This window comes from Acidovorax sp. SUPP950, from assembly GCF_030158935.1.
Lineage (GTDB): Bacteria > Pseudomonadota > Gammaproteobacteria > Burkholderiales > Burkholderiaceae_C > Paracidovorax.
This window is the reverse complement of sequence record NZ_BQXE01000001.1, coordinates 617479-843771: the sequence shown is the minus strand read 5'-3', so window position 1 is coordinate 843771 and position 226293 is coordinate 617479. Positions and strand designations below refer to the sequence as shown.

At 67.9% G+C, this 226293-nt stretch carries 199 protein-coding genes, 4 tRNA genes, 1 pseudogene and 1 riboswitch (2 of these 205 cut by a window edge); of the genes and pseudogenes, 73 read left to right on the top strand and 131 right to left on the bottom strand.

Annotated features, from left to right (window positions below):
* Positions 1–828 carry the 3' portion of a prolyl oligopeptidase family serine peptidase gene (locus tag AVME950_RS04050; RefSeq protein WP_284428840.1) on the top strand. The gene continues 1311 nt to the left of window position 1, outside the view, so 828 of the gene's 2139 nt are visible here — the last part of the coding sequence; its start codon lies off the left edge, out of view; its stop codon occupies positions 826–828.
* Between the two features lie 160 nt (positions 829–988).
* A complete protein-coding gene (locus AVME950_RS04045) occupies positions 989–2185 on the top strand; it encodes an aminotransferase-like domain-containing protein (protein ID WP_284429566.1) in 1197 nt (398 codons plus the stop codon).
* A 90-nt stretch (positions 2186–2275) separates the two neighbouring features.
* Here the strand turns inward: AVME950_RS04045 and AVME950_RS04040 are convergent, their stop codons facing one another.
* Entirely contained in the window at positions 2276–3040 is a 765-nt protein-coding gene (locus tag AVME950_RS04040) for a sulfite exporter TauE/SafE family protein (RefSeq protein ID WP_284428839.1), read from the bottom strand.
* A gap of 98 nt (positions 3041–3138) precedes the next feature.
* Here AVME950_RS04040 and AVME950_RS04035 point away from each other — a divergent pair, with 98 nt between their 5' ends.
* The 3 genes from AVME950_RS04035 (at position 3139) to AVME950_RS04025 (ending at position 5361) form a co-directional block, all read left to right on the top strand.
* The gene (locus tag AVME950_RS04035) at positions 3139–4044 is read left to right on the top strand and encodes a LysR family transcriptional regulator (protein ID WP_284428838.1); all 906 of its coding nucleotides are present in this window, start codon (positions 3139–3141) and stop codon (positions 4042–4044) included.
* Positions 4045–4070: 26 nt separating this feature from the next.
* Positions 4071–4289, top strand: a complete 219-nt coding sequence (locus AVME950_RS04030; protein WP_272564107.1) for a SlyX family protein — start codon at positions 4071–4073, stop codon at positions 4287–4289.
* A gap of 67 nt (positions 4290–4356) precedes the next feature.
* Positions 4357–5361 (top strand): aldo/keto reductase, encoded by a 1005-nt coding sequence (locus AVME950_RS04025; RefSeq protein ID WP_284428837.1) that lies wholly within the window; start codon positions 4357–4359, stop codon positions 5359–5361.
* Between the two features lie 24 nt (positions 5362–5385).
* On the opposite strand, the gene AVME950_RS04020 is transcribed toward AVME950_RS04025, so the two are convergent.
* Entirely contained in the window at positions 5386–6660 is a 1275-nt protein-coding gene (locus AVME950_RS04020; protein WP_284428836.1) for a DEAD/DEAH box helicase, read from the bottom strand.
* 208 nt (positions 6661–6868) lie between these two features.
* On the opposite strand from AVME950_RS04020, the gene AVME950_RS04015 reads away from it, so the two are divergent.
* Together AVME950_RS04015 and AVME950_RS04010 are read left to right on the top strand one after the other, a co-directional pair.
* Positions 6869–7228: a translation initiation factor Sui1 gene (locus tag AVME950_RS04015; protein WP_284428835.1), complete on the top strand. Its 360-nt coding sequence runs from the start codon at positions 6869–6871 to the stop codon at positions 7226–7228.
* A gap of 6 nt (positions 7229–7234) precedes the next feature.
* Positions 7235–7474, top strand: coding sequence for a DUF3820 family protein (locus AVME950_RS04010; protein WP_284428834.1), 240 nt, complete (start codon positions 7235–7237; stop codon positions 7472–7474).
* A 19-nt stretch (positions 7475–7493) separates the two neighbouring features.
* Here the strand turns inward: AVME950_RS04010 and AVME950_RS04005 are convergent, their stop codons facing one another.
* Together AVME950_RS04005 and AVME950_RS04000 are read right to left on the bottom strand one after the other, a co-directional pair.
* Entirely contained in the window at positions 7494–7919 is a 426-nt protein-coding gene (locus tag AVME950_RS04005) for a group III truncated hemoglobin (RefSeq protein WP_284428833.1), read from the bottom strand.
* A gap of 90 nt (positions 7920–8009) precedes the next feature.
* Entirely contained in the window at positions 8010–8948 is a 939-nt protein-coding gene (locus AVME950_RS04000) for an HTH-type transcriptional regulator ArgP (RefSeq protein WP_284428832.1), read from the bottom strand.
* Between the two features lie 68 nt (positions 8949–9016).
* On the opposite strand from AVME950_RS04000, the gene AVME950_RS03995 reads away from it, so the two are divergent.
* Complete coding sequence (locus AVME950_RS03995; RefSeq protein ID WP_284428831.1) at positions 9017–9676, top strand: LysE/ArgO family amino acid transporter; 660 nt, start codon at positions 9017–9019, stop codon at positions 9674–9676.
* Between the two features lie 116 nt (positions 9677–9792).
* On the opposite strand, the gene AVME950_RS03990 is transcribed toward AVME950_RS03995, so the two are convergent.
* Complete coding sequence (locus AVME950_RS03990) at positions 9793–10686, bottom strand: LysR family transcriptional regulator (protein ID WP_284428830.1); 894 nt, start codon at positions 10684–10686, stop codon at positions 9793–9795.
* A gap of 155 nt (positions 10687–10841) precedes the next feature.
* On the opposite strand from AVME950_RS03990, the gene AVME950_RS03985 reads away from it, so the two are divergent.
* Positions 10842–11582 carry an SDR family NAD(P)-dependent oxidoreductase gene (locus AVME950_RS03985; protein WP_284428829.1) on the top strand — a complete coding sequence of 247 codons (741 nt, stop codon included), beginning with the start codon at positions 10842–10844 and terminating at the stop codon, positions 11580–11582.
* Positions 11583–11731: 149 nt separating this feature from the next.
* Here AVME950_RS03985 and AVME950_RS03980 read toward each other — a convergent pair whose 3' ends face one another.
* From AVME950_RS03980 to mfd, 4 genes are all read right to left on the bottom strand, one after another.
* Positions 11732–12517, bottom strand: coding sequence for a MetQ/NlpA family ABC transporter substrate-binding protein (locus tag AVME950_RS03980; RefSeq protein ID WP_284409001.1), 786 nt, complete (start codon positions 12515–12517; stop codon positions 11732–11734).
* Between the two features lie 256 nt (positions 12518–12773).
* Entirely contained in the window at positions 12774–13487 is a 714-nt protein-coding gene (gene serB, locus AVME950_RS03975) for a phosphoserine phosphatase SerB (RefSeq protein WP_272564097.1), read from the bottom strand.
* Positions 13488–13645: 158 nt separating this feature from the next.
* Positions 13646–14623, bottom strand: a complete 978-nt coding sequence (locus tag AVME950_RS03970) for a Bug family tripartite tricarboxylate transporter substrate binding protein (RefSeq protein WP_284428828.1) — start codon at positions 14621–14623, stop codon at positions 13646–13648.
* A 289-nt stretch (positions 14624–14912) separates the two neighbouring features.
* A complete protein-coding gene (gene mfd, locus AVME950_RS03965) occupies positions 14913–18386 on the bottom strand; it encodes a transcription-repair coupling factor (protein ID WP_284428827.1) in 3474 nt (1157 codons plus the stop codon).
* Positions 18387–18539: 153 nt separating this feature from the next.
* Here mfd and AVME950_RS03960 point away from each other — a divergent pair, with 153 nt between their 5' ends.
* Together AVME950_RS03960 and ispF are read left to right on the top strand one after the other, a co-directional pair.
* Complete coding sequence (locus tag AVME950_RS03960) at positions 18540–19388, top strand: IspD/TarI family cytidylyltransferase (protein WP_284428826.1); 849 nt, start codon at positions 18540–18542, stop codon at positions 19386–19388.
* Between the two features lie 30 nt (positions 19389–19418).
* The gene (ispF, locus tag AVME950_RS03955) at positions 19419–19910 is read left to right on the top strand and encodes a 2-C-methyl-D-erythritol 2,4-cyclodiphosphate synthase (protein ID WP_284399393.1); all 492 of its coding nucleotides are present in this window, start codon (positions 19419–19421) and stop codon (positions 19908–19910) included.
* Here ispF and AVME950_RS03950 read toward each other — a convergent pair.
* Entirely contained in the window at positions 19891–21390 is a 1500-nt protein-coding gene (locus tag AVME950_RS03950; RefSeq protein ID WP_272564092.1) for a sensor histidine kinase family protein, read from the bottom strand. The genes ispF and AVME950_RS03950 overlap by 20 nt on opposite strands.
* Positions 21391–21466: 76 nt before the next feature.
* The gene (ompR, locus tag AVME950_RS03945; protein WP_272564091.1) at positions 21467–22198 is read right to left on the bottom strand and encodes an osmolarity response regulator transcription factor OmpR; all 732 of its coding nucleotides are present in this window, start codon (positions 22196–22198) and stop codon (positions 21467–21469) included.
* 217 nt (positions 22199–22415) lie between these two features.
* Here ompR and AVME950_RS03940 point away from each other — a divergent pair, with 217 nt between their 5' ends.
* Positions 22416–23132 (top strand): SIMPL domain-containing protein, encoded by a 717-nt coding sequence (locus tag AVME950_RS03940; RefSeq protein ID WP_284428825.1) that lies wholly within the window; start codon positions 22416–22418, stop codon positions 23130–23132.
* A gap of 92 nt (positions 23133–23224) precedes the next feature.
* Here AVME950_RS03940 and AVME950_RS03935 read toward each other — a convergent pair whose 3' ends face one another.
* Complete coding sequence (locus AVME950_RS03935) at positions 23225–24007, bottom strand: 3-hydroxybutyrate dehydrogenase (protein ID WP_284424867.1); 783 nt, start codon at positions 24005–24007, stop codon at positions 23225–23227.
* 69 nt (positions 24008–24076) lie between these two features.
* Here AVME950_RS03935 and AVME950_RS03930 point away from each other — a divergent pair, with 69 nt between their 5' ends.
* The 3 genes from AVME950_RS03930 (at position 24077) to AVME950_RS03920 (ending at position 27428) form a co-directional block, all read left to right on the top strand.
* The gene (locus AVME950_RS03930; RefSeq protein ID WP_284429565.1) at positions 24077–25027 is read left to right on the top strand and encodes an alpha/beta fold hydrolase; all 951 of its coding nucleotides are present in this window, start codon (positions 24077–24079) and stop codon (positions 25025–25027) included.
* A gap of 29 nt (positions 25028–25056) precedes the next feature.
* A complete protein-coding gene (locus tag AVME950_RS03925) occupies positions 25057–27282 on the top strand; it encodes a RelA/SpoT family protein (protein WP_284429564.1) in 2226 nt (741 codons plus the stop codon).
* 69 nt (positions 27283–27351) lie between these two features.
* Positions 27352–27428, top strand: a tRNA-Val gene (locus tag AVME950_RS03920).
* A 331-nt stretch (positions 27429–27759) separates the two neighbouring features.
* Here the strand turns inward: AVME950_RS03920 and AVME950_RS03915 are convergent.
* The 7 genes from AVME950_RS03915 to AVME950_RS03885 all read right to left on the bottom strand — a co-directional run bounded on the left by AVME950_RS03915 (position 27760) and on the right by AVME950_RS03885 (position 33737).
* Complete coding sequence (locus tag AVME950_RS03915) at positions 27760–29070, bottom strand: citrate synthase (protein ID WP_284399417.1); 1311 nt, start codon at positions 29068–29070, stop codon at positions 27760–27762.
* Between the two features lie 19 nt (positions 29071–29089).
* Positions 29090–29389 (bottom strand): succinate dehydrogenase assembly factor 2, encoded by a 300-nt coding sequence (locus AVME950_RS03910; protein ID WP_284403346.1) that lies wholly within the window; start codon positions 29387–29389, stop codon positions 29090–29092.
* A 5-nt stretch (positions 29390–29394) separates the two neighbouring features.
* Complete coding sequence (locus AVME950_RS03905) at positions 29395–30096, bottom strand: succinate dehydrogenase iron-sulfur subunit (protein WP_272548188.1); 702 nt, start codon at positions 30094–30096, stop codon at positions 29395–29397.
* 27 nt (positions 30097–30123) lie between these two features.
* Positions 30124–31932 carry a succinate dehydrogenase flavoprotein subunit gene (gene sdhA / locus AVME950_RS03900; RefSeq protein ID WP_284428824.1) on the bottom strand — a complete coding sequence of 603 codons (1809 nt, stop codon included), beginning with the start codon at positions 31930–31932 and terminating at the stop codon, positions 30124–30126.
* A 31-nt stretch (positions 31933–31963) separates the two neighbouring features.
* A complete protein-coding gene (gene sdhD / locus AVME950_RS03895) occupies positions 31964–32329 on the bottom strand; it encodes a succinate dehydrogenase, hydrophobic membrane anchor protein (protein ID WP_272564085.1) in 366 nt (121 codons plus the stop codon).
* Positions 32330–32374: 45 nt separating this feature from the next.
* Positions 32375–32809, bottom strand: coding sequence for a succinate dehydrogenase, cytochrome b556 subunit (gene sdhC / locus AVME950_RS03890; protein ID WP_284399427.1), 435 nt, complete (start codon positions 32807–32809; stop codon positions 32375–32377).
* Positions 32810–32945: 136 nt separating this feature from the next.
* The gene (locus AVME950_RS03885) at positions 32946–33737 is read right to left on the bottom strand and encodes a GntR family transcriptional regulator (RefSeq protein ID WP_284428823.1); all 792 of its coding nucleotides are present in this window, start codon (positions 33735–33737) and stop codon (positions 32946–32948) included.
* A 223-nt stretch (positions 33738–33960) separates the two neighbouring features.
* Here AVME950_RS03885 and AVME950_RS03880 point away from each other — a divergent pair, with 223 nt between their 5' ends.
* From AVME950_RS03880 to AVME950_RS03855, 6 genes are all read left to right on the top strand, one after another.
* A complete protein-coding gene (locus AVME950_RS03880) occupies positions 33961–34947 on the top strand; it encodes a malate dehydrogenase (RefSeq protein ID WP_284399433.1) in 987 nt (328 codons plus the stop codon).
* Positions 34948–34969: 22 nt separating this feature from the next.
* Positions 34970–35746: a trans-aconitate 2-methyltransferase gene (gene tam / locus AVME950_RS03875; protein ID WP_284428822.1), complete on the top strand. Its 777-nt coding sequence runs from the start codon at positions 34970–34972 to the stop codon at positions 35744–35746.
* Positions 35743–36756: an HpcH/HpaI aldolase/citrate lyase family protein gene (locus AVME950_RS03870; protein WP_284428821.1), complete on the top strand. Its 1014-nt coding sequence runs from the start codon at positions 35743–35745 to the stop codon at positions 36754–36756. The genes tam and AVME950_RS03870 overlap by 4 nt, the downstream gene beginning before the upstream one ends.
* Positions 36757–36805: 49 nt before the next feature.
* Positions 36806–37501, top strand: coding sequence for a hypothetical protein (locus AVME950_RS03865; RefSeq protein ID WP_284428820.1), 696 nt, complete (start codon positions 36806–36808; stop codon positions 37499–37501).
* A gap of 88 nt (positions 37502–37589) precedes the next feature.
* Positions 37590–40175 carry a bifunctional aconitate hydratase 2/2-methylisocitrate dehydratase gene (gene acnB, locus AVME950_RS03860; RefSeq protein ID WP_272564078.1) on the top strand — a complete coding sequence of 862 codons (2586 nt, stop codon included), beginning with the start codon at positions 37590–37592 and terminating at the stop codon, positions 40173–40175.
* 227 nt (positions 40176–40402) lie between these two features.
* Positions 40403–40867 (top strand): hypothetical protein, encoded by a 465-nt coding sequence (locus AVME950_RS03855; RefSeq protein ID WP_284428819.1) that lies wholly within the window; start codon positions 40403–40405, stop codon positions 40865–40867.
* A 174-nt stretch (positions 40868–41041) separates the two neighbouring features.
* Here AVME950_RS03855 and AVME950_RS03850 read toward each other — a convergent pair whose 3' ends face one another.
* The 16 genes and pseudogenes from AVME950_RS03850 to cyoA all read right to left on the bottom strand — a co-directional run bounded on the left by AVME950_RS03850 (position 41042) and on the right by cyoA (position 61421).
* Entirely contained in the window at positions 41042–42259 is a 1218-nt protein-coding gene (locus tag AVME950_RS03850) for an NAD(P)/FAD-dependent oxidoreductase (RefSeq protein ID WP_284428818.1), read from the bottom strand.
* Positions 42256–44163: a sulfate adenylyltransferase subunit CysN gene (gene cysN / locus AVME950_RS03845; RefSeq protein WP_284409036.1), complete on the bottom strand. Its 1908-nt coding sequence runs from the start codon at positions 44161–44163 to the stop codon at positions 42256–42258. The genes AVME950_RS03850 and cysN overlap by 4 nt, the downstream gene beginning before the upstream one ends.
* Positions 44163–45071, bottom strand: a pseudogene (gene cysD / locus AVME950_RS03840) (sulfate adenylyltransferase subunit CysD); the annotation flags it as partial. The pseudogene cysD and the gene cysN, both read right to left, overlap by 1 nt.
* A gap of 52 nt (positions 45072–45123) precedes the next feature.
* Positions 45124–46296 (bottom strand): MFS transporter, encoded by a 1173-nt coding sequence (locus tag AVME950_RS03835; RefSeq protein ID WP_284428817.1) that lies wholly within the window; start codon positions 46294–46296, stop codon positions 45124–45126.
* Between the two features lie 56 nt (positions 46297–46352).
* Positions 46353–47219: a family 3 encapsulin nanocompartment shell protein gene (locus AVME950_RS03830; RefSeq protein WP_284403369.1), complete on the bottom strand. Its 867-nt coding sequence runs from the start codon at positions 47217–47219 to the stop codon at positions 46353–46355.
* A gap of 102 nt (positions 47220–47321) precedes the next feature.
* Positions 47322–48044, bottom strand: a complete 723-nt coding sequence (locus AVME950_RS03825) for a sulfotransferase-like domain-containing protein (protein WP_284403371.1) — start codon at positions 48042–48044, stop codon at positions 47322–47324.
* Between the two features lie 49 nt (positions 48045–48093).
* Positions 48094–49077, bottom strand: a complete 984-nt coding sequence (locus AVME950_RS03820) for an aldo/keto reductase (RefSeq protein ID WP_284409042.1) — start codon at positions 49075–49077, stop codon at positions 48094–48096.
* Positions 49078–49136: 59 nt separating this feature from the next.
* Positions 49137–52955, bottom strand: a complete 3819-nt coding sequence (locus AVME950_RS03815; RefSeq protein WP_284428816.1) for a non-ribosomal peptide synthetase — start codon at positions 52953–52955, stop codon at positions 49137–49139.
* 789 nt (positions 52956–53744) lie between these two features.
* A complete protein-coding gene (locus tag AVME950_RS03810) occupies positions 53745–54293 on the bottom strand; it encodes a BON domain-containing protein (protein ID WP_284428815.1) in 549 nt (182 codons plus the stop codon).
* A 197-nt stretch (positions 54294–54490) separates the two neighbouring features.
* Entirely contained in the window at positions 54491–55027 is a 537-nt protein-coding gene (locus AVME950_RS03805) for a response regulator transcription factor (RefSeq protein ID WP_284428814.1), read from the bottom strand.
* Positions 55017–56354, bottom strand: a complete 1338-nt coding sequence (locus AVME950_RS03800; RefSeq protein WP_284428813.1) for an ATP-binding protein — start codon at positions 56352–56354, stop codon at positions 55017–55019. The genes AVME950_RS03805 and AVME950_RS03800 overlap by 11 nt, the downstream gene beginning before the upstream one ends.
* A complete protein-coding gene (locus AVME950_RS03795) occupies positions 56338–57210 on the bottom strand; it encodes an SURF1 family protein (protein WP_502869359.1) in 873 nt (290 codons plus the stop codon). Before AVME950_RS03795 ends, AVME950_RS03800 begins: the two co-directional genes overlap by 17 nt.
* Positions 57207–57653, bottom strand: coding sequence for a cytochrome o ubiquinol oxidase subunit IV (cyoD, locus tag AVME950_RS03790; RefSeq protein ID WP_284428812.1), 447 nt, complete (start codon positions 57651–57653; stop codon positions 57207–57209). Before cyoD ends, AVME950_RS03795 begins: the two co-directional genes overlap by 4 nt.
* Positions 57650–58291 carry a cytochrome o ubiquinol oxidase subunit III gene (cyoC, locus tag AVME950_RS03785; RefSeq protein WP_284403380.1) on the bottom strand — a complete coding sequence of 214 codons (642 nt, stop codon included), beginning with the start codon at positions 58289–58291 and terminating at the stop codon, positions 57650–57652. The genes cyoD and cyoC overlap by 4 nt, the downstream gene beginning before the upstream one ends.
* Positions 58284–60287 carry a cytochrome o ubiquinol oxidase subunit I gene (cyoB, locus tag AVME950_RS03780; protein ID WP_284428811.1) on the bottom strand — a complete coding sequence of 668 codons (2004 nt, stop codon included), beginning with the start codon at positions 60285–60287 and terminating at the stop codon, positions 58284–58286. Before cyoB ends, cyoC begins: the two co-directional genes overlap by 8 nt.
* A gap of 54 nt (positions 60288–60341) precedes the next feature.
* Positions 60342–61421 (bottom strand): ubiquinol oxidase subunit II, encoded by a 1080-nt coding sequence (gene cyoA, locus AVME950_RS03775; RefSeq protein ID WP_272564071.1) that lies wholly within the window; start codon positions 61419–61421, stop codon positions 60342–60344.
* A gap of 175 nt (positions 61422–61596) precedes the next feature.
* Between cyoA and AVME950_RS03770 the strand changes: the two genes are divergently transcribed.
* Entirely contained in the window at positions 61597–62937 is a 1341-nt protein-coding gene (locus tag AVME950_RS03770) for an MFS transporter (RefSeq protein WP_284428810.1), read from the top strand.
* Positions 62938–63177: 240 nt separating this feature from the next.
* Here AVME950_RS03770 and tolA read toward each other — a convergent pair whose 3' ends face one another.
* From tolA to AVME950_RS03660, 22 genes are all read right to left on the bottom strand, one after another.
* Positions 63178–64179 carry a cell envelope integrity protein TolA gene (gene tolA, locus AVME950_RS03765; protein WP_284428809.1) on the bottom strand — a complete coding sequence of 334 codons (1002 nt, stop codon included), beginning with the start codon at positions 64177–64179 and terminating at the stop codon, positions 63178–63180.
* A gap of 54 nt (positions 64180–64233) precedes the next feature.
* Positions 64234–64659, bottom strand: a complete 426-nt coding sequence (locus AVME950_RS03760; protein WP_272564068.1) for an ExbD/TolR family protein — start codon at positions 64657–64659, stop codon at positions 64234–64236.
* Between the two features lie 20 nt (positions 64660–64679).
* Positions 64680–65384 (bottom strand): protein TolQ, encoded by a 705-nt coding sequence (gene tolQ / locus AVME950_RS03755; protein ID WP_272564067.1) that lies wholly within the window; start codon positions 65382–65384, stop codon positions 64680–64682.
* On the bottom strand, positions 65381–65833 hold the full coding sequence (locus AVME950_RS03750; RefSeq protein ID WP_284424878.1) for a tol-pal system-associated acyl-CoA thioesterase: 453 nt from the start codon (positions 65831–65833) through the stop codon (positions 65381–65383). Before AVME950_RS03750 ends, tolQ begins: the two co-directional genes overlap by 4 nt.
* A gap of 8 nt (positions 65834–65841) precedes the next feature.
* Entirely contained in the window at positions 65842–67026 is a 1185-nt protein-coding gene (locus AVME950_RS03745; protein ID WP_284399469.1) for a pyridoxal phosphate-dependent aminotransferase, read from the bottom strand.
* A gap of 91 nt (positions 67027–67117) precedes the next feature.
* Positions 67118–67687, bottom strand: coding sequence for a transcription antitermination factor NusB (gene nusB, locus AVME950_RS03740; RefSeq protein ID WP_284428808.1), 570 nt, complete (start codon positions 67685–67687; stop codon positions 67118–67120).
* Positions 67684–68148, bottom strand: coding sequence for a 6,7-dimethyl-8-ribityllumazine synthase (gene ribH / locus AVME950_RS03735; RefSeq protein WP_284399473.1), 465 nt, complete (start codon positions 68146–68148; stop codon positions 67684–67686). Before ribH ends, nusB begins: the two co-directional genes overlap by 4 nt.
* A gap of 3 nt (positions 68149–68151) precedes the next feature.
* Positions 68152–69273 (bottom strand): bifunctional 3,4-dihydroxy-2-butanone-4-phosphate synthase/GTP cyclohydrolase II, encoded by a 1122-nt coding sequence (gene ribBA, locus AVME950_RS03730; protein ID WP_284399476.1) that lies wholly within the window; start codon positions 69271–69273, stop codon positions 68152–68154.
* A 156-nt stretch (positions 69274–69429) separates the two neighbouring features.
* Positions 69430–71154 (bottom strand): T6SS phospholipase effector Tle1-like catalytic domain-containing protein, encoded by a 1725-nt coding sequence (locus AVME950_RS03725; RefSeq protein ID WP_284428807.1) that lies wholly within the window; start codon positions 71152–71154, stop codon positions 69430–69432.
* 124 nt (positions 71155–71278) lie between these two features.
* Positions 71279–71575 carry a 2Fe-2S iron-sulfur cluster-binding protein gene (locus AVME950_RS03720; protein WP_284428806.1) on the bottom strand — a complete coding sequence of 99 codons (297 nt, stop codon included), beginning with the start codon at positions 71573–71575 and terminating at the stop codon, positions 71279–71281.
* 35 nt (positions 71576–71610) lie between these two features.
* The gene (locus AVME950_RS03715; protein ID WP_284428805.1) at positions 71611–71970 is read right to left on the bottom strand and encodes a hypothetical protein; all 360 of its coding nucleotides are present in this window, start codon (positions 71968–71970) and stop codon (positions 71611–71613) included.
* On the bottom strand, positions 71967–72248 hold the full coding sequence (locus tag AVME950_RS03710; RefSeq protein WP_092739949.1) for a DUF427 domain-containing protein: 282 nt from the start codon (positions 72246–72248) through the stop codon (positions 71967–71969). Before AVME950_RS03710 ends, AVME950_RS03715 begins: the two co-directional genes overlap by 4 nt.
* Positions 72249–72488: 240 nt before the next feature.
* On the bottom strand, positions 72489–73157 hold the full coding sequence (locus tag AVME950_RS03705) for a glutathione S-transferase family protein (RefSeq protein WP_284428804.1): 669 nt from the start codon (positions 73155–73157) through the stop codon (positions 72489–72491).
* A gap of 155 nt (positions 73158–73312) precedes the next feature.
* Entirely contained in the window at positions 73313–74221 is a 909-nt protein-coding gene (locus AVME950_RS03700; protein WP_284428803.1) for an ACP S-malonyltransferase, read from the bottom strand.
* A complete protein-coding gene (mdcB, locus tag AVME950_RS03695) occupies positions 74218–75108 on the bottom strand; it encodes a triphosphoribosyl-dephospho-CoA synthase MdcB (RefSeq protein ID WP_284428802.1) in 891 nt (296 codons plus the stop codon). Before mdcB ends, AVME950_RS03700 begins: the two co-directional genes overlap by 4 nt.
* On the bottom strand, positions 75105–75806 hold the full coding sequence (gene mdcG, locus AVME950_RS03690; protein ID WP_284428801.1) for a malonate decarboxylase holo-[acyl-carrier-protein] synthase: 702 nt from the start codon (positions 75804–75806) through the stop codon (positions 75105–75107). The genes mdcB and mdcG overlap by 4 nt, the downstream gene beginning before the upstream one ends.
* Positions 75807–75841: 35 nt before the next feature.
* Positions 75842–76543 carry a biotin-independent malonate decarboxylase subunit gamma gene (locus AVME950_RS03685; RefSeq protein ID WP_284409076.1) on the bottom strand — a complete coding sequence of 234 codons (702 nt, stop codon included), beginning with the start codon at positions 76541–76543 and terminating at the stop codon, positions 75842–75844.
* Between the two features lie 30 nt (positions 76544–76573).
* Positions 76574–77461 carry a biotin-independent malonate decarboxylase subunit beta gene (locus AVME950_RS03680; protein WP_284428800.1) on the bottom strand — a complete coding sequence of 296 codons (888 nt, stop codon included), beginning with the start codon at positions 77459–77461 and terminating at the stop codon, positions 76574–76576.
* Entirely contained in the window at positions 77458–77790 is a 333-nt protein-coding gene (gene mdcC, locus AVME950_RS03675; protein WP_284403407.1) for a malonate decarboxylase acyl carrier protein, read from the bottom strand. Before mdcC ends, AVME950_RS03680 begins: the two co-directional genes overlap by 4 nt.
* A gap of 10 nt (positions 77791–77800) precedes the next feature.
* On the bottom strand, positions 77801–79492 hold the full coding sequence (mdcA, locus tag AVME950_RS03670) for a malonate decarboxylase subunit alpha (RefSeq protein ID WP_272564052.1): 1692 nt from the start codon (positions 79490–79492) through the stop codon (positions 77801–77803).
* A gap of 50 nt (positions 79493–79542) precedes the next feature.
* On the bottom strand, positions 79543–80928 hold the full coding sequence (locus AVME950_RS03665) for an SLC13 family permease (protein ID WP_284428799.1): 1386 nt from the start codon (positions 80926–80928) through the stop codon (positions 79543–79545).
* Between the two features lie 200 nt (positions 80929–81128).
* Positions 81129–82043, bottom strand: a complete 915-nt coding sequence (locus AVME950_RS03660; protein ID WP_284429562.1) for a LysR family transcriptional regulator — start codon at positions 82041–82043, stop codon at positions 81129–81131.
* A 114-nt stretch (positions 82044–82157) separates the two neighbouring features.
* Here AVME950_RS03660 and AVME950_RS03655 point away from each other — a divergent pair, with 114 nt between their 5' ends.
* Entirely contained in the window at positions 82158–83057 is a 900-nt protein-coding gene (locus tag AVME950_RS03655; protein ID WP_284428798.1) for an SDR family NAD(P)-dependent oxidoreductase, read from the top strand.
* A 179-nt stretch (positions 83058–83236) separates the two neighbouring features.
* Positions 83237–83542 carry a hypothetical protein gene (locus AVME950_RS03650; protein ID WP_284428797.1) on the top strand — a complete coding sequence of 102 codons (306 nt, stop codon included), beginning with the start codon at positions 83237–83239 and terminating at the stop codon, positions 83540–83542.
* Between the two features lie 74 nt (positions 83543–83616).
* On the opposite strand, the gene AVME950_RS03645 is transcribed toward AVME950_RS03650, so the two are convergent.
* A complete protein-coding gene (locus AVME950_RS03645) occupies positions 83617–85575 on the bottom strand; it encodes an esterase/lipase family protein (RefSeq protein ID WP_284428796.1) in 1959 nt (652 codons plus the stop codon).
* Between the two features lie 106 nt (positions 85576–85681).
* Between AVME950_RS03645 and AVME950_RS03640 the strand changes: the two genes are divergently transcribed.
* Entirely contained in the window at positions 85682–87925 is a 2244-nt protein-coding gene (locus AVME950_RS03640) for an FUSC family protein (RefSeq protein WP_284428795.1), read from the top strand.
* A 31-nt stretch (positions 87926–87956) separates the two neighbouring features.
* On the opposite strand, the gene xopZ is transcribed toward AVME950_RS03640, so the two are convergent.
* Entirely contained in the window at positions 87957–92144 is a 4188-nt protein-coding gene (gene xopZ, locus AVME950_RS03635; RefSeq protein ID WP_284428794.1) for a XopZ family type III secretion system effector, read from the bottom strand.
* Between the two features lie 273 nt (positions 92145–92417).
* On the opposite strand from xopZ, the gene gshA reads away from it, so the two are divergent.
* Positions 92418–93941 (top strand): glutamate--cysteine ligase, encoded by a 1524-nt coding sequence (gshA, locus tag AVME950_RS03630; RefSeq protein ID WP_284424946.1) that lies wholly within the window; start codon positions 92418–92420, stop codon positions 93939–93941.
* 48 nt (positions 93942–93989) lie between these two features.
* On the opposite strand, the gene AVME950_RS03625 is transcribed toward gshA, so the two are convergent.
* From AVME950_RS03625 to amaB, 4 genes are all read right to left on the bottom strand, one after another.
* Complete coding sequence (locus AVME950_RS03625; protein ID WP_284428793.1) at positions 93990–95678, bottom strand: thiamine pyrophosphate-binding protein; 1689 nt, start codon at positions 95676–95678, stop codon at positions 93990–93992.
* Positions 95679–95727: 49 nt separating this feature from the next.
* Complete coding sequence (locus tag AVME950_RS03620) at positions 95728–96984, bottom strand: pyridoxal phosphate-dependent aminotransferase (protein WP_284428792.1); 1257 nt, start codon at positions 96982–96984, stop codon at positions 95728–95730.
* Positions 96981–97916 carry an amino acid ABC transporter substrate-binding protein gene (locus AVME950_RS03615; protein ID WP_284399537.1) on the bottom strand — a complete coding sequence of 312 codons (936 nt, stop codon included), beginning with the start codon at positions 97914–97916 and terminating at the stop codon, positions 96981–96983. The genes AVME950_RS03620 and AVME950_RS03615 overlap by 4 nt, the downstream gene beginning before the upstream one ends.
* 94 nt (positions 97917–98010) lie before the next feature.
* Positions 98011–99576 carry an L-piperidine-6-carboxylate dehydrogenase gene (amaB, locus tag AVME950_RS03610; RefSeq protein ID WP_284428791.1) on the bottom strand — a complete coding sequence of 522 codons (1566 nt, stop codon included), beginning with the start codon at positions 99574–99576 and terminating at the stop codon, positions 98011–98013.
* 222 nt (positions 99577–99798) lie between these two features.
* Between amaB and AVME950_RS03605 the strand changes: the two genes are divergently transcribed.
* Entirely contained in the window at positions 99799–100698 is a 900-nt protein-coding gene (locus AVME950_RS03605; protein WP_284428790.1) for a LysR family transcriptional regulator, read from the top strand.
* 162 nt (positions 100699–100860) lie between these two features.
* On the opposite strand, the gene AVME950_RS03600 is transcribed toward AVME950_RS03605, so the two are convergent.
* Positions 100861–101370 carry a hypothetical protein gene (locus AVME950_RS03600; RefSeq protein ID WP_284428789.1) on the bottom strand — a complete coding sequence of 170 codons (510 nt, stop codon included), beginning with the start codon at positions 101368–101370 and terminating at the stop codon, positions 100861–100863.
* Between the two features lie 9 nt (positions 101371–101379).
* The gene (locus tag AVME950_RS03595; RefSeq protein WP_284428788.1) at positions 101380–102435 is read right to left on the bottom strand and encodes a hypothetical protein; all 1056 of its coding nucleotides are present in this window, start codon (positions 102433–102435) and stop codon (positions 101380–101382) included.
* A 144-nt stretch (positions 102436–102579) separates the two neighbouring features.
* Between AVME950_RS03595 and AVME950_RS03590 the strand changes: the two genes are divergently transcribed.
* Both AVME950_RS03590 and AVME950_RS03585 read left to right on the top strand, forming a co-directional pair.
* Entirely contained in the window at positions 102580–103125 is a 546-nt protein-coding gene (locus tag AVME950_RS03590; RefSeq protein WP_284428787.1) for a DUF4256 domain-containing protein, read from the top strand.
* A gap of 95 nt (positions 103126–103220) precedes the next feature.
* Complete coding sequence (locus AVME950_RS03585) at positions 103221–103685, top strand: DUF6678 family protein (protein ID WP_284428786.1); 465 nt, start codon at positions 103221–103223, stop codon at positions 103683–103685.
* A gap of 66 nt (positions 103686–103751) precedes the next feature.
* Here the strand turns inward: AVME950_RS03585 and AVME950_RS03580 are convergent, their stop codons facing one another.
* Positions 103752–104531: an SDR family oxidoreductase gene (locus AVME950_RS03580; protein ID WP_284428785.1), complete on the bottom strand. Its 780-nt coding sequence runs from the start codon at positions 104529–104531 to the stop codon at positions 103752–103754.
* A 135-nt stretch (positions 104532–104666) separates the two neighbouring features.
* Positions 104667–105578: an NADP-dependent oxidoreductase gene (locus tag AVME950_RS03575; RefSeq protein WP_284428784.1), complete on the bottom strand. Its 912-nt coding sequence runs from the start codon at positions 105576–105578 to the stop codon at positions 104667–104669.
* A 152-nt stretch (positions 105579–105730) separates the two neighbouring features.
* Here AVME950_RS03575 and AVME950_RS03570 point away from each other — a divergent pair, with 152 nt between their 5' ends.
* Complete coding sequence (locus tag AVME950_RS03570) at positions 105731–106420, top strand: LysR family transcriptional regulator (RefSeq protein ID WP_284428783.1); 690 nt, start codon at positions 105731–105733, stop codon at positions 106418–106420.
* Between the two features lie 43 nt (positions 106421–106463).
* Here AVME950_RS03570 and AVME950_RS03565 read toward each other — a convergent pair whose 3' ends face one another.
* Both AVME950_RS03565 and AVME950_RS03560 read right to left on the bottom strand, forming a co-directional pair.
* Complete coding sequence (locus AVME950_RS03565; protein WP_349817225.1) at positions 106464–106793, bottom strand: oxidoreductase-like domain-containing protein; 330 nt, start codon at positions 106791–106793, stop codon at positions 106464–106466.
* A 14-nt stretch (positions 106794–106807) separates the two neighbouring features.
* A complete protein-coding gene (locus tag AVME950_RS03560; protein WP_272564034.1) occupies positions 106808–107053 on the bottom strand; it encodes a hypothetical protein in 246 nt (81 codons plus the stop codon).
* 80 nt (positions 107054–107133) lie between these two features.
* Here AVME950_RS03560 and ylqF point away from each other — a divergent pair, with 80 nt between their 5' ends.
* A complete protein-coding gene (gene ylqF, locus AVME950_RS03555; protein ID WP_284403458.1) occupies positions 107134–108147 on the top strand; it encodes a ribosome biogenesis GTPase YlqF in 1014 nt (337 codons plus the stop codon).
* A gap of 82 nt (positions 108148–108229) precedes the next feature.
* On the opposite strand, the gene AVME950_RS03550 is transcribed toward ylqF, so the two are convergent.
* Positions 108230–109903 carry a hypothetical protein gene (locus AVME950_RS03550; protein WP_284428782.1) on the bottom strand — a complete coding sequence of 558 codons (1674 nt, stop codon included), beginning with the start codon at positions 109901–109903 and terminating at the stop codon, positions 108230–108232.
* A gap of 211 nt (positions 109904–110114) precedes the next feature.
* Here AVME950_RS03550 and AVME950_RS03545 point away from each other — a divergent pair, with 211 nt between their 5' ends.
* On the top strand, positions 110115–111047 hold the full coding sequence (locus AVME950_RS03545; protein ID WP_284428781.1) for a M14 family metallopeptidase: 933 nt from the start codon (positions 110115–110117) through the stop codon (positions 111045–111047).
* An 80-nt stretch (positions 111048–111127) separates the two neighbouring features.
* On the opposite strand, the gene AVME950_RS03540 is transcribed toward AVME950_RS03545, so the two are convergent.
* The 3 genes from AVME950_RS03540 to AVME950_RS03530 form a co-directional block, all read right to left on the bottom strand.
* On the bottom strand, positions 111128–111385 hold the full coding sequence (locus AVME950_RS03540) for a hypothetical protein (protein WP_272564030.1): 258 nt from the start codon (positions 111383–111385) through the stop codon (positions 111128–111130).
* 135 nt (positions 111386–111520) lie between these two features.
* Positions 111521–112765 (bottom strand): MFS transporter, encoded by a 1245-nt coding sequence (locus AVME950_RS03535; RefSeq protein WP_502869358.1) that lies wholly within the window; start codon positions 112763–112765, stop codon positions 111521–111523.
* A gap of 66 nt (positions 112766–112831) precedes the next feature.
* Positions 112832–113368 carry a RidA family protein gene (locus tag AVME950_RS03530; protein ID WP_284428780.1) on the bottom strand — a complete coding sequence of 179 codons (537 nt, stop codon included), beginning with the start codon at positions 113366–113368 and terminating at the stop codon, positions 112832–112834.
* Between the two features lie 115 nt (positions 113369–113483).
* On the opposite strand from AVME950_RS03530, the gene soxR reads away from it, so the two are divergent.
* Positions 113484–114092, top strand: a complete 609-nt coding sequence (gene soxR, locus AVME950_RS03525) for a redox-sensitive transcriptional activator SoxR (RefSeq protein WP_284428779.1) — start codon at positions 113484–113486, stop codon at positions 114090–114092.
* Positions 114093–114163: 71 nt separating this feature from the next.
* Here the strand turns inward: soxR and AVME950_RS03520 are convergent, their stop codons facing one another.
* The 4 genes from AVME950_RS03520 to pdxR all read right to left on the bottom strand — a co-directional run bounded on the left by AVME950_RS03520 (position 114164) and on the right by pdxR (position 117400).
* Positions 114164–114307 carry a hypothetical protein gene (locus AVME950_RS03520; RefSeq protein WP_284428778.1) on the bottom strand — a complete coding sequence of 48 codons (144 nt, stop codon included), beginning with the start codon at positions 114305–114307 and terminating at the stop codon, positions 114164–114166.
* A gap of 61 nt (positions 114308–114368) precedes the next feature.
* A complete protein-coding gene (locus AVME950_RS03515; RefSeq protein ID WP_284403469.1) occupies positions 114369–114872 on the bottom strand; it encodes an MgtC/SapB family protein in 504 nt (167 codons plus the stop codon).
* 182 nt (positions 114873–115054) lie between these two features.
* Complete coding sequence (locus AVME950_RS03510) at positions 115055–115825, bottom strand: pseudouridine synthase (protein ID WP_284428777.1); 771 nt, start codon at positions 115823–115825, stop codon at positions 115055–115057.
* A 78-nt stretch (positions 115826–115903) separates the two neighbouring features.
* Positions 115904–117400, bottom strand: a complete 1497-nt coding sequence (gene pdxR / locus AVME950_RS03505; RefSeq protein WP_284429559.1) for a MocR-like pyridoxine biosynthesis transcription factor PdxR — start codon at positions 117398–117400, stop codon at positions 115904–115906.
* Positions 117401–117483: 83 nt separating this feature from the next.
* Here pdxR and AVME950_RS03500 point away from each other — a divergent pair, with 83 nt between their 5' ends.
* Both AVME950_RS03500 and AVME950_RS03495 read left to right on the top strand, forming a co-directional pair.
* Positions 117484–118113 (top strand): FMN-binding negative transcriptional regulator, encoded by a 630-nt coding sequence (locus AVME950_RS03500; protein WP_284403473.1) that lies wholly within the window; start codon positions 117484–117486, stop codon positions 118111–118113.
* 127 nt (positions 118114–118240) lie between these two features.
* Entirely contained in the window at positions 118241–118459 is a 219-nt protein-coding gene (locus AVME950_RS03495) for a hypothetical protein (protein ID WP_272564024.1), read from the top strand.
* 32 nt (positions 118460–118491) lie between these two features.
* Here the strand turns inward: AVME950_RS03495 and AVME950_RS03490 are convergent, their stop codons facing one another.
* Entirely contained in the window at positions 118492–119127 is a 636-nt protein-coding gene (locus AVME950_RS03490) for a glycine zipper family protein (protein WP_272564023.1), read from the bottom strand.
* Positions 119128–119277: 150 nt separating this feature from the next.
* Between AVME950_RS03490 and AVME950_RS03485 the strand changes: the two genes are divergently transcribed.
* Positions 119278–120255, top strand: a complete 978-nt coding sequence (locus AVME950_RS03485; protein WP_502869357.1) for a DHH family phosphoesterase — start codon at positions 119278–119280, stop codon at positions 120253–120255.
* A 28-nt stretch (positions 120256–120283) separates the two neighbouring features.
* On the opposite strand, the gene AVME950_RS03480 is transcribed toward AVME950_RS03485, so the two are convergent.
* The 4 genes from AVME950_RS03480 to AVME950_RS03465 all read right to left on the bottom strand — a co-directional run bounded on the left by AVME950_RS03480 (position 120284) and on the right by AVME950_RS03465 (position 125297).
* The gene (locus AVME950_RS03480; protein WP_284428775.1) at positions 120284–121552 is read right to left on the bottom strand and encodes a DUF1501 domain-containing protein; all 1269 of its coding nucleotides are present in this window, start codon (positions 121550–121552) and stop codon (positions 120284–120286) included.
* Positions 121553–121657: 105 nt separating this feature from the next.
* Positions 121658–123244, bottom strand: coding sequence for a DUF1800 domain-containing protein (locus AVME950_RS03475; RefSeq protein WP_284428774.1), 1587 nt, complete (start codon positions 123242–123244; stop codon positions 121658–121660).
* Positions 123245–123479: 235 nt separating this feature from the next.
* On the bottom strand, positions 123480–124760 hold the full coding sequence (locus AVME950_RS03470; protein ID WP_284428773.1) for an MFS transporter: 1281 nt from the start codon (positions 124758–124760) through the stop codon (positions 123480–123482).
* 108 nt (positions 124761–124868) lie between these two features.
* Positions 124869–125297 carry a thermonuclease family protein gene (locus AVME950_RS03465; RefSeq protein WP_272548092.1) on the bottom strand — a complete coding sequence of 143 codons (429 nt, stop codon included), beginning with the start codon at positions 125295–125297 and terminating at the stop codon, positions 124869–124871.
* Between the two features lie 415 nt (positions 125298–125712).
* Here AVME950_RS03465 and AVME950_RS03460 point away from each other — a divergent pair, with 415 nt between their 5' ends.
* A complete protein-coding gene (locus tag AVME950_RS03460) occupies positions 125713–126417 on the top strand; it encodes a hypothetical protein (protein WP_284428772.1) in 705 nt (234 codons plus the stop codon).
* A gap of 63 nt (positions 126418–126480) precedes the next feature.
* Here the strand turns inward: AVME950_RS03460 and AVME950_RS03455 are convergent, their stop codons facing one another.
* The 4 genes from AVME950_RS03455 to AVME950_RS03440 form a co-directional block, all read right to left on the bottom strand.
* The gene (locus AVME950_RS03455; RefSeq protein ID WP_284428771.1) at positions 126481–127443 is read right to left on the bottom strand and encodes a tetratricopeptide repeat protein; all 963 of its coding nucleotides are present in this window, start codon (positions 127441–127443) and stop codon (positions 126481–126483) included.
* 138 nt (positions 127444–127581) lie between these two features.
* On the bottom strand, positions 127582–128280 hold the full coding sequence (locus AVME950_RS03450; RefSeq protein ID WP_502869356.1) for a pseudouridine synthase: 699 nt from the start codon (positions 128278–128280) through the stop codon (positions 127582–127584).
* Positions 128281–128362: 82 nt separating this feature from the next.
* Positions 128363–128551 (bottom strand): hypothetical protein, encoded by a 189-nt coding sequence (locus AVME950_RS03445; protein ID WP_272564016.1) that lies wholly within the window; start codon positions 128549–128551, stop codon positions 128363–128365.
* A gap of 111 nt (positions 128552–128662) precedes the next feature.
* Positions 128663–129595, bottom strand: a complete 933-nt coding sequence (locus tag AVME950_RS03440; RefSeq protein ID WP_284428769.1) for a M23 family metallopeptidase — start codon at positions 129593–129595, stop codon at positions 128663–128665.
* Between the two features lie 288 nt (positions 129596–129883).
* On the opposite strand from AVME950_RS03440, the gene AVME950_RS03435 reads away from it, so the two are divergent.
* Complete coding sequence (locus tag AVME950_RS03435; RefSeq protein ID WP_284428768.1) at positions 129884–131113, top strand: GGDEF domain-containing protein; 1230 nt, start codon at positions 129884–129886, stop codon at positions 131111–131113.
* A 121-nt stretch (positions 131114–131234) separates the two neighbouring features.
* Positions 131235–132518, top strand: coding sequence for a phospholipase D-like domain-containing protein (locus tag AVME950_RS03430; protein ID WP_284428767.1), 1284 nt, complete (start codon positions 131235–131237; stop codon positions 132516–132518).
* Between the two features lie 331 nt (positions 132519–132849).
* Here the strand turns inward: AVME950_RS03430 and AVME950_RS03425 are convergent, their stop codons facing one another.
* The 3 genes from AVME950_RS03425 to AVME950_RS03415 form a co-directional block, all read right to left on the bottom strand.
* Positions 132850–133746, bottom strand: a complete 897-nt coding sequence (locus AVME950_RS03425) for an alpha/beta hydrolase (protein WP_284428766.1) — start codon at positions 133744–133746, stop codon at positions 132850–132852.
* A 172-nt stretch (positions 133747–133918) separates the two neighbouring features.
* On the bottom strand, positions 133919–134251 hold the full coding sequence (locus tag AVME950_RS03420; protein ID WP_284428765.1) for a DUF2322 family protein: 333 nt from the start codon (positions 134249–134251) through the stop codon (positions 133919–133921).
* Between the two features lie 122 nt (positions 134252–134373).
* Positions 134374–136185, bottom strand: coding sequence for a glutamine--tRNA ligase/YqeY domain fusion protein (locus AVME950_RS03415; RefSeq protein ID WP_284428764.1), 1812 nt, complete (start codon positions 136183–136185; stop codon positions 134374–134376).
* Between the two features lie 166 nt (positions 136186–136351).
* Between AVME950_RS03415 and AVME950_RS03410 the strand changes: the two genes are divergently transcribed.
* The 8 genes from AVME950_RS03410 (at position 136352) to hmuQ (ending at position 141921) form a co-directional block, all read left to right on the top strand.
* Positions 136352–136720: a hypothetical protein gene (locus tag AVME950_RS03410; protein ID WP_284428763.1), complete on the top strand. Its 369-nt coding sequence runs from the start codon at positions 136352–136354 to the stop codon at positions 136718–136720.
* A gap of 136 nt (positions 136721–136856) precedes the next feature.
* Positions 136857–137300: a type II 3-dehydroquinate dehydratase gene (gene aroQ / locus AVME950_RS03405; RefSeq protein ID WP_272564006.1), complete on the top strand. Its 444-nt coding sequence runs from the start codon at positions 136857–136859 to the stop codon at positions 137298–137300.
* Positions 137294–138238 carry an alpha/beta fold hydrolase gene (locus AVME950_RS03400; RefSeq protein WP_502869353.1) on the top strand — a complete coding sequence of 315 codons (945 nt, stop codon included), beginning with the start codon at positions 137294–137296 and terminating at the stop codon, positions 138236–138238. Before aroQ ends, AVME950_RS03400 begins: the two co-directional genes overlap by 7 nt.
* Positions 138235–138654 carry an alternative ribosome rescue aminoacyl-tRNA hydrolase ArfB gene (arfB, locus tag AVME950_RS03395; RefSeq protein ID WP_272564004.1) on the top strand — a complete coding sequence of 140 codons (420 nt, stop codon included), beginning with the start codon at positions 138235–138237 and terminating at the stop codon, positions 138652–138654. The genes AVME950_RS03400 and arfB overlap by 4 nt, the downstream gene beginning before the upstream one ends.
* 119 nt (positions 138655–138773) lie before the next feature.
* Complete coding sequence (locus AVME950_RS03390) at positions 138774–139616, top strand: DODA-type extradiol aromatic ring-opening family dioxygenase (RefSeq protein ID WP_284428761.1); 843 nt, start codon at positions 138774–138776, stop codon at positions 139614–139616.
* An 81-nt stretch (positions 139617–139697) separates the two neighbouring features.
* On the top strand, positions 139698–140375 hold the full coding sequence (locus AVME950_RS03385) for an alpha/beta hydrolase (protein ID WP_284427850.1): 678 nt from the start codon (positions 139698–139700) through the stop codon (positions 140373–140375).
* A gap of 224 nt (positions 140376–140599) precedes the next feature.
* Positions 140600–141487 carry a DUF3014 domain-containing protein gene (locus tag AVME950_RS03380; RefSeq protein WP_284428760.1) on the top strand — a complete coding sequence of 296 codons (888 nt, stop codon included), beginning with the start codon at positions 140600–140602 and terminating at the stop codon, positions 141485–141487.
* A 131-nt stretch (positions 141488–141618) separates the two neighbouring features.
* Entirely contained in the window at positions 141619–141921 is a 303-nt protein-coding gene (hmuQ, locus tag AVME950_RS03375; RefSeq protein WP_284428759.1) for a heme-degrading protein HmuQ, read from the top strand.
* 84 nt (positions 141922–142005) lie between these two features.
* Here hmuQ and AVME950_RS03370 read toward each other — a convergent pair whose 3' ends face one another.
* The 6 genes from AVME950_RS03370 to AVME950_RS03345 all read right to left on the bottom strand — a co-directional run bounded on the left by AVME950_RS03370 (position 142006) and on the right by AVME950_RS03345 (position 147335).
* A complete protein-coding gene (locus tag AVME950_RS03370) occupies positions 142006–142827 on the bottom strand; it encodes a M90 family metallopeptidase (protein ID WP_284427852.1) in 822 nt (273 codons plus the stop codon).
* 53 nt (positions 142828–142880) lie between these two features.
* Positions 142881–143669, bottom strand: a complete 789-nt coding sequence (locus AVME950_RS03365; protein ID WP_284428758.1) for a UDP-2,3-diacylglucosamine diphosphatase — start codon at positions 143667–143669, stop codon at positions 142881–142883.
* Positions 143670–143706: 37 nt separating this feature from the next.
* The gene (locus AVME950_RS03360; RefSeq protein WP_284402562.1) at positions 143707–144213 is read right to left on the bottom strand and encodes a peptidylprolyl isomerase; all 507 of its coding nucleotides are present in this window, start codon (positions 144211–144213) and stop codon (positions 143707–143709) included.
* Between the two features lie 62 nt (positions 144214–144275).
* Positions 144276–144860 (bottom strand): peptidylprolyl isomerase, encoded by a 585-nt coding sequence (locus AVME950_RS03355; RefSeq protein WP_284428757.1) that lies wholly within the window; start codon positions 144858–144860, stop codon positions 144276–144278.
* The gene (locus AVME950_RS03350) at positions 144857–146140 is read right to left on the bottom strand and encodes a L,D-transpeptidase family protein (protein WP_372588174.1); all 1284 of its coding nucleotides are present in this window, start codon (positions 146138–146140) and stop codon (positions 144857–144859) included. The genes AVME950_RS03355 and AVME950_RS03350 overlap by 4 nt, the downstream gene beginning before the upstream one ends.
* 100 nt (positions 146141–146240) lie before the next feature.
* Positions 146241–147335, bottom strand: coding sequence for a L,D-transpeptidase Cds6 family protein (locus AVME950_RS03345; protein WP_284402559.1), 1095 nt, complete (start codon positions 147333–147335; stop codon positions 146241–146243).
* A gap of 213 nt (positions 147336–147548) precedes the next feature.
* Here AVME950_RS03345 and cysS point away from each other — a divergent pair, with 213 nt between their 5' ends.
* The 8 genes from cysS to AVME950_RS03305 all read left to right on the top strand — a co-directional run bounded on the left by cysS (position 147549) and on the right by AVME950_RS03305 (position 155952).
* The gene (gene cysS / locus AVME950_RS03340; RefSeq protein WP_284428756.1) at positions 147549–148928 is read left to right on the top strand and encodes a cysteine--tRNA ligase; all 1380 of its coding nucleotides are present in this window, start codon (positions 147549–147551) and stop codon (positions 148926–148928) included.
* A 62-nt stretch (positions 148929–148990) separates the two neighbouring features.
* Positions 148991–149650 (top strand): DNA-3-methyladenine glycosylase family protein, encoded by a 660-nt coding sequence (locus AVME950_RS03335; protein ID WP_272563992.1) that lies wholly within the window; start codon positions 148991–148993, stop codon positions 149648–149650.
* A gap of 88 nt (positions 149651–149738) precedes the next feature.
* On the top strand, positions 149739–150716 hold the full coding sequence (locus AVME950_RS03330; protein ID WP_272563991.1) for an acetyl-CoA carboxylase carboxyltransferase subunit alpha: 978 nt from the start codon (positions 149739–149741) through the stop codon (positions 150714–150716).
* Positions 150717–150823: 107 nt separating this feature from the next.
* A complete protein-coding gene (gene tilS / locus AVME950_RS03325; RefSeq protein ID WP_284428755.1) occupies positions 150824–151774 on the top strand; it encodes a tRNA lysidine(34) synthetase TilS in 951 nt (316 codons plus the stop codon).
* Between the two features lie 97 nt (positions 151775–151871).
* Positions 151872–153140, top strand: coding sequence for an aspartate kinase (locus AVME950_RS03320; protein ID WP_272548049.1), 1269 nt, complete (start codon positions 151872–151874; stop codon positions 153138–153140).
* Between the two features lie 42 nt (positions 153141–153182).
* A tRNA-Ser gene (locus AVME950_RS03315) sits at positions 153183–153275 on the top strand.
* Between the two features lie 328 nt (positions 153276–153603).
* Positions 153604–155244, top strand: a complete 1641-nt coding sequence (locus tag AVME950_RS03310) for a jacalin family lectin (RefSeq protein ID WP_284428754.1) — start codon at positions 153604–153606, stop codon at positions 155242–155244.
* A gap of 327 nt (positions 155245–155571) precedes the next feature.
* Entirely contained in the window at positions 155572–155952 is a 381-nt protein-coding gene (locus AVME950_RS03305; RefSeq protein WP_284428753.1) for a hypothetical protein, read from the top strand.
* A gap of 105 nt (positions 155953–156057) precedes the next feature.
* On the opposite strand, the gene AVME950_RS03300 is transcribed toward AVME950_RS03305, so the two are convergent.
* Positions 156058–156237 (bottom strand): hypothetical protein, encoded by a 180-nt coding sequence (locus AVME950_RS03300; RefSeq protein ID WP_284428752.1) that lies wholly within the window; start codon positions 156235–156237, stop codon positions 156058–156060.
* A 282-nt stretch (positions 156238–156519) separates the two neighbouring features.
* Positions 156520–156966 carry a hypothetical protein gene (locus AVME950_RS03295; RefSeq protein ID WP_284428751.1) on the bottom strand — a complete coding sequence of 149 codons (447 nt, stop codon included), beginning with the start codon at positions 156964–156966 and terminating at the stop codon, positions 156520–156522.
* Between the two features lie 14 nt (positions 156967–156980).
* Between AVME950_RS03295 and AVME950_RS03290 the strand changes: the two genes are divergently transcribed.
* On the top strand, positions 156981–157271 hold the full coding sequence (locus AVME950_RS03290; RefSeq protein ID WP_284428750.1) for a hypothetical protein: 291 nt from the start codon (positions 156981–156983) through the stop codon (positions 157269–157271).
* A 491-nt stretch (positions 157272–157762) separates the two neighbouring features.
* Here the strand turns inward: AVME950_RS03290 and AVME950_RS03285 are convergent, their stop codons facing one another.
* From AVME950_RS03285 to AVME950_RS03275, 3 genes are read right to left on the bottom strand one after another with little or no spacing between them, the layout of a single operon-like run.
* Entirely contained in the window at positions 157763–158182 is a 420-nt protein-coding gene (locus AVME950_RS03285) for an RNA-binding S4 domain-containing protein (RefSeq protein WP_284428749.1), read from the bottom strand.
* The gene (locus AVME950_RS03280) at positions 158179–159639 is read right to left on the bottom strand and encodes a sensor histidine kinase (protein ID WP_284428748.1); all 1461 of its coding nucleotides are present in this window, start codon (positions 159637–159639) and stop codon (positions 158179–158181) included. Before AVME950_RS03280 ends, AVME950_RS03285 begins: the two co-directional genes overlap by 4 nt.
* Positions 159636–160319: a response regulator transcription factor gene (locus AVME950_RS03275; RefSeq protein WP_272563980.1), complete on the bottom strand. Its 684-nt coding sequence runs from the start codon at positions 160317–160319 to the stop codon at positions 159636–159638. Before AVME950_RS03275 ends, AVME950_RS03280 begins: the two co-directional genes overlap by 4 nt.
* Positions 160320–160449: 130 nt before the next feature.
* Here AVME950_RS03275 and AVME950_RS03270 point away from each other — a divergent pair, with 130 nt between their 5' ends.
* The 3 genes from AVME950_RS03270 (at position 160450) to AVME950_RS03260 (ending at position 163621) form a co-directional block, all read left to right on the top strand.
* Entirely contained in the window at positions 160450–161409 is a 960-nt protein-coding gene (locus tag AVME950_RS03270; RefSeq protein WP_272563979.1) for a Bug family tripartite tricarboxylate transporter substrate binding protein, read from the top strand.
* 134 nt (positions 161410–161543) lie between these two features.
* Positions 161544–162110: a tripartite tricarboxylate transporter TctB family protein gene (locus tag AVME950_RS03265; RefSeq protein WP_284428747.1), complete on the top strand. Its 567-nt coding sequence runs from the start codon at positions 161544–161546 to the stop codon at positions 162108–162110.
* A complete protein-coding gene (locus AVME950_RS03260) occupies positions 162110–163621 on the top strand; it encodes a tripartite tricarboxylate transporter permease (RefSeq protein WP_284403549.1) in 1512 nt (503 codons plus the stop codon). The genes AVME950_RS03265 and AVME950_RS03260 overlap by 1 nt, the downstream gene beginning before the upstream one ends.
* Here the strand turns inward: AVME950_RS03260 and AVME950_RS03255 are convergent.
* The 3 genes from AVME950_RS03255 to AVME950_RS03245 form a co-directional block, all read right to left on the bottom strand.
* The gene (locus AVME950_RS03255; protein WP_502869352.1) at positions 163611–164801 is read right to left on the bottom strand and encodes a PepSY-associated TM helix domain-containing protein; all 1191 of its coding nucleotides are present in this window, start codon (positions 164799–164801) and stop codon (positions 163611–163613) included. The two genes, AVME950_RS03260 and AVME950_RS03255, sit on opposite strands and share 11 nt — an antisense overlap.
* Positions 164802–164835: 34 nt before the next feature.
* A complete protein-coding gene (locus AVME950_RS03250) occupies positions 164836–167046 on the bottom strand; it encodes a TonB-dependent receptor (protein WP_284428746.1) in 2211 nt (736 codons plus the stop codon).
* A 114-nt stretch (positions 167047–167160) separates the two neighbouring features.
* Positions 167161–167382, bottom strand: coding sequence for a hypothetical protein (locus AVME950_RS03245; protein WP_284428745.1), 222 nt, complete (start codon positions 167380–167382; stop codon positions 167161–167163).
* A gap of 306 nt (positions 167383–167688) precedes the next feature.
* On the opposite strand from AVME950_RS03245, the gene AVME950_RS03240 reads away from it, so the two are divergent.
* A complete protein-coding gene (locus tag AVME950_RS03240; protein ID WP_284428744.1) occupies positions 167689–169824 on the top strand; it encodes a D-(-)-3-hydroxybutyrate oligomer hydrolase in 2136 nt (711 codons plus the stop codon).
* A gap of 130 nt (positions 169825–169954) precedes the next feature.
* On the opposite strand, the gene cysC is transcribed toward AVME950_RS03240, so the two are convergent.
* Together cysC and hemH are read right to left on the bottom strand one after the other, a co-directional pair.
* Positions 169955–170527 carry an adenylyl-sulfate kinase gene (cysC, locus tag AVME950_RS03235; RefSeq protein ID WP_284428743.1) on the bottom strand — a complete coding sequence of 191 codons (573 nt, stop codon included), beginning with the start codon at positions 170525–170527 and terminating at the stop codon, positions 169955–169957.
* Positions 170528–170553: 26 nt separating this feature from the next.
* Positions 170554–171636 carry a ferrochelatase gene (gene hemH, locus AVME950_RS03230; protein ID WP_272563973.1) on the bottom strand — a complete coding sequence of 361 codons (1083 nt, stop codon included), beginning with the start codon at positions 171634–171636 and terminating at the stop codon, positions 170554–170556.
* 72 nt (positions 171637–171708) lie between these two features.
* Between hemH and AVME950_RS03225 the strand changes: the two genes are divergently transcribed.
* Positions 171709–172401, top strand: coding sequence for an HAD family hydrolase (locus tag AVME950_RS03225; RefSeq protein WP_284428742.1), 693 nt, complete (start codon positions 171709–171711; stop codon positions 172399–172401).
* Between the two features lie 274 nt (positions 172402–172675).
* Here AVME950_RS03225 and AVME950_RS03220 read toward each other — a convergent pair whose 3' ends face one another.
* Positions 172676–173620, bottom strand: a complete 945-nt coding sequence (locus AVME950_RS03220) for a hypothetical protein (protein WP_284428741.1) — start codon at positions 173618–173620, stop codon at positions 172676–172678.
* 178 nt (positions 173621–173798) lie between these two features.
* Here AVME950_RS03220 and AVME950_RS03215 point away from each other — a divergent pair, with 178 nt between their 5' ends.
* Positions 173799–175238, top strand: a complete 1440-nt coding sequence (locus tag AVME950_RS03215; protein ID WP_284428740.1) for an NHL repeat-containing protein — start codon at positions 173799–173801, stop codon at positions 175236–175238.
* Positions 175239–175243: 5 nt separating this feature from the next.
* Here AVME950_RS03215 and AVME950_RS03210 read toward each other — a convergent pair whose 3' ends face one another.
* Positions 175244–176053: an alpha/beta fold hydrolase gene (locus AVME950_RS03210; RefSeq protein WP_284428739.1), complete on the bottom strand. Its 810-nt coding sequence runs from the start codon at positions 176051–176053 to the stop codon at positions 175244–175246.
* A complete protein-coding gene (locus tag AVME950_RS03205) occupies positions 176053–177363 on the bottom strand; it encodes an O-acetylhomoserine aminocarboxypropyltransferase (RefSeq protein WP_284428738.1) in 1311 nt (436 codons plus the stop codon). Before AVME950_RS03205 ends, AVME950_RS03210 begins: the two co-directional genes overlap by 1 nt.
* A 98-nt stretch (positions 177364–177461) precedes the next feature.
* On the opposite strand from AVME950_RS03205, the gene AVME950_RS03200 reads away from it, so the two are divergent.
* Together AVME950_RS03200 and aroC are read left to right on the top strand one after the other, a co-directional pair.
* Complete coding sequence (locus AVME950_RS03200) at positions 177462–177917, top strand: CBS domain-containing protein (RefSeq protein WP_284428737.1); 456 nt, start codon at positions 177462–177464, stop codon at positions 177915–177917.
* Positions 177918–178052: 135 nt separating this feature from the next.
* Positions 178053–179150, top strand: coding sequence for a chorismate synthase (gene aroC / locus AVME950_RS03195; protein ID WP_284428736.1), 1098 nt, complete (start codon positions 178053–178055; stop codon positions 179148–179150).
* 27 nt (positions 179151–179177) lie between these two features.
* Here the strand turns inward: aroC and AVME950_RS03190 are convergent, their stop codons facing one another.
* From AVME950_RS03190 to AVME950_RS03175, 4 genes are all read right to left on the bottom strand, one after another.
* Entirely contained in the window at positions 179178–181541 is a 2364-nt protein-coding gene (locus AVME950_RS03190) for a hypothetical protein (protein WP_284428735.1), read from the bottom strand.
* A 211-nt stretch (positions 181542–181752) separates the two neighbouring features.
* Entirely contained in the window at positions 181753–182202 is a 450-nt protein-coding gene (nrdR, locus tag AVME950_RS03185) for a transcriptional regulator NrdR (protein WP_272563964.1), read from the bottom strand.
* Between the two features lie 122 nt (positions 182203–182324).
* Positions 182325–183569 (bottom strand): serine hydroxymethyltransferase, encoded by a 1245-nt coding sequence (glyA, locus tag AVME950_RS03180; protein ID WP_284428734.1) that lies wholly within the window; start codon positions 183567–183569, stop codon positions 182325–182327.
* A gap of 34 nt (positions 183570–183603) precedes the next feature.
* A riboswitch (ZMP/ZTP riboswitch) is annotated at positions 183604–183753 on the bottom strand.
* Positions 183754–183821: 68 nt separating this feature from the next.
* Entirely contained in the window at positions 183822–184691 is an 870-nt protein-coding gene (locus tag AVME950_RS03175; protein WP_284428733.1) for a lytic transglycosylase domain-containing protein, read from the bottom strand.
* A 716-nt stretch (positions 184692–185407) separates the two neighbouring features.
* On the opposite strand from AVME950_RS03175, the gene AVME950_RS03170 reads away from it, so the two are divergent.
* Complete coding sequence (locus AVME950_RS03170) at positions 185408–189160, top strand: DUF748 domain-containing protein (protein WP_284428732.1); 3753 nt, start codon at positions 185408–185410, stop codon at positions 189158–189160.
* A 263-nt stretch (positions 189161–189423) separates the two neighbouring features.
* Entirely contained in the window at positions 189424–192153 is a 2730-nt protein-coding gene (locus AVME950_RS03165) for a DUF349 domain-containing protein (RefSeq protein WP_284428731.1), read from the top strand.
* Between the two features lie 223 nt (positions 192154–192376).
* Here AVME950_RS03165 and AVME950_RS03160 read toward each other — a convergent pair.
* Both AVME950_RS03160 and AVME950_RS03155 read right to left on the bottom strand, forming a co-directional pair.
* Positions 192377–192461 (bottom strand) — tRNA-Leu (locus tag AVME950_RS03160).
* 164 nt (positions 192462–192625) lie between these two features.
* A tRNA-Leu gene (locus AVME950_RS03155) sits at positions 192626–192710 on the bottom strand.
* A 19-nt stretch (positions 192711–192729) separates the two neighbouring features.
* On the opposite strand from AVME950_RS03155, the gene rnr reads away from it, so the two are divergent.
* Both rnr and AVME950_RS03145 read left to right on the top strand, forming a co-directional pair.
* Positions 192730–195027: a ribonuclease R gene (rnr, locus tag AVME950_RS03150; RefSeq protein WP_284428730.1), complete on the top strand. Its 2298-nt coding sequence runs from the start codon at positions 192730–192732 to the stop codon at positions 195025–195027.
* A 48-nt stretch (positions 195028–195075) separates the two neighbouring features.
* Positions 195076–195831, top strand: coding sequence for an SDR family oxidoreductase (locus AVME950_RS03145; RefSeq protein ID WP_284428729.1), 756 nt, complete (start codon positions 195076–195078; stop codon positions 195829–195831).
* Positions 195832–195881: 50 nt separating this feature from the next.
* On the opposite strand, the gene AVME950_RS03140 is transcribed toward AVME950_RS03145, so the two are convergent.
* The 17 genes from AVME950_RS03140 to AVME950_RS03060 form a co-directional block, all read right to left on the bottom strand.
* Positions 195882–196100 carry a hypothetical protein gene (locus AVME950_RS03140; protein WP_284428728.1) on the bottom strand — a complete coding sequence of 73 codons (219 nt, stop codon included), beginning with the start codon at positions 196098–196100 and terminating at the stop codon, positions 195882–195884.
* A 125-nt stretch (positions 196101–196225) separates the two neighbouring features.
* Entirely contained in the window at positions 196226–197677 is a 1452-nt protein-coding gene (gene glgA / locus AVME950_RS03135) for a glycogen synthase GlgA (protein ID WP_349817224.1), read from the bottom strand.
* On the bottom strand, positions 197674–202653 hold the full coding sequence (locus AVME950_RS03130; protein WP_284428727.1) for a malto-oligosyltrehalose synthase: 4980 nt from the start codon (positions 202651–202653) through the stop codon (positions 197674–197676). The genes glgA and AVME950_RS03130 overlap by 4 nt, the downstream gene beginning before the upstream one ends.
* The gene (gene treZ / locus AVME950_RS03125) at positions 202650–204467 is read right to left on the bottom strand and encodes a malto-oligosyltrehalose trehalohydrolase (protein WP_284428726.1); all 1818 of its coding nucleotides are present in this window, start codon (positions 204465–204467) and stop codon (positions 202650–202652) included. Before treZ ends, AVME950_RS03130 begins: the two co-directional genes overlap by 4 nt.
* Positions 204464–206629: a glycogen debranching protein GlgX gene (gene glgX / locus AVME950_RS03120; RefSeq protein WP_284428725.1), complete on the bottom strand. Its 2166-nt coding sequence runs from the start codon at positions 206627–206629 to the stop codon at positions 204464–204466. The genes treZ and glgX overlap by 4 nt, the downstream gene beginning before the upstream one ends.
* On the bottom strand, positions 206626–207930 hold the full coding sequence (gene glgC / locus AVME950_RS03115) for a glucose-1-phosphate adenylyltransferase (protein ID WP_284428724.1): 1305 nt from the start codon (positions 207928–207930) through the stop codon (positions 206626–206628). Before glgC ends, glgX begins: the two co-directional genes overlap by 4 nt.
* 539 nt (positions 207931–208469) lie before the next feature.
* Positions 208470–209003, bottom strand: a complete 534-nt coding sequence (locus AVME950_RS03110) for a MarR family winged helix-turn-helix transcriptional regulator (protein WP_284428723.1) — start codon at positions 209001–209003, stop codon at positions 208470–208472.
* Between the two features lie 305 nt (positions 209004–209308).
* On the bottom strand, positions 209309–209695 hold the full coding sequence (locus tag AVME950_RS03105; RefSeq protein ID WP_284428722.1) for a response regulator: 387 nt from the start codon (positions 209693–209695) through the stop codon (positions 209309–209311).
* Between the two features lie 72 nt (positions 209696–209767).
* Positions 209768–211990 (bottom strand): ATP-binding protein, encoded by a 2223-nt coding sequence (locus AVME950_RS03100; RefSeq protein ID WP_284428721.1) that lies wholly within the window; start codon positions 211988–211990, stop codon positions 209768–209770.
* On the bottom strand, positions 211987–212610 hold the full coding sequence (locus AVME950_RS03095) for a biliverdin-producing heme oxygenase (RefSeq protein ID WP_284428720.1): 624 nt from the start codon (positions 212608–212610) through the stop codon (positions 211987–211989). The genes AVME950_RS03100 and AVME950_RS03095 overlap by 4 nt, the downstream gene beginning before the upstream one ends.
* Before the next feature lie 257 nt (positions 212611–212867).
* A complete protein-coding gene (locus AVME950_RS03090; protein ID WP_284428719.1) occupies positions 212868–215540 on the bottom strand; it encodes an ATP-binding protein in 2673 nt (890 codons plus the stop codon).
* Between the two features lie 8 nt (positions 215541–215548).
* Positions 215549–217528: a hybrid sensor histidine kinase/response regulator gene (locus AVME950_RS03085; protein WP_284429556.1), complete on the bottom strand. Its 1980-nt coding sequence runs from the start codon at positions 217526–217528 to the stop codon at positions 215549–215551.
* 4 nt (positions 217529–217532) lie between these two features.
* Positions 217533–218516, bottom strand: coding sequence for an ATP-binding protein (locus AVME950_RS03080; RefSeq protein ID WP_284428718.1), 984 nt, complete (start codon positions 218514–218516; stop codon positions 217533–217535).
* A 20-nt stretch (positions 218517–218536) separates the two neighbouring features.
* Positions 218537–219592 (bottom strand): ATP-binding SpoIIE family protein phosphatase, encoded by a 1056-nt coding sequence (locus AVME950_RS03075; protein ID WP_284428717.1) that lies wholly within the window; start codon positions 219590–219592, stop codon positions 218537–218539.
* A complete protein-coding gene (locus AVME950_RS03070; RefSeq protein ID WP_272563946.1) occupies positions 219583–219987 on the bottom strand; it encodes an anti-sigma regulatory factor in 405 nt (134 codons plus the stop codon). The genes AVME950_RS03075 and AVME950_RS03070 overlap by 10 nt, the downstream gene beginning before the upstream one ends.
* A complete protein-coding gene (locus AVME950_RS03065) occupies positions 219977–220351 on the bottom strand; it encodes an STAS domain-containing protein (RefSeq protein WP_284409314.1) in 375 nt (124 codons plus the stop codon). The genes AVME950_RS03070 and AVME950_RS03065 overlap by 11 nt, the downstream gene beginning before the upstream one ends.
* A 13-nt stretch (positions 220352–220364) precedes the next feature.
* Positions 220365–221207, bottom strand: coding sequence for an STAS domain-containing protein (locus AVME950_RS03060; RefSeq protein WP_284428716.1), 843 nt, complete (start codon positions 221205–221207; stop codon positions 220365–220367).
* A gap of 572 nt (positions 221208–221779) precedes the next feature.
* On the opposite strand from AVME950_RS03060, the gene AVME950_RS03055 reads away from it, so the two are divergent.
* The 5 genes from AVME950_RS03055 to hutH all read left to right on the top strand — a co-directional run.
* Positions 221780–222745: an ABC transporter substrate-binding protein gene (locus AVME950_RS03055; protein WP_272563943.1), complete on the top strand. Its 966-nt coding sequence runs from the start codon at positions 221780–221782 to the stop codon at positions 222743–222745.
* Between the two features lie 20 nt (positions 222746–222765).
* Positions 222766–223644 (top strand): ABC transporter permease, encoded by an 879-nt coding sequence (locus AVME950_RS03050; RefSeq protein ID WP_487089836.1) that lies wholly within the window; start codon positions 222766–222768, stop codon positions 223642–223644.
* A complete protein-coding gene (locus tag AVME950_RS03045; protein ID WP_284428715.1) occupies positions 223641–224426 on the top strand; it encodes an ABC transporter ATP-binding protein in 786 nt (261 codons plus the stop codon). The genes AVME950_RS03050 and AVME950_RS03045 overlap by 4 nt, the downstream gene beginning before the upstream one ends.
* 23 nt (positions 224427–224449) lie before the next feature.
* Positions 224450–225235, top strand: coding sequence for a histidine utilization transcriptional repressor HutC (gene hutC, locus AVME950_RS03040; protein ID WP_284401831.1), 786 nt, complete (start codon positions 224450–224452; stop codon positions 225233–225235).
* Between the two features lie 64 nt (positions 225236–225299).
* On the top strand, positions 225300–226293 hold the 5' portion of the coding sequence (gene hutH, locus AVME950_RS03035; RefSeq protein WP_284428714.1) for a histidine ammonia-lyase. It continues 593 nt past the right edge of the window; the window shows 994 of its 1587 coding nt (coding positions 1–994); the start codon lies at positions 225300–225302; the stop codon falls past the right edge of the window.

Here is a 226293-nt window from a genome sequence, read left to right as displayed (position 1 = left end):
TTCGATGCCGAAGGCATGCGCACCGAGCAGTGCTTCGCCACCTCGGCCGACGGCACGCGCGTGCCGTATTTCGTGCTGTGGCCGCGCGGCGCGCAGGCCGATGGCGGCAACCCCACGCTGATCTACGGCTACGGCGGCTTCGAGCATGCGCTCACGCCCTGGTACGCCGCCGACTACGGCCGGGCCTGGTGCGAGCAGGGCGGCGTGCTGGTGGTGGCCAACCTGCGCGGCGGCGGCGAGTACGGCCCGGCGTGGCACCAAGCGGCGGTGCGCGAACACAAGCAGCGCAGCTACGACGACCTGATCGCCATCGCACAGGACCTGATCGCGCGCGGCGTGACCCGGCCCGCGCACCTGGGCATCCAGGGCGGCAGCAATGGCGGGCTGCTGGTGGGCGCGGTGATGGTGCAGCGGCCCGACCTGTTCAACGCGGTGGTCTGCCAGGTGCCGCTGCTGGACATGCGGCGCTATCACACGCTGCTGGCGGGCGCGTCGTGGATGGCCGAGTACGGCGATCCGGACGACCCGGCCGACTGGGCCTTCATCGCGCGCTACAGCCCCTACCACCAGGTGCGGGCCGATGCGCGCTATCCCCGGGTGCTGTTCACCACCTCGACACGCGACGACCGGGTGCACCCCGGCCACGCGCGCAAGATGGCCGCGCGCATGCTGGCGCAGGGGCACGACCTGCTGTACTACGAGAACACCGAAGGCGGCCACGGCGGCGCGGCCGACAACGCGCAGCGCGCCCACCTGCTGGCGCTGGAGTTCGCCTACCTGTGGCAGCAGCTGGGCCCGCGGCCTGCGGCGGCCAACGCCGCCCGCTGAATGCCGTGTCGGCCGCAGCGGCGCAGCATTTCGCCACCGGGGCCGGGGCGGCACGCCGCGGCCCCGGCGCGCCGGCCGCGTGCACTGGCACCACACGCAGGAAAACGCCACGCCGATTTGGCGACAATCGCATCCAGAAAGTGAGACCCCGACCATGCCCCTGCAATTCGCCGACCGACTGAACAACGTAGAGACCTCCGCCATCCGCGAGCTTTTCAAGCTGCTGGGCAAGCCCGGCATCATCAGCTTTGCCGGGGGATTTCCGGACAGCGCGATGTTCGATGTGGACGGCATCCGCGAGGCCTCCAATAAGGCCCTGGCCGAGGAGCCGGGCGCGGCCCTGCAGTACGGCGCCACCGAGGGCTACAACCCCCTGCGCGAGCAACTGGCCGCCTTCATGGTCAGCAAGGGCGCCAGGGACGTGGCGACCGACAACCTCATCGTCACCACCGGCAGCCAGCAGGCGCTGGACCTGCTGGGCAAGACGCTCATCAGCCCCGGCGACAAGGTGATCGTGGAAGGCCCGACCTTCCTGGCCACCATCCAGTGCTTTCGCCTCTATGGCGCCGAGCTGATCAGCGCGCCGGTCGATGGCGAAGGCGTGGACACCGACGCGCTGGAAAAGCTCATCGCCGAGCACCGCCCCAAGTTCGTCTACCTTATCCCCACCTTCGGCAACCCCAGCGGCGCGCTGCTGAGCCTGGAGCGCCGCCGAAAGGTGCTGGAGATGGCCGCCCGCCACCAGACGCTGATCGTCGAGGACGACCCCTACGGCGACCTGTACTTCGGCGAGGCGCCGCCGCCCAGCCTGCTGGCGCTGTCGGCCGACGTGCCCGGCAGCCGCGACCTGCTGGTGCACTGCGGCAGCCTGAGCAAGGTGCTGAGCCCCGGCCTGCGCGTGGGCTGGCTCATCGCGCCGGCCGAGCTGCTGGCCAAGGCCACCATGTGCAAGCAGTTCAGCGACGCGCACACCAGCACCTTCGCGCAGGCCACGGCCGCGCAGTACCTCAAGGCCGGCCGCATGCCCGCCACGCTGGCCAAGGTGCGCGCGGTGTATGCCGAGCGCGCCCAGGCCATGGGCGATGCGCTGCGCAAGGAACTGGGCGATGCCATCGCGTTCGTGCAGCCGCAGGGCGGCCTGTTCGTCTGGGCGCGCCTCACCGGCGCGCGCGGCCAGGTGGCCGACGGCAACGTGCTGGCCAAGAAGGCCATCGAGCAGGGCGTGGCCTTCGTGCCCGGCACGCCGTTCTTCTGCGCGCAGCCCGACCACGCCACGCTGCGCCTGTCGTTCGCCACGGCCGATGTGGACAAGATCCGCGAGGGCGTGGCCCGGCTGGGCCAGGCAGTGCGCGCCTGACCGGCCGGCTGCGGACCGGCGCGGCGCCCGCTGGCGCTGCCCTGACCACCCCGAGGGCGCCATGGCGCCCTTTTTTCATGGCCGCACCGGTCAGGCCTGCAGGGACACCAGCCCGCGCACGGCCATGTAGAGGCCCAACAGCCCCAGGCCGATGAAAAAGCAGGCCTTGAACCGTGCCGGCGACAGGCGCCCCCGCAGCCACTGGCCGGCCGCCATGCCGATGACGGCGGGCACCAGCAGCACCATGGACGACAGAGCCGCCGCGCCCGGGTACGCCCCGTTGGCCGCCAGCCCGGCGCCCAGCACCAGGGTGGAGACGGTGAACGACAGGCCCATGGCCTGCACGAGCTCGTCCCGCGCCAGGCCCAGCGACTGCAGGTAGGGCACCGCCGGCACCACGAACACGCCGGTGGCGGCCGTGACCAGGCCCGTTGCCACGCCCACGGCCGGCCCCAGCCAACGTTCGGCGCGCGCCGGTACCTGCAGCGGGGCGCCGCGCAGGCCCCAGGCGGCGTACAGGACCAGCACGGTGCCCAGCGCCACCGCCGCCCCCTGGCCGGCGGGCGCGCCGATCCACGCCGCCCCCGCGAGCGTGCCCGCGCACACGCCCAGCTGCATGCCGCCCAGCCGGCGCACCATCGGCCCCAGACCCGACAGGGGCCGCAGCTGCAGCACATTGGTCACGAGCGAAGGCACCACCAGCAAGGCCGCCGCCTGGGCGGGGGGCATGACCAGGGCCAGGAGCGCCATCGCGACGGTCGGCAGTCCCAGGCCCACCACGCCCTTGACGCACCCGGCGAGCAGGAAGACGGCCGTGGCCGCGAGGAAGGCGGTGGGGGTGAGCGATGCGGTCATGCCGTGGATTGTTGGAGGCGCCCGTCGGCGCGGCAATCGGGATTCGGCGCAGCCTGCCTCAGGCGAGGCCGTAGGCAGGGCGTGCTACCTTGGCGCCCATGGCTTTCGACCTGACCGATCTGCGACTGTTCGCCAACGTGCTGGAGGCGGGCACCATCACCGCCGGCGCATCAGCCAGCTGCATCACGCTGGCGTCGGCCAGCGAGCGCATTCGCGGCATGGAATCCGCGCTGGGCGTGCCGCTGCTGCTGCGAACGCGGCGCGGTGTGTCGCCCACCCCCGCCGGGCGGACCTTGCTGCAGCACGCGTTGATCGTGCTGCAGCAGATCGAGCGCATGCAGGGGGACTTGGGCGACCATGCCTCGGGCCTGCGCGGCCACGTGCGCCTGATGTGCAACAGCGCCGCGCTGAGCGACTGGCTGCCCGACCGGCTGGCGGGTTTCCTGCACGACCATCCCGGCATGTCGGTGGACCTGCTGGAGCGCCCCAGCCACGAGATCGTGGACGCCTTGCGCCACGGCGTGTGCGAGATCGGCGTGCTGGCCGATTCGGTCGATGCCGCGGGCTTGCAGGCTTTCGTGCTGGGGGCGGACCCGCTGGTGCTGGTGGTGCCGCGCGGCCATGCGCTGGCGGCGCGCCGCCGCATCGCATTCGCCGAGGTGCTGGACTGGGAACTGGTGGGCCTGTCGGCCGGCAGCGCGCTGGACGACCACCTCGCAAGCCATGCCCGCCGGCTGGGCACCCGCCCGCGCTACCGCATCCGCCTTGGCAGCTTCGAGGCGGTCTGCCGCATGGTGGGGCAGGGCGTGGGCCTGGCCGTGGTGCCGCGCGCCGTGGTGCAGCGCTGCGGCCGTTCGGCCGGCGTGCGGGCCGTGGCCCTGGGCGATGCGTGGGCCGCCCGATCGCTGGTGCTGTGCGTGCGGCAGCTGGACGCGCTGCCGACCCCCGCCCGACAGCTGGTGGCACGGGTGCTGGGGGCGTCGCCAGGCACCGGCGGCGGGTGAAGCGTGGTTTGGGTTCCAATAGCGGCATGCCCGACACCCATCCCAACGAACAGCGCCTGAACGAGCTGGAGATCAAGGCCAGCTTCGCCGAAGACCTGCTCGACCAGCTCAACCTCACCATCTACCGGCAACAGCAGCAGATCGACCGGCTCATCGCCGAGGTGTCCCAGCTGCGCCAGCAGATCCCCGAAGGCGGCGGGGCGGCCGTGCGCAGCCTGCGCGACGAACTGCCGCCGCACTACTGACCTCCCGCGCGCGCCCGCCGGGTTCGCTTCTTCTCCCTCATTTTCTTTTCACCGAAAGGTCCCTGCCATGCAATACCGCCGCCTTGGCCGCAGCAACCTGCAAGTCTCCGCCCTGTGCCTGGGCACCATGATGTTCGGCGACCAGACGGGGCGCGACGAGGCCGCGGCCATCGTGGCCGACGCGCGCGAGCGCGGCGTGAACTTCATCGACACGGCCGACGTGTACACCCGGGGCGCCTCGGAAACGATGCTGGGCGGGTTGCTCAAGGGCCAGCGCCATGACTGGGTGCTGGCGACCAAGCTGGGCAACAAGATGTCCGACCGGGTGAACGAATCGCAGTATTCCCGCACCTGGATGCTGCGCGAGGTGGATGCCAGCCTGGCCCGGCTGCAGACCGACCACGTGGACATCCTGTACCTGCACCGCGACGTCAACGACATGGACCTGCAGGAGCCGTTGTTCGCCATCGATGCGCTGCTGCGCGCCGGCAAGATCCGCTACTGGGGCGTGTCCAACTTCCGCGCCTGGCGCATCACGGAGCTGGTGCATCTGGCGGCGCGCATGGGCCTGCCCGGGCCCGTGGTCTGCCAGCCGTACTACAACCTGCTCAACCGCATGCCCGAGGTGGAGATCCTGCCGGCCTGCGCGCACCACGGCGTGGGCGTGGTGCCCTACAGCCCGATCGCGCGCGGCGTGCTCACCGGCAAGTACCTGCCGGGCCAGCCGCCCGCCGAGGGCACGCGCGCGGCACGCGGCGACAAGCGCATGGCCGAGACCGAGTTCCGCGAGGAATCGCTGCAGATCGCGCAGCAGTTGAAACAACATGCCGAGGAACGCGGCGTGACGCTGGCCCAGTTCGCCACGGCCTGGGTGCTGGCGCACCGCGCCGTGAGCGCCGTGATCGCCGGCCCGCGCACCCTGGCGCAGTGGCAGGACTACGCGCCCGCGCTGGGCGTGGAGATCACCGCGCAGGACGAAGCGCTGGTGAACGAGCTGGTGGCCCCGGGCCACCCGTCCACCCCGGGCTACACCGACCCGGCCTACCCGCTGTACCCGCGCACCCGGGGCTGATCGAGCGACGACGGCTGGCGCGGCTCAGTCGTCCGCGCCGCCGTTCTCCTGGCCCTGGCGGGCCGCGGCCGCCCGCAGCTTGTCTTTCTTGCTCGGGCGCTTGCCCTTGATGCCGCCGTTGCCCGGCGGGGCGGCGGGCGCGGCCTCGGTGGGCTCGAAGCCGAGGATCTGCTCCAGCGGCAGGGCCATGCGCTGGCGCTTTTCGATCAGGCGCCAGTGCGCCTCGGTGCTGGCGCTCACGAAGCTCACGGCCACGCCGGTCTCGCCCGCGCGGCCGGTGCGGCCGATGCGGTGCACGTAATCGGTCACCGAGCGGGGCAGGTCGAAGTTGACCACCACGGGCAGTTGCGCGATGTCGATCCCGCGCGAGGCGAGGTCGGTCGTCACCACCACCTGCCAGCGGTCGTCCTTGAACTCCTGCAGCACCTGCTTGCGCGCGCCCTGGCTCAGCCCCCCATGGAAGGGCGAGGCGAAGATGCCCGCCTGGTAGAGCTTCTCGGCCACGTGCTCGGCCGCGTACTGCGTGGCCACGAACACCAGCACGCGCGACCATTCGTGCGTCTGCACCAGGTGGCGCAGCAGCTGCGTGCGCCGGCCCGGGTCCACGGCGATGGCGCGCTGGGCGATGTCGGGCGTGGTCTCGGGCGAGTGGGCGATCTCGATGCGCACCGGCTCGCGCAGCAGGCCGTCGGCCAGCGCGGCCACCGCCGGCGCGAAGGTGGCCGAAAACAGCAGGTTCTGCCGCTCCACGGGCAACAGGGCCAGCACGCGGTTCAGTTCCTCCGCGAAGCCTAAGTCGAGCAGGCGGTCTGCCTCGTCCAGCACCAGGGTCTGCACGGCGGAGAGCGCCACCGCGTTGTGGTCCACCAGGTCCAGCAGGCGGCCCGGCGTGGCGACGACGATGTCGGCCCCGCTGCGCAGGCCCATCATCTGCGGGTTGATGGAGACGCCGCCGAACACCACGGCAACCGCCAGGCGCTGCGGCAGCAGGTGCCGGGCCAGATCGCGCAGGACCTCGCCGACCTGCTCCGCCAGCTCGCGCGTGGGCACCAGCACCAGGGCCCGCACGCGGCGCGCGCCCCGGCCGGCCTGGGCCAGCGTGTGCGGCAGGCACTGCTGCAGCAGCGGCAAGGCGAAGGCGGCGGTCTTGCCCGAACCGGTCTGCGCGCAGGCCCGCACGTCGGCGCCGCGCAGCACGGCCGGAATGGCCTCGGCCTGGACCGCCGTGGGCGTGGTGAAGCCCATCGCATCGGCGGCGTGGACAAGGGCGGGCGAGAGGCCGAGGGAAGCAAAAGGCATGGCAGGCGCGCACCGGGGCGCGAAGGAGGGAACCCGCGATTGTGCCGCCCTGGGGCGGGATGCGGATAATTCGCGGTCTTTGAGGCCTTTCCTGCCTCATTTCCTGCCTTCACTTTTTGCCCGCCGTCCTTCGCCCGCGCCCCGGGCCCCTCGCCATGCGCCTGATTGCCACTGCCGCCGTTTTCTTCAAAGCCCAGGGGGTGCCGCCATGCGCCTGAGCGACCTGGGCGGCCTCGTCTATTCGACCGAATCGGGCCGCATGTGCCCCGGCTGCCGCCAGCCCGTGGCGCAGTGCGCCTGCCAGGCGGTCCGCGCGGTGCCGGTGGGCGATGGCACCGTGCGGGTCTCTCGCGAGACCAAGGGGCGGGGCGGCAAGGCGGTCACGGTGGTGAAGGGCGTGGCGCTCGACGAGGCTGCGCTGGCGCTGCTGGGCAAGCAGCTCAAGGCCGCGTGCGGCAGCGGCGGGACCGTGAAGGACGGCGTGATCGAGGTGCAGGGCGACCATGTCGAGCGCGTGATGGACGTGCTGCGGCAACGGGGCCACACCGTCAAGCGGGCCGGGGGCTGAGCCGCCATGGATCCGGAACAACTGCAGCGCCTGCTGACCGTCCAGATGCCCTACGGCAAGTACAAGGGCCACGCCATTGCGGACCTGCAGGGCAACTACCTGAACTGGTTCGCCCGCGAAGGCTTTCCGCGCGGCGATCTGGGCCGGCTGCTGGCCCTCATGCACGAGATCGACCACAACGGCCTGTCGGCCCTGCTGGAGCCCCTGCGCGCCCAGGCCGGGCAGGGCCCGGCGTCCCGGCGCTGAACCGCCGCCACGCGCGCCCTCAGTGGCCGCCGGCCGGCCTGTCGCAGGCCGGCAGGTGCCCGAAGCATTTGCGGAACAGCGCGCGGGCCACACCGTGCGCGGCCTGCTGCAGCGAATGCGCGACCTCCGGCGGGAAGCGGCGCTCGGTGTGCTGCCGCCACAGTCCCACCCAGGCCGCGAAATGCGCCGGCGTCACGCCCTCCAGCGCGCCGTGCCGCGCGAGCACGTTGCGGCGGTAGCGCCGGCTGCCCAGCGCCACCGTGCTCCAGAAGTCCACCATGCGGGCCAGGTGCGGCTCCCAGCGGTCCTGCAGCGCCGCGTCGAACACGGGGCCCAGCAGGGCATCGGCGCGCACGTCGGCGTAGAAGCCGTGCACGAGGTCGGTGATGCCCGCCAGGTCCAGGGTGTGCCGGACGGGGGGCTGAAGGGGGGCGGTTGAATCCATCGGATCGGTGCGCGGGGCTGCGCGGTGGTTGAAGTCGGGTGGGTTGGACCGGGCCGGGCCGGGCCGGGGCAGAGCATGCCCGTTCCGGCGTCAAGGGGTTTGACGCGCAGCAAGCGATGGTCGCGCCGTGCCGTCGCCCAGCCAGGCCCCCGCCGCCGCCATCACGCAGCGCGTGAGCCGCTCCAGCCCCGCCTGGGCCGAGCGCGGCAGCGCCCAGTACAGCGGCACGTCCATCCCCGCCTGCGGCCGCAGCTCCACCAGCGTGCCATCGGCCAGTTGCCGTTCGATCAGCACGGTGGGGTGCATGCCCCAGCCCATGCCGACCTCGCAGCTGCGCAGGAAGCCCTGGTTGGACGGCATGAAGTGGCGGGGCGGGTGGCGGCGCGAGGCCAGGCCCTGGCGCTGCAGCCACTGGTCCTGCAGGCGGTCGTTGCGGCCATAGACCATCATGGGCGCGAGCGCGGCAGTCTCGGGCGTCACGCCGCCGCCGAAGTGGCGCTCCACGAATGGCGGGCTGCCGACCGCCACATAGTGCATGGCGCCCAGCGGCCAGGTGTTGCAGCCCGCGATGCTGCCGGCGCTGGCGGTGACGGCGGCGATCACCTCGCCTTCGCGCAGTCGCTGGGCGGTGTGTTCCTGGTCGTCGATGCGGATGTCCAGCAGCTCGTTGCCTCCTGCAGTGAAGGCCGCCATCGCGTCCATGAACCAGGTCGACAGCGAATCGGCATTCACCGCCAGCTTCAATGTGGGGGCTGGCGCCTGGGTGTCGGGCATCAACGTAGGGTTGGCACGGCGCAGTTCGTTTTCCAGCAAGGCCACCTGTTCCACGTGCAGGCAGAGCCGGCGGCCCGCGTCGGTGCCCGTGCACGGCGTTCCGCGCAGCACCAGCACCTGGCCTGCGCGCTCTTCCAACTGCTTCACGCGTTGCGAGATGGCCGAGGGCGTGACGTGCAGCTTGCGCGCAGCGCGCTCGAAGCTGCCTTCGCGCACCACGGCCGCCAAGGCTTCCAGACCGGCATAGTCGAGCATTAGTTTTGCTTCATATTACTTAGAGATTTTAAGTTTACTTAAATCAATGCGGTTCGGACAATTCACCCATGTGGATCGCCTCGCCCCCCTCCTTTTCTGCCGCTTCCGTCTCCGCCTCGTGGCTGGCCGGATTCACGGTGTGCCTGACGTTGATCGTCTCCATCGGCGCACAGAACCTGTTTGTGCTGCGCCAGGCCGTGCAGGGCCGCCATGTACGCGCCTGCATTGCCTGGTGCGTCATCAGCGACGCGTTGCTGGTGGCGGTGGGCGTGGCCGGCATGGCGCAGCTGCTGGGCCGATCGCCCACGCTGGCGTGGTGCCTGACGTTGGGCGGGGCGGTGTTCCTGTTCGCGTACGGATGCTTTGCGTGGCACCGGGCGTTCTGCGCGCCGCAGGCGGCGCTGGCCGCAACGGGGCGGGCCGAACGCAGTGCACTGGGCGTCGTCGGCGCGCTGGCCGTCATCACGCTGCTCAATCCGCACGTGTACCTGGACACCGTGGTGCTGATCGGGTCGATTGGCGCGCGGCAGGATGGCGGCCTGAAGTGGGTCTTCGTGGTGGGTGCCGCCTGCGCCAGCCTGCTGTGGTTTCTCGTGCTGGCCTTCGCGGGTCGGCGGCTGCAGCACGTGTTCGCCAATCCGCGCGCGTGGCGAGTGCTCGACACGTTGACGGGTGCCACCATGTTTGCGCTGGCGTGGTGGGTGGCGCGCAGCCTGCAGGGCGATTGATCCGGCGAGCGAGCGAGTGAGCGCGCCGGCGGCGGTGCCGCCACGTGCGGATCACCGAGCCGCAGCGCCTTCGCTCGATCGCTGTGCTGCCCCTTTGGTGCAGCGTGGCGCGGCCTTCAGGGCTTCGCGCGGGCCTGCAGGAAGTCAATGAACACGCGCAGCTTGCGCGGCACGTGGGTGCGGCTCGGGTGGTAGAGGTAGAAGCCCGGAAAGGTCGGCCACCAGGGCTTGAGCACCGGCATCAGCCGGCCTGCGGCGAGGTCGTCGGCCACCTGCACTTCGAACACGCAGGCGATGCCGGCGCCGGCACGCACTGCCGCGACCAGGATGTCTCCGTCGTTCGAGATCAGCGGCCCCTGCACTTCCACCTCGACCGCGCGCCCCCTGTTCGTGTATTCCCAGCGGTAGATCCCTCCGCCCAGCCGCACGTTGAGGCAGCGATGGCCGGCCAGGTCCTGGGGCACCTGCGGCAAGGCGCGTCCTCGCAGGTAACGGGGGGACGCCACCGTTGCGATGCGCTGCCGCCCGCCGATGGGCACGGCCACCACGTCCTGCGCCAGATACTCCCCCAGTCGGATGCCGGCATCGAAGCCGCCAGCCACGATGTCGAGCAGCGCGTTGTCGCAATGCAGGTCGAGCGTGATGTCCGGGAACTCCGCGAGGAACGCCTGCAGGTGCGGTAGCACCACGATGTCGGCGGCGGTGCGCGAAACATTGAGCCGCAGCAGCCCTGACGGCCTGTCCCGCGACTCGTTCATGCCTTCGATGGCAAGCGCCAACGACGCCAGGCTCGGCTGCGCCTGTGCCAGGAACCGCTGGCCCAGTTCAGTGACGCCGACGCGCCGCGTCGAACGGTCGAGCAGCCGCACACCCAGACTGGCTTCCAGCTTGCGGATCGTCTGCGACAGCGCCGAGGGCGACACACCCAGTTCCGCGGCGGCCCGGGTGAAGCTCGCATGGTGCGCAACGCGCGCGAACGCGGCAATGGGGGCAAGGAGATCGGGGGACATGGCGCCGATTGTGAAGCACTGCTTCATTCCGCATGCCGCGAGCACCCATTTATCTGAAGCGACGTTGTGCCTATCGTTGGCGCTTCTCCGGCCCCGGCGCCGATGGGAATCCCAACACTTCATTCCTCCACCCTCATCACCCCAAAGGAACATCCATGAGCTCACTCTCAGGCAAGGTCGCGATCGTCACCGGTTCGTCCAAAGGCATCGGTGCCGGCATCGCCGAGCGACTGGCCGCCGATGGCGCGTCCATCGTCGTGAACTACGCCACCGCTGCATCGGACGCGGACGCCGTTGTGCGCCGCATCACCGCCGCCGGTGGCCGGGCAGTCGCCGCGCAGGCAGACCTCTCGCAGCCATCGCAGATCCAGCCGTTGATCGATGCTGCCCTTGCACAGTTCGGTCGGCTGGACATCCTCGTGAACAACGCGGGCATCTACCGCATGGACTCGCTGGATTCGCTGACGGCGGACAGCATCGATGACCACTTCGCGCTCAACGTGCGGGGTTTGCTTTTGACCACGCAGGCTGCTGCGCGCGTGCTGCCGGCGGGTGGCGTCGTGGTCAACATCAGTTCGGGGCTGGCCAAGAGTCCCTACCCGGTGGTGCATGCCTACTCGGCCACCAAGGGCGCCGTCGACACGCTGACGCGTTCGCTGGCCATAGAGCTTGGACCCCGCCAGATCCGGGTGGTGGGCATCGCCCCGGGCTTCGTGAAAACGGAAGGCAGTGCCGATGCCCCCAAGGAAATGGTCGACATGCTGGTCGGCAAGACGCCGCTCGGCCGGGTGGGGACGCCGGCGGACATCGCCGACGCCGTGGCGTTCGCGGTGTCGCAGCGCGGTGGATGGGTCACCGGAACGACCATCGACGTTGCCGGGGGCATGGTGTTCTGAGCCCCATCGGAGTCCGGCGGCTCAAAGCGCCGGTGCGCTGATGGCGCTGGCCAACGGAGGCGACGGCCGTCTGCAGGCGACGCGGCCCGCACGCATCGCCGCGTGTGCCGGTGCGTGCGGGCCCCGCAGGCGCGACGTTGGTCCGGCCCTCAGAACGCGGGCACCACGGCGCCCTGGTACTTGTCCTGGATGAACTTCTTCACTTCCGGCGTGTGCAGCGCCTTCACCAGCTTCTGGATGCGGGGGTCGTTGGCGCGGTCGGCGCGCGCGGCCACCAGGTTGGCGTAGGGCGAGTCGGCGCCTTCGATGAACAGCGCGTCCTTGGTGGGGTTGAGCTTGGCCTCGATGGCGTAGTTGGTGTTGATGAGCGCCAGGTCCACGTCCTGCAGCGCGCGCGGCAGCAGGGCGGCTTCGAGTTCGCGGAATTTGAGCTTCTTGGGGTTCTTCACGATGTCGATCGGGGTGGCCGTGATGTTCTTGGGGTCCTTCAGCTCGATCAGGCCCTGCTTTTGCAGCAGGATCAGCGCGCGGCCAGCGTTGGACGGGTCGTTGGGGATGGCGACCAGAGCGCCTTCCTTGAGTTCGCCCACGGCCTTGATTTTCCGGGAGTAGGCGCCGAAGGGCTCCACGTGCACCTTGCCGTCGGGCACGGCGACGATGCTGCTCTTGCGGTCCTTGTTGTAGCTGTCCAGGTAGGGCTGGTGCTGGAAGAAGTTGGCGTCCAGCTGCTTGTCTTCCACCGCGGCATTGGGCTGGATGTAGTCGCTGAATTCCTTGACCTGCAGGTCCACGCCCTGGGCCTTGAGTTGCGGCTTCACGAAGTTCAGGATTTCCGCATGCGGCACCGCCGAGGCCGCGACCTTGAGCACATCGGCGGCATGCGCCGAGAAGGCCAGGGTGGCAACGGCAATGGCGGACAGCGTTTTCTTCAGCATGGAGAGGGCTTTCATTTCAGTCGGTTGGATCGGTCGGCGGGCGCCCCAGCGCGCGCCGTCGGAAGACGCGAATGTAGTGAAGGGCGCGGGCATGCGCCATTCTTTTATTTTCATATCGATATAACGAGCGATTCTCTTATGTGATTCAGTGGATCGCCATTCGAATGAAAAGAGGCTGATGCCCTAGTATCGTTTGGCTTGATTGCTATTGAAAGAATAGCATTCGGAGTGGCGCGCCGATGGGCACGCCAGGGCGTCAGCGCAGCACTTCCAGCAGGCGATCCAGCCCGCCTTCGTTGATGGCCACCTTGGCCTGGGCCCGCACCGCCGGCTTGGCGTGGTAGGCCACCGACAGGCCCGCGGCCCCCATCATGGGCAGGTCGTTGGCGCCGTCACCCACGGCAATGGCCTGGCTGGGCGAAATGCCCAGGAGCGAGGCCACTTCCAGCAGCGTCCGGCGTTTCTCGGCGCCGTCGCAGATGTCGCCCCAGGCCTGGTCCACCATGCGGCCGGTGAGCACGCCGTCCTCGACCTCCAGCTGGTTCGACCGCGCGAGATCGATGCCCAGCCCGGCGCGGACCCGGTCGGCGAAGAACGTGAAGCCGCCCGAGACCAGCAGCGTGGTCAAGCCCGCGGAGCGGGCCGCGGCCACCAGTTCTTTGGCGCCGGGGTTGAAGCGCAGCCGCTCGGCGAACACATGTTCCAGGTGCCCGACGGTCACGCCGCGCAGCAGGGCCACGCGCTGGCGCAGGCTTTCCTTGTAGTCGGTGATCAGGCCCTGCATGGCGGCCTCGGTGATGGCGGCCACTTCGGCCTTGCGGCCCGCCGCGTCGGCGATCTCGTCCACGCACTCGATGTTGATCAGGGTGGAGTCCATGTCGAATGCGATGAGCTTGAAGTCCGACAGGGACAGCGGGGTGGAGAGGCCTTGGACGACAAGGCCGGGAGCGAATTCGGTGGCGGCACTCATGGATGGGGGGAGGAAAGATCCTGCGGCGAAGACAAAGGGAAGGGGAGGGGACTGCCCGGCGCGCAGCAGCGGCGTTCCGGGACACAGCGGGGATTATCCCCAGGTCGCCTGCCGCTGCCTGCCTCTGCCGTGATCGCTGCCGCTCCCGCCTCGTTGCTTCACTGGGGCGCCAGCCCGGCCGCCTTGACCAGTTCGGCGTGCAGTTTGATTTCCGCGGCGATGGTGTTCTGCAGTTGCTGGGTGGTGCCTGGCGCCACTTCCATGCCGCTGGCTGCCAGCCGGGCCTGGGTGTCGCCCGCCAAGGCGGCGTGGGCGGCGCTGCGCAGCCGGTCGATGACGGGCTGCGGCGTCCTGGCCGGTGCCAGCAGGCCGACCCAGGCCGACAGTTCCACCTGCGGCACGCCGCTTTCCGCCATGGTGGGCACCTGCGGCAGCACTGCCGAACGTTGCGCGCTCATCACCGCCAGCGCCTGCAGCTTGCCCGACTGGATGTGCGGCAACGCTTCGGGCAGCACGGCGAACATGAGGTCCACGTTGCCCGCCAGCGTGTCGTTGATGGCCGGGGCACCGCCCTTGTACGGCACATGCAGCATGCTCGATTGCGTGCGGGTGCCGAACATCAGCGCCGCCAGGTGCTGCGGGCTGCCGTCGCCCGACGATGCGTAGGTCACCCGGCCCGGCGCGGCCCGGGCCGCCTGCAGCACGGCGGCCACGCTCGGAAACTTCTGCGCGTCCTTGGCCACCAGCACCATCGGCTGGTTCACCAGCTTGGTGATGGGCACGAAGTCGGCTTGCGGGTCATAGGGCAGGGTCTTGAAGATGCTCTTGTTGGTGGTCAGGAACGACGCGGGCGACACCATGATTGTGTAGCCGTCCGGCGCCGCACGGGCCACCATGGGCGTGCCGATCTGGCCCGAAGCGCCCGCCTTGTTGTCCACCACGAACGGCTGGCCCAGTTCGGCCGCCATCTTCTGGCCCACCATGCGCGCGATCATGTCGGCGCTGCCGCCAGCGGGGAGCGCGACGATCACTTTCACCGGGCGGTCCGGGTAGGTGCCCTGGGCCAGCGCGGGCGCTGCCGTGGCCACGAGGCCGAGGGCGCAGAAAAATGCCGGGATCGGGCGTGCAACACGCATGGGCGGACTCCTTGGATCGGTTGGAACGAATGGCCGCCGGTGCCATCCCGGCGCGTGCCATCGTCCAAGCAATTCCTGCACCCGTTCGCGGTGTGCTGGCGTGTGCGCCAGCGATTGGTGGTTAGAGTGCTATTATTTTTGTAGCTATATGCCCTAGTACTTATTGCGCTCAGGGCACGTTTCGCTCTGAATGCAAAGGGTCCAGCCAGATGGCGGGGCGCCCCGGCTGGAAGGCCCCCAGCACCGCACGCGGCATGCCGCTCGCCACGGCGTCGCCGCAAGCCATTCGTCAGGCGGGCGCGCCCTGCGCCAGCGGCTGCCCCAGGCTGCGCAGCACGTCGCGCACCATCTGCACCCGGTCCTTGGCCTCGGGCAGTTCGCGTTCGATGCGCAGCTTCTCGTTGCCGGCCAGCTTGATGTGTTTGTTCTTCTGGATCAGGTGGATGATATTCATCGGATCGATCGGCGGCTGCGGCTTGAAGGTGATGTGGATCACGCCGGGCGCCGCATCCACCTTGACCACGCCGTAGGGTTGGCTCATGCAGCGCAGGCGGTGCACGTCGATCAGGGTCTGCGCCTGCGGCGGCAGCTTGCCGAAGCGGTCCACGATCTCCTCCAGCAGGCTGTCGATCTGGTCGGTGGTCTTGGCGGTGGCCAGCTTCTTGTAGAACGACAGGCGCAGGTGCACGTCGCCGCAGTAGTCATTGGGCAACAGCGCGGGCGCGTGCAGGTTGATGTCGGTGGTGACGGACAGCGGCGCCAGCAGGTCGGGCTCCTTGCCCGCCTTGAGCGAGCGCACGGCCTCCGACAGCATCTCGTTGTAGAGCTGGAACCCCACCTCCAGCATGTTGCCGCTCTGGTTCTCGCCCAGCACCTCGCCCGCGCCGCGGATCTCCAGGTCGTGCATGGCCAGGTAGAAGCCGCTGCCCAGCTCTTCCATCTGCTGGATGGCATCGAGCCGCTGCGCGGCCTGCTTGGTCAGGCCCTCGATGTCCGGCACCATGAGGTAGGCGTAGGCCTGGTGGTGGCTGCGGCCCACGCGGCCGCGCAGCTGGTGCAACTGCGCCAGGCCGAACTTGTCGGCGCGGCTCATGATGATGGTGTTGGCCGTGGGCACGTCGATGCCGGTCTCGATGATGGTCGAGCACAGCAGGATGTTGTAGCGCTGCGCCACGAAATCGCGCATGACCTTTTCCAGCTCGCGCTCGGGCATCTGGCCGTGGGCTACGGCGATGCGGGCCTCGGGCAATATCTCTTCCAGCTTCTGGCGCCGGTTCTCGATGGTCTCGACCTCGTTGTGCAGGAAGTAGCACTGCCCGCCGCGCTTGAGCTCGCGCAGCACGGCCTCGCGGATCACGCCCGTGCCCTCGTTGCGCACGAAGGTCTTGATGGCCAGGCGCCGCTGGGGCGCCGTGGCGATCACAGACAGGTCGCGCAGGCCCTCCAGCGCCATGCCCAGCGTGCGCGGGATGGGCGTGGCGGTGAGGGTCAGCACGTCCACCTCGGCGCGCAGCGCCTTCATCTGCTCCTTGTGGCGCACGCCGAAGCGGTGCTCCTCGTCGATGATGAGCAGGCCCAGGTTGTGGAATTGGGTGGATTCGGAGAGCAGCTTGTGCGTGCCCACCACGATGTCCACCGTGCCGTCGCCGATGCCCTTGATGGCAGAGGTGATCTCCTTGCCCGAACGGAAGCGCGACACCTCGGCCACCTTCACCGGCCACTTGCCGAAGCGGTCCATCAGCGTCTGGTAGTGCTGCTCGGCCAGCAGCGTGGTCGGGGCGAGGAACGCCACCTGCTTGCCGCCCGTGACGGCCACGAAGGCCGCGCGCAGGGCCACCTCGGTCTTGCCGAAGCCCACGTCGCCGCAGACCAGGCGGTCCATGGGGCGGGGCGAGATCATGTCCTGGATGACGGCGTGGATGGCCGCGTTCTGGTCGGCCGTTTCCTCGAAGCCGAAGTCGTTGGCGAACTGCTCGTAGTCCTGTGGCGAGTAGCGGAAGGCGTGGCCTTCGCGCGCCGCGCGGCGGGCGTAGATGTTGAGCAGCTCGGCCGCGGAGTCGCGCACCTGCTCCGCTGCCTTGCGCTTGGCCTTCTCCCACTGGCCGCTGCCCAGCTTGTGCAGCGGCGCCTCGTCGGCGCTCACGCCCGTGTAGCGGCTGATGAGCTGCAGCTGGCTGACGGGCACGTACAGCACCGCCTTGTCGGCGTATTCGAGGTGCAAAAACTCTTGCAGCGCGGGCGTGCCATCGGGGTTCTTCTGGCCCACGTCCATGTTGATGAGCCCGTGGTAGCGGCCGATGCCGTGCGCGCTGTGCACCACCGGGTCGCCCACGTTGAGCTCGGACAGGTCCTTGATCAGCGCCTCGACATCGCTCACCTGCTCCTGCTTCTTGCGCCGCCGCGTGGTGGCGCCAGCGGCGAACAGCTCGGTCTCGGTCACGAAGTCGATGCCGTCGCCGAGCCAGCTGAAGCCCGTCGTGACGGCGGCCGTGGCAATGCCCACCTTTTCCTCGGCATGGGCCTGGAACTCGGCCAGCGAGTCGAAGGCCGGCGGGCTCAACTGAGAGGCGCGCAGGAAATCGAGCAGGCTCTCGCGCCGCCCGGCGCTTTCCGCCAGCAGCAGCACGCGGTGCGGGGTGTTGCGGATGTGGGCGTGCAGGCGCGCCAGGGGGTCTTCGGCACCGCGCGCCACCGACAGGTCGCCCAGCTTCTGGAAATGGGCGTTGTCGGCAATGTCCTCCACGCCCGGTCGCAAGGCGAGCTGCGGGTGCGCGTTGGCCCGGGTGTAGAACTGCTCGGTGGTGAGGAACAGCGCTTCCGGCGGCAGGGCCGGGCGGTCCGGGTCACCCTGGATCAGGCGATAGCGGTCCTTCGTGTCCTGCCAGAACCGCTGGAAGGCTGGCTCCAGATCGCCGTGCAGCACCACGGTGGCCTCGGCGCCGAGGTAGTCGAACACGGTCGCCGTCTCGTCGAAGAAGAGCGGCAGGTAGTACTCGATGCCCGCGGTGGCCACGCCGTTGCCCATGTCCTTGTAGATGCGGCTCTTGGTCGGGTCGCCCTCCAGCATCTCGCGCCAGCGGCTGCGGAATTTGGCCCGCGCGTCGTCGTCCATCGGGAATTCGCGGCCCGGCAGCAGGCGCACCTCCGGCACGGGGTACAGGCTGCGCTGGCTGTCCGGATCGAACGTGCGGATGCTGTCGATCTCATCGTCGAACAGGTCCACGCGGTAAGGCACCAGCGAGCCCATGGGAAAGAGGTCGATCAGCCCGCCGCGCACCGCGTACTCGCCCGGGCTCACCACCTGCGACACGTGGGAGTAGCCCGCCAGCGTGAGCTGCGCCTTGAACTTCGCCTCGTCCAGCTTCTGCTTGACCTTGAAGTGGAAGGTGTAGCCCGCGAGAAAGGAGGGCGGCGCCACCCGGTACAGCGCCGTGGTGGCCGGCACCAGCACCACGTCCGCGTCGCCCTGGCTGATGCGCCACAGCGTGGCCAGGCGCTCGCTGATCAGGTCCTGGTGCGGGGAGAACGTGTCGTAGGGCAGCGTCTCCCAGTCGGGGAAAAGCGCGCAGCGCAGCTCGGGGGCGAAGAACGCCATCTCGTCGATGAGGCGCCGCGCATCGGTGGCGTCGGCCGTCACGATGGCGGTGGTGCGCCGCGCGGCTTTCTCTCGCTCGCCCAGGCGCGCCAGCAGCAGGGCATCGGCGCTGCCCACCGGGCGTGGCAGGGTGAAACGTTTTCCGGGGATGAGTTTGGGGAGGTCCATGCGGGTGGCGGTGCGTCGGGGCCGGGACACCGGCCCCGGGGGCGCGGTGTGCGCGGCGGTCGGGCGGTGCGGGCGAGTGGCAATTCTAGGCGGGCGTGCTCTCGGCGCACGTTGTCAGATGGGGACGCCCGCCCCTCCTACAATGGCCGCCCCATGACCGATCTGCTCCCGCACCTTTCGCCGCCACCGCTCTTCGGCCAGCGGCGTTTCTGGGCCCTGGTGCCCTGTGCCGGCGTGGGCGCCCGCGCGGTGGCGCAGTCTTCGGGGATCGATCGGGTGGCGGCAGGCCAGGTGCCGGTGCTGCCCAAGCAGTACCAGCCGGTGGCCGGGCATCCCATGGTCCTGCACACCCTGGCCGCGTTCGCCGGCGTGGGCCGGCTGCTGGGCACGCTGGTGGCCGTGGCCCCGGGCGATGCGTTTTTCGACGGCCAGCCTCAGCCCACCTTCTTCGTGGCACCTTGCGGGGGCTCTACCCGCGCGGCGACGGTGCTGGGCGGCCTGCGCGTGCTGCAAGAGCGCGGCGCGCTGCCCGAGGATTGGGTGCTGGTGCACGATGCGGCCCGCTGCCTGGTCACCACGGCGCAGATCGACGCGCTGATCGACGCCTGCGCCGACGACGCCGTGGGCGGGCTGCTGGCGCACAAGCTGGCCGACACGCTCAAGACCGCGATCGACGGCCCGGGCGGCGTGCGCGTGTCCTCCACGGTGGACCGCACCGACAAGTGGCTCGCCCAGACGCCCCAGATGTTCCGCCTCGGGCCGCTGCGGCAGGCGCTGGAGCACCTGGGCCCGGCGGCCACCGACGAAGCGAGCGCCATGGAGGCCATGGGCCTGCACCCCCGGCTGGTGCCGGGCGGCGCGCAGAACTTCAAGGTGACCTATCCGGCCGACTTCGCGCTGGCCGAGGCGGTGCTGGCGCAGCGCATGCATGCCGCCACCCTGGACCGCTTCGGCGGCGCCCGGGGCGAAGCCTCGGCCGTGCCGGGCAAGACGATTTTTTAGGCGCCCGGAGCGCCTGCAGGAACGCGAACGATGAACATCCGAATCGGCGAAGGCTGGGACGTGCATGCGCTGGTGCCGGGGCGCCGCCTCGTCATCGGCGGTGTGGACGTGCCGCACACCATGGGCCTGCTCGGCCATTCCGATGCCGACGTGCTGCTGCACGCCATCACCGACGCGCTGCTGGGCGCCGCGGCGCTGGGGGACATCGGCAGCCACTTCCCGGACACCGACCCCACGTTCAAAGGCGCGGATTCGGTGGCGCTGCTGGTGGAGGCCGCGCGGCGCGTGCGCGCGCAGGGCTACGAGATCGGCAACATCGACAGCACGGTGATCGCGCAGGCGCCGCGTCTGGCCGCCCACATCCCCGCGATGCGGGCCCGCATCGCGCAGGCGCTGTCGCTGCAGGAGGGGCAGGTCAACGTCAAGGCCAAGACCGCCGAGCGGCTCGGCCCGGTGGGCCAGGGCCTCGCCATGGAGGCCCGGGCCGCGACGCTGCTGTTCGTCAAGCCTTCGCCGGCTTAGGGCGGCGCGGGGGCAGGTTGCGCTTGATCTGCGGGCGCTGCAGGCGCTGCTTGGGGTCCTTGCCGCCGGGCAGGTCGGTCGCCCGCTGCAATTGGATGTGGGCCACCAGGCCGCCCGATCCCGAATTGGCCAGGGCGAAGATGCCGCCCATGCGCTGCACCGTCTTGTCCACGATGGACAGGCCCAGGCCCGCGCCGGCAGCCGCCGTGCGGGCCGAATTGCCGCGGAAGAACGGCTTGGTCAGGTTGGCCAGCTGCTCCGGCGGCACGCCCGGGCCATGGTCGCGCACCTTGATCAGCACCCACTTCTCGCGCCCCTTGGCCGCGATGTCCACGGTGGCCGTGCCGCTGTCGTGCGTCTTGCCGTAGCGGCGGGCATTCTCGAGCAGGTTGGAGATCACGCGCGCCAGTTCGACCTCGTCGGCCAGCACGTTCAGGTCCTCGGGCACGTTCATCGAGATCTGCAGTTCGCGGTGGTCCTGCACGGCGTACACGCACGACGACACCACGCCATGCAGGTTGACCGGGTTCAGGGTCACGTTGTCGGGGCGGGCGTAGTCGAGGAACTTGTCGATGGTGGCGTCGAGCTGCACGATGTCGGCCACCATGTGTTCGCGGGCCACGTTGTCCGACACGCTCATTTCGGTTTCCAGCCGCAGGCGGGCCAGGGGCGTGCGCAGGTCATGCGAAATGCCCGCCAGCATCACGGCGCGGTCCTGCTCCAGCTTGGCGAGCTTTTGCGCCATGCGGTTGAAGCCGATGTTCACCTCGCGGATTTCGCTGGTCACGGCTTCTTCGTCGAGCTGGCTGGCGGCGAAGTCGCCGTCGCGCACCCGGTTGGCGGCATACGACAGCTGCTTGAGCGGCCGGTTGATCAGGCGTGCGATGGCTGCGGCACCCGCCAGCGACAGAGCCGCGGCGGTGATGAGCCAGATCATCCACGTCTTGCCCCCGGCCGCGCTCAAGCGGGACCGGTCCATCAGCAGCCAGTTGGGGTCGCCGTTGATGGTGAAGCCCACCCACAGGCCGCTTTCGCCATTGACGTTGCTTGCCACGATGGTGCCCGGCCCCAGGCGGGTGGTCAGCTCTTCGGTCAGCCGCATGCCGAGCGCCGAGGCGTCCAGCAGGTCGAAGCGGTCGGACGGCTCGCGCGGCAGGATGCGAACGCCTTCCTGGTCGGCCATGGTCTTGATCAGCGAGACGCGCGCGATCGCATCGGCATGCACCAGCGCCGCGCGGCTCAGGTTCACCAGCGAGGCGATCTGCTGCGCCGTCTGCAGCGTGCGCGGCTCGAACTCCAGCGCCCGCAGCGTCTGCAGCCAAGCCAGGATGCTGCCCACCAGCAGCAGCGCGAGCAGGAAGAACGTGCGCCAGAAAAGGTTCAGCCCCACCCGTGCACGCTGCGCCCGCAGGTACACGGGGGCCTCCAGGGGGGCAGGGCTGGTGGCGTCGGACGACGCTGCTTCGTAGTTGGCGCTCATGTCGTGAGAATCATCGGGAAATTGCCGAAGGGCAGAGGGCGCCACGGCGAAAACGCGGCCCTCGGCAAAAGGGAGATCAGCTCGTGCCGTCCGGCACGAACACGTAGCCCACGCCCCAGACCGTCTGGATGTAGCGCGGCGCCGCGGCGTCCACCTCGACCAGCTTGCGAAGGCGGGACACCTGCACGTCCAGGCTGCGGTCGAACGGCTCGAACTCGCGGCCGCGCGCCAGCAGGGCCAGCTTCTCCCGCGACAGCGGCTGCCGTGGGTGGCGGACCAGCGCCTTCAGCATGGCGAACTCGCCGGTGGTGAGCGGCAGCTCTTCGCCGCTGCGCTGCAGTGCGCGCGTGCCCAGATCGAAGGTGAAAGGACCGAAGGTGACGACCTCGTTGTCGCCCGACGGAGCGCCCGGCGCCTCTTGCGGCGGCCTGCGGCGCAGCACCGCGTGGATGCGGGCCAGCAGTTCGCGGGGATTGAACGGCTTGCCCAGGTAATCGTCGGCGCCCACTTCCAGGCCCACGATGCGGTCCACGTCCTCGCCCTTGGCGGTCAGCATGATGATGGGAGTGCGATCGTTGGCGGCGCGAAGGCGGCGGCAGATCGAGAGGCCGTCCTCGCCGGGCATCATCAGGTCCAGCACGATGAGGTCCACGGTTTCGCGCAGCAGAATGCGGTTGAGGGCCTTGCCATCTTCCGCAACCATGACTTCGAAGCCCTCTTGCGTGAGATAGCGCCGCAGCAAATCGCGAATGCGGGCGTCGTCATCCACCACGAGAATCTTGTCGGTACGGTTGGTTGTTGAGGCCATTTGTTTCCCAAGTCCTATTTGTAACAGAGCCGATTCTGACCACCTTGAACCCCGAAGTTCGGCTTTTTGCCAGATACCTGACCAACTGTTACAAGTTTTGCCCCACCACGCACAGACGCTATCGGGCCTTTACCGCCGATTGATCCGGACCGGTTAACGTAGCGTTTCAAGGGTGTCCGATGCACCCGCACACTTTCTCTTCACAAGGATTTCGATCATGAAAATTGCTATCAAAATAATAGCTGCAGGTGCTTTTCTGGCGTGCGCTGGCGCCGCTTTCTCTCAAAACGCCGTGATGCCGCCACCGCAGAATGTGCTGCAGCTGTCCGCGACCGGCACCGTGGATGTCCAGCAGGACCTGCTGGTGCTCACGCTGGCCACCAGCAAGGAAGGTGCCGATGCAGCCACGGTGCAGACGCAGCTCAAGCAAGCGCTGGACTCCGCGTTGGCGGAGGCCAAGCGCTCTGCCCAGCCGGACCAGATGGATGTGCGCACCGGCGCGTTCGGCATGTACCCGCGCTATGGCAAGGAGGGCAAGATCAACGGCTGGCAGGGCCGGGCCGAGCTGATCCTGCAGGGCCGTGATTTCTCGCGCATCACCACCACCGCCGGCAAGATCCAGTCCATGCCGATCAGCCAGATCGCCTTCGATCTGTCGCGCGAGGCCCGCGAGAAGGTGGAGGGCGAGGCGCAGACCAAGGCCATCGAGCAATTCAAGGCCCGTGCGAATGAACTGGCGCGCGGCTTCGGCTTCAGCGGCTACACGCTGCGGGAGGTGGCGGTGAACAGCAACGAGATGATCCCCGGCCCCCGGCCGCGCATGATGGCCATGGAGGCCAAGATGTCGTCGATGTCCGCCGATGCGCCCGTACCGGTGGAAGCCGGCAAGGCGCAGGTGGTGGTGAACGTCTCCGGCGCCGTGCAACTGCGCTGAGGGGTTGGCGGGCTGACGCCCGTGCCGGACAGCCTCCTTCCCTGGATGCCAGGGCAGGGCGCCGGTGATCGGGCGGTTAAGGCTTTTCGTTCTTACTGGGCGGCCCAGCCACCGTCCATGTTCCAGGCGACGCCGCGGACATTGTTGGCCGCCGGCGAGCAGAAGAACACCGCCAATTCGCCCAGTTCTTCGGGCGTGGTGAACTGCAGCGAGGGTTCCTTTTCGCTCAGCAACTGCTTCTTGGCGTCTTCGTTCGACAGGCCCTGGTCGGCCGCCTTGGCATCGACCTGTTTCTGAACCAGCGGCGTGAGCACCCAGCCGGGACAGATCGCATTGCAGGTCACGCCGGTGGTGGCGGTTTCCAATGCGGTGACCTTCGTCAGGCCCACGATGCCGTGCTTGGCTGCCACATAGGCCGCCTTCTGGGCCGAAGCCACCAGCCCGTGCACCGAGGCGATGTTGATGATGCGGCCCCAGTTGGCCGCTTTCATTGGAGGCAGGGCCAGGCGCGAGGTGTGGAAGGCGCTGGTCAGGTTGATCGCCAGGATGGCATCCCACTTCTCGACGGGAAAGTCCTCCACGTTTGCCACGTGCTGGATGCCTGCGTTGTTGACCAGGATGTCCACGCGCCCGAACTGGCTGGCGCTGTACTTCATCATGTCCTCGATGTCCGCTGCGCGGCCCATGTCGGCCCCGTGGTAGGCCACCTGCGCGCCATGGCTTTCGCCGGCCGCCAACACCTCGGCACGGGGGCCGTCTACATCGCCGAAGCCATTGAGGACGACGTTGGCGCCCTGGCGCGCGAGCGCCTTGGCGATGCCCAGTCCGATGCCGCTCGTGGAGCCGGTGACGAGGGCGGTTTTGCCTTGAAGCATGTGAGTCTCTCCGAATGAATTAGGATGAACGCAACCATTATCGAGCGCCCCCGCGACGAATTCGTTCCCATGACCGAGCCTACGCTGAATTACGTGAATTGCCCTGGAATCGCTGCCAAGGAGGGCTCGGCGGACGGTGCAGCCGCCAGCCATCGCATGGCGTATTGGGAATGGAACGCGACGGGCCAGCCGGGCCATCCCCATGTGGTGGTTTGCGTGCATGGCCTGTCGCGCCAGGGGCGTGATTTCGATGTGCTCGCCCGCCGGCTGTCCCGTCATGCCCGGGTGATCTGTCCCGACGTGGCCGGTCGCGGTCGCAGCGACTGGCTCGCCGATCCCATGGCCTATCAGGTGCCGGTCTATGCCGCCGACATGCTGGCACTGCTGGCCGACGTGCATGGCCGTGCACCCATCCAGCATCTGGACTGGGTGGGCACCAGCATGGGCGGGCTGATCGGCATGGCGCTGTGCGGCCAGCCGGGCCTGCCGCTTCCCGTGCCGGTGCGCAGGCTGGTCCTGAATGATGTGGGGCCGGTGATCGAATGGAGTGCGCTCCAGCGCATCGGCCAGTACCTCGGGCGGCCCGCCCACTTCGAAACGGAGCAGCAGGCAGCCGATGCCCTGTGGACGATCTCCTCCAGCTTCGGCCCCCATACGCCGGCGCAGTGGCTGGCGTTGTCGCGCGCCATGCTCCGGCCTGCGCCCGAGGGTGGGTTCGTGCTGCACTACGACCCGGCCATCGCCCAGCCGTTTCGTGCGATGACGCAGGAGGCCGCTGTTGCCGGCGAGGCGCAGTTGTGGCAGCTGTATGAACAGATCAGCGCGCGCACGCTGCTGCTGCGCGGCGCGCAATCGGATCTGCTCTCGCCCTCGACGGCGCAAGCCATGTCGCAACGCGGGCCCCGGGCCCAGGTGGTGGAGTGGAGCGGGGTGGGGCACGCCCCGACGCTGGTGGCGGACGAACAGGTGGATGCGGTCGAGGCATTTCTCTTCGACCCCGGCGAAAGAGGTGGGCTGTGAAGAGTCTGGCCACCGCACCTCCCGCCACGCTGGGCCAGGGGGGCGCGGGGAGCGCGTCGCCCCGGTCCGATGCCGTGCCGCAGCTCATCGCTGCCACGGCGCTTTCGCTGCCCGAGCAAGCGGGCGCGCTGGCGCGGGCCCGGGCCTTTGCGGAACCGCTGCTGTCCAGCGAGACGCTGGAGACCGGTGAGAACACCTTCGCGCATGCCGAAGCCGTCGCCTCCATCCTCAAGAACATCGGTGGGTCGGAAGCCATGCAGGCGGCCAGCTATCTGGTGCATGCCTGCTCCCACCTGAACAAGCCCGAGGAGGTCATCGCCAAAGCCTTCGGGCAGAACTTTGCCGCCCTGGCCGTGGAGACCACCAAGCTCATGCGCGTGCAGCAGCAGGCGCGCGAAGCCCAGCTTGCGGGGCAGCCGGTGGACGACCCCGCCACGCAGACCGAGAACGTGCGCAAGATGCTGCTCGCGTTCTCCCGGGACCTGCGCGTCGTGATGCTTCGTCTGGCCTCGCGCCTGCAAACCCTGCGCTTTTACGCGGCCACCAAACGCGCCGTGTCGCCCGGCATCGCGCGCGAGGCCCTGCAGGTGTTCGCCCCGCTGGCCAATCGGCTCGGCATCTGGCAGATGAAGTGGGAGCTGGAAGACCTGTCCTTCCGGTTCCTGGAGCCGGAGACCTACAAGCAGGTGGCCCGGCTGCTGGACGAAAAGCGGGCCGAGCGCGAGGTGTACATGGAGCAGCTTCGCGGCCGGCTGGAGTCCGAACTGCGGGCCCGCAGCATCAGCGCCAGCGTGCAGGGCCGGCCCAAGCACATCTACAGCATCGTCAAGAAGATGCGTGGCAAGTCGCTCGACTTCGAGCATGTGTTCGACATCCGGGCGCTGCGGGTGGTGGTGCCTTCAGTGAAGGATTGCTACGCCGCACTGTCCTGGGTGCACGAGCATTTCAAGCCCATCGACGCCGAGTTCGACGACTACATCGCCAAGCCCAAGCCCAACGGCTACCAGTCGCTGCACACCGTCGTGCGCGACGAGACGGGCAAGGCCATCGAAATCCAGATCCGCACCCAGGCCATGAACGACCACGCCGAGCATGGCGTGGCCGCGCACTGGGCCTACAAGGAGGCCGGCACCAAAGGCTATGCGGGCGTTTCGGCCTCCGGCGAATACGACGCCAAGATCGCGGTGCTGCGCCAGTTGCTGGCCTGGGAGCGGGACATGGCGGGCACCGTGCAGCACGGGGGGCTGTTCGAGGACCGCATCTACGTGCTCACGCCGGACGCGGCCGTGGTGGAGCTGCCGCAGGGCGCCACCCCGGTCGATTTCGCCTATGCGGTGCACACCAGTGTCGGCCACCGTTGCCGCGGCGCGCGTGTCGACGGGGCCATGGTGCCGCTCAACACGCCGCTGCAGAACGGGCAGACGGTCGAAATCACCACCGTCAAGGAAGGCCGCCCGTCGCGCGATTGGCTCAATGCCGAGCTGGGCTACCTCACCAGCCACCGCGCCCGCGCCAAGGTGCGTGCCTGGTTCAACGCCCAGGCCACGCATGAGACCACGGCGCGGGGCCGCGAGGCAGTGGAAAAGCTGCTGCAGCGCGAGGGCAAGACCGCCATCAAGCTCGACGATCTTGCTGTGCAGCTGGGCTTCAAGACGGCGGACGCCTTGTTCGAAGTGGTGGGCAAGGACGAGTTCTCGCTGCGCACCATCGAGACGCTGCTGCGCCCGCCCGAACCCGTGCTGCAGCCGGACGATTACCTGCTGCTCAAGAAGACGCGCACCTCCGAGACCGCGCCCAAGGGCGGGGTGCTGGTGGTGGGCATCGATTCGCTGATGACCCAACTGGCCAAGTGCTGCAAGCCTGCGCCGCCCGACAGCATCCGGGGCTTCGTCACGCGCGGCAAAGGGGTGAGCGTGCACCGCGCCGACTGCAGCAATTTTCGTGAGATGGCGGCGCGCAGTGCCGAACGCATCATCGAAGTGGAGTGGGGGCAATCCAAGGCGTCCGCCGGTGCCGGCCCGTCGGTCTATCCGGTGGACGTGTCGGTCGAGGCTGCAGACCGGCAAGGCCTACTGCGCGACATTTCCGAGGTCTTCGCCAGGGAGAAGACCAACGTGATCGGCGTTCAGACGCAGTCCGTGAAAGGCACGGCTTGGATGACGTTCACGGTGGAGGTGGCCGACTCCGGCCGGCTCAACAAAGTGCTTGGCATCGTGGCCACGGTGCAAGGCGTGCGCTCTGCACGGCGCCGTTGAAAGAAAGCGCGCGAAGTTGCCTGGAACGCGTATTTTTTACTGCTACAATCTCGCTTCTCGAATACACACAGGCGCGTAGCTCAGCTGGTTAGAGCACCACCTTGACATGGTGGGGGTCGTTGGTTCGAGTCCAATCGCGCCTACCAACTAACCATTGGTAAAAGCCTTCCAAATCATCGATTTGGAAGGCTTTTTTTATTTCCGAAAGGGCTTTTCGGGCGTCCTGCCGCAAAGTGTCAGCGGGGCAGGGGGGATGCGGCTCTTGCAATTGGTCCCGGGTCTTCGAGGTCGCGCCTCGAATGGTTTGCTCCCGTTGTCTCGGATCGCTTGGATAAACCTCCGCAAAGCCGCCAGAAAAAGCCTTGGCGTGGATGCCAACAAAAAATGCCAGCCAGCGTTGGCTGACTGGCATTCGATGTTGCAGGCTTTGCCTTCCGGAGAAGAGGCCCATTCCAGGGCCCTCTCCAGAAATACCGCTCAGCGCTTGTCCAGCGGCTGCACGTCGCGGCGCTCCGCGCCCACGAACAGTTGGCGGGGGCGGCCGATCTTGTACTCGGGGTCACCGATCATTTCGTTCAGCTGGGCGATCCAGCCCACGGTGCGGGCCAGCGCGAAGATGCCGGTGAACAGGTTCACCGGGATGCCGATCGCGCGTTGCACGATGCCGGAGTAGAAGTCCACGTTCGGGTAGAGCTTGCGCTGCACGAAGTAGTCGTCTTCCAGGGCGATCTTTTCCAGTTCCTTGGCCAGGGCGAACAGCGGATCCTTTTCGAGGCCCAGTTCGGCCAGCACTTCGTTGCAGGTTTCCTGCATGAGCTTGGCGCGCGGGTCGTAGTTCTTGTATACGCGGTGACCGAAGCCCATCAGCTTCACACCGGAGTTCTTGTCCTTGACCTGCTTGATGAACTCGCCGATCTTCTCCACGCCGCCCTGAGCCTGGATGTCGTGCAGCATGTTCAATGCGGCTTCGTTGGCGCCACCGTGGGCGGGGCCCCAGAGGCAGGCCACGCCAGCGGCGATGGCGGCGAACGGGTTGGTGCCCGAGGAGCCGCACAGGCGCACCGTGGAAGTGGAGGCGTTCTGCTCGTGGTCGGCGTGCAGGATGAAGATGCGGTCCAGCGCGCGTTCGAGCACCGGATTGACCTTGTACTCTTCGCACGGTGTGCCGAACATCATGCGCAGGAAATTACCGGCATAGCTCAGGTCGTTCTGCGGGTACATGTAGGGCTGGCCCACGCCGTACTTGTATGCCATCGACACCAGCGTCGGCATCTTGGCGATCAGGCGGATGGCCGAGATCTCGCGGTGCTGCGGGTTGTTGATGTCCGTGCTGTCATGGTAGAAGGCCGAGAGCGCGCCCACCAGGCCCGTCAGCACGGCCATCGGGTGGGCGTCGCGGCGGAAGCCACGCAGGAAGAACTGCATCTGCTCGTTGACCATCGTGTGCTTGGTCACGCTGTCGCTGAACTCGGTCTTCTGCGCGGGGTTGGGCAGTTCGCCCTTGAGCAGCAGGTAGCAGGTTTCCAGGAAGTCGCACTGCGTGGCCAACTGCTCGATGGGGTAGCCGCGGTACAGCAGCTCGCCCTTGTCGCCGTCGATGTACGTGATCGAGGACTGGCATGCCGCAGTGGAAAGGAAACCGGGGTCGTAGGTGAACATGCCCGTCTGTGCGTACAGCTTGCGGATGTCGACCACGTCGGGGCCGATACTGCCTTGGTACACGGGAAGTTCCACGCTGGGGCTGCCGTTGCTGAACGATAGCGTTGCCTTGTTGTCTGCCAGTTTCATTTCCAGTTTCCTTCTGTTGTTAGCCCGCAAGCGGTGGAGGGGGTGCTGACGCTCTGCGGCGCAGCTGTTCAAGCACTTCCTTGACGTCCCTGGTATCGATCTCGCCCGTGGGTTCCTTGCGCCGCAGCAGCAGGTCCAGCAGGTCGTTGTCGGAAAGGTCCATCAAGGTCGTGAGACCTTGTGCCTGGCGCTGGGTCAGGCGCGAGCCGTAGGTGGCGAAGAACTGCTCGATGAACAGATCGTTCTCCACCAGGCCGCGGCGGCTGCGCCACTTCAGCTTGGCGGCCTCGCGTTCGTCGAGCAATTCGTCGTCGGCCATGGCGGTCAGATGGCGCGACGCACCATCAGTTCCTTGATCTTGCCGATGGCCTTGGTGGGGTTGAGACCCTTGGGGCACACGTCCACGCAGTTCATGATGGTGTGGCAGCGGAACAGGCGATAAGGGTCTTCGAGGTTGTCCAGACGGGCGCCCGTGGCCTCGTCGCGGCTGTCCGCAATGAAACGGTACGCCTGCAGCAGGCCGGCGGGGCCCACGAACTTGTCGGGGTTCCACCAGAAGCTGGGGCAGCTCGTCGAGCAGCTGGCGCACAGGATGCACTCGTACAGGCCGTTGAGCTCATCGCGCTCTTCCGGGCTCTGCAGGCGTTCCTTCTCGGGCGTGATGCCTTCGGTGATGAGGTACGGCTTGATCGAGTTGTACTGCTTGAAGAACTGCGTCATGTCCACGATCAGGTCGCGGATCACGGGCAGCCCGGGCAGTGGCTTGAGCACGATGGTGCCCTTGAGCGTGTTCATGTTGGTGAGGCACGCCAGGCCGTTTTTGCCGTTGATGTTCATCGCATCGGAACCGCAGACGCCTTCGCGGCACGAACGGCGGAACGAGATGGATGGGTCCTGCGCCTTGAGCTTCACCAGGGCGTCCAGCAGCATGCGCTCGTGGCCGTCGAGTTCGATCTCCACGGTCTGCATGTAGGGCTTGGCGTCCTTGTCCGGATCGTAGCGGTAGATTTGAAAGGTGCGCTTCATGGTGTTCTTTCTCGTGGGCTTGTAGGGTCAGAACGTACGGACCTTGGGAGGCACGCTGTCGACCGTCAAAGGCTTCAGGTTCACGGGCTTGTAGGTCAGGTTGTTGCCTGCGCTGTGCCACAAGGTGTGCTTCATCCACTCTTTGTCGTTGCGGCCCAGCGGGAATTCCGCGTGGTCGGCCGGATGCTCGTAGTCATACACGGTGTGGGCGCCGCGGCATTCCTTGCGGGCAGCGGCGGAGGTCATCGTGGCCTGGGCCACTTCGATGAGGTTGTCCACTTCCAGTGCTTCCATGCGCGCGGTGTTCCAGACCTTGGACTTGTCCTTGAGCGTGACGGAACCCACGCGCTCGCGGATGGCGTTGATCTTGACCACGCCTTCATCCATGCCTTCTTGCGTGCGGAACACGCCGGCGTGCTGCTGCATCGACGCGCGGATGTCGTTGGCGACGTCCTGGGCGTAGGTGCCTTCGTTCGAATCCTGCAGCTGGTTCAGGCGCGCCAGGGTGCGGTCGGCGGCGTCGGCCGGCAGGGGCTTGTGCTCGCCGCTGCCCTTGATCATGTCCACGATGTGGCGGCCTGCGGACTTGCCGAAGACCAGCAGGTCGAGCAGCGAGTTCGTGCCCAGGCGGTTGGCGCCGTGCACCGACACGCACGAGCATTCGCCCACGGCGTACAGGCCGTTGACGACCTGGTTGTGCACGTCGCCGTTCTGGATCACGACCTGGCCGTTGATGTTGGTCGGAATGCCGCCCATCTGGTAGTGGATGGTGGGCACCACGGGGATCGGTTCCTTCGTGATGTCGACGTTGGCGAAGTTGACGCCGATCTCATACACCGAAGGCAGACGCTTGTGGATCGTCTCGGCACCGAGGTGGTCGAGCTTGAGCAGCACGTAGTCCTTGTTGGGACCGCAGCCGCGGCCTTCCTTGATTTCCTGGTCCATGGAGCGCGAGACGAAGTCGCGCGGCGCCAGGTCCTTCAGCGTGGGCGCGTAGCGCTCCATGAAGCGTTCGCCGTTGCTGTTGAGCAAGATGGCGCCTTCGCCGCGACAGCCTTCGGTCAGCAGCACGCCGGCACCGGCCACGCCGGTGGGGTGGAACTGCCAGAACTCCATGTCCTGCAGCGGGATGCCAGCGCGTGCCGCCATGCCCAGGCCGTCGCCGGTGTTGATGAACGCGTTGGTCGATGCCGCGAAGATGCGGCCCGCACCGCCGGTGGCCAGCAGCACGGCCTTGGCCTGCAGGGCATACAGCTCGCCGGTTTCGAGTTCCAGGGCGGTCACGCCGACCACGTCGCCAGCGGCGTCGCGGATCAGGTCGAGCGCCATCCACTCCACGAAGAAGTTGGTCTTGGCCTTGACGTTCTGCTGGTACAGCGTGTGCAGCATGGCGTGGCCGGTGCGGTCGGCTGCGGCGCAGGCGCGCTGCACCGGCTTTTCACCGTAATTGGCCGTGTGGCCACCGAAGGGGCGCTGGTAGATGGTGCCGTCGGGGTTGCGGTCGAACGGCATGCCGAAGTGTTCGAGCTCGTACACGACCTTGGGGGCTTCGCGGCACATGAACTCGATGGCATCCTGATCGCCCAGCCAGTCCGAGCCCTTGATGGTGTCGTAGAAGTGGTAGTGCCAGTTGTCCTCGCTCATGTTGCCGAGCGACGCGCTCACGCCGCCCTGCGCCGCCACGGTGTGCGAGCGGGTGGGGAATACTTTGGACAGCGAGGCCACGTTCAGGCCGGCGCGGGAGAGTTCGAGGGCGGCGCGCATGCCGGAGCCGCCGGCGCCGACGATGACGACATCGAACTTGCGCGTGGTGATGTTCGCTTTGGTGTAGCTCATTGTTATTTGCCTTCAGTCGCGGGGGATTGGATCAGAGACGCCAGAGGATCTGGATACCCCAGCCGGCGCAGCCGACGAGCCAGAAGATCGCGATGGCTTGCAGGGCGAGGCGCAAGCCCACGGGCTTCACGTAGTCCATCAGCACATCGCGCGTGCCCACCCAGACGTGCCAGGCGAGGGCCACGATGACGGAGAAGGTCAGCACCTTCATCCATTGCGCCGAGAAGATCGAGGCCCAGCGGTCGTAGCCGATGGGACCCTTGGTCAGCAGCACCTGGGCGAGCAGCACCACGGTGAAGAGCGCCATCAGGGCGGCGGTCACGCGCTGGCTCAGCCAGTCGCGCACTCCGTAGTGGGCACCGACGACGATGCGCTTGGAGCCGTAGTTCACGGACATAGAAGATCCTTTTTTTGTGGGGTTCGTGGGATAAGCCGGCGCGGCTCAGTACAGGCCGAACAGCTTGGCGCCGAGCACGACGGTGAGGGCGATGCTGATGACGAGCGTGGCGGTGGCGGATTTGCTGCCGAAATCCTTGTTCACCGCGTCATGGCTCACGTCCATCCACAGGTGGCGCAGGCCGGCGGTGAAGTGGTGCAGGTACGACCAGATGAGGGCCAGCACGACGAGCTTGAGGAACCAGCCCGGCACGAAGCCCAGGCCCACCGTGAAGGCGGCCTTGAATTTGCCGAAGGAGATTTCGGAGGACACCGAGGTGTCGAACATCCACAGGATGAAGGGGAGCAGCACCAGCATGATCACGCCGCTGACGCGGTGCAGGATCGACACCCATCCTGCGGCAGGAAGGCGGTAGGTGGGCAGGTCCGTGAGGGCATTGATGTTGCGGAATTCAGGCCGCTTTTTGGCGATCTCGGTCATGGCGGTGCTTTCGTGGATGTAACTGCTTTGTAATTTCGCGCGAACGAAACAACCCAAAATTCTATTGCAATGCAACAACCGCAGTGTTTCGGTACGGCGTAATTTCACCGCGCGGTATCGGCATGGTCGGGCAGTCTCAGCTCAGTTCGTTGTGGTAGTGGTGCGTATCGGTGCGATACAGGCCCTTGCGTAACTCCATCGGAACTTCGTTGTAGGTGTAGGCGATGCGCTCCACGCTGAGCAGCGGCGTACCGGGTGCGACCTGCAGCAGCCGCGCCTGTTCATCATCGGGCTGCACTGCCCGCAGCTTCTCGTCGGCGCGCACCATTCTGACGCCGAAATCGATTTCGAACATGGCGTAGGTGGGGCCCTGGTAGCTGGACATCTGCTCGGCGGTCAGCCCCTTGAAGGCCTGCCCGGGCAGCCAGATGTCTTCCAGGATGGTGGGAACGTCGCCGAACGACAGGATGCGCCGGGCATGCACCACGGCGTCGCCGCTGCGCAGCGCCAGGGCGCGAGCGATCTCGGCGCTGGCACGGATGCGGCGGCATTCGATGATGTGGCGCTGGGCCGGCCCCTCGACCCGGGCGTCGCCCGAGTCGGGCATGAGCTTGAGGAACCGGTATTGCACGTGCCGCTCGGCATGCGTGGCGACGAACGTGCCCTTGCCCTGGCGGCGAACGACGAGGTTCTCCGCCGCCAGCTCATCGATGGCCTTGCGCACCGTGCCCTGGCTCACGCGGAAGCGGGCGGCCAGTTCCATCTCGCTCGGGATCGATTCGCCCGGCTTCCATTCGCCATGCTGCAGGCTGTGCAGGATGAGTCCCTTGATCTGCTGGTACAGCGGGCTGAAGGCAGGCGTGGGTGCGCCCGCGCTTCCTGCGGGGAGCGCAGGGCTGTCGGAGGCGGCAACCGGAAGGGTGGACATGGCGGCGGATCGAGGGGCGGCTGGCGCGCGGGGCAAAGGTGGGGTGTTTTCGCGCGTCGGCGAGGCCGGATCATATCTTATATAAGACATAAGACAAATTGACCGGATCCGGATTTCAGCGGTACACTCGGGAGCTGTTCTGCAGGGCACGGGCTGCTTGGTTTGACTGGCGCTGGTGCATCGACTGCACCGACACCCGTTTTTCCACTTTCTGGAGTTTTTCATGAGCAAGAAGCCCGTCCGCGTTGCTGTTACCGGCGCCGCCGGTCAAATCGGTTACGCCCTGCTGTTCCGCATTGCCTCCGGCGAAATGCTGGGCAAGGACCAGCCCGTCATCCTGCAATTGCTCGAAGTGCCCGTCGAAGGCCCGCAAAAGGCGCTCAAGGGCGTGATGATGGAACTCGACGACTGCGCCTTCCCGCTGCTGGTCGGCATGGAAGCCCACAGCGACCCCATGACGGCATTCAAGGACGCGGATTACGCCCTGCTGGTGGGCTCGCGCCCCCGCGGCCCGGGCATGGAACGTGCCGAGCTGCTGGCCGTCAACGGCGCCATCTTCACGGCCCAGGGCAAGGCGCTGAACGCCGTGGCCAGCCGCAACGTGAAGGTGCTGGTCGTGGGCAACCCTGCCAACACCAACGCCTACATCGCCATGAAGAGCGCGCCGGACCTGCCGCGCAAGAACTTCACCGCCATGCTGCGCCTGGACCACAACCGTGCTGCCAGCCAGATCGCCGCCAAGACCGGCAAGCCCGTGGCCGCCATCGAAAAGCTGGCCGTGTGGGGCAACCACTCGCCCACGATGTATGCCGACTACCGCTTCGCCACCATCGATGGCGAAAGCGTCGCCAAGACGATCAACGACCAGGAATGGAACGCCAACACGTTCCTGCCCACGGTGGGCAAGCGCGGTGCCGCCATCATCGAGGCGCGCGGTTCCTCCTCGGCCGCTTCGGCAGCCAACGCCGCCATTGACCACATGCGCGACTGGGCCCTGGGCACCAATGGCAAGTGGGTCACCATGGGTGTTCCTTCGGATGGCCAATACGGCATTCCGAAGGATGTGATGTTCGGTTTCCCTGTCACCTGCGAAAACGGCGAGTACAAGGTCGTCGAAGGCCTGGAAATCGACGCTTTCAGCCAGGAACGCATCGACAAGACGCTGGCCGAGCTGCAAGGCGAGCAAGACGGCGTGAAGCACCTGCTGTAATTTTTTCGGGTTCCGTTTTTTCATGCTCGACTGGAATCCCGCGCTCTATCGCCGCTACGAGGACGAGCGCACGCGCCCGGCCCAGGAGCTGCTCGCGCGGGTGCCCCATTCCGCGCCGGTCCACGTGGTGGATCTGGGCTGCGGGCCGGGCAATTCCACCGAGCTGCTGGTGCGGCGCTTCCCGCAGGCGCAGGTGACCGGCATCGACAATTCCGAAGCCATGCTGGCCAGCGCGCGCGAGCGCCTGCCCGGCGTGTCCTTCTTGCTGGGCGACATCGCCCGCTGGGTGCCCGACACGGCGCCCGACCTCATTTACGCCAATGCCTCCCTGCAATGGGTGGGAGGGCATGGCGACCTTTTTCCGCGCCTGTTCGATAGCCTCGCCCCCGGCGGCGTGCTGGCGATCCAGATGCCCGACAACCGCCAGGAGCCCACGCACCGCCTGATGCGCGAAGTGGCGGCCGAGGCTCCGTGGCGCGAGCCCATCGGCGATGCCGACGCGCTGCGCACCGAGCTCCTGGACATCGGCGGCTACTACGACCTGCTGGCCACGCGCGCCGAGCGCATCGACGTGTGGCACACCGTCTACCAGCATGTGATGGCGTCGCCTGCGGCCATCGTCGAATGGGTGCGCGCCACGGGCCTCAAGCCCTTCATCGACCCGCTGGGCGATGCGTTGCGCGAGGGCTTCCTGGCCGAGTACGAGCGCCGCATCGCCGCGGCCTATGCCGTGCGCAGCGATGGCCGCCGTTTGCTGGCGTTCCCGCGCATGTTCATCGTGGCGCAGCGCCCGTCATGAGCGCGACTGGTGCCCACCCCGCGGCGGTGCTCATGGGCGCCCAGGCCAGTGCCATGCGCTTGCCGGTCTGCGACCATTACAGCGGCGTGGAAGCGCGCATGCGCAAGAGCCTGGAACTGCAAGCCGCCATGGCGGCCGAGCTGGGCCGCTGCGTGTTCGATGTGACCCTCGATTGCGAAGACGGTGCCCCCGTGGGCCGCGAGCGCGAGCATGCCGCCCTCGTGGCGCATTTGGCTCGCACCGCATCCCCCGGTGCCCGGGTGGCCGCGCGCGTGCATGCCGTGGACCACCCCGCCTTCGCCGAAGACATGGCCACCATCGCCGGCGAAGCCGCCACGCGGCTGTGCCACATCATGGTGCCCAAGGTCGAGTCGGTGGACGACGTGCTGCACGCCGAAAAGGCCCTGCTCGCCGCATCGGCAGGGCAGGTGCCGTTGCACGTGCTGCTGGAGTCGCCCGCGGCCGTGCAGCGGGCCTTCGAGATCGCCGCCCATCCGCGCGTGCAGTCGATCAGTTTCGGCTTGATGGATTTCGTCTCGGCGCATGCCGGTGCGATTCCCGCGAGTGCCATGGGATCGCAGGGCCAGTTTGAGCACCCGCTGGTGGTGCGCGCCAAGCTCGAGATCGCCGCGGCATGCCACGCCCACGGCAAGGTGCCGTCCCACTGCGTGGTGACCGAGTTCAACGATGCCGATGCCCTGCGCACGGCGGCCGGGCGCGCCGCGCGCCAACTGGGCTACACGCGCATGTGGAGCATCCACCCGGCGCAGATCCGCCCCATCCTGGAAGCCTTCGCTCCCGAGCAGGACGAGATCGCGCAGGCCGCCCAGCTTCTTTCCACCGCCGCGCACGCCGACTGGGCCCCCGTCAGCGTCGATGGCGTATTGCACGACCGCGCCAGCTACCGCTATTTCTGGCAGGTGCTGGAGCGTGCGCACCAGACCGGCCGCGCGCTGCCCGCCGCGGCGCAGGCCTGGTTTGCCCAGCCGGCCGCGGGTCCACAGGCCTGAGCCGTCCCACCATCAAGTTCCCCACACCTCCTTTTTCGTCGGAGTTCCCATGAAAACCTTCATCGCTTCTGCCCTGATGCTGCTGGCCCCTGCGCTGGTGATGGCGCAAGACGCCGCTCCCGCCAAGCCCGCACCGGCCAAGAGCACGGCCAAGGCCGCACCTGCCAAGGCCGCCGCCAAGGAGAAGTCCGCCGAGGCCAAGCCCGCGGCCAAGCCAGCTGCCAAGAGCGCGGCAGCCAAGCCGGCCGCGGCCAAGAAGGCCACGAGCAGCCGCACGCAGCTCAAGAGCGCCACCAACCAGGTGGCCACCGGCATCATCGCGGCCGAGGCTGCCCTGACGCCGCAGGAACTGGCCATCGCCGAACGCGTGCACACCGGCCACATTCCCTGCGAACTGGGCGCTTCCGTGCATGTGGAAGCCGATGCCAAGTCGCCGGGCCACTTCCGCATCGACGGCAAGGGCTTCAACTACTACATGTCGCCCATCGCGACCAGCACGGGCGCGGTGCGCCTGGAGGACCAGAAGGCCGGCGCCGTGTGGATCCAGATCGCCAACAAGTCCATGCTCATGAACCAGAAGCTCGGCCAGCGCCTGGCTGACGAGTGCATGAGCCCGCAGCAGGTCGCCGTGACCGAATCCATCAAGAAGAACCCGCAGCCTAGCCTGCTGGAAGCCCTGCCTGCCTCCGCCAACGCACCTGCCACCGTGGCGGCGCCAGCGGCTGCATCCGCACCGGCCCAGTGATTCTTCTTGCCCGGGCGCACCCGCTGCGCCCGGACCGCAGGGCCTGCCATGGCCAGCCCCACACGCCAAAAACCCACCGGAGAAAAATATGTTGAAAGCCTACCGTGACCATGTGGCCGAGCGCGCCGCATTGGGCATTCCGCCCCTGCCTCTCACGGCCAAGCAGACCGCCTCGCTGATCGAGTTGCTGAAGGCTCCGCCCGCCGGCGAAGAAGCCACGCTGGTGGACCTGATCACCTACCGCGTGCCGGCCGGTGTGGATGATGCCGCCAAGGTCAAGGCCAGCTACCTGGCGGCCGTGGCCCACGGCACGGAAAAGTGCGCATTGATCGGCCGCGAGAAGGCCACCGAGCTGCTGGGCACCATGCTGGGCGGCTACAACCTCACGCCGCTGATCGACCTGCTGGACGATGCGGCCGTGGCGTCCGTCGCGGCCGAAGGCCTCAAGAAGACGTTGCTGATGTTCGATCAGTTCCATGACGTCAAGGAAAAGGCCGACAAGGGCAACGAGTTCGCCAAGGCCGTCCTGCAAAGCTGGGCCGACGCCGAGTGGTTCACCAGCCGCCCCGAAGTGCCGCAGAGCATCAAGCTCACGGTGCTCAAGGTCACCGGCGAAACCAACACCGACGATCTGTCGCCCGCCCCCGATGCCTGGAGCCGTCCCGACATTCCGCTGCATGCGCTGGCCATGCTCAAGAACAAGCGCGACGGGATCACGCCGGAAGAAGACGGCAAGCGCGGCCCGGTGAAGTTCATCGAAGACCTGCGCGCCAAGGGCAACCTCGTGGCCTACGTGGGCGACGTGGTGGGCACGGGTTCCAGCCGCAAGTCGGCCACCAACAGCGTGCTGTGGTTCACCGGCGAAGACATCCCCTACGTGCCGAACAAGCGCTTCGGCGGCGTGTGCCTGGGCTCCAAGATCGCCCCGATCTTCTACAACACCATGGAAGACGCGGGTGCGCTGCCCATCGAGCTGGACGTGAGCCAGATGAACATGGGCGACGAGATCGAACTGCTGCCCTACGCCGGCAAGGCGCTCAAGAACGGCCAGGTCATCGCCGAGTTCGAGGTCAAGAGCGAAGTGCTGTTCGATGAAGTGCGCGCCGGTGGCCGCATTCCGCTGATCGTGGGCCGCGGCCTCACCGCCAAGGCGCGCGAGGCCCTGGGCCTGGCGCCTTCGACGCTGTTCCGCCTGCCGCAGAACCCCGCCGCGACGGGCAAGGGCTTCACGCTGGCGCAAAAGATGGTCGGCCGCGCCTGCGGCCTTCCCGAAGGCGAAGGCGTGGTGCCCGGCACCTACTGCGAACCGCGCATGACCTCGGTCGGCTCGCAGGACACCACCGGCCCGATGACACGCGACGAACTGAAGGATCTGGCCTGCCTGGGCTTCAGCGCCGATCTGGTGATGCAGTCCTTCTGCCACACCGCGGCGTACCCCAAGCCCGTGGACGTGAAGATGCACCACGAACTGCCCGACTTCATCAGCACGCGCGGCGGCATCTCGCTCAAGCCCGGTGACGGCATCATCCACAGCTGGCTCAACCGCATGCTGCTGCCCGACACGGTGGGCACGGGCGGCGATTCGCACACGCGCTTTCCGATCGGCATCAGCTTCCCCGCCGGCTCGGGCCTGGTGGCGTTCGCCGCCGCCACGGGCGTGATGCCGCTCGACATGCCGGAATCGGTGCTGGTGCGCTTCAAGGGCGCGATGCAGCCCGGCGTGACCCTGCGCGACCTGGTGCATGCCATTCCGCTGTACGCCATCAAGGCCGGCCTGCTGACCGTCGAGAAGAAGGGCAAGAAGAACATCTTCTCGGGCCGCATCCTCGAAATCGAAGGCCTGCCGGACATGAAGGTGGAGCAGGCGTTCGAGCTGTCCGACGCCTCGGCCGAGCGCTCGGCCGCTGGCTGCACGGTGCGCCTGAACAAGGAGCCGATCATCGAGTACATCAACTCGAACATCGTGCTGCTCAAGAACATGATCGCCCAGGGCTACGCCGATGCGCGCACCATCACGCGCCGCATCAAGGCCATGGAAGCGTGGCTGGCCAATCCGCAGCTGCTGCAGCCCGACGAAGATGCCGAGTACGCTGCCGTGATCGAGATCGATCTGGCCGAGATCACCGAGCCCATCGTCTGCTGCCCCAACGACCCGGACGACGCCAAGACGCTGTCCGACGTGGCCGGCGCGACGATCGACGAGGTGTTCATCGGCTCGTGCATGACCAACATCGGCCACTTCCGCGCGGCTTCCAAGCTGCTGGAAGGCAAGAAGGACATCCCGGTCAAGCTGTGGATGGCGCCGCCCACCAAGATGGACGCGCACCAGCTGACCGAGGAAGGCCACTACGGCGTGTTCGGCGCGGCCGGTGCGCGCATGGAAATGCCGGGCTGCTCGCTGTGCATGGGCAACCAGGCACAGGTCAAGGAAGGCGCCACGGTGATGTCCACCAGCACCCGCAACTTCCCCAACCGCCTGGGCAAGAACACGAACGTGTACCTGGGTTCCGCCGAGCTGTCGGCTATCTGCTCCAAGCTGGGCCGCATTCCGTCCAAGGAAGAGTACCTGGCGGATGTGGGCGTGCTCAACCAGAACGGCGACAAGATCTACAAGTACATGAACTTCGACCAGATCGAGGAGTACAAGGAAGTTGCGGACGGCGTCGCCGCCTGACCGGCGCCTGCCACCCTGAAGAAAAAGCCCGCTTCGGCGGGCTTTCTCTTTTGCTATTGAAATGATAGCTATATGCCGGCGTTTTTATTGCGCTGGAGGCCTTTTTGATGCTGAACGGTCTGGTGGCGTCTGGATGGCGCTTTCGCCCGGCGCTAGGATCGGGCGTAACCGATCGATGGCGCCGCGGAGCGCCGCAGTCAAACCGCGCAGCTGAAAGCCCTCCCGCCATGCCATCCCATCGCCTGACCCTTTTCGCGGATTACCACCAGTTTTACCTTCAGGACGAGGCGGCGCCAGGCGACCTGGCAAGCGCCTGGGACGAGGCCGCGACGCTTCGCATGCTGGCCGTGTCGCAGGGCGTCGTCGGGTTTGGCACTGCTCGGAACATGCCGGTGCCGGTGACCCTGGAGTTGCTTGAGGCCGAGCCGCAGACCGACCTGGCCCGGTTCGACCATGTGGTCGATGGATCGGTGGCCATTGCCACAGGCCCGCTCGTCGTGGCGGGGTGCACGGACTACTTGCCCGATGCGGCCCGGTTCGATGTGCCGCCTGGAACGTACCGGGTCAGGCTGTCCAGCGCGGGTCTGGATTCGCTGTCTCCCGATGGGCTGGAAGGCGAAGACCGCTATCTCGTGCAGATGTGGCCGGGTGCGCTGCTGGAACCGACGGTGCTCAAGCAGCATGCCGGCTGACCTGAGCGTCAGGGGAGGCTGCCTTTTGGATGGCCCGGGTATTGGCCGCTGAGTGAACGCGCCTGGGGCAAGGGCCGGCGCGCCCTGTAGCGGCTTGGCCTGAGCCATTGGGCAAAAGATGGCCGGCCGCATCGATCAGGCGCCCATGGCGTTTCGATTCAGGCCCACCGCCACTCATGGCAGTGCTTCGAGGCGCTCGCAGGGGGCTTCGGCAAGGGTGGGCCGGTCCGGGCTCAGAGCGGCGGCCGAAAGCCCGCGTTCAACGAAATGGTCCGGCAGGCCCCCCGTGAGGACCAGGGAGGCCAAGGCTTGTCCCACCGCCGGTGCGATCTGGATGCCGTACCCGCCCAACGCGGCGGCCCAGAAGAAGCCGGGCGCATTCCCGGCGGCCCCGAGCACGGGCGAGCCATCGGCAACAAAGCTGCGAAGGCCTGCCCAGCGGTGGGCCACGCGACGTACCGCCAGGGTGGTGGCCTGTTGCAGCCGATCGACCGCAACGGCCACGTCCCACTCCTCGGGCTGCACGTCGCAGGGCGGCATGGGGGTTTCATCGCTGGGGCTGACCAGCAGGCGCCCGGCCTCGGGCTTGAAATAGAAGGTGTCGGCAAGGTCCGTCACCATCGGCCAGGACGCCAGCGCGGGCTGGCCGGGCATGCCGTCGGGCAGATCCACGATCACGGCGGTGCGCCGCTTGGGCACCAGGTCGATGGTCGCCACGCCGGCCTGGCGCGCGGCCTCGTCGGCCCAGGCGCCTGCGGCGTTCACCAGGCAGGGCGTGTGAAACCGGCCCGCCACCGTGTGGACGGTCCAGTGGCCCGACGCATCGCCCTCGGCCCACTCGACCCCCGCGGCGGTCTGCACGCGGCCGCCGGCGGCCCGGATGCCGCGCAGGTAGCTCTGGTGCAGTGCATCGACGTCGATGTCCATGACCGAGGGGCGCCACACGGCGCAGCGGTAAGGCCTCGGGTCGATGACCGGGCAGCGCGACAGCGCCGCGTCCAGCCCGATCACGCGGGCGGGTTGGTGGGCATGGTGGCCGGCAGCCAGGGCGGTGTCGATGCGGCCGCAGTCCACGTCGTCCTGCGTTGCCAGCGCCACCACGCCGCGCGGCGCCACGAGCGGCACTGAAGCAAAGCCGACAGGGGGTGCTTCGAAAAACGGGCGGCTGGCCGCGGTGAGCGCGCGGACCGTCCGGTTACCGAAATATTCTGAAAACAGGGCGGCCGAACGGCCGGTTGCGTGGTAGCCGCAATGCGCCTCGCGCTCCAGCAGCAGCACCCGCCGGTGCTGCGCCAGTGCCCAGGCGCAACTGGCCCCGGCCATGCCCCCGCCCAGGACGATGGCGTCCCAGTGCGACTCGGCGCCCGTGCCGGCGGAGCCGGTGCGGCTCATGCGGTGGCGGCGGTGCGCGCCGCCGAGGGCGGCACCACCAGCCCCGCGGCGATGAGCCGGGAGACGATGCAGTCGGCGGCCTGTTCGGGCGACATGTACGCCGTCTGGATGTGGATGTCCGGCTGCTCCGGCGGCTCGTAGGGCGAGTCGATGCCGGTGAAGTTCTTCAGGGCGCCGCTGCGGGCCTTTCGGTACAGCCCCTTCGGGTCGCGCTGCTCGGCGAGCTCCAGCGGCGCGTCGATGAACACCTCCAGGAACTCGCCAGCCTCCAGCAGCGCGCGCGCTGCACGCCGTTCGGCACGGAACGGCGAGATGAAAGCCACCAGCACGATCAGCCCGGCATCCACCATCAGCCTGGCGACTTCGCCCACCCGGCGGATGTTCTCGACCCGGTCGGCATCGGTGAACCCCAGGTCTTTGTTGAGGCCGTGCCGGACGTTGTCCCCGTCCAGCAGAAAGCTGTGGCAGCCGCGCCGGTGCAACTGCTGCTCCACCCGATTGGCGATGGTCGATTTGCCGGCGCCGGAAAGCCCGGTGAGCCACAGCACGCAGCCTTTCTGGTGCTTGATGGCGGCCCGCTGCGCCTTGCTGACCTGGGTGTGGTGCCAAACGAGGTTGTCGGCATCGCGCAGGGCACGCACGAGCATGCCCGCCCCGGAGGTCTCGTTGTCGATCCGGTCGATCAGCAGGAACCCGCCGGCGTCGCGGTTGAGGTCGTAGGCGTCAAAGGCGATGGGCTGGTCCAGGGTCAGCTCGACCAGGCCCACCGCGTTCATGTCGAGCTGGTCCGCAGGCAGCCGGTCGAAGGTTTCGATGTCCACCCGGTGGACGATGCGCGTGACGGTCGCACCCACGGTGCGGGGGCCGCATTTGAGCCAGTACCCGCGGCCAGGAAAGAGAGGGGTTTCGCTGAACCAGACCATGTCGGCTTCGATGCGGTCGGCCACTTCCGCGGGAGAGGCCGGGTCGGCGATGAGATCGCCGCGCGAGACGTCGAGCTCGGCATCCAGCACCAGGGTGACCGACTGGCCCGCCGTGGCGGCCGGCAGATCCCCATCGTACGTGACGATGCGCTTCACGCGTGCCAGCTGGGCGCGGGGCTGCACCACCACCGCGTCGCCCACGCGCACGCTGCCCGCTGCCACCGTGCCTGCCAGGCCCCGAAAGTCTTCGCTCGGCCGGTTCACCCATTGCACCGGAAACCGAAGCGGCTGTCGCGCGGCGCCTGCCTCGTCGACTTCCGTGGCCTCCAGCCACTGTCCGAGCGTGGGCCCCTGGTACCACGGCGTTTGAAGGCTGCGCTCGACCAGGTTGTCCCCTCGCAGTGCCGACATGGGAATGCACACCGGGGCAGGCAGGCCCATCTGCTGCGCCAGCGCGCAGAACTCCGCTTCGATCTCGGCGAAGCGGTCTTCGCGGTAGTCCACCAGGTCCATCTTGTTGACCACCAGGGCCAGGGCCCGGATGCCCAGCAGCGCGGCGATGTAGGCATGCCGCCGGGTCTGGCTGAGCACCCCTTTGCGCGCATCCACCAGCACCATCGCCGCGCCTGCGTTGGAGGCCGCGGTGGCCATGTTGCGCGTGTACTGCAGGTGGCCCGGTGTGTCGGCCAGGATGAATTTGCGCGTGGGCGATGAGAAGTAGCGGTAGGCCACGTCGATGGTGATGCCCTGTTCCCGCTCGGCCACCAGGCCATCGACCAGCAGCGCGAAGTCGAGCGCACCGCCCTGCGTGCCTGACTTGCGGGAGTCGGCGGCCAACGCCTGCAACTGGTCCTCGTAGAGGCTTTTGGATTCGTACAGCAGCCGGCCGATCAGCGTGCTCTTGCCGTCGTCCACGCTGCCGCAGGTGATGACGCGCAGCAGGCTGCGCTGCGGCGCGGGAGAGGGTTGGGTGCCGCTCATCAGAAATACCCCGCCTGTTTCTTCAGTTCCATGGAGCCTTTGCCATCTTGGTCGATGGCCCGGCCTTGCCGCTCGGAGGTGTGCGCCGCCAGGGTCTCGGCAATGATCGCCTCCAGCGAATCGGCATCGCTTTCGATGGCGCCGGTGAGCGGGTAGCAGCCCAGCGTGCGAAAGCGCACCCGCCGCATCCGGGGGTGTTCGCCCGGGGCGAGGGGCAGGCGCTCGTCGTCCACCATGAGCAGCATCCCGTTGCGCTCCACCACGGGCCGTTCCTTGGCGAAGTACAGCGGCACGATGGGAATCTGCTCGCGTGCGATGTATTGCCAGATGTCCGCCTCGGTCCAGTTGGAGAGGGGGAATACGCGGATGCTTTCGCCCTGGTGCTTGCGGGTGTTGTAGACCCGCCAGAGCTCGGGCCGCTGTCGCCGAGCATCCCAGCGGTGGTGCACCGACCGCAGCGAGAACACGCGTTCCTTGGCGCGCGATTTTTCTTCGTCGCGGCGCGCTCCGCCGAAGGCGGCGTCGAACCGGTGGTGGTCCAGCGCCTGCTTGAGCGCCTGGGTTTTCATCAAGTCGGTGTGCACCGCCGATCCATGCACGAACGGGTCGATGCCCATCGCGATGCCGTCGGGGTTGCTGTGCACGAGCAACTCCATGCCGGTGTCCCGCGCCCGCTGGTCCCGGAAGGCGATCATCTCGCGGAACTTCCAAAGCGTGTCCACGTGCAGCAGCGGGAATGGCGGCCGTGCGGGGTAGAACGCCTTCATCGCGAGGTGGAGCATCACCGAGCTGTCCTTGCCGATGGAATACAGCATGACGGGGTTGTCCGCCTCCGCCACCGTCTCGCGCAGGATGTGGATGCTCTCGGCTTCCAGCCGCTGCAGATGATCGAGAAACATGTCGTCGGCTCCTTGGGAAAAAGAGGTGTCTGAATATGAGGGTGTGGCCGGAGGGCGTGCCTCATGACGGCAGCGATGGCCGCCCGCGAGCGCGCAGCGGCATCCACAGCAGCATCACGCCGACCGTGCTGGCCAGCGTGGCCGCCAGCATCACGCCGTAGATCTCGGCATAGCCGAAGCGGGCCGCAACGAACCCGGCCACGACGCCCCCGGCAGCGATGCCCAGATCCCAGAACGAGGTGAACATGCCGAGCGCGGCGCCGTGGTGGGCCGGCTCGGTCTTCTGGATGACGATCAGTGCCAGCGAGGGGTAGAACAGCGAGAGTCCGAGCCCCATCGCCAGCCCACCCAGCACCGCCACCATGAGGTTGGGCGCGATGGCGAGCAGCAGCAGGCCCACGGCCTCGCCCAATGCCGCCCACAGGGCAACGCGGTATGGCCCGAACTGGTCGGGCCAATGGCCAAGAAAAAGCCGTGATCCCACATATGCGAAGCCGAACACGTTGAATGCCAGGATGCCGTTGTCGATGCCCTTGGCCGCCATGTACAGCGAGACGAACGAGGCCAGCGCGGCATACCCCATGGACCCCAGCGCCAGGGTGACGCCAGGAAGGCACGCCGACCGAGGAAAGAGCGCGCTTTTGGCCGCCGCGGGCACCTTTGGGGGTGCGGGCTTGGCCATGACGAAAGCGAAGCCGGCCAGGGGCGCGGCAACGCAGAGCATCCAGACGGCGGAGAACCCGGCGGCCTGCATCAGCGCCGCGCCGGCCAGTGCCCCCAGCGTCACGCCCGACCACATGCTCACCCCGTAGAGCCCGATGATCTTTCCGCGCCGGGCTGTGGGCGCAAGCCCCACCAGCCAGGTGGCCCCGGCGGTGAAGGCGCAACCTTCGCCCATGCCGTGCAGCACCCGTACGGCAGTCAGCACATCCACCCGCTGCGCCATGGCGTAGCCGGCGCCGGCCAGCACGCAAAGGAGGGCGCCCAGCAGCATCAGCGTCTGGTGCCCGATGCGGTCCGACAGCCGGCCGGCGACGGGCCGGGTGAGCACCACCGCCACCGCGATGGCGGCGATGACGGTGCCCACGTCCACATCGCTGCCGCCGAGCGCGTCCTTGACGTAGAAGGGCAGCACCGACAGCGTGGCGCCGATGCCCAGATGGCAAAGGAAAAGGCCGAGGAAGATCGGCATGAAAGGCCGGTAGAAAGCCAGGCCGGTCTGTGGGGCGTTCATGGGGGCGGTCCTTGTCGGTGGGCGCGCGGGCCATCCCGCGCGCGGTGCTGCGGGGCTCAGTCGGCCTTCACGACATGGAAGAAGTGCGTGGGCAGGTGCACTGCCAGCCCTTCGTAGATCTCCGCGCAGACCGCCGTGCCTTCCGTGGCGAAGGTGCCGGCGGGTGGCGTACCCACGCGGATGACCGACTTGCCCGTGTGCAGGATGCGCGCCGCAACCGCGAAATCGCCGACCAGTGCACAGCCCGGGGCCACCATGCGGGTGCGCACGATCTTCGTGCCGTTTTGCTGCAGGTCGCCCAGGATGCCTTTGCCCAGAAGGCCGTGGTAGTAGTCCACCGGGTTCACGATCATGGCGTGCGCGGTGGCACCGTTTTGCTCGATCGCGTTGCAGGCGGCCATGATGCCGTCGAAGTAGCTGGTGGCGTAGGGCAGCCGCGTTACGCCGGGATGGTTGAGCAGGCCGTGCGGGCCGAAGGTGAGCGCCTGGTTTTCCGCCGTGGCCAGGCGCACGAGAAGCCGGTAGTCGATGAATTCGGCGATGCCGCGCTCGTCGCCCGCCAGTTCCGGCGGCAGCTGGACCCAGGCCGAGATCGGGCGCACGATGCCTTCGCCCATGCCGAAGCGGAAGGTGGCCTCCTGGCGCAAGTCTCCTTCGTGGATGCCGCCGGTCTCCACTTTGGGGGGGCGGCTCTCGGACCAAAAGCGGTTGTGCGTCTCGCTCACCAAGCGCTTCCTGAAGAGCTGGCTCACCATCAGGCGGGGCCGGTCCTGCGTGGGCTTGAAGGCCTCGGTGATGGTGAAGTCGAAGTGCACTTCGGTCGTGTCCCCTTTTTTCAGGTACGCCTGGGCGAACTGTTCGCCGGAGGACAGGGCCTCTACGGGGCGGAGGGGGGCGATGGCATTGGCTTGGATCGACGACATGGTGTTGGCTGCTTTCTCTCGGTTGGGAAGGGGTGAGAACGACGTGAAAGGCGGAACGCGTCTGGAAGGGAACTGGGTGGCAATCGCGCGGACGCGCGAACCTCAAATGGCGTGCTGTACGAGCTGCTGGTAGAACGGGTAGTGGTGATCGAAGTACCCCTTCAGCAGCGGGTTGTTGGCGACGGTGTCCGGGTACGCCTTGGCGGTGGCCGCAAAGCCCGAACTGCGCATCGCGTCCAGATGCCATTGGCGGGTGCGGCTCCATTCCGGCCGATCGCCGGGCTGCCATTGAAGGGCCGAGGCGATGAAAGGCAGGCCGACTTCTTCGCAATAGCGCTGCACCACGGCCTGCGGTGTCTTGACCAGGCGGTCGGCATCGACGAGCACCGGGGCCGACCCCTTGAGCCGGGTGGCCAGCTCGAAGATCTCGAAAAGGTGTTCGTAGCCCACCTCATGCAAAGCGATGGTCGGCTTCATGTGGTACATCGAACTGATCGTCGGCGCAGGGTCGCGCACGATGAAGGTGTGTTCGATGTCCGCCACCTCCTCGGGGTGGTCGAACAGGTACCGGTAGCGGTGCTCCACCGTGTCCTTGAAGAACACGGGCCGATGCGCTGCCAGCGTGCGCAGGTGGTCGAAGAAGGCGCGCTCGGACCGCACCACCACCTGGCCGCCCGAACCATCGGGCAGGGGCACTTCGCCCGTGTCGAGCAGTGTCACCAGGGGCTCATGGATCACGGTGACGTCGTTGCGCTCGATCATCATGCGCAGGAAGGCGGTGGACAGCGCGCGTTGATGCGCCCACAGGGCAATGATCTGTTTCATGCAAGGCTCCGGAAAAAGGGGGCGAGAGGGGGCTCGGCCGGATGGCCCTTCACTGGGACCACGCGGTGGGCGAGCGGTCCCAGCGGTGCGCGCGCAGCGTCTGCAGCAGCGGAGCCTCCATCCGGCGCCCGTCGCTCACGCTCAGATTGGCCTCGACGTTGCGCAGCTGGCGCATGCCGGGAATCACCGTCGAGACTGCCGGGTGGTGCAGGATGAAACGCAGCGCCATCTCGGGCAATGCCATGCCCTCGGGCAACACCGTGCGCAGCCGCTCGGCGCGGTCCACGGTGGGGCCAAGGTTTTCCGGCCCGAAGTAGGTCGATCGCCAGTCCTCGGCCGGGAACACCGTGTCGTGGGACAGCGTTCCCGTCAGCCCGCCCTCATCGAAAGGCACCCGCGCGATGAGGCCGATGTCCTTCTGAGCAGCCACCTGGAACAGCCGGTCTTCCGGGGCCTGATCGAAGATGTTGTAGATCACCTGGATCACGTCGATCAGCCCGGTGTCGATGGCCCGCAGGCAGTTGTCCGGCTCCCAGCGGTTGACGCTGATGCCGATGCCCTCGATCAGCCCTTCGGCACGCAGGTCCCCCAATGCGCGCTGCCATTCTTCTTCGTCCGCCCAGCGATCTTCCCAGACGTGCAGCTGCATCAGGTCGATGCGATCCGTGCCCAGGTTTTCCAGGCTCTTCATCGTGAACTCGCGGATGTGATCGGCCGGAAACACGTCCTGCAGGCGGTCGCTCGGTCGGGGCGGCCATTCACGGTTCTTCGGCGGGATCTTGGTTGCCACGTACAGCCGGTCGCCCGTGTGCGCACGCAGCAGGCTGCCCAGCATCTGCTCGCTGATGCCGCGCCCGTACACCCAGGCGGTGTCGAAGAAGTTGCAGCCCAGTTCCACCGCACGCTCCAGGCAGCGCGGCGCCGTTTCGTAGTTGGCGCCGGTGAAGTTGCCCGGACCTCCCGCGATCCCCCACATGCCATAGCCCACTTCGCTCACCTGCCAGCCAAGCCGGCCCATCCGTCGATAGTGCATCGCGCCCACTCCTGTCGATCAAAGAAAAGAAATACGGGAAACCAAAGCAGTTGAGGGGATCAGCCCACGGCCGATGGCGCTGCGGCACCGGACCGGAGCAACTGCCGCGCGTAGCGGCCGATGGAGGCTGAGAAGTCCCTGCCGTCTTCCGCGGCCATGGCCTGCTCCAGCCCCGCACATTCGTCGCGCCGGAAAAGACGGGGGTTGTCCGTCAGCAGTGCGGACAGGGCGTCGGCGAAGGCCCGTTCATCGCCTGCGGCTGGCAGCAGGCGGCGGACCACGGTGAGTGCCCGCGGGCCGCCCGCTGCCACGGCCGCATCGAGCCGCTCCATCCAGGCCATGCAGGACACCTGCGGCATTGGGGTGCCGGCGGCTTCGAAGATCGTCGGAAAGGCCATTCGCTGTGGATGCAGCAAATGGAAGGTGCGGCCCCATGCCTGGGGCGAACGCATGGCGAGCACCACGCGGCGCGCCACGTAGTCCGCAGGCGACCAGTCGGAGACGATCTCCGCGGCCGGCCGGACCCCCAGGTGCGCGATGGCCGTCAGCAGAAAGTGGGTCAGCGCGCGCTCATTGGGCCGCTGAAGCAGATCCTCTGCGGCGGCCGGCATGACCTCGCCCAGCCGGTAGATCGATACATTGGCGCCTTGCCTTCGCGCTGCGTCGAGCAGGCGCTCCGCGGCCCACTTGGAGCGGCTGTAGCCACTGGCGGGCCGGACGCCCTGAGCGAGGTCGAAGTCCTCGGCGAGCGGCGAAGCCTGCAGCGCGGCGTGCTGGTCCAGCGTCCCGAGGGTGGAGATGTGGTGCAGCGGCTTGGCCCGGCCCTCCAGGGCCAGGCGCAGCGCCTCCCGGGTGCCCAGAACATTGGTCGCGCGGTGGGCGCCGTAGTCGTACAGAAAGTTGACCATCGCCCCGCAATGCAGCACGGCGTCGCACGATTGCGAGAGCTGGCGCCAGGCGGCCGCTTCCAGGCCGAAGGCCGGCTGGCCCAGATCGCCCGGAACGGCCACCAGCCGGCCTGCAAAGTCCGGCCGCCACAGGCCTCGTTCCTGCAAGTCTTTCTCCATTGCCGACTGTGCGTTGCCGGCATGCCGGCACAGGGCATGCACCGTCGCGGTGGCGTCGCTCGACAGGATTTCGCGAACGAGGTGGCTGCCCACGAAACCGGTGGCACCCGTCATGAAGATGCTGGAAGGCTGCCTTGGTGCGTTGTGATCCGACCGGCGCGCTGCGACCCAGCCGGCGGGCAGCGTGGCATCGCGTTCCATCGCCTGTTCGTCCTGGGGTTCCTGGCTTTCTTCGCGGCCTTCGCAATGGCCCGGGGTGGCGCTGCGCTGTTTTGCTTCGATGCAGCCAGCGATCTGCCGCGCGGTCGGCTGCGCCATCAGTTCCGCGATGCGCACGGGCACGCCAAAGCGTTTTTCCAGCGACACGATCAGCGACACGGCCTGCAGCGAATCGCCGCCATGGTCGAAAAATGGATCGTCCGCGCCCAGGGCCGGCTGGTGCAACTGACGGCGAAAGACCGCCAGCACGGCATCGGCCAGCGAAATGGCCGCGTCTTGCTGCACGGACGTGTCCGCCGAGGTGTCCAGGGCAGGGCGCTCGAGCTGGCTCAGCAGCGCCCTGCGGTCGAGCTTGCCGTTGTCGGTGGTCGGCATCTCTGCCAGCAGCACGATGTGCCGCGGCACGGTGTGGCGCGGCAATGCCCCGCGCAGGTGGGATTCCAGCGCGTCGCGTGTCAGGCCGGCATCGCCGGCGGCAAACAAGGCCAGTGCCCGGTCGTCACCCTGGCCCACGGTCATCGCTTTGGCGTGGTTCACGCCAGGGCATTGCTCCGCGGCGCTTTCGATTTCGCCCAGTTCGATGCGCACCCCACCGACCTTCACCTGAAAATCCCTGCGGCCCGAAAAGCGCAGCCGGCCCAGGCTGTCGAAATAGCCGAGGTCGCCGGTACGGTAGAGCTTGGCCCCCGCAATCGAGGCAAAAGGGTTGTCCACGAAGGCGGCCGCCGTGCGCTGTGCATCGTGCAGATAGCCGTTACCGACGCACACGCCGCCCACCAGCAGTTCGCCCCGGGCGCCGGGCGGCAAGGGCCGAAGCGCCGAGTCCACGACGACGACATTGCAGTTGTCGATCGGCCGTCCCAGCGGGATCGACAGTCCGTCGGCATCCTCGACCGGGTGGAACACCATTCCGATCGAGGTTTCCGTCGGACCATACGCATTGGTGATGCGCAGCGCTGGCAGGATGGCACGCAGCCGGTGCACCATTTGCGGCGTGATCTCTTCGCCACCCACCACCAGTTCACGCAGCGTGGCGAGCCGACGGCGGATGTCATGGCTGTGCTCTGCCAGCACCACCAGTTGGTTGAACACGCTGGGCACGAAATCCGTCATGTCGACGCCGTGCCGTGCAATCGTCTCTACCGTGCCTTCGAGGTCGAGGCGGGCCCCCTCCTGCGGAATCACGGTGCTGCCCCCGGCCGTCAGCGGCCAAAACAATTGCCATACCGACGAATCGAAGGTGTGCCGCGTGTTCTGCAGCACGCACCGTATGCCGCCGTCGCGGTGGAAATAGCGCGTCATGAACTGGAACCGGTTGGTCAGTCCCGCATGGTTGTTCATGGCGCATTTGGGCCGTCCGGTCGTTCCAGAAGTGAAGATGCCGTAGATGGCCTGTTCAGGGGCAATAGGAGCCTGGATGCGGGCGGCCGAGGTGCCGTCGAGAAGGGCGACGTCGACCGCCACCGCACGGTTCCGGTGGCTGGCCGGTACGTTGGAAGCGTCGGTGCACAGCACCGTGTGGCTGTTCAGCGCCTCCAAGGCTTGCTCGCGACGCTCCATCGGCCAGCCCGGGTCCAGAGGAACGAACGCAGCGCCCAGCTTCATCAGCGCGAAGTAGCAGACGGGCAGCTCCAGGCTGTTGCCCAGCAGCACTGGAACGGGCGTGGCCGACCCGGTTCCCCGGGCTGCCAGCAGGCCGGCCAAAGCGTTGGCTTTACCGTTGAAGTCCCGGTAACTGAGCGCTGAATTGCCGAAAAAATACGCTATCTTGTCCCTGTGGCGATCCGCCGATTGTTCCAGCCAATCGGGAATCGAAAGAAACGGTCCATATTCGTGTGAATGGCCGGAGAGCATATTGATTGCATATTGAAGCGATGCAACTCCAATGCCCGCTGCCTGCGACGCGGATATATTCTTGTCCCCCATCATGGTGCACAGGATTTCCAGATACATCTCGGCAATGGCATTGCAGGCCGGTGCTGCAAAATCGCGGGCATTGGCAATCACCACGGCGGACGCTATTTCATTTTCCATTTGGCAGTGGATCAGAATTTTGGCGGATCCGATTTCAATGGGAGTAGTGTGGTCCGCCAGTTGCACCATGAGCGCACCATTTTCGGGAATTTTTCTGGATAAATCGATGAATGCACCAACTTGGTTGGCAGGGCATTTTCTCCATTGGGCATCGGTATTGGCAGGCCACAAGGCACGGAACATCGGTTGATGCACTGCCGGCCGCACATCGAAGCCCGACGTGCGTGGCACGCGGCTGCGCCAGAAGTCCAGCACCGCGACGGGGATTTGCAGGTCGAGCCGGTCGCAGAGCTCGAATGCGGCCACGGCAGCCAATGCCCTGAAGTCCATCCGCGCTTCGCCGTCCGGCACCACCTCTGCCCGACGCGAGTACTGCCCCAGAACGTGGCTGCCGAGGGCGTAGGTGCCACCGGACATTTCTTTTTCTGTGGGATTTTCTGAAGGCTGCCTTGGTGCTTGGGGCTTCGCGCTGTTCACCGTTTCAGGAGCGATCGAAAAATGGCTTGAATCCACCCGCATTGGAATTCCCCTGTTTGTTTTCCATGTTCGCAACCCCATGCCTGCAGTGCTTTCGCAATGGGTGAATACCCATTGCGAAAGCAAAAGACAAAGCTTCGCCCAACTGGATAAATCCAGCGGATTAAAGCGATTCCTTTTTCTGAAGATCCCCGATCCCGTGCTTTTGGTCGATCTGAATTTTTTCGGGGGTTTTTGTTGCGGATTCAGTTTCTAAAAAAACAGGTTTGTTTGTCGATGCCTTTTTTGATCTTTATTTGTATGGTGTGTAAATTATTGTTTCTGTAACTGCTTTTTAATTCGCATTTTTATATTTCGGATAAAAGCCCGGCTGCTTTGCCGCATTAACCGTGGGTTTTTTGGGGTTTTTTAGAGGATTCGAAGCCGTGCGTTCGCTTTGCTTGCGTTATCTGCTCAGCCACGCCGCTTGCTGGCGAAGCTAAAAACACTCGCATCGATATTGGTTCATGGCGACCTGCAGGATCGCCTTCCCCTCGGCTGAGCAGACGGATTTGGGCATGGGTGGGCCTGGGAAACCGCTTTTGGGGGGCCTTTGAACTCAGGAATGGACGGCCGCGATGGGCATGGAAGCGGCGCAAGCGCTCCGCTTTCGATGGAGCGGCTTGGGATGAACCTGCTGAAGCGGCGTCGGGCAGCGCGCAGATGGCTGCCGCTCCGGCTGCTGGTGCCGCGCGTGCGAACGTGTGAGTGGGGCGCCTCGTCGATTCCAGGGCGCTGGGCGGGCGACTCAGGGCGATGGCATTCCGGTGCCAGATCAGCACCCACGGCCCTTGGACAGATCTGCCCCGGGGGCAGATGGATCGGTGGTGGCTAAGGCTTTGCCTCGGCGGCAGGGGATTGCGCCGCCGGTGCCAGCGGGTAGCGGATCGCATCAGGGGGACCGAGCACCGCCATCTGGTCGATCACCGTGACCACATCGGCCGTCTCTGCCAGTTGTTTCACGAATGCCTCCCGGTCGAAGTCGGCGGCCACGCAGCCCTGTACGTAGATGATGCGTCGCTGGAGCATGAGCCACAGGGTCGACTTGCGGTCCCATTGCGTCTGCTCCGCGATGTGGGTAAGTCGCCGTTTCACGGCCTCGCTGATTTCGCCGTCGTACCGATAGCCGCTGGACAGGCGGCAAGTGCCCTGGATGTAGCAGCTGTTGCCGCGTTCGGCGCGGTAGTGTTCCTCGCGCTGCCATTCCTGCCGGGTCAGCAGCGGCCCCAGGGGTTGCGGGCAGTCCGCCACGGCATGGGAGATCTGAAAGAAAGGGTCGTTGCCCCAATTGCGCAGGTCTTGGTCTGCGTGTGCGGGCGCAATGAAAGCCAGAGCCAGCATGGCGCTGGCAGCCCAACGCGCCTTTTCGGATTGCCGCATGGTGTTTGTTCTCCCTTGGTGTCGATGAGCCTCGCCGGCCTTCAGCGGCGGCCTGCGCTCTCCTGCCTGCGCCAGATTTGGCGAAGGCCCCGCTGTCAGGTCAGCGTGAGCGTACCAATGCTTCCGATCGGTGTCGATGCTTGTACAGGCAGGCATGGCCGGCATCCCTCTGAGCAGGGTGTCCGGTGGAGCGGGACTCAGTTCACGCGCCGCTTGTCCAGCTTGCGTGCCAGGGTGCGCCGGTGCATGCCGAGGCGCCGCGCGGTTTCCGAAATGTTGAAGCCGGTTTCGGCCAGCACCTCGTGGATGCGCTCCCATTCCAGCGTCTTGATCGAGCTGGAGCGGTTGGTCAGCTCCACTTCGATATTGCCCTCGGTCAGGCCGAAGGCGGCCTCGATGTCGTCGGTGTTGGAAGGCTTGGCGAGGTAGTGGCATGCGCCGAGCTTCACGGCCTCCACGGCCGTGGCGATGCTGGCGAAGCCCGTCAGCACGACGATCAGCATGTCTTCGTTGGCGGAGTGGAGCTTCTGCACGCAGGCCAGGCCCGAGGCCTCGCCCTTGAGCTTCAGGTCCACCACGGCGTAGCCCGGCGTGTGCCCGTCCAGCAGCGCCTGCACCTCGGGCAGGTTGGCCGCATGCAGCACGTGGTAGCCGCGCCGTTCGAACGAGCGCGCCAGCGTGCGTGCGAAGGCCTCGTCGTCCTCCACGATCAGCAACAGGCGGTCAGCGTCCATGGTCCGGGGTCTCCTGCAGCGCGACGGCTGCCAGCGGAAGGGTGATGGTGACGGCGGCGCCGCCGGCCGCGCGGTTGCGCGCGGTGATGGTGCCCCCGAGGGTGCGCGCCACGTTGGTGGCCAGGTAAAGCCCCAACCCACCGCCCGGCCGGCCCTTGCTGGACTGGTAGGGCTTGCCGAACTGCTCCAGCATGGCCGGGGCGAAACCGGGGCCGGCATCGGTGACGGTGATGAGCAGGGCATCGGCCTCCTGCTCAGCCGCCAGGCCCACCCAATGCGGCGACGCATCCCGTGCATTGTCCAACACGTTGAAGACCATCTGCTGCAGGGTGACATCCGAGACCATGGGGCGGTCCTCGCCGAACTGGTTGTCGTAGGCGAACGTGCCCACGGGCCGCGTGCTGCGCCACTCCTCGGCCAGTTGGTCGAGGAAGGTGCACACGGTGGTCTGCATCGATTCCTCGCCCCGGGTTTCTCCGGCCGACAGCAGGATGCCGCTCACGATGGTCTTGCAGCGCCGCACCTGGGCCTGCATCTCGGCGATCTCGGCCTGCAGCTCGGCATCCTGCGCCAGGGCCGGCATGCGGCGCCAGTCGCCCAGGATCACGGCCAGGGTGGACAGCGGCGTGCCCAACTCGTGCGCCGCGCCAGAGGCCAGCAGCCCAGTGCGCACGATGTGGTCTTCTTCGGCGGCGCGCTGGCGCATGGTGGCCAGCCGGGCGTCGCGCTGGCGCAGGTTGCGGCCGATGCGCGTGATGAAGATCACCAGCAGCACGGCGTTCAGCATGAAGCACACCAGCATGCCCAGCACGTAGGGGCTGTACAGCCCCCGGTCGTGGTCCAGCGGCAGGGCGAGCGGGCGGCTGAACAGGGCCAGCCCGCACAGGCAGGCCACCGTCATGGCGACGATGGTCCAGGTGTAGCCCGCGCGCAGCAGCACGGCGGCCAGCGTGACCTGCAGCAGGTACAGGAAGACAAACGGGTTGGTGGTGCCGCCGCTCAGGTAGAGCTGGGCGGTGAGCATGGCCACGTCCACCACCATGGCGAAGAACAGCTCCACGTTGCGCACGCGGCGGCCGATGCGCCAGCGCAGCAGGCTGGCCGTGTTGAACACCACCAAGGCGCCCAGCACCATCAGCATGGCCTGCAGCGGCAGGATGATGCCCAGGCTGTAGTGCACCACCTCGATGGTGAAAAGCTGCCCGATCACGGCGATCCAGCGCAGCTGGATCAGCTGCTGCAGGTTCTTGAGCCCGGTGGAGTCCGCTACTGCCGCCCGCGTGCGCGGCGCGGGCCGTTCGGCCGGGGCGTCAGGGGACAGCGGCATCGGTGGCGGGCGAAGCGTGGTGCTGGCGGCGCCTGCGGTCGTCGCGCCATACGTACCAGGCACCCGCGGCCACCATCAGGGCCAGCGTGTACCAGGTGATGGCATAGACCAGGTGGCTGTTGGGGAAACGCACCACCGTCAGGCCGCCGACGGGCCACTGGAGGGCGTCCGCTGACGTGCCCGTGGTGGCGGTGGGTGCGGCGGAGCGGGGGGCGGCGTCCTCGTCCACGAAATAGGGCGCGATGCCGGCCACGCCGCGCGCGGCGGCAATGGCGGCCACATCTCGGGAGAACCAGCGGTCGGCGGTGGGGTCGTTGTGCCGCAGAAACCCACCTCCGGGCTCGCTCAGTCGCAGCAGGCCGGTCACCTCGGTCTCGCCCTGGGGCGCAGGGGCGGTGCGTGCGGCGGGATCGCGGGCCTGCGGCGGCACGAATCCCCGGTTGACCAGCACGGCCGTGCCATCGGCCTGCCGCAGCGGCGTCACCACCCAGAAGCCGGCGCCCAGCGTGGTGTTGGCCTGTACCAGCGCCTCCTTGGCGTGGTCGAAGGTGCCGCGAAGGCGCACATGGCGGTACTCGGCGTCGCGCGCCGCATCGGGGCTGCGCTGCCATTCGGCGGGGGAGGGGGGGGCGGTGGGAGCGGCATGGATGCGTTGCTCCACGCGCTCGATGAGATCCAGTTTCCAGGCGCGGCGTGCCACTTGCCAGCTGCCCAGCGCCACGAGCGTGGCAAACACCAGCAGCGCGCACAGCCCCATCGCGGCCAGTCCGGCCCGGGAGCGGGGCGGGGCGGGCCTGTCCGCGCCCGTGGCGGGCGCGGGAGAGGATGCAGTCGCGCTGCCGGAGATCGGGGTCAAGGCATGTTCTTCATGTCGTGGATCGACATGGGCATCATGTTGTGGTTGAGGTGGAACATCACCCACAGCGAGCCCGCCAGCGTGATGACCACGAGCACGACGGTAAAGACCAGTGCCAGCATGTTCCAGCCGCCTTCGGACTTGGTGTTCATGTGCAGGAAGTACACCATGTGCACCACGATCTGCACCGCGGCGAAGCCCAGGATGACCAGGGCCGTGGTGCTCGACTGCTCGAACACCTTGCCCATCACGAGCCAGAACGGAATGGCGGTCAGGATGACCGATGCGACGAAGCCGATCACGTAGTCGCGCATGGAGCCGTGGCTGGCGCCATCGTCTTCATGGTGGTGATCGTGGTGATCGTGGTGGTCGTCGTGGCCGTGGTGGCCGTGGTGGCCATCGTGGGTGTCGGTGAGGTTCTGGTGGTTGTGGGGGGTGCTCATGGCAGGACTCCCATCAGGTAGACGAAGGTGAAGACGCCGATCCAGACCACGTCCAGAAAGTGCCAGAACATGGACAGGCACAGCAGGCGGCGGCGGTTGGCGGGGGTCAGGCCGTGCTTCTTGAGCTGGAACAGCAGCACGACGAGCCAGATGATGCCGAAGGTGACGTGCAGGCCGTGCGTGCCCACCAGGCCGAAGAAGGCCGACAGGAACGCGCTGCGCTGCGGACCGGCGCCTTCGTGGATCAGGTGGTTGAACTCGTACAGCTCCAGGCCGATGAAGGCCGCGCCCAGCAGGCCGGTGATGGCCAGCCACACGATGGTGCGGTTGACCTTCTTCTTTTGCATCTCCAGCATGGCAAAGCCATACGTGATCGACGACAGCAGCAGCATGGACGTGTTCAGCGCCACCAGCGGCAGGTCGAACAGGTCGGCGCCGGACGGGCCGGCGGCGTAGCTGCGGCCCAGCACGCCGTAGACGGCGAACAGGCAGGCGAAGATGAGGCAGTCGCTCATCAGGTAGATCCAGAAGCCCAGCAGGGTGCCGTTCTGCGGATGGTGTTCTTCCGTGAGGTGGAAGACCGGTTTCGCCGGGGCGCCCGAGGCGCCGGGGTGGTGGAGTGCGGTGGTATCAGACATGGCTGGCCAGGAGACGGGTGCGATCGGCTTCGGTGCGGGCAACGGTGTCCGCATCGATGTAGTAGTCGCGTTGGTAGTTGAAGGTGTGGGCGATGCTCACGACCAGCAGGGCGGCGAACGACACGCCGGCCAGCAGCCACATGTGCCAGATCAGCGCGAAACCCAGCACCGTGCAGATGCCGGCGATGACCACGCCAGCGGCCGTGTTCTTGGGCATGTGCACCGGGATGAAGCCGCTCAGCGGACGCTCGTAGCCGCGCTGCTTCATGTCGTGCCAGGCATCGTTGTCATGCACTTGCGGCGTGAACGCGAAGTTGTAGGCAGGTGGCGGCGACGACGTGGACCATTCCAGCGTGCGGCCACCCCATGGATCGCCCGTCGTGTCGCGCAGGGCTTCGCGGTTGCGCCAGCTGACCACCAGCTGGATCAGGAAGCTGCCGATGCCCAGGGCGATCAGCACGGCGCCGAAGGCGGCGATCTGGAACCAGATCTGCAGCGACATGTCCTCGAAGTGGCTCATGCGGCGCGTGACCCCCATCAGACCCAGCACGTACAGCGGCATGAAGGCCATCCAGAAGCCGATCAGCCAGAACCAGAACGAGCACTTGCCCCAGAACGGGTCGAGCTTGTAGCCGAAGGCCTTGGGATACCAGTAGTTGATGCCGGCGAACAGGCCGAACACCACGCCGCCGATGATCACGTTGTGAAAGTGGGCGATCAGGAACAGGCTGTTGTGCAGCACGAAGTCGGCCGGTGGCACCGCCAGCAGCACGCCGGTCATCCCGCCGATCACGAAGGTCACCATGAAGCCGATGGTCCACAGCATGGGCACCTCGAACTTGATGCGGCCCTTGTACATGGTGAACAGCCAGTTGAAGATCTTCGCCCCGGTCGGGATCGAGATGATCATGGTCGTGATGCCGAAGAACGAGTTCACGCTGGCGCCCGAGCCCATCGTGAAGAAGTGGTGCAGCCACACCAGGTACGACAGGATGGTGATCACCACCGTGGCATAGACCATGGAGGCGTAGCCGAACAGCTTCTTGCGGCTGAACGTGGAGACGACTTCGGAGAACACGCCGAACAGCGGCAGGATCAGGATGTAGACCTCAGGGTGGCCCCAGATCCAGATCAGGTTCACGTACATCATCGAGTTGCCGCCGAAGTCGTTCGTGAAGAAGTTGAAACCGGCGTAGCGGTCCAGCGACAGCAGCGCCAGCACGGCCGTCAGCACTGGGAAGGCGGCGACGATCAGCACGTTGGTGCACAGCGAGGTCCACGTGAACACGGGCATCTTCATGAGGCTCATGCCGGGCGCGCGCATCTTCACGATGGTCACCAGCAGGTTGACCCCTGACAGCAGCGTGCCCACCCCCGCGATCTGCAGCGACCAGATGTAGTAGTCCACCCCCACATCCGGACTGTGCAGGATGCCCGAGAGCGGCGGATACGCCAGCCAGCCGGTCTTGGCGAACTCGCCCACGAACAGCGAGGCCATCACCAGCACGGCGCCGCTGGTGGTCATCCAGAAGCTGAAGTTGTTGAGGAACGGGAAGGCCACGTCGCGCGCGCCGATCTGCAGCGGCACCACGTAGTTCATCAGGCCCGTGACCAGCGGCATCGCCACGAAGAAAATCATGATCACACCGTGGGCAGTGAAGATCTGGTCGTAGTGGTGCGGCGGCAGGAAGCCGGGGTTGTCACCGAAGGCGATGGCCTGCTGCATCCGCATCATGATCGCGTCGGCGAAGCCGCGCAGCAGCATCACCAGCCCGAGGATGATGTACATGATGCCGATCTTCTTGTGGTCGATGCTGGTGAACCACTCGCGCCACAGGTAGCCCCATAGCTTGAAGTACGTCAGCGCACCGAGCACGGCGATGCCGCCGAGCACGACGGCGGCGAACGTCGCGATCAGGATCGGTTCGTGCAGTGGGATGGCCTCCCAGGAGAGGCGGCCAAAGATAAGTCGGGTGAGGTCTGTAGGATCGGACATCGGAGGTCGCGTGCCGTTGGCGCGTGAAAAGTGAGGGGTCTGAACGCGTGCCGCTTAGATCGGCTGCGTGGCAGGGGCCGGGGAGGCCGTCGCGGCGCCCTCGGGGTTCGTGACGGTGCACATGGCGCCCACGTAGCTGCGGGCGGGCGTGTCGGCCAGGCCCAGGCGCGAGCGGGTGGCGTCGTCCAGCGAGGCCACGTTGAACGAACCGGGCTTGCCCAGGCCGCCATTGGCATCGATGGCCATCATGTCCTTCATGCACATGCGGTTGGCTTCCACGCAGCGGTTCAGGATGGCGTCATACAGGCCGGGGGCCACGGTGGCCCAGCGGCGCACGGGGTCGCGTTCGCTGGGCTTTTCCAGCTGCAGGTAGCCGTCGCGGCCCAGTTCGCCGCCGGCGTCCTTGGCCTGCTTGACCCACTGGTCGAAGCCCGCCTGGTCCACGCCATGGAAACGGAAGCGCATGCCCGAGAAGCCTGCGCCACTGTAGTTGGCGGAGAAGCCCTCGAAGTTGCCCTGCGCGTTGATCACGGCGTGCAGCTTGGTTTCCATGCCCGGCATGGCGTAGATCTGGCCGGCCAGGGCTGGGATGTAGAACGAGTTCATGACCGTCGAGGCGGTGATCTTGAACTGGATCGGGCGGTCCACCGGAGCTGCGATCTCGTTCACCGTGGCGATGCCCTGCTCGGGATACAGGAACAGCCACTTCCAGTCCAGCGCGACGACCTCGATCACCAGGGGCTTGGCGCCTTCCGGCACGGCACGGCCTTCGCTGATGCGGTCCAGGGGGCGGTAGGGGTCCAGTTTGTGGGTGCTGACCCAGGTGATGGCCCCCAGGGCGATGATGATCGCCAGCGGCGCCGACCAGATGATGAGCTCCAGGCCCGTGGAGTGGTCCCAGTCCGGCTGGTACTCGGCCTCGGTGTTAGCCTGGCGATAGCGCCAGGCGAACAGGAAGGTGAGGAAGATCACCGGCACGATGATGAGCAGCATCAGGACAGTCGAGACGATGATCAGATCGCGCTGCTGTGCGGCGATGTCGCCGGAGGGGCTGAGCACGACGGCATTGCAGCCGGCGAGCAGCGCGGCCGCGGGCACTGCGAGCAGTCCGCGAAGTCGGTGGGTGGAGGGCATACCGGGCAAGAAAGGTGGAAGGCGGCACGGATGGCCGCGGAAGGCGTCGAATCTACGTGAAAACCATTGTGGTGTGAATGGGACGTTTTGTCCTACAGTGGGTTGCGGCTGCCAGAGACAGTTCACTGGCCCGCCAAAGCAAAAACTGCTGGTGCATTCAAAAAGGAGCACGCCGATGACCACATTGACACAGCATTTTCCCGGATCTTCATCGCGCGCCACCACGGAAGAAGACTCCCGGCCCGTACAGAACGGACATTCCCCCGTCGCTCCCGAGGAGATAGCGATCGGCGTGGTGATCGGCCGCGCTTCCGAGTATTTCGACTTCTTCGTCTACGGCATCGCTTCGGTGCTGGTCTTTCCCACCGTGTTCTTTCCCTTCGTGGACCGGCTGCAGGGCACGCTCTACGCCTTCGCCGTCTTCTCGCTGGCCTTCGTCGCACGCCCCTTCGGCACCGCGCTGTTCATGGCCATGCAGCGCCGCTGGGGCCGCGGCACCAAGCTGACGGCCGCACTGTTCCTGCTGGGTTTTTCCACAGCCGGCATGGCCTTCCTGCCCGGGTATGAAAGCCTGGGGGCCTATTCCATCGTGCTGCTGGCCCTGTTCCGCATCCTGCAGGGGGTGGCGATGGGCGGTTCGTGGGACGGGCTGCCCTCGCTGCTGGCGCTGAACGCGCCGGCCAGCCGCCGCGGCTGGTATGCCATGCTGGGCCAGTTGGGCGCGCCCACCGGCTTCATCATCGCCAGTGCCCTGTTCCTGTTCCTGCATGCCAGCCTGTCGGCAGAAGACTTCATCTCCTGGGGTTGGCGCTATCCGTTCTATGTGGCCTTCGCCATCAACGTGGTCGCGCTGTTCGCCCGCCTGCGCCTGGTCGTGACGGATGAGTACACCAAGCTGCTGGAGGAGCGCGAACTGGAACCCACGCCCATCGGCGAGATGGTGCGCACGCAGGGATACAACGTCTTCATCGGCGGCTTCGCGGCGCTGGCCAGCTACGCGCTGTTCCATCTGGTGACCGTGTTTCCCCTGTCCTGGGCGGCCCTGTACCCCGAGCAGCCGATCAATGACGTGTTGTTCGTCCAGCTGATCGGCGGCGTGCTGGCCATCGGCAGCATGATCGCGTCAGGCGTGATCGCCGACCGCCTGGGCCGGCGCACCACGCTGGGCGTGCTGGCGGTGATGATCGCCGTCTACAGCGGTTTCGCGCCCACGCTGATCGGTGGCGGCGCCGTGGCGCTGGATGCGTTCATCCTGATCGGTTTCGTGCTGCTGGGCCTGTCGTACGGCCAGGCGGCCGGCGCGGTGACCGCCAATTTCGCGTCCAAGTACCGCTATACCGGCGCGGCCTTCACCGCCGACCTGGCCTGGCTGGTGGGCGCGGCATTCGCACCGCTGGTGGCGCTCGGCCTGTCCGCACACTTCGGCCTGTTTGCGGTGAGCCTGTACCTGCTGTCCGCGGCGGCCTGCACGCTGGGGGCCTTGAGCGTCAACCGCATGATCGAACGGCGCGACTGAGATCGGGACCGGGCGGAAGGCGGGCCGGCGCACGGCGCCGGCCGCCACCTTGGGTTGGCGGTATTTGCTATTGAAAAAATAGCAAAATGCCCTAGAAGAATATGGGTTTCAAGCCATTTCGGCTTGAAACCCTTTTTTGTTGCGGCTTGCCTGGTCGCTTTGGCTGGGGCTGGATGGCCAGTGGCCGTCGGGGCGCGCGCCTGAAGAGCATCCCGGGCAACCGGCAACCGGTGGCCAGCCTCAATCCCGCGGTCGGAATCCGATGACGAGGGACGAGGGCACCCGCCCGTCCACATCGCGTGGCAGGGTTTCGGTCTTGTCCAGCGCGCGCATCACGGCGTCGTCCCAGGCCTTGTTGCCGCTCGATTTGGTGATGCGGGTGCCCACGATGGTGCCGTCGGGCGAGGCCCGCACTTCCACCTCGGTGCGCAGGTTGTCCGAAATGGCATCGGGATAGACGATGTTCGGCTTGACCTTGGCGGCCACCTTGCCGCCATAGCTGCCGGACGGGCCGGCACTGCGCTGGGCACTGCCCGTGGCGGTTTCGCCGCCCGTGGCGCCCGCCAAGCCTTGCATGCGGCGCAGGTTTTCCTGACGCAGGGCTTCGGCCTGCTTGTTCTGCGCGGCTTCGGCCTTGCGCTTTTCTTCCGCCTTGCGCTTGTCCTCGGCCTGTTTCTTCTGCTGCTCCTGGCGGTCCTGCTCGGCCTGCTTTTCGCGGCGCTCCTTCTCCGCCTTTTCGCGTTCTGCCTTTTCGGCCTTCTCGCGCTGTTCCTTCTCTTTTTCCTTTTGCAGGCGTTCCTTCTTGTCCTGCTCGGCCTGTTCCTTGCGCTCACGCTCGCGCTTTTCGCGCTCGGCCTGCTGCTGGCGTTCCTTCTTTTCCTGCTCCAGGCGCTTTTTCTCGCGTTCGAGGGCGATGTCGGCTTCGCGCGTGTCGGGCTCCGCCTTCGGTGGCGGGGGCGGTGGGGGCGGCGGCGCCGGCACCGGGGGCGGTGGGGGTGGCGCGGGGGTGGGCTCGGGCTGCGGCGTCGGCGGGGGCGGCACGTCGCGGGGCGCGGCCTGCTGCGGAATCCGATCCCAGATTTCCGCTTCCACGGCAGGCATGTCCGCGCTGGTCTTCCAGTTCACGCCCCAGGTCAGGGCGCCCAGCAGCGCCGCGTGCACGAGCACGGCCAGCGCCACGGCGCGCAGGCGCCCGGGCGGACGGGTGGGGGCGAACTGGTCGCGGTCGTTGGAGGCGTGCATGCGATCGAAAAAAGGCGAAAACGGTGCGGAGGATCGAGGGCGGCGAGGGCCCCGTCAGCCACCGGACTTGACCGACAGGCCCACGCGCTGCACGCCCGCCCTCTGCAACGCATCCATGGCCTTCACCACGGTTTCGTACGTCACGGTCTTGTCGGCGCTGATGAGGATGGGCGTATCGGGCGGCTGCGTGGCCTGCCAGGCCTTGGCGGCGGCGCCCAGGCCCTGCAGGGTGATCGGGCGCTCGGCGTCGCCGGTCTTGAGCTGCAGGCTGCCGTCCTTCTGGATGATGACCTGGCCGAACGACTTGGGCGGCTTGGCGCCCTTGCCGACGGAGGGCACGTTGATGGCGCTGGGCGTGAGCATGGGCGCAGTCACCATGAAGATGATCAGCAGCACCAGCATCACGTCGATGAAGGGCACCATGTTGATTTCGTTGATGGTGCGGCGCCGGCCGCCGCCGCGTGAAGCCATTGCGGGCATGCTGCTGTCTCCTGTGCTGCTCAGTGGCCCGAGGCGGACGACGTGGGCTGCGCGCCCAGGTTGCGCTGCAGGATGTTGGAGAACTCCTCGATGAAGGTCTCCTGCTGGATGGCCACGCGGTCGATGTCGCGCGCGAAGCGGTTGTAGGCGATCACGGCCGGAATGGCGGCGAACAGGCCGATGGCCGTGGCGACCAGCGCTTCGGCGATGCCCGGGGCGACCGTGGCCAGGGTGACCTGCTCCATGCCGGCGAAGCCGGTGAAGGCATGCATGATCCCCCACACGGTGCCGAACAGGCCCACGTACGGCGAGACGGAGCCCACGGAGGCCAGGAAGGACAGGCTGGACTCGACCACGTCCATCTCGCGCTGGAAGCTGGCGCGCATCGCGCGGCGGGCGCCGTCGAGCAGCGTGCCGGCGTCCGAGATGCGGCGCTCGCGCAGTTTCTGGTACTCGCGCATGCCGCTGGCGAAGATGCGTTCCATGGGGCCGGCGTTCTTGGCGTTCTGCGCGGCGCTGGAGTACAGGTCGTTCAGGCTGGTGCCCGACCAGAACTCGCGCTCGAAGTCTTCGTTGAGCGACTTCACGCGCTTCAGGGCAAACAGCTTGCGGAAGATCGCGGCCCAGCTGGCCACGGACACGCCGATCAGCAGCAGCATGACGAGTTGCACCACCCAGCTGGCGTTGAGCACCAAATTCAGGATGGACATGTCTTGGGAGTTCATGATGAGAGTTGTTCCAGAAGGGGGCCCGGGATGCGTGCGGGACGCAGGGTGGCGGCATCGACCCATCCGATGCGGATGGTGCCTTCACACAGTAGCACGGGCTGGGATTCGATCATTTGCTCTGGTTTCAGGAGCGCTTGCTGGCGTATTGTCAGGGATGCGCGGCCACCCTCTTGCAAAGAGGCCGTAACAATCAGTTCATCGTCGAGGCGCGCCGGCCGCAGGTAGCGCAGGCGCGCGTCCGTTACGACAAACATGCCGCCCGTGAGTTCCCGCAGGTTCTGCTGCCCCAGGCCCAACGAACGCAGCCATTCGGTGCGGGCACGCTCGAAGAACTTGAGGTAGTTGGCATAGAACACGATGCCACCGGCGTCGGTGTCCTCCCAGTAGATGCGCAGGGGCCACTCGAACGGGGCCGAGGCCCGAAGGGGGGCGTTCTCCGTTGCCATGCCGGCCTTCATCCGAGCAGCGTGCGCAGGCGGGCCACGGATTCTTCCAGCTGCGCCATCGAATTGGCCGTGGAAAAACGCACGAAGCGCTGCGGCTCGAACGCGCCGAAGTCGCGGCCCGGCGTGACGGCCACATGGGCGCGGCGCATCACCTCGTAGGCGAAGTCCCAGCTGCCCGAGACGCCCAGGCGCTCGGCGGCCTGCGTGCAGTCGGCCCAGGCGTAGAAGGCGCCGTCCGGCACCACGGGCACCGGCAGGCCCAGCGCCTGCAGCGCGGGAATGAAGTAGTCGCGCCGGGCCTTGAACTCGGCGCGGCGGCGCTCGTATTCGGCGATGCTCTCGGGCTCGAAGCAGGCAAGGGCGGCATGCTGCGACACGGTGCTGGCGCAGATGAACAGGTTCTGCGCCAGCCGCTCGACCACCGGCACCATGGCCTCGGGCACGACCATCCAGCCCAGGCGCCAGCCGGTCATGTTGAAGTACTTGCTGAAGCTGTTGATGCTGATGACGTTCTCGTCGATGGCCAGTGCCGTGTGGCCGAAGCGTTCCTCGTACGACAGGCCCAGGTAGATCTCGTCGATCAGCGTCACCCCGCCGCGCGACTGCACAGCCGCATGGATGCGGCGCAGTTCCTCGGGCGCAATCGAGGTGCCGGTGGGGTTGGAGGGCGATGCCAGCAGCACGCCGCGCGTCTTCGGCCCCCAGGCCGCCTCGACCTTGGCGGCGCTCAGCTGGTAGCGCTCTTCTGCCGTGGTGGGAATGAGCACTGCCTTGCCTTCCGCCGCGCTCACGAAGTGGCGGTTGCACGGGTAGCTCGGGTCGGGCATGAGGATCTCGTCGCCCGCATCGATGAGGGCCAGGCACGCGAGCTGCAGCGCGGCCGAGGCCCCCGCCGTGACCACGATCCGCCGGGCCGGCACCTGCACGCCGAAGCGGTCGGCATACCAGCCGCTGATGCGCTCGCGCAGCGGCTCCAGGCCCAGGGCGTTGGTGTATTGCGTGGTGCCGCGCTGCACGGCGCGGGCGGCCGCCTCCTGCACCAACGGCGGCGCGGTGAAGTCGGGCTCGCCGATGTTCAGGAAGATCATCGGCTCGCGCGTGCCGGCGACCTCGCGCGCCAGGGCCTGGGCGGCCTTGGCCACTTCCATCACATAGAACGGTTCGATGCGCTCGGCGCGGGAGGAAAACTGCATGGAAAAGGTTCCTGCCCGCGCGGCGCGGGCGTGGGGATGGGATGCCCGCCGGGGCACGGCGCGGGGGCGGGGCCGGACCGGCCCCTGGCGCTCAGGCGCCGTCCGCCGGGGCCTGCGGTGGCTGCGCCGGGTTCGCGCCCTTGTCGGCCGCGACTTCGGTGGCGCGCAGCGTGGGGGCCAGGCCGTTGAGCACGCCGTTCACGTACTTGTGGCCGTCGGTGCCGCCGAACTCCTTGGCCAGCTCGATGCATTCGTTGATGACCACGCGCCACGGCACGTCCAGGCAGTGCTGGAACTCGTACACGCCGATCCACATGGCCGCATGCTCGATGGGCGAGATCTCGGCCATCTTGCGATCGAGCTGCGGGGTGATCAAGGCATCGAGCGCCTCGGCCGATTCGATGCAGCCGTGCAGCAGCGCGTCGTAGTGGGCGGCATCGGCCTTGTGAAAGCCCGCCAGGTCGCGGGTGAAGGTGTCGATGGCGGTGGCGTCGTTGCGGCCCACCAGGTGCTGGTAGAGCGCCTGCAGCGCGAACTCGCGCGCGCGGCTGCGGTTGGATTTGGAGGCGGCCTTGCGGGCGCCGGTGCTGGTCACGCCGGTGCGCGCCTGCCGCGGCGGGCGCTTGGCACCGCCGGGGTGCGAAGAGGTGGAATCGCTCACGACAGCTCCTCCAGCAGGTTGGCCATTTCCACGGCCACGCGGGCGGCGTCCTGGCCTTTTTCGGTCTGGCGGGCGATGGCCTGCTCCATGTTCTCGGTGGTGATGATGGCATTGGCCACCGGCACGTGGTAGTCGAGCGAGATGCGGCTCACGCCCGCGCCCGATTCGTTGGCCACCAGTTCGAAGTGGTAGGTTTCGCCGCGGATGATGCAGCCCAGGGCGATCAGGGCATCGTATTCGTCGCGTTCGGCCATGGCCTGCAGGGCCACCGGCACTTCCAGCGCGCCGGGCACCAGCACGTGGTGGATGTGCTTTTCCTGGACGCCCAGCGCCAGCAGTTCGGCACGGCAGGCCGCGGCCAGGGTGTTGGTGATGCTCTCGTTGAAACGGGCCTGCACGATGCCGATGTGCAGCTTCTTGCCGTCGAGCTTGTCCGCTGTTCCTTTGTCTGCGCCAAACATGTCTTATTCCTTGGGAAGGTATCCGGTGATCTCGAGGCCGTAGCCCGCCATGCTGGGCATGCGGCGCGGCGGGCCCATCAGTTGCATCTTGTGAACGCCGCATTCGCGCAGGATCTGCGCGCCCACGCCGTAGGTGCGCAGGTCCATGCGGCCGCGTTCGGGCGCATGGGCCGAGCGGGCGCGCCCTTCAAACTGCTCCAGCAACTGCTCGGCACTTTCGCCGCAGTTGAGCAGCACGGCCACGCCCTGGCCTTGGGCGGCGATGTACTGCAGGCTGCTGTCCAGCCCCCAGGAGTGCATGGAGCGGTTGACCTCCAGCGCGTCCAGCACCGACAGGGGCTCGTGCACGCGCACGGGCACGCTGTCGTCCGGGCCCCACTGGCCCTTCACGAGCGCCAGATGCACGGCCTGGCTGGGTTCGTCGCGGAAGGCGTGGGCGGTGAACTCGCCGAAGGCGGTCTGCAGCGGGCGCGTGCCCACTTTCTGCACCAGCGATTCGTTGCGGCTGCGGTATTCGATGAGGTCGGCGATGGTGCCGATCTTGAGGCCGTGCTCGGCCGCGAAGATCTGCAGGTCGGGCAGGCGGGCCATGGTGCCGTCGTCCTTCATCACCTCGCAGATCACGGCGCTGGCGCTGCAGCCGGCCATGGCGGCCAGGTCGCAGCCGGCTTCGGTGTGGCCGGCGCGCATGAGCACGCCGCCGTCCACCGCCTGCAGCGGGAAGATGTGGCCGGGCTGCACCAGGTCGGCGGCCACGGCGTGGGGCGCCACGGCGGCCTGCACGGTGCGGGCGCGGTCGGCGGCGGAGATGCCGGTGGTCACGCCCTCCGCCGCCTCGATGGAGGCGGTGAACGCCGTGCCCATCTTGGTGCCGTTGCGGGCCACCATGGGGGCCAGCTTCAGCAGTTCGCAGCGTTCGCGGGTGAGGGTCAGGCAGATCAGGCCGCGGCCGAAGCGCGCCATGAAGTTGATGGCCTCGGGGGTGACGTGGTCGGCGGCCAGGACCAGATCGCCTTCGTTCTCGCGGTCTTCCTCGTCCACGAGGATGACGATGCGCCCGGCGCGCATCTCGGCCACGATGTCTTGCACCGGCGAGATGGGCGCAGGGGTCAGGGGGGTGTTCATGGAGGGCAGGGCTTTCGGTGGGCCGCGCGGGTGGCGTGCACCGCACGCTGGTCCGGCCACGGCCCGGACGGAGCCGCCTCCAAAGAGCGGGCGGTGCGGCGCTGGCCGCACGGTGCGGGAGCGCTACGCGCCCCAAAGGCGGCGATTTTAGTCCACTTAGTGGACTTGGGGCGCGGGCGAGGCGGGCCGCGTCCGGCCGCCCTCGCGCCCGGCCAGGGCACCGGCCACCATCACCCACGCCAGCAGCAGCAGGGACAGCAGTTTGAGGCCGCTGGCCACCGTCAGCACCGTGGGCCAGTGCGGGTGGTGCATGTGCAGCGTGGCGTAGTTTTCCACCAGGTCCGACAGCACCAGGGCCAGCACCGTCCAGTGGGCATGGCGGTAGAGCCAGCCCAGGGCCCAGCCCGGCGGCACGGCCCGCGCGACCAGCCGCCGCAGGGCCCAGGCCACCGGATAGGCCAGCCACAACGCATAGCTGGCAAGCAGGGCCCAGTCCCAGGCGATGGCGCGGCGCACGCTGTCGGTGCCGCCGCAGACCACGCCCCAGCCGGCGTGCCAGTGCGCCGTCACCTGAAAGCCCGAGGGCAGGCCCTGCACCCACCCCGGCGCCGACTGCAGGTCGCAGGCGGCCTGCCCGAACTGGAACGTGATGGCGAACAGCACGGCGGTGACGACCGCCAGCGCCACGCCCAGCCAGCGCCAGGGCTGCGTGCGCGGCACGGTGTTGGCGGGAACGGCGCCGTCCACCGGGCGGGCGGTGGGATCGATGAAGTCGCTCGGAAAGCGCTCGCGTGCATTGAGGCCGGTCCAGACCCAGTAAGGGCAGTCGTAGGCCTGGTCGTGCATGGCCGTGAGCGGGTCGCCGGGCTGCAGCTGGCCCCGGTCCACGCGCAGGCCCTTGGCGAAGGCCTCGTCCACCATCCATTTCAGCGTGAGGTTGGACAGCCCGTCGCGCGCGTACGAGCCGCCTACGTCGCTGTGCACGCCGCGGAACCAGCGCTGGTCGTAGCTGCGCCAGGGGCGCTCACGCTCGGTGAAGTGCGGGTCGGCATAGCGCCGGGGCGAGTACTTGCTGCGCGATTCGTACAGCGACATGGCATGGCGCACGTTGGCGAACCGCTTGCGGGCGAACTCGGTGGAGTTGGTGATCTTGATGCCGCCCAGCAGCCCGCTGCCGATGGCCTCCACCGTGTCCCACACGCCCACGAAGTGCACGAGCGGCGTGCGGCCCAGCGAGAAATTGTCGATCACGTCGCGCGCGAAGGCCTCGCGGCTCTTGGTGCCGGCCTGGTTCTTCTGGCCGCTCGGGGCGAAATAGGTGCGCACCAGGGTTTCGATGAGCGGCAGACCCTCCGTGTGGATGAGGCCGTACATGTTGATCATGCCGGCCACCGCCCGCGCGGTGAACGCGCCACGCGAGAAGCCGAACAGGTAGATGCGGTCGCCCGGCCGATAGGTGTGCACGAGGAACTTGTAGGCCTCGGCGATGTTGGGGAACACGCCGATGCCCAGCGCCAGCCCGGCCAGTTGCCGCAGCTGGTTCCTGGCCTTGGACAGGATGCCGTCCGCCGGGAATTCATTGGTGGTGCCCACGCCGGGGTCGTAATAGACCAGTTGCGTGGGCTCGCTGCCCGATGCGTCCTGGCCCTTGCCAAGCATGCGCAGCAGCTTCACCACGTTGGTGTCCTGCTGGTTGCCCAGGATGTTGCCGGTGCCGTCGAACAGCAGCACGAGGTTGCGGCCCGGCTGCGCGGCCCATTGCTCGTCCGCGGCGATGCATTCGGCCAGGATGGCCTCGCGTGTGGGCGCGCGGTCGGCGGCGTCCGGTGCCGTGGCGTTGGCATGGGCGGCCGGTGCGGCCGGCGTGTTTTTGGCGTTCATGGTGTCCTCCCTCCCGTGGCGATGCGTGTCCGGGAGATTCTGGGCGAGGAACGCGCGCCGCAGCAAGGGTGCCCGCCCCATGGGAGCGCGGGGTGGGCACGGGTTCAGATCATTTCAGCCGTCTTCAGATGCCGGGCGCTTCCAGCCGCACGTCGCCCACCGGGTAGGCCACGCAGGGCAGCAAGCAGCCCTCGGCGCGCTCCTCGGCCGACAGGCCGGGCCATTCGATGGCGTAGCGCACCTCGCCTTCGGCCAGCAGGCCGATGCAGGTGCGGCAGGTGCCGTTGCGGCACGAACTGGGCCAGTCGATGCCGCCTTGCTCCAGCGACAGCAGCAAGGGCTGCTCCGGCCAGGCATCGCACTGGGTGCCGTCGTCGCCGACGCGGGCGGTGAAAAAGGGAACGGAGGAAGGGTCACTCATGGCGAACGGCCACAGGAGGGCAGTGAACGAGAGGGTTAAGGATGAAAAAGGCTTCCAGTGCAATCAACACTAGGGCATATAGCTATGTTTTTAATAGCATCCATGGGCCGTGGCGCTGAGAACCCCGGATTGCCTAAAAAGAAGGCAGTCGAGCGGTAAGCTTTCAAAATCAACGACTTGGCGCCGTCATACAGGGCTTGTCCCGAGTTATCCACATGATTGTCCAGCGGCATCAGGGATAACCACAGCCCTGTGGGCAACCGGGTGCCTAAAAATGAGGCGGCGCACCGGTTTCCTTGCAAAATCAAGGGCTTGGCGTCGCCATACAGGCGTTGTCCCGGGTTATCCACATGATTGTCCAGTGCGGGCAGGGATAACCCGAGGGGCCCGGTCACGCGCCGACCTTGACGCCTTTCCAGAACGCGAAGCGGCCGCGGATCGACTCGGCTTCGGGCTTGGGGTCGGCATAGGTCCAGACGGCGTCGGGGTTCAGTTCGCCGTTGACCAGCAGCGACCGGTAGGTGGCCTGGCCCTTCCAGGGGCACATGGTCTTGTGGTTGCTGAAGGTGAAGTATTCCGGCTTCAGCGCGCTCTCGGGGAAGTAATGGTTTCCCTCGACCAGCACGGTGTCGTCGCTCTCGGCGACGGTCACGCCGTTCCAGATGGCTTTCATGGGGGTGGTCCTTTGCAATGAAAAAAATGCGGGCTGCACTGATGGGATGGAGATCGCGCTAGCAGCCATCCCATGAATCGCAGGCCATGGGCCGGGGCGCGGCAGCGCGTTGAAGGCCGGACGATGGGCCGTGGCAACGCATCGCGGCCTTGCCGGAAGAGCACCTTACCCGAATTTGCCCGCGTCCTTGTCGTCGTCGCCGCCACGCGGCGGCAGTGCACCGCCCCTGTTCCGCCCGGCTCAGGGCCGCAGGTCGGGCGATGGCGTGAGCGGCACCCCCTGCGCGCGTGCCGCCGCTTCCTGCGCCGCCATGGCCCGGCCGAAAGCGGGCCGCTCGCGCAGGCGGGCCCAATAGGCCGCCACGGCGGGAGTGAACGCGGCGGCCAGCGCCAGGTGTTCGGCCAGCAGCAGCGCGTAGCCCACCGACACATCCGCCGCCGTGAAGCGCCCGGCACACAAATAGGGCTGCTGCGCCAGCCGGGGTTCCAGCGTGCGCAGCCGCGCCAGGAACCAGCGGGCGTAGTCGTCGGCCACCTGGGGGCTGCGGCGCTCGGCCGGCTCGAGATACCGGTAGCGCAGCACCAGGGTCTGCGGGAAGGTGAGCGTGGCTTCGCCGAAATGCAGGTCATTGAGATAGCGGGCGAAATCGCGCTCGCCCACCTCGACCTGCAGGGGAGTGGGTGCATGGCGCGCGCACAGGTACTGGCACATGGCGGCGGATTCGGTCATGCGGGTCTCGCCATCGACCAGCAGCGGCACGGTGCCCAGCGGGTTTTCGCCGAGGAATTCGCGCGCGTGGACACGCGGCGGGAAAGGCAGCATCTGCAGCGCATACGGCGCATTCAGCTCCTCCAGCATCCACAAAGGGCGGAAAGAGCGTGCGCTGAGGCAGTGATGGAGCGTGAGCATGGACGTGTTCCCGGCGGTCACGCCGCCATCGATGCAGAGGGGCCCTCCAGCTTAGGGGCGGTGCCGGGCGCTGCAGCGACAAAGCGTTCGCAAAAGCTGCCAATGTGTTGTCGGGGCGCTGCGTGCCGGGGCATCGGTCCGCAGCGTCCAGGGGATCAGGACAGACCGTGGCTGCCGACCCATGCGGCCAGCGCCTGCGCGCTGCGGAACTCGTCGCAGGCGCGGGCCGGCACGCCGGGGTAGCGTGCGTTCCACATCCTGGCGAGCGCCTGGCCCGGGCCCACCTCGACCACGCAGCGCACCCCGCGCGCGTGCAGGTTGTCCATGCATTCGTCCCAGCGCACGGTGCGGGCGATCTGCGCCGCCAGCGCGTCGCGGGCCTGCGGCACGCTGGCGATGCGGTCGGCCGCGTTGCTGAACAGCGCGGTGCGCGGGCGTGCGAGAGCCGTGCCCTCCAGCACCTGGCGAAACGCATCGGCCGCCGGCTGCAGGGCCGGCGTGTGCGACGCCACGCCCACGCGCAGCCGCGTGCAGTGGCCGCCTTGGGCTGTGGCCAGCGTTTCGGCGCGGTCCAGCGCGGCCAGCGCGCCGCCCAGCACCACGCTGTCCGGGCCGTTGCGGATCGCCACGGCCAGGCCGGTGTCGCGCACCAGGGCGTCGATGGCGGCCGGCGCCATGCGGCTCACGCCGATCAGGCCGCCGGGATGGCCGGCGGCGCAGCGGTCCATGGCCTCGGCGCGCGCCTGGGCGAGCGACAGCGCGGTGGCGGCATCGAACACGCCGGCTGCACTGAAGGCGGCCAGCTCGCCCACGCTGTAGCCCGCGATGGCGGCCGGCGGTGGCAACAGCGGGGACAGGGCGTCCCAGGCAGCCAGGGCCAGGCCGGTGAGCAGCACCTGGGCGTGGGCATTGCGCGCGGCCCAATCGGTGTCCTGCAGCACGGCTCGCCAGTCGGGCACGCCGAGGCGGTCGTTCACCGCGCGCACTGGGGCGCCGTCGGCCAGCCAGGGCAGCATGCCGGGATGCTGCATGCCCTGGCCCGAAAACACCAGGGCATAGCTCATGGTGCGCAGCCCGCCGTGGGCGCCATGCGGACCACCCAGCAGGCGGCGGCCAGCAGGTCGGCCGAACCGCCGGGCGACAGGCGCCGCGCGACGAAATCGCGGCCGATGGCGTGCGCGGCCGCCAGGCCGCCAGGCCGCCCGGCGCCGCCCGCGGCCAGAAAGCCCCGCGCGCAGGCCTGGGCGTGGCGCAGGCCTTCCAGGCCGCCCCGGTGGGCGAGGTTGCTGTCGTCCAGCACGGCCATCACGGAAAACAGTGTGTCCACGCGCGCCTGCTGCACGCCGAGCCCGCGGGCGAGCCCATGGCGCAGCGCGGGCACTGCGGTGTCGAACAGCACGGGGAAACCGAGCGCCGCCTCCTGCGCCGCGCCGCGCAGGCCATGGCGCGCCGCGGCAATGCCGCCGGGCAGCCGCGGCGCGCGCAGCGTGCGTTCGGCGCGCTCGGCCAGCGCCGCGCCCCAGTGGCGGCGCAGTGCCTCGCGCAGCGCGGCGGGCTGCAGGGGTGTGCCTTCGCGCGCCAGGGCCCCCGCCGCGGCGCACAGCAGGCCTAGCGTGAAGATCGCGCCCCGGTGGGTGTTGACGCCACCGGTGGCCGCCACCATGCGCGCTTCGGCCTCGATGCCGCAGCGCTCCAGCGCCGGGAACCCTTCGCCGGCATGGCCCAGCGCGGCGATGCGCACGAAATAGACGCGCAGCGCGAACAGGCTGCGCATGAAGGTGCGGGCATCCATGTCGGTGTGGCTGCCGTTGTCGGTAAGGGTCACCAGCCCGGGCTTGGGCGACAAGGCCAGTTCGTCGTAGAGCGACAGCGTGGCGGCGCGGCCGATGGCCTGCGGGGCCGGGTCCGGACGCGGGTCGCTCGCAGACCGGCGCCGTGCGTTGGCGGTCATGGCAGCGGCTCCTCTGCGGCCGGTTCCTTCGCCGGTTCCGTGGCCGGCCAGAAGGGGGCTTGCGCCAGCGCGGCGCCAGCCAGGCGCTTGACCATCACGGCCTTGCCGCGGCCTGCACGCCAGGCGCTCCACTCGCGCCAGGCCACGGCGGCGCCATTGGCGAACAGCAGTTCCCCGTCGAGCCGGGGCTGCGCCTTCGGGAAGGCGTGCAGGCAGGCGGCGGCGGCATCGGCCTGCGCGGGGCTGGCCACGCCGATGCACAGGTCGGCATCGGAGCCGCTGCGCAGGTGGTCCAGCCCGGTGATGAGCTGCCAGCCGTGGCTGCCGTAGATGCGGGCGGCCACGCCGCAGGCCTGCAGCGCCTCGCACAGGCGACCCCAGGCGGCCTTCGATCCGGTCGGCATCAGCGGCTGGGCCAGTAGGGCCGGGGGAAAGGCATCGAAGTAGAGGATGTCTTCGCGCGCCACGCGCAGCGCCAGGCGGCGCCGTGCCCAGCGGCCGGGGGCCGGCAGGCCCAGCGCGATGCTGCCGTCCGGGCCGGGCGGCTGGGTGGTCACCACGAGCGGGAGGCGCCGCGCGGCCCAGTGATCGAGGCATTCGCGGGCCTCGCCGTCCCAGGGCAGGGCGAGCTGGCGCTGCCAGCCGGCATCGGACAGGCAGGCGAGCTGGTGGCGCTGCAGGGGCAGGGCGGTGGCCATGGGCGCGGGTGCGTGAATGGGCGAGTCTGGTGCTATCAGGCCGCGTCCAGCACGCGCTGCGCCACGGCGGCGGCGAGCTGGCGGCCGCCGCGCGCGGCGCCGTCCCGGGCCCGCACGTCGTCGGTGGGCGTGTGGGCCAGGGCCTCGCGCAGCGCGGCGGCCAGGTCGCCTTCCCACAGCGCGCGCACGCCGCCCATGGCCACGTAGTTGTCCACGCCGGGGGCGAACACGGGGTTGGACTGCGACAGCTCGGTGAGCCGGGCCTCGGGCAGCTTGGTCACGCGCGCCATGGCGGGAATGCGCATCACGCGGATCTCGGCCTCGGGCAGTGCGTAGCAGGCGTCGGCGATCAGGCCCGAGGTGATGAAGCCGCCCGAGAGCGCCTGGTCGTAGACCAGCCCGACCACGCGGTGGCCGTGCCGGCGCGCGAGGTCGATGGCCATTCCCAGGTGCGCCATGGCGCGGTTGATGCCCAGCAGTTCGTCGCGCCGGCGCAATTGCTGGCCCTGCGTGTCGATGAGCAGCAGGATGGCGCGGCCGGGGTGCTGCGCCACGGTGTCCAGCACCGCGCGGGCCTGGGCCAGCGCCAGCCGCACGCCGATGGGCGCATGGTTGGTGGTGCCGATCACGGCCAGGGGCTGGCCGTCGAAGGTGGGTGTGCCCAAGAGCAGATCGCCATCGGCCACGATGCCGTGCTGCGCGCCGAAGAGCCTTTCGGCCAGGGTGTTCCATTGCATGTCGGTTCCTTCTCGTTCGTTGCTGCGGGTTCAGGCCGGGCGCAGGCCCTGCACCGCCGCCACGTCCAGCTCGGGCACCCGGGCGGCATCGGCCACGCCCAGGGCCTGCCACAGCGCGGTGGCGTCGTCGGCGGGGGCATCGTCCGGCAGGTGGTCCAGCGCGGCCATGCGGGCGGCCAGCAGCGCGTGCTCGGCCTCCAGCGCTGCCGGCGTGACGGGCCGCGCGGCCCCGAGCGCGTCGATGGCAGCGGTCCGGAAGGCGGCCACGTCGTCCTCCACCAGCGCGTCGCAGTCGCCCGTGAGCCAGCGGTGCTTGCCGCCGCTGGTGCGCCACACCAGGGCGCGGTCGCGCGCGTCGTACTCCTCCACGCCGTGCGAGGCCTCGATCACCTCGGGGCCCGACATGGCGAGGCGGCCCATGTCGCTCATCACCACGTGGTCGGCGCAGCGCGCCACGATGCCCATGCCGCCGAAGCAGCCGTTGGCGCCGCCGATCAGCACCACCACGGGGATGCCGGCAGCGCGCACGTCCAGCACGGCGCGCATGACCTCCGAGACGGCGATCAGCCCGGCGTTGGCCTCGTGCAGCCGCACGCCGCCGGACTCGGCCAGCAGCAGCACGGCCGTGGGCCGGTCGCGCAGCGCGCGCCGCAGCAGGCCCACGAGCTTGGCGCCATGCACTTCGCCCACGCCGCCGCCCATGAACTCGCCCTCCTGCGCGGCCACGAAGATGGGCCGCCCGCCCAGCGTGGCGCGGCCGACGGCCACGCCGTCGTCGAAGGCCGAGGGCACGCCCAGTTGCGCCAGGTGCGGGCTGGTCACGCGCTCGGCCGGCGGCAGCCACTCATGGAAGCTGCCGGGATCCAGCAGGTGGGCCAGGCGCTCGCGCGCGCTGCATTCCGCGTAGCTCAGACTCATGATCGCGCTCCCGGCAGTTCGGCCACGGCCTGGTCGAGCCGCAGTCCCACCACGGCGGGCGTGGCGCCCATGTCGTTGATGGCGATGCGCACGCCGGCCAAGGCGTGGCGCGCATGGAAGTCGTCCAGTACCGCCTGCCAGATCGGGCCGAAGCCGCGCGCGGAGGTCTCCACGCGCACCGAGCAGCCGGTGCCGCTGTCGGGCTCCAGCAGCACCTCGAGGTTGCCGGAGCCGACCACGCCGACCAGCACGGGGGCGAAGGGGCCTGTAGGTCGGCCGCCGGGAAAGGAAAAGTCCAGGGTTTCGAGCCCTGCGGGAATGTCGCTCATGGGGTGCCTCCTACCAGTTCCGGAATCTCTTGGGCGGCTGGTACAGCCCGCCCGACGCGCGAACCAGGTCGCGCATGCTGCGCGCGGCCAGCAGGTTGCGCGTGGCATCGCGCGGGTCGATGCCCAGATCCTGCGGGCGGTGGATCACGCCGCGGTCGCGCAGGTTCTCCACCGCGCGCCGGTCGCGGGCCAGGCCCACCGCGGTGTAGCCTGCCACGCCGCGGATGGCCTGCTCGCGCTCTTCATCGCTGCGGCACAGCAGCAGGTTGGCAATGCCTTCCTCGGTGAGGATGTGGGTCACGTCGTCGCCGTAGATCATGATGGGCGGCAGCGCCATGCCGGCCTGCTCCTGCAGCGTCCAGGCGTCCAGCCGTTCCACGAACGCGGGCTGCATGTGCTCGCGGAAGGTCTCCACCATCTGCACCACGAGCTTTTGCCCGCGCGGCGTGCCGGCCGCGCCGGTGCGGCCCGCCCGCGCCTGCGCGCCGGCCTTGAGCCAGGCGGGGCTGGCATGGCGCCGGCCGCGCGCATCGGCCCCCATGTTGGGCGCGCCGCCGAAGCCCGCGATGCGCCCCAGGGTGGCGGTGGAGCTGTTGCCGTCCAGATCGATCTGCAGGGTGGAGCCGATGAACAGGTCGCAGGCATAGTGCCCAGCGGCCTGGCAGAAGGCGCGGTTGCTGCGCAGGCTGCCGTCCGGCCCGGTGAAGAACACGTCCGAGCGCGCGCGGATGTAGTCCTCCATGCCCAGCTCGGAGCCGAAGGAGTGCACCGACTCCACCCAGCCGGCCTCGATGGCCGGAATCAGCGCCGGGTGCGGGTTGAGCGCCCAGTGCCGGGCGATCTTGCCCTTGAGGCCCAGCGACTCGCCGTAGGTGGGCAGCAGCAGTTCGATCGCGGCGGTGTCGAAGCCGATGCCATGATTCAGGCGCTGCACGCCGTACTCGCCGTAGATGCCCTTGATCGCCATCATGGCCATGAGCACCTGGATCTCGCTGATCTGCGCCGGATCGCGCGTGAACAGCGGCTCGATGAAGTGCGGGCGCGGGGCCTGCACGACGAAGCTCACCCAGCCGGCCGGGATGTCCACGCGCGGCAGCGTGGTGGTGCGGCCGTCCACCATCTCGTTGACCTGCGCGATCACGATGCCGCCCGAGAAGGCCGTGGCCTCCACGATGGCGGGCGTGTCCTCGGTGTTGGGGCCGGTGTAGAGGTTGCCCTCGGCATCGGCCGCCTGCGCGGCGATCAGCGCGACCTGCGGCGTCAGGTCGATGAAGTAGCGCGCGAACAGCTCCAGGTAGGTGTGGATGGCGCCGATCTCGATGCGCCCGGCCGACACCAGCCGCGCGATGCGCGCGCTCTGCGGGCCCGAGAAGCTGAAATCGAGCCGCGAGGCGATGCCGTTCTCGAACACGTCCAGGTGCTGCGGCAGCGCCAGCACCGACTGCACCATGTGCAGGTGGTGCACGCGCGCCGGATCGACCTGCACCAGCGCATCGGCCAGGAAGTCGGCCTGCTTCTGGTTGTTGCCTTCGAGGCAGACGCGGTCGCCGGGCTCCAGCACGGCTTCGAGGAGCGTGCCGATGGCGGCGGCATCGACCCGTTTGCCGGCCAGCGGCATGCCGTGCGCAGCCAGCGCGCGGTCGGCCCGCGCGAGCCGGGCGGCGCGGCGGTCCGCGCGGGTGTTCCAGTCTCTGGGGTTCATGGGAGTTTGTGGTGGGTTGGAAGATTGGACGGGCAGGGGCTGGCGGCTGGTCAGAGCACGACGAACAGCAGCCACACCACCACGGGTGCGATCAGTGTGACAGCGGCGCCATACACCATGAGCTGGCGGAAAAACACCTCGCGGTTGACGCCGCGCGCATTGGCCAGCACCAGCGCGCCGTTGGTGGAGAAGGGGCTCACATCGACGATGGTGGACGACACGGCCATGGCCGCGATGAACCCCACCGCGCCCACGCCGGCATCGCCCGAGCCGCCGCCTTGCAGGAACGGCACGGCCAGCGGGATCAGCGAGCCCAGCACCGCCGTGGACGAGGCGAAGGCTGAGACCACCGCGCCGACGAAGCACAGCAGCAGCGCCGCCATCAGCGGCGAGGTGAGCGCGGCCACGCTGTGGCCCACGAAGTCGATGGTGCCCATCTTGTCCATCACACCCACGAAGGTGCTGACGCCCACGATCAGCATGATCTCGGGCCACGACACCTGGCCGAGCGCGCGCTTTTGCAGGTTGGGCGCCATCAGCGTGAGCAGCAGGCCGATGGTGATGGAGACGAAGCCGATGTCCTGCTTGAAGAACAGCGTCAGCACGGCCAGAGTGAGCAGACCGATGACGGTGACCGCCTGGTACCAGCGCGCACCCTCCGCTTGCGGCGCGGAAGGGGCGGCGTTCATGAGCGAGTCGTCGGTCTGGGCGGCGGTGCGGCGCTCCTCGGCCAGGGAGTCGCCCTCGGCGTTGCCATAGACCTGGGCGCCGCCCTGGCCGTGGGCCACCTGCGGCAGGTCGAACGGGGTGTTGCGGGCGCCGGTGCGCTGGCGCGCCAGCTTCAGCCCGCCCATGGCCACGAACAGCGCCATGGCCACGGCCAGGTTCACCGCGAGGCTGGCCGCCATGGTGGCGATGGGGTTCAGCGGCAGGCCGGCCGTAGCCACGATCTTGTTGGTGATGCCGCCGTAGATGCTGATCGGCGAGAAGCCGCCGCCCTGCGCGCCGTGGATGACGAGAAGACCCATCATCAGCGGGTTGATGCCGTACTTGGCCGCGAAGCCCAGCGCGATGGGCGCGATGATGGCGACCGCCGCCGGGCTGACGGCCCCCACGCCCGTGAGCGCCGCGGCGATGAAGAACATGATCCACGGGATCGCCGCGATGCGCCCACGCACCGCGCGCACCGCCAGCTTGACCAGCCAGTCGATCGTGCCGTTGTTCTGCGCCAGCGCGAACAGGTAGGTGATGCCCACCAGCGTCAGGAACAGGTCGGCAGGAAATCCCGCCATGATGGCCTTGGCATTCATGCCGGCCACGAGCGTGCCGACCAGGAAGGCCCCGACGAAGGCGATGACGCCCATGTTGATGGGCAGTACGGTGGCGATGACGAACATGCTGGCGAGCGCGCAGATGGATATCCAGTGGGAAGTCATTGAATTTGTCTCCTGTCCGTGGTGCCCCGCGGTGGCACATGCCGGTGGCTGTGCTCATGGATGCGGGGCTTTGTTCTTGCAGGGGACGATACGCAGCCGGGCGGTGCGGATCAATGCCAGCGGTGTGCCGACACTTACGCTAATCGAAACGATCCAGGGTGACCCCCGTAGGGGCTGCCCCAGAAGGTTGGCAGGGTGGCTCAGGACAGCGCCGCCTTGGCGGTGCGGCAGACCGCCAGCAGGGCGAGCAGGTTGGGGTCGCGCTCGCGGGTGCGCAGGAAGTGCAGCGCGATGGTCTGGCGCATGCGGTAGCGCGGCTGCAGCGCGATGAGCCGCACGTTGGGCGGCAGCACGCCACGCACCCGACCGGGCAGCAGGGTGCAGCCCACGCCGCCGCTCACCAGGTTCATCAGCGAGAAGATGTCCTCGGTCTGCATCACCACGTCGGGGGTGAAGCCGGCCACCCGGAAAGTCTCCATGAATCCCTGGTAGGTCACGAAGCCTTCCGTGAGGCTGACGAAGCGCTCGCTGGCGCAGGCGGCCAGGTCGATGGGCTGGTCGGGCGGGTAGGGCGAGTCGGCTGGCGCGGCGAAGTGGATGTCGTCCTCGAACAGGGGCTCGCACTCGAGGTCGGGCATATCGCCGGACGACCCCATCAGCGCGGCATCGATGGCGCCGTTGCGCAGCTTTTGCCGCAGGTCGGCGTCCGAGCCCAGCACCAGTTCGGTCTGCAGTTCGGGCAGGCGCCGTTTCATGCCCATCACGAGGGTGGGCACCGTGCGGCTGGTCAGCGAATAGAGCGATCCGATGCGGATGCGGTCGGACGAATACCCGGCCACCGCCCGCGTGGAGCGGATGCCCTCGGCCAGCGTGCCCAGCAGCTCGCGCGCGACCTCCGCCAGGTGGTGAGCGGCCTCGGTGGGGTGCAGGTGGCGGCCTTCGTGGCGGAACAGAGGGCAGCGCAGCGCGTCCTCCAGCGAGTGCAGGGCGCGGTGCACGCTGACCGCGCTGATGTCCAGGCTCTCCGCCGCGCGCGCGAGATTGCCGGCTTCCAGGAAGACCCGCAGGATGTGCAGCTTGCGAAGGGTGATGTCGTCATCGGGACGGTGGGGCATGGCCATGCGGTGGGGGCTCGATCAGAATTCGTGCTGGGCCGATTGCAGCACATTGCACGGCCGCTTTTGCAAAACCATTCACTGGCCCGCGGGGCCCACAGGAGAGAGAAACCCATGGCAATCGATTTCAAGGGCCGCGTGGCCATCGTGACGGGCGCGGGCGGCGGCCTGGGCCGCCAGCACGCACTGGCGCTGGCGGCGCGCGGCGCGAAGGTGCTGGTCAACGACCTGGGCGGTGCGGTGGACGGCAGCGGCGCGACCGTGGGGGCGGCGCAGGCCGTGGTGGACGAGATCCACGCGGCCGGCGGCGAGGCGCTGGCCAACGGCGCCTCGGTGACCGACTTCGCGGCCGTGCAGGGCATGGTGCAGCAGGCCGTCGATGCCTGGGGCCGCGTGGACATCCTGGTCAACAACGCCGGCATCCTGCGCGACAAGTCGTTCGGCAAGATGGACATGGACGATTTCCGCCTCGTGGTGGATGTGCACCTGATGGGCGCGGCCCACTGCTGCAAGGCCGTGTGGGCGCACATGGTGGCGCAGCAATACGGCCGCATCGTGATGACGACCTCGTCCACCGGCCTGTACGGCAACTTCGGCCAGGCCAACTACGGCGCCGCCAAGCTGGCCCAGGTCGGGCTGATGCAGACGCTCGCCATCGAAGGGGCCAAGCACGGCATCCACGTGAACGCGCTCGCGCCCACCGCCGCCACCCGCATGACCGAGGGCCTGATGCCCGAGGAGGTGCTGGCCGCGCTCAAGCCCGAGGCCGTGGTGCCGGCCATGCTGGTGCTGGCGCACGAAAGCGCGCCCACGCGCACCATCCTGTGCGCGGGCGCCGGCACCTTCGAGGCGGCGCACGTCACGCTCACGCAGGGGGTGCATCTGGGCATTGGGCCCGATGTGCCCGAGCAGCTCGCCGCGCGCCTGGCCGAGGTGACCGACCGCACCGGCGAACAGGTGCCGCAAAGCGGCGCGGCCCAGGGCACGAACGAGGTGCGCCTGGCCCGGCGGTGATGGAGTGATTGCCCGGTACCGAGGCGCTCGCCTGGCAGATTGCAAATATTGCGGCCAGACGCGCGCTCGGCGACGTGGTCGGTTGGATTCGCCGGCTGAACCAAGGCTTCGCATGCGGCCTGCCTCGCCTGGGTGGTTGGTTTTAGTGTTGGGCCTGCAACTCAAATACAAGGGAATCCATGCTTCTTCTTTCACCCGTCTTCAAATCTGGCGCGTTCGTCACGGCTGGGCTCGCTCTGCTTGCCGCGTTGAGTACCACCCCTGTTCTTGCCCAAAGCGGACAAACGATCACGGCCTCCGGCCTCGGGCCCAACACGACCAGTCCGACCCGCCGCCAGGTGCGGGATGCGACTTTCTTCGATGCCCAGCAGAAATGCAGGACGGGGCCTTTCCCCGCTCAGCCCGTTCAGATGCTCGGCATCGGTGTCGCCCCCACGGTTCAGAACGGCCAAAGATTGTTTTTCGCTGAATGGCGCTGCGGCTGAAGTCTGCGGTTGGCTGATTCTTTTCCATCGGGCATGGGCGCCAGCGGTGGGGCGCTGGATGCAGCGCTCGCCTTTCAGCGCACCGGCTCGGCCGCGAGCGCCTCGCGCAAGATGCGGCGGATCTCCAGGATCGCCCGGGGGTTCTCCTGCACGCTGTGGTGCGAGGTCAGCACCAGCTCCGACTCGGCACCTGCCAGGTGGGCGCTGCCGTAGGGCACGATGCCATCGCTCGACTGCGCGAGCGGGGTTCCTGGGTCTTCGCGGCCCATGATGGAGTGGTAGCGCACGCCCGGGCCGATCGGCAGGTCGGCGGCCGCGCGCACGAACGGATCGGTGTCGCCCAGGTTGTCGATGCTGTTGGGCAGGCGCGGCGGCACCCCGCCCTCGACGGGCTGCGCGGCATGGGCTCTGGCCAGCACGCGGGTCGCATCGCCGAAGCGCTCCAGCACGGCCAGCGGCAGCGTCACCATGTTGGCCAGCCAGCGCGAGAGGGTCTTGTTGGCGAACGGCGTTCCCCGGTGGGGCGCGGCGATGAAGACCGCCCGGGTCACCTGCGGCAGGGGATGGAACACCAGGAAGGGGCCCAGGTCCTCACGCAGCCGGGCCAGGTCTTGCGGGGGCAGCACGGGGCGGCCGATGACCTGGTCCCACAGCGTGCCGCCCGATTCCGACACCAGCAGCCGCGCCAGCACGCCGCCCATGCTGTGGCCCACCAGCACGATGTCGCGCGATGCGCGCGCCGTGCCGGCGGGATCGAAGTGCGCCAGCGTCTGCAACAGGGCCTCCCGGATGTCGTGCTGGTTGAGGGCCAGCGGCGCATTGGTGGGGTAGTACACCTGCCACACCTGGTAGGCGTCCCGCAACTGCGCATCGCCCAGGACCTCGTTGGCCACGTTGATCCAGGCCTCGGGGCTGCTGGCCAGCCCGTGCAGCATGACGATGGTGCGGCGGTTCGGGTCATAGGGCTGCATGAGGTGGATGCGCGGCGCGTCCAGCCGGTCGCTCCAGCCCAGCAGCGTGCGCATGGCCTGCGTGGCAAAGCCCGAGCGCGCCAGCCACAGGCCGTACCCCGCGGTGAAGTTGCCCGCCAGTGGCACCTGCTGCCCGCCCAGTTCCACCCGCGCGGTATGGTAGGGGTCGTAGATCGCCACCTGCACCTCCTGCGTGCGCAGTACCTCGCCCAGCGTCTTGCCGGGAAACCGCAGCAGCGCGGTGGCCGCGGGGTAGGGCATTTCCTTGAACGGTGCGGGCGCTCGTTCGCCCGGCTCGGGGGCGGACGCCGCCACCAGCTCCGTGCCGAAGCCATCGCGCCGGTAGGTGTTGCGAACGCCGGAAAACCGCAGCGTGGTGGCCGGGATCAGTTCCTCGGGCAGCGGGGCGTCGCTGGGCAGGCGGATGTCCGAGGCGTCGCTGGAAATCCGCCAGGCGCCGAGGGTGCGCGCCTCATCCGACCGGCGCCCTTCGGCGCGGTAGCGCTGGAACAGCAGGGTCACCACGCGCTGCGTGGCGAAGTTGTAGTAGTCGCGCACCTGCGTCTGCCGGTCCTCGAACGCGCGCTCGCCGGGGGAGCGCTGCGTGAAGAACAGATAGGCCCAGGCGTGGCGGGCCGATTCCATCCAGGCATCGAGCGCCTCGTCCGGCGGCAGCGGCGCGCTGCGGTCGCGTTCGCCTTCGAGGCCCACCTGCAGCCAGACCTCGGCCAGCGCCGACAGGCGCTGCTCCTCGCTGATGCCGTTCGAGGCGGCCAGCTGGTTGCGGCAGTCGGCCAGGTCGTCCGCACAGGTGTCGGCATCGCTGCCGATCACGCGCAGCACCTCTTCGGTGGCCTCGCTGACCCGGCCGCTGGTGAGCACGTCGCCGCGCCGCTGCGACAGGTATTCGCGCGGGGACATCGACGACACCGTCACCCCCGCGCAGCCGCACAGCACGGCCGCTGCGCACAGCGCGGCGAGCCCTCGCAACACCGACCAGGGTGTGCGGCGCGGGGCAGGGGCCCAGGTGCGGTGGAGCGGCGGCGGGGTGGGTGGCGACATGGGGCGGGCCGGGCGGCGACGGGGTGGCCGATGTTACCCGGCGGCCCCGCGAATGGGGCGCTGCCTGACGCCGCGGCGCGCAGCGCTGCGGTACGCTTGCCGGCTTATGAGGATCTCTCCGGAACACCGCCTGCGGGCTGCCTTGCGCGTGGCGCTGAGCCACTATGTCTTCAACGGCCTGTCGGTGGCCTTCGGCCTGCTGCTCATCTCGGCCGGGGTGCACGGGTGGCTGGGTGCGGCGGCCGCCGCCTCGGCGTCGGTCGGGGTCATCGTCACGGCGCCGCCCGACCTGCCCGGCCCGGCGCGGGGCAAGTTCTGGCAGATGCTGCCGGCGCCCCTGTTGGGCGTGCCGCTCTTTTTCGGGGTGCAGATGCTGCACCCGTCGGAGCTGGCCCTGGGAATGCTGATCGTGCCAGCCAGCTTCGTCGCGTTCCTGGCCATGGCCTGGGGCAAGCGCGGCGTGCCGATCGCGGTGGCCTTGATGTTCTCCATGGTGTTCTCCATGGCCGTGCCGCCCACGCCGGGCGTAGACCCGTTGACGGCGGCGCTGGCCACCACCGGGCATTTCGCGCTGGGGGCGGCTTTGTATGTGGTGTATTCGGTGGTGGCCAACCATGCGCTCAATGCGCGCTACCGCGTGCAGTCGGTGGCGGATGCGCTGCTGGCGCTCGCTGCGCTGATGCGCGTGCAGGCGCGCCAGTTCACGCCGGTCGATCTGCAGGGCCCGCCCGCGCCCGCCTTGGCGGGGGCCTTGCTGCACCGGCAGGCGGCCCTGGCCGAGCAGTTGCAGGCCGCGCGCAACATCGTGCTGGAGTCGCCCCGCACGCCGCGGCGCCAGCGGCTGGCCGGCATGCTGCTGCTGGTGCTGGAGATGCGCGACCACCTGCTGGCCTGCGAGCTGGACCTGGACACGCTCAAGGCCCACCCCGGCCATGCGCCCGTGGTGGTCGGGCTGCGCGACGTGCTGCACCACGTGGCCGACGAGATGGAGCGCCTGGCCGATGCCATGCTCATCGGCCGCAGGCCCACCGCCTTCGCCGACCACCGGCCCCACCTGGCGGCCCTGCGCTGGGACGAAGTGCCTCAGCCCCAGCCCGGGCCCGAGGGCGCCAACCCGTCGCCCCGCCTCCTGGCGCGCGGGCTGGCGGACCGCATCGGCCACATCAACGACGAGGCGCTGCGCATGATCGCCCTGGCCCGCGGCGAGGCCGAGCCCAACCTGGCCGTGGTGCGTGCGAACTGGCAGATGTTCGTGAGCCCCACCGCGTGGTCGTGGCATCCGTTCAACGGCCTGTGGCGCTGGGATGCGCCGCCGCTGCGCCATGCCATCCGCGCGGCGCTGGCCATGGGCGTGGGATACGCGGTGGCGCAGGCACTGCCCTGGGGCACGCACGCCTACTGGATTTTGCTGACCATCGTGGTGGTGCTGCGCGGCAGCCTGGCGCAGACCCTGGAGCGGCGCAACAGCCGCGTGGCCGGCACGCTGCTGGGCTGCGTGCTGGCGCTGGGGCTGCTGTCCATGCACCCCACCGCGCTGGGCCTGATCGTGTGCCTCACGCTGGCGCAGGCCGTGGCCCATGGCTTTGCCGTGCGGCGCTACCTCATCACCGCGGTGGCGGCCACCGTGCTCGGGCTGGTGCAGTCGCACATGCTGCATGCGGGCAGCAGCACGGCCTTCGCGCTGTTCGAGCGGCTGGCCGATACCCTGATCGGCACCGGCGTGGCCTGGGCGTTTTCCTATGTGCTGCCCTCGTGGGAGCGCACGCAGATCCCCGCCCTCGTGTCGCGCACCCTGGCCGCTCAGGCGCTGCATGCGCGCGAGGCGCTGGCCCTGGGGCAATTGCAGGCCGTGGACAACGCGCCCGAGCTGGCCTGGCGGCTGGCGCGGCGCGAGGCCTACGACAGTCTCTCGGCCCTGGTGCAGGCCACGCAGCGGTCGCTGTCGGAGCCGCGCGCCGTGCGCCCGCCGCTCGAACCCCTGGAGCGGCTGCAGGTGCACTGCTACCAGTTGCTGGCCCAGCTCACGGCCGTGAAGACCATGCTGCTGCTGCGCCGCGGCCACCTGGAGCCCGAGCGGCTGCAGGCGCCGCTGGCCACCACGGCCGAGGCCATCGGCAACGCCCTGTCCGCGCCCCGTGCTGCGGCGGATGCCGCCATGCCCCCCCGCATCTCGCCCGGCCCCGAGCCGCTGCCCGACCCGTTCGATGCCCAGCTCGGCCCGTGGCTGCTGCGCCGCCTGGGCCTAGCGGTGGGGCTGGCCGAGGAGCTGCGGAGCGATGCGGATCAGGTGCTGCAAAGCATGAACACGAAGGCGCCTGACGCGCAGCCCGTGGCCGAACGCAGCGCCTGAGGGCGACCGAGGGCGCTGCCCGGGAACGCGCTCAGTCCCGGTGGGCCTGGATCTCGCCTTCCTCGTCGCCTTCGGGCACGGTGGGCAGGCGCGCTTGCGCAGGCGTAGCCGCCGTGGCCTTCCATTGCCCGGCCGGCTCCACCTCATGGCCGGGGTCCGCGCGGAGCACGGGCTCGTACAAGATCCACTGCGCCACGGTGCGCATGGCCTCGGCGCCCCGGTTGTTCTGTCGCTTCAGGAAGAAGTCCAGGCCGCGCTCGCGCAGGATCTTGGCTTTTTCGCGCAGCAGCAGCAGGGTGGGCTCCCACAGTTCGTCCTTTACCACCAGGTCGTCGAAACCCTGCGCATGCACCTGGGCCTCCCGCAGGCGCGTGGCTCCCTGCTCCCGGCACAGCGCAGCGCGCTTCATATGCTCCACCCCCTCGTCCCTTCGGCGCGCCATCACCGGCGACCGGCCGGTCTTGCCCATCGCCTTGCGCTGCATGCGTGCTGCGGCCTGCTCCAGGTGCTCCGCGGCGGCGGCCGTCTGGTCCGCCTCCAGCGCCTTGCGTGCCTGCTTCAGATGCGCGCGGGTGGAGCGCAGGTCCATGCCGGCCGCCTCGAATTCCGTGGCTGCGCTTTCGTATCCCGCGCAGGCCGCCTCGAACTGCGCCTTGGCAGCTTCGCCATCCATGCGGGCGAGCGCGCGGAACATGTCCAGCGCGGGGGCGGCGGGCGCCTTCATCGCCTTGTCGGCGAACATGGCCGCCAGGCCGTTGCCCTGTGCGAACGCCTGGGTCTGCTCCATGAAATGTTCGAGCTGCAGCTCGGACGCGGCATGCTTCAAGTCGTCCTCCACCGCAGCGCCCAGCTTGCCCACCCCGTAGGCGGACCAGCTGTCCCACTCGTCGCGCACGAGCTGCTGGAACACGTCGAACTCCGAGACATCGGTGGCGCGGTCGCTGCGCATCGGGTCGATCTCGTCGTCGAACACGAACAGCGTGCAAAAGTGGGTCACGGCCTTGGAGACCAGCTCCCGGCCGTAGCTGGCATCCAGCAGCCCCAGGCTGCCGCTGGCCTTCTGGCGCGGGCCGTTCTTCGGATCGTCCTGCACGGATTCCGCGAACTGCACCCCCAGCGTGGCGCGGCCCGACACCTCCACCTTCATCTGGGCCGTGGCATCGCGGTAGATGGTGGTCATGTAGCCGGCCACCGTGGTGCGGGTCTGGCCGTTGTCCTGCCGGGATTTGACGCCCACGCCCGCTGACACGCCGGCCCGCCGCCCCTTGCCCGCCACCTCGCCCACCCGCACGCCCGCGCTGAGCGACACGTTGGTCTCGGTGCCCATGCTGCTGCGCCGCGCGTCGTCGATGATCCCCATGCTCAGCTCGGGATGGTGGGCCAGCAGCTCCCGCATCCAGTCCCGGCGGGCCGGCTGCCCATCCCCGGTGGGGGCCGCTATGTCGAACAGATGCTCCAGCGCGTCGATGAACTGCGCGTCCAGCTGGGGCTCGCGGTTCTTGGTCAGCCGGGGCATGCGCATCTGCACGCCGTTTTCCACGCTCCGCTCGCCGCGCCAGCGCCAGTCGGCCCCGCCGGTCACGCCGAAGCTGGCCTGGTCGGTGTCCATCGCGACCGAGTAGCCGGTGTTCACCCCGGCACCGGCCTGTACCTGGTTGGTGGACTGGGACGTGATCTGCAGGTACATGCCGGTGCGGCCCCGGTACAGCTCCAGGATGCGGTCCTCGTTGTGCTGCACGCCGCCGATGAGCTTGACGCCCAGGCCCACGGCGCTCGTGATCGCCGCGGCCGCCGACAGCGGGCCGAGGTTGACACCGTAGGTCTTCTGGCCCAGCAGCTTCATCCGGTCGCGCCATTCGAGGTGCTGGGCCACATCGCGCAGCAGGTTGAACAGCGCCCGGCTGTTGGTGGCGTTGGCCGGGTCCCCGTCGTGCAGCAGGTTGAGGGCCTTGTACAGGGCCACGTGGAAGGCATTGCCCTGGGCGTGCACGTGTTCTCCATCGGTGCCGACCGACGGCGTGGCGGGGCCATTGTTCGCCTCTTGCAGTGGCTCGCTCAGCAATGCGTGCTGCAGCAGGGCGAGGGCTTGCACGCCGGTGTGCGGCTGGGCGCGCAGCTGCTCCCATGCGAAGCGCATCGCGGGCGATTCCGTGGCGGTGGTGATCTCGCCGCCACGGCGGGCGGCTTTTCGCGCTGCATCGCGCCGCGCGGCATCGCATTGCGCCCGGATGCCTTCGAGCAGGGCGTTGTCCAGCACCATGGAAGCGCGCTCGGTGCCTTCGGGCGCCCAGCGTATCTTCTCGGCGATGGCCTGCCAGGCCAGCTCGGATTCGGAGGGCACCTCGGTCGCAGGCCGTTGCGCACGCGCGCCCCGGAGGTATTGGGTGAGGTGGTCCGCCGCCTTCTCCAGCTCTTCTTCCGCCCGGCGGTTCGGGGTGGGCAAGGCGGTGGCCGATCCCACCTGCAGGGCCTGCGGCAGCGAGCGCAGCGGGTTGATCTTCTGGCTCCGCCGGCTCTTGGGGGCGGCGGTGCTGGGCGCGTCGCCCTCGGTGTGGTCGATGTCGTGCAGCCAGTCCGCGATTTTCTGCAGGTGCTGGTTGGCGCGGTCGTAGGGGGAGCCTTTGGCGTTGCTGCGGTAGCCGTTGCGGATGGCGTGGTAGGCCGCGCGCTCATCGTCCGTGCAGGCGGCCAGGGCCTGGGCCGGGTCCGCGGCATGCAGGGCCGTGCGGGCGGCATGGGAGGCGCCGGCCAGCCATTCGCGCAACTGCGGCGTGGGCGCGGCCCGCATCGCAGCCTCGGTCTGCAGCGCCAGGCGTGCCGTGTGGCGGCGGGTGTGGTCGGGCGTGCCTTCGGCGGCCGGTGCCAGCAGGTGGCCCAGCACCTGGGTGCCGCGCGGCATGCGGGCCAGCAGCTCCACCGTGCGCTGCGTGGCGGCGTCCAGCGCCGGGGCCGTGTCCGGGCCCGCAGCCGGGTCGGGCAGCAGCGTGCCCCAGGTGTGGGTGCGCAGGGCCTGCAGCGTCTGCAGCGCCACCTCGGCATGGCCCCCGCTGGTGTCGGCCAGGGCCTTGATTGCCATCGTCAGCGCGCCTGCGGGCGCGATGGCCTCGGCGCCGTGGCGGGTCGGGTCGATGGCCTTCACCCAGTCGCGGAGCGCCTCGCGCAGGGCGGCAATCGCGGGCGAGCTTCGGTACACCTCGAAGCCGGGCAGGCGCCGCAATTGCAAGTCGATGATCTCGCCGTAGGTCTTTTGCAGGGCTTCGGTCGCCGTCCGGTGGCGGCGCTGGGCGTGCTCCAGTTGCAGTTCGGCCTCCTTGCGGCGTCGGGCCAGTGCCGGCTGCAGCGACTTCAGATCGTCGGCGCCGGCTTCGAATTCGAACAGTTCGCGTGCCTGATCCGTGGCCAGCTTCTGGATGTCTTTCAGCTCGGCGTCCTTGCCCTGGCTGCTTCGCTCCAGTTCGGCGTGCTTGGCGGCTTGTTGGCTTCTCAGCGCCTGCAACGCCTCGATGTGCCGGGTCAGCGCTTCCTGATCGCTGCCGCCCCGGTCACCTGCCGCATCGTTTTCTGCGAGCGATCGGTCGAGCCTTTGGTCCAGCCGATGAAGCGCAGCCCGCAAGCTGGCCATGGATTTTTGTTCGCTGGCGAGCCGGTGTGCCTGGTCGGCCAGGCTGGCCGCCCTTTGGCCGCGCTCGCTGGCCTCTTCACTCAGGCGCGTTTCATGGTGCTGCACCAGCCGCTCCATGGCGATGGCCTTGTCCACGGCGATCTGGGCCAGCCGCACGGTTTCGGCGGCCTTCATCTGCCCGGTCAGCACCGGCTCCAGGCTCTCCCACTGACCGCGGCTGCGCGAAGGGAGGCGCGAGGGATCCTTCGGGGTGTTCTGGTAGCGGAGCATTTCCTCGACGGGCTTCGGGTGGCCCCGCGCCATGCCGAAACAACTGCCTACCTTGGTCGCCAACTGGCCCAGCACCGATTTGGGCTTGCGCGGGGGCATGGCCGCGGCATCGGCGGCGGGCAGCGGCTGCGCGAGGTATTTGCGCGCTGCCCGGCCTGCGTCGTACAGGGGCGACAGCAGTTCGTTCTGCGCTGCACGCGGATCGAGCTGGTGCAGCTTGTGGTGGGCCTGCTTGTGGCTGGCCGGCGCGCCGGCGTGGGCACTCGATGTCGAGTTGCCGGGCAGGCCTGCGGACGAGATGGTGGGACGCACTGAGAGTTTGGGCATGGTGTCCAGTCATTCATGGGCGTCGTGTGCGTTCCGCGGGCGAGGGGTGCCCGGGAACAGTGGCTGGACCGGGCGCATTGCACGCCCTGCGTTGGCTGGCCACGACACGCGCGATGTTGCAGTGCGGCACCCGGGGCGGCGGACCTGCCTGCGAAGAGGGGTGCGGCCGCGCGAAGCCAAGGTCTTGATCTGGTGCGCCAGCGAGAGTGTGCCGGCCGTGCTAAGTTCCGGGCCGAACCGACGATCAGGTGATAAAGAAACGACCAAATGATGATGAGCCATCTGCAGCGGAAAATCCACGCGCAGCCCGCCAGCCGACTGGCTGGCATGCGCCGTGGCATCGAAAAAGAGGGACTGCGGGTGCTGCCCACGGGAGGGCTGGCGCTCACGCCGCACCCGGCGGCGCTCGGCTCGGCGCTGACCCATCCCCACATCACCACCGACTACAGCGAGTCGCAGATCGAGCTGATCACGGGCGCGCGCCTGGGCGTGCAGGAATGCCTGGACGAACTCACCGAGATCCACCAGTTCGTCTACCGCAGCCTGCAGGCTTCGGGCGGCGAGATGCTGTGGCTGTCCAGCATGCCCTGCGGCCTGCCCACCGACGAGACCATTCCCCTGGCGCGCTACGGCTCGTCCAACGTGGGGCGCGCCAAGAGCGTGTACCGCATGGGGCTGGGCCACCGCTACGGCCGGCGCATGCAGACCATCTCGGGCATCCACTACAACTGGTCGCTGCCCGATGTGACCAGCGACGAATACTTCGCGCTGATCCGCAACTTCCGCCGCCATGCCTTCGTGCTGCTGTACCTGTTCGGCGCCTCGCCCGCGCTGTGCCCATGCTTCGTGCAGGGGCGCGAGCACGGCCTGCAGCGCCTGGGCGGCGAGGCGCTCTACCTGCCGCACGCCACCTCGCTGCGCATGGGCCGCCTGGGCTACCAGAGCGATGCGCAGGCCACGCTGGCGGTGAGCTACAACGGCCTGGACGGCTACGCCGCCTCGCTGCGCGAAGCCCTGAGCCGGCCATACCCCGCCTACGAGGCGCTGGGCGTGCGCAACCCCGGGGGCGAATACAACCAGCTGGGCACCAGCCTGCTGCAGATCGAGAACGAGTTCTACGGCACCATCCGCCCCAAGCGCACCGTGCGCTCGGGCGAGCGGCCCCTGAACGCGCTGCGCGACCGGGGGGTGGAATACGTCGAGGTGCGGCTGATGGACCTGGACCCGTTCGCGCCGCTGGGCATCGAGACGCAGACCATGCGCCTGCTGGACGTGTTCCTGCTGCATTGCCTGCTGTCCGACAGCCCGCCCGACACGCCGCAGGAGATCGCCGAGCTGCAGCGCAACCAGCACCTGACCGCCGAGCGCGGCCGCGAGCCGGGCCTGCTGCTGCAGCGCGCCGGGCGCGAGATCCCGCTGGCCGAATGGGGCGCGCAGGTGCTGGCCGAATGTGAGCCACTGGCCGCGGCGCTGGACGCCGCGCACGGCACCGGCGACTACGGCAGCGCGCTGGCCGATGCGCGGCGCCTCATGCAGCAGCCGCAGGCCACGCCGTCGGCCCGCGTGCTCGACCGCATGGCCGAGGCGCACGGCAAGAGCTTCAGCGCCTTCGCGCTGGAGCGATCGCAATGGGCGCGCGACACGCTGCTGGCCATGCCCTGGACCGAGGCGCAGCAGGCCCGGTTCGAGGCCGCCGCCGCGCAATCGGTGGCCGAGCAAAAGGCCATCGAAGCGGCGGACACCCTGCCGTTCGAAGCCTGGCGCGAGCAGTACATGGCGGTGCCCGTCCACGGGTGATACCGGCGCGGCCCGGGCATCGCCGGGACGGCCGCCCGCGCTGAGCGCCTAGCCCGGCTTGCGGGCCTGCGCCGCACTGCGGATGCCCTGCAGCGTGCCCGTGGGCGTGATGGCCTCCGGGTCCAGCAGGCAGTGCAGCACGCAGGGCAGGCCGCTGGCCCGGGCGCGTGCCAGCGCCGGGGCGAACTCCGCCGTCGTCTCCACCCGCTCGCCATGCCCGCCGAAGGCCGCGGCATAGGCCTTGAAATCCGGGTTCTTCAACTGGGTGGCGCTCACGCGACCGGGGTATTCGCGCTCCTGGTGCATGCGGATGGTGCCGTACATGGCGTTGTCCAGCAGCACCACGATGATGGGCAGGCCGTACTGCACGGCGGTGGCGAACTCCTGCCCGTGCATCAGAAAGTCGCCGTCGCCCGCGAACACCACCACCTCGCGCTGCGGCCACAGCCGCTTGGCCCCCACGCCGGCCGGCAGGCCGTAGCCCATCGATCCACTGGTGGGCGCCAACTGGCTGGCATAGGCGGTGAAAGGCCAGAAGCGGTGCACCCAGGTGGCGAAGTTGCCCGCGCCGTTGCAGAAGATCGCATCGGCCGGCAGCACCTCGCGCAGGTGGCGCATGACCTCGCCCATCTGCAGCGGGCCCGGGATGCGGATCGGGTCCGGATCGCTCCAGGCCAGGTACTCGGCGCGGGCGGCCTGCGTGTGCGCCGCCCAGCGCACCGCGGCGGGCGGCTGCAGCGCGGCGAGTGCGTTGGCAAAGGCCTGCGGCGTGGCGTGGATGGACTGCGTTGCCCGGTACAGGCGGCCCAGTTCGTTGGCATCGGCATGCACATGCACCAGGGGCTGCGCCGGCACGGGAATGTCGAACAGCTCGTAGCCCTGCGACGGAATCTCCGACAGGCGCCCGCCCACCACCAGCACCAGATCGCTCCCGCGAATGCGCGCCAGCAGCTTGGGGTTCACCCCCAGGCCCAGGTCGCCACCGTAGCTGGCGTGGTCGGCCGGGAACAGCATCTGCCGGCGGAACGAGCAGTACACCGGCAGCGACCAGGCCTGCGCGAACGCCACGAAGTCGCGCACCGCCTGCTCTGACCACCGGCTGCCGCCCAGGATGGCGACGGGACGCTCGGCGGCGGCCAGGCGCTCGGCCAGTTCCTGCAGCGCGGCCGCGCCGGGGTGGGTTTCCGGCACCGTGTAGGGCAGGGCGTCGGCCACCTGCACGGCATCGGTCAGCATGTCCTCGGGCAGCGCCACCACCACCGGGCCCGGGCGGCCCGACGTGGCGACGTGGAAGGCGCGCGACACCAGTTCGGGCACGCGGCGCGCGTCATCGATCTGCACCACCCACTTGGCCATGGTGCCGAACACCGCGCCGTAGTCCAGCTCCTGGAACGCCTCGCGGCCCAGCGCGCCGCGCGCCACCTGGCCCACGAACACGATGAGCGGCGTCGAATCCTGGTGCGCGATGTGGATGCCGGCCGAGGCATTGGTCACCCCCGGGCCACGCGTCACGAAGCAGATGCCGGGCTGCCCGGTGAGCTTGCCCTGCGCCTCGGCCATCATGGCTGCGCCGCCCTCCTGGCGGCACACGGTGACGGCGATCTGCGCGTCGTGCAGGGCATCCAGCACGGCCAGGTAGCTTTCGCCGGGCACGCAGAAAAGCTGTTGCACGCCGTGCAGGATGAGCTGGTCCACGAGGACCTGGCCGCCGGTGCGGGGAGAAACGGTGGAAGTCATGAAGGCGTCGATCAAGGGCGTTGAAGGAATGGAAACATGGCGGGCCGGCTCACCGCAGCGCCGCGCAGGCGTCCTGGATGCGCTGGCAGGCCGTCTGCAGCTGGGCCATCGAGGTAGCGTACGAGATGCGGAAGTACGGCGCCAGCCCGAAATACGTGCCCGGCACCACCGCCACCTCGTACTCGGCCAGCAGGTACTGGCAAAAGTCCACGTCGGTCTTGAGCAGCGCGCCGCCCGGCGTGGTGCGGCCCAGCGTGCCGGCGCAACTGGCATAGGTGTAGAAAGCGCCCTCGGGGGTGCGGCAGCGCAGGCCGGGCGCCTGGTTCAGCGCCTGCACCACGAAGTCGCGCCGGGCCTGGAAATCCGCGCAGCGCTCGGCCACGATGACCTGCGGCCCGGTCAGCGCCTCGATGGCCGCCGCCTGGCTGATGGAGGAGGGGCACGAGGTGCATTGGCTCTGCACCACCGCCATGGCGGCGATCAGCTCGCGCGGGCCGCCGGCGAAGCCGATGCGCCAACCCGTCATGGCATAGGCCTTGGACACGCCGTTCACCGTGAGGCAGCGGTTTTTCAGGCGTGGCTCCAGCGCGGCTGGCGTGGCGAAGGCCGCGCCGTCGTACAGGATGTGCTCGTAGATGTCGTCCGACAGCAGCCACACCTGCGGGTGGCGCAGCAGCACGTCCAGCAGCGGTCGCAACTGCGCGGCGCTGTAGGCGGCCCCGGTGGGGTTGGAGGGCGAGTTGAGCAGCAGCCAGCGCGTGCGCGGCGTGATGGCCGCCTCCAGCGCGGCCGGCGTCAGCCGAAAACCGTCCGCCTCGGTGCACGGCACGGTGACCGGCACGCCGCCCGCGATCGTCACCACGTCGGCATACGACGACCAGTAGGGCGCGGGCAGGATCACCTCGTCGCCCGGGTCCAGCGTGGCCATGAACGCGTTGTAGAGCACCTGCTTGGCGCCCGTGCCCACGGTGATCTCGTCCAGGGCGAAGTCCAGGCCGTTGTCCCGCCGGAACTTCTCGCGCACCGCCTCCTTCATCGCCGGGCTGCCGTCCAGCACCGTGTAGCGGGTCTCTCCGCGCGCCAGCGCCCGGCGCGCCGCCTCCAGGATGTGGTCGGGCGTGTCGAAGTCGGGCTCGCCCGCACCCAGCACGATCACCGGCCGGCCCGAGCGCTTGAGCGCGTTGGCATGGTCCGTGATGCGCAGGATGGGCGAAACGCCCAGCGCCGCGATGCGCCGCGCGGGCGTGAAGGTGCCGGCCGGGGCCGCGCCGTTGGTCAGAGCCGTGGGCAAGGCGGTGGCGGTCATTTGAGGTAGGCCTCCAGCGGCTTGTCGTTGGGCGCCGCGATCAGCTGCCGCAGCGTGCCGCTCATGGGCAGGTTCAGGCTCAGGTTGCGCGGCGGGATGGGGCTGGTGAACCACTTGGCGTAGATCTTTTCCAGCTCGCCCGTCTGCATCAGCCGCACCAGCACGCCGTCCACCCCGGCCTTGAACGCGGGGTCGTCCTTGCGGAACAGCAGCGCGATCGGCTCCGATCCCATCGGCTCCCCCGCGATGCGGTAGGCCGCCGGGTCCTTGGAAGTGGCAATGGCGCCCGCCAGCAGGTTGTCGTCCAGCACGAAGGCATCGGCGCGGCCCGACTCCATCAGCAGGAAGCTCTCCTGGTGGTCCTTGCCCAGCAGCGTCTTGATGGGGGCGCCCAGCGCGCGCTCCTGCTTGCGCAGCATCTGCACGGCGGTGGTGCCGGCCGACGCGGCCACGGTGCGCCCGCCCAGTTGGCTGACCGAGTTCAAATCCGAATCCGCGCGCACCGCCATGCGCACCTCGCTCACGTAGGTGGTCACGGCAAAGGCCACCTGCTGCTGGCGCGCCGTGTTGTTGGTGGTGGGCCCGCAGCCGATGTCGATGGTGCCGTTCTGCACCAGCGCCAGCGTGTTCTGCGCGGTCACCGCCATGTATTCGAGCCGGGCCTGCGGCGCGATCTCCTTCATCACGCGCTCGCACAGCTCCACGTGGTAGCCCACGAACTTCTCGTTCGCGCCCAGGGCGTAGGCCATGGGCGGCGAGGCCTCGCGCACCCCCAGCACCACCTTGCCGGCGGCCTTGATCTTCTCCAGCGTGGGCTGCTGCGCCGATGGGTTGGCGGGCGGTGCGGACGCCTGCGCGGCGGCTGCGCCGCACCAGAAAAAGGCCGCAGCGGCCGTGGCCGCGCCAGCCAGGGCCTTGAGGGGGAATGCCATGGGTGCTTGTCTCCTGTGGGGATGGGCTGGGCCCGTGGGGGCCCAGGCCGGGGGACCGTGGCGGCGGGGGATCCGGTGCGCCGCGGCCGATCGCTCAGTCGGCGATGTCGAAGGTCACGCCCTGCGCCAGGGGCAGGGCGGTGGAATAGTTGATGGTGTTGGTCGCGCGGCGCATGTAGGCCTTCCAGCTGTCCGACCCCGCCTCGCGGCCGCCGCCGGTCTCCTTCTCGCCGCCGAAGGCCCCGCCGATCTCGGCGCCGCTCGGGCCGATGTTCACGTTGGCAATGCCGCAGTCCGACCCCGCGGCCGACATGAACTGCTCGGCCTCGCGCACGTTCAGCGTGAAGATCGACGACGACAGGCCCGCGCCCACCGCGTTGTTCATGGCGATGGCCTCCTCCAGCGTGCCGTAGCGCACCACGTACAGGATGGGCGCGAAGGTTTCGTGCAGCGCTGGGCCTTCGTGCTTTGGCAGCTCCACCAGCGCCGGGCGCACGTAGTACGCCTCGCTGCCCGCGATGCCCTCCACCCGGTCGCCGCCGTGCACCGTGGCGCCCAGCGCGCGGCTTTGCGCCAGCGCCTTCTGCATGCCCTCGAAGGCCGGCCGGTCGATCAGCGGGCCCACCAGCGTGCCGGGCGTGCGCGGGTCGCCCACCTGCACGCTGGCATATACCTTGGCGAGCTGGGGCACCAGCTGGTCGTAGATGCTCTCGTGCACGAACAGCCGGCGCAGCGTGGTGCAGCGCTGGCCCGCCGTGCCCATGGCCGCGAAGGCGATGCCGCGCAGCGCCAGGCCCAGGTCGGCCGTGGGCGCCACGATGGCCGCGTTGTTGCCGCCCAGCTCCAGGATGCCGCGCGCAAAGCGGGCCGCCAGGCGCGGGCCCACGGCCCGGCCCATGGCGGTGGAGCCCGTGGCCGACAGCACCGGCACGCGCGCGTCATCCACCAGCACTTCGCCCAGGTCGCGCTGGCCGATGATCAGCTCCAGCAGGCCGGCGGGCGCATCGGCGCCGAAGCGGGCGATGGCGCGCTGCGCGATCGCGTGCGTGGCCAGCGCCGTGAGCGGGGTTTTTTCCGACGGCTTCCACACCACCGGATCGCCGCACACCAGCGCCAGCGCGGCATTCCAGGACCACACCGCCACGGGAAAATTGAACGCCGAGATCACGCCGCACACGCCCAGCGGGTGCCAGGTTTCCATCATGCGGTGGCCGGTGCGCTCGGTGGCGATCGTCAGGCCGTACAACTGGCGCGACAGGCCCACGGCGAAGTCGCAGATGTCGATCATCTCCTGCACCTCGCCCAGCCCCTCGGACGGCACCTTGCCCGCCTCGATGGTCACCAGCAGGCCCAGGTCGGCCTTGGCCGCGCGCAGCTCTTCGCCCAGCAGTCGCACCAGCTCGCCCCGACGGGGCGCCGGCACATTGCGCCAGGCCTGGAAGGCCGCATGCGCCCGCCCGATGGCCGCGGTGGCCTCGGCCGCGCTGTGCTGCGGCACCGCACCGATCGCCTCGCCCGTGATGGGCGAGCGCACCGGCAGGCTGCTGCCCGTGTAGGCCGAGCGCGGCACGCCCAGGCGTTTCAGCAATTGATCCACCTCCGCCGAGACGGCAGAGGCGGGCGTGGCGGGTGAGGAAGGGTTGGCGACGTTGGCAGACATGGCGGTGGTGCTCGCAGTCAAAAAACAAGAACGGTAAAACGCGACGAGGAAAAGAAGCAAGAAAGCGTGCGCCAATATCCCCCAATCGCGCCCGCCTGCATAGCAAAATAACGGAACGACTTGATGTCAAAATGGAATCAAGTCACGGGTTGGTAAAAACCCTTGCCCTAGTCGAATTTGCGCTGGCCGGCAATGCCTTGCGCAGAGTCATTCCCTTGGAGCATGACCTTGCTGCGCCGCGCCTTTCTCCCCTCCATGGCCGACCTGCTGGCCTTCGAAGCCGCCGCCCGCCACCACAGCGTGTCGCGCGCGGCCGAAGAACTGCACCTGACCCAGAGCGCCGTCTCGCGCCAGATCCGCCAGCTGGAGGCGCAACTGGGCACCGCCCTGTTCCACCGCGTGCGCCAGCGCGTGGTGCTCACCGACGCCGGCCGCGTCTACGCCGCCGATCTGCAGGGCTTGCTGCAGCAGCTGTCTGCCATCACGCAAAAAGCCATGGCCTTCAGCAGCACCGACGGCCTGCTCAACCTGGCCGTGCTGCCCACCCTGGGCACCCGCTGGCTCATCCCGCGCCTGGGCGGTTTCATGGCGCTGCACCCGGAGGTGACGGTCAATTTTGTGGCGCGCTCCGAGCCCTTCGACTTTGCCGGCACCCCGTTCGACGCCGCCATCCACTTCGGCACGCCCCACTGGGCCGGGGCGGTGTGCGAATACCTCATGCACGAAGAAGTGGTGCCGGTGTGCAGCCCGGGCTACCAAAGCCAGCACGGCATCCGCACCCCGCAAGACTTGGCGCGCGTGGTGCTGCTGCAGCAGAGCACGCGGCCCACGCAGTGGTCGGAATGGTTCGAATTGGTGGGCGAGCCGACCAGCCTGGCGCTGCGCGGGCCACGGCACGAGCAGTTCGCCATGATTGCGCAGGCGGCGGTGTCGGGGCTGGGAGCGGCGCTGCTGCCGCGGTTCTTGATCGAGCCGGAGCTGGCGGCGGGGAGCCTGGTGGAGCTGTCGGATACCGTGCTGACCAGCGGCGATGCGTATTACCTGGTGTATCCGGAGGCGCGGGCGGAGGCGCCGTTGGTGAAGGCGTTCAGGGATTGGGTGGTGGGGGAGAGTGGGGGGTAGGTTTACAGGTTGGGCTCGGACGGTCGAATTTGAAGAATATCTGTTTCGTCACGGCGCACCCGTCGTTCACCACATCAGCTCTTAAGCGCTGGCTTGACTACTTGGACCGGTCAATCGGCGGGTTTTTGACCTTATCGACCCTGTTCTGGGTGCATAGCTTAATTACTTATTTTCCTGATTGAGCGAAGTGAGTCCCTCTATAACTCGCTTCGCTTCATCCTCATGATCTACGAACGACTTGATGGTGTTTGCGGGAACGAGCGTCAGAAGCACTGTCCAAAGTTGGAAAAGAGTCAAAGCTACTAGTACTCCGTAGGAAATGGCACGACACCATGCGACATCCAGCGGAAGTGGATACTTCTTAGCAATGGGCGCAATCACCCCGATCAATAGAACTGCTCCAAGAATAAGAGTCGAGTTCACCACCGGGCTAAAAAGCTGACCGACTCCAGTTTCAGACGGCCCTCCGTTGTTCTTAGGCTTAAACGATAACTTCAGGCGCTCGGGATAAATGATTGCCAGCCATGCTCCTATGACACCAAAGATGATGGCGGCGGTTGTGCGAAGCCCTTCAAATACCGGCCATTGCTCCGCAAAGGGCACGGTTCGTCCGAACCATCCCCCAGCTAGAACCGCCACGGCGGCAAAACTCCAGGCCAATACCCTTAACACGATTACCCTTCAATTCATTCGCCCAAGAAGCAGGGCTCGATGCCGGGCCAGTTCACGCAATAGGCTTTGTGGCCGAACCAACTCGGCGTTATCTCTTTCAACCTCAAGCTCGAAGGTTTCCCGAACGAATTCCTTTCCAAGCCAGTGAGTATTGTTGTCGCCGCGAAGGACGAAACCATAGTCAGAATCATCCTGATCTTCTTCGCGCCATTGTGAAATGATCTCTCGAACCTCATCTTCCTCAAGGCCATTTACCTCCACCTCATACTTGATTTTTGCGTCATGCTGTCTTGTTTGGTGAGCGGCTAGGTGAACACCTTCTAGTAGCTTTTGAAAGAAATTTTTCTCAGTCCTTATCGCAAGATCAAGCGTCGCTTTCCTCTCAAGTTTTCGGATAACCGCAGCGTTTGCGAGAATTTTTTCCAAAGGTCCAGGTTTCACAAAGACCTCTGTTTTGAATCGAGCGCTGTAGTGCGACAGAGCTGTTCTTTGGTCCGGGCGGTAACCAACAATGGCACGCTGCCCATCTTCGTCTGGCTCGCCAAGTACCGCGAAAGATGTGAATCGCTGTATGAAGCACCGCATGTACTTGTTCATCCCAGATACACCGGTGGTGGGATGCTGGAATCGGACGCTAGCCATTAGTCCCTCGTCTGGCAGAAACCAGAAGTACGTCGCGTGACCTGGAATGCGGCCTTCTTCTACTTCAGTCTCCGAAACGTCAGCATTTCCCACCGCTGCCTGACCATTTATAGAGGTAACGGTCCCTTCGGTGTTGTGGGACTCGTTCCACAGAGTCAGTAGCCAAGCGGTACCGTGGCGTGTTGCATCGACCAGATAGACAGGAAGGTGATTTCCGCCATCCGATGGGTCGAAGGTTTTTGTGTGAGCAAGCCGCTTATCTGCACCCCACCTATGCAGATCCCGAAGAATGTCATCCACACCCCCGAACTGCGGATGGTTGTGATTTCCTCTGGTGTAGTAACCGCATGATGCGACTTTGTACAACGACACCTTAACTTGCTCCATCAGCTTGGCCTCCGCTCCAATTGTGTTGTTCGGCATTACATCACGATGCAAAAATGGGCCATGAAAATGGCTTTTGATCCTAGTGCTCAGGCGGAATCCGCTCAGCCGAGACTCAGACCGCACCGGTCGGCGCAGTCAAGGCGTGGGAACAGTGATGGTTTTGAAAAGGAGTGGAGCGACGTGAAAACAGACCAGGGCGACCTCATCCTTGAAGCATTGCAGCAGCGGTTCCAGCAGAACACTCACAGGCACCCGGGTGTCGATTGGGCCCACGTCCATGCGCGTTTGCAAAGCAACCCCGAAAAGCTGAAGGCGCTCCACGCCATGGAGGCCACAGGAGGCGAACCCGATGTCATCGGAACAGCGGATGCCACTGGTGCCTGCGTTTTCTGCGACTGCGCCGCTGAAAGCCCCCAGGGTCGCAGAAGCCTCTGCTATGACGCAGCGGCATGGAATGCCCGCAAGCAGAACAAGCCAGAGAGCAACGCGGAGGACGTGGCCGCTGCCATGGGCATCTCGCTGCTGACGGAGGACCAATACCGGACGCTTCAGCATTTCGGGGAGTTCGACCGCAAAACGTCCAGTTGGGTCGCCACGCCGCCGGAAATCAGAAAACTAGGCGGCGCGCTGTTTTGCGACAGGCGTTACGGCAGGGTCTTCGTGTACCACAACGGGGCCGAGTCTTACTACGCTGCCCGAGGGTTCAGGGGCTCGGTGAGCGTGTGAGGCAGCCTTTGGGTTGTTGCGCAGCGCTAGGAACCCGGACCTGCTGCAGGCGTCGCTATCGTGGCGTGCATCGTTGCCTGCGATTGGACTGAACGATGGAAATTTCGGAGGGCCATGTGACCCGTCTGCGCAAATGGGATAGCAAGGCAATGCCTCGCCCAACCGATGAAGACATGAAGCGCTTGTCAGCCATGGTCCAGCGCGGGGAGCTGTATCCGGCACTCAATCACACCAAATGGGCGGAGCTGCGTGCCGAGATGCTCGCGGCACCGGTCGAGCAGCATCCCCAGTTCCGGGGCCGCAGCGTTTTCGCGCCACCGGGGTCCTGTACCGGATGGGATGGTGAGTTCTACTACCACCTCCATCCGGTCGCGGAGTGGGAGTGGATCGAGCTTCAAGCGGCCTCGGCACAGTGGCTGCAAGGGGTCCTCAAGCGCCACCGCATTCCCTATTCCGTGGAAGCGGGAGTCGTTCGGGTGTGGGGCTATACCCGGCCTGGGCCGCAGCCAGATTGGCGTGAGAGGGGCGGCGGTCCATCACCGGAGTCGAGCGCTGTCTGACGGGTGGACGGGAAAGGCCCTGGCCGCGCCGTTGAACACATTGGCGGCAAAGATCGCTCGCCCGGCTCAATGGTCCCGCATCATCAAATCCACTGACTTGCCCAGCTGCGCGAACATGAAGTTCGGTGCGATGCGCGATGCGATCTTCAAGACGTTGCTCAACCCCGGCCGAATCTCGAGCCTGTCTTTCCGCAGCCCGGCCAAGGCATGCTTCACCAGGGTTTCGACCGGCATCGGGGTGACGCCGCCCACATCTTCCTTCGTGAAATCGCCCGAGAACAGCGAGGTATCCGTGCCCGGTGGCGCCAGCTCGAAGACCTGCACGCGGGTGCGTTTGAGCTGCAGTCGCAGCGACCGTGTATAGGCATGCAGGCCCGCCTTGGTCACGCAGTAGATTGGCGCGATGGCCATGGGCACGAAGGCCAGCCCCGAAGACACGTTGACGATCGCCGCGCGCGGCTGTTTTTTCAGGTGGGGCAGGAACATCTGGTTGACCCAGAGGGTGCCTTTCAGATTTGTTTCGACCTCCTGGGTCAGGCCTTGCAGATCGTCCGTGGGGCTCTGGAGATTGATCTTTCGCATGATGCCGGCGCAGTGGATGACGACGTTCAGTGCCGGAAACTCCTGGGGCAGCGTCTGGTGCATCGCGCGGATGGACACGGGATCGGCCACGTCGCAAACCCGGGTGTGGATGCCGGGGAGCGAACGGCTCACGGCCGCCAGCTTGGCGGGGTTGCGGCCGGTGACGATCACGGTGTTGCCGAGGTGCAGAAGCTGCTTCGCCAGTTCCAGCCCGATGCCGGACGAACCGCCGGTGATCAGGACGGTGTTGTTGCTGATGTCCATGGTGTGGCCTTGTTGCCTGACGGTTGAAGGTGGAGATTGACGGTTGTTGGATTCCGCACGCAGTCTTCCAGGCGCCGCTGGGGAAATCGATGGGGTTGAAAGAGGCCAGGCCGTGAGGGCCCGGCCTGCGATCCGTCAGTGCATGGTGATGACGAGCCGTCCGGTCACGTGGCCTTGGGCGCTGAGTTCATGCGCGTCGGCGATGCGGTCCAGCGGAAAGGTCTGTTCGACCGGCAAGGTGAATGCGCCGGCGTTGAACAGCGATGCCGCACCCGCCAGCGCCTTGCTGGCCAGGGCCGCGTCCATGGGTTCGAACGAGGTTTTGGCGCTGTGTTGCGGGGCCGACAGGTCGGAGATCGACAGCACTTTCGATGCGTTGCCGGTGATCGCCACCAGTTCCGGAATGACGCCAGAGCCGGCAATGTCGAGTGCGGCTTGCACGCCGTGCGGCGCCAGGGCGGCCACGCGATCGGCCAGCCCGGGCCCGTAGGTCGTCGGGGTGGCGCCCAGCGAGCGCAGGTAGTCGTGCTTGGCGGCGCTGGCGGTGCCGATCGTGCGGATGCCGGCGGCTTTGGCCAGCTGGATCACGGCCGATCCCACGCCCCCGGCGGCGCCGCTGACCAGGAGCGTCTCGCCCGGCTTCACACCCACTTCGGCAATGATGCGCGCGGCCGTTTCGACCGCGACCGGGTAGCCTGCGGCTTCTTCGAAAGACAGCCCCTGGGGCTTCGCGGCCCATTCCTGCAGGACGGCGTATTCGGCCATCGTGTCGATGCCCTTGCCGAAGACCGCATCGCCCACGGCCACGCCGGACACGCCTTCGCCCACGGCATCGACGATGCCTGCCGCGTCGAACCCGCTGCCGGCGGGCATGGCGATGGGCATCATCGCGTGCATGTAGCCGGCCCGCAGTTTCCAGTCGATCGGGTTGACGCCTGCGGCTTTGACCGCGATGCGCACCTGGCCGGGGCCGGGCGCGGGCTTCGCGATGTCTTCGATGGCCAGAACCTCTGGGCCACCGTATTGGTGAAACCGTACTGCTTTCATGGGGGCATTCCTTGCTGATGGGGTGAAGGGAGCGGGCAGTGAAGCGGGCCGGTTGGCGGCCACTGCTTGCCCACGCCGTGATTGTTCAGTGGCTCATGAATGGTGCATAGTCCGAGAAATCTGGACATGGCGTCTCGTCAATGGAACAAAGCATGGACATCACGGCACTGGCCGATTTCAACCGGGTGGCGACCCACGGCGGGTTTGGCAGCGCCAGCCGCGCCAGCGGCGTGCCGAAGGCCACACTGTCCCGCCGGGTGCGGGCGCTGGAGGACGCCCTGGGCGTGCGCCTCGTCGAGCGGGGCACCCGCAAATTGCAGTTGACGCCGGAGGGCGCCCTCTTGCATTCGCGCACGGCCGATCCTTTCGGCGAGATCACGCAGGTGGTCGATGAGCTGAAGTCCGGCATTGGCCGGCCGCGCGGCGTGCTGCGCGTCAGCACACCGTTGCTGCTGGTCGCGCCGCCGGACTGGCCCCTGCCGCCAGCGAATGCCGCAGCACCCGGTGGCGGCATCGAACTCCCGGCGGTCATGCGCACGGGCCGCACCGTGGCGGGGGCCTGGACGGTGGTCGACCCGGCCGGCAGCGTGCGCACCTACCTGCCCAAGCCCCTGTTGCGCTACTCGACCCCGCTGCTCATCCGCAACGCGGTGCTCGCGGGCGCAGGCCCGGCCCTGGTGCCCCGGACCGCCGTGGCGCCGGACCTGGCCGCCGGGCGCATCGTCGAATGGGGCGTGGTGCAGGGGGCCCAGCCCGAAGGCTGGGTGCTGCACGCATCACGCCGGCTCGTGAGCCCCAAGGTCACCGCCTTCGTGGATTTCCTCTGCGATCATTTCGCCTGAGGTGGGCATGCGCGAAAGCGCGCAAGGCCATCGGGCGCGGAAGCTAAAAATCGTTGGCGCTGCGGCTGGATGGCCGCGCCGTCGGCCCGGAGGGCGCGACGGCAGAGGCTGCGGCCTGCAACGCCTCCAGCGCATCCTGCCGCCACCACTCGGCGGCGGCGTAAAAGCCCTCCCACACGCAGCCGTTGCAGCCGCGGCCGCAGCAGGTGGTGGGTTCGGCCGGGGGCGGGCGCAGCGCGACGGCCCGCGCCGCAGCGCGCTCGATCAAGGTGGCGAACATCGCTCGCGCCCCGGGCAGGTCGACCGCGGGGGCGGGCACCGCAGCGATCGGGAACGGGGCGGCCGGCCCGCGGGCGGCGGCTTCCTGCGTCAAGTCGCTGCTCCCCCTCAGTAGCGCCGGCGGCCCCCATAGCGGCGCATGGCGTAGCGCACGAGGAACGCGCCGCCCAGCACTAGGGCGAACCAGCCCACCAGGGAGGCCTGCCGCATCATGTCCGCCACGCTGGACGACCGCGCCACGTAGGGTGCCAGCAGCACGATGAGGCCGATGAGCGCGCAGGTCACGCCCTTGAACAGCAACTCCTTGTCGTGCTTCTGATCGGGGCGGTGAACGGGGGGTGGGGGAAGGGGCATGTAGGCCAGTGCGGAAGGTGAAGACAGGGCCGATTATCCTTGTCGCCCTCGAACCCCCTCAAAAAAGCGAAAGACTCTCCATGGCCATCCAGTGGTTTCCCGGTCACATGCACCTCACGCGCAAGGCGATCGGCGAGCGCATCAAGGACATCGACGTGGTGATCGAACTGCTGGATGCGCGCCTGCCCGGCTCCAGCAGCAACCCGTTGCTGGCCGAGCTGACCGGGCACAAGCCGGCGGTCAAGGTGCTCAACAAGCAGGATGTGGCCGACCCCGCGCGCACGCCGCTGTGGCTCGACTGGTACAACGCCCGGTCGGAGACGCGCGCCATCGCGCTCGATGCCTCCGAGCCCGCGCCGGCGCGGCGCCTCATCGACGCCTGTCACCAACTGGCACCGCAGCGCGGCGGCATGGCCAAGCCAATGCGGGTGCTGATCTGCGGCATTCCCAACGTGGGCAAGTCCACGCTCATCAACACGCTCAGCCAGAAAAGCCAGGCCAAGACGGGCGACGAGGCCGGCATCACCAAGCTGGAGCAGCGCATCACGCTGGCCGACGACTTCTACCTGTGGGACACGCCCGGCATGCTGTGGCCGCGCATCACCGTGCCCGAAAGCGGCTTCAAGCTGGCCGCCAGCGGCGCCATCGGCCGCAATGCCTACGACGAGGAGGAGGTGGCGCTGGAACTGATCGGCTATCTCAAGCAGCACTACGTGCCGCTGATGGAGGCGCGCTACAAGCTGGGCCTGCCCGCGGGCGCGGTGGGCAACCTGCAGGACGAAGAGATCCTGGAGGCCGTGGCCCGCAAGCGCGGCGCCATCATGGCGGGCGGCCGCGTCAACCTGCAAAAGGCGGCCGAGCTGGTGATGACGGACTTCCGCACCGCCATCCTGGGCCGCATCACGTTGGAGACGCCCGAGGAGTTCGAGGTCTGGCAGGCCGAGGGCGCCCGGCAGGAAGCCTTGCGCGCCGCCAAGAAGGAAGCCCGGGGCCGCAAGCGCGGCAGCCGGGGCGGCGACGATGGCAATGGCCAGGGCGATTCGCAGGCGCCGGAGAGCGATGGCGATGGGGGCGGGGACGGCGGCGGGGATTGACGCCCAGGCCTGCCGGTTTTGAGTCAAAACGGGCCCATGCCCTAGTATCGATTGCCTGTGTTGCTATTAAATCTATAGCAAATCACGGGGCGTTACCGCTTTGCGCCGTACCCCCGTGCGCCGCATGCAGGCGCTGCTCCAGCACCGTGAACCAGCGCAGCAGGCGGGCCGCGTGGTCCACGGCGTGGCGCGGGAGCGGGTGGCGCGGATCGGACTGCCGCTGGGCGCAGGTGATGCGCACCACCGGCGGCGCGCCGGGGGCGGCGGCCTCGATCTCCAGCTGGTAGGCGGCGTGTGCGTCGTCGGGCGCGTCGCCCGGCGCCTCGGTGCCGTTGCGCCAGCTCAGCTTGAGGGCCAGGCCCCAGGGCTCGCCCTGGTGCATGCAGGGCTGGCGCACGCCGACCCACACGTCGCCCTCCCACCAGCCGTTGCGCTCGCTGCCCCACCAGTCGTTGTATTGCTCGGTGAACACGGGCAACCGCGCCAGTGCCTCGATGCGCGCGGGGGACAACGCCGCCTCCAGCCGCCGCCACACGGGGTGGCCGGCGCGTGACTGGGCCGTTGCCCGGCGGGCATGGTCGAGCACGCCGTGCCATGCGTGCAGGCAGGCCTGCAGCGCGGCGGGGTCCCCATCCTCGGCCAGCGGTTCCCAGGGGCCGGGCACGCCTGCGGCATAGCGCCGGTGCATGACGGCCAGGCCGTCGCTGCGGGGCGGTGGCGGCGCGCGCAGGCGGGCGGTCAGCCGCTGCCACCAGCCCTGGCGTGCGGTGCCATCGTCGATGGACAGGTGAAAGTCCCAGGTCTTCCACACGGTCATGAACAGGCCGTCGCCGTAGGTGTCGCCCTCGTCGTCCACATGCTGGCGGCACAGCAGGAAGTCGGTCTGGCCGAACCAGCCGGTGGCTTTCTTGTGGGCGGCATCGAGCAGGCGGGAGCGCAGTAGCTGGCGCAGGTGGTTGGCGTGCATGGCGCCGCCCGGGCACAGCGCGGTGTCGCTCGCCAGGTCGGCGGCGATGGCGTCGGGGCTGCGCAGCACGGGCCGGCCGGCTTGCAGCGCGGCCCGCACGGCGGCGCGGTCGGGCAGGGCGCCCAGGCGGCCGTCCTCGCCCACGGCCAGGCCGTGCAGGCACGCCGGATCGAAGACGGCGGCCAGCGGCTCCGCAGAGAATGCCGCCAGGTCGTGGCCGCCGAACGGGGCGCCGAAGGGGTAGGCCACCCGGTCCTCGCCGCCCGTGCGCAGGCCATAGCCGCCGGTGAACAGCGCCACCTGTGCGCCGAGCGAGCCGCCGACGTCCAGGCCGGGCCGTGTCGCCCCCGCCTCGGCCGGATCGGCACCGCCGCCCCACAGCAGCCCGTCCACCTGCAGGTCGCCGGTGATGACCACCGGCAGGTTTTCCAACACCGCATGCCCCCAGTGCGCATCACCGCACACCACCAAGGCCGGGGCGGCCATGCCCGGTGCGGGGGCGGTGACGGCGCCCGCCACGTGCAGGTCGCCGTGCACCAGCAGCAGCGCGGGCGCGGGGGCGCCGGCAGGCAGGGCAAAGGCATCCGCCCACGTGCCGGGCGGCCAGGGCGCTGTCCCATCCCAGGCCAGTTCGGGCAGCGACAGAGGGCCCTCCACGCAGCACACCCGGCTGGCGTCCGCGAGCGGCGGGGCCGTGCCGCGCGCCCTGGCCAATGCCTCGCGCCAGCCACCGGGCCAGCGCGCATGCGCTTGCGCGAGTGGGAGCCACGTGATGGAGGGCGGGGTCATGGACAGGGGGGTGGGTTGCGCGGACCGCTCCCAAAGGCGCGGGCCGGTGCCGGCGATCGTACAAGAGCCCCATTCCGGTGTCCGGCATGGCGTGACGGGGACCGCGCCGGGCCCTGCAAAGGCCGCGCGGTGCGGCTACGATGGCCGGCTTCCCCACCACCTTCACCCCGGACGGGCCGCCGCAGCCGATGGCGCCCTCCGCCGCACCGCGATGACCCTCACCCCGCCCCTGTTCGAAGTCCTGCCCCGCGACCTGTCCGCCTACCGCGAGGGCAACACCGGCATCCCCTACGTGCACCGTTTCGCCTCGGGCCAGCCCGGGCCGCACGTGCTCATCAATGCGCTCACGCATGGCAACGAGATCTGCGGCATGGTGGCCGCCACGCACCTGCTGGACAGCGGCGTGCGCCCGTTGAAGGGCACGCTCACCATCAGCTTCGCCAACGTGCAGGCCTACGAATCGTTCGACGAAAGCCGGCCGTTCGACAGCCGCCAGATCGACCACAACCTCAACCGCGTGTGGTCGGCCGCCGAGCTGGACGGCAGCCTGGACAGCATCGAGATGCGCCGCGCGCGCGAGCTGCGCCCCGTGGTGGCCGCGGCCGACCACGTGCTGGACATCCACTCCACCAGCCAGGACGTGGAGCCGTTCTGGGTGTACCCCGCCTATTCGCGCAATACCGAAGTGGCCTGCGCCATCGGCCGGCCGGGCGTGCACCTGCTCATGCCCAGCGGGCTGGGGTCGGGCACGCCGCTGATCCAGCATGGTCGCCTGGGCGAGGCGGGCGGCGCGGGCACCGGGCTGGTGGTCGAGTGCGGGCAGCACTTCCTGCACTCCGCGGGCGAGGTGGCCACCACGGCGGCGCTGGATTTTCTGGGGTACTTCGGGCTGATCGAACGCGAGCGCCCTGCGCCCGGTCCGCAGCGCCGCTACGAGCTGCTCCAAACCTGCATGGTGACGACGCCGGAGTTCCGCTTCACGCGGCCGCTGGTGGGGTTCGAGGTGTTTGCCGAGGGCGAGCTGATCGCCACCGACGGCGCGCAGGAGATCCGCGCGCTGTGCGACGGCTGCACGGTGATGATGCCCACGCGCGCGCCCATCGTGGGCCGCGAGGCGGTGTACCTCACCCGCCCCGTGCCCTGAGTCTGAAGTTGAGAATGGCGTGCAGCGGCGGCGGGGGCGGCCGCCGCTGCAGCGGTTGGGTCATGAAATGGCGGGGGAGGTCAGGCGCTGGCCGGGGCCACGTGGTCTTCCTGCTCCGCCTGGCCGCCCTTGGGCAGGATCTTGCCGTCCTGCACGTAGAGCTCGTACTGGTCGCGCGGCATGGCGGCCAGGCCGGCGGCGTCGTTGTCCGCCGTCCAGCTCAGTGTCACGCTGTCGGGGGCGTGGGCGAGTTCGACCGGGCCCTCGGGAATGGCGATCGGCATGCCGTCGCCTTCGCGGTACGTGACTTCTCCGCGGATGGTGGCGTGTTGCTTCATGGGATGGTCCTCCTCGGGGTTGCGGGGGCTGCACGGAACCCGCGCAGCTGAAACCCATTACATGGCAGGCGCCAGGGCCGGCGTGTCGGACCCGTTCCCGAATTGCTGCGGTGCAAGAATCGCCGCCCGAAGGCGTCAGGCCGGTGGCGCGGCCGAAGCCGTCGCACCCCGCGCCAGCCGGGCGTCGTGCACCATCGCCAGGGCGTTGAGCCCCGCCACCCCCACGCCGGCCAGGCACGCGGCGCTCCACCCGCCGCGCTGCCAGGCGGCGGAGCCGAGCGCCGAGCCCAGCGCCGCCCCGGTGAAGTAGGTGGTCATGTAGACCGCGTTCAGGCGCGAACGGGCCTCGGGGGCCAACTGGTAGATCACGTTCTGGTTGCTGATGTGCACGCCCTGCAGCGCCAGGTCGATCGCCAGCATGCCCACCAGGAACCACACGATGGACGTGCCCCCCAGCCACAGCGCCGCCCAGCTGGCCAGCACCAGCAGCACCGACACGCGGGTGGTGAGCTGCTCGCGCCCCTGGTCCGCCAGTCGGCCGGCCACGTTGGCCATCAGCGCCCCGGCCACTCCCGCCAGCCCGACCAGCCCGATCTGCGCATCGTCCAGGCGGTGGGCGGGGCCGGCCAGCATCAGGGCCATGGTGGAGAACAGCACGCTCACCGAGGCGAACGACAGCCCGCCCAGCAGCGCCCGGCTGCGCAGCCGTGGGTGCCGCCGCGCGAGCGTGCCCAGCGAGCGCAGCACCTGCCCGTAGCTCGGCGGGTGGGGGTTGCGCAGCGTGGGCAGGGCGAACCACAGCGCCGCGGCCACCACCAGCATGGCCACACCGCCCACGCGGTAGACCAGGTTCCAGCCGCCCAGGCCCGACAGCAGGCCGGCCACGCTGCGCGCGGCCAGGATGCCGGTGAGCAGCCCGCTCATCACCAGGCCCACGGCCTGCCCGCTGCGCCCGGGCGCGGCCAGCGCGGCCGCCATGGGCACCAGCACCTGGGCGGCCACCGAGAACAGCCCGGTCATGAGCGTGCCCAGCGCCAGCAGCGCGAAGCGGTCGGCAAACCCGCTCAGGAACAGCCCCGCCGCCGCCAGCACCATGAGCGTGGCGATCAGCCGCCGCCGCTCCAGCTTGTCGCCCAGCGGCACCAGTAGCAGCAAGCCGACCGCGTAGGCCACCTGCGCGAAGGTGACTGTCAGCGCGGCCGTGCCTTCGGACACCTGCAGGTGTACGGCGATGGAGTGCAGCAGCGGCTGGTTGAAATAGTTGGCGCCCGCGCACAGGCCGCAGGCCACCGCCATCAGCAGCAGCACGGGGGTGGACAGGCCCGCCGAGGTGTCAGGGCGGGAGGAGGATGGGGTGGCGGGCAGGGTACGGGGTGGCATGCGGTGCGGGATTCTCGGAGGCGGGCGCGAAGGTGATGGGATGGAGTGGCTGGAAGCGGCGGCCGGTCAGCCGGCAGGCACGTAGGCGAGGGCGTCGATCTCGAACAGCATGCCGTCGAGCGCCAGGCGCGGCACGGGGATCAGGGTGCAGGCGGGCGCCGGGGCGCCGGCCCACATCGCCATCAGGGCCTGGCCGAACGTCTGCAGCCGCTGCTCGCTGTGGTCCACGATGAGCACCGTGAGCTTGGCCACGTCCCGGGGCCGCGCGCCGGCCGCGGCGAGCGCGGTGCCGAGGTTGGCCAGGGCCTGGGCAACCTGCTGCGCGAAACCGTCGGCCAGCCGGCCCTGCGCATCTTCACCGCCCTGTCCGGCCACGTGCACCGTGCGCGCCGCGCCTTGCGCCACGGCCAGGTGCGAATAGCCATTGGGGCGCGGGTCGTACAGGCCGTCCGGGTTGAGGAAGGACAGGGCGAGCGGGGCGGCGCGCTGGCCGCCGGGTGGCAGAACGTACGCGGCCGCGGCCGGGCCGTGGGGCTGCAGCGCGGGGGCGGATGTGTTGGCGGCGGACGGAGCGGTTGGGGCAGGCGCGGTGGCGAGTGACATGTGGATGGTGGGGATGAAGTGGAAAGTGGGCAGTATCAAACCTAAACTAAACTTGAGGTCAACCCTGGGCGACTTTTCGACTTTTGCCGTCGCCGCTTCGCTCCCGACGCTTGCCATGCCACCAGCCCACTCTGCCCGTCCGCCCCGTGCCACGCCCCCACCGGCATCCCCCGCCGTGCCCGGCCCCACCCCCGAACTGACGGTCGGCGAAGTCGCCGCGCGCAGCGGGCTGGCGGTATCGGCGCTGCATTTCTACGAATCCAAGGGGCTCATCGCCAGCGTGCGCAGCGCGGGCAACCAGCGGCGCTATCCGCGATCGGTGCTGCGGCGCGTGGCGGTCATCAAGGTGGCCCAGCGCATGGGCGTGCCGCTGTCGGGCATTGCCGAAGCCTTGCAGGCGCTGCCGCAGGGGCGCACGCCGACGGCGGCGGACTGGCGGCGCATGTCCGCTTCGTGGAAGAGCGATCTGGAAGACCGCATCCGCATGCTGACGCAGCTGCGGGACCAGCTCGACGGCTGCATCGGCTGCGGGTGCCTGTCGCTCAAGGACTGCCCGCTGCGCAACGCGCAGGACCTGCTGGCCCAGGCCGGCCCGGGGCCGCATTTCGAGGCGGCCGCCGCCCCTGCGGCTGCCGTTGCGGCGGCCGCCGCACCCGGGGCACCCGCCATGCCGCAGTGGATCTGGCCCGCGCCCAAGAAGAAAAAACAGCGGCCTGCGCTGTGAAACCAGGGCAGGCCGCTGCGGGTGGGCCGGGCGGCAGGGCCCGGCTCCGGTGGGGCCGTGGCCCGTTGCCGTTACTTGTTCTTCAGTTTGCCGCGCGGCATCACCGCGGTGACGGGGGCCATGGGGCGGTCGGAACCGCTTCCTTCCTTGGGGGGCGAAGTGTCCTTCTTGGGTTTCTTCGCCATCTTGTTGCTGCGCTGTTCGCCTTTGGCCATGGAGTGCTCCGTTGCGGGTCGCCGGATGGGACCGTGGCGCGATGGTACACGCCGAAGGCCGCTACTTGGTGTCCGGGTGGCTGTCGCGTTCGGTCAGGCGCTGGACCAGCGGCACGGCGCTGAAGATCGCCAGCGCCAGCAGCGTGCTGAGCACCGCCGTGGCCTCCAGACCCAGGCCGGCCGCCACGCCGATGGCGGCGGTGAGCCAGATGCCCGCAGCCGTCGTCAGGCCCTTGACCTGGCTCTCTCCGTCGCCCTTGAGGATGGTGCCCGCGCCCAGGAAGCCCACGCCGGCCACGATGCCCTGCAGCACGCGGCTGTTGTCCCCCGCGCTGATGCCGGCCTGCTGCGCCACCAGCACGAACATCGCCGCGCCCATCGACACCAGCATGTGGGTGCGCACGCCGGCCGCCTTGCCCTTGTTCTCGCGCTCCCAGCCCAGCAGGCCGCCCAGCAGGCCCGCGATGCCCAGGCGCACCACGATGCGCGTGGCCTGGCCCAGGTCGGTGAGGTCGGAGAATTCGGCGGCCACGGTGGTGGCGATCTGGTCCCACCAGCCCATCATCGACGGGCCCCGTGCAGGAGGAGGGAAAGGGGGCGGGTCTGGGTCATCCGGAAATACCTCATGAAAAATGAAAGGGGGGGCGCGGCGCGCGTCACCGCCGACCAATGTCGGCGCCGAACCGCACCCCTTCCAGCGGCCATGGGCGACACATCAGGTAGGACGCGGCCGGTGGCACCGGGCGATCATCCGGCAGATCGCCAGGGCAGGGCGAGCACGCGCTGCTGCCAGTCGATCGCATCGCCGGCGGTGTCCGGACCCGTGGCGGCGGCTGAGGGGGTCGCCGCCCATGGGTCGGGCAACCCACTGTCCAGGGCCAGCCATTCGCCTGTGGCCGGGTGCGCCAGGCCCAGGTGCCAGGCGTGCAGCCACAGCCGCTGGCGGCCGAGGCGCTCGGCCCACCAGCGGTTGAGCGGGCCCTTGCCATGCGTGGCATCGCCCAGGATGGGGTGCGCCAGGTGCTTGAGGTGGCGGCGGATCTGGTGGCGCCGCCCGGTGGTGGGCAGGGCCTCCACCAGCGACGCTCGCGTGCCGGGAAAGCGCGGGTCGGCGGCCTCGGGCAGTTCCAGCCGGGCTAGGCAGCGCAGCGTGGTGTGGGCGTCCTGCACGGGGGCGTCGGGCGGGGCGTCGTCGGGGCGCAGGGCGTGGTCCACCTCGGCCGCATCGGGCATCCAGCCGCGCACCAGGGCGAGGTAGCGCTTGCGCACCGCGTGGTGCTCGAAGGCCTGCGACAGCGTGCGCGCCGCGGCCGGGTGCAGCGCCATCACCAGCACGCCGCAGGTGCCCTTGTCCAGCCGGTGCACCGGGTACACGTGCTGCCCGATCTGGTCGCGCAGCGCCTGCATGACGAAGCGGGTTTCGCCCGCGTCCAGCCCCGTGCGGTGCACGAGCCAGTCGGCGGGCTTGTACACGGCGACGAGGTGCTCGTCGCGCCAGAGAATGTGCAGGGGGGACATGCAGTGCGGAAAAAGGAAATGGGGCCGGGGCGGGGTCGGCGGGCAGGATAACCGCACCCTCCGCTTGTCGGCCGGCCCTCAATGCGGTGGCACCGGGGCGGGCGCCCCCGCGCCCCAGGCGGCCACGATGCGCCCCAGGATCCGGATGCCCTGCTCGATCTGCTCCACCGTGAGGCTCGCATACCCCAGTACCCACCCGCCGGGCCGCGCCGGCCCGCCGCGCTGCGCGTCGGCGAACAGCGGCGACACGGGGTAGATGCCCACGCCCTGCGCGCGCGCGGCCTCGGCCAGGGCGGGTTCGTCCTGCGGCCGGAGGAACGGCAGCCACAGCACGCCGTGCAGTCCCGCGGCCGTGCCCGCCAGCTCCGCGGTGGGCGGCAGGTGGCGGGCGATGGCATCGGCCAGCGCGGCGCGGCGGCGTTCGTGCTCGCGCCGGGTGCGCCGCACGTGGCGCTCGTACGCACCGGTTTCGATCAGCGCGGCCAGCGTGCGCTGCTCCAGCACCGGCGCATGCCGGTCGGCCATGCGCTTGGCCTGGCGGAACACCGCCACCAGGGCCGTCGGCAGCACGAGGTAGCCCAGGCGCAGTTGCGGCGACAGCGCCTTGGAGAAGGTGCCCATGTAGATCACGCGGCCATCGGGGTCGATGGACTGCAGCGCGTCGATGGGGCGCTGGCCGTAGCGGAATTCGCCGTCATAGTCGTCCTCGACGATCCACGCGCGATGGCGCTGCGCCCATTGCAGCAGCGCCATGCGCCGGCCGATGGGCAGCACGCCGCCCAGGGGAAACTGGTGCGAGGGGGTCACATAGGCCAGGCGCACGCGGCCGTCCTCGGGCAACTGCGCGGTGTCCAGGCCGTGCGCATCCACGGGCACGGCCCGCAGGCCCGCGCCCGTGGCCTCGAAGCACCGGCGCGCCATGAGGTAGCCGGGCTCTTCGAAGGCGAAGGCGTCCCCCGCGTCCAGCAGCAGGCGCGCGCACAGGTCGATGCCTTGCTGGGAGCCGTGCACCACCAGGATCTGCGCGGTATCGCAGGCCAGCCCGCGCGCGCGCCCCAGATAGCCCTGGATGGCGCGGCGCAGGGCGGCGTCGCCTTCGGGCGGGATGTAGCGCAGGCTGTGCTGGTGGCGCAGCAACTCGGCCTGGTAGGCGCGGCGCCAGGCCAGCGCCGGGAAGTCGCGCGAGGCCACCGCGCCGTACAGGAAATCGATGCGCGCGGGCTCCGCAGCGGGCAGCGCGGGCAGGTCCATGCCGGCCAGGCGCTGCCCGAAGGCAGACAACGCCGGGGCGGGCGGGCCCCCGCCGCCCGGGTCGGCCCGGGGCCGGGCGACGGCGGCGGGCGCCAGGGCGACGCGGGCCGCCCGCCCCGGGGCGGTGACCAGAAAGCCCTCTGCCGCCAGTTGCTCGTAGGCCGCGGTGACCGTGGTGCGCGACACCGCCAGGTCCGTGGCCAGGGCCCGGGTGGACGGGGCCCGCGCGCCGGCGGCCAGCGTGCCGTCGGCGATCTGCGCGCGCAGCAGGTCGTAGATGCGGCGGCCGGTGCCGGGCGGGGCAGGGGGGTGGAACTGGTCCATTGAAATGGTGAAGAACTGGCTCTTCGGATTGTGCCGGTTCTGCATGACAGTCTCGTGCACCGCATTCCGACCGAGCCCCACCCATGTACATCCCACCGCATTTCGCCGAAAACCGGCCCGAAGCCCTGCAGCGCCTCCTGCGCGAGCACCCCCTGGGCACCCTGGTCACCCACGGCGAAGGGGGCCTGGACGCCGACCACCTGCCGTTCGAGTTCGACCCGGAGGTGGGCCCGTTCGGCCGGCTGTCGGCCCATGTGGCCCGCGCCAATCCGCTGTGGCAGCGCTGCCCCACGGGCACGCCGGTCATGGTGGTGTTCCACGGACCGCAGTCCTATATCTCGCCCAACTGGTATCCGAGCAAGCACGAGTCGCACCGCCTGGTGCCGACCTGGAACTACGAGGTGGTGCATGCGCACGGCGTGCTGACCGTGCACGACGACGAACGCTTCGTGCGCCGCATCGTGGCGCGCCTGACGCGCCAGCACGAGGCCGCCGAGCCCCGGCCCTGGAAGATGGGCGATTCGTCGCCCGAGTTCATCAACGGCCTGCTGCAGCACATCGTGGGCATCGAGATCGCGCTCACCGCGCTGGTGGGCAAGTCCAAGCTGAGCCAGAACCGCGAGGCGCGCGACATCGCCGGCGCCGCCGACGCGCTGCAGTCGCGCGGCCAGGGGGACCTGGCCGGGAGGATGCGCCCGCCGTCCGCCCCCTGACGGGTGGGTGGCCGCGAGCGCCCCCGGCCGCTTGACCTGGGCGCTCATGGCACCATGTGGTCCATACCACCCCGGGCATTTCGCCACGGGGGTGCCGGAATGGCCCCTGCCCAGGAATCGGATTGCAATGAAGACCATCGACGAGATGCTGAACCTTGACCTGCTGACCCACGAGCAGCATTTCCAGATCAGTGCATGGATCGCGCGCTCCAGCTCACCGGAGGACATCCTGCAGATGCCCGCGCCGTTGTGGCAGGCGGTGGAGCGCGCCAGCCAGACCATGGGCGTCAACGAAGACCTGCTGCGCCCTCCGGCGCTGGATGCCGGAAACGCCGCGCTTCCCTGACGTGCCGCGGGCCCTGCGCTGCCGGCCGCGCCTCAGCGCAGCACGCGGCACTGGCCGAATTCGCAGCGGATCGCCAGGGCGTCGCCGTTGCTGCAGGGCACGGTGTAGGTCTCGAAACCCGGTCCCTTGGCGGCCAGCCAGGCCATGGGCGTGGCGGTGCAGGACTGGTCGCGTGCGAGGCGCTCGGCGTTGAACGTGTCGGTGCCGATGGCGCGGGCGGGCAGGGGCGTGTAGTCGGCGTGTGCCGAGCGGGCGGGCTGGTTGGGCTCCGGCACGGCGGCCACGGCCGGGTAGGTGCTGCCGGCGTAACCGCGCCCGGCCATGCAGTTGGCGACGATGCCTTGGCGCCGCTCCAGTGCCTGGACGCCCTGCGTGGCGCCGAGCGCCCCGCCGATCAGCGCCGAATCCTGCACCGCGTTGCGGCTGCCGCCCAGCGCCCAGACCACGGTGGCGGCCAGCACGGCACCGGCCACCAGGCCGTCCACGGTCTCGCTGGCCACCCCGATCTGGCTGGCGTAGCGCTGGCAGTCGGCCAGGTCGGCCGCCTGGCGCGCGGGATCGGCGGGATGACCCGCGCTGCCGGGCGCACCGAGCGAGAGGCTGTCCGCGCCGCGCGTGGCGCAGCCGGCCAGGAACAGGGCCAGGACGCAGAGGGACAGCTTGCGCATCGAAAACTCCTTGCGGATCGGTCGTACACCCGGCAGGGGGCCTGCATGGCACCGGGCGCCGGCCCAGGGGCATTGGACAGCCAAACCGCTCCCGCTGCCAAGCCCCCGCCCCGGGGGCTCCGTGCCAGTGCCCAGGCCCAGTGCCCGACAATGCGCCCCATGACGATCCCCACGAAGAAAACCCTCCTGCCCCTGCAACTGCTGGTGCACCCGGACAAGAACGATCCCAACCCCCTGGTCCTGTACCACGGCCGCTGCGCCGACGGCTTCGGTGCCGCGCTGGCCGCCTGGCGCTACTACGGCGGCCAGGCCGAGTGCGTGGGCCTGTCGCACGGGCAGGTGCAGTCGGTGGACGACCTGCCCGCGCTCGAAGGCCGGGCGGTGTACATCCTCGACTTCTCTTTCACGCCCGAGATATTGACCGCCATCGACGAGCGGGCCACCAAGCTGGTCATGCTGGACCACCACAAGAGCGCTGCCGAAAAACTCACCGGCTTTGCCTGCCGCTGCGGCGTGGTGCATTTCGACATGGACAAGTCCGGCGCGCGGCTGGCGTGGGAGTTCTTCTACCCCGACACGCCGCTGCCCGACCTGGTGCGCTACGTGGAAGACCGCGACATCTGGGCCTGGGCCTACCCCGAGAGCGCCGGCTACCTAGCCGCGCTGGACATGGAGCCGTTCGATTTCGCCCGCTGGGAAGAGATCGCTCAATTCACGCCCGAGCAGTCCGCCGCCTTCGTCGCCCGCGGCAATGCCATGGACGAGAAGTTTCGCCACCTCGCCGCTGACGTGGCGGGCGGCGCGCAGCCGATCACGTTCAACGGCAAGCAGGGCCTCATGGTGAATGCCCCGGGCGCCTTCCACAGCCTGATCGGCGAGATGCTGTCCAAGCAGTGCGGCACGTTCGCGCTGATGTGGATCGTCAGCAAGGAGGGCAAGGTGAAGGTGGGCCTGCGCTCGCAGCGCAACTTCGACTGCTCGGTGCTGGCCGAGAGCATGGGCGGCGGCGGCCATGCGCAGGCCTGCGGGTTCCGCATGGGGGCGGAGCGCCTGCCCGAGTTGCTGAGCGGCGTGTTCGATGCAGCGGCGTTCCCCGCTCCGGCGGCCGTGGCCGGAACGGCCGCCTGAGCCGGACCCCAGGTGCGCCGGCCCGGCCTCAGGCCAGCTTGAGGTCGCGTGGCCGGGTCTGCGGGAACACGCGGGCCAGGGCCGCGGGCGACAGCCCGTAGGTGCGGGCGAACAGGCCGCCCAGCACGGCGCGGTAGTCGTTCAGAACGGGATAGTCGCGGTTTTGGAACAGGGTGGTGGCCGTCAGCGCCTGCTGCTCGCCCGCGATGCGCCCGCCCGAGATGCCTCCGCCCAGCACCCACATCACGCTGCCGTGGCCGTGGTCGGTGCCGCGGTTGCCGTTCTCGCGGAAGGTGCGGCCGAACTCGCTGATGGCGACGACCGTGGTGCGGTTCCACGCCGGCCCCATCTCGTCGGCGAAGGCCGCCAGGCCCCGGCCCAGCTCCTCGAAGCGGTTGGCCAGCGCGCCCGTGGCGTTGCCCTGGCCTACGTGCGTGTCCCACCCGCCCACGTCCACGAACCCCAGGTTGTAGCGCGACTGCATCAGCCGGGCCATGCGGCGTGCCGTGCCTTCGAAGCCCTTGGTGCTCAGCGCGTTGCGGCTGGCCGCGTCCATCTCGCCCTGCATGGTGCGCGCCACCTCGTCGCGCGTCTGGAACCCCTCGGCCACGGCGGCGGCCAGCGGCGTGCCGCCGTACATCGAGGCGATCAGCCCGGCCTGCCGGTCGTCGATGCCGGGCTTGGCCGCGCCCGCGGCGCCCAGGGCGGTGTTGGGCACGTCATAGCCGCCACGCAGCACCAGCGGCAGCGTGTCGGTGAAGGCCATGGGCGACAGGTGGTCGTGCCAGCGCGGCTGCACGCCCAGCTCGGTGGCCAGGCGGTTGAGAAAGCCCGAGCGGTAGTCGCGCCGCCCGCCCACGGGCTGGCCCAGTTCGATGCTGTCCTGCGTGTCGAAGTGGCTGCGCGTGAGGTCTTCGGTGCCCGAGAACGGCACGAACGCCACCTGCTTCTTCTCGTACAGCGGCATCAGCGAGCCCGCCAGCGCCGGATGCAGGCCCCAGTCCGCGGTGAGCGGCAGCGCGCCCCCGGCTTCGCCTGGCTTGGCGATGGCGATGTTGGGCCGCGTCTCGTAGTAGTAGCTGCTGGAGGTGGGCACGAGCAGGCTGGCGCAGTCGTACCCGCCACGCAGGAAGACCAGCAAAAAGCGTGCGTCCACCGCCTGCGGGGTGGCCGCGAGGCTGGCCTGCAGCACGCCCGGCGCGGCGAGCGCGGCCAGGGCCTGCAGGCACTGGCGGCGGGTGGGGGCGGGGCCGGCCCCGGAAGGGCCGGGGCGGCGGGGGGCGGAAAAGTGCGTCATGGCGAGGCCTTTCAGCGGAACAGCGGAACTGCGAGACAGCGAAATGGGGCGGGCGAGGCGGGCGATGGGCTGCGGGTGGCGGAGCGCGCCGTGCGGCCGGGTCGCTCAGGCGTACATGAACTCCGGCGCGCTGAGCAGGAAGGTGTTCCATTCCAGCGGCGAGGCCGCGCGCGCCAGCGCCACGCGGGTGGCCGGGGCCAGCTGCGGCTCCAGCGCGCGGTAGTAGGCGCTCTGGGCCAGCGCCGGGGGCGCCACGCGCGGCGGCGGTGCGCCGTCGGGGCGGTACAGCGCGGCGGCGCCCGCGCCGGCCAGGGCCCGCGCCACCTCGAAGCGCACGGCCATCTGGCCCGAACTGGTCCACGCGGCCGAATCGAGCGGGTAGCCGTCGGGCGTGGCGCGGCCATACAAGGGTTCGGCCAGGCGCTGCAGCCACGACAGGGCCGGATCGGGGTTGGCCAGCACGCGGTCGGCATAGCCCATGCGCAGGCCGGCCATCACGTACTGCACCGGGTCGCGCAGCCGCTTGCCCAGCGAGGCCTGGAACGGCGCGCTGGCGAACAGCGTCTGCAGCACGGCGGCGATGTGGCCGTCGCTGCGGGTGAACGACTCGGCCATGGCCTCCAGCAGCGCCGGGGGCGGCGCATCGCCCACGAGGTAGGTGGCGAGCTTGCGCGACACGAAGCGCGCCGTGGCCGGGGCGCGGGCCAGGCGGTCGAGCGCCTCGTCCAATTCGGCCATGCCCTGGCCCTGCAGCGGCTGGCCCAGCAGCTCCTTGGGGCCCCAGTCGTGGCGCTGGGGGTGGAATTCGTACAGGCCGTGGCGCACGTACTGGCGCGTCCACTCGGCTTTGAGCTTCGGCGGCGGCTCGCCCAGCGGGCGCAGCGACACGCCGTGGCCGGTGAGCACGCGCGCCATCTCCTGCACGTCGCGCTGGCTGTAGCCGCCGTCCACGCCCAGGGTGTGCAGCTCCATCAGCTCGCGCGCGTAGTTTTCATTGATGCGGTTGGCGGCGTTCTGCGCGTTATCCAGATAGCGCAGCATGGCGGGGTGGCGCACGGTGGCGCCGAGCAGGTCCCGAAAGCGCCCCAGCGCGTGCGGGCGGATGGCGCGGTCCTCGTAGTCGCCCACCATGGCGCGGATGTCGGCCTTGCCGGCGAAGACGCTGAAGTGATTCATCCAGAACCAGGTCATCTTCTCCTGCAGCTGCGCGGGCGAGTACACGGCCCGCAGCACGAAGCGGCGCTCGGCCTCGCGCTGCAGGGCCCGCATGTCGCGCTGGTAGGTCTCCTGCGCGGCCTTGCGCGCATACTCGTCGGGCAGGTCCTTGATGGCCTGCTGGCGGCCCTGCATGTCGATGGCCAGCACCTCCATGGGGGTGCGGGTGATGGCCATGGCGTCGATCTGGGCCTGGGCCTCGGGCGGCAGGGCCGCGGGGGCGGAGCGCAACTGGGCGGCCAGGTAGCCCGCCGTGCCGGCCTCGGCCAGCGCCTGTTGCGAGGCCGCCGTGGCGCCCCACGATAGGCGGTCCAGCAGGCGCACGCTGCTGGCATCGTCCAGCCCGGGTGGCGCGCCCCCCGGACTGCCGGCGGCCCAGGCACTGCCGCCGGCGGCGGCGAGCGACACGGCGGTCCATCCCAGCCAGTGCCTGCGGGTGAGGGGCAGGGCGGTCGAAGCGGAGGGCGAGGGGGTCATGGCAGGGCTCCATGGGGAAAACGGTGCCCATGGTGCAGCGCGGCGCGGGGCGCGGCAAGGGGGGGCGAAGGGGTTTTACGCCCGGGATACAGATGTATCCGCGGCAGCCAAAAAAGCTTCAAGCCAAAATCGCCTGCAGCGCAATATCCAATAGGGCATGTTGCTATCGAAATATGAGCGAATGGGTGGGCTTCAGACTTTTTGGTAACTGCTGTCAACCGCTGGGCGTTCAGCGTCAGCGGCGCTGGCGTTCCTCGCTGGCTTCCTCGAAGCGGTCCACATCGCGCAGGGGCTTGAACAGGAGCGTCCAGGCGCCCACCACCGCCAGGGTGCACAGCCCGCCCGCCACCGCGGCCGGCACGGCGCCCAGCCACGCGGCGCTGGTGCCGGCGCGGAACTCGCCCAACTCGTTGGACGAGCCGATGAACAGCATGTTGACCGCGTTCACCCGCCCGCGCATGGCATCAGGCGTGGAAAACTGCACCAGCGCCCCGCGGATGTACACGCTCACCATGTCGGCCGCGCCGGCCACCATCAGGGCCAGGAACGACAGCAGGAACCAGTGCGACAGCGAGAACACCAGGTTGGCCGCGCCGAAGAGGGCCACCGCGATGAACATGCGCCGCCCCACATGGCGGTTGAAGGGCCGCAGGGTCAGGAACAGCCCCGCGCCCACCTCGCCGATGGCGATGGCGCTGCGCAGCGCGCCCAGGCCCTGCGGTCCCACGTGCAGCACCTCGTGCGCATAGATGGGCAGCAGCGCCACCACGCCGCCCAGCAGCACGGCGAACAGGTCCAGCGAGATCGTGCCCAGGATGATCGGGCGCGTGCGGATGAAGTGGATGCCCGCGCCGAAGCGGTCCCACATGCGGCCCTGCGTCGGCGAGGGCGGCGAGGCGTATGCCACCGTCACGCGCGACAGCAGCAGCGCGCCCAGCGAGAAGCCCGCGCAGCACACGGGGTAGGTGAGCGAGGCGCCGCCGGTGGCATACAGCAACCCGCCGATCAGCGGCCCGGTGATGCTGGCCAGGCGCATCAGCATGCTGTTGGTGGCCATGGCCTGCGCCAGCTGTGCGCGCGGCACGATCTGCGGCAGCAGGCTTTGCAGCGCCGGTCCCGAGAACGCCCGCGAGCAGCCGAACAGCACCAGCGCCGCATAGATGCCCGCCACGCCCGCCGTGCCGTGTCCCGACAGCCACCACAGCAGGGCACTGCACACCGCGCCCACCGACCAGCTCACGGCCAGGATGTGCCGGCGGCTGGCGCGGTCGATCAGGTCGCCGGCCGGCAGCAGCAGGCACAGCATGGGCAGGAACTGCGCCAGGCCCACGTAGGCCAGGGCGATGGGCTCGCGCGTGAGGTCGTACACCTGCCAGGCCACGACCACGGCCTGCACCTGGGTGGCGAACACGGCCACCAGGCGGGCGATCAGGAAGGCGAGGAAGCCGCGGTGCCGGTAGACGCTTTCGGTGGCAGGAACGGGGGGAGCGGGGGAGGCGGTGGGAAGGTCGGGCACGGCGCTGGGGAGGCTGGAGGGTGGCTGGCCGGAGCCTGCCCGGCCAGCGAACGGGCGGACGCGGCGGGCGGCTCCAACGGTGGGAAGTCAGCGCCGCATGCTACCGGTTTATCCGCGCGGGTGCTGTCGCCGGTAGTCCCAGGGGGCGCGCGGGCGCTTTTGCGACCACAGCCCGGTGTGGCTGGCCTGGGCCTGGCGCTGCAGCGCCGCCAGTTGCGGGTAGGCGGCCGCGCGCGGCGTGTACACCCAGGCGAGCCCGGCGCGCACCTGGGCCGTGGCCGCATCGCCCTGGCCGCAGCGCACGTGCGCCACGGTGCGGCCGTAGGCGTCGCGGGCCACGGTCTGCAGCGTGGCTTTCTGCCGCAGGCACAGGCGCGCGAGGTTCTGGCGGGACGGCGGGCCGAACGCCTGGCGGCGCTCGGGCGCATCGATGGCGGCCAGGCGCACCTGGATCGGGCGGCGGTCGCCGCAGCGGGCGGTGAGGGTGTCGCCGTCGCTGACGGCGACGACCAGGCAGAGCAGGGTGGCGATGGGCACGGGGGGATCGGAGCGGGGGAGGGAGTGCAAAGAAGGCGGGCGCAGGGGCCGCGCCGGCCGCGCACTATAGCCGCACCCCGGAAAGGCGCCGGCCGCGCCCGGCCGCCACTGCCCAAAATGCAGGCACCGGGCTGCAAGCCACTGCCTGCGCCGATCCGGCGGGTTGTCCCTGGGGTTGTCCACAGAACGGCCCACAGAGGGCGGGCATAACTTCGGCATGCGGTGGAGGGGCGCTCCCAACGCAGGCGATCAAGGCGAAAAATGCTCCCAGGACAATCAGTACTAGGGCATTGCGCTATCAAAAAGGTAGCGTTTTGCCGGCCAGCCTGAAACCACTGGATACACTGCCGTCCGCATGCGCCGCCGGACATGGCGGCGCAAGGCCGACGGCACACGACACCAAGGACACGAGGGCATGGCAACGGGGCACGACACATCCACATCCACATTCGATTTCGCGCGGGCGGCGTGCCGCCGTGGAAGGGTCCTGGCGGCCGGCATCGCGCTGGCGGGCCTGGGCGCGCTGGGTGCGGCGTCGCTGCCCGCCCAGGCCAGCGGCGCACCGCAGCCCTGGGGCCAGCGCCTGGTGGAAACCCAGGAACTGCCGGCCGAAGCGCTGGCGAAGTTCGCACTGTTCCAGGACCGGAAAGACACCGCCGATTCGGCCCGCTCCGCAGGCGCACCGCCCCAGACCCAGACCCAGGCCTGGACGGGCGAGGAGATGGTGCTGCCCCGCAGCGGCAACCCGTACACGCTGGTGGTGCGAGTCTCGGGCGTGGCGCTGGCCGACGGGGATGTCGGCGCGCGCTGGATGGCGGGCTGGTCCATCCATGGCGCATCGCGCGTGGGTGCCGTGCCCCAGGTCGCCGCGCGGGGCGTGCGCGCCGGCCAGGTCGTAGAGATGGCCGGCGCCGCAGCGCCCTTGAGCTTCAAGGAAGACCGCACGGTCCCTCCGGTGCTGGAGTTCGCAGGGGTGAGCAACCTGCGCATGGACCGGGTGCGGCTGGAGGTGTGGTCGGGCATGCGCTCGTCCAACCCGGTGGAGCGGCTCATGCCGTGGATGCCCCTTCTCACCGGGGCCGTGTTTCTGGGCCTGATGCTGTGGTGGCGCCGCCGTTGAGCGGGCGGCGGGGCTGCCACGGTGGGGCGGCGGCGCCGGGCCTTGGGGCCCACGCGCGTCCAGTCACAGGTCCAGCGGCTGCCCGGGCTTCCACGCATCGGCGCGCCGCCGTGCTTCGGCGATATCGACCGGGCCCATCCTGCGGGCCAGCAACTGAAGGTGCACAGCCCCGTAGCGGGGCAGGGTGAGCGGGTCTTCCGGGTTGCCGCGGCCCAGGCGGTCGGCCAGTTCCAGCAGCATGTAGGCGGCAACGGGCCGCTGGGCCACGGTGGCCGCGCCGTTGGCGTAGAGATCGCCCAGCCGGTACAGCCCGGCCGCATCGCCCTGGCGCGCCGCGCGCAGGTACCAGTTCTCGGTCAGCGACATCTGGCGGGGTTCTCCGCCGCGGCCCTCCTGGTAGATGGCGCCCAGCCGCACCGCCGCCAGGCTGGAGCCCTGGTGGGCGGCCCGGGTCAGCCACTGCATGGACTCGGCATGGTCCCTGGGGATGCCGTTGCCCTCGTCCAGCATGGCCGACAGCAGCACCATGGCCCGCAGGTGCCCTTGCTGGGCCATGGCCCGCACGGTGGGCAGAACGTCCAGGCCCTGGCCGCGGCGCCACTGGGTCTCGGCTGCACCGAGCCGGGCCAGTTGTTCCATGCCTTCCCGCTGCGCCGCGATCTGCAGGGCGCGCGCATCGCTTTCGGCGCGGGCGATGCGTTCGGCGGCCTGGGCCTTGTCGTGGTTCCACTTCCAGCCCATCAGCGCCATCAGCACCACGACACCGCCCGCCAGGACGATCAGGGTCCAGGGCTTGTCGCCGGGGGCGGCGGCCGGCCGGGCGCGGGCGCCCTCGGGCTTTTGCCGCGCCGCCACGCTGGTGGGAAGCACCTTGTCGTAGGCCACCTCGCACCTCGGGCATTGCCAGGCCGGTGCGGTATCGGTGGCCTGCCGGGTGTGGCTGCAGCGCGGGCACACGCGCACGGCAGCGGCGCGGGCGGCCTCGGGTGTCTCCACGGGTTCGAGCGAAAGATCAGAGGCGTTCACGGTTCCATTCCTTTTTGGGGAGCGATTGTGCTGCGCCTGCCCGGCCCGAAGCGCCAGCGGCTCGAATATTCGGCAAAAAGGCCGCCAGCACAATGAAATCTAGGGCATATTGCTATCAATCAAATAGCAATTCATGCGCTATCCCCCAGGCTCTGCGGGCACCGTCGTCGCCTGCCAGGTCCCCGGTGCCAGCCCGTCCAGCGAATAAGGCCCGATGGCGGCGCGGATCAGCCGCAAGGTGGGCAGGCCGACCGCCGCGGTCATGCGCCGCACTTGGCGGTTGCGGCCTTCCCGGATGACCAGTTCGATCCAGGCGGTAGGAATGCGCTGGCGCACGCGGATGGGCGGGTCGCGCTCCCACACGGCGGGCGGCGGCTCCATGCGGCGCGCCCGGGCCGGGCGGGTGGGGCCGTCGTTCAGCCGCACGCCGTCGCGCAGCGCGGCCAGGGCGGCTTCGTCGGGTGTGCCTTCCACCTGCACCCAGTACGTCTTTTCCATCTTGAAGCGCGGATCGGCGATGCGCGCCTGCAGCGCGCCGTCGCTGGTGAGCAGCAGCAGCCCTTCGCTGTCGGCGTCCAGCCGGCCCGCCACGTACACGCCGGGCAGGTCGATGAAATCCTGCAGCCCGCGCCAGCGCCCCTCGGGCGTGAACTGGCTCAGCACGCCATAGGGCTTGTGAAAGCGGATGAGGCGGGGCGTGCCGGGGGCGGCGGTGGCTGCTGCCGCCACCGCAGAGGATCGGGCGGGAGGGCGTGCGGCCGGCGGCCGGAGTGGCAGGAGTGGGCGGGATGGGCGCAAGGGGCCAGGAGCGCGCGGGGAGCGGGGCGGGGTCGGCATGGGGCGGCAAGCATAGCGCGGTGGGCGGCCAACGCCGTGGTGACCGGCGCGGCATGGCGGGGCGTGCCGCTCGCGCAGGCTTTCAGTCGCTGCCGCCCGCCACGGCGCGCACGCCGGCCGCGCCCACGTCCACCGCCGTGCCCACCACGGTGGCGCCGACCTTCACCGTGGTCGCCACCACCGTCACCGCGGCATCGCCCACGGCCACCACGGCGCAGCCGCTGCACAGCACCGCCATCGCCGCGAGCGCGGCTCCCAGAAAAGATCGCATGGAAACCACCCAAAAAGGCCAGGGGATCGAAGGCGGAAATTGTCGCCGCCCGCTCCGCGAAGCGGCCCCTTCTTTACCTGCCCGTGTCGGTCCGGCGCAACGCCCGCCGGTTCAGACGGGCAGGAACAGCGCCGGGTCCACCATCGTGCGGTTGAGCATCACGCCCCAGTGCAGGTGCGGCCCGGTCACGCGGCCGGTGGCGCCCACCGCGCCCAGGCGGTCGCCGGTCTGCAACTGGTCGCCCACCTTGGCGTCGATGGCGCTCAGGTGGGCATAGACGGTGAGCAGTCCGCCACCATGGTCCAGCCACACGGTGCCGCCGCTGAAGAAATACTCGCCGGTGTCGATCACCCGGCCCGGCAGCGGCGCGACGATGGCCGTGCCCTTGGCTGCGGCGATGTCCATGCCGCTGTGCGGATTGCGCGATTGCCCGTTGAACACCCGCCGCAGCCCGAACGAGCTGGACCGGGGACCCGGCACCGGGACGTGCATGCGCAGGTCGGCCGGCTTGGGCAGCGGTGTGGAAAACGCCGCCGTCACCTGCCGCTGGTGTTCGCGCTCGCGCTCGAAGCGGGCGTTGTCCTCGGCGGAGAGGTCCACGGTGCGCGGCGCGACGCTCAGGCGCTGCTCGCGGTACTTTTTGGGCGCGATGGTGTAGGGCACCTTGCGCGCTGCATCGCCTTCGGTGACCGAACCCCGCACCACGATCCCGGCGGCCCCCGCCTGGGCCGCCAGCGGGATGCCGACGATGGCCGTCCACTCGATCGCATCGCCGAGCACGAGCACCGGCACGTCGCCCGCGCCTTCGTCCACGTGCGCCACCGGCCGCGTGGCCGCCGGCCCCAGCGACAGGCGCGCCACGCCGCCGGGCACTTGCGATGCGCGGGGCCAGACGGACGGGGAGGGCGCTGGCGAAGGCGCGCTGGCCCGGGGCTTGGCCGCTTGGACGGGGCCCTGCCAGGCCAGCAGGCCCAGCGTGGCCACGAGGGCGGTGCGCCGGCTGGCCTGCAGAGAAAGGGAGGGGGGAGTGCGGTGGTCTGCCATGGCGCGGGCGAAGGGAAGCGGGGATGCCGGCAGTTTAGCGACGGCGCCTGCGCCCGCGCGCGCCCGAAGCCCTGGCATGTGCGGACGGCTCGGGAGATACCCTGCCTTGGCCACGCCAGGGCCGCCGGGCGGCGCCGGCCCCGGTACGATGCCCTGCATGCGCCGCGCATGCCCGTTTCCGCCCTGCCATTCGGTTGCCGCGGGCCCTTGGCCGGGTCCGCTGGCACCGCCGTCACCGGCGCAGACGCTGCCCTTCGGCCTTCGCCCCTTCAGCTCCTGAATTGCGCCATGCCGCCTGCCGCCCGCCCCCATTCCCCACCGCCCGGCGGATCACCGGCGCGCCGCGCGGCCGATGGCGTCCTGCCACCGCCCCCGGGCCTGCGGGGCCGGATCGACCGGGCGCTGTTCGGCCAGAGCAAGCAGGTGCGCATCCGCATGTCGCAGTGCCTGCTGGCGTTCGGCCTGCTGTGCCTGATCGCCCTGGTGCAGCAGGCCGAGGTGATGCTGGGGCTGGTGGACGCCAGGCAGGCCTATCCGCTGACCGCCTTCGCGCTGGGCACCAGCTTCGTCTGCTGCCTGCTCGTGCGCAGCGGCCAGGGCCGGCGGCTGGCGCCGCACGATCCGTCGCTGTCCATGCTGCAGTCGGTGCTGGCGGCCACGGCGCTCGGCTGGGCCTATGCCATCACCGGGCCGGCGCGCGGTGCGCTGCTGGGCTTGCTGGCACCGCTGTTCCTGCTGGGCGGCATGTTCCAGTTGCGGGCCGGGCAGACGCGCGTGCTCATGGCGTACTGGCTGGTGCTCGTGACCGGGATCATGCTGTGGCGCACGTCGGGCGAATCGCCGCGCTACGACCCGCGCGTGGAGGTCATCCACTGGGCCTTCTCGCTCATCGTGGTGACGGCGGTGGCCGCGCTGGCCATCCGCATCGGCCGCCTGCGCAGCCGCCTGGCCCGGCAGAAGGCCACCCTCACCGAGGCGCTGGAACTGAGCCGCAAGCTCGCAGAGCACGATGCGCTGACCGGCCTGCTGAACCGGCGCGCCATGGGCGACCTGCTCACCCTGCACTGGACGGTGGGCGCCGCGGTCCAGCCGCAGGACGGCCGGCCGGGCGAGCCCGCCACGGCGCCGATGGCCATGGCCATGATGGACATCGACCACTTCAAGCACGTGAACGACACGCACGGGCATGCGGTGGGCGACGCCGTGCTGCAGCGCTTCGCCGAGATCGCCCAGGCCGGCGTGCGCGGGCGCGACGTGCTCTCGCGCTGGGGCGGGGAAGAGTTCCTGCTGCTCATGCCCGGCACCGGCCAAAGCGGTGCGATGCGCGTGCTGGAGCGGCTGCGCGGCCAGATGGAGCGCGGCGGCTTCGAGGCGCTGGCCCCGGGCCTGGCGGTGACGTTCTCCGCCGGCGTGGCCGAACGCGTGCCCGGCGAGCCCCACGCCGCCACCGTGGCGCGGGCCGACAAGGCGCTCTACCGCGCCAAGCACAACGGCCGCAACCGCTTCGAAGCCGGCTGACCGCCGCAGGCCGGCGGCACGCACGCCGCCGCGCAGTGCGCTGCCACGGCCCCCGTGCGTTGGCCGAGTTGGAGGCGTGGGCTTACAAGCGCGCACCCGGCGCCCACCCACAATCGCGCACATGAAAAAAACAGGCCGCACCCTGCTCACCGTAGCACTCACCTTCGTGGCCACCACCGCCATCGTGCTGTTCGCGCTGAACTTCACCGCCGGCGAGAAGAAAGTGCAGCACCAGATCCCGCGCCTGTACACCACCGCCCAGCCCCAGTACGAACGTGCCATGGGCAGCCTGCTGGGCCCGGGCATCACCAGCGGCAACGAGGTGGTGGAGCTGCTCAACGGCGACCAGATCTTTCCGCCCATGCTGGCCGCCATCCGGGCCGCGCAGAAGAGCGTCACCTTCGAAACCTACATCTACTGGTCCGGCGACATCGGCAAGCAGTTCGCCGATGCCCTGAGCGAGCGCGCCCGTGCCGGCGTGAAGGTGCATGTGCTGCTGGACTGGGTGGGCAGCTCCAAGATGGACGAGAGCTACTTCACCGAGATGAAGGCGGCCGGCGTGGAGGTCGAGAAATTCCACAAGCCCCATTGGTACAACCTGGCCCGCCTGAACAACCGCACGCACCGCAAGCTGCTCGTCACCGACGGACTGGTGGGCTTCACGGGCGGCGTGGGCATCGCACCCGCATGGACCGGCAACGCGCAGGACCCCGACCACTGGCGCGATTCGCACTACCAGGTCAAGGGCCCGGCGGTCGCGCAGATGCAAGCCACCTTCCTGGACAACTGGCTCAAGGTCACGGGCAAGGTGATGCACGGCGAGGCGTACTTTCCCGCCATCGCCCAGAGCGGCACGCAGAAGGCGCAGATGTTCTCCAGCTCCCCCTCCAGCGGCAGCGAGAGCATGCAGCTCATGTACCACCTGGCCATCACCTCGTCCGAGCGCAGCCTGGACCTGTCGGTGGCGTACTTCGTGCCCGACGACCTGACCCGGCAACTCATGCTGGACGCCCTGGCGCGCGGCGTGCGCATCCGGCTCATCACGCCCGGCGAGCACACCGATACCGAAACCGTCAAGGCCGCCTCCCGCGCTACCTGGGGCGAACTGCTGCAGGCCGGCGCCGAGATCTACGAGTACGAGCCCACCATGTACCACTGCAAGGTCATGATCGTGGATCAGCTCATGGTGTCGGTGGGCTCCACCAACTTCGACAACCGCTCGTTCCGGCTGAATGACGAGGCCAACCTGAACGTGTACGACGCACCATTCGCGCAACGCCAGACGGTCGTGTTCGAAGACGACCTGAAAAGGTCGCGGCGGGTGACCCATCAGGACTGGCTGGATCGGCCGATGAAGGAGAAGCTGGCCGAGCGGGTGGCGAGTTTGCTGGAGACGCAGCTGTAGGCTGCATGACACCGCTGCAAAACAGTTTTCCTCGGGCGTTGCATCTTGGGCTTTGAGTACACTGCGTGACAATAAAGCAAGTTGCTAGGGAGGTGATCCATGAGGTCGCACCAGCAGCGCAGGCCATCATTTTTTCTTTTTTTGACGATGGAAAGCGCTGGTCGGTGACCGTTCTTCAAACGCCTCGGTGGCTGAGGCACAAATACCCCGTCAAGCGCAAAACGCCGTTCTGGAACCGGTCTTGGCTGATGGTGCGAAATGGGCTCGACGATTGATCATTGGGTGACTTGTCCTCCTGCTGAATAGGGCAGTGCAAGCCGTCAAGGCGAGTTCACTGAGCCGGCGGCACTGCCTGGATGAACGCCTCCACGTCGCCCACCACCGGCGCGACCCAGCGCAGCGGCCACGCGAATGCGCCGACGAGCGTGGTGTGGCTGGCGCGGGGATACGACTTCAGCGTGACCGGCACGCCAGCGGCCTGCAGCTTCTGCGCCATCTGCTGGGTGCTGCGCTCCGGGCTCACCAATCGGTCGTTGACCGGGGCCGCCAGGAAGGTGCGCGGCGCGCCGGGGTGTGCGAACTCGATGGGCTGGGCCTTGGGCGGGTAGTTCGGGTGGAAAAACACCGGCTGCGCTTGCGGGTTGTCGGTGGGAAAGAAGTCGTACGGCCCCGCCAGACCGATCCAGCCGGCAAGCTCGTTCGGCGTGTGGCCCGTGGGCTGCAGCCAGCGCGGGTCCAGCGCCAGCATCGCCGCGTTGTAGCCGCCGGCACTGTGGCCCATGGCGAACACCCGTTTCGGGTCGCCACCCCACTGCGCCGCATGGTCCAGGCCATAGGCCACGGCCAGTGCGCTGTCCTGCAGGAATTCGGGGTAGCGCACCTCGGGGTAGAGGCGGTAGTCGGCCACCATCGTCAGCACGCCCCGTGCCGCGAGCGCTTCGCCCAGGAACAGGTAGTCGCCGCGCTCGCCGCTGTTCCAGGAGCCGCCATAGAAGAACACCGCGACCGGCCAGCCGGCCGCTGGCGCCGTCGTTTTCGGCCGGTAGATGTCCAGTTGCTGGCGCGGCAGCGTGCCGTAGGCCACGCCGGCCTGGACGGTATGGCTGTCCTTGGCCGTGAGCGCATTGAGCGTGCCGACCGCGGAGCAACCGGTCAGCCACGCGGCCAAGGCCAGGATGCCGGTGACTTGCCATGCCGCGCGGGCCCATGAACGGTGAGGGTGTTTCAATCGCGCCTCCAAGTGGGTGGTCCGGCGATCGGGCCGGGACACAGGCGACAGGCCGGTGCCGGGCGGATTATGGTTGGCGCGTCAGCGCCTTGGCCGTCAGAGATGACGCCGCCATGGCGCGGGTGTCACTGCCGAAATCGCTATGCTTCCGAACCGGCCTTGCCCGCGGATGTCAGGCGGCGGCCGGGAGCGCTGGTACCCGCTGCGCACGGTAGCTGGCCGTGCCGGACGCCCAGGCCACCAGACGGTCGATGTTGGGGTGCTTGCCGGGGTGGGCGTGTGCATCGGCCGTGTGCTCTGCGTACCACTCCAGGCCCAGGCTGGCCGCTGCGGGCGTGATGGTGCCGCCGTACAAGGTGGACAACGCGTTGTAGACCGCCAGGGAGCCTGCTTGTCCGGGCTTGTTTTCCAGCGTGGCGATGACCTGTCCGTCCGGGCCCAGCAGGTGCAGGGCGGAGAGGTCGGCAACGGATGGGAGTTGTTGAAGGCGCGAGGAAAAGTTCATTCTCGAAATCGGGAGTGCGATGCGTCCCTGGCGCTGAATGGCCAGGGACTTCCATCGTTGGATAACGGGACCGGCCCGCGACGGCGATGGCCGCCGTTGTCCGGGCTGGCTGTTGCGTTGGCTTACTTGCCCCAGGAGTCCTTCAGGCCCACGGCCAGATTGAACACCGGCTTGCCCGCCGCATGGTCCTTGCTGTCCGCCACGAAGTACCCGTGCCGCTCGAACTGGAACTGGTCGCCCGGTCGGGCGTTGGCCAGCGAGGGCTCCACGATGGCCGTCACGACCTTCAGGCTGTCCGGGTTCAGCAGCGTGAGGAAGTCTTTCCCGCCGGCATCGGGCTGCGCATCGGTGAAGAGCCGGTCGTACATGCGCACCTCCGCCTTCACGCCATCGGCCGCGCCCACCCAGGTGATGGCGGCCTTCACCTTCACGGTGTCGGCGCCGGGGGTGCCGCTCTTGGTGTCGGGCACCACGGTGGCCAGCACTTCGGTGATCCGGCCATCGGCGTCCTTGTTGCACCCCGTGCATTCGATCACGTAGCCGCCCTTGAGGCGCACCTTGTTGCCGGGGAACAGGCGCTTGTAGCCCTTGGGGGGCACTTCCTCGAAGTCTTCGCGCTCGATCCACACTTCCTTGCCGATCGTGAAATGGCGCAGGGGCGATTCGGTGCCTTCGGGTGGATGGGGCAGGGCGGGCAGGCTGCAGGGCTCCAGGTGGCCGGCGCCCATCACCTCGTCCCAGTTGGTCAGCACCAGCTTGACGGGGTTGAGTACCGCCATGCCGCGGTGGGCCTTGGCTTCCAGGTCTTCGCGCAGGCAGCCTTCCAGCGTGCTGTAGTCGATCCAGCTGTAGTCCTTGGTCACGCCGATGCGTTCGCAGAACAGGCGGATCGATTCGGGCGTGTAGCCGCGGCGGCGCAGGCCGACGATGGTGGGCATGCGGGGATCGTCCCAGCCGGTCACGATGCCGTTGTCCACCAGGTGCTTGAGCTTGCGCTTGCTGGTGACCACGTAGGTGAGGTTCAGGCGTGCGAACTCGTACTGGCGCGGCTGCGGCGCGGCGATGAGGCCGCCTTCCACCAGGCGGTCCATGAGCCAGTCGTAGAAGGGGCGCTGGTCTTCGAATTCCAGCGTGCAGATGCTGTGGGTGATGTGCTCCAGCGCGTCCTCGATGGGGTGCGCGAAGGTGTACATCGGGTAGATGCACCACTGGTTGCCGGTGTTGTGGTGCTCGGCGTGCTTGATGCGGTAGATGGCCGGGTCGCGCAGGTTGATGTTGGGCGAGGCCATGTCGATCTTCGCGCGCAGCACGGCGGCGCCGTCGGGCAGCTTGCCCTCGCGCATTTCGCGAAATCGCGCGAGGTTTTCGGCCACGGTGCGGCTGCGAAAGGGGCTGTCCACGCCGGGCTTACCGAAGTCGCCGCGGTTGGCGCGCATCTCGTCGGGGGTCTGCTCGTCCACGTAGGCTTTGCCGTTTTCGATCAGGTACTCAGCCGCGCGGTACATGAAGTCGAAATAGTTGCTGGCGTAATACAGGTGGTCGGCGCCATCGCCGCTGGCCTTCCAGTCGAAGCCGAGCCAATGCACGGCATCGATGATGGCGTCCACGTACTCCTGGTCTTCCTTCTCCGGGTTGGTGTCGTCGAAGCGCAGGTGGCACACGCCGCCGTAGTCGGCGGCCAGTCCGAAATTCAGGCAGATGCTCTTGGCATGGCCGACGTGCAGGTAGCCGTTGGGTTCGGGGGGGAAACGCGTGCGGATCTTCGCCGGGTCGGGCTGCCCGCCGGCATGGTGGGCCGCATCGCCGGGCGTGCCGCCCCAGCGCGCCTGGGCATGCGTGCCCTTGGCGAGATCGCTCTCGATGATCTGGCGAAGAAAATTGCTGGGCTTGGCCGCGGCGTTGGAGGAGGGGTCGAGGGGGGCTGGGGAACTCATGGCGGCATTCTAGGCGGCGGTGCCCAGGGCGTTACCGGGTGAAACACAGCGCGCTACGTCCAGAAACAACATTGCAGGCGGTTTGTGCCATCCTTTCGGACATGTGATGCGTTGAGCATCCACGGGCGTTCCGCGATGGCGGGGCTCCCATCCAAAGGAGATTTCCATGACGAACAGCCGCTCTCTCTCAGCCATGGCCGCCACCGCCGGCGTGGCGCTCGCCCTCCTGGCGGGCACCGGTGCCGCCCAGGCACGCGATATTTCCTGGTCTGTGGGCATCGGGGCGCCCGGCGTGGCGGTCGGTGTCGGGGGTGGCGGCTACCCCGTCGTGGTGGCCCCGCCAGCCTATTACCCGCCGCCCCGTCCCGTTTATTACGGCCCGCCCCCGGTGGTCTACGCACCCCCCCCTGTCTACTACCCGCCGCCACGGCCGGTGTACTACGCGCCCCCGCCTCCGGTGGTGGTCGCCCCCTACGGGTACTACGGCGGCGGCCGCCACTGGCACGGACGGGACCGGGGCTACTACGGTCGCTGAAACCCATCGCTGTCCCCTGGCTGCTCATGCAGTCCCAACGGCCCCTCGGGGCCGTTTTCTTTGGGAGCGCCACGCATAATTCGCCCTGTTCGCGTTCGCCGACTGGCGGCGACGCCTTGCATGGAGTGCTGGCCCTGTGAAAACCGTCTTTGTCCTCAACGGACCCAATCTGAACCTGCTCGGCACGCGCGAGCCCTCGGTGTACGGCGTGCACACGCTGGCCGATGTGGAGCGGCTGTGCGCCCAGGCGTGCGAGCGCCACGGGTTTGCGCTGCAGTTCCGCCAGAGCAACCACGAGGGCGACCTGGTGGACTGGATCCATGAGGCCGGCCGCCTCCACGGTGCTGGCGAACTGGCCGGCGTGGTGCTGAATGCCGCGGCCTACACCCACACCAGCGTGGCACTGCTGGATGCCGTCAAGGGCACGGGCGTGCCGCTGGTGGAGTTGCACATCAGCAACGTGCATGCCCGCGAAGCCTTCCGCCACCATTCCTATCTGTCCGGCGTGGCGCGCGCGGTGATGTGCGGGTTCGGCGTGCAGGGCTATCCGCTGGCCATCGACGGCCTGGCAGGATGGTGACGGTGCCCACCGCCCCAGTGGCCCACCCCGGATCTGCCGGGGCCGCGGCGCCCGATGGCACCCCGCCCGAAGTGCGGCGCCTGCAGGCGCTGGCCACGCGGCACACCACGCCTTGCGGCGACGGCGATCTGGTGTGGCACGCCTGGGGCCCGGCCGTGCCCGGGCAGCCGCCGCTGGTGCTGCTGCACGGCGGCAGCGGCAGCTGGACCCACTGGGTGCGCAACATCGAAGACCTGGTCGCGGCGGGCTACCAGGTCTGGGTGCCGGATCTGCCAGGCTTCGGGGAGTCCGCTCTGCCCCCCGCTGGCGCCGATGCCGACGCGCTGGTCGAGCCGCTGTGCGAGGGCATGCGCGCGCTGTGGGGGCCGCAGCCGTGCGATCTGGTGGGGTTCTCGTTCGGCGGCATGGTGGCGGGCCTGCTGCTGGCCGACCACCCCGAGCTGGCCCGGCAATTGGTCATCGTGGGCGCGCCGGCCATGGGCGTGGTGCCGCACCGTCAGTTCGAACTGAAAGCCTGGCGGCACCTGCCCGCGGACCAGCAGCCGCAGGTGCACCGCCACAACCTGGCCGTGCTGATGCTGCAGGATCCGGCGCTCATCGAAGGCCTGGCGCTGGGTCTGCACGTGGCCAACGTGGTGCGCGACCGCATGCCGCGCCGCCGGCTGGCGCACACCGACATCCTGGCGCGCTCGCTGCCCCGGGTGACCTGCCCGGTGCACGCCATCTATGGCCGCAACGATGCCCTCTACAAGCGCTGGATCGTGGAGCTGGAGGCGGCGTTCCGGGCGGTGGTGCCGGACTTCCGCGGCCTGGACTTCATCCCCGAGGCCGGCCACTGGGTGCAGTTCGAACAGCCCCGGCCCTTCATGGCCGCGTTGCTGGCCGCGCTGGCGGACGGGGCACAGCCGGCTGCCGCATCCCTGGCGGCCGGCCGATGACCGCGCCGCCGGCGGCCTTCGTCCCCCAGGTGGACGAGCGCGAGGTGGAGATCACCGCCATGCGGGCGCAGGGCGCTGGCGGGCAGAACGTCAACAAGGTGTCCAGCGCAGTGCACTTGCGCTTCGACATCGCGGCGTCTTCGTTGCCCGACGGCGTGAAGGAGCGCCTGCTCGCGCTGCGCGACAGCCGGATCACGCAGGAGGGCGTGCTGGTCATCAAGGCCCAGCAGTACCGCAGCCAGGAAGCCAACCGCCTCGACGGACTCCAGCGCCTGCAGGCCCTGGTGGCCAGCGTGGCGCAGCCGCCGCGCACCCGCCGGGCCACCAAGCCGACCTATGGCTCCAAGCAGCGCCGCCTGGAATCCAAGAGCGTGCGCTCGGGCATCAAGGCGCTGCGCGGCCCGGTGCGCGACTGAAAAGGCGGGGAGCGCCACGGCGGGCGTACGCTGGCCCGTGGCGGCACAGGCTGCGCCGATCGCCGCGGGGGTTGGAACCGCCGCCATCGACCCCATCTGTCGGCAACCGAGGAATCTTCATGTCCGATCTGGAACGGGCCCGCGCACCCACCGACAGCGGCAGGAATGCCGAACTCCCCGCGCTGTATCTCTCCCATGGCGCCCCGCTGTTCGCGGTGGACGCCGGCGAAACCGGCCCGGCCCTCACCCGCTGGGGCCAGGAGGTCCAGGCGCGCTTTCCGCACCTTCGCGGGGTGGTTGTCATGTCGCCGCACTGGATGCCGCGATCGCCGAAAGTGATGACCGGGCCGCAGCCCGCCACGTGGCACGATTTCGGCGGATTTCCGCCGGCCCTGTATGCCTTGCGCTACCCGGCCGCAGGCGCCCCGGCCCTGGCCGAAACGGTGCTGGCGCGCCTGCGTTCGGCCGGCATCGCGGCCGAAGGCGATGCGGAGCGGCCCTTCGACCATGGCGCCTGGGTGCCGCTGATGCACCTGTTTCCCGACGCCCGGCTGCCTGTGGTGCAGGTGGCGCTGCCTTCCACCGCCGGGCCTGCCGAGGTCTACGCCATGGGCGCCGCGTTGCAGGGCCTGCGCAGCGAAGGCGTGCTGGTGGTGGGCTCCGGCAGCATGACGCACAACCTGGCCGAGTTCTTTGGCGGCGCCAACGAGCCCTTGCCTTATGTGACCGAATTCAGCCGCTGGATCGAAGACGCCGTGCAGCGGCGCGACTGGCCCGCGCTGCTGGACTACCGGCGGCAGGCCCCGCATGCCGAGCGCGCCCACCCCAGCGAAGACCATTTCCTGCCCTTGTTTTTCGCCCTGGGCGCCGCTGGCCCCGAGGCGCAGGCGCACTACCTGAGCCGGGAGGTCCGCTATGGCGCCCTGGCCATGGACGCCTTCGTATTGCAGGCCGCGGCATGAACTCCCCGGGCCCCGTTCCACTCCAACCCCGATTTGCAACCCTTCATCCCTGCCTTGAACGCCTTTTCAGGGCACCCATCGATGCTTGATCTGCCGCTTCCCTTCCTGAACCGCCCCGCCGCGGCCCACACCACCTCTCCCTGGCTGCTCGTTCTCATGCACGGCGTGGGCAGCAACGAGGGCGACCTGTTCGGCCTGGCCCCCTACGTTCCCCCGCATTTCCATGTCGTGAGCCTGCGCGCGCCGCATGCCATGGGGCCCGGCTCCCATGCGTGGTTCGAATTTTCCGTGCTGCCCGATGGCAGCCGTTCCATCCATGAGCCGCAGGAGGCGGCCAGCCGCTCGCTGGTGGCGCTCACGGTGGAGGCCGCCGCGCTGCAACTGGGCGTGCCCCCCGAGCGGGTGGTGGTGGGCGGTTTCAGCCAGGGCGGCATCATGGCCTTGTCCCTGCTGTTCACCCGGCCGGAGCTGCTGCACGCCGCCATGGTGTGGCACAGCCGGCTGCTGCCCCAGGCGATGCCGTTCGCCGCCGCGGCCGAGAGCCTGCGCGGCAAGCCGCTCTGGGTGAGCCATGGCGTGCAGGACAACGTGATTCCCCTGGCCCAGGCCCACGCCATCCGCGACCATGCCCGGGGGCTGTCGCTGGACCTGACCTACCGCGAATACCCCGGAGCGCACGAGATCCGGCAGGCCGAACTGACCGATGCCATGGGATGGCTGGGCGGACTGCAGCACCCGCAGCCGCAGGCCGCGCGCTGAGCGGCTGACCGATGGGCCCCGCGGGTCCACCGTTCCTTGCGTGGACCCCGGCCGGCTTGCATCGGCCACCGAGCGGTGCACGACACCCCCCATGCCAGCGGTGACCGGACCCGTCACACGGCGTTACGGCCCGGTGGAGTCCATCGCTTCCAATCGATGGGCGGCCGCGGGGCATCTTGTCTTTCTACCGCGGCTTTCCCGAAACCCAAGAAAAGGAGGCATTCATGCCTGAACGTGACACGGTGGAGTTGCGGCCCGCGCAGCAGGCTTCGCGCGCCTGGATTCCGTGGGTGCTGGTCGCTGGCGCGCTGGGCGCCGGCGCGGCCTGGTGGTTCTGGGGGCGCCCGGCGTCCGAGCCGGTGGCATTGCCGCCCGTGGCCAGCCAGTCCGCGTCCCAGGCCGCCGCGCCGCCCGCATCCGCGGCCTCCGGACCCCAGAACCCCATGGACACGGTGCAGCCGCCCGACACCAAACTCCCCACCCTGGCCGAATCGGACCGCCCCCTGACCGAGGCGGTCACGGGATGGGTGGGGGCGGACTCGGTCGCGGCGCTGCTGCGCATGGACGGCTTCGTGCAGCGCGCGGTCGCCACGGTGGACAACCTGTCGCGCCAGAGCGCGCCGTCCCGCCTGTGGCCCGTGCAGCCCATGCCGCAGCGGTTCCTGGTGGATGGCGAGGGCAGCGAGACGGAGACGATCGCCGCCAGCAACGCGGGCCGCTACCGCGCCTTCGTCATGCTGGCCGAAGCCATTCCGCAGGACCAGGCCGTTGCGCTGTACGCCCGGCTGTACCCGCTGTTCCAGCAGGCGTACGAAGAGCTGGGCTTTCCGCGCCGCTACTTCAACGACCGGCTGGTGGCCACGCTGGACAACCTGCTGCAGGCGCCCGAGCCCACCGGCCCGGTGCAGGTGCAGCTCACCAAGGTGACCGGCGAGGTGCCTTCCACGCGCCCCTGGGTGCGCTACGAGTTCGCCGACCCGAAGCTGCAGGCCCTGTCCAGCGGCCAGAAGATCCTCGTGCGCATGGGCGTGGAGAACGAGCGGCGGATGAAAACCGTGCTGGCCGAGCTGCGCCGCCGGGTCGCGACGGGCGAGATGGCGCGCAAGCCCTAAGCGCCACGGGCGCGCCGGCCCTGCTGCGGCCGGCGCGCGCCGCGCCTCGCCGTCCGGTGAACGCGGCCCCTTCACGCGGTTTCACTTCTGCGGTTTGATTTCTGATCTTTCACTTCAGGGAGCTTCCCACCATGTTCGTTGCCATGAACCGTTTCCGCATCGCCCCCGGCCGTGAGGAGGAGTTCGTCGAGATCTGGCGCCAGCGCGACAGCCATCTGGCGCAGGTGCCGGGCTTCCAGTCCTTCCGCCTGCTGCGGGGAGACATGACGCCCGAGCACACGCTGTTCGCATCGCACACCGTCTGGGCGTCGCGCGCGGATTTCGAGGCGTGGACCCGCTCCGACGCCTTCCGGGCCGCGCACGCGGGCGCGGGGCAAAAGCGCGATCTGTACCTGGGACCGCCGCAGCTGGAACTGTTCGAATCCGCGCTGTGAGCGCCTGCGCCGGCCAGGCAGGCGATTGCTATACAAATAATAGCAATGAGGGCAATGAAATCTAGGGCGTGAAGGGGTTTTGACTCACAATCCCCGGCGGTAGAAGGCGTCCAGCGTGGGCATCAGGTCCGGGAACTCGGCGGCAAACGTCGCCCGGTCCACGAAGTACGCCTCGCACGCCACGGCGAAGAATTCGGCCGGGGCCGTCGCGCCGTAGGCATCCAGCCAGGGCCATTCGCCGCCAAAGCGCTCGGCGATGATCACGCGCTCCCGGAAGGCGTCATAGGCCGGCTGCCACGCCGCGCGCCAGGCCTGCCGCGCCGCCTGCGGGCCGGTGGTGCCCAGAAAGCCCGGTGGCAGGGGCGGGTAGCCGTCCGCGTTGCCGTTGCGCATGTCCAGCTTGTGCACGAACTCGTGGATGACCACGCTCATGCCCCGGTCCTGGCCGCTGCCCGCGCTGTCCACGGCCGGCCAGCTCAGCATGACCGGGCCCCGGTGCATGGCCTCGCCCAGCAGCACCTCGGTGTAGTCGTGCACCACGCCGGCCTCGTCGGTGGACTGCCGGCGCGCCACGGCCTCGCCGGGGTGGACCACGATGCCCACGAAATCGTCGTACCAGTCGAGTGCCTGGGCGGGCGTGCCCCAGTGCAGCACGGGCAGGCACGCCTGGGCCGCGATGGCGACCGCCATGGCATCGGTGACCTGCAGGCCGTGCGCGCCGGTGAATTCCTTGCGCTGCAGAAAGAGGGCGCTGAGTGCCCTCAGCTTGGCCTGGTCCTGCAGCGGCAGGGCGGACAGGAACGGATAGCGCTGCAGGGTCTGCAGCCAGAGCGGTGCGGAGATCTCCGGCACGGGGGCGACGGTCGCGCGCACACGGTGCCAGAGTTTGTTCCAGAGAGCAGGCATGAAAGAGGGGGAGGGCCTGCTCGCGCACTCCCTGGCGGAAAAAGAGATGCCGCCTACATGGGGACGGCGGCGAGCCGTTCCAAGCCCCGGCCGGGCGACAGGCGCAGCACCTCGGCGCGCGGCGGGCGGGCGGCCGCGTCCCAGTCGCTCAGCACCACGCGCTGCAGGCCCGGCCCCACGGCGTGGACGGCGGGGCGGTGCGTGTGGCCGTGGATCAGCGTGCGGGCGCCTGCGGCCTGCAGCCACTGCCGCGTGGCCGGGCCGTCCAGATCGGCGTAGGCGGCCTCGCCGGATTGCTTGCGCGCCTCGCTCTGCTCGCGGATGCCGCGGGCCTGCGCGCGCCGCACGGCCAGCGGCTGGGACAGGAACCGCTGCTGCCACTCCGTGCTGCGGGCCTGGGCGCGAAAGCGCTGGTAGTCCACATCGTCCAGGCAAAGCAGGTCGCCGTGGCTGAGCACGGTGCGTTCGCCGCCGAACTGCAGCACCGTCGGGTCGTGCAGCCCCGTCAGGCCGCAGTGGGCCAGAAAGCGCGGCCCGACCAGGAAGTCGCGGTTGCCGTGCATGAAGAACACTGGCCGCTGGCGGGCCGCCTCGCGCAGCAGGGCGCCGCATTCGGCCTCGAAGGCCCCATCGGCATCGTCGATGCAGTCGTCGCCCACCCACACTTCGAACAGGTCGCCCAGGATGAACACTGCGCTCGCGTCGGTGGTCCGCAGATAGCGTCGCCAGGCCTCGAACGTGGCGGGCTCGCTGGCCTGCAGGTGCAGGTCGGAAATGAATTCGACCGTGCGCCAGTCTGAAGGAGCGGCAAGCTCCTCGAACCGGGGCACGGTCGTGGTCACGGGGCGGGCGGGGATGGGTGCGCCGCGGTCGCCGCGATTACAGGGCGACGGCCTTCTCGATGATCACGTCGTCCTTGGGCACGTCGTCATGGAAGCCCTTGCGGCCGGTCTTCACGCCCTTGATGGCATCGACCACTTCGGTGCCCTTGACCACCTTGCCGAACACGGCATAGCCCCAGCCCTGGGCGGACGGCGCGGTGTGGTTCAGGAAGCCGTTGTCGGCCACGTTGATGAAGAACTGGGCGGTGGCCGAGTGCGGATCGCTCGTGCGGGCCATGGCCACGGTGTAGTTGGCGTTCTTCAGGCCGTTGTTGGCCTCGTTCTCGATCGGGGCTTCGGTGCCCTTTTGGTTCATGCCGGGCTCGAACCCGCCGCCCTGCACCATGAAGCCGGGGATCACGCGGTGGAAGATCGTGTTGTCGTAGTGGCCCTTCTTCACGTAGGCCAGGAAGTTCTCGGTGGACTTCGGCGCCTTTTCGGCATCGAGTTCGAGGGTGATGACGCCGTGGCCGGCGATGTGCAGTTCGACTTGGGGGTTGCTCATGGGATTCCTTGGAAAGCGTTGGGGGCCGGGAGGGCCGTGGTGTGTACAGGGGCCGGTGGGCTTTACTTGACCACGGTGGCGGAGGTGATGACGACGGGCGTCGTGGGCACGTTCTGGTGCATGCCCTTGTTGCCCGTGGACACGGCCTTGATCTTGTCCACCACGTCGGTGCCCGAAACCACCTTGCCGAACACGGCGTAGCCGTTGCCTTCACCGGTGGCGTTGAGCATGGCGTTGTCCTTCACGTTGATGAAGAACTGCGAGGTGGCCGAGTCCGGATTGCCGGTGCGGGCCATGGCGATGGTGTAGTTGTCGTTCTTGAGGCCGTTGTTGGCCTCCAGCGGAATCGGTGCCTTGGTGGGCTTTTGCTGCATGTCGGGCGTGAAGCCGCCGCCCTGGATCATGAAGCCGTTGATCACGCGGTGAAAGACGGTGCCGTCGTAGTGCTTGTCCTTCACGTAGGACAGGAAGTTGTCCACCGTCTTCGGGGCCTTGGCGGGGTCAAGCTGGACCACGATGTCGCCCAGCGACGTGGCGAGCTTCACCTTGGGGGCCGTCGCGTCCTGCGCCTGGGCGGGTGCTACGGAAACAATAGCTGCCAGCGCCATGCCGGCCAGCGCCAGGGTCGAATTTCTTCTGGAAATCATCCAATCACTCCTTCGAAAAATATCTGCCATTGGTTGCCCTTGCGGGTCCAGTACTGGCGCTTGACGGGGCCGGTGCGGGCCCCTTCGATGACCTCGCCGAACGTTACCACCATGGTGTCGGAGGCATCCGTCCAGCGCAGCAGGGTCTTGTCCTTGAGCTGGATCGGCCGCCCGCGCAGCGCGCGCGTTTCCGCGCCCAGCTGCTTGGAGAACTCCTGCAGCGGCATCTTGCCGTAGCTCTGGAACGTGGGGGCGTAAAACCCCATCAGGCGCTGCAGGTCGCCCTGCGACTTGGCGGTGCGCCAGGCATCCAGCACCGCATCGAACGCCTTGCGGTCGGCCTGCACGCTGTGCGGCGGCACCCATTGCAGCTGCCGTGCGATCACCACCGGTGTGGAGCGTGGCTCCACCGTGCGCAGGATGCGCTCCAGGTCCGGGTTGGCCAGGGCCAGGCACCCGTCGGTGGCCAGCGGCGCGCGCGAGAACTGGTCCGGCGGCGTGCCGTGCAGCCAGATGCCGCTGCCCGTCTTGCCGCGGCTCTGGTCCAGCGGATTGGGGTAGTTGATGGGCAGGGCGCCGGCGCCGTAGAAGTCCTTGAGCGTGGCCGGGTCCAGGCGGCTCGTGATGAAGTACACGCCCAGCGGCGTGCGCTGGTCGCCCTCGATGAGCTTTTCGATGCCGAGCTTGCCCACCGAGGCGTAGTAGTCGGCCACGAGTTCCAGCCCGTTGGGCGTGTTCTCGAACAGGTAGAGCCGCGAGCGCGACGCATCGACCGCGATCGCGTGCCGCGAACGCAGCGACAGCTCGATGAACTGGGCGGGAATGGTGCGCGCCTGGGGGCGCACCCGCAGGGCGTCCGTGCGCTGGCGCGACTCCGCGCGCAGCTCGGCCAGCACGTCGGCAGCTTCCTGCGGCGGCGGGGCATCGCCCTGGCCGGCCGGCACGTCGCCCATCTGCCGCAGCGGCCGCGTGCGGGCCGACAGCAGGTCGCCCAGCGCCAGTTGCGCGAGCTGGAAGTTGGGGTGGTCGCGCACCAGGCTCTCGGCCTTGGCCAGGGCCTCGCGGCCCTTGCCTTCGCCGGTGAGGCGATAGACCTCCATGAGGCGCTTTTCCGCCTGCCCATCGGCGAGCGGGGCGATGCGCACGGGCGCCGTGCGCGCGTTCTTGCCCACGCCGCGCAGCTTGTCGCCCTGGGCGTGCGCCGGCCAGGCTGCCGCGAGCAGCGACAGCACCATGCCCGCCGCCATGCCGCGGCTCCAGGGGGAACGTCCCGCAGGCATGCGAGGCTTCAAGCGGAAATGAATGCGGCGCGGTGCGCCAGCAGAGGGCAAGGGAGCATCCCGAAGGCGATGGTGGAGCGCGTCACCGAAACGATCGCCATCAACCGCCGGTGGCCTCGCGCACGATGGTCCACTGGCCGCCGGTGTTCACCAGGTCCAGGGTCTTGCGGCTGTTCACGCTGTAGCTGCCGGAGCTGTAGCCCTGGCGAAAGCGCGCCTGCGCCTTGTTGCCGTTCACGGAAATGCGCAGGTCGTTCACGCTGACGTTGATCTTGGCGCGGCCGACGATGCGGTCGCGGCGCTCTTTTTCCCAGGCGGCGTGGCTTTGCTTGCCGTTGGGCGTGTAGTTCTTGTCGTAGGCGCCCAGGTAGGCGTTCATGTCCTGGCTCTCCCAGGCCTTGGCCCAGGCGTGCACTGCAGCGGACACTTCCCGTTCCGCCGCGGCGGCGGCGCTGGAGGCGGTGTTGCCCGTCACTGCGGGAGCGGGGGCCGGAGCCGGAGTGGGCGCCGGTGCAGCGGCCACGGCCGGCGCGGCCGGGGTGGGCGCGGGGGCCGGCGCAGGGGTGGCTGGCGCCGGAGACGCTGCCACGGGCGCGGGTGCCGGGGCGGGGCGGGGAGCCGCCGCGGCCACGGGCGCAGCCGCGGGCGCCTTGGCGGTGGAGGCCTTGGCCTCGGTCGAGAACAGGTCGCGGATCAGTGCCAGCTTGGGCTTGACCGAGCTCGCGTGCGTGGCATCGAGCTGCAGCGCCTTGTTGTAGGCCTGGCTGGCCAGCTTGGCGTAGATGTCGCCCAGGTTTTCATGCGCGGTGGCATAGCTGGGGTTGGTGCGGATGGCCATCTCGAGCGCAGTGCGCGCCTTGTCGAGCTGGTTCTGGTTGGCGTACAGCACGGCCAGGTTGTTGTAGGGCTCGGGCAGCTCGGGATAGTCTTCCGTGAGCTTCGTGAAGGTGGCCACCGCTTCGGTCTGCTTGCCCGAATCCGCCTGGGCCACGCCGCGCAGGAAGCGCAATTGCGGGTCGCGGGGGTTGGCGGTGAGCCGCTGGTCGGCCTTGGCCAGGGCATCCGCCGGCTTGCCTGCCTTGAGCAACTGGGTGATCTCGGCATAGTCGTCCGCGTGGGCCAGCGGGGCACCCAACAAGGCCGACAGGGCAATCAGGCGCAGGAGATGGGCAAGGGTGCGTTGTGGATGCTTCATGGGCGGACGGGAATGGTTGGAGGTGTCAAGCCGTAACGGGGGCTTATACTGCGGCGGATTGTAGCTGAGGGGTTTGTCATGCCGGTACGCTGTTGCCGCTCCTGATTTTGCATGTGCGCACCGCCGCGCACGGCCCTTCCGGGAGGCTCCCGCCTCTTTGCGCAGCCCCTGCCAGGGCGCCGGCTGCACCATCCACCCCTTGACTGAATTTCCATGAGTTTGCGTATCTACAACACGCTGTCGCGTGCGCTGGAGCCTTTTTCTCCGCTGGAGCCCGGACATGTGCGCATGTATGTCTGCGGCATGACCATTTATGACCTGTGTCACATCGGCCACGCCCGCATGATGATGGCGTTCGACGTGGTGCAGCGCTGGCTCAAGAGCAGCGGCCTGCGCGTGACCTATGTGCGCAACATCACCGACATCGATGACAAGATCATCCGGCGCGCGGTGGAGCGCGGCATCACCATCCGCGAGCTGACCGACGAGATGATCGCCGCCATGCACCAGGACATCGGCGCTTTGGGCATCGAGCCGCCCTCCATCGAGCCGCGCGCCACCGAATACGTGCCGCAGATGCTCGCGCTGATCGGCGCGCTGGAAGACAAGGGCCTGGCCTACCGTGCCAGCGGCGGCGACGTGAACTATGCGGTGCGCAAGTTCGCGGGCTACGGCAAGCTGTCCGGCAAGTCGCTCGACGAGCTGCGCGCGGGCGAGCGCGTGGCCGTGGCCGACGGCAAGGACGATCCGCTGGACTTCGTGCTGTGGAAGTCCGCCAAGCCCGAGGAGCCGCCCGAAGCCAAGTGGGACAGCCCCTTCGGCGCCGGCCGGCCCGGCTGGCACATCGAGTGCTCGGCCATGAGCTGCGCCACGCTGGGCGAGAGTTTCGACATCCATGGCGGCGGCGCCGACCTGCAGTTTCCGCACCACGAAAACGAGATCGCGCAGAGCGAAGGCGCCACCGGCAAGCCGCTGGCGCGCTTCTGGGTGCACAACGGCTTCGTGCGCGTGGACAACGAGAAGATGAGCAAGTCGCTCGGCAACTTCTTCACCATCCGCGACGTGCTGGCCAGGTACGACGCCGAGACCGTGCGCTTTTTCATCGTGCGCGCCCATTACCGCAGCGCCCTCAACTACAGCGACGCCCACCTGGACGACGCGCGCGCCGCACTCAAGCGCCTCTATACGGCATTGAGCCTGATCGCGCCGGCGCCCACGCCCTCGATCGACTGGACCGATCCCTACGCGGCCCGGTTCAAGGCCGCCATGGACGAAGACTTCGGCACCCCCGAGGCCGTGGCCGTGCTGTTCGATCTGGCCGGCGAGGTCAACCGCACGCAGTCGCCGCAGACCGCCGGACTGCTGAAGGCGCTGGCCAGTTGCCTGGGCCTGCTGCAGGGCGATCCGCAAGCCTTCCTGAAGGCCGGGGCCACGCTGGACGAAGCCGCCATCCAGGCACAGATCGCCGCGCGCGCCGCCGCCAAGGCCGCGAAGGACTTCGCCGAGGCCGACCGCATCCGCAAGGCGCTGCTGGAGCAGGGCATCGTCCTCAAGGACTCCGCTGCCGGCACGACCTGGGAGGCAGCGCAGTGAGCGGTTCCTGGATGAAGCGGCCTTTGGCGCCGGTGAAATTTCTGGTGCAGGCGGGATAAGCGGTGGCTGCGACGAAAAAGACAGCCCATGACGGGCCGCAACTGATCGCGCCCGCGTATTGGGCCGAGGCCTGCAAGCACCTCGTCAAGAAAGACCGCGTGATGAAGCGGCTCATCCCGCAACTGGGCGACGTGGCCCTGCGCCAGCGCGGCGATGCGTTCACCACGCTGGCGCGCAGCATCGTCGGCCAGCAGGTGTCGGTGGCGTCCGCGCAGAAGGTATGGGACCGTTTCGCGGCCCTGCCGCGCACCATGACGCCGGCCAGCGTGCTCAAGCTCAAGGTGGACGACATGCGCGGCGCAGGCCTGTCCGCGCGCAAGGTGGACTATCTGGTCGATCTGGCGCTGCACTTCGATACCGGCAAGCTGCACGTCAAGGACTGGGATGCGATGGACGACGAGGCCATCACGGAGGAGCTGATCGCCATCCGCGGCATCGGCCGCTGGACGGCGGACATGTTCCTCATCTTCCACCTGGCCCGCCCCAACGTCATGCCGCTGGACGATGCCACCCTGATCCAGGGCATCAGCCAGCACTATTTTTCGGGTGATCCCGTGAGCCGCAGCGATGCCCGCGAAGTGGCAGAGGCCTGGAAGCCCTGGTGCAGCGTGGCGAGTTGGTATATTTGGCGGTCGCTCGCCCCGTTGCCGGTGGACTATTGACGCCCTCGCGGGAGGGCGCGGCAACCGATGCTGCGTCCGTGCCCGTGGTGCTGGCCTGAACAGGGCGAGGAGCCCAAGGAGAATTACGTTGGCGAAAAAAACCTTTCTGGATTTCGAGCAGCCGATTGCCGAGCTCGAAGGAAAAATCGAAGAACTGCGCTACGTGCAGACCGAAAGCGCCGTCGATATTTCGGAAGAGATCGACCAGCTCAGCAAGAAGAGCCACCAGCTCACCAAAGACATCTACAGCGATCTGTCGCCCTGGCAGATCACCAAGATCGCCCGCCATCCCGAGCGCCCCTACACGCTCGACTACGTGCGCGACATCTTCACCGACTTCGTCGAGCTGCACGGCGACCGCCACTTCGCCGATGACCTGTCCATCGTGGGGGGGCTGGCCCGCTTCAACGGGCATGCCTGCATGGTGCTGGGCCACCAGAAGGGCCGCGACACCAAGGAGCGCGCCGCGCGCAACTTCGGCATGAGCCGCCCCGAGGGCTACCGCAAGGCCCTGCGCCTCATGAAGACGGCCGAGAAGTTCAAGCTGCCGGTGTTCACCTTCGTGGACACGCCTGGCGCCTATCCCGGAATCGATGCCGAAGAACGCGGCCAGTCCGAGGCCATCGGCCGCAACATCTTCGAGATGGCGCAACTGGAAGTGCCCATCATTACCACCGTGATCGGCGAGGGCGGCTCCGGCGGCGCGCTGGCCATCAGCGTGGCTGACCAGGTGGTGATGCTGCAGTACTCCATCTACTCGGTGATCAGCCCCGAAGGCTGTGCCTCCATCCTCTGGAAGACCAGCGACAAGGCGCAGGACGCGGCCGATGCCATGGGCATCACGGCCCACCGCCTCAAGGCCCTGGGCCTCGTGGACAAGATCGTGAGCGAGCCCGTGGGCGGCGCCCACCGCGACCACAAGCAGATGGCCGCCTTCCTCAAGCGCGCGCTGGGCGATGCCTTCCGCCAACTGGCCGATCTCAAGCCCAAGGAACTGCTGGACCGCCGCTACGAGCGCCTGCAAAGCTACGGCCGATTCACCGACACCAAGGCCGAGACGCGCTGAAGCACAGGGCTCCGGCACCACGCCCCATGCCATGAACCCAGCGGCCCTTCGGGGCCGTTTTGCATGGAAGTCGCTGCCATCACAGCCCTTTGAAACGTCCCTTTGGCATGACGCAATCCTTCGACGCCGCCATGGCGGCCTTCGCACCGGCCCTGCCGCTGGCCGTGGGGCTGAGCGGCGGGGCCGACTCCACCGCGCTGCTGCTGGCCTGCGCAGGGCGGTGGCCCGGCCAGGTGCATGCGTTCCATGTGCACCATGGGCTGCAGGCGGCGGCCGATGGCTTCGAGCGCCACTGCGCCGACCTGTGCCAGCGCCAGGGCGTGCCGCTCCAGGTGGCGCGCGTGGACGCACGCCCCGCGCCGGGCCAAAGCCCGGAAGACACCGCCCGCCGGATGCGGTACGAGGCTTTTGCGGGTCTGGCGCAAGTAACACTAGGGCATGCTGCTATAAAAACAATAGCATTGGCCCAGCACGCCGACGACCAGGTCGAAACCCTGCTGCTGGCGCTGTCGCGGGGCGCTGGCGTGCCGGGTCTGGCGTCCATGCCTGCGCACTGGCAGCGCGATGGCCTCGACTGGCATCGGCCCCTGCTGCGGGTGGCCGGCGCCGATGTTCGCGCCTGGCTGGTGGCGCGGGGCCAGGCGTGGGTGGAAGACCCCACCAATGGCGACGAGCACTACACGCGCAACCGGATCCGCCACCGGCTGCTGCCAGCGCTCGATGCCGCTTTTCCCCAGTTCCGCGACACCTTCGCCCGCAGCGCCGAGCATGCCGCGCAGGCCAGCGAACTGCTGCAGGAACTGGCCGAGGCCGATCTGGCCGCCGTGGGCGTGCCGCCGCGGCTGGCGGCCTTGCAGTCGCTGAGCGGGGCTCGTCAGGCCAACGTGCTGCGCCACTGGTTGCGCAGCGTGCACGGCACCACGCCGGCCGCGGCCCAACTGGCCGAACTGCTGGACCAGATCGCCGCATGCACCACGCGGGGGCATCGCATCCGCATCAAGGTCGGCCGCGGCTTTGCCGTGCGCGAAGCCCAGGTGCTCGGTTGGTACAATTCCTAGGTTTTGGTCCCCATCCCTGCACGAAAAACGGCGGCGCGCCAGAACAATTTTTCTCCTTTCCCTGCGCCGTCTTGCGTTTCGTCATTCCAGATATCCAATGGCACTGATCGTTCATAAATACGGCGGCACGTCGATGGGCTCCACGGAGCGCATCCGCAACGTCGCCAAGCGCGTGGCCAAATGGGCGCGGGCCGGCCACCAGATGGTGGTGGTGCCCAGCGCCATGAGTGGCGAAACCAACCGCCTGCTCGGGCTGGCCAAGGACCTGGCCCCCTCCCGCGCCACGTCCGCCTACCACCGTGAACTCGACATGCTGGCCTCCACCGGAGAGCAGGCGTCTTCCGCGCTGCTGGCGATCGCGCTGCAGTCCGAAGGCATGGAGTCGGTGAGCTACGCCGGCTGGCAGGTGCCGATCCGCACCAACAGCGCCTACACCAAGGCCCGCATCGAATCCATCGACGACCAGCGCGTGCGTGCCGACCTGTCCGCCGGCAAGGTCGTGATCGTGACGGGCTTCCAGGGCATCGACGAGCACGGCCACATCACCACGCTCGGCCGGGGCGGCTCCGATACCTCGGCCGTGGCGGTGGCCGCCGCCATGAAGGCGGCCGAATGCCTGATCTACACCGACGTGGACGGCGTGTACACGACCGATCCGCGCGTGGTGCAGGAGGCGCGCCGCCTGGCCACCGTGAGCTTCGAGGAAATGCTGGAGATGGCCAGCCTGGGCAGCAAGGTGCTCCAGATCCGCTCGGTCGAATTCGCCGGCAAATACAAGGTGCCCCTGCGCGTGCTGTCCAGCTTCACGCCCTGGGACATCGACATCAACGAAGAAGCCCGCTCCGGCACGCTGATCACTTTTGAGGAAGACGAAAAAATGGAACAAGCCGTTGTATCCGGCATCGCATTCAACCGCGACGAGGCCAAGATCTCCGTGCTCGGCGTGCCCGACAAGCCCGGCATTGCCTACCAGATCCTGGGCGCCGTGGCCGATGCGAACATCGATGTCGACGTGATCATCCAGAACCTGAGCAAGGACGGCAAAACGGACTTCAGCTTCACCGTCAACCGCTCCGACTACGCGCGCACGATTGACTTGCTCAAGGAAAAGGTCGTTCCCGCATTGGGCGCGCAGGAAGTGGTGGGCGACGCCAAGATCTGCAAGGTCAGCATCGTCGGCATCGGCATGCGCAGCCACGTGGGCGTGGCCGCCAAGATGTTCCGCGTGCTGAGCGAAGAGGGCATCAACATCCAGATGATCTCGACCTCCGAAATCAAGACCTCCGTCGTGATCGACGAGAAGTACGTGGAGTTGGCAGTGCGCACGTTGCACAAGGCGTTCGAACTGGACCAGTCGCCTGCTTGACGAGGCAAAAACGCCTTCAATCTGAGGCATAATAGCCGGATTGGAAACGTGACCGAGTGGCCGAAGGTGCTCCCCTGCTAAGGGAGTATGGGGTGTAGAGCCTCATCGAGGGTTCGAATCCCTCCGTTTCCGCCAGATGCAAAAGCCTCAAGTGATTGATTCACTTGGGGCTTTTCTCTTTGGTGCGTTGGGCCGTACATCGCCGACCTGAATTGAACCTGGATCGAGTGTGTGGTGTGAGTTGGCTACACCCCAAGCGATAGGTTCCCGGCGGCAAGGTTGGACGCTTTGGCAGCATTCGGAATCCATTTCGCATAGTCGCGCCACATGACCTGGACACTGTGCCCGTGCTGATTCCTCCCTGTATCCATGACCCCTCTATATGATCGTCAGTGACGCATCCGGTTAAGAAAATCGGAGGGTCACCACTCGCGAAAGCGCTCTATCTAAAAGGGAGAAACCAATGGCTACTGACGGTTGCTGGGTGCAGTTCTACGACGGAGAAAAAATGAGCGGCGGAACGAAGCGTTTCGACGGTCCGCTAGAGGTGTCAGATCTGAACGATTACATATTCTCGACGGGCGAAAAGGGGGGCGACGAAACCGATTCCCTTGTACTAGGCTCGAGAGCGTGGATTCAGGTATTCAAAGATGATGATTACGGCGGCAAGACGGCCTATTTCTATCCCAACCAGACGATTGAAGACTTGGACGCGTACGGAATGGGCGGCACTATCGACAGCTTCAAGCTCTACGATTACCAACCGGCGTCCTTTCCTGCACCGACAACGGTGACCTGGGCCGTTGAGGACAACGACGGTGTGGTCTCAGCCTCTACCATCAACAACTTCTTCCGCACGGCTCTCGGCTCGGCGTTGATGCTGGTCCCCGTCGTGGGCGCTGCGCTCAAGACCATGGTGTACGGTCTTTGGCCCGATCCCCGAACCAACAAAGAGCAGGCTTGGGCCAGCTTTCAAAACTACATCAGTCAGGTGGTCGGCACGGTGTATGACCAGCTTATCGATAAAGAGCTCACCATTAAGCTGCAAGGCCTCTACAACGTGATGCGCAACTATGTGGAGTCGACAGAATCGGAGCGTGCAGGAAATTTCACAGCGCTGATTAACACGCTGGATTTCCTGGAGCCGAGTTTTCTTGACGTGGAGGATCCTCAGAAAACCCTCAAGTTCTCTTTGCCCTTCGGCTCGATCATGTTGCTCACCATGCGGGAGGAAATCCTGTTCCATGAGGAAATATTTGGTGACCCGCTTAGCCCTGATGAACGCGCTAAACGAGTACGCCGGTTGCAGGAGAAGATTGATGCATACCAAGCGGCCATCGCCGCAGCACGTGCTGAGCTGCTGGCGCTGCGGGCAACCATGATCAAGCTGCAGGACAATAGCTCGATCACGGTCGATAAGTGGACGCCGTACGACACTTACAGTGGATGGCGAGGTGTGGAGGAATACAGCGGTGGAGCCAAGAGGCGTGCCGAGTACGCGGCCGCTAAGCACACTGAGGTGGTGACAAACGAATTGGCTTGGCAGATCGATCAGAACACCGCTCAGACTCAGCTCTGGAGTTGGGCTAATCCCGACAATGTCACACCTATTCGAGCGCCTGAAGTGGTTTATCTGGATGGGCCATACGGCGATTTTCAGGAAAGTGCGAGGTTCAGCGCGGTAGCGGATGATGGCAAGCGGATCACTCAGGTGCGAGTGCGCGCGGGTGACCTGATCGATTCGTTGGAGGTGTTTATAGACGGCACCTCCACCGGTGTGCAGGGCCGCACTGGTGATACGAATGCCGCCCCGTTCGAGGTCACACTGGCCGCTGGCCAGAGCATCATTAACTCAAAAGGTCGCTCTTCCACTTTGATCAACGCGTTGGGCTTCACGGCTGATAACGGGCAGAGCTTTCTCGCCGGAAGCCCTGGGAATAGTGGGTTCGACTCCCATCCGCCTGAAGGAACGGCCGACGGCCGGCTGGTTGGACTGTCGGGGTACAGCTTGAACGGCACCACTGCGGGGTGCAATTTGAAGGTGCTAACTTACCACTGGTACTGCACTTTGCCATTGCCGGAAAAGCCCGTTCTGCTGAACTGACGCGGTTTTTTCGTTCCGGCGGGAGGGCGACGTCGTCGCCCATTGCGCAACGCTCAGCCCATAAGGCCGTTCGGCTCGCGCGCTCACGGAATGGATTCGAAAGAGTGGTACTACAGCGGCTTTGGGTACAGTTCAGGAGCTGGGTAAATACTGCGCGTCGAGCGCATGCGCAGCCAGAACTGACCTGAGTCAAGTGATTTGCCGCGATTGCGTGTCGTCCGACATCCACTCGGTGTTCGGGACGGCGAGGCGTGGGGGACGGGCTCTTTACAACGGAATGGCAGCGGGCATTTCGCCTGCGAAGCGACCACCTGAAAGGAGCCCACCATGAACGCATCCCATACGCCCCTGGCTGAAACAAGACCTGCCGGCTATGACCTGGCCGAGCAGGCCCGTCCCGGTCACGGCATTCCTTCGCAGGACCCGGCCGTGGCCGCCCAATATGCGCTGTCGCCTGAAGAGGCCGAGCGCGAATCGAAATCTTCGCTGATGGGCGGCGGTGTCATGGCTGGTACGGCCGCAGGCGCGGCCGTTGGTGCAGCGGTGGCAGGGCCTGTCGGCGTGTTCGTGGGCGGCACTGTCGGTGCTGTGGCGGGCGCGTTGGGCGGGGCTGCTGCGGGAAGTCTGGTCGAGCCCGATGCCCCGTCAGCCGATGAGCAACCGACGCATGATGCGGGCAAGACCCCCAATACCGTTTTGCCGCGCTGACTCGGCGCGCATCTGAACCCCATGGGCAACCACCATCAATCGGTGGCCTGTCCACTGGTAATGGGCGGCTCTGCAGGCGCGCAGAGCGTGTTGGCGTCGTTGTGCTCAGTCGCTCCGGGGGGCGGTTTCCTGTTCCAACTCCTCCAGAACCTGGATCGCTCCGCGGATGCGCATCAGGGTATGGCTGAGTTCAGATTGCCGCGCTTCCAATTGCCGGAGTTGCTGTTCGCCCGCAGAAAGCTCGCTCTTGAGCTGTGCAAGCCGTGCTGTCAGTTGTTCGCGCATCGAAATGGAGTGGAGAGTGGTTGAAGCCTTGCATTGTGGAGCTGCTTTCTCCAACCACAAAAAAAGACAGGGTGAGTGCACCCGACGCGCGCGCGCTGAGCACAAACGCCTTCACCGCGAGTGGACACGGCGTTGGCCTGAGACCCCGTCACCTGGCCAGGCGGAACGATGATAGTTCGAGGGGCCCGATACACCCTGTGAGATGCGGTAAGTGAGGCCAGCGCATGTCAACTCCACCAATTGACCGCTGGCTTTCAGAAGTTTTCAGCGACCGAAAATTCATCAGGTGGCAGATGTCAGGTATAGCGAGGCCGCATCCGTTGCCAAGGCATTGAGCATCCCATCCGCGCCAATGCGAAAGTGCGCGCCGGTGGTGTTTGCAATCGCGGCATAGGCGGCAAAACAATGGGCCGGAAGTGTCATCATGCCGATCGCATCGCCCGACAGAATTTCGAACGCAGGCGGCGGCACTGCTGCATCCAGGGTGAATCCGATCATCAGCATGGTGCCGTGCACACCGACTTTTCCCCCGGTGATCTCGATGCAGCCCGCCGCGTTCTGTACCGTGTAGCCGTTGGCCGAGTAAGCGGCTTGGCCGGACAAGGCCACGATGCGGATGCCACGGGCTTTGACCACGTTGTACTCCGCCCAGTCGGTGGAGAGGTTCAAGGGAGTGAACTGTTGCATGAGGCCGCGATGTTTCGCGCTCCTTGCCGGATAGTTGTCCATGGTATGGAGTGGGGTTGCTGCAATGGCTGGAGCCTCTTGGCCCGGCTTCATTCAGTGGAATAAAAAAAGAGGTTCAACGCGCCTGCGTTTTGCTCGGATGGTGGGCCAGCAGTTCACCTTTCATGGCTTGGCGGAATGAACCCATGTTTCGATTGGCTGCCGACTTCGTTCGTCTTCCGAAGAATGGTCAATGGGCATCGCTGTTTCCTTGGGTCTCTCTGGTGAACAAACAAATGCACTTGAAACGCCTTCTGCGCATTCAAGGTTGCGCTTTCACCACGAAACAGTGCGTAGGAGAAACCTGAGTCGAAAGTCAGGCATGCATGGCTTTGTGAAACCATCTGCTTATTTTGTGACAATTCGATAAATCTGGAGCGCTCTGCTCATTCCTGGCGGCAAATCAGCGCAGTTGACAAAAGTCGTGTAGACGGTGCATTGATTTGCGAGGCCATGAAGCCAGGATTAGCATATTTCTCAAATTCCGACAGGTGAAACGATAGACTTGCTTTTTTTATGCATGAGCGCGTTATGATTCATCCCGTCGGCACCTCCAGCCGACACCTCCCTTTCTTGCTCTTTAGCAAGTTTTGCCCGCCTCGTGCGGGCATTCTTTTTTGTGCTGTCAGCGGAGAGTAAGGGTCGTGCTCAAAATGGATTCCACCGGACGGGGCATCGCCTCCCCTAAGGAATTCGGGCTGTGACCAGGCCGCAATGCCTGCCCGACTTTGCCCGCCCCTGTGCGGGCATTTCTTTTGGCGCAGTGGGTTTCCTCGGCATGGCGCCGGGAAGCCACCGGTCAATCGTCGGCCGACGCGCTCCAGCGGCTGCCCCAATCACGCGCCTGATCGATGCTGCGGCGATCCCGCTTGGTAGGCCGGCCTTCGTGCAGGCTGGCGGCGGGTTCGGGCGCCAGGCGGCGCTGCTCCGCGGCGTTTTCACGGGCGGCGATGCTTTCCATCGTTTCTTCATAAAGCAGTTGTGCCACGGGCGCGGGGCCACGCATACCGCTCAGTGCGCGCACCCGCACGGTCCGATGCGTGGGGCCCTGGCGCAGGTCGACGGTATCACCGGCCCGCAGTTCTCGGGCTGCCTTGGCCGCCTGGCCATTGACGGTCACGCGGCCTTTGCCGATCTCTTCCACGGCCAGCGAGCGGGTTTTATAGAAGCGGGCACACCACAGCCATTTGTCCAGGCGCATCGATTCGGGAGCGTTCATGCGGCCATTTTCTTCCGATCGGCGGGCTGCGGATTGTCGGCCGATGCCAACGGAAGGCGCACCACCGCATCCAGCCCGGCAACCCGTGCGCCGTCCATCCGGTTGGACAGCTCGATCTGTCCGTCCAGCGCCTGCACGATCTCCTGGCAGATGGCCAGTCCCAGGCCGGAGCCGGTGCGCACGTCGCCGGCCGAGAACGGCTGGAACAGGCGCTGCGCCAACTCGGCATCGATGCCCGGGCCGCTGTCGGCCACGGTCAGCGCCACGTGGCGCCCGTCCGTGCGCAGTTCGACCGACAACATGCCGGACACCGGTGTATGTCGGATCGCGTTGTGCAGCAAATTGCGGGTGAGTTCGCGCAGCATCCATTCGTGTGCCTGGACGGGGGCCGGGTCGGTGTGGATGCCGAAGTCCAGGTCGCGCTGGGCGATGAGGGGCGACAGTTCCAGGGCGATCGCCCGCAGCTCGTCATCCAGCCGGGTGACGGGTGGGGCGCTTTGCTGGCGCAGTTGCTCGACCTTCGCCAGCGCGAGCATCTGGTTGGCCAACTGGGTGGCGCGCTCGACGGTGTCGCTGATCTCATGCAGCGCCTGCTCCGGGGGCGCGTCGCCACGCAGCGCGGACTGCACCTGGGTCTTGAGCACGGCCAGCGGCGTGCGCAACTGGTGCGAGGCATCGCGCACGAAGCGTTTCTGGTGCGCCAGCAGGTACGACAACCGCAGCATGACGTGGTTGGTGGCGTCGATGAGCGGCTGCAGTTCGCGCGGCGCGGATGGCGCGGAGATGGGGCGCAGGTCGTCCTCGGGCCGGTTCTGCAGCCGCGCGCTGAGCTGCCGCACAGGGCGCGTGGCCTGTTGCACCACCAGCACCACGATGACGCCGATGGCCACCACCAGCAGTGCCTGCCGCGCCAGCGTGGTCCACAGGATCTGCAGGGCCAGGGTCTGGCGCAACTCCAGCGTTTCCGCCACCTGGATCACGGCCATGCCGCGGCCCTGGGGCGTGGCGACGGGCTGCAGCAGCACGGCCACGCGCACGGGGCGGCCGCGGAACTGGTCGTCGTAGAAGTCCACCAGCGCGGCATAGGGCGGGCGGGCAGGAATGCTGCCGTGCCAGAACGGCAACTCGGCAAACCCCGATACGAGGCCGCCGTGCAGGTTGGACACACGGTAGAACATGCGACTCTGGTTGTCTGCCTCGAAAGCCTCCAGCGCAGAGTACGGAACGATGGCACGCAGCTGGGCCGCGTCGTCGTAGCCGGTCACGTCGATCTGCTCGCTGATGCTCTTGGCCGAGGCGAGCAGCGTGCGGTCATAGGCGGTGTGCAGCGAGGCCAGTGTCTGCCGGTACAGGCTGTGGGTGTTGTAGGCGATGAACAGCGAGGCGGGCACCAGGATGCCCACCAGCAGTTGCCGGCGCAGCGATCGCGTGCGGGGGCGCGCGTCGGCGCGCTTCATGCATCGGCCTTGAGCAGGTAGCCCAGCCCCCGCAGGGTCATGAGCGTGAGGCCGGTGCCCACCAGCTTCTTGCGCAGGCGGTAGACGACGACCTCGATGGCCTCGTACTGCACGTCGAGCTGCCCGGGAAAGACCAGTTCGTACAGGCGCTCCTTGGTCACCGCATGGCCGGGCTGGGCGAGCAGGGCGTGCATGAGGGCCAGTTCGCGCGGGGTGAACTCCATGACCTCGTTGCCCAGGTAGATGGCGCCGCTATCTTTTTCATAGCGCACTGCCGCGATGTTGATTGTGCTGGAGGCCGATTTAGCCTCAGGTGCCTCGCCGGTCCGGCGCACCAGCGCGCGCAGCCGCGCCTCCAGTTCGTCCAGGTCGAAGGGCTTGGGCAGGTAGTCGTCGGCGCCGGCGTTCAGGCCCAGCACGCGGTCTCCCACGGTGCCGCGTGCGGTGAGCAGCAGCACCGGGGTGCGCAGCCCCTTGGCACGCGCCTGCTGCAGCACCTGCAGGCCGTCGAGGCCGGGCAGGGTGAGGTCCAGCACGACGGCATCCGGGGCACGCGCGGTCCATTGCGCGAGGGCGGCGCGGCCGTCGCCGAGGGCCGTGACCTCCATGCCGCGGCGGGTCAGGGAGCGTTGCAGCGTGGCCTGCATGGCCGGGTCGTCTTCCACGAGAAGCAGTTGCATGCGCGGCACCTTAGCACCGCTCGCAGCGGCGCCGAAGATGGGTGTTTACCCTGAGCGCGCGGACAGCCGTTTGACAGGAACGGCGCGCATCATCAGCCCGTTCGTACAACTATGAATCCAGGAGACAACGATGCGCCGTGACACCTTCCTCAAATCCCTGGCGGCCCTGGCCGCGGCCGGCGCGCTGCCGCTGTCGGCCCGCGCTGCCACCGCCGTCAAGATGATGCTGCCGGCCAACCCCGGCGGCGGCTGGGACACCACGGGCCGTGCCCTGGGCCGCGCGCTGCAGGACGCCGGCGTGGCCTCGTCCGTCACCTACGACAACAAGGGCGGCGCGGCCGGCGCCATCGGCCTGGCGCAGTTCGTCAACTCCAGCAAGGGCGATCCGAACGCGCTGATGGTGATGGGCTCGGTGATGGTGGGCGGGATCATCACGGGCAAGCCGCCCGTGAACCTGTCGCAGGCCACGCCGATCGCTCGGCTGACCAGCGAATACAACGTGTTCGTGCTGCCGGCCAGCTCGCCCTTCAAGACCATGGGTGACGTGATCGCCCAGCTCAAGAAGGACCCTGGCAGCGTGAAGTGGGGCGGCGGCTCGCGCGGCTCCACCGAGCACATCGCCGCGGCGATGATCGCCCGCGAAGCCGGTGTGGACCCGGCCAAGATCAACTATGTGGCGTTCCGCGGAGGCGGCGAGGCGATCGCGGCCATCCTGGGCGGCAACGTGACCATCGGCGGTGGCGGCTACAGCGAGATGGCCGAGTACATCAACACCAAGAAGATGGTGCCGGTGGCGGTGACCTCGGGCCAGCGCCTGAAGGGCTCTTCGGTGCCCACGCTCAAGGAGCAGGGCATCAACGTGGAGATCGGCAACTGGCGCGGCGTGTACGCCGCCCCGGGCATCTCGGCCGAGCAGCGCAAGGGCCTGGTGGACATGGTGGCCAAGGCGCTCAAGAGCAAGAGCTGGGCCGAGTCGCTGGAGAAGAACGACTGGACGCCCGCATGGCTGGCCGGCGATGAGTTCGGCGCGTTCGTCGATGCCGAGTTCGCCAGCCTGCGCGCCACGATGGTCAAGGCCGGCATGGTCTGACCCCCGGTGTTGCCCACGCGGTGCGGCGCCCGGCCCGGGTGGCGCACCGCCGTGACCTGCGCGGCCGCCGAACCCCAGCGCTGAAATCAATGCACCCCGTGCCGGTGGCCCCGGGGGATGACGAGGACACAAGCATGTCGGAGCCTATCGCTTCTTCCCCCCCTTCCCTGGCCGAGCCCGACCCCGGGCCCAGCACGGTGCCCGGCACGCGCATGCAGGCGGCCGTGGGCGCCGCCGTGGTGCTGATCGCGGGCGGCCTGGCCTTCGGCGCCGTGAGCATTCCCTCGAACGCGGGCTACGGCGGCGTGGGTCCGAGCTTCCTGCCCTGGCTGGTGGCCGGCGTGCTGGCCTTGTGCGGCGGGGTGCTGCTGTGGGAGGCGCTGTCGGGCGGCTTTCGCTCCATGGACGAGCCTGGCGGCGCCGCGCACGCCAACAAGGTGGCGTTCGTCTGGGTGTCGTCCGGATTGCTGCTGAATGCGGCGCTGATCGCCACGGTGGGCTTCATCCTGAGCTGCACGCTGTGCTACGTGCTGGCGGTGCAGGGGCTTCGCCGGGCGGCCGGTCAGCCGTCGGCCGGTGCGGCGCGCACCTGGGCGATGGACGTGCTGACCGGCGCGCTGATCTCGGCGCCGGTCTATTGGGCTTTCACGCAATTCCTGGCGATCAACCTGCCGGGTCTCACGCAAACAGGGTGGCTGTGATGGAAATCTTCGACGCATTGCTGGCGGGCTTCGCCACCGCGGCCACTCCGGCCAATCTCCTGTGGGCCCTGGTGGGCTGCGCGCTGGGCACCGCCGTGGGTGTGCTGCCCGGCATCGGCCCCGCCGTCGCGGTGGCCATGCTGCTGCCCATCACGGCCAAGGTCGAGGTCACGGCCTCGATGATCTTCTTCGCCGGCATCTACTACGGCGCGATGTATGGCGGATCGACCACCTCCATCCTGCTTAACACGCCCGGGGAGACGGCGAGCATGGTCACGGCCATGGAGGGCAACAAGATGGCCAAGAGCGGGCGCGCGGGTGCGGCGCTGGCCACGGCGGCCATCGGCTCGTTCGTCGCCGGCACCATCGCCACCGTGGTGGTGACGCTGTTCGCCCCCTACGTGGCCGACTTCGCCGTTCGCCTGGGGCCGCCGGAATATTTCATGCTGATGGTGCTGGCCTTCACCACCGTGAGCGCGGTGCTGGGCAAGAGCACGGTGCGCGGCCTCACGGCGCTGTTCGTGGGCCTGGCCGCCGGCCTGGTCGGCATGGACCAGATCTCCGGCGCGGCGCGCTACACGGCCGGCCAGCCCGAACTGCTGGACGGCATCGACATCGTGCTGGTGGCCGTGGGCCTGTTCGCCGTGGCCGAGGTGCTGTATGCCGCAATGTACGAAGGCCGGGTGGTGGACACGCAAAACCGCATGGGGCGTGTGCACATGACGGCGCGCGACTGGAAGCGCTCCATTCCCGCCTGGCTGCGCGGCACGCTGATCGGCACGCCGTTCGGCTGCATTCCCGCCGGCGGCACGGAGATCCCGACCTTCCTGAGCTACGCCACCGAGAAGAAGCTGGCCAAGGGCGATGACAAGGCCGAGTTCGGCAAGGAAGGCGCCATCGAAGGCGTGGCGGGCCCCGAGGCCGCCAACAACGCCACGGTGACGGCCGCGATGATCCCGCTGCTCACGCTGGGCATCCCGACCTCCAACACGACGGCCGTGCTGCTGGGCGCGTTCCAGAACTACGGCATCAACCCCGGCCCGCAGCTGTTCACCACGTCAGCCACGCTGGTGTGGGCGCTGATCGCCTCGCTGTACATCGGCAATGTGATGCTGCTGGTGCTGAACCTGCCCATGGTGGGCCTGTGGGTCAAGCTGCTCAAGATTCCGAAGCCCCAGCTGTATGCGGGCATCCTGATCTTCGCCACGGTGGGGGCCTACGGCATGCGCCAGAGCGCGTTCGACCTGTTCCTGCTGTATGGCATCGGCGTGCTGGGCGTGCTGATGCGCCGGTTCGATTTCCCCACCGCACCGGTCGTCGTGGGCATGATCCTCGGGCCCCTGGCCGAAGCGCAGATGCGCAATGCGATCTCGATCGGCGAGGGCAGCTGGTCGATCTTCGTCACGCGGCCCATGTCGCTCACGCTGATGGTCATCGTGGTGGCGGTGCTGGTCGTGCCCCGCCTGATGCGCGGGTGGGCCGCGCGGCGCCTGGCCCTGGCTACCGCTTGATCGGTGCGCGTGCCGTCGTCAGCGGGGAGGCCAGGGCGGCTTCTCCGCTGGCGGTTTTTCCGGGGGAAGTGGTCGCCGGGCTGGCGGCCCTGCGGCCCAGCCAGAGGTAGAGCCCGCTGCCCAGCACGATGATGGTGGCGATGTCCAGCAGCGCCCAGAGGATCTTCATCGGCATGCCGCCGTAGTCGCCGAAGTGCAGCGGCTGCGACACCAACAGGGCCACGAGGTACCAGGGCAGTTTGGGCGCGGCAGTCACCTCCGCCGTCTTGGCATCCACCAGCACCGGCTGCAGCAGCCGCGACGTGAGCGGCTCGTTGCCGCGCAGGAAGAACGTGTGGTGGTGCGGGCTGGAAAACGACGTGCCCGGAAAAGCGATGAACGACAGCTTGGTGCCCGGTGCGCGGGCCAGGGCCGCGTCCAGCGATTTCTGCACCGAGGCGCGCTCGGCCACGGGCGTGATCGGCTGGCCGTTGTAGGGCGCCAGCAGCGCGCTCAGTTCGTCGTACTGCCAGTATTTGACGAGCAGATCGGCCCAGGTGTTGATCATGCCGGTGCCGCCCACCACGAAGGCCCACACCAGCGTGACGATGCCCAGCAGGTTGTGCAGGTCGAGCCACTTCACGCGCGTCGAGCGTTCGCGCCGCACCTCGCCGAAGCGCAGCTTGCGCATGAAGGGTGCATACAGCACCACGCCCGTGACGATGGCCACCAGCAGCAGCAAACCCATGAAGCCCAGGAACAGCTTGCCCGCCAGGCCCGCGAACAGGTCCACGTGCAGCTTGAACATCACGTACATGAACCCCTCGTCGAAGCGCGGCTGCGCCAGCAGGGCGCCGGTGCGCGCATCCACCGCCACCGAGCGGAAATCCTCGGTGGGGGCGGGCGTGGGCGTGAGGGTGGCGAACCACAGGTCGGTGCTGTCCTCGGGCTGCGAGGCGAACTGCACCACCCGGTCCGGGTGCTGTGCACGTGCCACGTCCAGCACGCGGTCCAGGCTGACGTGCGGCGTGCCGGCGGGCATGGGCGGGGCTTCCACCTCGGTGCCCAGCAGGTGCCCGATCTCGTGGTGGAAGATCAGCGGCAGGCCTGTGAGGCACAGCAGCAGCATGAACACGGTGCAGACCAGGCTGCTCCACTTGTGCAGCCAGGTCCAGGTCTTGAGGGAGCGTGCAGTCAGCATGGTCGGGGCAATGGATGGGTGCGTCGCGGCGCGATCAGAAATCCACGCTGGCGCTCAGCGTGAACGTGCGGGGCGCGGCCACCACGAGGTAGCCGGAGCCCGGGTAGCCGCCGGCGGAGGCCCAGTAGTTGCGGTCGGTGGCGTTGTCCACGCGGGCGCGCAGGGTGACCAGGCGACCGCTCCACTCGGTGGCGTAGCGCACGCCAAGATCCAGGCGCGTCCAGGCGGGCACGCGCAGGGTGTTGGCGTCGTTGGCATAGGTGGCGCCGGTGCGCACCACGCGCGCGTCCAGGGCCAGGCCCTGCGCGCCTGGCACGTCCCATTCCGCGCCCAGGTTCGCCTGGAGGCGCGGCACGCCGATCACGCGGTTGCCATTGAGCGCGGCATTGCCGGTCTCGCGCTGCTTGGCATCCAGCCACGTCATGCCGCCGAGCACGCGCAGGCCGCGCGTGGCCTCGCCGTACACGTTGAGCTCCACGCCCTGGTGGCGGTCCTTGCCGGACGATGCGAACACGTTGGCCGCGTTGACGATGGCGCGCGGCTTGGTCGTGCTGAACAGCGCCAGCGAGCCGCCGATCCGGCCAGCGTCGTACTTGAGGCCGATCTCCTTTTGCTTGGCGACGTAGGGCGACAGCTGCTCGCCGCGGTTGACCACCGGCGTGCCGTTGGCCGTGGCGGGCGCGGTTTCGCCCTTGCTCAGGCTCTCGACATAGTTGGCGTACAGCGACAGCTGCTTGCTGGCCTTGAACACGGCGCTCGCCAGGGGGCTGGTGCGGCTTTGCTCGTAGCGGTTGGTCAGGGCCGAAGTACCGTAGGCATAGTCGGCCACGTCGAGCTTCTGGTGGCGCAGGCCCAGCGTGACGAGGACGGTGTCCTGCACGAAGGACATCGTGTCGCCCACCGCGAAGCTGGTCATGCGGGTGCGGCCGGTCAGGTTGGGGCTGGCGAGCGTGCCGCCATAGCCCGCATTCGCGCTGAAGGCGGGCTGTGCGTAGGGCGTATAGGCATAGAGGCTGCCGGGGCGGGTGTTCAAAAAGTCGAATGCGTAGGCGTTGTCTTTCTCGGCATCGAAGTACGAAGCCGAGGCCACCCACTCATGGCCCACGCTGCCCGTGCGGGCCTTGCCGCGCACGCCCAGCTCGCCCGTGTTCACCCGGTCCTTGCGGGTGTTGTCGAAGCGGTAGGTGCTGCCTTCGCCGGTGGTCGAGTTGCTCACGCTGAGGTTGGCCAGCGAGTTGGACTCTTCGCTGCGGCGCAGGCCCCAGGCGCCCCACGCGGTCACATCGGGGCTGATGTCCACTTCGCCCCGGAAGGTGCCGAACAGGTCGCGCTCGTTGGAGTACGTCCAGGGCTGCGAGAAGTTGGCCGAGGCGTCCGGCGCGGCGGGAATGAAGTTGGCGTTCGCGCCGTTGAGGGTGACGTTGGTGCGCGTTCCTTTGAGCTTGTTGTCCTGCCAGCCGATGTCGCCCGACAGGCGCACGTCGCGGCTGCGCCAGTCGAGGCCCACGGAGACCAGGCCCAGCTGGCTCTTTTCATGGTCCACGGCGGTGTCGCCGTCGCGGTAGGCGGCATTCAGGCGGATGCCGGTGCTGTTGTCGGGGCCGAAGCGGCGCGCGATGTCGGTGGACACCTGGCCATACCCGCCCGAGCCCGTGCCCACGGTCACGCGCGACAGCGGCTCGTTGGGCGCGCGCTTGGGCAACAGGTTTATCGCGCCGCCGATGCCGCCGCCGTTGGGTGCCGCGCCGTTCAGGAACGCCGAGGCGCCGCGCAGCAGCTCCACGCGCTCGAAGAGCTCGGTCGCGATGTACTGGCGCGGCAGCAGGCTGTACAGGCCGTTGTAGGCCACGTCGTCCGAATCCAGCAGAAAGCCGCGGATGAAATACGTTTCCTGGAAGTTGCCGAAGCCGCGCGCCAGCCGCACGCCGGCATCGTTTTGCAGCACCTCGCCCACGCTGCGCGCCTGCCGGTCCTGGATCAGTTCGTTGGTGTAGCTGGTGATGCTGAAAGGCGTCTCCATCGCATCGCGCGTGCCCAGGATGCCGGCCCGCCCACCGCGGGCGACCTGGCCGCCGGGGTAGGCGGGCGACAGGCCCTGCGCCGATGCATCCGCGCTGGCGCCCACCGTCACCGTGGGCAGGGTGGGGGCATCCGCCGAGGTGGCCGTGGCCTGGGCATTGGCCTGGAGCCCGAACGTGGCGAGGGCCAGTGCGACGGCCAGGGCGATGGGGGTGTGCTGGTTCATGGGCATGGGAGGGGCAAGGTCAGGAAGGGCGTGAATGAATGAAAGGGGCGGCGCGGCGTGGACAAGTCCGTCCAGGAGCCAAGTGCATCGGGCCACGGAAAATCGGGACCGGGCTCAAGCCGGGGGCGGACGGCGGCGAAGGCCGAACCAGGCCATGGCGGCCACCGGCACCCCCAGCGCCACCCAGGACCAGACGTCTCCCCAGCCATCGCTGACCAGGGCGCTCAGCAGGCCGGTGGCGGTGAGCACCCCCAGCGCGATGGGCCAGCCCCACAGCGGAAAGAAGCCGCCAGGGGTCGGGCGGAGGTCGGACGGTGGTTCGATCGGTGGTGGCATGGGCGCAGTCGGGAGGGGCGGTGGCGACGGCAGGGGCCGCCACGCAGGGCCAGCGAGGCGCAGCGAGCGCCCCGGGGAGAGGCTCTCCCCGGGGCTCCCCACCAGGGCGCTGTTTTTCAAGGCGGCATGTTAAATGATATTGCGAATGGTTCGCATTGTTTTTGGTTGAGATTCCTCACCGTGGCATGATCCGCACTTGAAAACATTGCAACGCCTTGTGGATGCCGCCATTGGCAACGCCCCGCACCGCCATTGCATACTCTCCACGACAATTTCATTCCGTTTCCCCGCTGCAGGAGATTTCCGATGCGACCGCTCATTCCCCGCGCCATTGCCCTCGCTGCCCTGACCGCCGCCCTCCTGGTCGCCTGCGGTGGCGGCGGCGGCAACACCGTGGACTTCGATTTCAACGTGCGCCCGTCCTACCTGGCCAGCCTGCGCCAGGCGACCTACGACGGCGTGGACGACGATCTGCTGACCGCCGGCCTGGGCCGCACCGGCCTGGCGGACCCCGATGCCCCCGGCTACGAAGGCGCCCAGCCCACGGCGGCAGAGTTGCGCCGCAACGCCATCTATACCAATTACCGCGCGCTGCTGGACATGACGGCCGCTGGCGGCTACGGCACGCTTTACGGACCCAACGTGGATGCGCAGGGCCGCGTGACGGCGGGCGAGGGCAAGATCGCGGGCACCGAAACCATCGCCTACTACGACGATGGCTCGGGCCGGCAGAACGTCACGCTGATGGTGCAGGTGCCCGACACCTTCAACCCCGCCAGGCCCTGCATCATCACCGCGACGGCATCGGGCTCGCGCGGCATCTACGGCGGCATGTCCACCGGCGAGTGGGGCCTCAAGCGCGGCTGCGCCGTGGCCTACACCGACAAGGGCACGGGCGCGGCCCCGCATGACCTGCAGGCCGACACCGTGCCGCTGATCGACGGCACCCGCACCTCGGCCACCTCGGCCGGCACCAGCGCCGCGTTCAACGCCGGGCTGTCGGCCGCCGACCTGGCCGCGTTCAATACCGCCACGCCCAACCGCTTCGCGTTCAAGCACGCCCACTCGGGGCAGAACCCCGAGAAGGACTGGGGCCTGGCCACGCTGCGCGCGGTGGAGATGGGCTTTTACGTCATCAACGAACGCTTCGGCGATCTGTCGCCGGGTGGGCAGCGGCTGCGCACCTTCAAGCCGTCCAACACCATCGTCATCGCCTCCAGCCTCTCCAACGGCGGGGCCGCCGCCATCGCCGCGGCCGAGCAGGACACTCAGGGCCTGATCGGCGGCGTGGCCGTGTCGGAGCCCGCGGTGCAACTGCCGGCCAACCCCGGCGTCACCGTGCGTCGCGGCACCACCGACGTGGCCGTGAACAGCCGCACCCTCATCGACTACACCACCTACGCGCAGCTGTACCAGGCCTGCGCCGCGCTGGCACCCTCCATCAGCGACAGCCCGTACGCCAGCACGTTCGCGGTGGGCTTCGCCAGCCCGTCGCTGCCGATCGCCTCCAACCGCTGCGAGGCGCTGCGCGCGCAGGGGCTCATCACCGGCGGCAGCACCGTGGCCCTGGCCGAACAGGCGCTGGCCCGGCTGCGGGCTTACGGCTGGGAGGCGGAATCGGTGGCGCAGTACCCGTCCCTCGCCGGCTTCGAGGTCGTGCCCGCCGTGGCGGTCACCTTCGCCAATGCGCTCTCGCGTTCAAGCGTGAAGGACAACCTGTGCGGCTACAGCTTCGCGGCGACCACGGCACAGGGCGCGGTGACGCCGCTGGCGCCCGCCGCGCTGGCCGACATGTTCGCCACCGGCAACGGCGTGCCGCCCTCTGCGGGCGTGCAGCTCGTCAACAACCGCAGCCTGGGCGGCGCCACGCGCGACGTGCTGTCGCAGAGCGCCACCGGCGCGCGCGACTGGAACCTGAGCGGCGCGCTGTGCCTGCGCAACCTCGTGACGGGCACCGACGACGCGGCGCAGCGGCTGCAGGCCGGCGTGGACGAAACCCGCCGCAGCGGCAACCTGCGCGGCAAGCCCGCCATCATCGTGCACGGCCGCTCGGACGCCCTGCTGCCGGTCAACCACACCTCCCGCCCCTATGCGGCCCTGAACCGCCGGGTGGAAGGCGCCTCCAGCCGCCTGCGCTACATCGAGGTGACGAACGCACAGCATTTCGACAGCTTCATCGGCCTGACCGGCGTGCTGCCGGGCTACGACACGCGCTACATCCCGCTGCACGTGTACCTGAACCGTGCGCTCGACGCCATGTACGACCACCTCGCCAACGGCACCGCCTTGCCCGCCAGCCAGGTGGTGCGCACGGTGCCACGCGGCGGCCAGCCGGGCAGCGCGCCCGCGATCACGGCGGCCAACGTGCCGCCCATCGCCGCCACGCCGGTGAACGGCAATGCCATCACCGTGACCAGCGGCGCGATCAGCGTGCCGGAGTGAGCGGGGCCGCACTGCGGCCCGTGGCGGGTGGCCCGTGTCGCATGCGGCCACAGGTTTGCTATTGAATCAATAGCATGATGCCGGCGATTTGATTGCGCTGAAGGCCTGTCGGGCTGTGTTGCCGGGCCCTTCAGCGCTCGGCGGATCGCGCCGGCCCCTGCGCGGTGGGGGGCGGGCCATGCGTGGCCCACAGCGCCTCGACGCAGGCCTGTACCGAGGCCCCCGCCGTATCGATCTCGAAGTCCGCATCCCGGGGCTCGTCGTAGGCCCCGCCCACGCCGGTGAACCCCGGCAACTGGCCGGCCCGGGCCCGCGCATACAGGCCCTTGGGGTCCCGGGCCTCGCACACGGCCAGGGGCGTGCGGACCCACACCAGGCGGCAGCGGTCCTCGCCCACGATCTGGCGCATCCGCTGGCGGTCGCTCTCCTGGGGCGAGATCAGGGCGGCGACCACCCACAGTCCGGCCTCGTTGAACAGGCGCGCCACTTCGGCCGTGCGGCGGATGTTCTCGCTGCGGTCGGCGGCGCTGAACCCGAGCGAGGCGTTCAGGCCGCCGCGCAGCACATCGCCGTCCAGCACCGTGCAGGCGATGCCGCGGGCCTGGAGCCGGCTGGCGAAGGCCTGCGCCAGCGTCGTCTTGCCCGCGCCCGACAGGCCGGTGAACCACAGCGTGCGGGTGGCGGAAGGGGCGGAAATCTGCATGGCGGGCCGTTCGTGCTCGGCGTGCCTCAGTGCCCGTCCCAGCCCTGCAGGTGCTGCTGGGCGATCTGGCTGAGGCCGGTGATCCAGGCGTTGTCGTCATTCATGCAGGGGATGTAGCGGAACGCCTGGCCGCCCGCGTGCAGGAACGCCTCGCGCGCTTCCTGGTTGATTTCCTCCAGGGTTTCCAGGCAGTCGCAGGGAAAGCCCGGGCACATCACGTCCACGCTGCGCGTGCCGGACTGGGCCATCTGGATGAGCGTGGGCTCGGTGTAGGGCTCCAGCCAGCGGGCCTTGCCGAACCGCGACTGGAAGGTCACCCGGTACTGCTCGGGCGAAAGGCCCAGGGCCTGCGCCACCAGCGTGGCGGTGGTCAGGCATTCCTGCTGATAGGGGTCGCCCAGCTGCACGTTGCGCGCGGGAATGCCGTGAAAGCTCATCACCAGTTGCTCGGCCCGGCCACCCTCGCGCTTCCAGTGCGCGCGCACGCTCTGCGCCAGGGCCTGGATGTAGCCCGGGTGCGCGTGGTAGCTGTTCACGAAGCGAAACTCCAGCAGCCGCCGCTGCCTGCGCGTCCAGGCCTGCACGTCGTCCACCACGCTGGCCGTGGTGGTGGACGAATACTGCGGATACAGCGGCAGCACCAGCACGCGCTCCACGCCTTCGGCCTGCAGGGCATCGAGCTGCGAGGCGATCGACGGCTGCCCATAGCGCATCGCATGGCGCACGCGCACGCCCAGGCCCGCCTCGCCCAGCCAGCCGCGCAGCAGCGTGGCCTGCTTGGCCGTCCACACGGCCAGCGGGGAGCCTTCCGGCATCCACACGCTCGCGTACTTGGCGGCGGATTTGGCGGGGCGGATGCGCAGGATGATCCCGTACAGGATAGGCAGCCAGGCCACGCGGGGAATCTCGACCACGCGCGGATCGCCCAGGAACTGCGCCAGGTAGCGGCGCAGCGCCGGCGCGGTGGGCGCCTCGGGGGTGCCCAGGTTGCACAGCAGCACGGCGGCGCGGGACAGGCCGGCGGCGGATTGCGCGGCGGCAGGGGGGAGGGGGGGCAGGGCGCCGGACAGGGGGGCCGGCGACGAGGGCGCGGAGGTGGGGGAGGGCATGCCCGCATTGTGGCAAAGGCCGCGCACCCTTTCGGCGGGCCGCGCGCGAAACCCCTGCGCTATCCTCCCCGCATGCTCGACACCCAACGCATCCGCGCCGTCACCCTCGACCTGGACGACACGCTCTGGCCCATCTGGCCCACCATCGCCCGCGCACAGGCCGTCCTGTGCGCCTGGCTGCAGGACCGGGCGCCCGCCACCGCCGCGCTCCTTGCCGACCCCGAAGCCGCCGCCGTGCTGCGAAGCCAGGTCGTGCAGGCGCATCCGCAGCTGTCCCACGACCTGAGCGCCCTGCGCCGCGAAAGCATCCGTGCCGCGCTGCGGCAGGCAGGCGACGACACCGCGCTGACCGACGGCGCCTTCGATGCCTTCTTCGCGGAGCGCCAGCGCGTGGAGCTGTACGACGACGCCATCGCGGCGCTGGAATTCCTGGCCGTGCGCTATCCCCTGGCGGCCCTGTCCAACGGCAATGCCAACCTGGACCTGATCGGCATCGGCGCCTATTTCCAGGCCCGCATCAGCGCACGCGAGTTCGGCATCGCCAAGCCCGATCCGCGCATCTTCCATGCGGCCGCTGAGGCCCTGGGCGTGCCGGCCGCCAGCGTGCTGCACGTGGGCGACGATGCCACGCTGGACGCGCACGGTGCCCTGGGTGCGGGCATGCAGGCGGTGTGGATCAACCGCGCCGAGGCGGCCTGGCCGCACGACGGCGAGCCGCACGCCACGGTGCCCGATCTCACCGAACTGTGCCGGCTGCTGGCGTGACGGCCGCGCTCGCGGCCTTGGGCGCATGAACGCCCGGGCCCTGGCGGCAAGGGTGTGGATCCGCCGCTAACCGCCCAATGGAGGCGCCGATGCGTGGCCGCGCAGGGTGGGGCGGGTAGGCCCGATGGCTTTCCGCAGGGGCATCCGCACGGGGATGATTGCTGAAGTGCTATTAAATCAATAGCTGCAAGGGCAATGAGTACTAGGGCATGGGCCGCTTTTCACTCTGAATGGCAGTGCGCAGCATGAAAGCGCCTGTGCGGCGGGCGGAACACTACGCCTGCTCCAAACGGGCGAGGTACGCCGCGACTCGATCATCATGATCGTCGGTGGCCCCGCCACCGAACCAGAAGGCCCGGGCGGCGCTGAGGGGCTGGCGGACGGGCTCGAGCGCGCGGGCGACCGTTCGAAACGGCCGCAACGCATCGGTTTCGTCGGGCGAGCCCCAGATCGGGCGATCGCCGGCCGTGATCGAGAGAAGGTGGGGGGATCGCTCGATCGCGATGTCGGGGTCGCGGGCCAGCTCGGCCAGGGCGGGTTCGATCCGGTCCCAGTATTCGCGGCCGATGAATGTTCGCCAGCCCACATCGGCAATACCGGCTTCTTCTCCCGCCTTCCACCGATGCGGTGAACCGTCCCTGCGAAGCGCGGGCTCCACCATGTCGGCGTCGGTGCTGAACGCCGCACGATGGCGCTCCGGATCGGCGCTCAACAGGAACCTGAGGCTGCTTTTGTGGGGTGGGAGAAATCGTCCCATGCCCATCGTGCCGCTGATGGTGGGCAGTTCCATCAAGGTCGCGCTGACCTCCTGCGCGAAGCCGTGCCAATGGGGCGAGTCTTGCGGTATCGCGGTCTCCAGAAAGAAACGGTCGCTGCGCTGCTCGATGCCAAAGAACGGCAAGCCGGGGTGCGGGAAGTCGGCGAGCGCGTGGCCGTAGCGGCGCAGGCCCTCGCCATACGGGGTGCCGCCGTCCCGGGCGAGATAGTCACGGCCGTCGTTCAGGATGCGCTGCGTCGCCGGGCGGATCTTGCCCTTGTAGCCGGGAAAGTGGTATGAGGTTTCGTTCGCCGACGTGCCGAAGCGCGCTTCGAACTGGGCGTAGAGCTTGCGAAGGTGCGGGGCGATGGTCGGGGCGTGGATCGAGCTCTCCACGATCGCGATCGACCGGAACGCGGGCACGGCCACCGGTTCGTTTTCCCACATCAGAAACTCACGCATCGGTTGCCTCCCTCCCCATTTTTCCGTACCGGGGGTGTTGTTCGGAATGGCGGAATCTATCGCAGATATTTCAGCGGGTGTTACGCCATCCCACACAACGCAAGCCCGCGGAGTGAAACCCAGCGACCAGCCATGCAGAATGTCCGGCAAGGGTTTTCAATCAACGGAGGGGTTTGGCATGCATCGACTCGATACGGGACGTATCTTTCAACGACCCACACACGACGTCTGGCTGGCGAGTTGCCTGGTGGCATTCGGGTTGACGGCCTGTGGCGGCGGATCGGGATCCACCACGGTCACTCTGTCCGATGCCCTGAAGGTCGACACCACGTACGGCGAAGCCGGGGTGGCCACCTTCCCGCTCGGCACGCCGTCCTTCGCCAGCCTGGGCGTGCAGCCGGATGGCAGGCTGCTGATTGCGGGCAGCAGGGTCGCGGTCCCCGCAGCCCCTTCGGGTTTCGGATCGCTGCCCGCCACGCAGACCTTTGTCGTCCGGATGGGCGCCGACGGACATGTTGACAGGGGCTTCGGCCAAAACGGCGAAGCACGGTTTTCCGTCAAGGGATACGAGTCACTCGGCGATGTTCGACTCCAGGCCGACGGCAGAATCCTGGTGGCGGTTCAGGCGCACGAGCCGTGTTTCTCACCGTCCTACCAGACCCGGTGCCTGACGGCGTCCGGGGAGCCCGGCACATGGCACCACACCGTGGTCGGCCTCACCGCGAATGGGGCGGTCGACAGCACGTTCGGCACCCAGGGCGTTGCGGAGGGATTCGTCTCCACCAATCTCAACACCCTCGCGCTGGCGATCCAGCCCGATCAGAAACCCGTTCTGCTGACGTCCAACGACCGCCCCATCCTGCAAGTGTTCGGCCGCTCTTTGCGCCGCCTGTCTGCGGACGGAATCCCCGATGCCGCGTTCAATCAACCGACGGCATCGCAGCCGCCAGCGCCCTGCGAGGCCAGCGGCGCGGCGGTGCTGGCGCTGCGCAACGGCAGCATCGTCACCGCAGGCCAACTGGGTGGCCGGATCTACGCTGACCCCCGATCCGACCCCGGGCTTTGCATCGCGGTGCACGCGGGCGGTACGCAAGCGCAGACCTCCGGTGGCTGGACATCCTTCGGAGCGGAGTTGAAGGAATACCAACTCGCGCCCCATCCCGATGGCGGATTTGTCGTCGCCGCCAGAACGTGCGCGGGCAGCGACTGCCAGCTCAGCGTCGCCAAGTTCAGTGCCAATGGCGCGCTCGACACGTCCTTTGGCGACCAAGGCATCGAGCGCGTGGTGCTTCCTGCCAACTATCGCCTCAAGTCCTTCTTCGTCCAGAGCGACGAAAGCATGAAGGCCTTCGGCGCCATCGAGGAAGGCGCGGCAGCGGGCACCACTGCACGCCGGTTCCGTGCGGTGTGGACGAGCCTGACGGGCAACGGTGCATTGGCCAACAATGACACCAACGTGGCGACTTCCATTCAGGACCCGCCGACCAGCGCAGAGCCGCGCGAGGTGCTCAGGGACGGCGCGGGGCGCTGGCTCGTGATCAGCTCCGAGGAAGACAGTGCGCGCAACTTGGTGCTGAGGGTCGTGCGCACGCTGGGCACGTCCACCGGCCGTTCGTAAAACCGCTAGGCCGCGAGGAAGTCCCGGATCGCGAACAACGTGGCGTCCGGCGCCTCCGTCATCTGGTGGTGGCCGACCGGCAGGCTCGCCACCTGCACCGCCTTGCCGGCCGCGCGCGCCGCCGCGATCAGGCCCTGCGCCGCCTTCGGGTTGGTCATCTGGTCCTGCGCGCCCAGGGCGAACAGCACCGGGCAGGTGATCCGCGCGATGGCCGCCTCGCCGCCCGCATAGCGGTCGCAGGCCAGAAAGCCGCGGTGGAACACGTTCACGGCCGGGTTGCTGCGCAGCACGCGGCGGCCCAGGGCCATGCCCGCGCCATAGGCCCAGAAGCCCGCGCCCGAGGGAGAGGCCAGCGTGCTGCGCGAGAACACGTTCACCATGCGCAGCGCCTTCTCGGGCGTGTTCAGGGCCGACTCGATGAGGGCGGGGGACACCTTCATCGGGTAGGCGGTGCCCACCAGCACCAGGTGCGTGATGCGGTCCTGCAGGCGGGCGGCGGCCTCTAGCGCGATCAGCGATCCCCAGCTGTGGCCCACCAGCGCGGCGCGGGCCACGCCGGCCGCATCCAGCAGCGCGGCGATGAATCCGGCCGCCTGCTCGACGCTGTCGGGCGCATCGCCCTCGCTGCGGCAGTGGCCCGGCAGGTCCACGGCCAGCACGTTCCAGCCGTGGTTGGCGAAGTAGCGGCTTTGCAGCGCCCACACGCTGTGGTCGTTGAGCACGCCGTGGATGAAGACGACGGTCGGCTTGGCCGCGTCGAACGCCTTGCCGCCGGTGTAGCAATAGGTGCCGTGGCCGTTGACGGTGAAGCGCATCACGCACCTGCCTTTTCTGCGGCTTTCAGCGCGCGCTGCAGATCGTCGATGAGGTCGTCCGCGTCCTCCAGGCCGATCGACAGGCGGATCGTGCCCTGCGAAATGCCGGCCTGCGAGAGTGCCTCGTCACTCATGCGAAAGTGCGTGGTGCTGGCCGGGTGGATCACCAGGCTGCGGCAGTCGCCCACGTTGGCCAGGTGGCTGAAGACCTTCAGCGTCTCGATGAACTTCTTGCCCTGCGCGCGGTTGCCCTTCAGGTCGAAGCTGAACACCGATCCCGCGCCGCGCGGCAGCAGCTTTTGCGCCAGCGCGTGGCTGGGGTGCGAATCGAGCATCGGGTGCCCCACGCGCGAGACGAAGGGGTGGCTGGCCAGGAACTCCACCACCTTCTGCGTATTGCGCATGTGGCGCTCCATGCGCAGCGGCAGCGTCTCGATGCCCTGCAGGATCAGCCAGGCCGTGTGCGGGCTCATGCACGCGCCGAAGTCGCGCAGGCCCTCGCGCCGCGCGCGCAGCAGGAAGGCGCCCACGGTGCTTTCCTCGGTGAACACCATGTTGTGAAAGCCGTCGTAGGGCTGGGTCAGCTCGGCGAAGCGCCCCGCGGTGCGCGGGCCCTCCCAGTCGAAGCTGCCGCCGTCCACCACGATCCCGCCGATCACGGTGCCGTGGCCCGACAGGAACTTGGTGGCCGAGTGGTACACCAGGTCCGCACCGTGCTCGAAGGGCCGCATGAGCCACGGCGAGGTGAGGGTGGAGTCCACCAGCAGCGGCACGCCGGCCTCGTGCGCGATGGCGCTCACCGTGGGAATGTCCAGCACGTCCAGGCCCGGGTTGCCCACGGTCTCGCCGAAGAACAGGCGGGTGTTGGGCCGCGCCGCGGCGCGCCAGCCGTCGATGTCGCCCGGGGCGACGAAGGTGGTCTCGATGCCGAAGCGTGCCAGCGTGTAGTGCAGCAGGTTCTGCGATCCGCCATACAGCGCGGTGCTGGCCACGATGTGGCCGCCCGCGCCCATCAGCGTGCAGATCGCCAGGTGCAGCGCGGCCTGGCCGCTGGCCACCGCGATGGCGCCCACGCCGCCTTCCAGGGCGGCCACGCGCTGCTCCAGCACGGCGTTGGTGGGGTTGCTGATGCGGCTGTACACGTGGCCCGGGCGTTCCAGGTTGAACAGCGCGGCCGCGTGGTCGCTCGACTCGAACACGAACGACGTCGTGAGGTGGATGGGAACGGCGCGCGCCCCGGTGGCCGGGTCGGGCGAGGCGCCCGCGTGCAGCGCCAGTGTGTCGAAGCCAGGGTCTGAGTAACCGGGCATCCGTGTCTCCTCTGTAGGGGGGTAAGCGCCGCATTGTGGGCTATATTGCGCAGGATTCAGCCAGCAGCGCCCTGGCGCGCACCACGGAGACCTCCCCCATGAAAGTCAGCGACATCCTTCGCGTCAAAGGCAACACCCTCTACACCGTCAACGCCGACGAGCCGCTGTCCCAGGCCGCTGAAATCATGTCCGAAAAGGACATCGGCTCGCTCGTGGTCATGGACCTGGGTGACCTGGTGGGCATGCTCACCTTCCGCGAAGTGATCCAGGCCGTGGTGAAGAACGGCGGTTCGGTCGGCACCCTGCTCGTGCGCACGGCCATGGACGACGCCCCGCTCACCTGCACGCTCGAGACCGACATGGACGAGGTGCGCCGCATGATGCTCAATCGCCATGCCCGCTACATGCCGGTGATGGACAAGAGGATGCTCATGGGCGTGATCAGCTTCTACGACGTCGCCAAGGCCGTCGTGGATGCCCAGAACTTCGAGAACAAGATGCTCAAGGCCTACATCCGCGACTGGCCCGAGGAAGACGCCCGCCCGGCGGTCTGATCGCTCCCTTCAAGCCTAACCGGCCCCATGCCGGGGTATCGATTGCCTGGGTTGCTATGTTTTTAATAGCATTCGGCGCGGGGTGGGATGGGCCGGGCCGGGCCGGGCCGCAAGGCTCGGTGATAATCGCGCCCCATGAGCGGCAACACACTCGGCACCCTATTCGCAGTCACCAACTTCGGTGAATCCCACGGCCCGGCCATCGGCTGCGTGATCGACGGCTGCCCCCCCGGCATGCCCCTGTCCGAGGCGGACATCCAGGCCGACCTGGACCGCCGCCGCCCCGGCACCAGCCGCCACGTCACCCAGCGCAACGAGGCCGACACGGTCGAGATCCTCTCCGGCGTGTACGAAGGCAAGACCACCGGCACGCCCATCGCCCTGCTGATCCGCAACACCGACCAGCGCAGCAAGGACTACTCCAACATCGCCGAGAGCTTTCGCCCCGGCCACGCCGACTACACCTACTGGCACAAGTTTGGCATCCGCGACCCGCGCGGCGGCGGGCGTTCGTCGGCGCGGCTCACCGCCCCCACGGTGGCGGCCGGCGCGGTCGCCAAGAAGTGGTTGTCCGAAAAATACGGCGTTCGCTTTCGCGCCTGCATGACGCAGATCGGCGAGCTGGCCATTCCGTTCGAAAGCTGGGACCACGTGCCCCAGAACCCGTTCTTCGCGCCGGTCGCCGACGTGTCCGCGTACGAGGACTACATGGACGCGCTGCGCAAGTCGGGCGATTCGTGCGGCGCGCGCATCCGCGTGCAGGCCACGGGCGTGCCGGTCGGCCTGGGCGAGCCGCTGTACGACAAGCTGGATGCCGACATCGCCCACGCCATGATGGGGCTCAATGCCGTCAAGGGCGTGGAGATCGGCGCGGGCTTTGCCAGCGTGGCGCAGCGCGGCACCACCCACGGCGATTCGCTCACGCCCAGGGGCTTTGCCAGCAACAACGCCGGCGGTGTGCTCGGCGGCATCAGCACGGGGCAGGACATCGAGGTGTCGCTGGCCATCAAGCCCACCAGTTCCATCATCAGCCCGCGCGAATCCATCGACGTGCACGGCCAGAGCACCGAGGTCATCACCAAGGGCCGGCACGACCCCTGCGTGGGCATCCGCGCCGCACCCATCGCCGAGGCCCTGCTGGCGCTGGTCGTGATGGACCATGCCCTGCGCCACCGCGGGCAGTGCGGCGACGTCGAGCCACACGTGCCACCGATCCAGGCATCGTTTCTCTGAGTTCGGGGCCCTCAGGCCGCCCGCGCCTCAGCGCGCGGCCGAGGCAGGCACGGGGGGCGCCACAGGGACCGACGCCGCCGGTGCACCGGGGGTTGCCGTGGCCGGTGCACTGCCCGTGGTGGCAACGGGGGCGGCGACAGGGACCGATGCCGGCGCATGCTCCAGCCGGTACCAGCGCCAGGCGGCCACCGCCAGCACGGCGACGACCAGCAATCCCCCCGCCGCCAGCCACACCGGCCGGCGCGATTCGGCGAACGGATCGTCCAGCAACCGGCGTGCGTTGGCGGGCACATGCGCCGTCTGCGACAGCGAGCCTCCCAGCCGCGTGTTGATGCGCATGCGGCCATTGATGGCCCAGCCGCTCGCGTCCAGGATCGGCCCCAGGCTGCGCTGGCGCAGCTTGAGCCACGCGATCAGCATGCTCGGCCCGGAAATGGCCAGCACGATGCCGACGAGCGCCAGCGGAATCCACACCCCCAGGTCCACGAACTTGCCGAAGATGCCCACCAGCACGGCGCTGATGCTGCCCAACGCCACACCGATCGCCGCCACCGTGCCCACGTCGGTGCGGCGCCCGGGCTCCACCACGGTGGAGGCGGCGGGCGTGGTGCCGCCAGCCTTGAGCGGCGTGTTGGCCAATTGCCCGGCCGTGGCGCCCAGGGACTTTTCCACCCGCGCATCGCTGGCCGAGGCCCGCTTGGCCACCTGCTCCTCGATCATCCGCAGGAATTTCTTGTAGGGCGAGAAGAACGCCTGCGCGATGCTGGTCGGGTTCTCGATCAGCTTGGTGATGGTGGCGTCCCAGTCCTGGCCCTGCCGGTCGTAGAAGACGCCGTTGCGCCCCACGAACAGAAAGTCCACGTCGCCCGCCGTGAACGCCGCCACGATGGTCATCTTCTGTCCCTTGCGCGTGCAGTCGCAGTAGGCCAGGTAGGTCTTGGCCAGCCCGGCGAGCTTGGCGTGTTTGCCCGCATCCGCCACCTGCACGGTCAGGTCGCAGCTGCGTGCGTCCAGGTACAGCGTTCCGGCCTGGAAGATCGCGCCTTCGCGCTGGTAGAACGCCGAGAACGAGACGAAGTTGTTCAGCAGCAAGAGCAGGTCGCGCCGAAAGCGCAGCAGCTTCTCGAGGTCCAGCATCTGTGTGTTGTGCGCCTTCTCGGCCTCGTCCTGCTCGATCAGGGCCATCACGCGCTCGCGCACGCCGCTCTCGTGCAACTGGCGGATGGCGTCGTCCTTGAGCGCATCCAGCCGGGTGGCCGGCTTGTCGGCCAGCCATTGCTGGCAGGGGGCCAGGGCCTTCTGCACCTGCTCCCATTCTTTTTCGGTCAGCGCCTCGGCGGGGCGGCCGAGCAGCGGCTCCACCGCTTGCTCCCGGAAGGTCTGCAGGGCCTGTGCCCAGGCGGGATTGGTGCCGCGCGCCAGGGGCAGGGCGCCATGGGGCGTGATGGGCGCCAGGGGCAGGGCGGCCACCGCGGGGGACGATGCATCCAGATCGACCCCCGCCATCGAGGCGTATTCCTCCTGCGTGGGGTTGAGTGCCGCCGCCGCGCGCGGATCGTAGGCGGCGAGCCGGGACCGCGCGAAGAAATCGTCGATCTTGTGCCGCACCGCGTTCATCGCCTGCGTGGCCACGAGCGTGCGATCGCCGAGCGCCAGTCCGGCGGTGCGGTCATTGGCCTGGGCCGACCAGGCGTGCCATTTCGCCACCTCGGCAAAGAAGGCCTCGGCATGCGCGCGGTCCACCCCTTTCAGGGCCTCCTGGGCGACGCCTTTCACGGGTTTCTGCTCGATGGGCACGCTGCCGTGCGTGGCGATGATCTGCTCGATGGCCTCCCGCGCCGGGGTGTCGTCCTGCGCCGTGTCCGGCGTGATCGCGCCATCGCCGTTGAAGCGCATGGCGCTCAGCTGTTCGCTGCGTTCCAGCACCTGGGCCAGCGTGATGGTGGTGGCCTCGGGCTGGTCGGCCAGCGCGAGGATGCGCCGCGCCTGCGCCACCAGCGCGGCACCCTCGTCCGTGGTGGCGTCGATGGCCTCCAGATCCAGTGCATCGGCCGGCCGGGCCAGCAGGTCGGGGTCGCCCAGCCGGGCACAGGCCCAGGCGCAGGCCGCCAGCAGTTCTGGCGGGCGGATGCGCCCGTCCTTGTCGGTGTCGATCAGGTCCAGCGTGCGTGGGTCGAACTCGATGCCGCGCGTGGGGCAGGCCAGGGCCACCCAGAGTTTCTGGTCCAGCTCGGCCAGGTGGGCGATGTCGGCGCCGGTGCGGATGGTGACCTGGTCCACGCCACCGGCGCGAAAGAATTGCCAGGTGTGGCGGTGGGCAGGCCCGCTGGGGGTTTGGAAAGCGGATGCGGGCGAAGTGGGATGGTTGGAAATCGGCGGCTGGGATTCCATGGAGCGAGGGCGGCGGGCGCGGATCGTAGCGAGGACGCCGGGCACGCAGACCGCTCCGGCGGACGAAGCGGTCCAGTTTAGAACGCAGAGGCGGCCACGTGTCCGCCTGCCTTGTCAGACAGCGCGCCGTTTTCGTTTGCTATGAAATCGATAGCTTTAGCCGCATGGTAGTCATGCAGTGAGGGCCCGAAAGACCCCAGGTCATCGATTCTTACTTGCGCACTTCGTCCACGAGCGCGCGGAAGTCGTCGATGTCCTCGAAGCTGCGGTACACGCTGGCAAAGCGGATGTAGGCCACTTTGTCCAGCTTCTTGAGCTCGCGCATCACCCACTCGCCGATCTGGCTGGAAGGCACTTCGCGCTGCCCCAGGTTGAGCAGCGTTTCCTCGATGCGCTCGATGGCGCTGTCGATCTGCACCGTGCTGACCGGGCGCTTGCGCAGCGCCAGGTTGAACGAGGCCAGCAGTTTGGCCCGCTCGTATTCGATGCGCCGGCCGTCCTTCTTCACGATGGACGGAAAGTTCACTTCCGGCCGCTCGTAGGTGGTGAAGCGCTTGTCGCACGCGCCGCACTGGCGGCGGCGGCGCACGAAATCCCCGTCCTCGGCCACCCGCGTTTCCACCACCTGCGTTTCGGGGTGGCTGCAGAAAGGGCACTTCATCGGAAGGCCCTCCCATCATGCCGGCGGAGAAGGGCCGCCGAGCGGGCCGAGGCTGGCGCCAGCGCCCGTTCTGCCCCGGTTGGGCCAGGGCAGGCGGCGCTGAGCGGAGAGCGGGGCATGGATCAGCCGTAGACGGGAAAGCGCGAGGTCAGCGCGTGCACCTTGGCCCGCACCGCGGCCAGGTTGGCCTCGTCGCGCGGGTTGTCCAGCACATCGGCCAGGAGATTGGCCGTGAGGCGCGTTTCCTCTTCCTTGAAGCCCCGCGTCGTGATGGCCGGCGTGCCCACGCGGATGCCGCTGGTCACCATCGGCTTTTCAGGGTCGTTGGGGATCGAGTTCTTGTTGATGGTGATGTGGGCGTTGCCCAAGGCGGCTTCGGCTTCCTTGCCGGTGATGCCCTTGGCGCGCAGATCCACCAGCATCACGTGGCTCTCGGTGCGGCCGCTCACGATGCGCAGGCCGCGCTCGATCAGCGTCTCGGCGAACACCTTGGCGTTCTTGGCGACCTGTTCCTGGTAGGCCTTGAAGCCCGGCTCCAGCGCTTCCTTGAAAGCCACGGCCTTGGCGGCGATCACGTGTTCCAGCGGGCCGCCCTGCAGGCCGGGGAAGATGGCGCTGTTGATGGCCTTCTCGTGCTCGGACTTCATCAGGATGATGCCGCCGCGCGGGCCGCGCAGGCTCTTGTGCGTGGTGGAGGTGACCACGTCGGCATGGGGCACGGGGTTGGGGTACTGGCCCGCGACCACGAGGCCGGCGTAGTGGGCGATGTCCACCCAGAAGATCGCGCCGATTTCCTTGGCGATCTTTGCGAAGCGCTCGAAGTCGATGCGCAGGGAATAGGCCGATGCGCCGGCGATGATCAGCTTGGGCTTGTGTTCACGGGCCTTGGCTTCGAGCGCGTCGTAGTCGATCTCTTCCTTGTCGTTGAGGCCGTACGAGACGATGTTGAACCACTTGCCGCTCATGTTCAGCGGCATGCCGTGCGTCAAGTGGCCGCCTTCGGCCAGGCTCATGCCGAGGATGGTGTCGCCGGGCTTGAGGAAGGCCAGCAGCACGGCCTGGTTGGCCTGCGAGCCGGAGTTGGGCTGCACGTTGGCGGCTTCGGCACCGAAGAGCTTCTTCACGCGGTCGATGGCCAGTTGCTCGACCACGTCCACATTCTCGCAGCCGCCGTAGTAGCGCTTGCCGGGATAGCCTTCGGCGTACTTGTTGGTGAGCTGCGAGCCCTGGGCGGCCATGACGGCGGGGGATGCGTAGTTTTCGCTGGCGATCAGCTCGATGTGCTGTTCCTGGCGAACGTTTTCGGCCTGGATGGCGGCCCAGATTTCAGGGTCGGCCTGGCTGACGAGGATATTGCGTTGGTACATGTTGGCAGTCCTATGAACTGGTGTCCCTTGAAACAAGGGCTGCCCAGGCGAACGGCGGAACACAGCAGGCCTTTCAGCCCGTGCGGCACGCTCCCCAGTGGTTCACAGGGGGTGAACCCCTGTCGGTTTCCACGTCAGCGGCGGCAGTGGAGTGCCGCGCCTATCGCCAGTTGCGTACCCCGCGAGTGTAGCTGACCGCACCGGGCCTGGAGCCCGAGGATGAATCGATGCCCCAAGTCGGGCACCGTCGGTTCAAAGGTCGGAGAGAAGCGCCACCTTGTCGGCGCTGGCCTTGGGGGCTTCTGCTTCGGCGGCCGCCTTGGCGGGAACGGTCTGTGCCGGCGCCTGCGTGGAGAGCATCGGCGGGGCAGCCGGCGTGGTGGGAGCCGGCGGTTGCAAGGGCACCGAGCGGCCGCTGGCCACCTGGCGCAGGCGGAAGTGCTCGGCCAGCACCTTGGCGGCGTACCCGCCATCGTCGGGCAGATTGGCCGCGCCGACGTAGTAGCGCAAGCCGCCTTCGAGGGACCCGGCGCGGGTGATGCATTCCTGCAGCACCTTCACGCCCACGCGCAGGTTGCTCACCGGATCGAAGGCCGCGAAGTGGCCACCGAAATTCTGGTACTTGTCGGTGTGCACATTCGTCATGACCTGCATCAGGCCCTGGGCGCCCACCGCGCTCTGGGCGAAGGGGTTGAAGCTCGATTCCACGGCCATGATCGACAGGATCAACGTGGGGTCCAGCTTGGTCTTGCCGCCGATTTCATAGGCTTCGGCCACCAGCACTGCCAAAGGCTCCGGCGCCACACGGTACTTCTTGCTGAGCCAGTAGGTGACGGCTGCCTGCTCCTTGGGCAGCTCCTTCGGATTGCTCGCCGTGGCGCGCTCGCTGGCTTCCGGCTCAATGGGCGTGCCCATGACCGCGACCTGGCGGGCTTGCAGCCAGCCCATCAGCTTTTCTTCTCCAGTCTGGCGCAGGTCGGGACGCGCGGTCAAAGTGATGACGGCAAAAGCGACAGCCAGGCCAAGGAGAGCGAAGCTGCTGTGGGTGATTTCAAGAAAACCGTCGATCACATCGGATGCGAACGTTCGCACTCCGGCGACCACTGTTCCTAACGCTGTCATGTAGCTTTTCCTTTCTGAGTCGAGGCCTGAGCAAGGTGGCCCACAAGGGGCCAGGCCGTGCCAGGCATCTCGCCTGGATTGGTACGCCATCAGGTTCGCATTGCCTCCGGAGAGCGTTCAATGACCGAACTGACTTAGCCGGGATCGGCAGCGGATGGAAGATCGTCAACCCCGTTTTTCAGGGCTCGCGGATTCTAGGAGGGCTCTTAATACAGAGTCAATACTAACAAAACCGATCGTTAGATCAATTCGATCTTAAAAATCTGGTAGGAAACACAGGTTTATAGGATGCATCGGCACTCTTGCATGAGGCATCGTTACCGCTTCTGCAGCCCCGCCGTGATGAATGCAATCGAGGCATGGAGGGCGATTGAAAATCCAGCTTGTGGTGGTCCGCCAACTTGGCTAAAGTGGCCTTGCCTGAGTGATTCAGGCATCGCCGGACGAAGCGGAGCCGCCCTCCAGACGCATGCAGTGCACTGAAGGTGACTGGTCAAACTTCCAAGGCAGACCCCGGAGGCAATACCTTGCCTCCTGCCCCGTGGACGTTCAAGCTCCAGGGTGCAAATGATGGCAAAAGACCGTTGTGTCAGCCGTCAAGCCCGGTGCGGATCGACAGATCCCACCGGGCTTTCTTTTTTGCGACTGGTTACATGTTGACCCGGCCGATTTCTGCTCGAATCCCATGATCTGTGCAATGAAAACCGGACTCTGACGTGCCCCTGCAAGCGCTTTCGATCATCAAAAACCTGTGGGTGCGCCGCGTGGCGTGGACGTTGCTGGCTGGGCTGGGATTCTGGGCGCTGGCCTGGGCCGTGGTTCCGACCGTGCTGCGCTACGTGCTGCACACCAAGGTGTCCGAGCAATTGGGGCGAGAACTGTCTGTCGGGAAGATCGATTTCAAGCCATGGACCCTGGAGCTGGAACTGCGGGATCTGAGGATGGCTGCAGACACTTCGGGCAAGGAGCCCCAGTTAGAAATTCAGCGCCTCTATATAGATGCAGAACTGCAGTCCCTTTGGCATCTGGCGCCGGTGATCGACGCGCTGGAGGTCGATGGACCCACATTGCGTCTGTCGCGCACGTCGGCTGGGCAGACCGACTTCGATGACCTGCTGAAAAAGCTCTCGGCACCATCCTCGGCGACGGCCGCGCCTCATGCGCAGCCCCAGCGGTTTTCGTTCTACAACATCGTGGTGAGGGACGGTGCCGTGGATTTCGGCGATGCGCCACAAAAACGGGTCCACACCGTGCGTGGATTTTCCCTGAGCGTGCCGTTTCTGAGCAATCTGCCCGCGGACCGCACCGTGAAGGTCGCGCCCCATCTCGCCTTTCAACTGAACGGTACGGCGTTCACGACCGGGGCCCAGAGCACGCCATTTCTGGACAGCCGGGACACCGAAGCCACGCTGCAATTCAAGGGGTTGGATCTGCAGCCGTTCCTGGCCTACCTTCCTCCCGCCATGCCGGTACGCATCGAGCAAGGCACGCTGGACGCCGATCTGCGGCTGACGTTCCAGAAACAGTCCGAACCTGCTCTTTCGGTGAGCGGCGTCGTGCAGGTCCATGGTGCGCGCGTGAGCGATCGACAGGGTGGCCCACTGCTGTCGTTCGACATGGCCACCGCCCAGGTGGCGGCGCTGCAGCCCTTCCAGCGGAAGGTGCATGTGGCTTCGCTGGAGTGGCGCGGGCCACATGCGACGTTGCGGCGTGACCGGCAAGGGCGCATGGCCGTGCTGGGCGGCGCGGCACAAGGCCAGGGTGCCACGAAGGCGGAGACCACTGCGGCTCCTGATGCACCGTGGGATGTGGTGCTGGATCGGGTGGCCATCAATGGCGGGCAGGTGGACTGGCTGGACGATGGGACAGCAGTGCCCGCCCGCATCTCGGCCCGCGACCTGCGGGTGCGCGCGACCCGGCTGGCCTTGCCACTCACCCGGCCAGTGCAGTTCACTGCGGATGCGCGGCTGTCGTCCGAAGCGGGGAGCGACGCCGCGACCTTGTCGCTTCAAGGGGAGGTGCTGGCGCAATCGGGCCGCGTGGCCGTGTCCGCCCGGGGCTGGCCGTTGTCCATGGCCCGGCCATACCTGGCCAACCTCGTCCAGCCCCAACTGGACGGTACGCTGGATTCCGATGGGGGCATCGCCTGGAACGGCTCCGCGTGGGCGGCAAAGATCGCGAAGCTGTCGGTGGACCGCGCCGAATGGGCCTGTGCTCCGGCTGGTCGGGACTGCCCAGCGGGGACCGCCACGGTCTCGGGCCTGCGCAACAACGCGGCCTGGGCTGAAATCGGCCGCATCGAGGTCGAGGATGCGTTGATCCGGATGCCGCAGCGCACCGTTGCCATCGCGCGGGTGGCGACATCGCAGCCCAAAGTGCGCCTGGAGCGCACTGGGGACGGGCGCTGGATGGTGGAGCGCTGGCTGACGACGGTGCCCGGCACCGCAGGGAAAGGCCGTGTGCCAGTCACCTCCGCAACGCGGACGGACTCAGCCCCCGGCTGGAGCGTGCAACTGGCCGAAGTGTCGGTGGACGGTGGAGCGCTGGCGTTCAACGATGCGGCCAAGGCACAGCCTGTGGCGGTACTGCTCGACACCTTCCAGATGCGGGCCAAGGGCTTGGCATGGCCTGTGAATGCCGGCGCACCTCCAGTGTCGTTGTCGCTATCGGCACGCCTTGGGGCCGGGCGGACAGATCCCGGCAACCTTGCCTATGAAGGAACGGTGCAGATGACGCCCCTGTTGGCACAGGGCAAGGTGCAGGCGTCCCGCCTGCCACTGCATCCCTTCAAGCCGTATGTGGACAACCCGTTGGCGGTCGATGTCGTGCGTGCCCTCGGCAGCTTCAATGGCGAGGTGCGTTATGCCGCGCAAACCGACGGCCCGGCCGTCGGCGTGCGGGGCAATGCCGCACTGGACGACGTGCGGGTGAGGGCCCTGGCCGTTCGCCCAGCCGCGAATGGACCGGTCGACGGTGCTGCACCCATCCGCGGGGAAGAACTGCTGAACTGGAAGTCGCTGGCCCTGCAGGGGGTGGATTTCACCCTGGCGCCCGGAAAGCCAACCGCGCTCGACGTCAAGGAAACGGCGTTGAGCGACTTTTTTGCCCGAATCATCGTTCAGCCGAATGGACGCATCAATCTGCAGGACCTTGCTCAGCCTGCCCAGGGGCCACCCGGTGGATCGGCAACAGTGGAGGCTTCCCCCGACATCACCCCAGCGGCTGGCTCGACGCCGCCCCAGGCCACCAAGCCGGCAATGGCGCCGGTCATGCGTTTCGGCCCCGTGGTGCTCACTGGCGGTTCGGTGCGTTTTACCGATTCGTTCGTTCGGCCCAACTATTCAGCGGACCTGAGCGAATTGAATGGTCGCCTGGGGGCTTTTGCGTCCGCGCCCTCCGCCGAGGGCGGTGAGCCCGCCATGGCCGAACTTCAACTGCGCGGACGGGCGCAGGGCTCGGCCTCGCTCGACATCACGGGGCGCCTGAATCCGCTGGCCAAGCCCTTGGCACTGGACATCCAAGGCCGGATGCGCGATCTGGAACTGCCGCCGCTTTCGCCCTACAGCATCAAGTACGCGGGCCATGGCATCGAGCGGGGCAAGCTGAGCATGGACGTCAACTATCGTGTTCTGCCAGATGGTCAATTGACGGCCAGCAACAAGCTCGTGCTGAATCAATTGCGTTTTGGCGAGCCGGTGGAGGGCGCTCCGGCCAGTTTGCCCGTGCGCCTGGCCGTTGCCTTGCTGGCTGACCGCAATGGTGTGATCGACGTGGAACTGCCGATCAATGGCTCGCTGAACGACCCCCAGTTCCGCCTGGGGCCGGTGATTTTTCGCGCGGTGGGCAACTTGGTGATGAAGGCGATCACTTCGCCGTTTTCATTGCTGGCCGGATGGATGGGGGGCAGTTCTGAGCTGGATCGCGTCAACTTCGCCCCGGGCAGCGCGGCCCTTGACGATGAAGCCCGAAAGACGCTCGACAAGATCGGGCAGGCACTCTCGGACCGACCGGGACTGAACATGACCGTCGCCGGGCACGCTCAGCGAGAAGCCGAACAAGAGGGCTGGAAACGGGCCGCGCTGCAGTCCCGGGTGGCGGCACAAGCGCGCCGCATGGCTGCGCGGGGCGATCAAGCGCCCTCGGAACCCCAGGCGCCTGCGCCGGGTTCTCCGCAGTACGCTGACTCGCTCAAGGAGGTGTATCGCCGCACCGACATGGCCAAGCCCCGCAATCTGGTCGGCATGGCGAAGGATTTGTTCGTGCCAGAAATGGAAGCCTTGTTATTGGCGGACATGGCAATTCCCGATGAGGCGATGAGAGAGCTGGCACAGGCACGGGCAGTGGCGGTCCGTGACTACCTGGCGGGGCGGCAAGTCGCGCTGGGGCGATTGTTCGTCGGCGCACCGAAAATCGATTCGGAGAGTGCGAACGGGGCGCCCCACGCAGAACTTACTTTGTCCACTCGCTGACAGGGCGCATCCGGTGGAAACAAGCTTTTTCATCCATCCATGGCCGTGGGCTACATTGCCGTATTGCAGTCGCAGCGCTGCACCCCATATTCAGCGTTCCAGTGTCTGAACCATGGCCCCGTGTGCCCGCGGAGTCCGAATAAAAACGCCCCATGTAGGGGACTTGCTAAAACCGGGCGAAAATAGCGCCCTTGTCGGCGGCGTCATCTGCGCTGCCTGTAGGCGCTGGCTCCCTCGGCCACGGCCTTTTACCCCCTGAATCCATGTTTCCCTTTTCTTCTCGCAACAAAATGTCTGACGCACCCGAAGTGAACCCGGCCCCGGCCAAGCACACCGAGCCGCATCCCTTGGATGCGCTGACGGGCGGCGCGTTTTCCGCCGCGACCTCGGGAGAGAGGGCATCGCGCATTCGCGAATGGCTGCAGACCCAGCCTTCGGCGGAGCAGTTGCAGGAGGTGTTCAAGGAACTGAGTGGGCGCGACAAGGGCGCGGCCCGTGCTGTTCGCGAGCGCCTCGATGAAATCCGGCGTGCCAAGGGCCAGGAGGCGATCGCTGCCGAGTGGGCCGAAAAGGCGCAGGGCTTGCTGGCTGCTGCCAAGCTGAACATTGCCGACGCGCTGGCTTGGCAGCGCGACGCGGCCAAGGCGGGAGCCCCTTTGTCGCGGGAACCTTTGGCATCGCTCAAGGTGCAATTGGCAGAGCGCATGAAGGTCATCGAAGATCTGCAGCACCGTGTGCAGGTGCAGCGCGAGGCCGCAGTGTTGCTGGCCCAGCGCATCGAGGTGCTGTCCACCAAGCCCTGGCGTGATGCTCAGGCCGCATTGGAGGCGCTGCGCACCGACGTGGGCCGTTGGCAGCAACAGGCGCAGGAACTGACGGACGACCCATCCTGGGCCAGCGTGGAAGCGCGCTTCCCGCCGTTGCTGGATGCTTCGCGCACTCAGTTGCTCGTGGTGTGGGATGCATTCCAGCCGGCGGTCGCGCAGGCGGTTGCTGCGTCGGAAGATCCTGCGGCAGCGTTGCCCCCTGTCCCCGTGTGGGCGGATGAGCTTCGGGTGGCGCGTGGTCAACCATCGGAAGCCGCAGCCGCGGCACAGCCGGCCGTGCGGCCTCCCGCACGCTCCAAGGTGGATCCTGAAGTGCGAGACAAGGCGATGCAGTCCGTGCGCGACGCATTGGGCAAACTGGAGCGAGAGACAGCGGAAGGCCACGGCAAAGCCAGCGCAGGCGCTGCAGCCGCGCTGCGCAGCGTGCTGAAAACCCATGGCAAGCACATCGATGCGGCACTGGAGCAGCAGGTGCACACCGCTTTGGTTGCGGCGGGTGAACTCGAAGGCTGGCAGCGCTGGAGCGCGGACCAGGTTCGGGAAGATCTGGTGGCCCGTGCGGAAGGGTTGCTGCAACGTCCCGAAGGCCAGGCTTTGGGCGGCCGCAAGATGCAGGAAACGCTGCGGCAGTTGCGCGAACAGTGGAAGCAGGCAGACCAAGGGGGGCCGGCCAACCATGCGCTGTGGAAAAAATTCGACGAGGCGTGCAATGCAGCCCACAAGGTGGTCGAGGCGTGGCTGGAAAAGGTGCGCGCCGATGCGGCTGAGCACAAAGCCCAGCGTGTGGCCTTGTTGGACGAGGTGAAGGCTTGGACGGCGGCCCAGGCAGCGGCCGGGCAGCCCGATTGGAAGGCGGTCAACCGTGCGCTCCACCAGTTCGGCGATCGGTGGCGCGATGGCGGTCATGTCAGCGAAAAGGTGTTTGCTGAACTGCAGCCCCAATGGAAAGAAGCCATGGCCGCCGCCGCCGCGCCGCTCGAAACCGCGCAGAAGGACAGCTTGGCACGTCGGCATGCGCTGATCGATGAGGCAACCGCATTGGGGGCTGCGTCGACACTGCGGGTCGACGCGGTGAAGGCACTGCAGCAGCGCTGGCAGGCTGAAGCGCAGTCCGTGCCACTGGACCGCAAGCACGAACAGAAATTGTGGGATGCCTTCCGCAAGCCCATTGACGAAGCGTTCAATCGCAAATCCGCTGATCGCGACAAGATGGCTGGCGAGATCAGCGCCCGGGACCGCGTCGTTTTGGAAGCCTCCAAGGCGCTGGAGGAAGCGAATGCCAGCGGCGATGCGCAAAAGATCCGTGGCGCAATGGTCGCTCTGGAGGCTGCGCTGCGTGGACAGGCATTGGCCAATGAAGCGGCAGCATCCGCTGCGCAGAACAGGCCAGCTACCGCGTCGGACAACGTGACTTCCTCACCCGCAGAGGGGGCCGCGGCTTCGGAAGGGGAGGGCGCCGATGCAGATCAGGCTCCGCCGCCTGCCGCGGCGCCGAAGCCTGCGCCACGTCCCGTGGTGGCTGTGCGTGGCGACGATCGCCCGGGTATGAAAAAAGATGCTCCTGCACTGCCGGGCCGTCCAGCACGGCCGGGAGACCGCAAAGACGGACGAGGTCCGCGCGATGCCTCCGGCCCGGGCCGGGGTGGCGATGCGCGGGGCGACCGGTTCGGGGATCGGGGTGATCGGTTTGGGGACCGTTCGGAAGCCCGCGGTCCTCGCCTGGGCGACAGTGCTTTCCGTGCCCAGCGCGAGGCACTCGAACATGCGCAACTCACACTGCGCAAACTGGCTGCGCAAGCGCATGGCGAGGCACTCACCCAGCTGATTGCCGCTTGGCAAAAACGTGACGCAGCCCAGTTGCCCAGCGTGCAGGAATTGGGAGTACAAGCGTCCGTCCGCACGGCATGGACCCAGGCGGTTTCTGCCGCGCCCCAAGGGGATGCATCGGAGGCTTTGCTGAGGTTGGAAATGGCGGCCGAAGTGCCTACCCCTGCGGAGCAGTTGCAGGCCCGCCGTGCACTCCAACTCCAGTTGCTCACGCGCCGAAACGATCCCACGCCCGTCCAGACGTGGGGCCAGGATGTGGCCCGGGTGCTTGCAAGTGCAACCGACGAAACCAGCGCCCGCAGATTGCAGAACGCGTTGAAGACCCTGCTGCGTAAATAAACGCGAATACAGCAAGGCCGTTTGGCCCAACCGGCCTTGCTGTTCTACCAACCCGCCAATGGAGAACTGCGGGTTGGTGGTTGGCAGAAGGCTCCAGCCTCCGGTCGCGTAGCCACGCCGATGGTGGAGCGGCTCATCACGGAATGAGCCGAGCCATGACATCAGGTTCATGGCGCATCGGGCAAAAAAAAAGCCGCTGTTTTCACAGCGGCTTTTTTGAATTTGGTGCCCAGGAGAGGACTCGAACCTCCACGATGTTACTCGCTAGTACCTGAAACTAGTGCGTCTACCAATTCCGCCACCTGGGCATTTCAGGAAAGACTCGAATTATAGAGTCTTTTTTGAAGGCTCTGGCTGAGTTGCAAAATTTATTGTGCAACCATGCCATGCGCCGGGAATGCGGACAATAAAAAAAGCCGCTTCAAAAGAAGCGGCTTTTTTGGCCGACAACCCTGCAGGTTGTCGTTAAACTTGGTGCCCAGGAGAGGACTCGAACCTCCACGATGTTACTCGCTAGTACCTGAAACTAGTGCGTCTACCAATTCCGCCACCTGGGCATTTCAGGAAAGACTCAGATTGTATATCAAAAAAACGACCCCTGGCGCACCTGCTGCGCGCAATGAAGACGAGATCGAAGGCAGTGTGCAGGGGCATCGCGACGGGCATGGATTTGTGCAGCGAGACGATGGCGAATCCGATATCTATATTCCCCCCAACGAGATGCGTGCCGTGCTCCATAAGGATCGCGTGCGTGTCCGGATCGTTCGCCAGGATCGCCGGGGCCGTCCGGAAGGGCGCGTGGTTGAAATCGTCGAGCGGCCCGACCAGCCCATCATCGGGCGATTGCTTCAAGAGAGCGGTGTCTGGCTCGTGGCCCCGGAAGACAAGCGCTATGGCCAGGATGTTTTGATCCCCAAAGGGGCCACTGGAACGGCAAAACCAGGGCAGGTGGTCGTGGTTCAACTGACCGAGCCGCCAGCCCTGTTCGGGCAGCCGGTTGGCCGAATCACCGAGGTCCTGGGCGAGGTGGACGATCCAGGCATGGAGATCGAGATCGCGGTGCGCAAATACGGCGTGCCGCACGAATTTTCGGCCGATGCTTTGGCGCAGGCCAAAGCACTGCCCGATAAGGTCCGCGCGCAGGACAAGCGCAGCCGGGTGGACCTGACGGACGTGCCGCTGGTCACCATCGATGGCGAAGATGCGCGCGATTTCGACGATGCCGTGTACTGCGAGCCAGCCAAGGTTGGCCGCGCCAAGGGGTGGCGACTGCTGGTGGCGATCGCGGATGTGAGCCATTACGTGGAGACTGGCAGCGCGATCGATATCGACGCTTATGACCGGGCGACGAGCGTCTATTTCCCCCGGCGCGTGATTCCCATGCTGCCCGAGAAACTGTCCAACGGTCTGTGCTCGCTGAATCCCGAGGTGGAGCGCCTGTGCATGGTGTGCGACATGCTCATCACGGCCAAGGGCGATGTGCATGCGTACCAGTTCTATCCCGCGGTGATGTTCAGCCACGCCCGCTTCACCTACACCGAGGTGGCCGCCATCTTGGCCAATACCCGTGGACCGGAGGCGACGAAGCGCAAGCCCCGCGTCAAAGACCTGCTCAATCTGCACGACGTTTACAGGGCCCTGTTGGCTGCGCGGCATGTGCGCGGTGCCGTGGATTTCGAAACGACCGAGACGCAGATCATTTGCGATGACAACGGCCGCATCGAGAAGATCGTGCCACGTACCCGCAATGACGCGCACCGCCTCATCGAAGAAGCCATGTTGGCTGCCAATGTCTGCAGCGCCGATTTCATCGCGCAAGGTGGGCAGCCTGGCTTGTTCCGGGTGCATGAAGGGCCGACACCGGAGAAGCAGGAGATCCTGCGCAATTACCTCAAGGCCATGGGGGTGGGCATGTCGATCGGCGACGATCCGAAGCCTGGCGACTTCCAGGCCATTGCCGACGCCACCAAGGACCGCCCCGACGCTCAGCAGATCCATACGATGTTGCTGCGATCGATGCAGCAAGCCATCTATACGCCGATCAACAGCGGCCATTTCGGGCTTGCATTCGAGGCCTATACCCACTTCACCAGCCCGATACGCCGTTACCCTGATCTGCTGGTTCACCGGGTGATCAAGGCCATCCTCGGTAAAACAAAATACCGGCTGCCGGCATTGCCCATGCCTGGCGAAGCCCATGCCAAGCTGGCCAAGCGCCTGGCTGCGCGCGTCGCTGCGCCCACCATGCAGCCGCGAAAGGAGGCTCCGGCAAGCACCCGGGAAACGCAGGCCTGGGAAGCGGCAGGGCTGCACTGCAGCGCCAATGAGCGCCGGGCGGACGAGGCCAGCAGGGATGTCGAGGCTTGGCTCAAATGCAAGTACATGCGTGAGCACCTGGGCGAGGAGTACAGCGGTGTGGTCAGCGCAGCCACCAGCTTCGGCATCTTCGTGACGTTGGACGCCATGTATGTCGAAGGCCTCGTGCATATCACTGAGCTGGGTGGCGAGTATTTCAAGTTCGACGAGGCCCGCCAGGAATTGCGCGGCGAACGCACTGGAATCCGCTATGCGATCGGCTCGCGCGTGCGGGTGCAGGTGAGCCGGGTGGATCTCGATGGCCGCAAGATCGATTTTCGGCTCATGCGTGAAGGTGAAGACCTTGCGCCCCCTCGGCCGACAAAAGGTAAGGCAACCGCGGGCGCCGGCTCCTCCGACAGCCGGGCTGCGAACACTGCGAGCGGCTCGAACAGAAAATCCTCCAGCAAATCGGCTACCCGGGTGTCGACTGACGAGCGTTCCTCGCGCAAGCAGTCGCCCAAGGCCGCCGGAAAGCGTGCGGGACCTCCCGCCAAGGGTCGCAAATCCCGCAGATGAGCGTTACCACGCCGCTACGTTGAACAATGATCCCATGAGGAATGGTTGATGAGTGATTCATCCAAAGTGGCCATCGTGACCGGCGCCGGATCAGGCATTGGCAAAGCCGCTGTGTTGGCCTTGTTGAAGGACGGATGGCGTGTGGTTCTCGCAGGACGCCGGGAATCGCTGTTGCATGCCGTGATTGCCGAAGCCGGTGCAGCGGGGCGATCCTTGGCGGTTCCCACGGACGTTGCGGATCCCATTGCCGTTCGGGCCTTGTTCGACCGAGCAGTGGAGGCTTTCGGGCGAGTGGATTTGCTGTTCAATAACGCTGGCGTCGGCGCGCCTGCTGTGCCCATTGACGAGTTGCCGCTGGAGCAGTGGCACAAGGTGGTCGGCACTAATCTCAATGGCATGTTCTATTGCCTGCAGCAGGCCTTTCGTGTGATGAAGGCGCAGCAACCGTCAGGCGGTCGCATCATCAATAACGGTTCCATCTCTGCGCACGTTCCACGGCCCCATTCGATTGCCTACACAGCCACGAAGCACGCAGTCTCTGGACTCACCAAAACCGCGTCGTTGGACGGCCGGAAATACGATATTGCAGTGGGTCAGATCGATGTAGGCAATGCGGGGACGGAGCTTGCCCAGCGCATGACGCAAGGGGTACAGCAGGCAAACGGGCAGATAGCGGCTGAACCGTTGATGGACGTGGATATCGTCGGCCAGTCGGTGCTCTACATGGCCAATTTGCCCCTGGAGGCCAATGTGATGTTCCACACGGTAATGGCCACCAAGATGCCATTTGCCGGGCGAGGCTGAAGCCTTCCTATCGAGAGGGTTGGGGCCGCGAGTTCCGGCCTCTCCTCCCTTTAAGCCACCGAAGGCGAAAGATTACCGATGGTGAAGTCGGGGCAGCGAAGTGGCGAGTTGTTCATTGATGACGCAGCTGCTCCTGCCCGTTCTGTACCCAGGGAAATGGCGTTTTGCCCCAATGGAGGCTGGATCGCATCGGTGGAAGAGAAAGCCACATTCTGCTCAGGTCTGCGCTCTTGGTATGTGGACAGGAAGGGCCAGGATTTACGGGTCATTTCTATCTCCTAGAGAAGTGCAGGCGCCGGATTGAGGATGCTTGTTGCCAAGCATTTGGCAAGTATTTCCGCGGCCTCTTTCGCTTTTTGTAGGACAGAACAGAACGATGGTCTCGGCATTGCGCTCAGGACTCAAGCAATTCACCGTACAGGTCGGAATAGGCTTTGGCCGATGCGTCCCAGCCGAAGGTTTGCCGCATTCCGGCGCGTTGAAGCGACTCCCAGGTGACAGGTGATTGCCATGCCGCGATGGCCCGCTGTACCGCTTCGTCAAACATTTTCTGGGTTGCGAGCGGCATGATGAATCCGGTGCCTCCCGATGGAGATGAATCTGCATCCACGACGGAGTCCGCCAGTCCACCCGTATGCGTGACGATGGGTGGGGTTCCGTAGATCTGGCTGTACATCTGGTTCAGTCCGCATGGCTCAAACCGAGAAGGCATGAGGAAACAGTCTGCGCCGGCCTCGATTTGATGGGCCAGCGATTCGTCAAAGCCCAGGGTGACGCTGATGTGCTCTGGGTAGCGGGCAGCCAGTTGAGTGAAGCGGGCCTGGATCGCTGGATCGCCATTGCCCAGCACGACAAGTTGTGCACCTTGCTTTACCAGACGCTCCGCGCCTTCTACCACCAGATCTACGCCTTTTTGCTGGGTGAGTCGTCCGACCAAGCCGAACAGCATGCGGTTTTCCGCGGCATCCAGCCCACAGCGTTGGCGCAACGCTATTTTGTTCAGCGCCTTGCCCGATAGGCTTTCCAGGCTGTAAGGCGCAGCGATGAGAGGATCGCTTGCTGGGTTCCATATGTTTGTGTCGACGCCATTGAGAATGCCGTACAACACATTGGAACGCTCCCGCAAGACCCCATCCAGGCCAAAACCAAGCTCAGGGCCCTGAATTTCGCGTGCGTACGTGGGGCTGACGGTGGTGATGGCGTCGGCAAAGTTCAAGCCTGCTTTGAGCATCGACATTCCACCCCAGAACTCGACACCCGCGATGCCCCGGTGCTCCGGCGGGATCTCCAGGGCATCGCAGGCGTGCATTGGAAAGACGCCTTGAAATGCCAGGTTGTGCACGGTGATGACGCTGCGTGCCACTGGGGCGCCGTCGCGCACAGCGCGCGCTTGCGCCAAGTAGAACGGGGCCAGTCCGGTGGGCCAATCGTTGGCATGCACGATGTCGGCCTGCCATCCGCAGGGCGTTGCCTGTGTGCCCATCATTGCCGCGACGTGGCTGAGCAGGCCGAAGCGCAGCGCATTGTCATCGTGATCCGTGCCGTAGGGTGTGCCGTAGGGCGTGCCCGCGCGTGCATAGAGTTGGGGGCAAGAAAGCAGGTAAAGGATGAAACCGTCTTCCTGACGCAGTTGAAGCAACTGCGCTGCAGGCCAGGCACCCCGTGGCGCAATGGCAGACAAACCCACGATCTGGCCGGTGATGGCCATATCGCCGTAGGCCGGCATGAGCAAGGCGACATCGTGCCCCATGGCTGCCAATGCACGGGGCAGGGCGGCACTGACATCGCCCAGCCCACCGGTTTTGACCAGTGGGGCGCATTCAGGCGTGACAAAGAGAACTTTCATTCGACGTCCTCGGGCACCAACACCACGAATGGCAAGGTACCGCCCTCTGGTCGCAGCTCGCCCATCACGATGTCCAGCTCCAGGCCTCCATCTTTGTCTGCTATCAGTGCCGCTCCCGTCATCCAGTTCTTCCACCTCAGAATTTTGTCCAGCGCAGGGTGTACCGCGGCAACCGTGACGCGGGTGCCGCGCCAACCCATCGCGGTCAGCCCGTACAGCAACCGCGAGCAGACAACCACAATGGCTTTGCCTTCCCGAATGCGGGCAAACGCGACGGCATGTTCGGCGCTCTGGCCTTCCACGGTCAGAGGAAGGTAGGTGGCGTTCAGGAACAGTTCCGGCATTTTTTGCCGCAGCTGAAGCAGCCGCCATGTGACCAGCTGCTTGACCAGCGGTGCCGGGGATGCGCCGAGCATCTCCTGCCAGGCCTGGACCGAGGGATAGCCAAAAGCGTAGTGCGAGCGTACCGTTTGCAGGGAACGTTCCAGTTCTGTGAAATCGACGGGCCTGCGGTTGTCAGGGTCGACGAGGCTGAAGTTCCATTGCTCGCAGCCTTGGTAGATGTCGGGCACGCCCGGGACAGTCAGCTTCAGCGCGAGCTGGCACAGGCTGTTGCGAAATCCGTAGGGGGCGATGGACTGGACGAATTTCTCCAGTTCTCGCACGAAGCGATCCGTGGACAGCACACCGTCGATATATCGGTCAACGGCCGCCTCATAGGCCTCGTTGGGAAATAGCCAGTTGGTCGCCTGCTTGGCTTCGCGCATGGCTTTCACCATGTACTGCTTGGCGCGGTCCCTCAAGCCGATCCGCTCATTCACATCGGCGCCTTCTGCCGGCCAGATGCCGACCAGGGCCTGATAGAGCGCCCAGAGATCATGGGGGCTGGGAACCACCGTGCCATCGATCTCGGTCGTGAAACGGGTTCCGAGTTCGCGCAGCTGAATGGCCGTGTCTTCCCACAGGGCCGGAATCTCGGACAGCACATTCAGGCGCGCGCGCAGATCTTCCGAACGTTTGCTGTCATGCGTGGACGTCGCCAGCAGCCCGTGCGGTAACCGCCGCGACCGTTGCAGATTGGCCTGATGGAATGCGGCACCGGACAATCCGAAACGCCGCGGCTCCGAGCCGACATCGTTCAGCGACACCAGGCGCACATAGCGGTAGAACGCGGTGTCCTCCACGGACTTGGCCATCACCGGCGCCGTGAACTGTTGCCAACGGCGCAGGAACGCGCCCCGCAACTCGGGCAGGTGCTGGCCTTCCGTGCCGACAAAAACGCCTTGCAGGTACGCGAGCACGCCCCCTTCGGCCGTGCCCATGCGGCGACGTGCCGCCGCAATGGCCCATTCGATGTGCTGTCGATCCGTGTCGGACAGTCCCGAGCCATCAGGCGCGATGTAGGTGCGGTAGACGGGGAAGACGGCCGCCACCTCCGTCAGCGCGATGCGCAACTGGTTGCGCGTGAAATCGCAGGTCTTGCGATCGGTGCGGCTGATGCGGTAAAGCGTGTCGGCCAGCCACCCCAGGTCACTGAACAGCGAGGTTTCGATGATGTGCTTCTTGCACTCGTGCACCGCCTCTTCGAATTCCTTGCGATCGCCGGTGAAGGCGGAATACGCATCGTCGAAAGCCGCTTGAGAGGCCGGCTCGACGAAAAGCCCGTTGACCAGGCTGCTGAACCTGTATCCGGTGGCTCCGTGCACAGGCCAATCCTGCGGCAGGGGCTCATGGTCGGCAAGAATCTTCTCCACGATGAGGTATAGCGCACGGGGCTCCCGTCCCGCAGCGTGTGCCAGCGACGCATAGCGCTTTTGCAGTCGGTCGAAGTACTGGGCAGGGTCGGCCAATCCATCCGGATGGTCGATGCGCAATCCGGAGATCTTTCCCTCGGCCAGCCAGCGGAAGATGCAGGTGTGGGTCGCTTCGAAAACGGCTGGGTCTTCCATGCGAACGGCGGCCAGGGAGTTGACGTCGAAGAATCGGCGGTAGTTGATGTCGTCCCCTGCCACACGCCAGTCTGCCAGGCGGTAAGCCTGATCGCGCAGCAATTGGTCCAGCGCGTTGAAGCTTTCCGGGCTGTCCTTCTGGCCGTTCCACTGTGTCAGAAGCGCTTCGATCCATTGGCGCACCCAGGGGTGCTCGCCGGCCAGCTCCGCAAGCCGCCGCTGGTGCAGCGGCGCATCCCGTTGGCGCATGGCGCGCTCGTTCTCGTCACTGGTATTGCGTGAGGGCAGGTTTCCGAATGCGTCCACCAACGATTGCATCTGCGCCAGACTGTCGCCATCGCGTTCGCCGCCGGAAACAGGGGCCGGCACGGCTGCAAAAATGCGTGCGTAATGCTGTGGGTCGATGGGAAGCTCGTGGTCCCAATAGCGGATGCTGAACCGCCCGCCTTGAGGGTCGAATGCCACCTGGAGTTCGCCGGATTCGAGAACGCGCCCGTAATGACCACCCAGCATGGGCAGAAGCACCCGCCCGTGCATTTCTGGTGCGGTCGGCTCCCATTCGATGTCGAAGGTGCCTGCATGGGCGGAGGCTCGCCCATGCTCGAGCACGTCCTGCCACCAGGGGTTGTTGGAATCGAGCACCCCCATGTGGTTGGGCACGATGTCGAGCACCTGGCTTAGTCCGTGCGCTTGCAGCGCCTCGCACAAGGCGGTGTGCGTCGCCTCCGATCCGACCTCGGGATTCAGACGGGTCGGGTCCACCACGTTGTAACCGTGCGTGCTGCCCGGCGCGGCCTTCAGATACGGCGAGCTGTAGAGATGGCTGATGCCCAATGCATGGAAATAGGGGACGGCCCGGGTGACCTGCTCGAAGGTATTGCCTTCGTGGAACTGCACCCGGTACGTCGCCAAGGGAATATCCGCGGTATCTAGCGCTGGCAACGCCTCGCTGAAGGGCAGGGCCGCGCCGCCGCGCTCGGCGCGCATGGCGGCCGCGATGGCCGAAAAGCAGGGATGGGTCGCCAGCTTTTCCAGCGGTACGCTCAGGCGGCGGCGCCAGTTGGGCTGCATGGCCTCGGTGGAGCCCGGCACATTGACCTGCTCCAACTGGCCTGTCACATCTTCCAGTTGCACTGCCGCCAGCCAGCAGGGTGTTCTGGCGAGATAGCGATGCACTGCGGCCACGAAGTCCGCGTTGGCTTCGGGCACCGATTGCGGGTCCGCAGTGGCACCGCTCGGAAGCAGCCCTTCCTCGTTGAGCGCGATGAGCAACCTCACGCGGTCCTGGGCGCGCTCCATCAAGGCGCGGGCATGCGCATCCGGTGCGGACAGCCAGCCCAGGCGCGACTGCACCTCGATATCTTCGGCCGCCCAGTACCCGCGCAGTGTGGGCAAATCATGCGTGCTGACCACCGCCAGGGCCTGGTGAGGCCAATGGGCCGGCGTGCGAAACGCGCCGCCGTCGGCGCGTTCGAAAATCAATGGCCGATAGGACAGCAGCGTTCTGTGCGCCATCGCCTCCCGCATCTGCGGCGCGACATTGCCCAGGTCTTCGCCGATCACCAGGCATTGGTGGCGATGGCTTTCGATGGACATGATGGCCAGCAAGGCGTCCAGAGGGTAGTAAACGTAAGCGCCGCCGTCGGCACTGGTCCAGAACAGGCGCATGAGCGCCATGACATGGTCCATCCGCAAGGCGCCGGCCGGGCGCATCACGCTGGCCAGCAATCGGCGCATGGGCAGGAAATGCGCCGCCGCCAGCGCACAGGGATTCATCGGAGGAAGGCCCCAATCCTGTCCCTGGTGGTTGAGCGGGTCCGGCGGAGCGCCCACGTTCATGCCACGTGCGTACAGGCCCTGGCCGGTCCAGGTTTCCGAGCCCCCGTCGTTCGCTCCGACCGCCAAGTCGCAATACAGGCCCAGCGGCATCAGCGAACGGGCCCGCTGGCTTACCCGGTCCAGTTGGGCGTGGGCCAGCCACTGCAGCCAGAAGCGATATTGCACCTGATCCGCATGGTCCTGTGCAAAGGCTTTCACCTCAGCACCCTGGGGGTCGCGCATCGCTTCCGGCCATGCAGGCCAACCCCAGATACTGGGATCGACAGCGTGCAGATGGCACTGGATGGCCTCGTACAGTGCGTGTTGCCCGAGGGTGTCGGCCTGGCCCTGCATGAACTCGCGGAAAACCATCGCACGCGGCGAACCGGTGTTCCATTCGTTGCGTCGGAACTCGTCCCACAACAGTCCCAGCACTTCCTGTTTGGCGGCCGCAACTTCGGCATAGCGCACTTCGCTCGAAGCCCGCAGCGAACCCAGCCGCTGCTGGAAAGCGGCGTCCGAGAACAGCGTCTGCGCGGCTGGGCTGCGCACGAATTCAGGCACCGCCGCCACATCGATGAAGAGCGTATTCAACGCCAACCGGCTGGACGGGCTATAGGGGCTTGCAGCCTCTGGCTGGTCCGCCCGCAAGGCATGTAAAGGGCTCAATCCGACGAAAGCCGCGCCTTGTCCGGCAGCAATGGACACGAGGTCTGCCAGATCGGTGAAATCGCCGATGCCCCAGTTTCGCTCTGAGCGCAGGGCGTACAACTGGGCGCTCAAGCCCCACCAGCGCTCGCCTTGCCGCAGGGGTTCAGGGGACCAGCAATGTTCGGGTGCCACGATGACCAGCCGTTCGGCCGATGCCCCTGGGGAATGGAGGGCGTAGTAGCCCACCGCCAGCGAAGCGGGAATTTCGGCGACGGTGCCTACGCCCTCGCACACCAGCGTGCGTTCTGCCGTCTCTGCGGTGAACAGGCGCCAGGGCCCTTCGTTGAGGAGCGGTACGGTGGCTGCGCCGCCCTCTGATACCAGCACGGGGGAGGGCACGGCGCTGGTATCCGCGTGGCTTCCCATGGCGGCCAGGGCCCGCTCGATGACGGAGACGGGCACGTCGCGGTGCTCGCCCCAGAAGCTGGTGTAGTTCAGTGCAATGCCAGCCAAGTGGGCGCGATGGCGCAGTGCTTCGCCGGGGGTAGGGTCCGTCATGCGTTGGGCTCCAGAAAACACCAACGGGCGGACCAAGGTGCCCATTGGGTCGTGTCATTGCTCCAGCGGTGTGAAAACCGCGGGATTCCCTGCGAGCCGTCAGATGCCGGCGCCTCGACGGGCATGTCGCTCAGGTTGATGTCCATCTGCCATTGCGCGCCGTCGTCGTAATGCCACCGCACCCTCAGGCCGCGGGCGCCCACCACCTTGGCCGTGTGGCCCCGTGGTACCAAGCGGTGCTGGCGCGGATTGAGCCACTGTCTGCGCGCTGCAAGCGCTTCGCGCAACAACGCCTGCCGCGCCTGCCCTAGCGGGTTGTCGGCTTGCTGCCAGTCGAGGCGGCTGTGGGCGAAGGTGACCGCATCGCACGGATCGGGAAGCGTCCCGCCTGGCGGGACTTCATGGCCGAATTCGCGCAAGCGGCCCTGGCGCACGGCATCGCGCAGTTCCCCTTCCCAATCGGCAAAGTAGAGAAACGGTGTCTGGGCGCCGAATTCATCGCCCATGAAGATCAGCGGCGTCGCCGGACCCAGCAAAGTCAGCAGCATGGCCAGTTCGGCAGCGGGCGCTGGAACCAATTGCGCCAGCCTTTCCCCGAACGCGCGGTTGCCGACCTGATCGTGGTTGCCGAAGAACTGGACCATGGTGGAAAGGGGCTCGGGTGCCGCAGCCACCACCTGTTTCCTGCGGCCTTGTCCGTCGCGGTCGCTGTGGGCAAAGACGTAGCCGCTCGTCAACGCGCGCGCCAACAGGGCCATCGGCTCATTGCCATAGTCCCCGTAATAGCCCTGTGTTTCGCCAGTCAGCAGTACATGCAGCGCGTGGTGGAAATCGTCGTTCCATTGCGCGTCATAGCGGGAGGGCTTGGGGCTGGGGGCCAGATGCTCCGGCTGGTTCTTCTCGTTTTCAAGGACGAGGTGCACATGCCGGCCCGGGCAAGCAGTTCGCACGCGCTGAGACAGTTCGGCGAGAAAGCCGGGCTCGCTGTCGTCGATGATGGCGTGCACCGCGTCCAGGCGGAGGCCATCGAACCGGAATTCCTCGACCCAGTACATCGCGTTGTGAATGAAGAATTCACGCACGGGCCCGCTCTGGGCGCCGTCGAAGTTGATGGCGGCACCCCAAGGGCTGGTGTGCTTTTCAGAAAAGAACTGCGGTGCGTAGAGGCCGAGATAGTTTCCATCCGGGCCGAAGTGGTTGTACACCACGTCGAGCATCACCATGAGGCCCAGCGCATGCGCCCCGTCGATGAAGCGCTTGAGGTCATCGGGCGTTCCGTAGTCAGGGTGCGGAGCGAAGGGCAGCACGCCGTCATACCCCCAGCCGAACCGGCCCCCGAAGCATGCCAGGGGCATCAATTCCACAGTGGTGATGCCCAGGTCTTTCAGCCGTGGCAACTGCTGCAACGCGGCTTGCAGGGTGCCTTCGGGCGTGAACGTGCCCACATGCAGTTCATACAGAACCACCTCGCTCCACGGCCGCCCTTGCCAGTCCACCTGCCAGTCGAAGTCCTTGGCATCGGTGATCTCGCTGGCGCCATGCGGGCCGTGGGGATTGCTGCGCGAAGCCGGGTCTGGCATCAGGGGGCCACCGTCCACCTGCCACTGATAGCGGGTGGCGCGAGAGGCTGTTTGCAACTCCACGTGCCACCAGCCATTCGGGCGGGACTGCGCCGGGAGCGGCACCATGGGCAATGCTGGCGCCGTGCCATGGTGCAAAACCACTTCGCGGGCGTTGGGCGCCCACAGGCTGAATCCGGCGCCGCCGTCGGCTGTGAGCCGGGCGCCAAACGGCATGTCATGCCGGTACCTCATGACAGGTCGGCACGTGAGGGTGTTGTCAGAACGGCCATGGAATGCGGCTGCAGCGTCCACTGCCCACCTGCAGGGATGTCTGCCTCGTCGGCTGGTGGCACGGCTGCTGTGCGGGTGTCCACTCGCACGGTCCACACGCGGCCATGCTCGTCCTGAGGCAGGGTGAAGACCGCATCCGCAGGGGTCGCATTGAACAGCAACATGACCGACTCGCTGTCGCCGTGGCCCTCCATCAGCGCTGCTACGCAGCGCACCTGGGGATCTTCCCATTCCTCCTGGGTCATTGCCAGGCCCCAGACGCTGTGCCAGTTGAGTGCCACGCAGGCAGGGTGTCCGGTGGTGCCGGCTGGCTGCACGGCGGGACGCAACACGGGCAATGCATGCCGTAGCGCCAGCAGGGCCCGGGTGAACCCCATCAGCTCCGCCTCGCTCGTGGCCTGATTCCAGTCGTACCAGGACAGTGAGCTGTCCTGGCAGTAGCCGTTGTTGTTGCCGTGCTGGGTCCGGGCCATTTCGTCGCCGCCCAGCAGCAGGGGCGTGCCGTGCGAGACGAAGAGGGTGGCGATGAAGTTGCGCATCTGGCGCTCGCGCAGCGCCTGGACCGCGGGGTCGTCCGAAGGACCTTCGGCGCCGCAATTCCAGCTGCGGTTGTGGTTTTCACCGTCTCGGTTGTCCTCCTTGTTCGCGTCGTTGTGCTTCTCGTTGTAGCTCACCAGATCGGCCAGGCTGAAGCCGTCATGCACGGTCACGATGTTCACGCTGTCCACCGGCGGGCGCTTGCGCGCGGCGAGCATGTCCGCGCTGCCACACAGGCAGGCGGCGAATGACGGCAGGCTGCTATCGGCGTTGCGCCAGTAGTCGCGCACCGCGTCGCGGTAGCGACCGTTCCATTCCATCCATCCCACCGGGAATCCGCCGACCTGGTAGCCGTCGGGGCCGAGGTCCCACGGCTCTGCGATGAGCTTGACGTTCGACAGCACCGGATCTTGCGCAACGGCAGCGAAAAAAGCCGCACGGTGCGTGAAGGCGCCCGAAGGGTCACGGCCCAGTGCACAGGCCAGATCGAAGCGGAAACCGTCCACGTGCATTTCCGTCACCCAGTAGCGCAGGCTGTCCAGCACCAGGCGCAACGCGGCCGGGCTGCTCGTATCCACCGTGTTGCCGGTGCCGGTGTAATCCACGTAGTAGCGGGCATCTTCCGGAGACAGCCGGTAATAGGCTGCGTTGTCGATGCCCTTGAAACTGATCGTGGGCCCCAGGTGATTGCCTTCTCCCGTGTGGTTGTAGACCACGTCCAAAATCACCTCCAGCCCCGCGGCGTGCAGCGCCTTCACCATGGCCTTGAATTCATCCACTCCACCGTCTGCCTTGGAAGCGCTATAGCGTGGCTCTGGCGCGAAGAACGCAACAGTGTTGTAGCCCCAGTAGTTGGTGAGGTCGTTGTCCACCAGCCGCTTGTCGTCCAGAAATGCTTGCACGGGCAAAAGCTCAACGCTGGTGATTCCTAGATCGCGCAGATGGGCAATCGCGGCGTCGCTGGCCAGGCCGGCATACGTGCCTCGCAGGGGCTCGGGAACGCCGGGCATGGTCTGAGTGAAGCCCTTCACATGCACTTCGTAGAAAACCGTGTCTTTGGCGGGTACACGGGGCGGAGCGTCGTCGCCCCAGTCGAAGCGCGATTTGACAACACGGCATTTGGGCGCCACAGCACAGTTGTCCACCGTACTGGGCTGAAGGTCTTCTTCTTCCTGGTCCAGTTCGTAGCCGAACTGTTCCGCATGACCGAGAACTGGCCGATCAAGAGCCAGCGCGTAGGGGTCCAGCAACAGTTTCGCAGGGTTGAAGCGATGCCCGTTGCCGGGCTCGTAGGGGCCATGCACCCGCAACCCGTACCTCTGGCCGACCTTCAGTCCTTTCACCAGTCCGTGCCACGTGTCCCGGCTCAGGCAGGGAAGCGTGATGCGCGCTGTTTCCTGATCGTCGTCCGAAAACAGGCAAATCTCCACTTTCTCCGCCGACGGCGCATAGACGGCGAAGTTCACGCCGTGCCGGCTCGCTGTGGCGCCCTGCGGCCAGTGGCGGCCTGGCTCGACGGTGTACCGGACTTTCTTGTGTCGGGATGCGACGGGAGCGGAAGGCGTATTCATCAGTTCGGGTTTCATGCGGCTACTTTGCGGTCGCTTTCGGTGGTGATGGGGGCCGGTGGCCGGGCACGTCCGATGCTGGGGGTGTTGGTGCCGGAATCCTGCTGCGCGGTGAAGAACTTGCGGGGGACCACGACGATCCCGCTTTCGGTGACATGAAAGCGCTTGCGGTCTTCTTCCAGATTGAAGCCAATGCGCTCATGGGCGGGCACGTCGTTGTCCTGGTCGATGATGGCCCGCCGGATCTGGGCGCCGCGGCCGATGCGAGTGCGCTCCATCACGATGCAATGCTCCAGCCGTGCATCGCGCTCGACGACAACCGAGCGGCGCAGCATGGCATGGTCGAGGGAGGCGCCGTCCACGATGCTGCCCGAACCCACCACCGAGCGGTGGATCACACCATTTTCGATCTGGGCGGATTCCGCCTGGTCGGGGCTGGCGTAGATCGGCCACTGGCGGTTGGTCATGCGAAAGCGCGGCGTCGCGCCCAGCGTATCGAAGTGGGCATCGAAGTACGAATCAATGGTGCCGACGTCGCGCCAGTAGCCATGCTCTTCGTAAGGCTCGGTCCCGGGGATGGTGTTGGTGTCGAAGTCATAGGCCATCAGGCGGTGCGACTCCAGCATGGTCGGCAGGATGTGCTTGCCGAAATCGCTGTGGCCTGTCTCGTGCGCTTTCTTGAGTGCGTCGAGCAGCACGTCCGCATTGAAGAGATAGTTGCCCATGGAAGCCAGGGCATGGGTCGAACTGCCGGGCATGGGGTGCGTGGATTTTGGCTTTTCGACGAACTGCGTAATGCGGTGGCTCTCGTCTGTTTCCACGATGCCGAACTGGTCGCACTGCGACAGTTTGACCGGCAATGTGGCCACACTGACATCGGCGTTGTTGGCTACGTGGAAGTCGATCATCTGGCGCACGTCCATGCGGTAGATGTGATCTGCTCCGAACACCGCGACGATGTCGGGCCGGAAGCTCTCGATCAGGTGGATGTTCTGATAGACCGAATCGGCCGTGCCTTGAAACCACTCGGGACCATTGCGCATCTGGGGCGGCACCACCGTCACGAAATGCTCTGGAATGAAGCGGGCCATGGTCCACGACTGGCGGATGTGCTCGATGAGCGACTGCGACTTGTACTGCACCAGCAGGTAGATGGAAAAGATCTCCGAATTCACCAGGTTGGACAGGACGAAGTCCACGATGCGGTGCTTGCCGTTGAACGGCACGGCGGGCTTGCAGCGCTCTGCTGTTAGTGGGTGAAGGCGGGAGCCTTCACCGCCGGCCATGACGATGGCGAGGACATTTTTGGTGCGTGACATGGTGGGAACTCCCAGATGGATCAGACGTGGAAAGGTGAGGTGGAGACAATCAGGTTGGGCTGCGGCGAACGACATCGGAACGCGGGGGCGCCTGGCAGTTCGATGACTGCAAGCGCCTGCGCCCTGCGGATCGATCCGGGCCATCCTCCTCTTGCATCCCTTTTCACGCGCGACGAAACCAGGCTCGAAGCTTTGCCTGGAAGGCAGAGGGCTCCGGAGGCCGGGTCATGGAGAGAGTCGGGGTGCATGCAGGTGGTCCTGGACGCATCTTCTGTTGCGATGCAACAAGAGGTTGCAGGAAGTTCCTACCTGCCTGTGTAGGCACTTGCCTACGTGATCGGGGGCTTGCCAGAGCGCGCAGCGCTGGTGCCGGTGCGGTTAAGCACAGGCATTACGCCCGCTGCAGCGGGCAGTGGCGCTGGCGCCACGTGTCGCACCAGCGTTCACGCGCCGGGGCTGCCGGCACGCTGAGCCCGACCTTGCGTGAGGCTGCTTTGCGCTGGCTGTGGTCGTCTGGATATCTGCTATCCAATTGATAGCTACATGCCTTTGATGTTATTGCGCTGGTGGCCGATGGGGGCCCGCGGTGCTTGTCGCTGGACGGTCCGGGCCTGCTCTTCATTGGCTGACAATGCGCCGGGGCTGACGCGCTGGAGCAACTCCAGCAGCAGCGCCCATTCGGCCGGCGAGTAGAGCTGGCGCAGGCCCGCTTCCATCTCCAGAGAAGTGGCATGCGCCTGCCGGGCAATGGACAGACCCTCGGCCGTAAGGCGGATGGCCTGAGCCCGGCGATCGGTGGGGTTGCGCTCGCGCACCAGCAGGCCCCGGCTTTGCAGCCGGCTGACCACCAGGGTGAGGTTGGGGGCGCTCAGGTTCAGCGCCTGGGCGAGTTGCCGTTGGGACAATCCTTCGCCCGGCAAGAGCAGCATCAACAGGGAAAATTCGACGGTGCGCAATTGCATGGGCTCGCCGATCGCCTGGAAAAAAGCGCGGTTGGCCGCTACCCGTGCCTGCGCCAGAGCATAGCCGAGCAGGTGTTGGACGGTGGAGGGATCGACGGGAGATTCATGCATGGAGGGTTTCCGGGCGGTCGAGTGTAAGAGTCCTCGCAATCCCTGCCAGTCCGGCACAAGACACCTGAACGGATTGCTCTGACACTCGGGGCGGCCCCGACCTCGTGGGCCAAAGCCGCTGTTTTATGGGTAAAGGCGAAGTGCTTGGCGGCGGCTGGAGCCCCTGAAGCCCGTACATTCCCCGACATTCACGTGCACTCGCCATGGAGCGAGGCATTATCGCCACGCGCATGCCGGCCGATGGGTGGTTGGCTTGGCGCAGCATGGCCGCGTGTGCCCGGGTGGAAGGGGCCGTCAGCTATCCGTCAGCGCTCGGCGTCGCCTTGCTGGTCCAGCTCGGCCGAGCAGGCTGCGATCAGGGCGTCGAACGCATCGAAGGCCAGCGGTTTGGCCAATACGTGATCGAAACCGACCAACTGCGCCCGGTCCGAAACGCCCAACCCCGTGATGGCGATCGCGATGCTGGGCCTGCCTGCCGTTGCCGCGCGCAATTTCGGAACGAGTTGGGTGCCCAGCATGTCGGGCAGTTGCTGGTCTACGAGGAACAGCGAGGCGGGGCGTTGCGCCATGTGCTGCAGCGCTTCGTTGCCACTGTGGGCGACGCGCACCGTGTACCCCTGCAGGTCGAGCAGATCGCTCAGCAGTTCAGAGGCATCGCGGTTGTCGTCAATGATGAGAATGTCTGCAGGCATGCGGAGGGCTTCGCTGACGGTACAGTGTTTTTCTTAAAGACCATCAAACAATCAAGCCCAATAGTCTTCTTCTTAGGGCTCTATTGTGCCCGTCCTCTGCACGGGCAAGCGGACCGAGAAGACAACATGGGGTGCGCGGTATTCGTATCCAATGCTGCCCCCGTGTCCCTGGACGATCTGGTGGGCGATGTACAGCCCCAGCCCCATCCCCGACCGATTGCGCGCGTTGCCGACCGAAGAGGCCTTGAACGGACTGAAAAGATTGCGGGCAATGTCTTCCGGGATGGGGGCGGCGACATTGCGCACGGCGATCTCGTGCCATTCATCGGTGGCGGTCGCATGCACCTCGATGGGATGCCCGCTCTGGCCATGGTGCCGCGCGTTGCCGATGAGGTTGACGACCACCTGGGCGATGCGATCGGCATCGACACGGGCTTTCAGCGCAGCGGGGATGCTGCCCACGATCTCGGTGCCGGGGTGTGCCGTGCGGGCCTCATCGATGAGGTCGTTCAGCAGGGCGACCAGATCCACGTCCGTGCGCTGCAGATCCAGTCCCAGGCCGCTCTGCAGGCGCGACATGTCCATCACCTGACTCACCAGCCGCTGCATGCGGCTGCTGGAGGACTGGATGCGCTGACCGATTCTGCCGGCCCGCCCGCCGTCGGTGCCGCCCTGTTCGAGCACGCGCGCGGCCATGCTGATGGAGTGCAGGGGGTCTCGCAGATCGTGGCCCAGGACGGCCATCAGCTGGTTGCGCGTGCGATTGATCTCGGCGGTGCGCGCGTTCTGCACGCGCACGAGTTCGTCCATCAACTGCCGGGCGGCATCCAGTTCCAGCGTGCTCCAATGCTCGGCGGTGGACCGGACGGTTTCCTTCCACAGATCGAACGAGCCGCGCGGGGTGAGCCGCGGGCCCAGGGGGCCGTGGCGGATGTCCTTGTCCGGCTTGCCGCCCCAGTGGATGGTCTCGATCTGCTCCTTGCGAAGAAAGATCAACCAGCCGTTGCGGTCCCGGTCGAAAGGGATGCCCAGCACGCCGCACCAGGGCGACGTCGCGGCGGCCAGTTCGGGCGCAAGCTGCGGCAGCGACTGGGTCTGGAACAGGCGCTGCCGGTCCTGGCCCGGCTCGGCGGCCAGCCATTGCACGATGGCGCTGCCCGCCGCTTCCGATACTTCGCCGAACACGCTCAGCTTCGCCCCATGAGCCACCAGCGCCGCATCGGCCTGCAAGATGGCGGCCATCTCGGCTGTGTGCTGGGTCAGGGCGGTGAATTCGTCGTCCGCGTGCAGCAGCTCTTCGATGAGGTGGGTGCGGGCGCCGGCCAGTTGCTGCAGGCGGTCCGCCTGGGAGCGGGAAAGCGTGCTCTGGATGTTGGCAGACAGCACCTGGGCGATCACGTCGCAGGCCATGCGCACGCTGTAGGGCACCTGGCGAGGACCCATGTGATGGCAGGCGATCAGGCCCCACAGCTGTTCGTTGATCACGATGGACACGCTCATCGACGCACCCACGCCCATGTTGGACAGGTATTCGATGTGGATTGGCGACACGCTGCGCAGAATGCTGCCGCTCAGGTCCAGCGGGGGCGCACCGGCCTCCTGCAGCAGGGGCACCGCGGCCGAGCGCACGTCGGCGATCAGCCGCAGGGTGTTGGCCACGTAGAGCCTGCGTGCCTGCGCTGGAATGTCGCTGGCCGGATAGCGCCGGCCCAGGTAGGGGTCGAGCGTATCGACACACGATTCGGCGGCCACTTCGCCGCTGCTGTCATGGCGAAAGCGATAGGCCATCACCCGGTCGAAGCCGGTCAGGGCCCGCAGTTCTTCGGTGGCCAGCTGCAGCAGCTCATCGATGGCCCGGGGCCGGCGCAGCTTTTCCATCGCGCGGTGGGCCTGCACGGCAAAGCCTGCCAGCTCGCTGTGGGTCTGGTGGCGCAGCTCGAATTCGGCCACCAGCATCGCGCTGCCGACATGCAGCACCACGTCGAACTGGCGGTCTTCGACCTGCAACTCGCTGGGCATGGGCACATCCCGCTCGCCCCGCAGCGCCTGCAAGCCGTCCTGAAGGAGCCCTGCAATCAGCGGGCACACCGTGCCCGGGCTTTCGGGCAGAGGCTCGCCCACGGTCACGCCGCACTGCAGAAGGGCCTGCACGTTGGCGCTGACATAGCGGACCACGCCTTCGCGGTCCACAGCGATCAGGGTGCCATGGCTCTGGATGCTGCCGGGCACGTGGATGGGCTCGCGGTCGCAGTTGTCCAGCGTGGTGGTGGTGCCGGGTGTGAATGACTGGATCATGCGAGCACCCCCTGGCCCTGCAACTGGTGCCGCAGGCCATCGAAGCCGGCACGTGCGCCGGCGCAGGCCGCCTGGACATCGAAACGGCTCTGAACGTGCGTGTCGAGCAGCCTGGTGAACTGTTTCCAGCGCAAACCCGTACCGGCACCCAGGCCGTGCAAATAGCGCAGCGGATGCGGCGCCAGCCGGGGCGCCAGGCGCTGGTACAGGAACTGGCCTCCCAATTGCGAGCCCTCCACCACATAGGCCAGGCCCCAGCAGACCGCCGCATGGCCGGGTGCCCCGAAAGCGGAAAACGCCTGCGCAGCCATCTGCTGCGTGCAGCCGCTGGCGTCACCGAAGCCGTCTTCGGCTTGCGCTGGCTCGCCGCGCATCGCCAGCCAGTCCGCGTGCAGGGCGTGCAGGCGAGCGGGGCGTGCAAAGTCGAAACCGGGCACCAGCGACTCCAGCGCCGCCAGGTGCGGCTGGAGGGCGGTGAGCCAGGCGCTCAGGGCCAGGGTATGGTGGCGATAGTCTTCCAGGCTGGCATCGGCCCTGCCGATTGGCAGGCTGGCATCCAGCTGCGCATGCGATTCCTTCGTGGTTTGTCGCAGCGCCGAAAGGCAGTCGGTCTCCGGCACCGGAGTGCAGGACGGGAGGGGAGATCGCTGTGACACGGAAGAAGGGTGGGGGATCGGGGTGGCCAGAAAAGACTGGAGCAAGATTTTAGGGGCTGGGCCTGCCCATGGTGCCAGGCAGGTTACCCGCCTGTTTTGTGCCTGCAACACGCGCGCTCGCAGCGGGCGAGGTCCGTCCGGCCCGAAGCCGCCGCTGCGTTGGCAGCGATGGCGAAACCCGTGCCTGCCGGCGGCAGTGAGATGGTTCAAAGCGAGGGACCTCAGGGCGGGGCGATGAGCCCTTGCACGCGGCGTGCAAGCGCATCGAGCGTAAAGGGCTTGGTGAGCACCTGCATGCCCCGCTCCAGGTGGCCGTTGCCCACGGCCGCATTTTCGGCATAGCCGGTGATGAACAGGATTTTCAGGTCCGGCCGGTAGATCCGGCCGCTATCGGCCATCTGCCGCCCGTTCATTCCACCGGGCAGGCCCACGTCGGTGATCAGCAGGTCGAGGTGGGTGCTGGACTGAAGTACCAGCAGCCCCGATGCCCCGTCCTGTGCCTCGATGGTGTCGTAGCCCATCTCCTGCAGCACCTCCACCACCAGCGACCGAACGCTCGGCTCGTCGTCCACCACCAGCACGGTGCCCGACCCCTGGCCTCCTGCGATCGACGGCGCCGAGGGCAGGTCGATGTCCTGCGCCGGCGCATCGTGCCGCGGCAGGTAGATGCACATGGTCGTGCCCATGCCGGGCTCGGAGTAGGCGCGCACCTGGCCACCCGACTGCCGCGCGAATCCATAGACCATCGACAGCCCCAGCCCCGTGCCCATGCCGATCGGCTTGGTGGTGAAGAACGGCTCGAACACGCGGTGGATGATTTCGGGCGACATGCCGGTGCCGGTATCGGTCACGCACAGCGACACGTACTGGCCCGGGGGCAGGTCGCGGTCCAGGGAGGCACGCTCGTCCATCCACTTGTTGGCCGTCTCGATCGTGAGCCGGCCGCCGCCGGGCATGGCGTCGCGAGAGTTGATGCACAGGTTGAGCAGGGCGCTTTCCAGTTGGTGGGGGTCCACGTGCGTGGTCCACAGGCCGACGGCGCCCACCACCTCCAGCTCGTTTTCGGGCCCGATGGTGCGCCGGATCAGCTCTTCCATGCCCTTCACGAGCCGGTTCACGTCGGTTGGCTTGGGGTCCAGCGTCTGCCGGCGCGAGAAGGCCAGCATGCGGTGGGTGAGCGAGGCCGCCCGCTTGGCGGCGCCCTGGCCCACGCTCACATAGCGCTCCAGGTCGTCGTAGCGGCCCTGGCCCACGCGGCGGTGCAGCAGTTCCAGGCTGCCTGTGATCGTGGCCAGCAGGTTGTTGAAGTCGTGCGCGAGCCCGCCCGTGAGCTGGCCCACGGCCTCCATCTTCTGCGACTGGCGCAGCGCCTCCTGCGCGGCTTCGCGCTCGCGCGATTCGGTGGTGAGGCGCGCGAGCGCGTTCTCGACCTCCTGGGTGCGCTCGACCACGCGCGCTTCCAGGTGGCTGTTCAGCGCGCGAAGCTCCTGTTCGGCCACCACCTTTTCCGTCACGTCGTAGCCCTCGGCGAAAACGCCGGTGACCTCGCCCTGGCCGTCGGTGGTGGGTTGGTAGATGAAGTCCAGGTAGCGCTCGGCCAGCGGCATGCCGGGCTTTTGCTGGATGAGGACCTTGAGGCCCTGGGCCAGGTACGGCTGCCCGGTGCGGTAGACCTCGTCCAGCAGTTCGTACAGCCCCTGGCCTTCCAGCTCGGGCAGGCCTTCGCGCACTGTCTTGCCTTCCACGCTGCGGTGCCCGATCAGCTGCACGTAGGAGTCGTTGACGAACTCGAACACATGCTCCGGGCCGCGCAGTACGCACATGAAACCGGGCGCCTTCTGGAACAGGCTGCGCAGTCGGTCGCGCTCCGCCGTGCTTTCCTCCAGCACCCCGGCACTGGCCAGGCGCGAGGCGATCTGGCCGGCCAGCAACTGAACGAACGCCATGGCCTCGCCGTCGTGCATGGGCCGGTGCGGATTGGCCCCGCACACCATGAATCCCGCCGACCGGGCGCCGCCTTGTGCCGGCAGCGCCACGACGAACGCCGCCCGCGCCGGCGTGTCCCAATCGCCGGTGGGCACGTCGTTCACCGCGTCCAGCGGCACGGCGAAGGCCGCGTCGCCGGCTTGCAGTCGGTGGACCTGCCAGGGTTCCCGGGAGTTCATCGCCAGCACAGTGGGCGCCAGCCGATGGCCCTGGTCGATGCCTGCATTGCAGCTCAGGCGGGCCACGCCCGAGGGTTCGTACAGATAGACGAGTGAAAACGGCAAGTCCCGCTGGGCTTGGCCCATCCGCTCGCAGGCGGTGTCGAGCACGGCCCGGCGGCTGTTGACCGCCGACAGCGCCGCGCCCAGTTCGCGCAGCAGGCGCAGGCGCCGCTCGTTGAGCACGCGGCCCGTGTCTTCCGACACCGCGCAGAACAGGCCGTGGACCTGCCCGTCGTCGCCGTGCAGCGGGCTGTACGAAAACGTGTGGTACGTTTCCTCCAGGTAGCCCGCGCGGTCCAGCAGCAGCATCAGCGAGTCGTCCCAGGTGGACTCGGCCCGTTCGTACACGGCATGCATGCGGCCTTTGACCTGGTCCCAGATCTCGGCCCAGACCTCAGCGGTCGGGCGCGCGAGCGCGTACGGGTGCTTGGCTCCCAGCGTGGGGCGATAGGCATCGTTGTAGAAAAAAGCGATGTCCGGTCCCCAGCCAAGCCACATCTCGAAGCGCGAGGTGAGCAGGATGCGAAGCGCGACCTTCAGCGGCTCGGGCCAGAATGCCGGCGAGCCGAGCGGGGTGGCTTCCCAGTCGTGAGCGCGCATGAGCTGTGCCATCTCGCTGTCCCCGATGAAGATGTGCGCGAAGCGGTCGCTGTCAGCGGTGATGGCAGTGGCAGGGGAGGGGTTCATGCAAAAAATCAGCGTGAATCGGCCAGTCGGTTGATGGTGGCCATCAGGGCGTGGGGCTGCAAGGGCTTGCCCAGGTGCGCGTCGAATCCTGCCTCCAGAGCCCGTTGCGCGTCCTGCGCGCGGGAGAAGGCGGTCAGCGCGATGGCGATCGGCTGGGCCTTGCCCTCGGGCAGGGGCAGGGAGCGCAGGCTGCGGACCAGGTCGTAGCCGTCGCGCCCGGGCAGGCCGATGTCGCAGACCAGCACGTCGGGCCAGCGCTCGGCCAGGGCCTGCATGGCCGCGTCATGGTCGCCGGCTTCGCGCAGCCGCGCACCGCCGTCGGTGAGCACCACGGTGAGCATTTCGCGTGCATCGGGGTGGTCTTCCACGATGAGGATGTCCAGGCCCGCCAGGGGTCGGTCGTTCATCGGCGGTTCGGCTGGGGCATCGTCGCCAAGGGGCGCGGCGCGGGCCGTATCGCCCCCTTTGTGGTCCACCGGCAGCATCACCTGCATGGTGGTGCCCTGGTCGAGCCCGGCGCTCACGGCCGTGGCGCGGCCGCCGTGCAGTTCGGCCAGCTGCTTGACGATGGACAGCCCCAGGCCCAGGCCGCCGTGGCGTCGGTTGTCGGGCGAGTCGCTCTGCGTGAACCGGTCGAACAGGTGATCGATGAATTCGCTGGCGATGCCGCGCCCGTAGTCCCGCACGGACAGGGTGAGCTGGCCCTTCTCGCGCCGCAGCGCCACGTCGATTCGCGCGCCGTCGTTGGAGAATTTGATGGCATTGGTCAGCAGGTTCCAGAAGATCTGCTGAAAGCGCGTCGGGTCCAGCCAGGCGGGGGCATTCGCGTCCTGCACGGCCAGCGCCACGTCCAGGCGCTTTTCGGCGATCGAGGCCTGCAGCGCGTCGATGGAGGAGCGCACCGATTCGACGGGGTCGATCCATTCCCGCTCCAGGTGCAGCTTGCCGCTGTTGATGCGCGACACGTCGAGGATGTCCGAGATGATGCGCGCCTGCGCCTTCACGTTGCGGTGGATGGAGTCCAGGCCCTTGAGCAGCTCGGGCGTGCCGCCGCGGCGCTTAAGGATGTGCACCCATCCGGCGATGGCGTTCAGCGGGGTGCGCAGTTCGTGCGACAGCACCGCGATGAAATCGTCCTTGGTGCGGCTCAGCCGCTCGGCAGTGGCGCGGGCCGCCTGCTCGCGTTCCAGCACATCCTGGCGGCGGGAGTCGAGCTCCATGCGCTCGGAGATGTCGGCCGCGATCGCCATGCGCAGGCCGGGCTCCACGTGGGCCGAGATGCTCCACTCCAGGTACACCCAGGCGCCGTCCGGGCGTTGCAGCGGAAACTCTCCCTGCCAGGGGTCGCCACGCTCGCCCCCCACGGTTTTTTCGGTGATGAAGTCCAGCCAGCCGGGCGGCGCAAAGTCGCTGATGGGGTGGCCCAGCAGTTCGTCGCGCGAGCGGTCCAGCAGCCGCATCATGGCGGGGTTGACATCGGTGAAACGGCCGTCGGGCTGGATCAGGCCGATACCCGCCAGCGCCTGGCTGTAGATGGCGCGAAAGCGCCGGTCGCTGCGGCGCAGGCCGTCTTCGGCCATGCGCGCACGGATCAGCGCCTGCAGTGTGCCCACCAGCAGCGCCGGCTCCACCGGGTGCGTGAGGTAGGCGTCGGCCCCCGCGTTCAAACCGGTCACCCGGTCTTCGCTGTGCACGTGGGCGGCGGACAGGTGCGTGACCGGCAGCAGGACCGTGGCTTCCTGCTGGCGGATGATGCGGCAGACCTCGAAGCCGTCGATGTCGGGCAGGTGCACGTCCAGCACCACGGCCGACACGCCGGTGGCCGCCAGGCGGATGGCCTCGGTGCCGTTGTCGGCCTCCACGGTCTGAAAGCCGGCGGCGCGGATGATCCGGACGGTGGAGTAGCGTGTGACCGGGTTGTCGTCCACCACCAGCACCGTGTGCGCGGCGCGGTCGATGGTCGTGTGGATGGCACTGACGTCCTGCATGCCGTTACCCATGGGCGCCGTCCTCGGTGGTTGCGGAGGCCCCAGTGGCCGCGGCTTCGTTGCCCGGCAGCCGCAGCGGCAGCGTCAGCGAGAACACCGAGCCGCTGCCCAGCGCGCTCTCCAGCGTGACCGTGCCGCCCAGCAGTTCGGCCAGCTGGCGGCTCACGGCCAGCCCCAGGCCGGTGCCGCGCAGACGCTTTTGCAGCGACGAGCCGATCTGCGTGTAGTCGTCAAACACGCTGGAATGGAATTCGGGAGCGATGCCGATGCCGGTGTCGGTCACCGAAAATCGCACCCGGTCTCCATCCACGACGCGGGCCGACACGCGCACCTCGCCCCGGGGCGTGAATTTGAGCGCGTTGGAGATGAAATTGCGCAGGATCTGCGACAACTTGCGGTCGTCCGTGTACAGCGGCGCGATGCCCTGGGGCTCGTCGAAGAACAGGTTGACGTCCGGGTTGGTCAGCACCGGCCGGAACATCCCGCGCAGGGCCTGGAACAGATCCAGCATGTCGAACCAGGCAGGCGAGATTTCCACGCGGCCGGCTTCGATCTTGGCGAGATCGAGCAGGTCGTCCACCATGTCGGCAAACTCGTTCGCGGTGCTCTGGATGAATCCCACCTGGCGGGCCTGCTCGGTGTTGAGGGGCCCGTCCACATGGTCGGCCAGTAGCCGGGCGATGCTGCGAATGGAGTTGATGGGCGTGCGGAACTCGTGGCTCATGTAGGCCAGGAAACGGCTTTTCATCTCCGTGGCTTTTTGCAGCTGCTCGGCCTGCGCGTCCAGCTCGGAATACAGCGCGACCACGCCGCGGTTGGTTTCCTCCAGCTCGGCGCTCAGCTCCTGGACTTCCCGCTGGCTTTCGGCCAGGGCGGCGCGCAGCGCCTCGATGGATTCCTGGGGCGCAGCGGCGGTGGGCGGCGTCGGTGCCGGCGTGGCGGATGCCTGGAAGGTGCGGTCGGAAATGAGGTCGGAGGTGCCGTCCATGGTGTCTTTCGTGCTTCGGGTCACTCGATGCACTGCACCACCACCACGGTCGCGTCGTCGCGCGCCCGGTGGTGATCGCGCAGCAGCACGGCGGCCACCAGGGTGGGATCGCTGCCCAGCAGGCGCTGGATGCTGGCGGGATGCCAGCGGGTTTCGATGCCGTCGCTGTGTACGACCAGCAGCGCATAGGGAGGCAGCTCGGTGGTGGTCTCCTGCGGCCGGCGCATGGTCAGGCCCACCGTGCCGTGCTGCGTGACGACCGAGCGGTCCGACAGGCCCGTGACCACGCGGGCCACCACGTTGCCAACGCCGGAACTGCGCACGGTGGCGGCCGTGGCATCCAGCCGCAGGCTGCACACGGCGGCGCCCCGCGTGGACTGCAGCTCGGCATGCATGCTTTCGATCTGCTCGCGCAGGTCGCCGAAGGGGGCCTGCAGGAACAGGTCCGCCGCCGCGCCGGACGCCTTGGCGGCCTCGCTGCCGTGGCCGAGGCCATCGGCCACGAACAGCGCGGCCCGGGGGCCGTCCAGGGCCGCGGCCCAGGCGTCGCCGCACACGGTCTCGCCCGCCAGCGGCAACCGGATGGCACCCACCCGCAGGGTCTGGGGCGGGGCGGCTGGCGCATCGCCGGCCTCGCGGTGCTGGCGCACGCGGGCCACGCACACCGTGCCCTGCGGTACGGAGGAGTGGATGTCGAAGTCGTCCGCCAGCCGCCGGACCGCGCCCAGCCCGGCGCCCTGCGTGCCGCCGGTGGAGTAGCCGTCGCGCATGGACAGCGGCAGGTCCTGGATGCCTGGCCCGTGGTCGATGGCAATCACCTCCACCAGGCCGAGCGCCGGCACGGCCGCGATCAGCAAGCGGCCTTCGCGGGCGTGCAGGTGCAGGTTGTTGGCCAGCTCGGTCACCACGATGGACAGGCGCCCGCTGTCGGTGTCGCCCCATTCCATCTCGGCGCTCGCGTGGGCGGCGAAGCGCCGGGCTTCGCCCACGCAGCTGGTGTCGCCCATCGCGAAGGCCGTGTGCGTCCATCCCATCAGCAACTGGGGGGCGTTGCCCGTGGGGGCGGCTACTTCCATTTGGTGATGCTCACGCGGGTCCCTTCGCCGGGGGCCGTGTGGATGTCGAACTCATTGACCAGACGCCGGCTGCCCGGCAGTCCCAGGCCCATGCCGCCGCCCGAGGTCCAGCCGTCGGTCAGGGCGAGCTTCAGGTCGGAAATGCCCGGCCCCTCGTCTTCGAAATGCAGTTGCAGGCCATGGCGGCCCTGCCGCTCCAGCGTTTCCCAGCGCATGCGGCCGCCGCCACCGTGCACCAGCGTGTTGCGCGACAGCTCGCTGGCCGCCGTGATGAGCTTCGTCTGGTCCACCAGCGAGAATTTCAGCTGAGTGCACAGGACGCGGACCGTCTGCCGGCAGGCGACGATGTGCTGCTCCGACGCGATGGGCAACGTGCCGGCGGGATCAGCGGACAAGGGATGGCTCCTGGCGGATGCGCTCCAGCAATTGCATTCCGCGCTCCACGTTGAGTGCGGTGCGAACGCCTTCCAGGGACAGGCCCAGTTCCACCAGGGTGATGGCCACGGCGGGCTGCATGCCCACCACCACCGTGTGGGCCGAGAGAATGCGCGCGATGCCGGAGATGCTGCTCAGCATGCGCCCGACGAACGAGTCCACGATTTCCAGGCCCGAGATGTCGATCATGACGCCGGTGGCGCCCGTCTTGGCGATGCGGTCGGCCAGGTCGTCCTGCAGCTGCATGGCGGTGCGGTCCTGCATGTCCACCTGGATGGTGACCAGCAGGGTTTCGCCCATGCGAAGAATGGGAATGCGGTCCATGGGGTGCTCCGGATCAGGCGGCGCGCGTGATGCGCCAGCCGGTTTTCTGCAGCGCCAGCGACAGCGCGTCCGCCAGATTGGCACGCGTGTAGATGCCTTGCAGGTCGATGCCCAGGTGCACGATGGTCTGTGCGATCTGCGGACGGATGCCGCTGATGATGCAGTCCGCGCCCATGAGCCGGATGGCCGCCACGGTCTTGAGCAGATGCTGCGCGACCAGCGTGTCCACGGTAGGCACCCCGGTGATGTCGATGATGGCGAGTTCCGATTCGGTCTCCAGGATGCGCTGCAGCAGCGTTTCCATGACCACCTGCGTGCGGTTGCTGTCCAGGACGCCGATCATGGGGACGGCCAGCACGCCGTCCCAGAGCTTCACCACGGGCGTGGACAGCTCCAGCAGCTCTTCCTGCTGGCGGCGGATGATGTCCTCGCGCGCCTGCTGGAAGGTGTTGGCCGTGCGCTGCGCCAGCTGGTCGACCAGCGCCGTGGCGGACCACAGGGCCGGAACCAGGTCGGCGGCGGCGGGCACCGTCTGCTGCAGCAGCGTGAAGAGGGGCTTTTTCATGGCTTGGACGAACACGCTGGTGTCGCCCGCCGTCTGGCCGCGCGAGGCGCGCGAGCGCGAAAGCGCTTCGAGCGCCTCGTTCATGCCTTGCCAGGCCGGACCATTGGGGCCTTGCGCGTCGCCGCCAGCCTGCAGCGCGCTGCGCAGCAGCTGCAGCAGTTCGCGCGCCTGCGCCGCCGTGGCGCGCTGGTGGGTGGGATCTTGGGCGCCTGCCTCGGCCAGCCACTCGTCCAGGATGGCGGATTCGTGGGTTTCCAGAAGGGAAAGAAGGGCCGGGTGTTGCTGCTTCATGGCAGGGCGCTTTTCTAGATAAAAACAAATTCTAACGGGCGGGGCTGCACCGCCACGCGGGCTTGCCCTGCGCGGGCACCGGGCTTGTACCTACTTTCCGCGGGGCCGCGCCTGGGACGCACAGCGCTGGGGCAGTCGGTGGGGTGGCGATGCGCGGGCCGCACCAGTCCGGGCCGTCGATGCGGGTCGCCGCCCGTTGCCGCACCGGGGGCTCCAGTGGCGGTGTGCCACCAAAGATAGAGGCTTTTGGATCGAAAAAGGGCCGTTGCCGGGATATTTCCTGCCTTTGATGCTATGAAAATAATAGCATTGGCCGCAATGCCAGCGGAACGGGTCGCCACCGCGCCGGCCGGGCCCCGATCTTGCAAGCCCACCCGTCACCCGGACCGGCGCGAGAAATCGCCCGCCTCCGGGGCTCCCGCCCGGTGGGAATGTGTGTGTGCAAATGGGGCCCTGTGCGTAGTAACCCTGTATAGACAGGCCTGTCGCACCGCCATCATTCCGGGCGTCGGAGCAATGCGGCGCGTGCCTTCCAGGTGCGCGACTCGATCTTTTCTTGTGAGGAGCAGATGATGGGCCGATCGGTTTTGAAAATGGTGTCGCTGGCGGTGGCGGGCGTTTGTGTGGCGGGGCTGTCCCTGCAGGCCCAGGCGCAGAACGTGAAGATTGCGCTGGGCATGTCGGGCTGGACGGGCTTCGCGCCGCTCACGCTGGCCGACAAGGCGGGCATTTTCAAGAAGAACGGCCTGGATGTGGAACTCAAGATGATTCCGCAGAAAGACCGCCACCTGGCCCTGGCCTCCGAGGCGATCCAGTGCGCGGCCACCACGGTGGAAACGCATGTGGCCTGGAACGCCAACGGCGTGCCCATCGTGCAGATCTTCCAGATGGACAAGTCCTACGGCGCCGACGGCCTGGCCGTGCGCAACGACGTGAAGGGCTTCGCCGACCTCAAGGGCAAGACCATCGGCGTGAGCGCGCCGGGCACCGCGCCGTACTTCGGCCTGGCCTGGATGCTGAACAAGAACGGCATGACGCTCAAGGACGTGAAGACCGTCTCGCTCGAACCCCAGCCCGCTGCGCAGGCCTTCGTGTCCGGCCAGAACGATGCCGCGATGACCTACGAGCCCTACCTGTCCACCGTGCGCGCCAACCCGCAGGCCGGCAAGATCCTGGCCACCACCATCGACTACCCCATGGTGATGGACACCGTGGGCTGCGCGCCCACCTGGCTCAAGGCCAACGCCAAGGCGGCGCAAGCCCTGGCTAACTCGTATTTCGAGGCGCTGGAGATGATCAAGGCGGACCCCGCCAAGGCCAACGAGATCATGGGCTCGGCCGTCAAGCAAAGCGGCGAGCAGTTCGCCAAGTCGTCGGCCTACCTGCGCTGGCAGGACAAGGCGGCCAACCAGAAGTTCTTCGCCGGCGAGCTGATGCAGTTCATGAAGGAGTCGGTGCCCATCCTGCTGGAGGCTGGCGTGATCCGCAAGGCGCCTGAAAAACTCGAGGCCACCTTCGACGCCAGCTTCATCCAGTGATGGCACGGGAGCCTGCCACCATGCCCGCCACGACTGCCGCCCGCCACCCTGCCGCAGGGCCGTCCCCCAGCGCCCCCGCCGCGCTTCGGGCGGGGCCTGCCCCTGATCCCGTTCGCCGCCGCGCCATGGCGCCGCTCGAGCCCGTCAGCCCACGAGTCCGCTGGGTGCTGGGCCTGGCGTTCTTCGTGGTGTTCATCGCCGTGTGGTCGTTCTTCACGCTGGGCGGCGTCGTGTCGCCCACGTTCCTGGCCAGTCCGACCACCATGCTCAAGGAGGGCGGCCTGCTGTTCACAGAGTACGGCTTTCACAAGGACATCGGCATGACGGTGTGGCGCGTGCTCGGCGGCTTCCTGCTGGCGGCTGTCGTCGCGGTGCCGCTGGGCATCGCCATGGGCGCCTGGAAGCCGGTGGAGGCGTTCTTCGAGCCCTTCGTGTCGTTCTGCCGCTACCTGCCGGCCTCGGCCTTCATCCCGCTGCTCATCCTGTGGGCGGGCATCGGCGAGGCGCAGAAGCTGCTCGTCATCTTCATCGGCTCGGTGTTCCAGATCACGCTGATGGTGGCCGTGACCGTGGGCGGCGCGCGGCGCGACCTGGTCGAGGCGGCTTACACGCTGGGCGCGGGCAACACGGGCATCGTGCGCCGCGTGCTCATTCCCGGCGCGGCGCCCGGCATTGCCGAAACGCTGCGCCTGGTGCTGGGCTGGGCCTGGACCTACGTGATCGTGGCCGAGCTGATCGGCTCGTCGTCAGGCATCGGCCACATGATCACCGACAGCCAGGCGCTGCTGAACACGGGGCAGATCATCTTCGGCATCATCGTGATCGGCGTCATCGGGCTGGTGTCCGACTTCGCCTTCAAGGCGGCCAACCGCCGCCTCTTCGCCTGGAGCACGCTATGACCGCACCGATGCTTTCCGTTCGCGGCGTATCGCGCACCTTCGCCGGTGCGCGCGGCCAGGCCACCCAGGCGCTGCTGCCGGTGGATTTCGAGGTGCGCGAGAACGACTTCGTCACCATCCTCGGGCCGTCCGGCTGCGGCAAATCGACGCTGCTGCGCATCGTGGCGGGGCTGGACTTTCCCACCGCGGGCGAGGTGCTGCTGGACGGCCAGCGCATCGACGGCCCCGGCGCCGACCGCGGCATGGTGTTCCAGAGCTACACGCTGTTTCCGTGGCTGACCATCGAGCAGAACATCCGCTTCGGCCTGCGCGAGCGCGGCATGCCCGAGACGCAGCAAAAGGAGAGGGCGGCGTACTTCATCGCCAAGGTGGGCCTGCGCGGCTTCGAGCAGCACTATCCCAAGCAGCTGTCGGGCGGCATGCAGCAACGCACGGCCATTGCCCGGGCCCTCGCCAACGACCCCAAGATCCTTCTCATGGACGAACCCTTCGGCGCGCTCGACAACCAGACCCGCGTGCTCATGCAGGAGCTGCTGCTGGGCATCTGGGAGGCCGAGCGCAAGACGGTGATGTTCGTCACCCACGACATCGACGAGGCGATCTTCATGGCCAACCGCGTGGCGGTGTTCAGCGCCCGGCCGGGCCGCATCAAGACCGAGCTGGCGGTGGACCTGCCGCACCCGCGGCACTACCGCGTGAAGACCTCGCCCGAGTTCATGGACCTGAAGGCGCGGCTGACCGAGGAGATCCGCGCCGAGTCCATGGCGGCGGACCTGCATTGAGCCGCTCCAAGAAACCCGCCGACATGAACGCCGCCGCCCTCCGTGCCAACGCCGAAGCCGAGTCCGCTGCCGCGGCGCCGGTGGAGCCCGCGCTGGCGCTGTACCAACAGGTCAAGGAGTTCATCGCCCGCAAGATCCAGGACGGCTCCTGGCGCGCGGGCGACCGGCTGCCCTCCGAGAGCGAGCTGGTGCTGCAGTTCGGCATGTCGCGCATGACCGTCAACCGCGCGCTGCGCGAGCTGTCCGAGCAGGGCCGCATCGTGCGCGTGGCCGGGGTGGGCAGCTTCGTGGCGGAGGACAAGCCGCAGTCCACGCTGCTGCAGATCGCCAACCTGGCCAGCGAGATCCGCCAACGCGGGCACGACTACCGCTGCGACGTGCTCACGGTGGAGCGCGTGTCGGCCTCGATGGAGGTGGCCGCGGCGCTGGACCTGCGCACGGGCGAGTCGGTGTTCCATGCCGTGTGCGTGCACCGCGAGGACGGCGTGGCCGTGCAGCTGGAAGACCGTTATGTGAACCCCCGCGTGGTGCCCACCTTCGCGCAGCAGGACTTCACGCAGCTGCAGCCCTCGGAATTCCTGGTGCGCAATGTGCCGTTCGACCAGGTGGAGCACGTGGTCGATGCCGTGCTGCCCACGCCGGAGCAGGCGCAGCTGCTGGGCATGGAGCCCGCCCAGCCGTGCCTGCTGCTCACCCGCCGCACCTGGAGCCGCGGCGTGCCGGTGACCCTGGTGCGCTGCCTGCACCCCGCCTCGCGCTACCGTCTGGGCAGCCGCTTCCGGGCCGACGGCAATCCGGTGTTCGGATAGCGGGCCGCTGCTTTCATTGGCTTCCTTTTCGCTCGAACCTACTTGTATATACAGGATGAACTTGATGACCGATTCCTCCCCTGAAACCCTGGTGCTGCACCCCGGCCGCGTCACGCTGGGCGAACTGCGGCGCTTGAGCGCGGGCGGCGTGCGCCTGTCGCTCGACCCGGCCGCGCAGGCTGGCATGCAGGCCTCGCTGGCCACGGTGCAGCGCATCGTCGAAGAAGACCAGGTGGTCTATGGCATCAACACCGGCTTCGGCAAGCTCGCCAGCACGAAGATCGCGCACGGCCGGCTGGCCGAACTGCAGCGCAACCTGGTGCTGTCGCACAGCGTGGGCACCGGCGATCCGCTGCCCGACCCGGTGGTGCGCGTGGTGCTGGCCACCAAGGCGGTGAGCCTGGCGCGCGGCCACTCCGGCGTGCGGCCCGCCATCGTCGATGCGCTGCTGGCCCTGGCCAATGCCGACGTGCTGCCCGTGATTCCGGCCAAGGGCTCGGTCGGCGCCTCGGGCGACCTGGCACCGCTGGCCCACCTGGCCTGCGTGCTGATCGGCGAGGGCCAGGCCAAGGTGCAGGGCCGCACGGTGCCGGGCCGCGAGGCCATGGCCGCCATCGGTTGCGAGCCGTTCGTCCTAGGCCCCAAGGAAGGGCTGGCGTTGCTGAACGGCACGCAGGTGTCCACGGCCCTTGCGCTGGCCGGGCTGTTCGGCGCCGAGAGCGTGTTCGCGGCCGGGCTGGTGTCGGGCGCGCTGTCGCTCGAAGCCATCAAGGGCTCGGTCAAGCCGTTCGATGCGCGCATCCAAGAAGCGCGCGGCCAGCCGGGCCAGATCGCCGTGGCGGCCGCCGTGCGCGCGCTGCTGGAGGGCAGCGAGATCGATCCGTCGCACCCGCACTGCGGGCGCGTGCAGGACCCGTATTCGATCCGCTGCGTGCCGCAGGTGATGGGCGCGTGCCTCGATAACCTGCAGCATGCCGCGCGCGTGCTGCAGATCGAAGCCAATGCCGCCTCGGACAACCCGCTCGTGTTCTCCGAAACGGGCGACGTGATTTCGGGCG

Coding starts and splice junctions, on each gene's coding strand:
- AVME950_RS03350 (WP_372588174.1), bottom strand. CDS start 146,140: ATGCCTGCGGGACGTTCCCCCTGGAGCCGCGGCATGGCGGCGGGCATG.
- AVME950_RS03650 (WP_284428797.1), top strand. CDS start 83,237: ATGCTTCTTCTTTCACCCGTCTTCAAATCTGGCGCGTTCGTCACGGCT.
- soxR (WP_284428779.1), top strand. CDS start 113,484: ATGCCACCAGCCCACTCTGCCCGTCCGCCCCGTGCCACGCCCCCACCG.
- AVME950_RS03710 (WP_092739949.1), bottom strand. CDS start 72,248: ATGAAAGCCATCTGGAACGGCGTGACCGTCGCCGAGAGCGACGACACC.
- glgC (WP_284428724.1), bottom strand. CDS start 207,930: ATGTCACGCACCAAAAATGTCCTCGCCATCGTCATGGCCGGCGGTGAA.
- cysN (WP_284409036.1), bottom strand. CDS start 44,163: ATGAGCGGCACCCAACCCTCTCCCGCGCCGCAGCGCAGCCTGCTGCGC.
- AVME950_RS03415 (WP_284428764.1), bottom strand. CDS start 136,185: ATGAGTTCCCCAGCCCCCCTCGACCCCTCCTCCAACGCCGCGGCCAAG.
- AVME950_RS04025 (WP_284428837.1), top strand. CDS start 4,357: ATGCAATACCGCCGCCTTGGCCGCAGCAACCTGCAAGTCTCCGCCCTG.
- AVME950_RS03855 (WP_284428819.1), top strand. CDS start 40,403: ATGCCATCCCATCGCCTGACCCTTTTCGCGGATTACCACCAGTTTTAC.
- AVME950_RS03540 (WP_272564030.1), bottom strand. CDS start 111,385: ATGAAGCAACACGCCACCATCCGCGGAGAAGTCACGTACCGCGAAGGC.
- AVME950_RS03190 (WP_284428735.1), bottom strand. CDS start 181,541: ATGGAATCCCAGCCGCCGATTTCCAACCATCCCACTTCGCCCGCATCC.
- AVME950_RS03245 (WP_284428745.1), bottom strand. CDS start 167,382: ATGCCACCACCGATCGAACCACCGTCCGACCTCCGCCCGACCCCTGGC.
- ribH (WP_284399473.1), bottom strand. CDS start 68,148: ATGTTTGGCGCAGACAAAGGAACAGCGGACAAGCTCGACGGCAAGAAG.
- AVME950_RS03310 (WP_284428754.1), top strand. CDS start 153,604: ATGGCTACTGACGGTTGCTGGGTGCAGTTCTACGACGGAGAAAAAATG.
- AVME950_RS03585 (WP_284428786.1), top strand. CDS start 103,221: ATGGAAATTTCGGAGGGCCATGTGACCCGTCTGCGCAAATGGGATAGC.
- AVME950_RS03090 (WP_284428719.1), bottom strand. CDS start 215,540: ATGAACCCCTCCCCTGCCACTGCCATCACCGCTGACAGCGACCGCTTC.
- mdcC (WP_284403407.1), bottom strand. CDS start 77,790: ATGAGCGACATTCCCGCAGGGCTCGAAACCCTGGACTTTTCCTTTCCC.
- AVME950_RS03075 (WP_284428717.1), bottom strand. CDS start 219,592: ATGGAAGTAGCCGCCCCCACGGGCAACGCCCCCCAGTTGCTGATGGGA.
- AVME950_RS03605 (WP_284428790.1), top strand. CDS start 99,799: ATGACCTTGCTGCGCCGCGCCTTTCTCCCCTCCATGGCCGACCTGCTG.
- AVME950_RS03100 (WP_284428721.1), bottom strand. CDS start 211,990: ATGATCCAGTCATTCACACCCGGCACCACCACCACGCTGGACAACTGC.
- AVME950_RS03320 (WP_272548049.1), top strand. CDS start 151,872: ATGGCACTGATCGTTCATAAATACGGCGGCACGTCGATGGGCTCCACG.
- AVME950_RS04015 (WP_284428835.1), top strand. CDS start 6,869: ATGCGCCTGAGCGACCTGGGCGGCCTCGTCTATTCGACCGAATCGGGC.
- AVME950_RS03745 (WP_284399469.1), bottom strand. CDS start 67,026: ATGCAGTTTTCCTCCCGCGCCGAGCGCATCGAACCGTTCTATGTGATG.
- AVME950_RS03410 (WP_284428763.1), top strand. CDS start 136,352: ATGACGAACAGCCGCTCTCTCTCAGCCATGGCCGCCACCGCCGGCGTG.
- AVME950_RS03130 (WP_284428727.1), bottom strand. CDS start 202,653: ATGACGGACCCTACCCCCGGCGAAGCACTGCGCCATCGCGCCCACTTG.
- sdhD (WP_272564085.1), bottom strand. CDS start 32,329: ATGTCCGTGAACTACGGCTCCAAGCGCATCGTCGTCGGTGCCCACTAC.
- ispF (WP_284399393.1), top strand. CDS start 19,419: ATGAACATCCGAATCGGCGAAGGCTGGGACGTGCATGCGCTGGTGCCG.
- tilS (WP_284428755.1), top strand. CDS start 150,824: ATGACGCAATCCTTCGACGCCGCCATGGCGGCCTTCGCACCGGCCCTG.
- nrdR (WP_272563964.1), bottom strand. CDS start 182,202: ATGAAGTGCCCTTTCTGCAGCCACCCCGAAACGCAGGTGGTGGAAACG.
- AVME950_RS03915 (WP_284399417.1), bottom strand. CDS start 29,070: ATGAAACTGGCAGACAACAAGGCAACGCTATCGTTCAGCAACGGCAGC.
- AVME950_RS03215 (WP_284428740.1), top strand. CDS start 173,799: ATGCATCGACTCGATACGGGACGTATCTTTCAACGACCCACACACGAC.
- AVME950_RS03530 (WP_284428780.1), bottom strand. CDS start 113,368: ATGTCACTCGCCACCGCGCCTGCCCCAACCGCTCCGTCCGCCGCCAAC.
- AVME950_RS03490 (WP_272564023.1), bottom strand. CDS start 119,127: ATGCGCAAGCTGTCCCTCTGCGTCCTGGCCCTGTTCCTGGCCGGCTGC.
- AVME950_RS03390 (WP_284428761.1), top strand. CDS start 138,774: ATGTCCGATCTGGAACGGGCCCGCGCACCCACCGACAGCGGCAGGAAT.
- tolA (WP_284428809.1), bottom strand. CDS start 64,179: ATGCACGCCTCCAACGACCGCGACCAGTTCGCCCCCACCCGTCCGCCC.
- AVME950_RS03140 (WP_284428728.1), bottom strand. CDS start 196,100: ATGACCCGTAAATCCTGGCCCTTCCTGTCCACATACCAAGAGCGCAGA.
- AVME950_RS03250 (WP_284428746.1), bottom strand. CDS start 167,046: ATGAACCAGCACACCCCCATCGCCCTGGCCGTCGCACTGGCCCTCGCC.
- AVME950_RS03995 (WP_284428831.1), top strand. CDS start 9,017: ATGTGGATCGCCTCGCCCCCCTCCTTTTCTGCCGCTTCCGTCTCCGCC.
- AVME950_RS03805 (WP_284428814.1), bottom strand. CDS start 55,027: ATGGACGCTGACCGCCTGTTGCTGATCGTGGAGGACGACGAGGCCTTC.
- sdhA (WP_284428824.1), bottom strand. CDS start 31,932: ATGAGCTACACCAAAGCGAACATCACCACGCGCAAGTTCGATGTCGTC.
- hemH (WP_272563973.1), bottom strand. CDS start 171,636: ATGCCCTCCCCCACCTCCGCGCCCTCGTCGCCGGCCCCCCTGTCCGGC.
- cyoC (WP_284403380.1), bottom strand. CDS start 58,291: ATGTCTGATACCACCGCACTCCACCACCCCGGCGCCTCGGGCGCCCCG.
- AVME950_RS03220 (WP_284428741.1), bottom strand. CDS start 173,620: ATGCGTGAGTTTCTGATGTGGGAAAACGAACCGGTGGCCGTGCCCGCG.
- tolQ (WP_272564067.1), bottom strand. CDS start 65,384: ATGAACTCCCAAGACATGTCCATCCTGAATTTGGTGCTCAACGCCAGC.
- AVME950_RS03450 (WP_502869356.1), bottom strand. CDS start 128,280: ATGCCGACCCCGCCCCGCTCCCCGCGCGCTCCTGGCCCCTTGCGCCCA.
- AVME950_RS03265 (WP_284428747.1), top strand. CDS start 161,544: ATGTCGGAGCCTATCGCTTCTTCCCCCCCTTCCCTGGCCGAGCCCGAC.
- AVME950_RS03815 (WP_284428816.1), bottom strand. CDS start 52,955: ATGGGGTTGCGAACATGGAAAACAAACAGGGGAATTCCAATGCGGGTG.
- cyoA (WP_272564071.1), bottom strand. CDS start 61,421: ATGCCCTCCACCCACCGACTTCGCGGACTGCTCGCAGTGCCCGCGGCC.
- AVME950_RS03560 (WP_272564034.1), bottom strand. CDS start 107,053: ATGCCCCTTCCCCCACCCCCCGTTCACCGCCCCGATCAGAAGCACGAC.
- AVME950_RS03950 (WP_272564092.1), bottom strand. CDS start 21,390: ATGAGCGCCAACTACGAAGCAGCGTCGTCCGACGCCACCAGCCCTGCC.
- AVME950_RS03940 (WP_284428825.1), top strand. CDS start 22,416: ATGAAAATTGCTATCAAAATAATAGCTGCAGGTGCTTTTCTGGCGTGC.
- AVME950_RS03885 (WP_284428823.1), bottom strand. CDS start 33,737: ATGTCCACCCTTCCGGTTGCCGCCTCCGACAGCCCTGCGCTCCCCGCA.
- AVME950_RS03720 (WP_284428806.1), bottom strand. CDS start 71,575: ATGAGTGACCCTTCCTCCGTTCCCTTTTTCACCGCCCGCGTCGGCGAC.
- treZ (WP_284428726.1), bottom strand. CDS start 204,467: ATGAGGTACCGGCATGACATGCCGTTTGGCGCCCGGCTCACAGCCGAC.
- AVME950_RS03110 (WP_284428723.1), bottom strand. CDS start 209,003: ATGCATGAATCTCCCGTCGATCCCTCCACCGTCCAACACCTGCTCGGC.
- AVME950_RS03385 (WP_284427850.1), top strand. CDS start 139,698: ATGCTTGATCTGCCGCTTCCCTTCCTGAACCGCCCCGCCGCGGCCCAC.
- AVME950_RS03510 (WP_284428777.1), bottom strand. CDS start 115,825: ATGTCCCCCCTGCACATTCTCTGGCGCGACGAGCACCTCGTCGCCGTG.
- AVME950_RS03820 (WP_284409042.1), bottom strand. CDS start 49,077: ATGCACTATCGACGGATGGGCCGGCTTGGCTGGCAGGTGAGCGAAGTG.
- AVME950_RS03910 (WP_284403346.1), bottom strand. CDS start 29,389: ATGGCCGACGACGAATTGCTCGACGAACGCGAGGCCGCCAAGCTGAAG.
- AVME950_RS03105 (WP_284428722.1), bottom strand. CDS start 209,695: ATGCCTGCAGACATTCTCATCATTGACGACAACCGCGATGCCTCTGAA.
- AVME950_RS03165 (WP_284428731.1), top strand. CDS start 189,424: ATGTTTCCCTTTTCTTCTCGCAACAAAATGTCTGACGCACCCGAAGTG.
- AVME950_RS03545 (WP_284428781.1), top strand. CDS start 110,115: ATGACCCTCACCCCGCCCCTGTTCGAAGTCCTGCCCCGCGACCTGTCC.
- AVME950_RS03930 (WP_284429565.1), top strand. CDS start 24,077: ATGACCGAGCCTACGCTGAATTACGTGAATTGCCCTGGAATCGCTGCC.
- AVME950_RS03355 (WP_284428757.1), bottom strand. CDS start 144,860: ATGATTTCCAGAAGAAATTCGACCCTGGCGCTGGCCGGCATGGCGCTG.
- serB (WP_272564097.1), bottom strand. CDS start 13,487: ATGAGTGCCGCCACCGAATTCGCTCCCGGCCTTGTCGTCCAAGGCCTC.
- AVME950_RS04035 (WP_284428838.1), top strand. CDS start 3,139: ATGGCTTTCGACCTGACCGATCTGCGACTGTTCGCCAACGTGCTGGAG.
- hmuQ (WP_284428759.1), top strand. CDS start 141,619: ATGTTCGTTGCCATGAACCGTTTCCGCATCGCCCCCGGCCGTGAGGAG.
- AVME950_RS04020 (WP_284428836.1), bottom strand. CDS start 6,660: ATGCCTTTTGCTTCCCTCGGCCTCTCGCCCGCCCTTGTCCACGCCGCC.
- AVME950_RS03045 (WP_284428715.1), top strand. CDS start 223,641: ATGACCGCACCGATGCTTTCCGTTCGCGGCGTATCGCGCACCTTCGCC.
- glyA (WP_284428734.1), bottom strand. CDS start 183,569: ATGTACCAACGCAATATCCTCGTCAGCCAGGCCGACCCTGAAATCTGG.
- hutC (WP_284401831.1), top strand. CDS start 224,450: ATGAACGCCGCCGCCCTCCGTGCCAACGCCGAAGCCGAGTCCGCTGCC.
- AVME950_RS03880 (WP_284399433.1), top strand. CDS start 33,961: ATGAGCAAGAAGCCCGTCCGCGTTGCTGTTACCGGCGCCGCCGGTCAA.
- AVME950_RS03280 (WP_284428748.1), bottom strand. CDS start 159,639: ATGAAGCGCGCCGACGCGCGCCCCCGCACGCGATCGCTGCGCCGGCAA.
- pdxR (WP_284429559.1), bottom strand. CDS start 117,400: ATGGACCAGTTCCACCCCCCTGCCCCGCCCGGCACCGGCCGCCGCATC.
- amaB (WP_284428791.1), bottom strand. CDS start 99,576: ATGTCTGCCAACGTCGCCAACCCTTCCTCACCCGCCACGCCCGCCTCT.
- AVME950_RS03595 (WP_284428788.1), bottom strand. CDS start 102,435: ATGCCGAACAACACAATTGGAGCGGAGGCCAAGCTGATGGAGCAAGTT.
- AVME950_RS03225 (WP_284428742.1), top strand. CDS start 171,709: ATGCTCGACACCCAACGCATCCGCGCCGTCACCCTCGACCTGGACGAC.
- AVME950_RS03960 (WP_284428826.1), top strand. CDS start 18,540: ATGACCGATCTGCTCCCGCACCTTTCGCCGCCACCGCTCTTCGGCCAG.
- AVME950_RS03050 (WP_487089836.1), top strand. CDS start 222,766: ATGCCCGCCACGACTGCCGCCCGCCACCCTGCCGCAGGGCCGTCCCCC.
- AVME950_RS03615 (WP_284399537.1), bottom strand. CDS start 97,916: ATGGCATTCCCCCTCAAGGCCCTGGCTGGCGCGGCCACGGCCGCTGCG.
- AVME950_RS03210 (WP_284428739.1), bottom strand. CDS start 176,053: ATGCGCTTCACCGTCAACGGCCACGGCACCTATTGCTACACCGGCGGC.
- AVME950_RS03570 (WP_284428783.1), top strand. CDS start 105,731: ATGGACATCACGGCACTGGCCGATTTCAACCGGGTGGCGACCCACGGC.
- sdhC (WP_284399427.1), bottom strand. CDS start 32,809: ATGACCGAGATCGCCAAAAAGCGGCCTGAATTCCGCAACATCAATGCC.
- AVME950_RS03360 (WP_284402562.1), bottom strand. CDS start 144,213: ATGAGCAACCCCCAAGTCGAACTGCACATCGCCGGCCACGGCGTCATC.
- AVME950_RS04000 (WP_284428832.1), bottom strand. CDS start 8,948: ATGCTCGACTATGCCGGTCTGGAAGCCTTGGCGGCCGTGGTGCGCGAA.
- gshA (WP_284424946.1), top strand. CDS start 92,418: ATGAGCCATCTGCAGCGGAAAATCCACGCGCAGCCCGCCAGCCGACTG.
- AVME950_RS03640 (WP_284428795.1), top strand. CDS start 85,682: ATGAGGATCTCTCCGGAACACCGCCTGCGGGCTGCCTTGCGCGTGGCG.
- AVME950_RS03770 (WP_284428810.1), top strand. CDS start 61,597: ATGACCACATTGACACAGCATTTTCCCGGATCTTCATCGCGCGCCACC.
- AVME950_RS03475 (WP_284428774.1), bottom strand. CDS start 123,244: ATGACCCCCTCGCCCTCCGCTTCGACCGCCCTGCCCCTCACCCGCAGG.
- AVME950_RS04005 (WP_284428833.1), bottom strand. CDS start 7,919: ATGGATTCAACCGCCCCCCTTCAGCCCCCCGTCCGGCACACCCTGGAC.
- AVME950_RS03760 (WP_272564068.1), bottom strand. CDS start 64,659: ATGCCCGCAATGGCTTCACGCGGCGGCGGCCGGCGCCGCACCATCAAC.
- AVME950_RS03980 (WP_284409001.1), bottom strand. CDS start 12,517: ATGCTGAAGAAAACGCTGTCCGCCATTGCCGTTGCCACCCTGGCCTTC.
- AVME950_RS03660 (WP_284429562.1), bottom strand. CDS start 82,043: ATGCCCCACCGTCCCGATGACGACATCACCCTTCGCAAGCTGCACATC.
- AVME950_RS03420 (WP_284428765.1), bottom strand. CDS start 134,251: ATGAACTTTTCCTCGCGCCTTCAACAACTCCCATCCGTTGCCGACCTC.
- AVME950_RS03535 (WP_502869358.1), bottom strand. CDS start 112,765: ATGCCACCCCGTACCCTGCCCGCCACCCCATCCTCCTCCCGCCCTGAC.
- AVME950_RS03825 (WP_284403371.1), bottom strand. CDS start 48,044: ATGAAACAGATCATTGCCCTGTGGGCGCATCAACGCGCGCTGTCCACC.
- AVME950_RS03295 (WP_284428751.1), bottom strand. CDS start 156,966: ATGGACAACTATCCGGCAAGGAGCGCGAAACATCGCGGCCTCATGCAA.
- ompR (WP_272564091.1), bottom strand. CDS start 22,198: ATGGCCTCAACAACCAACCGTACCGACAAGATTCTCGTGGTGGATGAC.
- AVME950_RS03285 (WP_284428749.1), bottom strand. CDS start 158,182: ATGAACGCTCCCGAATCGATGCGCCTGGACAAATGGCTGTGGTGTGCC.
- ribBA (WP_284399476.1), bottom strand. CDS start 69,273: ATGAACACCCCCCTGACCCCTGCGCCCATCTCGCCGGTGCAAGACATC.
- AVME950_RS03750 (WP_284424878.1), bottom strand. CDS start 65,833: ATGGCAACGGAGAACGCCCCCCTTCGGGCCTCGGCCCCGTTCGAGTGG.
- AVME950_RS03935 (WP_284424867.1), bottom strand. CDS start 24,007: ATGCTTCAAGGCAAAACCGCCCTCGTCACCGGCTCCACGAGCGGCATC.
- AVME950_RS04040 (WP_284428839.1), bottom strand. CDS start 3,040: ATGACCGCATCGCTCACCCCCACCGCCTTCCTCGCGGCCACGGCCGTC.
- AVME950_RS03905 (WP_272548188.1), bottom strand. CDS start 30,096: ATGAAGCGCACCTTTCAAATCTACCGCTACGATCCGGACAAGGACGCC.
- cysS (WP_284428756.1), top strand. CDS start 147,549: ATGAGTTTGCGTATCTACAACACGCTGTCGCGTGCGCTGGAGCCTTTT.
- AVME950_RS03270 (WP_272563979.1), top strand. CDS start 160,450: ATGCGCCGTGACACCTTCCTCAAATCCCTGGCGGCCCTGGCCGCGGCC.
- AVME950_RS03480 (WP_284428775.1), bottom strand. CDS start 121,552: ATGACGCACTTTTCCGCCCCCCGCCGCCCCGGCCCTTCCGGGGCCGGC.
- AVME950_RS04030 (WP_272564107.1), top strand. CDS start 4,071: ATGCCCGACACCCATCCCAACGAACAGCGCCTGAACGAGCTGGAGATC.
- AVME950_RS03055 (WP_272563943.1), top strand. CDS start 221,780: ATGGGCCGATCGGTTTTGAAAATGGTGTCGCTGGCGGTGGCGGGCGTT.
- AVME950_RS03700 (WP_284428803.1), bottom strand. CDS start 74,221: ATGAGCTATGCCCTGGTGTTTTCGGGCCAGGGCATGCAGCATCCCGGC.
- glgX (WP_284428725.1), bottom strand. CDS start 206,629: ATGAAACCCGAACTGATGAATACGCCTTCCGCTCCCGTCGCATCCCGA.
- AVME950_RS03445 (WP_272564016.1), bottom strand. CDS start 128,551: ATGCGATCTTTTCTGGGAGCCGCGCTCGCGGCGATGGCGGTGCTGTGC.
- AVME950_RS03680 (WP_284428800.1), bottom strand. CDS start 77,461: ATGAGTCTGAGCTACGCGGAATGCAGCGCGCGCGAGCGCCTGGCCCAC.
- AVME950_RS03400 (WP_502869353.1), top strand. CDS start 137,294: ATGGTGACGGTGCCCACCGCCCCAGTGGCCCACCCCGGATCTGCCGGG.
- AVME950_RS03865 (WP_284428820.1), top strand. CDS start 36,806: ATGAAAACCTTCATCGCTTCTGCCCTGATGCTGCTGGCCCCTGCGCTG.
- cyoD (WP_284428812.1), bottom strand. CDS start 57,653: ATGAGCACCCCCCACAACCACCAGAACCTCACCGACACCCACGATGGC.
- AVME950_RS03800 (WP_284428813.1), bottom strand. CDS start 56,354: ATGCCGCTGTCCCCTGACGCCCCGGCCGAACGGCCCGCGCCGCGCACG.
- glgA (WP_349817224.1), bottom strand. CDS start 197,677: ATGAAAGTTCTCTTTGTCACGCCTGAATGCGCCCCACTGGTCAAAACC.
- cyoB (WP_284428811.1), bottom strand. CDS start 60,287: ATGTCCGATCCTACAGACCTCACCCGACTTATCTTTGGCCGCCTCTCC.
- mfd (WP_284428827.1), bottom strand. CDS start 18,386: ATGGACCTCCCCAAACTCATCCCCGGAAAACGTTTCACCCTGCCACGC.
- AVME950_RS03060 (WP_284428716.1), bottom strand. CDS start 221,207: ATGAAGCAGCAACACCCGGCCCTTCTTTCCCTTCTGGAAACCCACGAA.
- AVME950_RS03685 (WP_284409076.1), bottom strand. CDS start 76,543: ATGCAATGGAACACCCTGGCCGAAAGGCTCTTCGGCGCGCAGCACGGC.
- AVME950_RS03520 (WP_284428778.1), bottom strand. CDS start 114,307: ATGGCCAAAGGCGAACAGCGCAGCAACAAGATGGCGAAGAAACCCAAG.
- AVME950_RS03645 (WP_284428796.1), bottom strand. CDS start 85,575: ATGTCGCCACCCACCCCGCCGCCGCTCCACCGCACCTGGGCCCCTGCC.
- AVME950_RS03725 (WP_284428807.1), bottom strand. CDS start 71,154: ATGAACGCCAAAAACACGCCGGCCGCACCGGCCGCCCATGCCAACGCC.
- AVME950_RS03655 (WP_284428798.1), top strand. CDS start 82,158: ATGGCAATCGATTTCAAGGGCCGCGTGGCCATCGTGACGGGCGCGGGC.
- AVME950_RS03500 (WP_284403473.1), top strand. CDS start 117,484: ATGTACATCCCACCGCATTTCGCCGAAAACCGGCCCGAAGCCCTGCAG.
- AVME950_RS03970 (WP_284428828.1), bottom strand. CDS start 14,623: ATGCGTGTTGCACGCCCGATCCCGGCATTTTTCTGCGCCCTCGGCCTC.
- AVME950_RS03665 (WP_284428799.1), bottom strand. CDS start 80,928: ATGACTTCCCACTGGATATCCATCTGCGCGCTCGCCAGCATGTTCGTC.
- AVME950_RS03985 (WP_284428829.1), top strand. CDS start 10,842: ATGAGCTCACTCTCAGGCAAGGTCGCGATCGTCACCGGTTCGTCCAAA.
- AVME950_RS03430 (WP_284428767.1), top strand. CDS start 131,235: ATGAAAAAAACAGGCCGCACCCTGCTCACCGTAGCACTCACCTTCGTG.
- AVME950_RS03830 (WP_284403369.1), bottom strand. CDS start 47,219: ATGTCGTCGATCCAAGCCAATGCCATCGCCCCCCTCCGCCCCGTAGAG.
- AVME950_RS03435 (WP_284428768.1), top strand. CDS start 129,884: ATGCCGCCTGCCGCCCGCCCCCATTCCCCACCGCCCGGCGGATCACCG.
- tam (WP_284428822.1), top strand. CDS start 34,970: ATGCTCGACTGGAATCCCGCGCTCTATCGCCGCTACGAGGACGAGCGC.
- arfB (WP_272564004.1), top strand. CDS start 138,235: ATGACCGCGCCGCCGGCGGCCTTCGTCCCCCAGGTGGACGAGCGCGAG.
- AVME950_RS03205 (WP_284428738.1), bottom strand. CDS start 177,363: ATGCCCGGTTACTCAGACCCTGGCTTCGACACACTGGCGCTGCACGCG.
- AVME950_RS03085 (WP_284429556.1), bottom strand. CDS start 217,528: ATGCAGGACGTCAGTGCCATCCACACGACCATCGACCGCGCCGCGCAC.
- mdcG (WP_284428801.1), bottom strand. CDS start 75,806: ATGGCCACCGCCCTGCCCCTGCAGCGCCACCAGCTCGCCTGCCTGTCC.
- AVME950_RS03550 (WP_284428782.1), bottom strand. CDS start 109,903: ATGACCCCGCCCTCCATCACGTGGCTCCCACTCGCGCAAGCGCATGCG.
- AVME950_RS03065 (WP_284409314.1), bottom strand. CDS start 220,351: ATGGACCGCATTCCCATTCTTCGCATGGGCGAAACCCTGCTGGTCACC.
- AVME950_RS03300 (WP_284428752.1), bottom strand. CDS start 156,237: ATGCGCGAACAACTGACAGCACGGCTTGCACAGCTCAAGAGCGAGCTT.
- AVME950_RS03145 (WP_284428729.1), top strand. CDS start 195,076: ATGAGTGATTCATCCAAAGTGGCCATCGTGACCGGCGCCGGATCAGGC.
- AVME950_RS03255 (WP_502869352.1), bottom strand. CDS start 164,801: ATGCTGACTGCACGCTCCCTCAAGACCTGGACCTGGCTGCACAAGTGG.
- AVME950_RS03460 (WP_284428772.1), top strand. CDS start 125,713: ATGGCAACGGGGCACGACACATCCACATCCACATTCGATTTCGCGCGG.
- mdcB (WP_284428802.1), bottom strand. CDS start 75,108: ATGACCGCCAACGCACGGCGCCGGTCTGCGAGCGACCCGCGTCCGGAC.
- cysC (WP_284428743.1), bottom strand. CDS start 170,527: ATGCAGATTTCCGCCCCTTCCGCCACCCGCACGCTGTGGTTCACCGGC.
- AVME950_RS03345 (WP_284402559.1), bottom strand. CDS start 147,335: ATGAAGCATCCACAACGCACCCTTGCCCATCTCCTGCGCCTGATTGCC.
- AVME950_RS03380 (WP_284428760.1), top strand. CDS start 140,600: ATGCCTGAACGTGACACGGTGGAGTTGCGGCCCGCGCAGCAGGCTTCG.
- AVME950_RS03580 (WP_284428785.1), bottom strand. CDS start 104,531: ATGGACATCAGCAACAACACCGTCCTGATCACCGGCGGTTCGTCCGGC.
- AVME950_RS03260 (WP_284403549.1), top strand. CDS start 162,110: ATGGAAATCTTCGACGCATTGCTGGCGGGCTTCGCCACCGCGGCCACT.
- acnB (WP_272564078.1), top strand. CDS start 37,590: ATGTTGAAAGCCTACCGTGACCATGTGGCCGAGCGCGCCGCATTGGGC.
- AVME950_RS03305 (WP_284428753.1), top strand. CDS start 155,572: ATGAACGCATCCCATACGCCCCTGGCTGAAACAAGACCTGCCGGCTAT.
- AVME950_RS03870 (WP_284428821.1), top strand. CDS start 35,743: ATGAGCGCGACTGGTGCCCACCCCGCGGCGGTGCTCATGGGCGCCCAG.
- ylqF (WP_284403458.1), top strand. CDS start 107,134: ATGGCCATCCAGTGGTTTCCCGGTCACATGCACCTCACGCGCAAGGCG.
- AVME950_RS03705 (WP_284428804.1), bottom strand. CDS start 73,157: ATGCTCACGCTCCATCACTGCCTCAGCGCACGCTCTTTCCGCCCTTTG.
- AVME950_RS03240 (WP_284428744.1), top strand. CDS start 167,689: ATGCGACCGCTCATTCCCCGCGCCATTGCCCTCGCTGCCCTGACCGCC.
- AVME950_RS03990 (WP_284428830.1), bottom strand. CDS start 10,686: ATGTCCCCCGATCTCCTTGCCCCCATTGCCGCGTTCGCGCGCGTTGCG.
- AVME950_RS03275 (WP_272563980.1), bottom strand. CDS start 160,319: ATGCAACTGCTTCTCGTGGAAGACGACCCGGCCATGCAGGCCACGCTG.
- AVME950_RS03440 (WP_284428769.1), bottom strand. CDS start 129,595: ATGGCAGACCACCGCACTCCCCCCTCCCTTTCTCTGCAGGCCAGCCGG.
- AVME950_RS03850 (WP_284428818.1), bottom strand. CDS start 42,259: ATGAGCCGCACCGGCTCCGCCGGCACGGGCGCCGAGTCGCACTGGGAC.
- AVME950_RS04010 (WP_284428834.1), top strand. CDS start 7,235: ATGGATCCGGAACAACTGCAGCGCCTGCTGACCGTCCAGATGCCCTAC.
- aroC (WP_284428736.1), top strand. CDS start 178,053: ATGAGCGGCAACACACTCGGCACCCTATTCGCAGTCACCAACTTCGGT.
- AVME950_RS03625 (WP_284428793.1), bottom strand. CDS start 95,678: ATGACTTCCACCGTTTCTCCCCGCACCGGCGGCCAGGTCCTCGTGGAC.
- xopZ (WP_284428794.1), bottom strand. CDS start 92,144: ATGCCCAAACTCTCAGTGCGTCCCACCATCTCGTCCGCAGGCCTGCCC.
- AVME950_RS03485 (WP_502869357.1), top strand. CDS start 119,278: ATGCGCCCCATGACGATCCCCACGAAGAAAACCCTCCTGCCCCTGCAA.
- AVME950_RS03515 (WP_284403469.1), bottom strand. CDS start 114,872: ATGATGGGCTGGTGGGACCAGATCGCCACCACCGTGGCCGCCGAATTC.
- AVME950_RS03080 (WP_284428718.1), bottom strand. CDS start 218,516: ATGGACGGCACCTCCGACCTCATTTCCGACCGCACCTTCCAGGCATCC.
- AVME950_RS03200 (WP_284428737.1), top strand. CDS start 177,462: ATGAAAGTCAGCGACATCCTTCGCGTCAAAGGCAACACCCTCTACACC.
- AVME950_RS03495 (WP_272564024.1), top strand. CDS start 118,241: ATGAAGACCATCGACGAGATGCTGAACCTTGACCTGCTGACCCACGAG.
- AVME950_RS03835 (WP_284428817.1), bottom strand. CDS start 46,296: ATGAACGCCCCACAGACCGGCCTGGCTTTCTACCGGCCTTTCATGCCG.
- AVME950_RS03810 (WP_284428815.1), bottom strand. CDS start 54,293: ATGCGGCAATCCGAAAAGGCGCGTTGGGCTGCCAGCGCCATGCTGGCT.
- mdcA (WP_272564052.1), bottom strand. CDS start 79,492: ATGAACCCCAGAGACTGGAACACCCGCGCGGACCGCCGCGCCGCCCGG.
- AVME950_RS03575 (WP_284428784.1), bottom strand. CDS start 105,578: ATGAAAGCAGTACGGTTTCACCAATACGGTGGCCCAGAGGTTCTGGCC.
- AVME950_RS03175 (WP_284428733.1), bottom strand. CDS start 184,691: ATGACAGCGTTAGGAACAGTGGTCGCCGGAGTGCGAACGTTCGCATCC.
- AVME950_RS03620 (WP_284428792.1), bottom strand. CDS start 96,984: ATGACCGCCACCGCCTTGCCCACGGCTCTGACCAACGGCGCGGCCCCG.
- AVME950_RS03370 (WP_284427852.1), bottom strand. CDS start 142,827: ATGCCTGCTCTCTGGAACAAACTCTGGCACCGTGTGCGCGCGACCGTC.